Here is a 230,686-nt window from a genome sequence, read left to right on the forward strand (position 1 = left end):
ACTCGAGGGTGGTTCTTTTTCGAGTCACGAGCAACGAGATTTCGAACTACGTAAGGTGGTTTATCAAAAAGATAAGTGATTTAACGTAGCTCGTTGCTCGAGCGCTTTGCATCTCGTGACTCGAGGGTGGTTCTTTTTCGAGTCACGAGCAACGAGATTTCGAACTACGTAAGGTGGTTTATCAAAAAGATAAGTGATTTAACGTAGCTCGTTGCTCGAGCGCTTTGCATCTCGTGACTCGAGGGTGGTTCTTTTTCGAGTCACGAGCAACGAGATTTCGAGACTCGCAAACTCACCTCGCCTTAAACTGATTAGTCAAAGGATCATATTGATAACCGAGCACATCAAGCTTACCAACCAGATCTTCTACGTCCATTTCATACATAGTGACCAGTTCATCGAAGCTATCACACTCTAGTCTTAGTTTTTCATTGACGATACCAAGTAGAATCACGCTATCCCAACGTTTTACATTACTTAAATCCATCTAACTGCTCCTTTCAAAAAAGTCACAATATAAGGATAGTTGTTGTTTTGGCTAATTTCTGTGATGAAGCAAAAAACAATGCAAAAATGCTATTGACGAAACACTCGATAAATCAAATGAAGCAAGGTTAATTTAAAAGAGTAAACCCGCAAAACCGACCATGGCGGCGAGACTCATAACTAGGCCAATCGCTGGCTGTGCTTTAGTGATGGTTTTCTGGGTAAATATATGCCAGGTTGAAGCAATAATGCCTAGCAAAATCAACATAAAGCATCCAACCATCGGCCAAATTGTATTATGCAAATAGCTCAAGCTGTATTGCTGTGTCTGCCACAAAACCGCTAAGCAAATCAGCATCGCACCGACAATACCAGCGACCGGTAATAAACGATGAAAAGCTTGTAAGCGAGTGCGCGCGAAAGTGAGAAGTACATGGCTTAACCCTGCACCTAAGAACAGCATAGCGAATAGTATAAACAAGCCTTGCGGACGCTCTGCACCTAGAATGAAAAATACGTTATAGGCTAACGCAAAACCATTGGCGACTTTAAGTAACCAAAGCGGTCCTGAATCGCGAGTTTTACTCACTTTAACCTGAGAAAAGAAAGCAAGAATTAAGATCCCAACAGAAGCTAGTGGCCAAAATAACGGGCTTATCGCCAGCCACGCGACCCCAATCACCGGCAGTTGTTTATGAATGCGACCGCGCTGACCTGGACAAATATCCCCCTTGATCAACACCATTAACAAAACACATTGAGCACCAAATAACATTGGCGGGATAACATTTAATAAAAAAGAATACATGAAGGCTGAATCCAAGATAATTAACTGGGGGTGGACTCTATCAAAACTAATGATAAAAATCTTGGTTAATCCACGCTCCGTAAAACTCAGTCACAATAAAACAAGCCACTCAATGCCCTATTTATTCAATCCATATTGAGTGGCTTGGTTTTGCTATGGTGCCGAGATGACTGTTAAGATTTAATAACGCTCGAACAGACTCTACAAACAAATATGCGCGACTAATTTATCAATCCCTGATTTTGCCTGTTTTAGATTTTCTGCCAGCATATAAGCAGGTGTCGTCACAATGTTGTATTGATCATCAACAACAATCCCATCGACCGAACATTCAACATGCTGCCCACCTAGTGCGGTAATCGCTCCGGCTACATCAACATCATTACCAATCGTACATTTCACCCCTTCAAATACTTTGGGCAATAGCACCGGAGCAATGCACATATATCCGGCAATTTTTCCTGCTGAATGGAACGCTTTCATCGCTTTGCTAATGCATGGCAAAATATCGAAGTCTTGCCCCTTAAAAGCAAATGACGATAAGTTTTTAGCCACACCAAAACCGCCGGTCATGATCATGGCATCAAAATCAGCCGCTTTTAATTCTGCAATATCTTTAACATTACCACGCACAATCCGAGCCGCTTCTTGCAACACGTTTCTGGTTTGGCTTTGCTCCTCACCAGAAAGATGATCCAATACATGCGCTTGTTCAATATTAGGGGCAAAACATTGATAACGAGCACCTTGCTCTTCAAGCGCTAACAAGGTTAATACGACTTCGTTAATTTCTGATCCATCATAAACGCCACATCCAGCTAAAATAACAGCAACTTGCTTTGACATGAAAACTCCTTGGTTAACGGTTTAAACCCCTATAATTACAGGGTCTATACGATAAAAAATAGTTTCTTTTATCCTAGTCGATCTTGCCCGAAGTCTGTATACTTTGGCATCCCAAATTTGAGGTGAATTTATGTACAGCGACATCCAACTTTCTAGCAAACCAACCCCTATCGACCAGTACCCTAAGTATTGGGCGGAGTGCTTTGGTCCTGCACCTTTCCTACCGACTAGCCGCAAAGAAATGGATGCGCTAGGTTGGGACAGTTGTGATGTCATCATCGTCACTGGTGATGCTTATGTTGATCACCCAAGTTTTGGTATGGCAATCATTGGCCGTTTACTGGAAGCACAAGGCTTTCGTGTCGGTATTATTGCGCAGCCTAAATGGGAAAATAAAAATGACTTCATGAAGCTAGGTCAACCGAATCTGTTTTTCGGTATCACCTCAGGCAACATGGACTCAATGATCAACCGTTACACCTCAGATAAAAAACTTCGTCACGATGACGCCTACACACCAAACAACGAAGGTGGTAAACGTCCCGATCGCGCGACTTTAGTCTATTCGCAGCGTTGTCGTGAAGCTTACAAAGAAACACCGATTGTTTTAGGTGGCATTGAAGCCAGCTTACGCCGTATCGCCCATTATGATTATTGGTCAGATAAAGTGCGTCGTTCGGTATTATTTGATGCTAAAGCCGACATTCTATTATTTGGTAACGCCGAACGAGCATTGGTTGAAGTGGCGCATCGCCTTGCCAACCAAGAACCGATCAGCGAAATGACCAACATTCGCGGTACGGCGGTTAACCTACCAGCGGTACCAGAAGGCTACACTGTTATTGACTCTTCACGTATTGAAAAGCCAAGCAAAGCGGTGTTTGTGCCAATGAATCCGTATGAAGTAGAAAGCAACTGTGATACTCAATCAAAAGATCAGCAAGCGGCCGATGCGCAAAATGCTCAAGCTCAAGTAATTGAGATCCAGCCACAACCTGCGAAATTGGATCGCAAACCACGCCATGACTCTAAAAGCACGGCGGTTCGTTTGCCTCCTTTTGAAAAGCTCAATAACGACCGAATTTTATACGCTCATGCTAGCCGTATTATGCATTTGGAGACCAACCCGTATTCTGGCCGTGCTTTAATTCAAAAGCATGGCGACCGTGAATTATGGGTTAACCAAGCACCGATCCCACTTGCAACTGAAGAAATGGATTTTGTATTTGGTTTGCCTTACGCACGTGTCCCTCACCCTATGTATGGTAAGGCGAAAATCCCAGCCTATGACATGATCAAAACGTCGGTAAACATCATGCGTGGCTGCTTTGGCGGTTGTTCATTCTGCTCTATCACTGAACACGAAGGTCGTATTATTCAAAACCGCTCGCAAGAATCTATTTTGAGTGAGATGGAAGACATTCGCGATAAAGTTCCCGGCTTTACTGGCACCATTTCGGACTTAGGTGGCCCAACAGCGAACATGTATCGTTTAGGTTGTTCGGATCCGAAAGCCGAAGCCAACTGCCGTCGCCCATCGTGTGTGTTCCCGGGGATCTGTAATAAGCTCAATACCGACCATCAACACACCATTGATTTATATCGCGCTGCACGTAAAGTGCCGGGAATTAAAAAAGTGATGGTTGCTTCAGGTGTTCGTTATGACTTAGCGATTGAGTCACCAGAATACGTGAAAGAGCTGGTTACCCATCACGTCGGTGGTTATTTAAAAATTGCGCCAGAACATACCGAAAAAGGCCCTCTCGATAAAATGATGAAGCCGGGTATGGGCACTTATGACACCTTCAAGCAAATGTTTGAAAAATACAGTGCGGAAGCGGGAAAAAAACAATATTTGATCCCTTACTTCATCTCGGCTCACCCGGGTACTGAAGATGAAGATATGCTCAACTTAGCACTATGGCTCAAGAGCAATAACTTTGAGTGCGATCAGGTTCAGAACTTCTACCCATCGCCAATGTGTAATGCAACATCGATGTATTACTCGGAAACCAACCCATTAAAACGCGTTAAATACAAACAACGCGAAGATGTGCCGGTGGCGAAAGGTGAGCGTCAACGTCGCTTACACAAAGGTTTATTACGTTATCACGATCCGGCTAACTGGCCGATGATCCGTGAAGCATTAATTGGCATGGGCAAAAAGCATTTAATTGGTGATAAGCCAAGCTGTTTAGTGCCGGCTGAGGATGCGGTTGATAGCTTAACGCCAGCACAACGCCGTAAGTCAGGCCGTCATGGTGCAAACCGTTTTGCGACTAAGCATACCGGAGCGAAAGGTCAACCGGGCTTAGGTGGTGAGCGTCCACAGAAAAATGGTAAGTCTACCAGCAATAATAAAGCATCCGCTAACAATACGACTGGCAATAAAAAACCAGCAGGCGCGAATCGCAAACCGGCTGGCCAAGCTAAACCAAATCAAGGTAAATCAGCAGGCTTTAAGGGTAAGCCGAAAGGTAAACCTGCGGGTAGTCGCGCGAGGTAGTTGTAGAGCGTAACTCGGATCTCGAGCGCTACGCTTCTCGTTGCTTGAAAGAGCGAAACAGCGTTCGAGTTACGAGATATGAACATTCTGTCATCCTGAACAAGTGAGGGACGAACGCGATTCAGGATCTCCTACAACTCATTACGCACTTAATTAGGCTTTAGGAGATCCCGTATCTTCACTCGCTTCGCTCGTTGTACGGGATGACAAAGGTCAAAATGAAACTAGCCAATACACCAATAACCCACCACACCTTCAACGGTCATCCTTTTTATTTAAAACGAGATGACTTGCTTCATCCTGAATTTTCAGGCAATAAAGCCCGTAAGTTTATGGCGCTTCTTGAAGATGATTATCCTAATGTCACGACGCTTATCGGATATGGTTCGCCTCAAGCCAATTCACTATACAGCCTTGCGGCACTCGCCAAACTCAAAGGCTGGCAACTCGAATTTTATGTCGACCACATCCCTAGCTGGTTAAAGCAAAACCCAGTGGGTAACTATCAAGCATCATTAGAGTTAGGCGCGAAAATCATTGAGGTCAGACAGCTCCCCTCTGCTCTTCACCCTAGTGATTATATTCAGCAGATCCGTCAACCAGATGACCAATGTTTATTTGTCGAAGAAGGTGGCAGAAGCCCGATTGCCGAACGAGGCATCAAGCAGTTAGCACAAGAAATTATTGATTGGAAAAGCTCACACTCCATTAGTGCCTTAACCGTTGCCCTACCGTCTGGCACCGGAACCACTGCACTCTATTTAACCAAGCACCTCACGCCGCACAATATCAACGTGATCACTTGTGCTTGTGTTGGCGGTAAAGAGTACCTTACTCAACAATTTGATGGTTTACATGAGCCGCTGCATCCTGTAATTCTCACGACAGCGGAAAAAGCAAAGCATCAGTTTGGTAAGCTATATTCGTTGGATTACCAAATCTGGCAAGCGCTCAAACGACAAACCGGTGTCGAGTTCGACCTACTCTACGACCCATACATGTGGCAATGCTTACAACAATGGCGAGTTGAAAACCCGAACAAACCGCTGTTGTATATTCACCAAGGTGGTTTACTCGGTAATGTTAGTATGGCAAAGCGTTACAAGAGAAAGATTAAAGCGTGATCCGAGAGCGCTTCGTGTCGCGAGTCGTTAAGCAATCGCGTTAACAGAGTCGGTCTATCAACCTAGCCCTAGTCAGGAAAATCCTTGTTAATTATAAGCAGAATCTATGCCCAAGTGGCTCGTTTCGCGAAGGCAGCTTTTACTCAAGATACGATCAGCAAAGCGCCCGAAAACGGCTCTCGAGCGCCAGCGTCCTCGCTACAATTAAACAAGCTTCTTCTGCTGAGTCCACAAATACAACAAATCTAACGCAATGGTTGCCGCAGCCAAAGCCGTAATATCACTTTGATCGTATGCTGGTGACACTTCCACTACATCCATTCCGACTAAATTAACACCTTGTAAGCTACGCAGTATTTTTAGCACTTTATCCGATGTCATGCCGCCGCATACTGGCGTTCCGGTACCCGGTGCGAAAGCAGGATCTAAGCAATCAATATCAAAAGTCAAATACACAGGCTTATCACCAACGATGGCTTTGATTTTTTCGACCATTTCGCTCGCAGACAAATCATTGGCTTCCATGGCATTAATTACATTAAAACCGTGACCTTGTTGCTTATACTCGGTACGAATACCAATTTGCACGGAATGCTCACGTGAAATCAGCCCTTCTTTGGGCGCATGATAAAACATGGTGCCGTGATCGTAACGACTGCCATTGCTGTAAGTATCGGTATGCGCATCAAAATGAATCAGCGCCATTTCTCCGTACTTTTTCGCATGAGCGCGCAGTAAAGGCAGTGTCACAAAATGATCGCCACCTAAACTCAACAGTGTTTTACCACTCTCCAGTATTTCAGTCGCAGCCGCTTCAAGACGTTGAGTTAAATCTTCCGCATCACCACAATCAAATACCAAGTCACCCGCATCGACTACATTCGTGTGTTTGAATAAGTTAAAATTCCACGGAAACTTTTTGCTTTCCCACGCTAAATTGACAGACGCGCGACGAATCGCATCCGGCCCCATACGCGCGCCAGAACGGCCAGAGGTTGCCATATCAAACGGCACCCCTAGCACCACAACATCTGCATCTGCTTCAACTGGGTTTTGCACCATTGGGCGACGCACAAAACTCATTGAGTTTGAGTACAGTGAGTAATCTGGCTTATTAAACAGATCATCAAACTTATTCATTGTTATATATCTTCCAAATATGTGTATCCAGATAACCCTTGTTCAAGCTCAGCAAGAATCTTCTCTTGCTCTGAAGCATCAACTCGGTTTGCCACCAGTTCGCGGTAGTTACGTCGAATATCATCCACATCGATATGAACATAACGCAGCATGTCTTCCACGGTATCGCCTTCGTTTATTGATACAATTTCCGATTCACCAGCATCATTCACATTCACCACCACCGAGTGGCTATCACCAAACAAGTTGTGCATGTCACCTAAAATTTCTTGATAAGCACCCACTAAAAAGAAGCCCATCAAGTACGGTGTATCTTTATCCCAACGCGGCACGGGTAAGGTCGTTTCAATGCCTTGTCCATCCACATATTGATCAATCACGCCATCTGAATCACAAGTAATATCGAGCATCACTGCGCGCGTTTGTTCCACTTGGTTCAAGTTGGTTAAAGGCATCACAGGGAACACTTGATCAATCCCCCACGCATCCGGTAAAGATTGGAACAATGAGAAGTTCACGAAAAACTTATCCGCTAAACGCTCGTTCAACTCATCCATAATCGGACGATGAAAACGGTTTTTATTGTTCAACTGGTTACGCAATTCATAACAAATACGTAAACACACTTGTTCAGCCCAAGCGCGATGTTGCAAATTGATCACACCAGTGGCGAATTGATTATGCGCTTCCGCTAAATCGCTTTGAGTATCGTTATAAATTTCAATTAAAGCGCGGTCATCAGTACCTTGAGATAAGATCTCCCAGTTACGCCACATGTTGTGTAATAACGTTGGAGCTTCATCTTCAGGCGCAAACACCTCTTCTTCTTTATAACTTTCAGTTCCGATAACATTGGTGATCAATACCGCATGGTGGGCGGTTAATGAACGCCCTGACTCTGAAATAATCGTCGGTTCAGGTTGGTTATATAACTGACAAATATCGCCAATCGTTGCAACGATATTGCGCGCGTATTCCGCCAAACCATAGTTCATCGAGCTATGCGATTGGCTACGAGTACCATCGTAATCCACCGCTAAGCCGCCACCGACATCCATATAATCTAACTGAGCACCAATATCACGTAACTCACAGTAGAAACGCGCAGCTTCACTCACGCCATTACGCACATCACGGATATTGGCCATTTGCGAGCCTAGGTGAAAATGCACTAACTGTAACGTATCAAGCTGATCTTCGGCTTTTAAACGATTAATCACCGTTAATACTTGGTTAGCCGATAAGCCAAATTTCGATTTTTCGCCGCCACTTGATTGCCATTTCCCCGCGCCTTGTGACGCTAAGCGAATACGCAAGCCCATACGCGGCGTCACACCTAGCGATTTCGCTTCAGACAGCACTAAATCGAGTTCTGATAATTTCTCTAAAACAATAAAAACTTTATGGCCAAGCTTCTCGCCAATTAATGCAAGGCGAATGTATTCACGGTCTTTGTAGCCATTACACACAATCACCGAACTGGCTTGTTGCGCCAACGCCAATACCGCAAGAAGTTCAGGCTTACTGCCTGCTTCTAAACCCAGCTGTTTTTGCTCCAACTCTTTTTGGCTGGCTAAAATCTCATCCACCACTTCTTTTTGTTGGTTTACTTTAATCGGATAAACCAATAAGTAGCGGTTACTGTAATTATATTCTTCAATCGCTTGATTAAAGGCATGACACACATTGTGCACACGTTGATGCAAAATTTGTGGAAAACGAACCAAAGCGGGCAGCGTTAAGTTTTTCGCTTCCATTTGTTTAACTATCGTACTCAATGGCACTTGTAAGTGCTCTTGCCCAGGTCGAGGCGACACGGTCATTTCACCTGCGTCATTAATTCCATAAAAGCCTTGGCTCCAATGGCGTACATTATAGTTAGCGCGAATTTGCTCTAAGTTCAAAGAATTTTCCACATTATTACCTTTCCGTTTGCATTAAATGTTTTTCATATTTAATCAGCAAGTTAGCACGCATATAAGATATGAAGCGTGCGCGAGTTCACGCGCATTAACTTATAAAATAGAAAATGAGTCCAATGAGAAAATTTTGTCGTAAAAACAAACAAACTAAATGCTCTATAGGCGAGAAAACACCCAGAAAAGTGCAGGTTTAACACAGGCATAACCATAAATAATATAAGCCTGTTGCGTTTCAGTTGAAGTCAGCAATAATAGCGATAATCTATAACGTTAAGACAATACAACTATGCGCTATTACTTCAATTTTCTGCTTATTCTATTAATCACTTTTTCGGGATCTTCATTTGCACAACAAAATGAAGAAGCATTGAGCAAAAGTGAGATTATTCAAATCACTAACACCATGAAAGGTTTGGCTGATAAAGCGAAAACATTAAAAGGTGATCGCTTATCCATTGTTCAATTAGAAATTTACAATATGAACCAGAAATTGCGTAAAGAGCTCAATAACGCAATTGATAGAAAGGATCATGATGTAAAATTCTTAACGTCACAAATAGAACTGCAAACCAAATATTACGAATTTTATCTTAAATACGTAGAAAGTAAGCTCGATTCAATGCAAGTGGATATTGAAAAATCCAGTAAAGATGAACGCTTATTAAAACAGATTCCATTAAATGAAATGCGCACAGCACAAGCGAATTTGTACGCCGAGCAATATCAAAACTACGCTTGGCTACAGAAACTGGATGTCAATGTCGATGATAAGCTAAAATCCTTTGCGGCTCGTTTAGAGGAACTTGCCCACTATACTTCCGCCGCTCTCAATTATTCACTTCGACATAAAGAGTTACTTCAAAGCCAATTAGATGGCCTACCGGCAGGGCAAACTGATCAAATTAATTTGGAAGTCTCTTACTTACAACGCGATATTGATACTTACAGTAAAGCCTTAGCACTATTAGTCGATACTGGCGACTCCCTGAACATCAATACCGTTGAATTAAGACATGAACTATTTATTGCGACTGGTGATATCACTCATGACTTACTCAGTTGGGCGGTATTGAAATCAACCGTTATCAGTTGGGCGAATCAATTTAGCAGTTGGTTTCGAACCAATAGTCCTAACATGATTTTTAATGTCTTCATGTTTGTTTTGATCATGGTGATTGCCAGAATTCTTGCTCAATTTACCCAGACAATTTTAAAGAAAGCAGTTAGAGCGCCTCATTTAAAACTCAGTAATTTGATGCAACAATTTATTGTATCAATGTCAGTCAAAATGATTTTTTGTGTGGCACTCTTAATTGCACTGGCTCAAGTCGGGCTTGACCTAACGCCTGTGATTGCAGGTTTAGGGGTGGCCGGTATCATTATTGGTTTCGCGCTACAAGATACCCTCTCTAACTTTGCCTCTGGCATGATGCTGCTTATCTATCGCCCATTTGATGAAGGCGATTGGATTAACGCCGCTGGGGTTGAAGGAACGGTAAGCCACGTAAGCCTAGTGAATACCACCATTCGAACCTTTGACAACGAAGTATTATTGGTTCCAAACTCAAAAATTTGGATGGAAGTGATCATCAACCGAACTTACGAAAGAGTACGTCGGGTCGACATGGTATTTGGCATTGGCTACAAAGATTCCATTCCAAAAGCTGAAAAAATATTTGAAGACATCCTCGCCGCCGATGAGCGAGTATTAAAAACGCCAGCACCAATCATTAAAGTGAATACTTTAGGAGAATCCTCTGTCGACTTTATTGTTCGACCATGGGTCAGAACCGATGATTATATGGATGTGATGCGTGATTGTACTCGTGAAGTCAAAATGCGCTTTGACGCGGAAGGCATCAATATTCCATACCCACAACGTGATGTGCATTTACATATCACCAGTGAGCAAGCTGCGGCAATAAAAAAAGACCTTCCAGACGCTTAAATCATTGATAGAAAACATTCCAAAAACGCCCTTATTCACCATGATGATAAGGGCGTTTTTTTATCTGGCTTTTATTGATCTAACTACATGAAAGGCTATTAAATAGTGATATGATTCTGGTCACACTTTTAACCTATGTTGTGGCCATTGTTACTATGAACAAGAAATCCTTCTCTCTCTTACCGATACTTTTTTTATCGGTGATCATAGTCATCAGCATCGGTTATACCGTCAAACAATTTTATAATGTTGAGAAACGCCTTACTGATAACACCGAAGAAATATTCAATAAAACCGTCTATGCCAGTTATGATCTCATCGATACCTCCGTCAATGATTCTCTTAAAAATTACTTACGAGGCATTGCCTTCTCAATTAGTAAAATGCTCGAAACCAGCCAACAAGAACATTTAGACGACCGAAAAGTTCACTCCACATTAAACGCCTTCATCCAAAATACTCGCATTGGAAAAGATGGCTATATTTCTATCTTAGATACCTCGGGCAAGCTCATCTACCATCCATATGCGGCCGGAAGAAACATTTCTGAAAATAGTTTTATCCAAAACCAACTCGCTCATGACCAAACCTTTCTAGAATACAAATGGAAAAACCCTGGCGAAAATCAAGAACGCCTCAAAGTTGGTTACTCCTTAAAAATCGATAACGGTTATGTGATTGATGTGTCGGTTTATAAAGACGAAATGATCAACCTCGTGAATAAGGAAACACTAAAAACAAAGCTTAAAAAGTATAACTTCGGCAAGACAGGCTATGTTTATGTCGTCGATAATAAAGGTACCCTTATTCTGCATCCAACCAGTGAAGGTAAACCTATCCGTAGTTTAATTGGTGATAGCGCCGATGAATTTATGGAAAAAGCACACACAAAACCGGAAGGCACTTTTACCTACCCACTTCTCACACCAGGCGGCAATACTGTCACCAAAACGGTGTCGTATAAATATTATCCATATCTTGATTGGATCATTGCATCGGGTATTTCTCAAACAGAACTGACTCACCCAACCGATCAACTTTGGCAAGGTTTAACCATGGCTGTGATCAGTTTATTACTGATTATTACGGTATTGATCATTGGGTTAAACTCTCGTCACCAGCGCATTCTGATGATTGAACGAAAAGACTTCTTAACCGGTCTGAACAACCGACGTAGCGTGATGGATTACACCACCTCACTAGAACAAAAAAATGGCCTCACCTACTCTGTAATTATCTTTGATATCGATAAGTTTAAAGCGATTAACGATACGTTTGGCCATCATGAAGGCGATTTGGCGATTCTAGAAACTGCGAAGATTTTGAAAAACTATGAAAGTAAAAAAGTGATTGTTTCTCGCCATGGTGGGGAAGAATTCTTAATTTTGCTCGAAGATATGCATACGCAACAAGCCTATTTATTAGCCGAACTCATTCGTCAACGAGTCTCGAACATCACTCACCTGCAATCACGCTTTACCATCAGTGCCGGTATTTATGAAAGCTATGTGGGCAAAGAAAAAATCAGCGAATCCATTTCTCATGCTGACCATGCGTTATACCAAGCAAAACAAACTGGTCGTAACAAGGTCGTGATTTACCAACCGGGCTTTGAACAAAAAACTCACGGTGATAAACAGTAGCCTCATTACTCACTAAGTATTCCTGAGCATCACCACTTTCTCAGGAATACGCTATGTGCTCAGAATACTCTCATTTCTTAGAAATAAAGCCGCATCTCCGCCGCGTTGCTCAACGCCACAGATAAGATACTTAGCCACACTCTCTAGTTAAACAACCGGCCTAACCACGCAGAAGCCAGATCGCCCCAACATTCCACTTCTGGCTCAATTTTCAAACCGGTTCCATCGTCGGTCAGTGCGTTGGCCCGTGAAATCCCATGTGGCCCTCGTTGAAAAATATGTAGCTCATAAGGGATACTGTGTTCATCGAGCGCACAAGCAAATTTTAAACTGTCAGAAGCGGGAACCGATTGGTCTTCCGTGGTGTGAAACAAGAACGTGGGTGGTGTATGCGCACCAACGTTATGGTGGCAAGTGATCGTCGAGATCATCTGTGGGTCATCAAACTTGTCACGTAAAATATTTTTCAAATTGGCTTCTATGTTTAATTTCATCCACTCGGTTGTGATCACAGGGTAAGCCAATAACAAAGCATTTGGCTTATGCTCTTGTCCTTTAACCCCTGCTAGGTCTTGATATTCACTACGATTCCATAAAGTGCCGACACTGGCCGCTAAGTGCCCACCAGCCGAAAAGCCCAACAAGGCAATTTTATCAGGGTCAATATTGTAGTCTTGATGCTGCTGACGAACATGAGCAATCGCTTGGAAGGCATCTAACATAGGTTGTGGAAAGGCGGCATGCTCTTGAATGGAGTAACGCAAAATAAATACGTTGTACCCTTTAGCTAACCAAGCAAAGGCTACCGGATCGGATTCTCGCTGCGACAGCATTTTATAACCACCACCGGGCAGAATAATCACCGCTGGTAAGGCTTGTTGCGTTGGCAGTTCACTGCATTGAGGTTGGATATAGGCGGTTAAACTGACTCGCTTATCCTGCGAAAAATACACGACATCTTGTTGCATGTTTCATCCTTAAAATAGAAATTGTTATTTCAAACTACTGGGATATTAACAAAAGACGTCGTGTTAGCTAAAAGTTTCTCTATTTGATATGAGGGTTAACACGCATTTGGTACCCTCACCCAACCTTCCATTAAAATGCGAGCACTGCGGCTCATGGTGGCTTTTTCTATCTTCCAACCTTGCTGACCATTTTCAAGATCCGCAAACGTCGCTTTCGCCCCAACTTTCAAGGTGCCAGATGGGTGACCAAACACCACCGACTCTCGCTCTCCACCGCCTGCCGCCTTATTGACAATCGTACCGGGTACACTCGCGGCCGAGCCTATCGCAACCGCCGCTGTGCCCATCATGGCATGGTGTAATTTGCCCATCGACAACGCTCGCACTAATAAGTCTACATCGCTTTCAGACACGAGTTGACCACTGGACGATGGATAACTTTTCGGCCCACTCACAAAGGCAATTTTGGGCGTATGTTGACGAGTTTTCGCTTGTTCAAGCTGATCAATTAATCCCATCTGTAAGGCGCCATAAGCGCGAATTTTTTCAAACATCGCCAGCGCTTTCTCATCATTATTGATGTCATCTTGCCGTTCTGTTCCTTGATAACCCATCGCTTGAGCATCAATAAAAATGGTGGGAATACCGGAATTAATAAAGGTTGCTTGAAACGTTCCTACCTCAGGCACAACCAACTCATCGACCACATTGCCGGTGGGAAACATTGAGCCTTCACCATCGGCTGGGTCCATAAAATCCACCAGAATTTCCGCCGCAGGAAACGTCACGCCATCTAATTCAAAATCGCCTAACTCTTGAACTTGCCCATCACAAATCGGCACATGAGTGACAATCGTTTTATTGATATTACATTGGCGAACTCGAACCGACATGACACCATTTTTCGGCAATGCTTCCGGCGCTATCAACCCCATGTGAATCGCACATGCGCCCACTCCCGAGGATAAATTGCCACAGTTACCGCTCCAATCCACAAAAGGTTTATCAATCGACACTTGTCCGAATAGATAATCGACATCATGATCAGGGCTGTCGCTTTTCGATAGCAACACCACTTTACTGGTACTGGAGGTCGCGCCGCCCATGCCATCAATTTGCTTGGCGTATGGATCGGGGCTACCAATCACACGCAGTAAAAACTGATCTCGCTTATCACCGGCTTGCTGACACTCAACTGGCAAATCGGCGACATGAAAGAACACCCCTTTACTGGTGCCTGCACGCATATAAGTGGCCGCCACTTTCCGTTGAAAAGGCTGACCACCAACCTGTGACACCGTCACTGAATTATCCATACTGCCACCCTCTTAATGCGCTAAAAAGTCTTGAGCGAAACGCTGTAATACACCGCCAGCTTGATACACCGACACTTCATCTGCAGTATCCAAACGACAAGTCACCGTCACATCCAATTTCTCACCGTTATTTCGAGTGATCTGTAAGGTTAAATCACAGCCCGGAGTGATCTCGCCGGTCACGTCATACAATTCAGTACCATCTAAGGCTAAACGATGGCGATCAACACTAGCTTTAAATTGCAATGGCAACACGCCCATCCCGACTAGGTTGGTTCGGTGAATACGCTCAAAACCTTCCGCAACAATCACCTCAACGCCTGCAAGACGCACTCCTTTGGCTGCCCAATCGCGCGATGAACCTTGTCCGTAATCTGCGCCCGCCACAATGATTAATGGCTGCTTGCGCTGCATGTAGGTCTCAATCGCCTCCCACATACGTGTCACTTTGCCTTCTGGTTCAATACGAGCAAGCGAGCCCTGTTTCACCTCACCATTTTCAGTAACCATTTCATTAAATAACTTAGGGTTAGCAAACGTGGCACGTTGCGCGGTTAAGTGATCGCCTCGGTGGGTCGCATAAGAGTTAAAGTCTTCTTCCGGTACACCCATTTTAGCCAAGTATTCACCAGCGGCGCTCGACGCTAAAATCGCATTCGATGGCGACAAATGGTCGGTGGTAATATTGTCACCTAAGATCGCCAATGGACGCATGCCTTTCAAAGTACATTCTCGAGCCAAAGCCCCTTCCCAATAAGGCGGACGGCGGATATAAGTACTCATTTCACGCCAATCATAAAGCGGTTTGGTTTGGTACACTCCGGTGTCTTTTTCAAACATCTTGACGTAGATTTGCTGAAACTGCTCAGGCTTCACATGCTCGCTCACCACCTGATCGATTTCTTCATCGGTTGGCCATAAATCTTGCAAATAAATCGGATTACCTTGTGCATCTTGCCCCAGTGAATCACGCTCAATATCAAAGCGAATGGTGCCCGCTAATGCATAAGCGACCACCAATGGCGGAGACGCTAAGAAAGCTTGTTTAGCATAAGGATGAATGCGGCCATCAAAGTTACGATTGCCAGATAACACTGCGGTGGTATAAACATCTCGCTCAATGATTTCTTGTTGAATAACTGGGTCTAACGCGCCACTCATACCATTGCAGGTAGTACAGGCGTAGCCAACAATCCCAAAACCGAGCTTTTCTAATTCAGACAACAAACCCGCTTGTTCAAGGTATAGCTTGGCCACTTTTGAACCGGGAGCAAACGAGGTTTTCACCCAAGGTTGACGCACTAATCCAAGTTGATTGGCTTTTTTCGCCACCAATCCAGCAGCCACCACATTACGAGGGTTACTGGTATTGGTACACGAGGTAATGGCAGCAATGATCACCGCGCCATCTGGCAATTCACCTTCGGTCTTTTGCCATGCACTGGCAATGCCACGTTCAGTGAGTTGATTGGTCGGTAAGCGGCGATGCGGATTCGATGGTCCTGCCATATTGCGCTGTACGAGTGAAAGATCAAACTCCAGCACTCGTTCATAATCGACCTGAGTGAGATCATCTGCCCACAAGCCAGTGTGTTTGGCATAGTGCTCAACCAGCGCCACTTGTTCATCATCACGGCCCGTTAATTTTAAATATTGAATGGTTTGCTCATCAATATAAAACATACCGGCACTGGCGCCGTATTCTGGCGTCATATTCGAAATGGTGGCACGGTCGCCAATGGTGAGTTCTCGCGCCCCTTCGCCGAAAAACTCTAGATAGGCAGACACGACTTTTTGCTCTCGCAGAAATTCAGTAATCGCCAATACAATATCAGTGGCGGTAATGCCGGGCTGACGTTTCCCCGTTAAGTTGACGCCGACAATATCCGGCAAGCGCATCATCGACGGGCGACCTAGCATCACGGTTTCCGCTTCTAAGCCACCAACGCCAATCGCAATCACGCCTAATGCATCCACATGTGGCGTATGGCTATCGGTTCCCACGCAAGTATCAGGAAACGCAATGCCTTGCTGAACTTGTACAACTGGCGACATTTTCTCTAAGTTAATTTGATGCATAATGCCGTTGCCTGCGGGGATCACGCTGACATTTTCAAACGCCGTTTTACACCACTCAATAAAGTGAAAGCGGTCTTCGTTACGACGGTCTTCAATCGCGCGGTTTTTATCAAATGCCTCTTCATCAAAGCCTGCATGCTCCACCGCCAATGAGTGATCGACGATCAATTGTGTTTCGACCACTGGGTTTACTTTCGCGGGATCGCCCCCTTGTTGAGCAATAGCATCACGCAAGCCCGCTAAATCAACCAATGCGGTTTGACCGAGAATGTCATGACACACCACTCGCGCCGGATACCAAGGAAAATCCAAATCACGTTTACGTTCAATTAACTGACGCAACGAGGCTTCTAAATGCTCAGGCTGACAACGGCGCACTAAATTTTCAGCTAACACGCGCGAGGTATAAGGTAAGCCTTGATAAGCCCCAGCTTGAATCTCATCCACCGCAGCGCGAGCATCAAAATACTCAAGCCCAGTGTCCGGTAATACTTTTCGATATTGATTGTTCATGTCACGTCCTTATCTATTCTGTGCCTTGGCGCTTAAGCTCGCTGATCGATGGGAATCCATTCTTGATGCTCAGGGCCTTCATAATCAGCACTTGGACGAATAATTCGGTTATTAGCACGCTGCTCAAACACATGGGCAGCCCAACCCGTGAGCCGGCTCATTACAAAGATTGGCGTAAACAATTTGGTCGGAATATCCATGAAGTGGTAAGCCGAGGCATGAAAGAAATCGGCATTGCAGAATAAATCTTTTTCTCGTTTCATCACCGCTTCGACACGTTCAGACACCGCATAAAGATGAGTATCACCCACCGCTTGAGAAAGCTTCTTCGACCATGCTTTAATCAGCGCATTACGTGGGTCACTCTCGCGGTAAATCGCATGACCAAAGCCCATAATTTTGTCTTTATTGGCCAGCATTTTCAGAATATTGGTTTCGGCTTCTTCTGCGCTGCGCCAATCTTGGATCATTTCCATCGCCGCTTCATTAGCACCACCATGCAATGGCCCACGCAAACTACCAATCGCCGCCGTTACGCATGAATGAATATCCGACAACGTGGAAGCACACACACGCGCCGTAAAGGTTGAGGCATTAAATTCATGCTCGGCATATAAGATCAGCGAACAATGCATCACTTTTTTATGCAATTCGCTTGGGGCTTTATCGGTAAGCAGTTTTAAGAAGTAACCGCCAATGGAATCTTCCGTTTGGTCGAAGGTATCGACTCGTACACCATCGTGGCTAAAGCGATACCAGTAACAAATGATCGCAGGGAACAACGCCAACATTCGCTCAGTGGCCGCTTGTTGCTCGGAAAAATCCATTTCTTGTTCAAGATTGCCTAATACCGAGCAGCCGGTACGCATCACATCCATTGGGTGCGCTTCTGCTGGGATCAATTCAAGAGCTTGTTTTAATGCATCCGGCAGGCCACGCAAACCAATTAACCGAGTTTTATACTCGTCTAATTCAGCTTGGTTGGGTAAATGCCCTACTAACAATAAATGGGCAACTTCTTCAAACTGGGCATGATTCGCCAGATCGGTAATGTCATAACCACGGTAGGTTAACCCTGTACCCGACTTACCGACGGTACACAACGACGTAGTACCGGCACTTTGTCCGCGTAATCCTGCTCCAGCTAAAGCTTTATTTGTCATGTTGAACTCCTTTTTATTTCACAGTATTGGCTCTATTGGCCATGGCGTTATAACGCTGTATTACCTGTGAAATCCTTTCATGTTATTGGTTATTAGTTGCGAGATCCGAGTGCGCTCTGCTTCGAGTAGCGAGTAAAAGCCTTGTACGCTACTCGTCACACTCACCTCGAAACAATCTTTTTCGCTTTTCGGCTCCCGAGCGCAGCGTCCTCGAAACTCGGATCTGCTCTTACACGTAGCGAAGCGTTCACGCCACACGCAACTCGAAACAATCTTTCTCGTTTTTCGGCTCCCGAGCGTAGCGTACCCGAAACCCGGATCTGCTCTTACACGTAGCGAAGCGTTCACGCCACACGCAACCCAAAGCAATCTTTCTCGCTTTTCGGCTCCCGAGCGTAGCGTCCTCGAAACCCGGATCTGCTCTTACACGTAGCGAAGCGTTCACGCCACACGCAACCCAAAGCAATCTTTCTCGCTTTTCGGCTCTCGAGCGCAGCGTCCCCGTTTCTCGACACCGCTCTTCCACGCAACTCGGCTCTATTTTGGTTCCTCAGAAAATAGTCGATCCAGCTTATCTTCATAATCATGGTATTTAAGATGCTGATACAGCTCTGCTCGGGTTTGCATTTGGTCTAATAATGCTTCTTGATTGCCTTCGGTGAGCAAATGCTTATACACATTTTCTGCCGCGCGGTTCATCGCTCGAAAAGCGCTTAATGGATAAAGCACCATATCCACCTTGGCTTTGGCGAGTTGTTCACCACTAAACAATGGGGTTTGACCGAACTCGGTGATATTGGCAAGGATCGGTACGTGGCGTCCGAGCGCCGATTGCAGCGCCTCAGAAAATTGCACATATTGCTCCAACTGGTTCATCGCTTCTGGGAAAATCATATCTGCGCCCGCTTCAACACACGCAATCGCGCGCTCAATCGCCTTATCAATGCCTTCAACCGCTAAAGCATCGGTTCTTGCCATCACCACAAAACTGTCATCAACTCGCGCATCCACTGCCGCTTTTACCCGGTCGACCATTTCTGCCTGGCTGACAATCGCTTTATTCGGGCGATGACCGCAACGCTTTTGCGCCACCTGATCTTCCATGTGAATCGCCCCTGCTCCGGCTTTTTCCATCGCTTTGATGGTACGGGCAATATTGAACGCCCCACCAAAACCGGTATCGATATCCACCAGCAAAGGCAAATCACACGCATTGGTAATCCGCTCTACATCTACCAATACATCATTTAACGTAGTAATGCCTAAATCCGGTAAGCCATACGAGGCATTGGCAATACCGCCGCCAGACAAATAAATCGCTTGATGGCCTATATTTTTTGCCATCATGGCACAATAAGGGTTAATCGTGCCGACAATTTGCAGTGGGTCATTTTGCTCGACCGCAAGCCTAAATTTTTGTCCTTGAGTCAATGTTGCCATGGTGGTTCTCCTTAACTAAAAACGGTCTCGATGATTTATGGAATTTGTTGTTCGATTAATTTTCGACTACTAGAAATATGCCGACGCATCAGCATCTCAGCCAATTCTTCGTCTCGGTTCTTAATCGCTTGGAAAATAAAGAGGTGTTCATTTAATGCATCGTTCGGGCGAGAGTGTGCTCGTGGCGACTGATAACGATACATTCGCAATAAGTGATAAAGCTCATCACACAGCAACGCGATAAGCTGAGCATTGCCACTGGCTTTAATGATGCAATAATGAAAATCGAAATCGCCGTATTGATGAAAATACGACTGCCCTTCCGATTGATTAATATGTTCAGAATGTGTCGACAATACTTGTTCAAGCGCGGCGATCGCCTCATCCGACATATTGCGTGCTGCCAACCGCGCCGCCATGCCTTCTAATGCTTCACGCACTGCGTATAAATCGATTAATTTTTGTTGAGAAAAGGTCGTCACGCGCGCGCCAACATGCGGAATACGCTCAATTAACCCAAGCCCTTCCACTCGCATAATCGCTTCACGCAACGGGCCACGGCTAACCGAAAAGCGTTTGGCCAGCTCAGGTTCCGAGATTTTACTGCCCGGCTCAATCTCGCCATTGACGATCGCTTCAATGAGGTACTCAGTCAAACTCGCCGACTTAGTATGCTCTTTTACTTCAGAAACAGGGGTTATTACATTATCCATTCACCCTCACTCCAACACCAAAGTGTCAACAATGTCGTTTTAATGGTGATAAATTAATCGATATAGAGTGGTAATGTCAAAAGGATTGTCGACAGTTTGAGCGTTATTGATAGAAAAGAAATTAAGAATGTGAGCGTGGTGGCAAAAGTAGTGACTCTGACAAATCTCATCAATACTAATAAGCATTTTTAAAGCGATAGCTACTTACTCATGAAGGATTCTTATAAGCCACTCTCATTTTTTCACTTCAAATCGAATAAAAAATAAACATTCGGCTAGACAATGTTTTTAATAGAGATAATGTCAAAAACTAAAGTACCTCATTATGCCAAAAAGAAGTAAATCACTTTTTCTAGAATTCATTAACCTACCATGGTGGTGCAGCGTAATTGCATCAGCAGTCTGTTATGTATCCCTAAACTACTTAATTCCAGGTTATTTAGCCAACATGACAAACAAAGGGACATCCATTACTCATGCAATATCTGGCGGGCTATCAACTGGCATAATGACTATTGCTCCAATCGTGAGCTTATTGTTTCTATTTACTGCTCTACTTTCATTCATTCGCACATTAAAGATTAAAACCACATACTCAAAGACATCAACCACCGAAGATCTATCGAAGCTTAGTTGGCTTGAGTTTGAAGCTTTAGTTGGCGAGCACTATAGAAAACAAGGCTATCAAGTGAAGCAAAGATTGGAGCATGGTGCTGATGGAGGAATCGATCTAAAAGTATCTAAGGAAGGAGAAAATCATTTAATACAGTGTAAGCATTGGCGCTCACAGAAAGTAGGTATACAAGTTTTAAGAGAGTTATATGGTGTATTATTGGATAGCAATGCCGTAAAAATGATTGTCATTACGACTGGAGACTTTACCCTTGAGGCTCAAAACTTTGCTCTTAATAAGCCATTTGAACTGATAAACGGCACTCAACTTAGTCACCAATTACACAAAATACAAAAGCAGAAAGATACTGATAACGATATACCTAACCTTAAGATTAATACTGTTTCAACTGCGTCACAGTGCCCTATTTGTCAGTCAAGCTTAGTGCTAAGAACAGCAAAAAAAGGCACAAATGCTGGTAGTCAATTTTATGGTTGTGAAAGCTTTCCACGCTGTCGGTACACTCGGTCTTGAAACAGAAAACTATAAACCTTTAAATAATACCCCTCGATGATAACCAAGGTATTTTTTATGTTCTGGCATTACATTAAATGACATATCTTCGTTTAAACCTAGCACATCTGGTTTTTCTAAATACTTAGAAATTAGAACCTTGCCATTATCATTAAAAGAAATGAACCCTAGGTCAAAAGCTTTATCCAAATTAGCTAAAAGTAATAAACCGTTGTATTTATCTAGTCGTTCTTGGTTATTAGAATCCCGCCAAGGCTTAATATGCGAAGCGACTAACATTTGGGTATTCTTATACTGAGTAACGGCGCAACCTCGCCACATATCAACTAACTTTGCTCTAAAGTGCCCTTGCCCCATCCGAGTATTAACTAAAATTGTCTTTTCCGTCTCTGTCAGTTTTTTATCACTCAGCACATGACGGATATCAGCATCTAGATCAACCTGAGATAAATCAGCTAAAAACTTATGGTAATGACTTAGCGCTGAGCTATACATACCATTCCCTTTAGCATCACGAACTTTAAACTCTTGTAACTGGCGAGCCTGATTTTCAAAGTTAACAAACAGGTGATACGACTTAATTTCTGTTAGAGCCTCTGAAATGATTCCTTTCTCTATCATCCAATTGGAAATAGAGCCTCGAATTGCTCCAAGATAATTGATTGCTGTTTTTTCTGACTTACCAAGATCTAGCAACCACTGATGGAACAACGATGATAGATTAGAAAGATTTGAAACTAATGATTCTTTTAGCTCATTAGAAACAATATAGCTTCTCATGTAATTAAACAGTTCATCATCAACATAAGCGTATGACACAGCTTTTTGTGAATAACTTTTTGTATTTTGCTCATCATAGCCATCGTTATAAACAAGATGCCAAAAACCTTCGCTTCGTAAATGGAAATAAGGATTTTCAGGGCTATTCCTATCATTGCCTTGAGCAAATTTGTCAAAGTAATGTGTGAACCTATCTTTTAAAACTGTATTAAATTCAATTTTATTTTCAGATAGATTCCCTGCTTGAATCAAATCCATAACCGTTAATAGCATGCAAACCTTATGCGGACTCTTTTTACCATTAGAAGTATTAACATTAAGACTGCTAAATTTATTTAAGTAGTAATCGTGCGACACTTTTAATCCTCGGTAACAGAAAGCTATATTCGATTTAATACAACCGTTTCCCAAGTCACGGAGTTACGCTGCAACACATCATCAGAACCGGACTGTTGGCATATCACCAACCCGACTTGATTGGCTAATTTTTCAATTTCTTTAATCGACACATCGTAGCCTTCTCGCCCATCATCAAAAGTGCCATGACGTAGCGTAATCACGATCTTACCTTGAGCATTTAATCGTTCAGATAAAGCCTTTAATGAAGCAGCACGCACCTCAACCGGAATATGCATCCAGACCGCAGATAATAAGATCAAATCAAACTGACGAGATAACGCCTCAACACCCACTAAATCTGGTAGGTAGTCTCCAAACCATTGAATCGAATCTGGTGAGTTTTGTTTTCCTAGCTGGCGTAAATTATCGCAAGGCTCTACTGCCACGACGGAACACCCTTGATTCACAAACCAACGAGAATCACGCCCTGAACCAGCACCAATATCTAAAACGTTATAGCCAGATTGAGGCCAATACTCTTGCCAAGACTGATGAACAGATTCAAACGTCACCGAATCATATTGTTCAACAAATTGAGCAGATTTTTGGTTATAGACAGCAATCGTTTGTGACATAGAAAACCCAAGGTAAGTCATTTGTTTATAATGATATATGACTCAGTTAGATATGGCGATGGGAGATAAAGAAAAGATAGAGGTCTGTATGGCAAAAAAGCCCTAGCATTTCTGTTAAGGCTTTAAGCGAGGAGCAGTATTATTTCACTCCACTTAACATATCAAAAATAACTCGCGCAAATTGTTTGGTTTTATTCGGGTCAGACAACAACTGCATCATCTGCTCTTGGTGTGCTTCGTTACTATTCAAAATCGCATCATCAATAGCGCGAGGGAAGTCACCCAGCATAGCTTGCTCGCGAGTATTATTGGCTATTTGACTCATTACGGTTTCATTTTCTGTGAGCTTGTCACGCACCGTAAAGGCATAATTGATCATATCTTTGTCGGTCAGATTGTCAGTAACAAACACCTCGTTCAATCGCTCAATGATGTAAGACAAAAATTCTTCTTTCTTGTCCTTTGGTTTGGCTGTACCTACGTCGTTACTTGGGTGCAGTTTGTACTCTGGCGCATTCTCTTGAAGCTGAATGTCCTGCTGGCGGATTTTTGAAAGACGATAGTGACTCATGACCACATTACCAAGATCAAGTTCATCCTCTTCAATCACCTTCTCGCGTAACATTGGCCGCAAGTGCCGCGCATACAAACTCAACTTCTCTAGCTCTTTGTCATCGTAATCGACAATCTGCGACATAAACTCATAAAAGCGAACAAAGCTACCCAAATCTTTCTTGAAAATCTCTAGGCAGTCTTTCTCCTGCTTACACTCTTTGAAGGTGTTTTCCGCATTAGCGATTAACACCGCATCGCCTGTTTTTTTAGTGCGTTCAAACATGTTCTTGGCACGAATGTATTCTTCAACCGCAGAGCTGTAACGCTTGCGCCAACGGTCAATGGCTGGCTTACAGATATTACTTATCGCCGCATTAGACTTGTTCTTGGTAAAGAAGGCATCAACGAACTGCTCGACTTCAGACCACAAGAAAATTCCACTTGCACGCAGCTTCTCTGCTAGGTCGAAAATCTTATCAGGGTCAGTGACATCCTCAAGCTCTGCCACTTGGTAATAAGGCTGAAAAGCATCAAGAATATCTTGCGGATCGTTGTAGAAATCGAGTACAAAAGTACCGCATTCAGCTTTGCCCAGATAGGTACGATTGAGACGAGAAAGCGTCTGTACACATTCAACCCCCGCCAACTTTTTATCCACATACATAGCGCAAAGCTTCGGCTGGTCAAAACCAGTTTGGAACTTGTTCGCCACCAGCATCACTTGATAATCATCAGTATCAAAGGCTTTACGCAGCTCGCGGCCTTTCAGCTCAGGGTTCATGTTGTGCTCAGTAAACTTCTGATCCATAAACGCGGTACTGTCTGGGTCAGCGGCGTTAAATTCCACTTCACCAGAGAAGGCGACCATCGCACGAATCCCTGCATAACTGTTTTCTGTTACGTATTTATCAAAAGCCAACTTGTAGCGCACCGCTTCTTTACGTGAGCTAGTGACCACCATAGCTTTTGCCTGACCACCCAATAAGCCCATCACGTTCTTTTTGAAGTGCTCAATAATCACTTTCACTTTTTGTGAAATGTTATGGTCATGCAAACGTACCCAGTTATTGAGCTTCACCTTAGCCTTGCCAGAATCGACCTCTTTGTCTTCTGCTTCTAGCTTTTGTTTGAGCTGATAGACCACTTTGTAGTTGGTGTAGTTCTTCAACACATCAAGAATGAAGCCTTCCTCAATCGCCTGACGCATTGAATAAATATGATAAGCCACTGGCAAGTTACGTTTAGAGGCTGGCTGATCGGGATCAGGTCTTCGGCCAAACAACTCAAGTGTTTTTGGCTTTGGTGTCGCAGTAAAAGCGTAATAGCTCAGGTTGGCACTGCCTCGACGTGCTGCAACAGTGGCATCCAGAATATCTTCTGATGAAAGCTCGGTGTCATCGTCGGCTTCATCCGTCATCAACACTTCTTTGAGCTTGCGCGCAGTTGAGCCAGTTTGTGACGAGTGCGCTTCATCGGCAATGATGGCGTAACGACGCTCTTTGAGTGACGTTGAATTCTCAATCGCCTTTAACACATGCGGGAAGGTTTGAATGGTCACGATAATGATTGGCTGAGAGGTTTCTAGTGCCGTTGCCAACTTCTCTGATTTAGAGCCATCGCCCTCGTTGCGGTTGATGCGCCCCACCACACCATCAGCATGTTCAAACTGATAGATGGTGTCTTGTAGCTGGTCATCCAGTACGGTGCGGTCTGTCACCACAATGATTGAATCAAACTGCTTGTTACCCTTATCATCATGCAGGGTCGAAAGTTGATGCGCTGTCCATGCAATTGAGTTCGACTTGCCCGAACCTGCACTGTGTTGGATCAGGTATTTATTGCCAGTGCCCTCTTCAATTGCGGCATTAACCAGCTTGGTGACCACATCCCACTGGTGGTAACGCGGGAAGATCAGGGTTTCTTTCTTGGTTTTACGCCCCTCCCAATCTTCCTTTTCTTCAATTTGAAGATGGATAAAGCGCCCGATAATGTTGAGCAAGTTGTCTGGCGTTAATACCTCATTCCACAGGTAATCCGTAGCGTAACGGTTCTCATCTTCAGGAATATCATTACCTTTACCACCATCATGCGTGCCTTTGTTAAACGGTAGGAAGAATGTCTCTTCACCCGCAAGCTTGGTCGCCATGTAAACTTCATACTGGCTGACCGCAAAATGCACTAACGCACCACGTTTAAAGCTCAGAAGTGGCTCTGTTTTTTTTGTGGCAGGGTCTTTCGGCAAGCGGGTCAGTTTGTACTGCGCAATGGCATTTTCTACCGCTTGTTTAAATTCAGATTTAAGCTCAAGCGTAGACACAGGTAAACCATTCACAAACAGCACTAAGTCAATGCGCCAATTTTTGGCTTTTTTACCAGTGGCGTCTAATTCTGCTTGGGTAGCATACGGGCTATAAACTAACTCTGGTACGATACGGCAGATGTTTTGCTGATAATGCGCTAAGGTCTCAGGGTTGAGGTTATGCTCTGGCTTAAACTGACACAATTCAAAGCGGGCATTGCGGATTTTCAAACCATGACGCAGCACACCCAAGGTGCCAAAGGTACGTGATGCGCGATCAGTCGCGTTTTCATCGGCTTTTTTAAGCTGAACCACCAGCGCATCTAGGAAGTGGCGCTCTGAATCTGTGGGGAAGACTTTGCACAGCTTCTCCCACTCTTTCGGCTGCGTCTGTTTGATAAAGCTCAGCACATCCGCTTCGTATAATGCCGATTCACGGTTGTAGCCTTCGCCTGTACCTTGCACCCAGCCATTGGCGATCATCTGGCTGATGATGTCGTCCTGAAATATCCGCTCGATTGTTGTGTCTTTCATAACCCTGTTCTTCTTATTTTTGATAGCCAACTAAAGCAAAATGCCACTCTGCTTTCCCGACGAGAGTGGCAATAGGCTTAGGCGGTTTGTTCCAACGCTTGCTCTTGAGATGTTGGCGCTTGCCAGTTGCGCACGTCAATCTTGCCAGTGACAGCGGCTGAGATAATCGCCGTACGGCGTTCCTTTAGAAGATCCACTTGCTTCCCTGCTACACTCAGTAATTGGTCATATTTAATATTCTGGCGTTTGATTTCCGAACAAATCTCCTTCTGTTCTGCAAGTGGAGGGAGTGCTACCTTCGTTCCGAGAAAAGCCCCATGATTTAAATCTGGGATAGTTGTTGTTCCGGCTAGCATGAGTAAGTGCGATTTTAACTCCTGTACTTTCAACAAGTTTACAAGAAAATTTTTCACAATTAGCTTTGAGTACTTAACCTTGAAAAAGTTATTATGAAAAGCACCATAAACTCCGGTTACAACTTCTCCTGTCGCGCCAGTTCTTGCGAGTAGAACGTCATCTTTGAAGCAAACAACTCGAGATGATGGTTTATGAATGTATTCTTTATACTCTGAAGCTTCACCTGCATGTATAGACTTTATCGTGATGTATTCTATTCTATTTACATCTGGCTCATAAAAACGTTCGCTTTGCGGAATCTGTAAACCTTGAGATAACGATGTAAACCTACGAAATTGAATGACATCCCAATGCTCAGGCACTTCCCCTAACCACTCCACACCTGAATCTTTCATTGGTGCGTGTGGGTTCAATCCTTTGGTTACCGCATGGCTGATCACCGCTTGGCGTTTTTCTTTCAGCAGCTTAATCAGTTGCTGCTGTTTTTCAATCAAGGTGTCAATCTTGGCGGTTTCGTAAGTCAAAAAGGAAAGAATAGTGCTTTGCTCCTCGATATCAGGCAAAGGTAAAAACAAGCTTTTGACAATACTTGAATTCAAACCATGCATGATTGAGCCTTTACCTTGCTGTCTAATCTGGAAAGCAACTTCAGGTGACTCATCAATTAGCAACTTAAAGAATTCAGACTTCACTAAGTCTTCCCTCACTCTCAAACGAAGCAAATGAGAGTCAATAATTCCTAATGCGGCAGCCTCAGGAACAATTTCGCATTTACCACTCGTTCCCATCATAGTAATTAGGATGTCACCCGGACTGGCTTTATATACTTCCATCTCCTTAAACTTAGCATCACTAATTCTTCTCTTTCCCAGCAAAAAATTCTTTTTGATGACATTCTCTTGCCCAAATACAAAAATGCCATTTTCCACCATGTCTTCAAGTTTTAAAGCGCTTCCAAATGGCCCAATCTTGATCCCTTCCGCTCCGTCTTTCAATAGGTATCTAATTTGCTTTGTGTTCCAATGCGATGGAAGCTCTTCTAAGCCGCTAATATCTGTAATCTGATACTCTGGATAGGTCTTATACTTACCCATTACGAATGTACCTCTTGCAGTAGCTTCATAATGTCGGCACTCACTTCATCCAAATCGGCATCAATTGCTTCTAGTGCGCGTGGTGGTTGGTAAACATAAAAATGGCGGTTGAATGGGATTTCGTAACCCACCACACCAATTTCATTGTCTTTGTCATCGCGCTTGTCAGCGTTGATCCAAGCATCAGCAACGTGTGGCTGTACTTCGCGCTTAAAGTAGCTTTCGATAAGGGTTGATGTGCTCACACTTGGATCAAGCGGCACGTTCTCGTTATCACGCAGGTCGCCATCTTGTTGGAACTCAACCACCTTGCCTTTATAGTCAAAAGCACCGTAAAGCGGTTGTGCAGTTTCTTTGAACACTTTTTTGATCACAGGTTCTGCGTCTTGATTCTTCCACGTTACCGCATCAATAAACTGCTTTTTCTGTTTGGCATCGAACTTGATGCCAGTAGCTTTAAACGCGCCTTTCAGTGTTAGTTCAAACTGATTGAAATCGTCGGATTGCTGCGCCTTTCCGCCAAGCTTGCCACCAACCGCTATTTGCAAGGTTTTGGTATTATCCATCAATTTTTTCTGGCTGAGCCACAATTTGCTGTCCAGAACGTCTTTGATTTGTCTTTCTTTAAGCTCTGGGAAATCGGCTTTGATCAGCGCACGCACTTCTGCTTCCTCGTCAATCAGTGTGCCGTATGTGTCTTCTGTCCACTCTGTACCAAATTGCTCATAAACTGCCTGCATTACGGCGTTAAATGGCTTAGGTGCAAAGCGCAGAGACTCCACTGCTGCATCGGTAATTTGTGCAGACAAGCGTAGTGGGCGTTCAATGGTCAGACGACGATAACCAAACTCATGAGTACTAAAAATCTTACTCGCGAAAGTTTTAGCCGCTTGTGTTTTTGGTGTCGCTGACTGACGGCCACGGTTAGACTTTTGCTCTGCTGGTTTATCAAGTTCGCGAGCATCCACCACTTCAAAATCACCAAAGCTGCGAGTAATGGTTTTAATGTCATCTTCACTCATTAGGTTGCGCTTTGAGCCAAGAGACTTACGCATTTTCCCGCACAAGTTAGAACCATCGATAAGCTGTACTTTACCTTTACGCTCTGGGGCTTTTTTGTTGCTCAGAACCCAAACATAGGTCGCAATGCCTGTGTTATAGAACATATCGGTAGGTAGCGCGACAATTGCTTCAAGCAGGTCGGCCTCAAGGATGTAGCGGCGGATCTCACTCTCACCGCTACCCGCTCCACCAGTAAACAGAGGTGAGCCATTGAGGATAATGCCGATACGACCACCATCGGTGACTTGGTTATTTACATTTTTATCTTTTATTGGCGAAATAGGGCGCATCTTGCTGATAAGGTGCATCAAAAACAGCAGCGAGCCATCAGACACACGCGGTAGACCTGCACCAAAGCGACCATCAAAACCTTTTTGCTGGTGCTCGTCTTTGATTTCACTTTCAATCTTTTTCCAATCCACACCAAACGGCGGGTTAGACAGCATGTAGTCAAACTTATCGGCTGGCAGTTGGTCGTTCGATAGAGTGTTGCCCAGCTTGATGCGACTAACATCTTGCCCTTTGATAAGCATGTCGGCTTTACAGATCGCGTAGGACTCTGGGTTTAGCTCCTGACCAAACGCACGCATCACCGCTTTTGGATTAAGCTCGTGCACGTATTCCATACCAGACGAAAGGAAGCCACCTGTACCCGCAGTTGGATCATAGATGGTACGGATGATGCCATCCTTAGTGAGCGCTTCGTCGTCTTCCATGAATACCAAAGAAGTAGTCAAGCGCACGATGTCACGCGGGGTAAAGTGTTCACCAGCCGTCTCATTCGAGCTTTCCGCAAAACGGCGGATCAACTCTTCAAACACTAAGCCCATATCATGGTTTGAAATGTTCTTTGGGCTAAGGTCTGTGGTAGCAAACTTCTTCACCACGTTGTAAAGCAGGTTGGCATCTTCCAGCAGACCGACAAATTCATCGAACTTGAAGTGTGCAAATATTTCTCGCGCATCTTTTGAGAATGACTGCACATACTTATCAAGATTTGCCTTGATGTTGCTTTGTCCCATCTTGCCAAGGTTCATCGGCGAGCTATTGAAGAACGATAAGTTCTTGGAGCGGTCTTTTTCTTCAAACGTAGCTCGAAGCAACATTTTTTCACGTTGATTTTCATCGAGAGGGTCTTTACCCAAAGAAAGCAATTTTTCACTTAACGCTTCTACTTTTGGAATTTCAGCAAGCAGTGATTCTTTACTTGGCTCTAGCACGCACTCCAGACGACGAAGCAGGGTAAACGGTAAGATCACGCGGCCATATTGAGATTGCTTAAAGTCACCGCGAAGTAGGTCAGCAACCGACCAGATAAATGCAGCGGTTTGGGAGAAATTGTTGTTCGTCATAATATATTCTGGAAAAACCTAGAAAAAAGTTGTCGGAGATTATACATAAACATCAATAAAGATGTGTGAGCTATTGGAGGTATCATGCAAAAACGTTGCTGAATATTTCGTCCCAAATAAAAGTCACCTACGAAGTTAAAGAGTTTTTCAATAATCGTCCGACTAAAATGCAGTCACGTTGTTATATAAATCTCAAAACTGGAGAACGTATCAATTTTTATTTTTGCCTAACTCTCCCTCAGCGGTTACTTATTAGCCACCTATATTATAAATATTAAACAATCGACCTTTAATCCTAGGAAAATCTCCCAAATCGCTTGACCTTCCCGAGCATAATCATTAAATTAGCGCCTCGTTGAGCAAAGCCTTGACACAAAATTCGGTGAGTTGTCCGAGTGGCTGAAGGAGCACGCCTGGAAAGTGTGTGTACGGCAACGTACCGAGAGTTCGAATCTCTCACTCACCGCCACATTATAAAGGTCTGATTATTCAGGCCTTTTTTATTTTAAGTCAGTGAACAAAGTAGCAGACAATGGTATGCTGCTTTAACACTATCAAATCAGCCAAATATCTCTTTTAGCCATCCCCACAACTGGCTTAAATAATTATTTGAAGTCTTTCTAACTTGCTCTTCATTGACCTATATCAGCTATTTAATTTTATATAAGCCTACTCTATGTAAAGTTTATTAAGTGCACGATAAACTTAAATAGATAAACAATATTACAATACTTAAGAGCAATGAGAATTTATGAAAAAAATCCTATCGGTAATCCTAGTTACTTTCATCACTTTGTCCTCTGCTAGCGCTTTGGCCTGTCCTAAAGGCCAACACCCATACGGAGGAACCGGCCCACATCATAAAGGTGGATACTGCTCTTATTAATGAAAGTTCTCTAATCTACTGAAACTTAAGTAGATTAGAGTGTACTCCTCATCCAATTCACAGCAGCCGCTAAACGATAAACCTACCTCTACTATTCAAATACAAAAATAGCCAGCATCTGGCTGACTATTTTAAACTTAAATAAAGCTGATGAATTATCCTACGTATAAGCCGGCACTCTAAACCACTTGCGGCAGGCATCCAAAAACACGCCATAAACCACGCCCATGGCTCCAGCGACGACAGCATTACTGATTACCGCAGTGACGATTTGGCTTGGGGTGGCGCCAACGACCAATAGAATCATGGCGTAGACTGGTGATTGAAACGTGACGTAGGCAAACATGTCGGCAATTTTTTTCATTCCACGTTTCTCAGAGATACGTTGGCTGTTGCGTAATACCCAGTCTCGAAATAAGCCGTATGGAATGGCGATCACTATATTCACCGGAATCGATAAGGTTCTTGAGGCGAGTGATTGATGAAATGACATGCCTGATACAAAGATTTCTATCGCCATACCGGCAATAAAACTAAACACGACCATTGCAAACATATCGGCTGCGGCTTGGCGAAAGCGGGCTGAACCAGAAAACGACATTTGCTTACCTACCTATCAAGAATAAAAACCCAATAAAATTGATGAGTTAAGTCGTGATTCACTACCCTTCTCACTTTAAGCAGATTATATTCGCACTCACAAAGTAAAATCAAAGCATTAAAAACCATTTATATAAGTTTTAATGGTTTTTATAATTAGATTTTTAGTGATTATGCAGTCAATAAATCTTGTTAATTTTAATTTAACAAACTGATTCACTAGCTATTTAATTAGGCTTTTATTCAAAGGCTTTTAAACTTGTCGAATAACGGTATGTTCTCGCTTATGAGCTTGCTATCATTACCCCATCATTTGTGAATAGGTAAATACCGTGACGTTAGATGAACTACTGAGCCAACCTGAGCTTGAAAACAAATTATTAAATGCAGCACAAACACAAGGCTTTATCACGGCCATGGCGGCTGCGCCACATTTGCTTGATCCTTCTGAATGGCTCCCGTTCTTGTGGGGTGGTGAAGAAACGGCTCCTTTTGAGACAGCCGAACAGTTTGAGCAATATGCTGAACTTGTTATCGCGGAATGGAACCGTATTCACCCTGCTTTGCTTGAAGGCACCTGGAGCTGGCCGGAAGGTTACACGCTTGATGAAGAAGAAGTGGTGACTGAATCTGTGCGCGATTTTGCGGAAGGTTTATTACAAGGCTGGCAGCTTAGCCGTGATGATTGGGAAACCTTAATGCCTGAAGACAGTGAAGATAACGCGTTACTGGGTGGTGTATTGCTGTCTGTGAGTATGCTTTATGATCCTGAAACGGCAATTATGACGTTGTCTGATCAAGGCTTAACGGGTTTAGATGAGTTTGAAGAAATCTACAACGCGATGCCGGTTATGTTGTGTGGTTTAACTCAACGTGGTAATCAGTTGGCGCAAGATACGAATCATTAAACGATTCTCGTTTTTGGGGCGCTTCGCTTCTCGTGGCTCGAATAGAAGAAGATTGTAGCGAGAGCCGAGAACGCTTCGCTGCGGGTTACGTGTTAGATCAAACCATGAAGAAAGGCCGATATATTGGATTATATCGGCCTTTTAGAAGATGTTACGAGTAGCGAGAGCGCTTCGCTACGAGTTACGAGTAAAAGCGAAGAGCGCCACTTTTCGGCTCTCGAGCGCAGCGTCCCCGCTCCTCGGCTCTATTTCAAGCCACGAGAAGCAACGCGACCGAGCAACGAATTATAGTAACTTTGCCCGAAACAACACCTCTTTCCGGCTCTCGAGCGTAGCGTCCCCGCCCCTAGGCTCCGCTTTAATCTTTTCGAGCCACGAGAAGCAACGCGACCGAGCAACGAATTACTGTAACGTTACCCGAAACAACACCTCTTTCCAGCTCTCGAGCGCAGCGTCCTCGCCTCTCGACTCATGCTTTAATCTTTTCCGGGTCACGAGAAGCAACGCGCCCGAACAACGAATTACCGTAATGTTACCCGGAACAACACCTCTTTTCGGCTCTCGAGCGTAGCGTCCCCGCCCCTCGGCTCCGCTTTAATCTTTTCCGAGCAACGAGCTTCGGCTCTACTTACGCATTCCCTTTCACTTGTAGATTCAACGACTCAGCAAAATCGAGCATGCGGTTTAGTGGGATGAGTGATTTCACGCGAGTTTCTTCATCAACAAAGATTTCGTGCTCTGCCCCTCCTTCTGATAACGCACTTTCAATCGCTTTCAGGCCGTTCATTGCCATCCACGGGCAGTGCGCACAGCTGCGACATGTTGCGCCATTCCCAGCGGTTGGCGCTTCAACTAGCTCTTTTTCTGGCACTAGTTGTTGCATTTTAAAGAAGATGCCTTTATCGGTCGCCACGATCATTTTTTGATGCGGTAACTCTTTAGCTGCTTTAATCAACTGGCTGGTCGAGCCTACAGCGTCAGCTAATTCGACCACACTTGCTGGTGATTCAGGATGAACGAGAACGGCGGCTTCTGGATAAAGCGCTTTCATGTCTTTCAATGCTTTGGCAGAAAATTCATCATGCACAACACACTCACCTTGCCACAGAAGCATCTCTGCGCCGGTTTTCTTCGCGATGTATGAGCCTAGGTGGCGATCTGGCCCCCAGATGATTTTTTTGTCTTCGGAATCTAAATGCTCCACGATTTCCAGAGCGATACTTGACGTCACAACCCAATCAGCGCGCGCTTTAACCGCTGCTGAAGTGTTGGCATAAACCACGACGGTATGATCGGGGTGCGCATCACAAAACTCGGTGAACTTATCCGCCGGACAACCAAGATCAAGCGAACATTCTGCTTTTAAGGTTGGCATTAAGATGCGTTTTTCTGGCGTTAGGATTTTGGCTGACTCACCCATGAAACGCACACCTGCAATAATCAAGGTTGACGCTGGATGACGATTACCGAACTTGGCCATTTCCAATGAATCGCCCACAAAGCCGCCCGTTTCTTCCGCTAAAGCTTGAATTTCTGGGTCGGTATAATAGTGCGCGATCAACACAGCATCTTTTTCGACAAGCAATGCTTTGATCTTTTGAATGTAATCCGTACTTTGCTCTGCCGTCAGTGGTACAGGCTTAGGAGGGAAAGGATAAACGGTCTCGATTGTATCGTTGATATGCGCCATTGCTCTTACTCTACGCAGTTCTAATAATCCGAATATTGTACACCTATTAAAGGAAATTCTAAAACCGGACTTTTTGGCGTGTCAATTTTTTCGGATTCAGTAAAAACGAATGTCTGAAATGAGCTTATGAGAGTAGAAATAATTAAGCCACCGTATGTGGTGGCTCAATATGATTTTAACGCCATGCAATCAAAAATGATTACAAGTTACTTTGCGCTAATTTAGCTGCTGACGAATTTGGGTATTCGCTGATCACCTGTTGGTAATACTTGTTTGCAGCTTTATCATTATTATTACGCTTCGCGATGTCACCGAGCTTCACTAGCGCATCGGCACGTTTCGAAGAATCTTTATAACTCGCGACTGCAGCAAAGCTTTTCGCAGAATCCACATCTTGCTTCTTCGCAAAATACAGTTGCCCTAACCAGTAATGGGCATTGGCTGCATAACCAGAGTTCGGGTACTTAACTTGAAAATCTTTCAGCGCAGTAATCGCACCATCATAATCACGATCTTTTAAGATCAAGTCGACCGCTGCTTGATAGGCGCTTTGTTCATCACCGGATGCTTTAATCACTTCAGACGATGCCGCAACGCTAGCGGTTTCAGCCGCGGTAGACGAGCCAGCTGCAGATACGCCGCTTTTTTTCAGCTCATTCACTTCGGTGCGAAGTTTATCAAGTTCGATAAATAATTGGCGCTGACGCTCAACCATTTGCTTCATATCGTAATTATTACGTTCAATGGTGCCACGTAAATTACTTAAATCCGCTGCTTGGCTATCAACTTGTTGTTGAAGGCGTGCTTGCACTCGGTTGCTGTTATCCAACAAGCGCTGCAAACGTTGAGATGTGGTTTCTGACGAGCCAGAAGATGCAGTGTAAGAGTCATTGAGATCAGATACTGGAGCAGATGCAGCAAGCACGGGGCCTGCTGCACTTACTAGTAACGTAAGCGTAATAACTCGCTTTAAGTTACCAAACATAATTATCGCCTATTAGTAAACGACAACTGCACGACGGTTTTTAGAGTAAGCCGCTTCAGTTTGACCCATTTCTAGAGGCTTCTCTTCACCGTAGCTCACGATAGAGATTTGGCTAGCTTGAACACCTAAAGCTTGTAGGTACTTAGATACCGCTTCAGCACGACGCTCACCTAGTGCGATGTTGTACTCAGGAGTACCACGCTCATCAGCATAACCTTCAATTGTTACGTTAACATCTGGTGTGTTGCTTAAAAATTTAGCGTGAGCGGCTAGGATATCTTCGTATTCAGAAGAGATTTCTGAAGTATCAAACTTGAAGAAAACCGTTGAGTTTTCACGAAGTTGTTGTTCCATTTGCTCTTGCTCAGATAGTGCTGCACTCTCATCCATTGGAGTTGTAACTGCTGTTTCTTGTGCAGTTGTTTGAGAATCAGATGCATTTGCTGCGTCATCGCTAGAGCTACAAGCTGCTACTGTTAGTAGAGGTAGAGCGATCACTAGGCCTTTTAAAATCTTATTCAGTTGCATATTTTTCTTCCTTATATTGTCAGTAACTATCTATTAGTTTAAATACTGCTTTTATTATAAAAATGGTGACCAAGCTGGAGCTTTCACTCGTCCATTGGTTGCCGGTAGTCTAGCTTTAAAACGGCCATCAAGAGAAACCATTGATAGAACATTTTGCCTATTATACATAGAGCTATATATCACCATACTACCATTTGGTGCAATACTTGGAGACTCATCCAGTTGTGTTTTTGTTAACACCTGAACGGCCCCTGTTTCCAAATCTTGTTTTGCAATATTAAATCCACCTTGGCCACGATTCACCATAATTAAGAATCGGCCATCAGGAGTCACTTGCCCACCAAGATTTTGACTGCCTTGCCATGTCAATCGAGTCGTCGATTTGTTTGACAAGTCCACCTTATAGATTTGTGGCAAGCCACCTCTATCCGATGTGAAGATTAATGATTTACCATCTGGCATCCAGAATGGTTCAGTATTGTTTGCACGATCGTTCGTCACTTGAGTTAACTTACGCGTTTCTAAATCTAAGATATACACCTGTAGTGTACCTGTCTTAGAAAGCACCAGAGCTAACTTCTTACCATCTGGCGAGAACTCTGGTGCACCATTGTGACGAGGAAACGCCGTCAAGACTTCGGTTTTACCCGTATAAATATCCATCATGTAAAGCTGAGCACGACCCGTTTGGAAACTCACATAAGCTAATTTACGAGCATCTGGTGACCAAGCTGGAGACATTAATGGCTGTTTAGAACGAAGCACTAGGCGTTCGTTATAACCATCATAGTCCGCAATTCTCAATTCGTATGGGTAGTTGCTGCTATTATTCACCACAACATAAGCGATACGTGTTAAAAATGCACCTTTTTCACCGGTCAATTGTTCATAAACCAAATCAGAAATACGGTGTGCATATTCACGTAAACGCTTGGCTGGAACGACGGCACGTTTACTAAATAATAAGTAGTCTTTCGATAATACCAGTTGGCCTTTATCATTTAACGATTTGTTTTGCCCGCTCGTCAATTGACCACGAACGATGTCAGATAATTGGTATTCAATTACATACTGGCCATTTTCCGCCGGAGTAATAGTACCGGTTACTAGCGCATCTACCCCTAATTTATTCCAAGCAGAAAAATTGATGTCAGCATCATTATAAGGGGTTTGTGGCATTTTTGATGTCGCCACCGGATTGAACTTACCACTGCGTTGTAAGTCAGAGGCAATTACAGCTGAAACATCTTGTGGTAACTGGCCTGAACCACCCCACTTAAACGGAACCACACCAATAGGACGTGCAGAGTTAGTCCCTTCGGTAATGACAAGCTCCAATGCCGCATTCGCCGTTTGGCTTACCGCCATGGTGATACAAAATAATCCTAATAAAAAACGTTTAATCACTGAATATTCCTTATTGGTGCATTACAGATCAACAACTAAGTTGATATTCTTTAATTGGTCTGCGACGTCTTGTTCTTTTGGCATAGGGAAGTTACCTACTTGTGCTATCGCGCGTTTTGCCGCGGAACATACTGCGGACTCGCCATCAATCGCCGTCACTTTACTGACAATAGCATCACTGCCCGTTTGTACTAAACGTATGTTAATTTTACATGACTTGCCTCTAAATGAGTCTTCCGTCAGTAATTTCTCTTGAATCATTTGTTTATAAATAGCGCCATAACGATCCAATTCAGATGCAATGTACTTTTGTCGAGCCGAAGATATCTGCACACTTTCCGCTTCTAAGCCAGAGAAAATATCATTCAACGCTGCTTCTTGGGCTTCTTTTTCACGGGCTAATCGTGCTTTTTCAGCCGCTTGTTGTTGAGCTTTTTCTTTCGCGCGTTTTTCAGCTTCCGCTTTCGCTTTTGCATCGGCTTTTGCCTTAGCTTCTGCTGCGGCTTTCGCTTCAGCTGCCGCCTTAGCTTGTTCAGCAGCTTTTTTCTCTGCAGCCGCTTTAGCTTCCGCAGCTTGTTTTGCTTTGCGCTCTGCTTCGGCTTTCGCAGCACGTTCTTTTTCTATGCGAGCCTTTTCTTGTGCTTCTCTTTGTTTCTTCTCTGCAAGTTGCTTTTGTTTTTCAGCTTCTCTTGCTTGCTTCTCTTGCAAAACTTTTTGCTCTTGAAGCTTACGCTGTTTCTCTTCTTCTTTTTTACGATTCTTTTCTTGTCGCTCAGCCTGTTCACGAAGTTTTTCAACTCGTTGTTGTTCTGCTTTTTTGGCAGCATCACGCTGATCACGAATCGTTTTTGCTTGCTTCTCTATCGCTTTAGGATCAATCACAACCGCCTCAACCATTTGATGTTTCGGCTTTTTGTCATTATCAGAAAACCATGATCCGCCTAAAAGTAGTACAAACAAAATAATATGCAGTACAACCGAGATCAATATAGCTGATTTGTATTCTTTATTAAGCATTAACAAATTAGCCATTCTCTTTAATATCGGTGAGTAAACCTACTTTTTCGATACCCGCTTTATTTAACTGATCCAATACTAATACCACATCAGAATAAGGCGTTTGCTGATCTCCCCCAACCGCAACAGGAGATTTAGGCGAAAGTGAACGTTCCGCTTTCACTCGAGTAATCACTTCATCCATCGATAAACCACGTTCCATATCTTCATCATTAACACTAATGCCCAAGTTTCCTTGCTTATCAATCTCAACAATAATGAAACTTGCATCGGAATCCCCGGCAATTTCAGAGGCTGGTTGCGCTGTTTCTGTCTTAGGTAATTCCACTTCTACCCCTTGGGTAACAAAAGGAGAAGTCACCATGAAGATGATCAGCAAAACCAACATCACATCGATATAAGGAACAACGTTGATTTCAGCTTTCAGTTGGCGTTTTTTACGAACATAACCCGCCATAACTTAATCCTTATGCTCTGCCATCACTTGGCGATGCAAAATGCTGTGAAATTCTTCGGCAAACGTTGCATAGTTGTGTTCTAACTTAGACACCTGATTACTCAGACGGTTATAAGCCATAACTGCTGGAATCGCAGCAAATAGACCCATCGCAGTCGCAACAAGCGCTTCGGCAATACCTGGCGCAACCATCGCTAATGTTGCTTGCTTCACTTCACCAAGCGCGATGAATGCCGTCATAATGCCCCATACGGTACCGAATAAACCAATGTATGGACTAATAGAACCTACCGTCGCTAAAAATGGTAATTGGTTTTCAAGCTCATCCATTTCTTTAGAAAGTGTGACACGCATTGAACGACCCGCCCCTTCCATAATGTAGTCGGCAGACGCGCCATGAGTACGACGTAAGCGGGCAAACTCAGTAAAACCAGCATAAAAAATTTGCTCGGAACCTAATAAGCTATTTTTGCGAGCTTTTACTTCATGGTATAGCTGCGATAAATCCACACCTGACCAAAACTTTTCTTCAAACGACGCTGCATTTTTAGCGGCTTTGTTGAGAATTTTACTTCTTTTTAGAATGACAGCCCAAGAAAGCACAGACATGCCAAGTAGAATTAACATGACAGCCTTAACGAGAAGACTGGCTTGTAAAAAAAGGTCAAAAATTGAAATTTCAGCTGACACTGGCGAACTCCGACATAATAGTGCTTGGGATGGCTTGAGGTTTCATCTGTTTAATGTTGACACAGGCTACCTTAACCGTTGCTTTACACAAGATTCTGCCTTCAAGATTGACTAACTCCTGACAGAATGAGATGGAAGCTTTTTTTAAATTGACAATGGATGTTAACACTTCGAGATGCTCGTCAAGCTTTGCACCTTGGATGTAATCAATGTCCATATGGCGCACAACAAACCCTATTTCTTGTTCAAGGAGCGTATGTTGTGAGATGCCTTGAGCACGTAGCAATTCAGTACGAGCACGTTCGAAAAATTTCAAATAATTAGAGTGGTATACCACACCACCCGCATCGGTATCTTCATAGTAAATGGTGATAGGCCATTTGAATGTCATTTTTGTTTGCTCTGTCACGTTAGCTACCTATCGCTTGTTTTAATCAAGTCAGTTGTTTACTTACTAAATCACTATACAGCAACTTACTGCGCTGAATAATATCATAAGCCATTTTTTTATTTAAATATCTATAAATTATTTACTTAACCATTCTTGGTTATTTTTTATATGGCGGCTTTTTTGCTCATAAAAAAGCCACCATGGTCGGCAAGACGCATGATGGCTTTAAATAAACAATAAGGTCTTTCGTTATTTAAGACATTATTTTTTACAAAGTTTAATTATGTAAAAAATAAAGTGCTGTGAAGTAACCTAAAATCGGCCCTGAAAAATAAGGACTAAATAATAATTGCCACACCCACAGGATAGGTTTGAAACCCACACTATAAATAAGCGAACTACATAAAGACCAAATAAACAGCACCGTTAACACTAAGTGAAAACCGCCGACCTGGTCGGCATAAGATCTCGGTTCCCACATAAACATACTGATATGAAACACGGTCACGATAAAAAACAGGGCTCTTAAAAGAGCCCTATCCATTGGTGAGTGTATATCAGTCATTTTTTGACTAATATTATTCACGATCCTCATCCATCATTTCTGAATGCTCTAACCAAAGAGCATTGATAATACCGAATGCACAGGCAAGTAATACGCCTAGAATCCAAGCAAAATACCACATAATGATTGCTCCTTAGTAAAGTGAGTTTTTGTTATCTTCGATGTACTTGTCATCAAGACGACCGAACATCTTGTAGTAAGTCCATGCTGTGTAACCAAGAATCACAGGAACCATAACAAAAGCAACGCCTGTCATGATTTCTAGAGTCAACAAGCTCGATGTTGAATCCCATAATGTGAAACTTACGTTTGGATCTAAGCTAGATGGCATAACGAATGGGAACATTGCAAAACCCGAAGTTAAGATCACACCTGCACAAGTCAAACTTGAAGCAAGGAAAGCTAACGCGCCCTTCTGTGCTTTGGTTGCCACGACAGCAAGCAATGCCATTACAACACCTAGCGCTGGAGCAATCCATAGTAATGGATATGTCGCGAAGTTATTCATCCAAGCACCTGGTTCACGCGCGACTTCTTTCAGTAACGGGTTTGAAGGACCATTGGTATCAATAACGCTTTTCACTACGTAACCATCGATATTTTGAACCCAGAAGCCAGCCGCAACAAATAGTACTGCCACTAACAGACCTGTAATGGTTGAAACTGTGCGTGCACGGTTATACACATCACCAGTGGTTTTCATTTGTAACCATGTTGAACCTTGCAGAACGAACATAGATACGCTCACTAGACCACATAAAAGCGCAAATGGGTTGAGTAGGCCGAAGAAGTTACCGTGGTATTGAGACATCATGAACTCATTCAGTTCAAATGGCACACCTTGCAGTAAGTTACCAAATGCCACACCAAAGATAAGCGGTGGTACGAAACCACTGATTGAGATACAGATATCCCAGTTATTACGCCACTTTGTTGTTTCAATTTTTGAACGGTAATCAAGTGCAACTGGACGCAACCAAAGTGCCGCTAGCGTCACGATCATTGCCAAGTAAAAACCTGAGAATGATGTCGCGTAAACCATTGGCCATGCAGCGAATAACGCGCCGCCAGCAGTAATTAACCAAACTTGGTTACCATCCCAGTGAGGTGCGATTGAGTTAATCATCACACGACGCTGAGTGTCAGTTTTGCCGATGATAGGCACTAATGCGCCTACACCCATATCAAAACCATCGGCGATAGCGAAACCGACGAATAATACGCCGATCAGTACCCACCAAATAAATCGTAATGCTTCGTAATCAAACATGAATTATCCCCTGCTTATGCTTCAACTTCACGAGAAACTTTACCTTCTAAAGAGGTATCGTTTTGCTCGAAGTGATAACGTCCAGTTTTTAAGCTACTAGGACCTTTACGTGCAAATTTAACCATCAAGTATACTTCTGCGATTAACAGACAAGTATAGAATGCAACAATTGCAAAAATTGAGGTTAAGATTTCGCCGCGCGATAATGCAGATGCTGCCACGTTAGTTGGAAGAATCTCACCAACCGCCCATGGCTGACGACCATATTCTGCGACAAACCAACCTGCTTCAATCGCAATCCAAGGTAGTGGAATACTAAATAGCGCAGCTTTTAATAGTAGTGGGTGCTTTTCAATACGTTGACGACACGTTTGAATAAAGGCAAATGCAAAGACGGCTAGCATAATCACGCCAGCGGCAACCATGATACGGAATGACCAGAACAACGGCCAAACTTGAGGGATCGAGTCTTTCACTGCTTTTTGAATTTGCTCTTCTGATGCTTGAGCAATATCATCCGTATAACGTTTAAGCAATAGACCGTAACCTAAGTCTTTTTTCACATCATCAAAAGCGGCAACGTTCGCATCGGTTCTTTCACCAGAGCGCAGTTTTTCAAGCAAACCATAAGCAATCATACCGTTACGGATACGCACTTCGTGTTCGATTTCTAGATCAGAAATACCTTTCACTTGCTTATCTAAAGAGCGAGTAGCAATGATGCCTAGCGCATAAGGAATTTGAATCGAGTAATTATTCTTCATTTCCTCTTGGCTTGGGAAAGCAAAAGCGGTAAATGCAGCTGGTGCTGGCTCAGTGTGCCATTCAGCTTCAATTGCTGCGAGTTTTGCTTGTTGTACGTCACCAAGCTCATAACCTGAGTCATCACCTAGTACTAGCGTTGATAGAATCGCGGCCATACCGAAAGACGCTGCAATAGCAAATGAACGACGTGCAAAAGGAATATCACGGCCTTTAAGCAAGTAGTAAGAACTAATACCTAAAATGAACATTGCGCCACAAGTGTAGCCAGATGAAACCGTGTGAACGAATTTAACTTGAGCGACTGGGTTAAAGAGAACTTCAGAGAAGCTCACCATTTCCATACGCATCGTTTCGTAGTTAAATTCCGCCCCTACTGGGTTTTGCATCCAACCGTTGGCAATCAAAATCCAAAGCGCAGAGAAGTTCGAACCAATAGCCACTAGCCAAGTTACCGCTAAGTGCTGGCGTTTTGACAAACGATCCCAACCAAAGAAGAACAAGCCAACCATCGTTGATTCTAAGAAGAATGCGATCAGTGCCTCAATAGCTAAAGGCGCACCAAAAATATCACCTACATAATGTGAATAGTATGACCAGTTGGTACCAAACTGAAACTCCATGGTTAAGCCTGTCGCAACACCTAGAGCAAAGTTAATACCGAAAAGCTTACCCCAGAACTTCGTCATGTCCTTGTAGATTTGCTTTCCTGTCATTACATAAACTGATTCCATGATGGCAAGTAAAAATGCCATACCAAGAGTCAAAGGAACAAATAGGAAGTGATACATCGCAGTCATTGCAAATTGCAGCCGCGATAGATCAACAACATCAATCATGGTAACTCCTTTTTATGTCGCTATCCGAGTCTGAAAACAGACGTCATACAACGATTAGGATGGTTAAAGTAAACACACTCAACAAAACAACGCTGATTTGTTACAAAAATGTGCCTAAATGGTTATTATTTTGTTAAGCACTATCTAATATAGTTAGTGCTAATATTACGCATTAAGCTCTGATGTGTCAAAAGTTTTCTAAACTATTTTTGAATGAAGCAACAAATCTGACAAACCAACCTAAACAGTTTAGTCTGCCTTCCTATATATGTGAGTGAAATCAAAAAATTTTAAGCCTTGCTATTAGTCTTATAACTTTTTATGTAGGCAATCTTGTGACACGTTATTAACGTGGATTCTAGAGTAGTAAGGTTGGCATGCAAGCATTAAAAAAGGGTAACAAACACCTCGTTACCCTTTTGTATTTAATTTAACCAGAATTGACGTTATCTATCTGGTTTGTCTAGGCCAAAATGTAAGTATGCTCTATCACTAGCAATTCGCCCTCTTGGGGTTCTTTGCAAATAACCTTGTTGAATAAGATAAGGCTCAATCACATCTTCAATGGTATCTTTCTCTTCGCCAATTGCAGCCGCTAAGTTATCAAGCCCAACAGGTCCACCAGAGAATTTTTCCATGATCGCCAGTAATAGCTTTCTATCCATATAGTCAAAGCCTTGGCTGTCTACATCAAGCATATTCAGCGCTTTATCTGCTGTATCTGGACAAATATGGCCATTACCTTTTACTTCGGCATAATCACGCACTCGACGAAGCAATCGGTTGGCGATACGAGGCGTACCGCGTGAACGTCGAGCCACTTCTAGTGCACCCTCTTCTTCCATCGATAAACCCAAGCAATCTGCACTGCGTTTTACGATGTGTTGAAGGTCTTTCACTTTGTAATATTCTAAACGCTGCACAATACCAAAACGGTCACGCAGTGGTGATGTCAAAGAACCGGCACGCGTTGTGGCACCAATTAAAGTAAAAGGCGGGAGATCGATTTTGATTGAGCGAGCCGCTGGACCTTCACCAATCATAATGTCCAGCTGATAATCTTCCATCGCAGGGTATAAGATTTCTTCAACTACTGGGCTTAAACGGTGGATTTCATCAATAAATAAAATGTCATTTTCTTCTAAGTTAGTCAGCAGTGCTGCGAGATCGCCGGCTTTTTCGAGTACCGGCCCAGAAGTCGTACGAATGTTCACTTCCATTTCATTGGCGACAATATTGGCTAACGTCGTTTTACCTAAACCTGGAGGACCAAAAACCAGCAAATGGTCAAGGGGCTCATGGCGTAACTGAGCCGCTTTGATAAAAATTTCCATTTGATTGCGGACATGATCTTGCCCTTGATAATCTTCTAAGCGCTTTGGTCTAATCGCTCGGTCGATAATATCTTCATCTTTAAACACCGGGCTATCGGCAGCAATTAAGCGATCCGCTTCTATCATTAAATTAACCTCAAGCTAGAGCTATACCATGGATTTTAGCGCTTCACGAATGATCATTTCGCTTGTCATATCCGCACCCGCTACTTGAGAAACCACTTTTGAAGCCATTGGTGGTTTATAGCCAAGTGAAATCAATGCGCTAACAGCTTCATCTTGTGCATTGTGAGTGGTGCGAGAATCTGAGATTACATCCACAGGAGCCGCATCGGTGGCTGGAGTAAATAGATCGTGCGTCACCCACCCTTTCAAGCGGTCTTTCATTTCGACCACTAAACGTTCAGCGGTTTTTTTACCCACACCTGGTAACTTCACCAAAGTGCTCACATCTTCATGTTCAACACAAGTGACGAACTGTGAAGCCGTCATACCAGATAAAATAGCCAAACCCAATTTAGGCCCAACACCATTGGCTTTGATCACTTCCCGGAATAACGCACGTTCTTTTACTGTATTAAATCCATAGAGCAGTTGCGCATCTTCTCGAACGACAAAATGAGTATAGATAATCGCTTCTTCGTTTACATTCGGCAATTCATAAAAACAACTCATTGGCATTTGTACTTCATAGCCGACCCCAGAGACTTCAATTAAAACTTCTGGTGGTTGTTTTTCAATTAGTATTCCACGTAAGCGACCTATCACTCTATGTTCCTCGTCTTCAATATGGCTCAGCTAAAATAAAGCAAAGCTTAGTATTCATTTTATCTTGTGCCGATATAATAATGATTAACTGGATAAACATCCAGTACATTATACAGTTAAAAAGTTCGACTTTAACGATAACGACCGCGCCTTGCCCCACTGGCTTTACCTGCCAGTGCAATCAGCGTTTTATTGGTATTGGCATGACAGATCGCTACTCCTAATGCATCGGCAGCATCGGCTTGCGGCTTTGCAGGTAGCTTTAACATGCTTTTCACCATGTGTTGAACTTGAGCTTTATCTGCGCCGCCCGTTCCTGTCACTGCTTGTTTAATCAACCTTGCCGCATATTCGTAAACCGGTAAATCGGCATTTACAGCGGCCACAATTGCGCTACCGCGAGCTTGACCTAACTTTAATGCAGAGTCGGCATTCTTTGCCATGAAGACTTGCTCAATGGCAAACACATCGGGTTGAAATTGAGTGATAATCTCTGAAACACCGGCATAAATTTGTTTTAAGCGCCCAGGTAAAGCCTCTTCTGACATTCGAATACAACCGCTGCCTAAGTAGTGTAAATGCCGCCCTTCTTGACGAATTACGCCATAACCTGTGATGCGTGAGCCGGGATCAATTCCAAGTATGATGGACATACTGTCTCTTTATTTATGTTCGTAAGTATTAAAAGTATAACCAGCGTTAAAAACAAAAACACCCACATGATCAAATGTGGGTGTTTTAGTTAAGCTATTTATGACTCAACGGCTTAATTATGCTTTTTCTTTTGCTGCGGTGACCGCAATCGCTAATTCTTCTAACGCGGCAGGGTTTGCTAGGCTTGGCGCATTGGTTAATGGACAGGCTGCTGCCGTTGTTTTCGGGAATGCAATCACATCACGGATGTTATCTGTTCCACACAGCAGCATCACCAAACGGTCAAGGCCGAATGCTAAACCAGCGTGAGGTGGCGTACCGTATTTTAGTGCATCAAGTAAGAAACCAAACTTCAAGCGTTGCTCTGTTTCATCAATACCTAAGATATCAAATACGGTTGATTGCATTTCTGTATTGTGAATACGAACAGAACCACCGCCCACTTCATAACCATTTAATACCATGTCGTAAGCATTTGAGTTAGCTACCGCAGGGTTCGCTTTTAACTCTTCCGCTGTTACACCTAATGGAGATGTGAATGGGTGGTGCATGGCATGCAGGTTCCCTTCCTCGTCTTGCTCAAACATTGGGAAATCAACCACCCAAAGTGGCTTCCATGCTTGCAGATCAGTGAGTTCAAGATCGAGGCCAAGCTTGATACGTAGAGCGCCCATTGCTTCAGATACAATGTTTGCTTTATCTGCGCCGAATAAAATGATGTCACCCGTTTGAGCACCAGTACGCTCAAGAATGCCATTGATTACGTCTTCATTTAAGAACTTAGCCACTGGAGATTGAATACCTTCAACACCCGCAGCCAAATCGTTCACTTTCATCCAAGCAAGACCTTTCGCGCCATAAATGCCAACGAAGCTACCGTATTCATCAATTTGCTTACGTGATAATGATGCGCCACCCGGTACACGGATCACTGCGACACGACCTTTTTCATCGTTTGCAGGGCCCGAGAATACTTTAAACTCAACATCTTTTACTAAATCGGCCACATCAACCAATTCAAGCGGGTTACGTAGATCTGGTTTATCAGAACCAAAACGACGAATGGCTTCAGAAAATGGCATGACTGGGAAATCACCCAGATCAACGTTCAGTAGCTCTTGCCACATTTCACGAACCATTTTTTCGGTAATACCACGTACTTCATCAGAAGTCATGAATGAGGTTTCGATATCGATTTGAGTAAATTCAGGCTGACGGTCAGCACGTAAATCTTCGTCGCGGAAACATTTTACGATTTGGTAGTAACGATCAAAACCAGACATCATCAACAATTGTTTAAACAACTGAGGCGATTGTGGAAGTGCGTAGAAGCTGCCTTTATGGACACGGCTTGGTACCAAGTAATCACGAGCACCTTCAGGTGTCGCTTTCGTTAACACTGGCGTTTCGATATCTAGGAAGCCGTTGTCATCCAGGAAACGACGTACAAAGCTTGATGCTTTAGCGCGTAACTTAATGCGGTCACTCATCTCAGGGCGACGTAAGTCAATGTAACGGTATTTTAGACGCTGTTCTTCAGAGTTAGTTTGGTTGAAATCTAATGGCAACGCTTCAGAACGGTTGATGATTTGAAGGCCTGTTGCATACACTTCAACTTCACCGGTTGTCATATCTTTATTAATTTGGCTGTCTGGACGCGCACGCACTTCACCGGTTAATTTGATACAAAATTCATTACGCAGCTGGTTAGCTTCTGCAAAAATCTCGGTCATATCTGGATCGATAACCACTTGAACAATCCCTTCACGATCACGCATATCAATGAAGATAAGACCGCCTAGATCACGGCGGCGATTAACCCATCCGCAAAGTTCTACAGTTTGTCCTGCTAGGGACTTGTTCAGGTGACCACAATACTGGGTGCGCATAATGAATTTCCCAATCTCTTATTTAAATAATGAATAATTTTCGGTGGAGCAGACCGCTCAAAAACACCGTATAAAAAACTTTTCCTATTTATACTTGGAAAACAGATAAAAATCGACCATGTAAAGAAGAATTTCTTAGCTTTTCTATATTAATGGCCGGAATTAAACATTAACCGCTCATAAGTTATCCAGTTCAAATAAAGTCGAGGTATTACCCCGATTTATATCCCAACAAGACCAAGCCCTCCATCTGAACAAATAAAACACCAAATCCGTTCAAAACAACACCACTTGCGTCAGCTTACGGAAATAAAATCAAATAAGCCCTAAACATAATAGCGATATAAGTGAACTTCCCTTAAAATGGAATCATCTGTTTATAGCCAGTTTTAGTCATTACACTGCTAAGAATTAAAGTTAAGTGAGTAACCATGAGCCAGCCTGATGTGATTTTTTCAGCCCCAATAGAAAAAATGGGCGATTTTACATTTGATGAACGAGTCGCTGAAGTTTTTCCTGATATGATTCAGCGCTCGGTACCGGGATACAGTAATATTATCTCAGCCATTGGAATGCTCGCAGAACGCTTTGCAAAACCAAACTCAACCGTTTATGACCTTGGTTGTTCTTTAGGTGCCGCAACGCTGTCTATGCGTCGCCATATTGACCAAGAAAACTGCCAAATTATTGCGGTCGATAACTCTTCAGCCATGATTGAACGCTGTAAACTACACATTAATGCCTATCGTTCAGATACTCCGGTCAAGGTTATTGAAGCGGATATTCGCGATATCGAAATTGAAAATGCCTCGGTGGTTGTATTGAACTTTACGTTGCAATTTTTATCACCAGAAGACCGCTTTTCTTTACTCGAAAAAATCTATGCTGGATTGCGTCCTGGCGGTATTTTAATTTTGTCGGAAAAATACATTTTTGAAAACCAAACCGCACATGAGCTATTGATTGATTTGCACCATGATTTCAAACGCGCCAATGGTTATAGCGAATTAGAAATCAGCCAAAAACGTAGTGCAATAGAAAATGTGATGAAACCTGATTCGATTGAATGTCATAAACAACGATTCGAAAAAATCGGTTTCAGTAGTTACGAAGTGTGGTTCCAATGCTTTAACTTTGGCTCCATGTTTGCCATAAAATAGCCATAGTCTTATTAAATCGTTTTTAACGTAAATCTAAAAACTGAATATAAATAAAATTCAATATCCGTATCTAAAATAGAAAGAGTGTTATGTTTAATTTTGCCAACTTTTACCAACTGATTGCTCAAGACCCTCGTCTGCAACCTTGGCTGAATACCCTGCCTCAGCAACTAACTGATTGGCAAAATGCTGAACACGGTGATTTTGAACGCTGGGTAAAAGCACTGAATAAAATTACCGACATCACACCCGATAATATTGATATTGTTTCTCAAGTTAGCATTACCAACAACGAACCTTTCCCGATTGGTGAACAGAAGAAACTAGAAAGCCTACTGCGTACTTTTCACCCTTGGCGCAAAGGCCCTTACCATGTTCATGGTTTGGATATTGAAACCGAATGGCGTTCAGACTGGAAATGGGATCGTGTGCTTCCACATATTTCCGATTTAAAACATCGCTCAGTATTAGATGTCGGTTGCGGTAATGGCTACCACATGTGGCGTATGCTTGGTGCTGGTGCTCGCTTGTGCGTCGGTATCGACCCATCGCATTTATTTCTCGTTCAGTTTGAAGCTATTCGTAAACTGATGGGCAACGATCAACGTGCTCATTTATTGCCTTTAGGGATTGAACAGTTACCTGAATTAAAAGCCTTTGATACGGTATTTAGTATGGGTGTACTCTATCATCGCCGCTCTCCACTTGATCACCTATATCAGTTAAAAAATCAATTAGTTTCCGGTGGTGAGTTAGTCCTTGAAACCTTGGTAATTGAAGGGGATGAAAATGCGGTCTTAGTCCCCATCGACCGCTATGCGCAAATGCGTAACGTTTATTTCTTCCCATCGGCGAAAGCATTGAAAGTCTGGCTAGAAAAATGTGGTTTTATCGACGTGAAAATTGTCGATGAAAATGTCACCTCCACAGATGAACAAAGAAGTACCAATTGGATGACACATAATTCGCTCCCCGATTATTTAGATCCAACTGATCCGAGCAAAACTATTGAAGGCTATCCAGCTCCACGCCGTGCAATATTAATTGCTAAAAACCCATAAAAACAGGTAAGGCGATTCTTAACTCTACAAAGAATTGCCCTACTTGATGTGAAAGCGCTTCACGCTCAAATCGAGATACGCTAAACTTTGAACAACAAATACTTAACAGAGGTTACGACGGTTTAATATGCTCAAAAAATCATTAGGTCTTGCTGTTTTTACCCTAAGTTCACTTTCAGGTTGCGCATATATGACTGGGGAACATTATTCCCAACAAACTATCGAAGCCGTTAATCGCAGTGAAGAAAACCTTTCTAACCGCATCGAAGAACTTGATTCTAATTTAGACAAACAAACGGATTACATCTCAAGTTTAGAATCTGAAATCATTAATTTAAATAATGAAGTCGAAGTATTAAGACGGAATCAACAAAACTTAATTAATGCGACGCGCAAATCTCGCAGTACCCCATCCACCTCCTCTGCTACCTCTAATATTGTTGTTACTAACATGGAACCACAAACTCGCCCAGGTATGGTGACACTAGGGTCATTGGAAAGCATTGATATTGATATTGTGAAAACGGCATTTATTGCTCGTGTCGATACTGGCGCCACAACATCATCGATCAATGCGGTAGATTTACAAGAATTCGAGCGCAATGGTAAAAAGTGGGTTAAATTTCATATATCTGATGAAACTGCACCAGAAGATCGCAAATGGGTCGAAGCCCCAATTATTCGTCATGTGAAGATTCGACAATCGAGTACCAATGCATTAGAACGCAGACCTGTCGTGGAACTTTGGATCAAGATTGGCAGCGTACATGAAAAAGCGCAGTTCACTTTAGCGGACCGTTCACAAATGGACTATCCGATTTTGCTGGGCCGTGAATTTATTCAAGATGTCGCTTATGTCGATGTGAGCCGTGAGTTTATTGAATCTAAAGCGCCTAAAAAAGCTTCAAAACAATAATTTTAATAACAATTTATTTAGACTGGTTAAGGAAAAGTTATGACGTCTAGAGTGCCATTTTATTTTCTCATCGCCATACTTGTTATCACTGGGATTTCATTGAGTGTCATGCGTCATCAAGACTATGGCGTTCCATGGGGGCCAGGGGAATCGCGACAAATATGGGATATCGAGGCTCGTGTAGAGTTTATCGCGTCAGGTGGCCCCGCTAAAGTGTCTTTAGCCGCCCCACATACTCAAGATGGCTTTACCCTCATCGATGAAAGTGCTTCATCACCAGGTTATGGTTTGTCTTACATCAATACCGATACTGGTCGCCGTGCTGAGTGGTCAATCCGTGATGCAAAAGGCCCACAAACGATTTATTACAAAACCCAATTCTTAGTGGATCCTCAATCACAAGCGGAAATTATCCCTCCTGTTGAGGCAGATTTAGTTGTACCAACATTCACAGGCCCACAACAAGCCGCGGTCGATGCGATCACGACTCAAGCTTCTGAGCGCTCTGCTGATAACACAACTTTTACTCGTGAGCTCGTTAAACAATTCAACGACCCAGATAACCAAAATGCCTCACTCCTTCTTGATGATTTCAGCAAAGTAGAAGCCATCGGCAAAATCTTAGCGTCTTCTAAGATCTACAGTAAAACGGTTGGGGTTATCGAATTAGAAGATGGACGTCGCCGTCAATCTATTATTCCGATGATTGAAGTATGGGATGGAAAGGTATGGCAACTGTTTAACCCTGAAAGCACCGAACAAGGTATGACAAGCAACATGCTGATTTGGGATGAATCTAATGTTTCACTACTGGACGTTATCGGTGGTAAAAACAGTAAAGTATTCTTCTCAATGCTGGCTCAAGATGTGTCACCAAGCAGTGCAACTAAGCAAAAAGTCGTTGCAGATAACTTATTGAATTTCTCTATTCACAGCCTACCGTTAGAAGAGCAAGCGATGTTTAAAACCATCATGCTGATCCCTATTGGTGCATTAATCGTGGTGTTTTTACGAGTTCTTATCGGTCTAAAAACATCGGGGACTTTCATGCCCGTGCTAATTGCCGTTGCCTTTGTGCAAACGCAGTTACTACCAGGTATCATCGGCTTCTTACTCATCGTTGGTACTGGCTTAATTATCCGGGGTTATTTATCCAAACTTAACTTGCTACTGGTTTCCCGAATATCAGCCGTTATTATTACCGTAATCTTGATTATTTCGATCTTCACCATCGTGTCATTCAACATTGGTTTGACACAAGGTTTAACCATTACGTTCTTCCCAATGATCATCCTATCTTGGACGATTGAACGTATGTCTATCCTTTGGGAAGAAGAAGGTGCTAAAGAAGTCTTCATGCAAGGGGGCGGCTCACTACTGACTGCAGTGCTTATCTACTTAGCGATGACTAATCCATATGTTCAACATGTGACGTTCAACTTCATCGGCACTCAGTTCATTATCTTAGCCTGTATCCTATCGCTAGGTAACTACACTGGATATCGCCTACTAGAGCTAAAAAGATTCAAACCACTAGCGGAGGACTAAACTATGTTTTCAATGTTTACGTCACCTCAAAAACTTCGCGCTAAAGGTGTGATGGGGATGAACAAACGTAATGGCGCCTACATTGGGCGCTATAACGACCGCTCTAAATACCCACTAGTGGATGACAAACTAAAAACTAAAATTATTGCTCAAGAACACGGTGCAACCGTACCTAAGCTAATTGGTGTTATTGCTCAACAAGCCGAAGTAAAGCGTATCCATGCGATGGTTAAAGACTGGCCGGGTTTTGTGATTAAACCGGCTCGTGGCTCTGGTGGTAAAGGCATCTTAGTGATCATTTCACATAAAGATGGCGTTTACATTAAACCATCCGGCCAAGCGATTAATGAGCAAGATGTGGAACGTCACATTAGTAATGCTTTAGCGGGATTATTTTCACTTGGCGGAAAAAATGATGTTGCCGTTGTTGAGAATCTTATCAAATTTGATGATGTTTCTTTTGATGGCTATAGCTATGAAGGTGTGCCAGATATTCGCGTTATCGTGTTTAAAGGCTACCCAGTAATGGCCATGATGCGTTGTTCAACAGCAGCGTCCGATGGTAAAGCGAACTTGCACCAAGGTGCGGTTGGTGTGGGTTTAGATATTGCAACGGGCCGCGCAGTACGTGCCGTGCAATTTGACCGCCCTATCACCCACCACCCTGATACCGATAAGCCACTTAGTGGTCTTGTCGTACCAAACTGGGAAAAGCTACTGGTGCTTGCATCTAGTGCTTGGGAAATGACAGGATTAGGTTACATGGGTACCGATATGGTATTGGATAAAGAAGAAGGCCCAATGGTATTAGAGTTAAATGCTCGCCCAGGTCTTGCTATCCAGATTGCAAATGGCGCAGGATTACTGCCTCGCTTGCATCATATCGAAAACTTAGGGACACCTTTAAATTATCCGACACCGGAAGAACGAGTCGCTTACGCAGCAAAACAATTTGCTGCAAAATCACAGTTTTAAAAAACGACTCAACTTAAAGCTAATAAAATTAAAAAATCCGCTGATATTATCAATACCAGCGGATTTTTTTAATCAATAGAAATCACTTAGCAAATTACTTCCCTAGTGCCTCTTTATAGTGTCGTCGGCAGACAGATTCATATCGGTCATTCCCACCAATCGCGACCTGATCACCTTCTGCTATCGCCTTGCCATCTTCATCCATGCGGATCACCATGTTCGCTTTGCGTCCACAATGGCAAATAGTTTTTAGCTCCACCAGCTTATCCGCCCAAGCCAACAGGTATTGGCTACCTTCAAATAACTCACCTAAGAAGTCACTTCGCAAACCATAACACAATACTGGTATATGTAATTTATCCACTACTTCTGTCAGTTGATACACTTGCTCTTTATTTAAGAACTGGCATTCATCAATCATAACGCAGTGAATTTTTTCATTGTCACACAACGCTTTAATCGCACTAAACATATCGGTAGTGTCATTATATAAATGAGCATCTGATTGCAAGCCAATGCGAGAGCTAACTTTACCAATACCATCACGATTATCGATTTCTGCCGTGAAAATAACAGGGGTCATGCCACGTTCACGATAATTAAACGATGATTGAAGTAGCGTAGTCGATTTACCCGCATTCATCGCTGAGTAATAAAAATACATCTGTGCCAAAGGAAAAAGCCTTTCTAGTTATCAGTTTCGAGTTTCGAGTTTCGAGTTTCGAGTTTCGAGTTTCGAGTTTCGAGTTTCGAGAAAAAGGCTTGCAGTACATCGGTAACACCACAAGCCCTATTTAATGCCGTCATTTAGAGTTACGACGAATTGTTTTACTTACGACGCCAAGTTGTCCCGTCAGCGCCATCTTCTAGCTCAATGCCAAGCTCATTTAACTTGTCACGTGCTAAATCGGCATTCGCCCAATCTTTTGCGGCACGTGAATCGTTACGTAGTTTGATTAAGGCTTCAATTTCAGCGACTTCGCCATCACTGCCCGCATCACCTTGTAAAAAGGCTTCTGGGTCTTGATGCAAAATACCGATCACATCCGCGAGTTCACGCATTAAAACACCCAATGCTGATGCTTTATCCATATCAACCGTTTTTAAGCGGTTCACTTCACGCGCCATATCAAACAAAACGGAATAGGCTTCTGGAGTGTTAAAATCATCATTCATTGCCGAGCTAAAACGCGCAACGAATTCTTCACCACCAGCAGCAACGACGGATAAATCTAAACCACGCAAAGAAGTATACAAACGCTCTAATGAGGCACGAGCTTGGTTTAGGTTGTCTTCGCTGTAATTTAGCTGACTGCGGTAATGACCTGACATTAAGAAATAACGGACCGTCTCAGAGTCATAATATTTAAGTACATCACGAATGGTAAAAAAGTTACCCAAAGACTTAGACATTTTCTCACGATCAACCATCACCATGCCGCTGTGCATCCAGGTATTTACATACGGCGTATCGTGAGCACAGCAAGATTGGGCTATTTCGTTTTCATGATGTGGGAATTGAAGATCCGAACCACCACCATGAATATCAAAATGTTGACCCAAAATAGATGAGTTCATCGCTGAACATTCAATATGCCAACCAGGACGACCAGGACCCCATGGTGATTCCCATGTAGGTTCGCCTGGTTTAGACATTTTCCAAACCACGAAGTCCATTGGGCTACGTTTAGCACTTTCAACATCAACACGAGCACCCGCTTGCAATTGCTCAAGATCTTGACCGGATAACTTGCCGTATTGTTCAAATTTTTTCACTTCGAACATCACATCGCCATTATCGGCAACGTAAGCAAAGCCACGCTCAATTAAACGTTCAACCAGTTCAATGATTTCTTGGATATAATGCGTCGCACGTGGCTCAACATCAGGGCGTTTAATATTTAACGCATCGAAATCGGCGTACATATCTTGAATCAAACGCTCAGTTAATGACTCACAGCTTTCGTTATTTTCTGCGGCACGTTTGATAATTTTATCGTCAATATCAGTAATATTTCGCACAAAAGTTAAGTCGTAACCTAAAAAGCGTAAGTAGCGTGATACCACATCAAACGAAACAAAAGTACGGCCATGGCCGATATGGCAGAGATCGTAGATGGTCACACCACAAACATACATGCCGATTTTTCCAGCATGAATAGGTTTAAATTCCTCTTTTTGGCGGGTCAACGTGTTATATATTTTTAACATGATCTCTTTCTACGTTTGGTGAAAATTATAATTTTTTGATTATACCGAAACAGGCAATGAAGTCGACATCAAGCCTAACTTTAATAGACTACCCTTACAGTCTATTGATGTTTAAAGTTGCTTTAGAGACGAGTTTCTATAAAATCTAGGCTTCAATTAGAATTAAACATTAAATCCAATGCTAAAGGACCTAACCATGATTATCCTTCACACCAACTTCGGCGATATCAAAGTTCAACTTAACGAAGAAAAAGCACCAGAAACCGCAGCTAATTTTCTTCAATATTGCCAAGATGGCTTCTACGACAACACTCTTTTCCACCGTGTTATCGATGGATTTATGATTCAAGGTGGCGGCATGACCTCTGGCTTGAAAGAAAAAGCAACACGTGCAACCATCAAAAATGAAGCAAACAATGGCCTAAGCAACAAAGTAGGTACATTAGCAATGGCTCGTACGATGGAACCGCATTCTGCAAGCTCTCAGTTCTTCATCAACGTCAATGACAACACCTTCCTAGATTTCAAATCTGAAACCATGAACGGTTGGGGTTACTGTGTGTTTGCTGAAGTGGTTGAAGGCATGGACGTAGTCGAAAAAATTAAAGCAGTCAGCACGGGCTCTTACGGTATGCACCAAGACGTACCACTAGAAGATGTAATGATTACTGGCACAACAATCGAAGCCTAATAGCATCGAATTTGTAGGGGGCTTGGTCCCCCTTTATTTTCCCCACACACAATTTGATAATTCATGACCACCTTATTTATCGCAGATCTTCATCTCTCTCCCCTACGCCCAGATATTACAGCTTGCTTTCTTCGGTTCATGAAAGAAGAAGCTCCTGCTGCAGAAAAGCTATATGTATTAGGTGATCTGTTTGAATTTTGGATCGGTGATGATGATAACTCCCCTTTCAACATAACGATCAAAGATGCGTTTAAACTGCTCACATCAAGTGGTGTAGATTGCTATTTTATACAAGGTAATCGTGATTTCTTATTAGGTCAGCGTTTTTGCCAAGAAACGGGGATGATATTGCTTCCAGAAACCGCGGTCATTGACCTCTACGGTACTGCAACGGTGATTTTACATGGTGACACGTTGTGTACCAAAGATGAGAAATACCAAGAATTCCGTAAAACGGTCCATCAGAAATGGTTGCAACGTTTATTTCACTGTATCCCCTTGTTTATCAGGAAAAAAATCGTTTCCAATATACAAAGTAAAATTAAACAGCAAAAACATTACAAGCAGATGGAAATCATGGATGTGACCCCTGACGAAGTGGTCAATATACTCGAGTCTAACCATGTCACACATATGATTCACGGACACACTCATCGTCCTAACATCCACCAACACCAAACAAATCAAGGCATTGCAACCCGAATTGTATTGGGAGACTGGTATACTCAAGGTTCTATTTTAGTGTGTGATGAAGATGGTTGTGAATTACAACAACGCCCTCTCGGCTAACCTAGATGCTTCGCGAACTAACCGACCAATTTTGTTGATTTTTTAATCTATTTTTTCCCTCTTTCATCTATTCTTAATTAGAGCAAAATGTAAATTTATGAGCCAACGAACAAACTCGTTACATTCTAACTAGCAGGCCAGTTACATTTTCTATATTGTAGAATAAGTTCCTCAATAACAAGCAAAGAGACTCAAGGATGTATTCTTTTATTGCACGCCAGCCTATCGTCGATATTAATAAACGCATAGTGGCTTACGAGTTATTATTCCGTGAAGGGTATAGAAATGAATTCCCCTCGATGGATCCTGAGCGCGCCACAAGCCGCCTATTAATTGAACATTTTTTTCTTACTAATGTTCAGGGTTACGAACAAACGTTATATTTAGTCAATTTCCCTTATCAAAGTTTAGTTGAACAAATTCCAACATTGTTTCCTTCTCATTTATTGATGATTGAAATTCTCGAAGATTGCCCTCCGAGTGATGAACTCTTTGATGCGGTAAAGTCGATGAACGAGAAAGGTTATAAAATCGCACTGGATGATTTTATTCCATCACCAAGTTGGGAGCGCTTTCTACCTTATATCACCACGATTAAATTCGATATAAAGCAAATAGCTATTGCCGACGCTTCAGAGTTCATTCAAGCACATAAACAATACGACCTTTACTACTTAGCAGAAAAGATCGAAAGCCATCAAGAACTTGAAGACGCTCAAAAAGCCGGCTTTGATTTCTTTCAAGGCTACTTCTTATACGAGCCTGAAATTATTCGCGGAAAACGTATTGAGTCTTCTTGTTTTACAGTAGAGCAACTAAAACTTGCCATCCATCAATCCCCTATTGATTTTGAATTAATAGAGCGATTGATTCGTTATGATGTCACCATGTCCTATAAACTGATGCGTTTTATTAATGCGCATTTATCGCAAACTTTTACTTCATTCGAAGATGCCTTTCATGCGCTAGGTCTAGATAGAATCAAACTTTTCATCTCATTATCCCTAACCGCAGCACATGAACTCACACCATCCGTCTATTATCAAACTTCGATGCAAAGAGCGCATTTTTGTGAACAAGTCGCAGCATTAAATACATTCGATCTCAATATTGAACATGCTTATTTTGTTGGCATGTTTTCCCAATTAGATAAATTACTCGAACACCCTTTATCACATCTCATTGAAACGCTGCCGCTTAATAGAGCTGCTATCAATGCATTATTAAAGCAAGAAGGGACGCTCGGTAATATCTTAGGGCTCGCGATTGCCTATGAAAAAAAAGATACCTCAAGCATTCAATGGTTTACTGATAAACTCGCGTTAGATTCCAGTTTGACTGACCAGTTTTACATTAATGCGTTAGACTGGTCGACTCCTGAGTATCATCACCTTCGTTTAGAAGGTAAACTCCTTCATCAACAGTAAAGAGAACCTATGCTTTGTCCATGCTGTAGTCAGCAACCTTATGACCAATGCTGTCAACCAATACATGCCGATACCGCTAACGCTCAATTACCCGTTCAACTAATGCGTGCTCGCTATTGTGCTCATGTTTTAAATAATGTTGGTTTTGTTATTAACAGCTACCATTCTTCATGCCAAGCTGAACAAGAAGCCGAAGCTATTGCTGAATCCGTTGCAAGTCAATGGGAACAACTCGAAGTAATAGACTCACCGCCACCTTCAAATAATGAAGGCTTTGTTGAGTTTAAAGCTTACTTTAAAGAGGACGGTAAACAATACTGCCTACATGAACGTTCAAGATTTATTAAAGAGAATGATCAGTGGCGCTATATTGATGGTGTTATGCCAGAAGAAATCGTTGATCCTCGACTGTATCAAACTATCGAAAACACTAAAATTGGACGCAATGACCCATGCTTGTGTGGCAGTGGTAAAAAATTCAAAAAGTGTTGTGGTTAGGATTAGGCATTCAATAAAAACAAAGCCCGAACCAATGAATTGATTCGGGCTTTGTTTGATTAGAACGTGGATACTAGCGAGTTTTTTTAAACAAAAAGATCATTGGTAACATAACAACGCAAACAAACATCATCAAACGATAGTCTTGTAGGTAACCCAATAGAGCGGCTTGTCGATTTACTTCGGCATCAATCGCATATAAACCGGCCTGAGTACTCACATCATACATCCCTTTTTCTGCTGCCATATGTAATGGATGGCTAAATGGCGTAATGTATTGTGCAAAAGTAGCATGGTTATATTGAATTCGATGTGCAAGATAAGTTGTCACGACTGAAATCCCGATACTACTGCCGATATTTCGAATCAAACTATAAAGTGCAGTGCCCTCTGTTCGGTATTTAGGGGCCAATGTTGAGAAGGTTGTCGTTGATAGTGGAACAAAGACCAACCCTAATCCCAAACCTTGAACAATACCCGTACGAACAATATCCCATGAGCTAATTTCAGCGGTAAATAAGGTCATTTCCCATAATGAAAAAATCATTAATAAAGTACCGATGACCATCAAATAGCGTAAATCCACTTTTCTTGCTAATCGTCCGACAATCAGCATCCCGGCCATAGTGCCAAACCCCCGAGGCGTTAATAGAAAACCAACATCCAATACAGGGTAACCCATTAAGCTTTGCATGAAGGGTGGTAGCAGCGCCATAGTGGACAGTAATACGACCCCCATCATAAAACCAACTGTGATCCCAACGATAAAGTTTCTATCGGCAAACATAACGGGATCTAAGAACGGTTTTTTTGCGGTAAACATGTGCACCACAAACATATACAGAGCAATTGCCGCAATCGCTGTCTCAATGACAATTTCCATACTGGAATACCAGTTTTGCGATTCTCCTCGGTCAAGGAAAAGCTGTAATGAGCCAATGGCAAAAGCAATAAGTGTAAAACCAAAAAGATCGAATTTTCTATCGGCTTCAATGGCGGTTTCTTTCACATAAGCGGCAATACCAAACCATGCTAAAGCGCCAAACGGAATATTGATATAAAACACCCAGCGCCAGTTATAATACTCCGTCAACCAACCGCCAAGTGATGGACCTAAAATTGGCCCAACCATCACCCCAACCCCCCATAAGGCCATTGCTGATCCGTGTTGTTCTTTAGGGTAAGTATCCAGCAATACCGATTGTGATAATGGCACTAAACTGGCACCAAAGATCCCTTGTAGTAAACGGAATAGAATAATTTGATCTAATGACTGCGCAGCCCCACACAGAGCCGAAGCAATGGTAAAACCGATCACAGAATAGATAAATAAGCGCTTACGTCCAATTCTAGCCGCAATAAATCCAGTTAACGGCATCGCGATTGCAGAAGCCACAATATAAGAGGTCAGAACCCAAGAGATCTGATCTTGAGTCGCCCCCATCGCCCCTTGCATATGTGGTAAAGCAACGTTCGCAATCGTCGTATCTAATGCTTGCATGATGGTTGCTAACATTACCGAAAAAGTGATCAGAAGCCTTTTAGCCCCTTCTTCTTTCTCGTTAGGTTGTAATGTAACTTCACTCATAATTTAGCCTTAATTAGAATGACAAATGACGCGTGTGTTCAGTATCAACTGTAACCACTGCACTTAAGCCTGAACGTAACGTTGGCATATTGTCTTTCGCTTCAATGGCAATACGAATAGGTAAACGTTGCGTCACTTTTACCCAATTGCCGGTTGCGTTCTGCGCCGGGATAACTGAGTACTCCGAACCTGTTGCTGGGCTAATACTCGCCACATGTCCTTCCCATTTATGACCAGGGGCATAATCGATTTCAATCTCAACTTTTTGACCGACTTTTACATTGGTCATTTCTTTCTCTGTAAAGTTAGCTTCAATCCATAAATTTTGATCCGCGACCAATAACATGGTGGTGCTATTAGAGGTAATAAACTGACCATCTTCCAAGACCTTAGACACAACACCATCATTCGGAGCATATACATTGACATGCTTTAAATCATTTTCTGATTGATCAAGCTCAGCCATGGCTAATTGATATTTTGGATGATGTTCTACTGGTGCTTTAGGATCACCACCAAGACTTTCTGCTACTTGTTTAAGGGCTTTTTGTAATGCGTTAATTTGCAGTTCAAACAACAAAGTCTTTTGTCGAGCCGAATCATAATCGGCTTCAGAGGCGTAGCTTTTCTTGCGTAAGTTATACTGGCGTTTTTCTTCCAGACGAGCGTAATCTAACTGGCTTTTTGCCACCTCAATATTCGCAAGCTTGCTTTGATATTCAGCTTTCAAGGTTTCAAGGTCAGTGCGTACGTCAGCAAGGTTAGCTTTTGCTCGATCAACAGCGTATTCATAAGGAGTGGGATCAATTTGTACTAATAAGTCACCTTTTTTAACATGCTGATTTTCAACGACTGGCACATTGATCACACGCCCAGCCACTTCAGCATTAATCGGTGTTTTATCGGCTTTCACATAAGCATTGTCTGTTTCAACATAACGCCCACCATGCAAATAAATTGCAAGACTGCCGACAACAATAAGCAATGGGAGAACAAATAGAAGTAAGAAGCGCTTAGACTTAAACTTGGATTGCTTAGGTGATAGTTGAGATCGTTCTTCTATCACCGATTGAGTTGGTTCATTGGCCATATAATTTACCTACGATATAATTTTATTTTTCTAATAAGTTTCGGTGAATATGTTCAAGCGTTTCAATAAATTGTGTACGTTGCTGTTCACTTAAGCCTTCAAGTCCTGATTCCCAAACTTTATTACCAACCTTACTCACAAGGTTTAAACGGGCTTTCGCCGCTGGTAATAAATAAATCAAGTGTGCGCGTCGATCAGAAGGACTAGCACAGCGTTTCACTAGTCCTTCTTCAACGAGCTGGTCAATCACTCTTGCAACCGTCATAGGCTTAATCTCAAGTAATTCCGCTAACTCAACCTGTTTAATACCTTCATTGCGGGCAATAATGCTTAACGCTTTTGCCTGCGCCAAAGTAATGCTACCAATCTCAGGATCATGCTGAAATTTTTTGCGAACCAGACGTGATACATCAGACAGTAGATAACCAACAGGAACTTGAGCCATGAAAAACCCTTACAAAAAGACAACGAAAAGAGTGTCACTGCACACTTCGCCCAAGAAATGAGAAAGCATAAAGTGTGACCACCGACATATAGTAAGCCTTACTTACTATATTTACAATAGATACTACACACTTGTGCAGTAAAATATTTTAATCTACTGATATAAAAGAAAATTAAATTTTAAAATCTATAGATACAAAAAAGGCCAGGTAAATACCTAGCCTTTTGCCTCAATAATTACAGTTGAAATTATTGGTGACGTTCTTTGAGCTTATTTATCACATCATTAAACGATAACCCTTGGTCTTGCAGCAACACAAACAAGTGATACATCAAATCAGCCGATTCGCACACTAGCTCCGCCTTATCGCCCGACGTTGCCGCAAGCGCGACTTCAACGCCCTCTTCGCCCACTTTCTGCGATATACGCTTCGTGCCACGTGCGTATAAACTTGCGGTATAAGAAGATTCAGGGTCGGCACTCTTGCGGGCAGCCAGTAACTGCTCAAGTTGATGAAGCCACACCAATTGACTTTCTTCTTGTCTATCAGCATCAAAACAGGTTGTCGTGCCAGTATGACAAGTTGGCCCAATTGGGTTTACTTTCGCAAGTAATGTATCGTTATCGCAATCTAGCGCTAGATTCACAAGCCCTAAACTGTTTCCAGACTCTTCCCCTTTAGTCCAAAGGCGTTGCTTAGTGCGAGAATAGAAAGTCACCAGCCCGGTATCGGCAGTTTTTTGCAGTGCATCGCCATTCATATATCCCATCATTAACACTTGACTGGATACATAATCTTGCACAATAACAGGCACTAAACCATCGACTTTATCCCAATCAATACGCTCACTTAATGCGTTGACATCTGACGCTTGAAACGTTGATTGTGTTGTTAATGCTTCACTCATAAACGTATCTCCACACCTTGTTGTTTGAGGTATTGTTTTAATTCACCAATGTTAATCACTTGCTTATGAAAAACGGAAGCGGCTAACGCACCATCAACATTGGTCTTTTGATAAGCCTCTGCGAAATGCTCCATCGCCCCTGCACCACCCGATGCGATTAATGGAACATGGCAGACTTCTCTCACCATGTTTAATTGGTCAAGATCGTAACCATTGCGAACGCCATCTTGGTTCATCATATTCAATACAATTTCGCCCGCGCCACGCTTTTGCACTTCTTGCACCCAATCGCGAGTTTCCCACTTAGTTGCTTTGGTCCGCTCTTCATCACCTGTGAACTGGTAGACCTGATATTTTCCCGTGTCTTTATCGTAATAAGAGTCAATTCCAACCACGATACATTGCACACCGAATTTATCGGCAAGTTCAGTAATTAATTGCGGATTAGCTAATGCCGGCGAGTTGATTGATACTTTGTCTGCACCGAATTCAAGAATTCTCGCGGCATCTTCTGCTGATTTAATCCCCCCCGCCACACAAAACGGAATGTCGATCACTTCCGCTACGCGAGAGACCCAACTTTTATCCACGACGCGGCCATCGCTTGAAGCGGTAATATCATAAAAAACCAACTCATCGGCGCCTTCTTCGGCATAACGCTGCGCGAGAGGTACAATATCACCGATGATTTCATGGTTACGAAATTGAACCCCTTTCACCACTTGTCCATCACGAACATCAAGACATGGAATTATTCGCTTTGCCAACATGAGAATGCCTCCTGTGCGGTAAATTTACCATCGAGTAACGCACGACCAACGATCACGCCTGCCACACCAGAACCCTTCAATGCCGCAATATCTTCTAAGCGACCAATACCACCAGAAGATTGAAATTGTACTTGTGGATATTGATTACACAAATCTACGTACAGTTCGACATTAGAGCCAGTCAGTGTGCCATCGCGCGAAATATCAGTACACAACACGTGCGTTAAACCAACCGTTAAATAATCATCAATTAACGCTTCAATCGTCACACCTGAATCTTCTTGCCAGCCTGAAATCGCGACTCGACGTACACCTTGCTCATCAATATTAATATCCAAGGCCAACACAATTTTTTCAGCGCCGTATTTTTCCATCCAACCTTTTACTAGCTCAGGTTGTTTTACAGCAGTAGAACCAACAACCACACGCTGAGCGCCAGCTTCAAGTAGATCGATCACATCTTGCTCAGTTCGCACACCACCACCGATTTGAATATTGGCTGGAGTACCGGCAAGTAACTTAGCAATCAAATCTAATTGGCGGGCAGACGTATCTTTCGCGCCGGTTAAATCCACTAAATGAAGCCAGTCTGCGCCAGCTTGGTGATACAAGTTGAATTGCTCAACAGGATCAACTTTATATTCGGTCTTTTGGCCATAATCGCCTTGAAATAGGCGAACGACTTGACCATCAATTAAATCTAATGCGGGAATAATCAAACTCAATTCCTTTTATATAATATCCATCTCATCACAATGAAGCGTGAGTCATTAAAGTTCTAGAAAATTCTGAATTAATTTAGAGCCCGCTTTTGACGAACGCTCTGGATGAAACTGCACGCCATAATAATTACCACTCTGCAGCGCCGCGGTAAATGGATTGCCATAATCACAACTAGCAATCGTGTAATCGCCAACGGGCATGGCATAACTGTGCACAAAATAGAAATAGCTCTCTGGCGGAATATCGTTAAATAACGGATGACCTTGTTGTGGCTGAATGGTATTCCAGCCCATATGTGGCAAGGGTAAATCGCCAGTATTCATTAAGCGAACTTCCCCATCACATAAACCGAGGCAGTTCACGACCGACTTACCTTTCTGGCCTTTTTCTTCCGATAACTGACCTAAAAGTTGCATTCCTAAGCAGATCCCTAATAACGGTTTTTCTACTTGCTTAACCAAAGTAATGAGATCACGCTCTTCGAGGTTTTTCATCGCCTCCGATGCCGTGCCAACACCAGGTAAAAACAATTTATCTGCGGCCAGTACTACCGCAGGGTCTTTAGAAATCGTAACCTTATAACCCAGTCGCTCAATCGCAAATCGAACCGAAGAGACATTGGCACAACCGGTATCAATAATGACTACTTTTTGTGACTGTACTTGTGTCGCTGTCATCACAACACTCCTTTACTGCTTGGTAACTCAGTGCCTTCCACTTTAATAGCTTGTCGCAACGTACGACCAAACGCTTTAAATAAACTTTCAATAATGTGGTGATCATTATCGCCCGTTGAGGATAGGTGAAGAGTACAAGCTAAAGTATCCGTTAGTGAACGGAAGAAGTGCACCACCATTTCAGTTGATAAGTCACCAACTTGTTCACGGCTAAACTTGGCATCAAACTTTAAGTACGGGCGGCCAGATAAATCCAATCCACACTGCGCTAAACATTCATCCATCGGCAAGCTAAAACCAAAGCGACCAATACCGCGCTTATCACCCAGTGCTTCTTTCAACGCTTGTCCTAAGGCTAGCGCGGTATCTTCAACCGTGTGGTGATCATCAATGTGCAGATCACCTTGTACTTCCGCTTTCAACTGGAAACCGCCGTGTGTCGCGATCTGATCAAGCATGTGGTCAAAAAAGCCCATCCCCGTTGAGATTTGGTTGCCACCCTGCTCATCTAAATTGACTGAAATACGAATATCGGTTTCTTTCGTTGTGCGAACCACGGTGGCAGTTCGAGCATTAACCGTTAAGTCTTTTAAGATATCTAACCAATTCATGGTTTCAGGATTGTACTGAATACCGCGAATCGCCATATTTTCGGCAAGTTGCAAATCGGTCGCACGATCACCAATTACCGCCGAGGTTTTAAAATCCACTCGACCTTGCTGTAAATAGTCTTTCACTAGCCCTAATTTCGGCTTGCGACAAGTACAGTTATCGGTTTCAAAGTGAGGACAAATCAGGACATCATCAAACTTCACACCCTGCGAAGTGAAAATATCCATCATCATATTATGAGGGGCATCAAAATCGGCTTGAGGGTAGCTCGGTGTACCCAAACCATCTTGGTTAGTCACCATAACTAAACGGTAACCAGCATCCTGTAGCTTTAATAATACAGGAATGACATTGGGTTCAAATTTCAGTTTATCTAATCGATCAACTTGAAAATCTTCTGGTGGTTCGACGATGAGCGTGCCATCACGGTCGATAAAAAGAATTTTATTAGCTTGGCTCACATTGATTTCCTTTCTTTGAGCAGCCATCACATGCTGGATGGCTCAGAGTCATTAATACAGCTATTACGCCATCGCATTGATTTGGTTACGGATAAAGCTCAAGGTTTTTTCGCATTCATCTCGGTTACCAATACTAATTCGCACACAATCTTTTATTGGCGAGTTACGCAATATAATGCCGCGATCCCATGCAGCTTTAAACATGGCGTCACCATCTTGGAACTGAATCAATAAATAATTTCCCCAGCCATCATACACCTTCACACCTTCAAGCATGGATAAGCCTGCTTGCAAATACGCACGGTTCGCCGAAATATCCAGTACTTGGTATTTCATACGGGCAAGACCAGCTTCAGACAAGGCCTGACAAGCAATATCGGCAACAGGGATTGGAACCGGATAAGGGGCAATCACTTTCAATAATACATTGATCAATTCTTCATTCGCCAGAGTAAAACCACAGCGCAATCCAGCCAAAGCAAAGGCTTTTGACATCGTTCTTAGAATTGCTAGGTTCGGATATTGAGCAAGTAAATCGACCGTTGAAGCTTCTGGGCAGAAGTCGATATACGCTTCATCCATCACAACAATAGCTTTATCTTTAGTCATTTCTAACAGCGTCACAATATCTTCACGCTGAATTAAATTTCCCGTTGGATTATTTGGGCTACAGACGAAAACCAATTTGACGTTATCTAATTGAGTTTGAATACCATCAAGATCTAACTGCCACTGTTCGGTTAATGGCACGACTTTGCGTTCAACACCAATTGTTTCAGCACTGATGGCGTACATACCGTACGTCGGTGGGCAATATAAGATCGCATCTTCATTTGGTTCGCAGAACGCTCGAATCAACAATTCAATTCCTTCATCGGCACCGCGGGAAGTGAGAACATGTTCCGCGTTGACGCCCGCATAAGCCGCATAAGCTTCGATCAGCGCTTTAGGCTGGCATTCACTGTAGCGATTTAGGCGAGTAAAGTTGGTTTTATATTCATTATCAAACGGTGATTCATTGGCATTTAACCAAACATCACCACTACCACCAATACGTCGAGCAGACAGGTATGGGGTTAAAGCTTGAACTTGTTTACGTGCTAACTTTTCCATGTTCTGCCCTTTTATTTTGCTTGTTGATTTAACTTATCGATTCGAATAGTCACGGCGCGTTTATGGGCATCTAGACCTTCTGCTTCAGCCATTGTCACAACGGTAGAGGCTAATCCTTGTAAACCTTCTTTCGTCAGCTCTTGAACCGTCATACGCTTAGAGAAATCCGCTAATCCCAAACTTGAATAAGTGCGGGTATACCCATACGTCGGTAAAACGTGATTCGTTCCTGACGCATAATCCCCTACCGATTCTGGTGACCATTGACCAAGAAAAATAGAGCCTGCGTTATCTAATAAAGGCAATAATTCACGAGGGTTCTTTGTTTGTACGATTAAGTGTTCTGGCCCATAGAAGTTAGAAATCGAAACACACTGGGTTAATGATTCCGTGATCACAATAAGACTTGAACCTAGGGCTTTTTCAGCAATATCACTGCGAGACAAAGATTTTAGTTGTTTCTGCACCGTTTCCGCGACCTGATCGGCAATCATTGGTGATGGCGTTAATAACACCACTTGCGAATCTGGGCCATGTTCAGCTTGAGAAAGTAAATCTGCCGCGACAAAATCTGCATCAGCAGTTTCATCGGCAATCACTAACACTTCAGAAGGACCGGCCGGCATATCGATTGCTGCACCACGAAAATCATTACTTACTTGGCGTTTAGCTTCGGTTACAAAGGCATTACCCGGACCAAAGATCTTATCCACTTTTGCGACCGTTTCAGTGCCATAAGCCATTGCTGCGACCGCTTGCGCACCGCCGACATTATAGACTTCATCGATATTACATAATTTTGCAACATATAATATTTCATCGGCAATCGGTGGTGGAGAACACAGTACAACTTTACGACAACCAGCGATTTGAGCGGGTACGCCAAGCATTAAAACCGTGGAAGGCAATGGCGCACTACCACCAGGAATATAAAGCCCAACTTTGTTGATGGCGCGAGTGACCAACTCACACACGACACCCGGTTGTGTTTCCACACTTAACGGTTGTGCTTTTTGCGCTTTGTGAAAAACTGAAATATTTCTATGGGCTTGTTCAAGTGCTTGTTTCATTTCATCAGATAAACGATCCGCAGCTTGTTCGATTTCCTGCGCCGAAACACGAATTGAATCCGGCGTCGATTTATCAAATTTTGCCGTTAATGCTTTAATTGCAGCATCGCCACCTTGCTTCACCTGATTGAGCACATCAGTCACAATCGAGGTAATGTTAGCACCATCGCTAATTGCTGGGCGCTCAAGTACCGTATTCTGTTGCTCTTCGCTTAATGATTGCCAAACGACGGTTTTCATACTGATCACTCCATCATTTTTTCAATTGGTAAAACTAAAATCGAACTCGCGCCTAATGCTTTTAAACCTTCCATTGTTTCCCAGAAAAGATTTTCTGTACTCACTAGGTGTACCGCAACACGGTTCTTTTCTTGAGATAATGGCAGTACTGTTGGATCTTCAGCACCCGGTAAGAGTTGTTTGACTTGCTCTAGCTTGTCTGATGGCGCGTGCAGCATAATGTATTTGGATTCTTTTGCTTGAATCACACCTTGCATGCGAGTCAGTAGCTTATCAATCAGGTCTGTACTTTCTGTTGAGAATTCACCAACACGTTGAATCAAGGTCGCTTTAGAGCGGAAAATCACTTCCACCTCTTTTAAGCCATTCGCTTCTAACGTTGCGCCAGTAGACACGAGATCAGCAATCGCATCGGCAAGACCAGCGCGTGGAGCGACTTCAACTGAGCCTGTGAGCATACAGGTACTAAAATTAATCCCTTGCTCATCCATGTAGCTTTTTAATAAATGAGGATAGGTTGTCGCAATACGTTTGCCAGCTAAATCTTGTGGTCCGTTATATTCTTCATCTTTATCAATCGCAATCGATAAGCGGCAACCACCGAAATCTAGACGACGAAGGGCATTAAACTCGCAAGCTTCACCGAGTGCTTTACGATCTAAGCGAACTTCTTCTAACTCATTCTCACCTATAAAACCTAAGTCAACGACACCATCCATAATGAGACCAGGAATGTCATCATCACGAACCAATAATAAATCAAGGGGCATATTTTCACAGTGAACCACTAAACGCTCACCGGCAATATTAAATTTCACACCGCATTTTTTCAGTAATAGTTGGCACTCTTTGCTTAAGCGGCCTTTTTTCTGAATAGCAATTCTTAGTCGTTTATTTTGCATTTCTCTATCCCTGTATTTTTAACTTTCAATTTTTTATCAGCGAAACATCACTAATCATCTATTTGTTATTTTTAAAACGTCCCTAAATGAAAAAACCCCCGGAGAGAGAACTCTTCCGAGGGTTTGAATCTTTTTACTGATTCAGGTCCGGAAGAGATATCTTCCGGATGCACACACTCACCCGCAAGATATAACAGGATGATGGTGATGATGAATGTTCATATCAAATGTGCGCATGGTTTCATTTACTCAATCAGTTTCAATAGCTTCACACTACCCAAGCTCGACTATTTTTTCAAGCCTTTATTCGAATTATTTTTCACCATCGGAATTCTGTCTCTTGATGTCACTTAAACATGTAGAAAAAAGCTGAGTCATTAACGAACTCAGCCTTTACATCACAATTCTAACCGCACGATTAAACTCGACTTTAAGCGATGGCTTTTTTCATTTTTGATTTAGAAACCACAGACATTACGGTGCAGCATCCAACAAAAGTAACACTAGCAGCCATAAAGCCAATTAATGAAGAGTCCGTTAGACCAAGAACAATAAAACCAACCGATGAAACTAAAGCGGTCGCCAACGCATATGGCAATTGTGTAGAAACGTGGTCGATATGATGACAACGTGCTCCTGTCGAAGACAAAATCGTCGTATCAGAAATTGGAGAACAATGGTCACCAAAAACAGAGCCCGCCAATACCGCGCTGAGCATCGGCAGCATAAGCGCTAAATCCGTCGCACCAGCCAAATCACCGGCAATCGGTAACATAATACCGAATGTGCCCCAAGAGGTTCCGGTTGAAAATGCCATCACACCTGAAAGCAAGAACAACAATACAGGTAACCAATGAACATCGATATTACCTTCAACTAACGTTGATAAATACGCACCAGTACCAACATCTTTAATCACGGCGCCAATCGTCCACGCAAACGCTAAAATTAGAATCGCACCAAACATCGATTTAGCACCGATCCAAAGAGTGACGAGCATATCTTTTAGCGGAATTTTTTGCTTGATAACGGTCGCAATCGCACACAGTAAACCAAGAAGCGCGCCAGAAAATAATGATTGGCCGACGTTAGTATTTTCAAATGCTTTTAAGATACTAAATGCTTGCCCATCCGCACTCAACGCATCAGCACCAGAACTGACCATGAAGTACACTGTCGCAATGATCAAAGTAACGATCGGCAAGATTAAGTTTGATACCGTACCTTCTTTGCATTCATTAATTTCTGATTCTTCGGTTAAATCAGGCGCATGTTCATCTCTATCATCGGTTTTACCTTGAGTGGCTGCAAGTTCATGCTTGCGCATAGGGCCAACATTAAGGTCAAACCAAATCATGGCAAACACCATTAATAACGCAAAGATTGCATAATAGTTCATCGGCACTAAGCGCATATAAGCACCCAGTGCAGAGTACTCAGTAATGCCGTGTGACACCAAGATACCGCTAACAACGGTCATAATATAAGCGCCCCAACTTGAAGCTGGCATAATGACACACATTGGCGCGGCCGTTGAATCTAAAATGTAAGCTAACTTAGAACGAGAAACTTGAAAACGATCCGTAACAGGACGAGAGATTGCGCCAACAGCTAGACTGTTAAAGTAGTCATCAATGAAAATGAAAACACCTAGCCATGCTGCTAGAAATTGTGCCCCTCTCCTACTTTTAATGCGCTTTTGCGCCCATTCTGCAAATGCATAAGTACCACCCGAAAGGGTTAATAATGCCGTCATCATTCCAAGAAGGATTAAGAACAATAAGATAAAGAGGCTATCCCAGTTCAATCCACCGTCACTAACAAAAACACCAAGAACCGTTGAGCTCGTATAGCTAACCGTCCCTGTGATCGAAAAACCGGTAAGTAACAATGCACCTAAAACAATGCCCACACCAAGCGAGAGCAGAACACGCCTAGTTAAAATGGCCATCGTAAGCGCAACAGCAGGTGGCAATAAAGATGCCGCTGAAGAAGTAAAATCGATTAAGTTCATGATCAAAAAAACCAAAATTGGTTAGAGATCTACTGCAGAAGGGATATTGTTGAAGAATAAGGTCGTAAAACAATAAATCATCTTGTTGATAAACGTTGAAAGCCAGTGAGTTTACTTTCATGTGTCTACAGTAGCGCTCCATAGTAAAAAAAACACATTATGCCGTCATGATGACGAGCACTATGCAAACTATGGCAGTGTTACACTTATTAAATGCAACCCCAGCAAGTGGTCTTGATAAACCTAACTAACCAAAACGCACTGGTTAGCTCTTACTTCGGCAAGATTTCCTTTCATACGCTCTCAAAGGCATCACCCTAAAACGTACTACTTATAAATATTGCGCCTCTACATCAGACTAAAACATTCACCTTACAAATGACCATTTATCAGGACATTCACAAAGGGTTCTAGCAAGATTCGGCTCATTGTAATGATCGAAAATCAAATGGCAAGATAAAAGTCGATAAATTCTCTTGAGTGGTATTGTTAACGAACCCGTCAAGCTAATAGTTAAATGTTTCCATCATGTTCAATAATATTAATACTACGATTAACAAGTGTATTAATATTAAAAATTTCTCGCCTAATTGGTCGCTAAGCAAATATAACTTTGACTAAAAAAGATATCGAATATAAAATTAGCTTACCTTTATCTATACCCAATTAACTTGAAGTTGCAGATTTCAAAACCTGAAAATTGTCGTTAATTCGAGTTGTCAGTGAGCCTGCAACTTTGGGCAAAGTCACATCAAAAAATAGATTTATTGCATCCTTAAAGGATGCTTTTGTCGGGAAGTAAACATTATTTCTGGCATGCTCATGCATGACCTTCCACAGTCGTTCTATTGGATTCAAATTTGGACTGTAAGGGGGCAAATAATGCAGTTCGATATTGAGCATCCGGGCAAAATCTTTTACCAGCTGACTTCGGTGATAACCGGCACCATCGAGAATTACATGAATCTTTTGCTCTAATGGATAATGATCTTTTTTCAGTTTCCAAAAGAAACGGGCAATACTTTCACTATCAATCGTTTCATAACTTTCGGTCACTGTCGTAGATATATCCGTTAGATTCAGTGCACCGACAAAGTTTAATCGTGTACGGCTACCGGTCGTTTCAATTACTTTATCTTCACCTTTGCGGATCCAACCGTAAGTGATTTTAGTCGCTTGGCTTGGATGCACTGCATCCATAAATAAAATCGGTTCATTGAGTTGCTTCAGCTCTTGATAATGCTGAATAAAAGCTTCTTGAGCTTCAGGATTAAGTTTGTGTGGAACACCTTTAGGTTGCTTATAGGAAAAGCCATTATGGTGTAACCATTTATTCATTCCAGCGACAGTGTAAGTCACTTGGAATTGATTCTGGACGTACTCAACAATCTGGTGAGTATGAAAATAGGTATTTTCAGCAAGATGCTCAATTAATGCCATCGTTTCATCGGCATTGAGTTTACTTTGTGAGCCACCATTTTCGGGTTTTAATTTTTCAGACTGTAAATAGTCATTGATATGACGAGTCACCGTCGTTTGATGAATTCGCAATGCTTGCGAAATCATAGAAACAGACCAACCTTCAGAAGCAAGCAGGACAGCTTTGATACGATCACATACTCGACGGTCACGAGATGAATCGTGCATCCGTTCAAGTTGTTTTTTCTTTTGGTTGGAAAGTTCTATTTTCATGTTTGGTAGCATGATCCTGTTCAAGGATAAAATCAAGCATCTTCAATGATCACGGGTATAGTAGTTGTATTATTAGTAGATAAACTTAATTCAGCAATTCTATTTTATAGGGCACTTATATGTCAGAAATCAAAAAGTCAGCATTATTAAATATTCGTAGTCTTCGCGCATTTACTCGTGATGAATTTACTTTAGCAGAAGTTGAAGAGTTGCTTGAAAAGCTGACTACTGTTGTAGCAGAAAGAAAAGAAGCTGAAGAACAAGAATTAGCAGAACAAGCAGAGCGTGAAGCGAAGCTGGCTGAATATGCTAAGATGATCGCAAAAGACGGAATTGATTTAGAAGATCTTATTTCTGCAATGAGCGGTGGAGAATCGAAATCTAAAGCGCGTAAAAAACGCCAACCTCGTCCAGCGAAATATGAATATACTCTAAATGGCGAGCGTAAAACATGGACTGGCCAAGGTCGTACACCATCAGCGATTCAAGAAGCACTTGATGCAGGAAAATCAATCGATGACTTCCTAATCAAATAACCGCTATATCTTTAATTAAAAAAGGGAGCATTACGCTCCCTTTTTTATTTTTTTACAATGACTTATTTATTCACCAAGTATATTCGCCACTTGAGTTGGATAATACTATCTTTCCCAATATGCCTCTTCTAAACTATCTTCTTTTTCAGGCAAACCTCGAGATAAACGTGGTGAGTGCTGTGCTAACACTTCATAACTGACGCGGTTGGCATATTTACATACTTGCGAAAATGACGAATAAGTCAAAAATGGGTACTCGTGTTTACTCGAATTAGGAATATTCTCTCTATGGTATTTGTTCGCTGCCATATCGTGCAAAATTGCGGATAAGGCGGCATCCCCTGCCCCATTAGTATTCTTTATTTTTTCAGGGCCACCCATATACGGCGCAATATGCGAATATACTTTTATCGGGTCTTTACATAGCGCACGAACGGTTGGTCGACTAAATTCATATTGATTAAATTCAGCAATTGAACCTGGTAGTAAAGGTAATGTTGTTGGGCGCTTAGCTTCATTTTCTGTGTAACCCGCCATATATAAACCAACAGGGCCTGCAGTGCATAAAACCAAATCAACCCAATTAAGAGCGGTACTTGATGCTAATAAAGGATCATGCTCCCCTGTTAAGGCTTCAGCTTCTTCTTCATTCATAGCCAAAACGGACACATGCTGCTGAATGAAATCACACCAATATTTCGCATCATCTTGAATCACATATTTAGTCCCAAGTGTTAGTACGACTGGAACATCATATTTTTTGGCGTACTCAATCGCTTTCATCGTGGCTTCTGGCATTGGATCGCCAGGTTTACAACGAACTAAGTAAGCGGTTAAAACCAAAGCAGAAGCATTTTCAAAAATATGCTCAGGAATGCTCGTTGGTAATAACTGATTCATCTTACCTTCATTGATTGCGAAAGTACGTTCACCATTTTCACTAATAAGGGCAAAACAACGACCAATAGCACCTTCCACACCTTGTAAATAGTTCAAGTCCATGCGGCTCGATGTATTGCATAAGTAACGATAACCATAGCTACCTATATTAATACTATTGCTCATAACCCCTAATAGCGTCGATTTATCATCAGCTAATACGGAATAGTTATGCAATGTATTCCCTATTGTGCCACCAGCAAACTCATCCGTTATTAAGTCATATTGTTTTAACTCGTTATATAACGCTTCAGCTGTATCATCGTCGATAACCAATGAATGACCTTTACTCAATTGGTATTTTTCAATAAATTCATCGCTCACTTTTGCTTCGATATCAACCAAAGTCTGATCAATACCAATGATATGAGTACGAGACATTTGCTTGCTTTCTTGCGCTTGGCTGACAAGCGGATCACGAGCATCAACGGGGAAATAGTGTTTTGATTTACGCTGGCCGGGGAATTTCATAAGGATTATGTAGGTTATGAACAGGGAGTTGAATTGTAGCCATCAATTGAACAGGCAGCAATATAGCGACCAATAGCAACCGTTTGCCAACAAAAATAAAATAGTTCATGAAATAAAAAACAAAAAAAGCGACACTCTGGTCGCTTCTTTTAAGTTGAATTAATCGTGTTATTGTTGATCGATCAACCAAACTTGGAAGTCTTTTCTCTCTTGCTTATTCGCTTTTAAATACCAAGCTTTAAGCTGACCAACATTTTCACTATCTGCTTTCATTTGACCTTGAACAGGTAAATTTTTTGCGGCAACCGCACCAGTAGTGATAGCAGCCACACCACCACGCATATTGTAATCCATCACATCTTCGATGAAGTTGCGGCCGAGTTGTACACCTTCTGCAGATAAAGGTTCCTGTTTGACATCCACAGGCTGTTGTTGGCTATTGACCATTGACCACTCGAAATCATCAATTTCACTACGGGCCTGAGACAAATCACGATATTCAGGCAATACAAAAGTCAGCTCATCATCTTGCGCTGTAAATTTTGCGACAATCACTTCACTATAAACTTTACGCAATGTGTCATTTTCCATCACGCTTGGTTGAAACTTAAACACAATTTGGTTTTCGCCATCAGGTAAGACGAGTGTATTTTGACCAAATAACCCGCCTTTTTCTATTTTCGGCTTGAGAGAGTTGACTACCAACAAGTTAATACTATCTGGAAGTGGGACTTTCACTTCGGCTTGAACCAATTGACTCACCAACAATGCAATGCAACCTACTGCAGAAAATAATTTCTTAGTCATATACATCCCTTATTTAAAAATAAAAAAGCCCGGTAGAAACCGAGCTTTTATACTATCACAAGTTCTAGACTTGATTACCAGTAGAAACGAGCACCAAGTCCGAAGTTAGTTTCGCTGTCTGCTGTTGAAGGACCAATAAGATTGTCATTTTCATCAACAAAACCTAGTGTCGCACCATCTGCATAACCAACTTCTGCAAATACACGAGCCCAGCTAGAGAATTTGTATTCAACACCAACAAAAGTGTTGTTGCCATCTTCATCGCCGTAGTCACCAGCATCTTGCTTCACATACTCATAACCTGCATAAAGAGAAGTTTTCTCAACAAATGTCCAATATGCACCAACAGAGATTGCATTTTGGTCAACATCAAAATCACTATCTTTTACTTCAACTTTTGAACCGTAGTAAGTAGCACTCAACTGAAGTGTATCTGTAGCATCGAATACACCAGTTGCTTCGTAGTAAGTATTGCTAACATCAAGAGATGTGTTACCTGCTTTAAAGTCATGGTTGCGGTTGTAACCACCACCAGCATGGAAGCTAAACGCACCAAAAGAAGCTCCAACAAAACCTTCCGCTAAATCTTGGTGAGATGAGCTATCATTAAAGCCGTATGCAGCTTTTACCCACCAGTTATCTAGATCTAATGAGTATTTAATTTGAGAATCATTTAATGCGCCATTTAATTGGCCATATAGATTACCTGTACCACCAAAGAAGTAAGAGTAATCTGTACCACCTAGATCATCCGAAACAGTCCAATCTTTACCAAATTGTATAGTACCTAAATCAGTTGCAAAACCTACCATGTGACGACGAACTGTCACATCAGAACTGTCATTAGCTGGAACCCCCACTTCAACGAGACCTAGCACAGCAAAGTTATCGCTTACATTGTACTTAGCATCAACACCTGTACGTGATGAACCTGTAGAAAGGTCACCGTTGTAATCATCAGCATCCATGAATTTCATTTCAGTACGTAGCTGACCATAAAAATCTACAGTTGCTTCATCGCTGCTGTAGATTTCAGCAGCATTCGCTGCACCCGTAAATGCTGCTGCTGATACAGCTAGCGCTAAAAGTGATTTTTTCATAATAATCCACTGCCTTTTATTAATTTGAAATTCCCTTTGGGATTCCTTTCTTTTTTTTATCGCCTGTCAGTTATCAGTATCTAACTAACAAGCGGTACATCTGATTCGCACCCAAAGATTGCAATAAGTTCCCCAAAAGTGTCAAATTAAATAAAAAAAAGTAAATCACAGCGCAAAAAATATAAAAACCCATAAAAATCAATTAATTAGATTAAAATCAGATTAAAAAAAAGAGCATAACAATTGAATAACATCAAACTTGCTAGAGCAAAAAACAACCAAACAGCAGTCATAAAATCTAAAAAAATATAATCATCTCGATACAAAATCACAATAAATAATAAAAAACAGAATTAAACACCAAATGGCACTCAAATCATACAAACCACAATAACCAATGAATCTCATGCACTAATCTGTGATTTCGATCTTATTTCTTGTGACAAAAGAATGACGAGGAGGTTAATTTTCGACCTAAAAGGAATCATTCCTGCCACCTACTTTTAAAGAAAAACTTAACCAATACTTTCTCAAACAAGTAAAAACCTCCCACATTTAATCTGAGAATTAACTTTTAGTCACATCAATTAGATAGGTTACTTGGCATAACCACTGTGATAATATCCAGTTGTTCATTTAAGAGATCCCAGCATGCTATCTGCCAATATTCAAAAAGCCATCAAGCACAGTTATCAAAACCTATCTCAACAACTGGATGGTTTTATTCCACGTCGAGCTCAAAACTATCTTGTCGCAGAAATAGCGAAAACACTGTCGGGTACCTACCATAAATCCAATCGGATGATTGTGGCAGAAGCGGGAACTGGGATCGGTAAGTCTCTAGCCTATTTAATGGCTTCCGTTCCTTTTGCACAATTCGGTGAAAAGAAAATCATCATTTCAACCGCAACGGTTGCGCTACAAGAGCAGTTAATCAATAAAGATATGCCGCTTTATCGTCGTTTGGTCGAGGCCCCTTTTACTTTTCTATTAGCTAAAGGACGTCAGCGCTACTGCTGTGCTGAAAAATTGATGTTAGCTTCTGGTGGGCAACAAGATGGTCAGCAGATGGCGATGTTTGAAAATAAACCGAAACAGCAAGATATAAAGCAGTTGCAAGATTTATATAACGCTTTTTCAACTCAAAAATGGGATGGCGATCGAGATAGTTGGCCAGAAACGATCCCGGATGATATTTGGAAAATTATCGTTAGTGATAAGCACAGTTGTAATAATTCGATGCCCTCACATCGAGATTGCCCTTTCCAGAAAGCTCGAGCGGATCTTGATAAAGCCGACATCATTATTGCCAATCACAGTTTAGTCATGGCCGATGCTGATCTGGGTGGCGGCGTGATTTTGCCAGAACCAGAGCAAAGTATTTATATTTTTGATGAAGCACACCATCTACCGAACGTGGCCCGTGAACATGCTTCAGCCGCCGCCACTTTAAAAGGCGCAGCGGGCTGGTTAGAAAGCCTCAATAAAGCCGTCGTGAAAATAGCGAACTTGACTGATGCCAAGCGTAGTGCTCGATTTAGAAATGAATTGCAAGACGCTATCCAACAACTAATACCTGCTCTTACCCAATTAAGTACACGATTTAATGCCAATGAATTTAAAGAACGTATTTATCGCTTTGAACATGGAGAGTTACCGACTTGGTTAGAAGAAGAATCTAAAAGCCTAAAAATACTGAGTAAAAAAGCGCATCAAGCGATGAATAAAATCGCAGATTTAATTTCAGAGCGAGTTAAAGATGGTGAATTATCTTCTCGCCTTGCAGAACCGGCCCTATCGGAATCAGGCTTTTATCTACAACGCTTAGAAAACCTGGCTAAGGTATGGCACTTAATGGCTGAACCAAATCATGATAAAGGGGCACCGCTTGCTCGTTGGATAGAGGTTAGCCCTGAGCGTGAAGATGATTTCATCATCAGTGTTTCCCCTCTCGAAGTCGGTTGGCAACTTGATCGCCAATTATGGAGTCGCTGTGCAGGCGCGGTATTAGTATCCGCCACCATGAGAGCACTGAATTCATTCCAATATTTCGCCATTCAAGCCGGTGTTAGCCTAAAAGCTGAAGACGCCACTCAGTTTCTCGCATTAGCATCGCCTTTTGATTACAAAAATAATGCAGAGTTACTGGTGCCTAATATTAAATTTGAACCTCAACATCCCGATTTCACTCGTTATCTCGGTGAAATCCTACCCAATTATATTCAAAAAAATAAAGCGAACTTAGTATTATTCTCTTCTTATTGGCAAATGAACCAAGTGGCAGAGAAACTCGAAGCGCTAGCGATAAAAGAAAAGTGGAATTTACAACTCCAAGGTAAACGTTCACGGACCGAAATATTGAATAAGCACAAAGCTTATTGCCAATTTGAGCAAACAAGTGTGATTTTTGGTACTGGCAGTTTTTCTGAAGGGTTAGATTTACCGGGCAAGTTACTTGAGAACCTAATTATCACAAAAATTCCGTTTGGCGTCCCGACCTCACCAGTAGAAGAAGCACATTCGGAATATATCGTGCAAAAAGGCGGAAATCCGTTTTTGCAGATCTCAGTTCCTGAAGCGAGTAAGAAACTTATTCAATCGGTAGGCCGTTTACTGCGGAAAGAGCAAGATTCTGGTAGAGTCGTGATCTTAGACCGACGCATAGTGACCAAACGCTATGGAAAATCATTATTGGATGCCCTACCGCCTTTTGCGCGAAAAATAGAATATTAGATTAGGGCTTACAAGATAATTATTATTTGATTTAGATTTGACCATTTTATTAATGAGTCATCTAGAGATGAACTAACTAAGAAGATCATTTATGGAAATGTTAGACCCAACGATGCTTATCATTCTGGGCCTTGTTGCTTTTGCTGCTGGTTTTATCGATGCGGTTGCTGGCGGTGGCGGTATGTTAACGGTACCCGCACTACTTTCCATTGGTCTACCTCCCCATTTGGCGCTTGGTACCAACAAACTGTCTGCAACCTTTGCCTCTTCGACCGCCGCTTTTACGTATTACAAGAAACGCCTGTTCACACCTGAATTTTGGTACCGGTCATTTATTGCCACGTTAATCGGTGCCATTAGCGGCACTTTAGCGGTCAATGTCATCAGTACTGATTGGCTAGAAAAGTTATTACCGTTAATCATTCTCGCAACGGCGGTTTATACTATTTTTCATAAATCTCCAAAAGAAAACCACAACGACATGCCAGACTTTGATGCTAAGACCCATAAAAAGCAAGTCATTCAAGGTTTAACACTTGGTTTCTATGACGGTGCGATTGGTCCTGGCACGGGTGCATTTTGGACAGTGAGTAATATGGCTCTATACCGGATGAATATCTTACTTTCATCTGGTGTAGCGAAAGCCATGAACTTCACGAGCAATTTTACATCCCTAGTGACCTTTGCCATATTAGGCCACATTAATTGGGCATTAGGTTTAACCATGGGGCTCTGCTTAATGGCAGGGGCTTACGTTGGCGCTCATTCAGCGATTCGCTTTGGTGCTGCATTCATTCGTCCTGTTTTTGTCACAGTTGTCAGTGTCATGGCCATTAAGCTCGCTTATGAAGCCTGGTTTTAATCGAGGGAAATATGAGTCATTTCAACGATATTGCAGAAAAGCTCGATGCATTAGCAAAACAGGCCGCTCAACGTGACCGACAAAAAGGCGAACATCATCAAGCATTATTTGATGAGCACCTTTTTAGCTGTAGAGCTCGATTTCTCGTTCCTTGTGTTGCTGAAGCACAATCAACCTATGACAGCATCGTTCGCGAGCAGCAAGCCAATAGATTGACCCAGTTACGTGCTGAGCATTTAAGCCAAAAACTTATTGCCCAATTAGAAGCGATACAACGAGAACTAGCCACTGGGGCAATTCGCCATAATGAAATTAAACATAGCAGCCATTACCGTAAACCGATCAGCGAGCTATACCAAGATTTATCCCAACACCAAGAGTGGGAAATTCGCTTAAAAGATCTTGTACTGCAAAAAACGCATCTAGTAGAGCATTGCAGCAGCTTTCAACGAGCAAAAGCACAGCAGGATCTCTTAGTCGCTGAACAACGACTAGAGCGCTGCCAAGCCGCTAAATTGAAAATAGAAAAGCAAATTACCTACAGAGAAAGGCATAACCCAAGTAATGACTACTGAACACCAACCTAGCCCGCTAGATTCGGCACCAGAAGAAATAAAATTAGCGGTCGATCTTATTTATTTATTAGAATCAAATGAGATTGATCCAAACATCGCATTAGAAGCTCTGAAAATTGTAGAAGCCGATTTAAAGAAGAAACTACAAAGTCAATAAACTAAATAACTCACAATCTATAAGCATCATAGCGTTATCAGAACTACGCATACAAAAAAGCGTTTCTCTCCTATTCATGGAAGAGAAACGCTCAAGTTAAAATTTAATATCAATTAATTAGCTATTACGCAGTGCATCAATACGCTTATCAAGCGGAGGATGGCTCATTAGTAGTTCCATCATGGTTCTCTTGCCATTGATCCCAAATGCCATCATAGAGCCTTCTAATTGCGGTTCGTGGCTCATTTTCAAACGCTCAAGTGCAGCGATCATTTTTTGTTTACCGACTAAATTTGCTGCACCTGCATCCGCATGAAACTCACGATGACGGCTGTACCACATGGTAATAAAGCTCGCCAAGAAACCAAAGACTAACTCCAATACCATCGAGATTAAAAAATAGCTCATCATGTTTGAGCCACCGCCTTCTTCGTTATCTCTTGAGCTCACAAGGTTTGCAATAGTACGAGACAAGAAAATAACGAAGGTATTCACGACACCCTGCATTAACGTCATCGTCACCATGTCGCCATTAGAAATATGGCTAACCTCATGAGCCAGTACCGCTTCTGCCTCATCACGAGTCATGTTATGCAATAAACCCGTTGAAACTGCAACGAGTGAGTCATCTCGTTTTGCTCCAGTCGCAAAAGCATTGATATCTGGTGAATCATAAATCGCAACCGTTGGCATACCAATACCAACTTGTTGCGCCTGACGACTGACTGTCTGTACTAACCAATGCTCGGTTTCATTTCTTGGTGTTTCTATAATTTGACCACCAACCGATCGTAATGCCATTTTTTTAGACATCAACAATGAAATGAATGAGCCACCAAAACCAAATAAAGCCGCCATGACTAATAGGCCGGAAAGGCTTCCTGGTTGCATCCCTGTTACCGCATAAACAATGTTTAAAACAACACTTAGTACCAGTACTACGGCTAAGTTAGTTGCTAAAAATAACATCACTCGTTTCATTCTTTTCTGTCTCCATTGAGAAACTATTCATTATTCATCGTGCCCTTATGGCCCAATAAAAAACCAACTTGCATTAATACAGTTTTATTACCACTCTGAATTCTGCATATTAGGGTTACTTCTATATATAGTCATTCATTTTAACTTCAAGGTTAAGAGCTAAATTGAAACATTTAGTGTCGCCCCGGCATCGCTCTTAAAATCCATTCGACTATAGTATGAATTATGTACTCAACAGCCAAGTTGTGTGACATCAATCACACATTAAAGTTTCTAAGTTCAGTATCTAAATCTCTGAACAAAAAGGGTTATGCTCAAAATATCAACACAACTCTAGCCTTCGTTATACTTTAGTCTTATTGCTCGTTTTGATGAATGCCCTTAAGTTGTTAACATTATCGAAAATAATAAGGATCATAGGTATGGCGGATAAAGAAAATTACCAAATGGCAATCGATTTATTATCGTGCCATCTAGGCTTATCGGAAGAAGAAGCAAAAGAACGCTTAGGTTTAGCTGAAAAAAAATCAGAGCAGCCTATAAAACTTGTGCCTGATAGCGCTCCAACTCGTTAATAGAAAAGATAAAATTAAAAAGCTGCATGGTATATGCAGCTTTTACTTTATTACTTGTGTGAACTAAATCAATCTCTAAGTTTCAACATCCCCAGATCGATATATTGTCCAACATTCATCATGTCTTGTTTCGTTAAATACGGGATTTCTGCTAATTTGGGTGCAGAGATATGGTGCTCTAAAAATTGAATATTCTCTTCATAAAACTCAAAACTAGGATCAACCGTATTAGCAACCCACCCCAAGACTTCCAGACCCTCATTTTTAATCGACTCTATTGTTAGCATCGCATGATTTAGGCACCCTAACCGGATACCGATGACAACAATAACCGGTAACTTTTGCTTATTAACCCACGTAGATAAAAACTCATTATCTGAAATAGGCACTTTCCAACCACCAGCCCCTTCAACCACAACAATGTCAGACTTTCGTTGATGCTGCTCTAAGTTTTTATCTAATACATCAAAATCAATAGTGATTGACTCACGCTTAGCCGCGATATGCGGCGATGTAGGCAAAACTAAAGCAAAGGGATTAATCTCCGTATACGTTAAGTCTACATTCGACACTTGTTGTAAGGCAGTGGCATCCTCATTAATCATCCCTTGCTCGGTATTTTCACAGCCTGCAGCAATCGGTTTAAATCCAGAGACTCGATAATTAAGCTTAACTAGAGCCATAATTAATGCTCGAGATACCAGCGTTTTTCCCACTTCGGTATCAGTTCCAGTAATAAAGATACATTGGCTCACTTGGTTATTTCTCCTAAACAAACTTGATAAGTGGCAGGTAACTCGCCATGCGGTGTTTTAAAACGTTGATACGCTCTGTCTACTTGTAATAGTGACTTAGGTTTGGTTAAGCCATGAGAACGCCCTGAAACATGGGTTGCGCCAATGCCTTTTAAATCTTTCATTAACGCCATTGCAGAGGTGTACCAAAGCGTGATCTCAATTGTATTAAATTGCGTATCCCTAGCCCCTGATTGAGCGACTGCAGATTCTAACTTTTCAATAAGATGAAATTGATTCACATGCTGAGAGTGGCTATCTACTTGTTGCCAAGCCATTTGTAGTTCAATTAATGATCCATCTAGAAGCGTTGAATAGACCAGTTGACCTTGTGGTTTTAATACCCTAACGAGGGAGGACATTAAGCCATCCAACTGAGTACACCATTGCATAGCAAGACTTGAAAAAATCAAATCAAAACTGTGTGGCTCAAACGGTAATTGTTCAGCATCTCCTTTGACGTAATTGACCGATAAATTCGCACAGCGAGACTGACATTCGATTAACATCGCTTCCGATAAATCAAAAGCCGTTACCGTAGCACCACGCAATGCGAGTAATTCGGTAAAGTAACCAGTACCACAACCAAGGTCTAGCACTTCCAAACCAGAGAGATCTCTCGGCAACTTATCCATTAAAAGTTGCCCAACCTGTCTTTGAAAGGCCGCATGTTGATCATAGGTTTTCGCCGCTTTACTAAATGCTTGCTCAACTGCAATTTTATTCATCAGCGTAGGCTCTCTATCGGATACGTACATCAATAACGCCCTCTCGAACTCACTTTTCTTTCGTGGCCTGATTGATAATATTGAGTAATGCCTCGGACGAGTGCTGAAATTTGCTGTTCTGAGTGACTCGTATTCAATGTAATTCTTAACCTTGCTGCATTAGCCGGTACCGTAGGTGGACGGATCGCCCCTACCCATAAACCGCGATGTTTTAAATATTCAGATAAGTCCATGGCTTGCTGGCTCTCACCACATATCCAAGGTTTGATCGCTGTATCAGTGGCTCTATATTCCGAAAAACTTGATAGTGAATCAGCAAAAATTCCCGCTAATTCTACGAGCTTTTCACGCCGCCATTGCTGTTGTTGAGTCATCGAAATCGCATGACTAATTGTATGAGCTTGCGCCGGAGGCATCGCCGTTGAATAAACATAGTGACGAGCAAATTGACTTAAGAAATCCCCCGTATTTTCATCACATAAAATAGCGGCACCAGAAAGCCCCATCGCTTTACCAAAAGTCACAATTAATATATTAGGTTTAATGGCTAAAAGTTCTGTTGTGCCGCCACCCGATTCACCTAATACACCGATACCATGAGCATCATCGATAGCTAACCAAGCTTCATACTTTTGGCATTGATAAGCGAGTTCAGCCAGTGGTGAAATATCACCATCCATACTGAATACACCTTCAGACACGACTAGCTTTGTTTGTGTGTGTGAAAGTGCGGCCAATTTACCGCTCAACGCATTTACATCATTGTGCTTAAATCGAGACATTGAGGCAGGGCAAAGCATCCCAGCTTCGATTAAAGAGGCATGGTTCAATTTATCTTGTATTACGTGGTCATATTTATCTAATAAGGTAAATAACAAGGCTTGATTTGCGCTAAATCCGGAATTGAATAACACCGCTCTTGAATAGCCTAACCACTCACATAATTTTGCTTGTAAGTTTTGATGGGCAATCGATAATCCAGTCACGGCAGGTGAAGCACCACTGCCACAACCATATCGACTAAGACCTTGCTGCCAAACCGAAATTAATTCAGGATCACTAGCCAACCCAAGATAATCATTACTCGAAAAATTGACATACGGCGAAGTGTCAACCACCGAATAAGATTCAGACTGCTCAATCTGATTATTCGTTAAACGCGAAAATACCTGAGTATCTCTTTGTAAGCCTTTTTCACGACGCTCAGTCAAAGCCGCTTGAATCTTTGAATCAAAGGTCATGATTAACTCTGTACTTCATAAAACAAGTCATCTTTATTGGGTCTGGCAGCCACTCGCTCAATGACTTGTCCCATCAAGTCGTTTTCTTGCACCTCATCGGGTTTTTGCTGCACTTCCAAACGATTAATGCCTAGTTTTTTAAACAGTTGCAGATCCGTATCTTCTTCAGGGTTTGGGGTGGTTAGTAACTTACAGCCGTAAAAAATAGAGTTCGCCCCTGCCATGAAACACAACGCCTGCATTTGCTCATTCATATTTTCACGTCCTGCGGATAGGCGTACCGCCGAATGTGGCATCATAATGCGAGCGATAGCGATTAAACGGATAAAATCAAACGGCTCGACATCATCAACATTTTCCATCGGTGTTCCTTTCACTTTCACCAGCATATTGATTGGAACACTTTCTGGATGAGTAGGAAGATTCGCTAATTCAACCAACAACCCAGCCCTATCACTCAGGCTTTCCCCCATGCCAATAATGCCGCCAGAACAGATTTTCATACCAGAGTCCCTAACATGCGACAACGTATCTAAACGGTCTTGGTAAGTTCGAGTGGTGATGATGTTTCCATAAAACTCTGGCGAGGTATCAAGATTGTGATTGTAATAATCAAGACCTGCTGTAGATAAGTCTTTTGCTTGTTCCGCGGTGAGCATACCTAACGTCATACAGGTCTCTAAACCCATCTGCTTCACGCCTTTAATCATTTCCAGCAAATAAGGCATATCACGTGCTTTTGGATTCTTCCATGCCGCTCCCATACAAAACCGAGTTGAACCTGAATTTTTGGCTTTTTCAGCCGCGTCTAAAACACGCTCCACTTCCATTAAACGTTCTTTCTCTACGTCAGTTCGATAATGGGCACTTTGAGGGCAATACTTACAGTCTTCTGGACAAGCACCCGTTTTAATTGACAACAAAGTGCTCACTTGCACATGGTTCACTTGTTGACATTGGCGATGAATAACTTGTGCCTCAAATAATAAATCCATAAAGGGTTTATCTAATAATTCATGTACTTGCTGTACCGTCCAGTTATGCCTTAACTCCACAATTTATCCTTAATTTGAAAACCATTCTTGTTCTGATTGATGTATTTCAACACTACTGATTGAGTTCTTATTGGTTAATAAAAGCTTGGCTAGTCTAATCACGCGATATAACATGTCAACCAAAATTAATATTAAAGGTTTACAATGAGCGCATTTAACAACAAGGAAACAATAAACGACCAAGAACTGGAGTTTGATCGTAACCACATATGGCACCCTTATACGTCGACCGTCACTCCTCTTAAGTGCTATCCCGTAGATAAAGCCGATGGTGTCCATATCAAATTAAGTACAGGCGAAACCTTAATTGATGGCATGTCTTCATGGTGGTCGGCTATCCACGGTTATAATCATCCGGTGTTAAACCAAGCCGCCCATCAACAAATTGATACCATGTCACATGTTATGTTTGGTGGTCTCACTCACCGCCCTGCGATTACACTGTGCCAACATCTTCTAGATATGACGCCTGCAAATCTAGAGCAAGTATTTCTAGCGGACTCAGGCTCTGTCTCAGTTGAAGTGGCGCTAAAAATGGCATTACAGTATTGGCATACCAAACAAGGTTCATCGCTTGAAGGCACTAAACGAGCGAAATTTTTGACCCTATCAGATGGTTATCATGGCGATACATTTGCGGCTATGTCAGTCACCGACCCTGATAACTCGATGCATAAGATGTATAAAGGATTTTTACCTGAGCATATTTTTGCTCAATCACCAAGTTGCTATCAAATAAAGCAAGGTCAATGGCCACCATTTGATCCTGAACATATCTCTGATTTTTCTCAAAAGATCGCAATGCATCATCAAGAGATCGCTGCAGTGATTTTAGAGCCGATAGTTCAAGGCGCAGGGGGCATGCGCATTTACCATCCTGAATTTCTCATCCAAGTTCGCAAGTTGTGCGATCAATATGGTTTACTCTTAATTTTGGATGAAATTGCCACGGGCTTTGGTAGGACAGGAAAACTTTTTGCCTTTGAACATGCAGGCATAGAACCAGATATTTTATGTTTAGGTAAAGCCTTGACCGGTGGTTATATGACGCTATCCGCGACTCTAACCACTAAAAAAATAGCAGATACCGTCTGTAATGGTGAGGCAGGGTGTTTCATGCACGGCCCCACTTTTATGGGAAATCCTTTAGCTTGCGCCGTTGCAAGCGCAAGCTTAGATTTAATAAAGCAAGATGATTGGCAACACCAAGTTGCAACTATCGAATCCATCTTTGAACAAGAGTTACCAAAACTAGAAACCCACCCGCGAGTTAAGCATGCTCGATGGCTCGGCGCTATTGGTGTGATTGAAACGCATCAGCTCGTTAACATGAGCGAGATTCAAGCATTATTTGTCGCAAATGGTGTGTGGATAAGACCCTTTGGCCGTCTCATTTATATGATGCCACCTTTTATTGCAACGCCTGAGCACATCCATGAGCTAATTGGTGCCGTCGCAATAGCGCTCAATAGTGATCACTGTTTTCAAGCTGAGCCACTTTAAACATCAATACTAAAAATACGAAGATCAAGCCGATAACAAATGAAAACTGCAGGTAAAATGCGACTTTGCTTATTCTTTAACAACAAGAGTTTGTGTTAACATTGGCGCCAGTATTTTGCTCAATGGACATTAAGGTTTATTTCATATGTTTAAATGGTTACTTGTTGCTTTATTTTCTTGCTCTTTTTCTGTAATGGCAGCAAACGAAGCGCAACCAGTCAGTAAAGTGACACCACAAGAAATTAACATTGAGACCCACACTAAAAACGGTGACTTGATCTTAGGTGAGAAAGAATGGATCTATATCAAGCCTCTTAATCGCAATGTCTTAGCGCGTGTCGATACGGGCGCAACGTCATCATCAATCAGTGCAATTGATATCAAAACCTACAAAAAAGATGGCAAAAGCTTTGTTGATTTCAAACTTGCTCATAAAAATTGGCAAAGTAAAACCATGACTTATCCGGTAACTCGCTGGGTTGAAGTTGTGCAGTCAACAACAGAAGAACCATCAGCATCACGCCCTGTTATTCAACTCGAAGTTCAGGTTGGCGATCATAAGGCCAAAACCGACTTTACTTTAGCGGACCGTACCCATCTTCAATACCCAGTGTTACTTGGTCGTACTTTTATCGATAATGTTGCAGTGGTCGATGTTTCACATAAATACATTCAACCTCGAGTAAAAGTAGAAAAACCAGCCACGAATACACCGGATAAATCGGCTGAAGAAGAAAAATAAATCTACAAAAAGTCTATAAACCTTAAACGAAAAAACCGAAGCCTTTTAAGCTTCGGTTTTCTATTTTTCTCGTTTCTAAAGTAAAGCAATCAATAGAATATATTCATCGCTTTACTGCCACTAATTAACCACCAATATGAGTCAAACCATTCATATATGGACGCAATACTTGAGGCACTTCTATTCGGCCATCTGCTTGTTGATTGTTTTCAAGAATAGCGACCATAGTACGGCCTACCGCTAAACCTGAACCATTCAACGTATGAAGCAATTCTGGTTTCTTCTCACCTTTACGGCGGAAACGTGCTTGCATACGACGAGCTTGGAAATCACCACAATTAGAGCATGAAGAAATTTCACGGTAAGTTTCTTGTGCTGGAACCCATACTTCTAAATCGTACGTTTTAATGGCGCCAAAGCCCATATCGCCTGTACACAACACGACTTTACGATAAGGCAATTCTAATAGCTGCAATACTTTCTCAGCGTGACCAGTCAGCTCTTCAAGTGCTGCCATTGAATCTTCTGGTTTCACAATTTGCACAAGCTCAACTTTATCAAACTGATGCATACGGATAAGGCCACGAGTGTCACGACCATAAGAACCCGCTTCTGAACGGAAACATGGCGTGTGAGCAGTCATTTTTACAGGAAGGTCAGCCTCATCTGTAATGGTGTCACGCATTAGATTCGTCACCGGTACTTCTGCCGTTGGGATCAATGATAATGTTTTTAGTGGCTCATCACTCACTTGCTCGGTTAGCGGGCGAGTGTGGAATAGGTCTTCACCAAACTTTGGTAACTGGCCAGTACCAAATAAGCTGTCTGAGTTCACTAGGTAAGGAACATACATTTCAGTATATCCGTGTTGTTCCGTATGCAAATCCAGCATAAATTGCGCGATAGCACGATGCAGACGAGCAAATTGGCCTTTCATGACAATAAAACGAGAACCCGTCACTTTTACTGCGCTAGCAAAATCTAAACCATCGCCCATTTCACCCAAATCAACGTGATCTTTTAATTCAAACTCATACGCTTTTGGTTCACCCCAACGAGCAACTTCAACGTTATCATTTTCATCTTTACCATTAGGTACAGAATCATCTGGTAGGTTAGGAACCGATTGAGTGATTTCATCCAATTGGGTTTGCAGCTCAGCTAGCGCCGTTTTTGCTGCATCAAGATCAGCACCAAGGTTGCCGACTTCCGCCATAATACGAGCAGCTTCATCGTGATCACCTTTTGCTTTGGCTTGACCTATCGATTTCGAACGGGAGTTACGCAATGCCTGCAGCTCTTCAGTCTTAATTTGTAAAGACTTACGTTGTTCTTCTAGGCTACGGATGGTGTCTACATCCAACGTGAAGCCACGGCGGGCTAGTTTGGCAGCTGTATTATCCAGCTCAGTTCGAAATAGTTTAGAATCAAGCATTGCTAATCCTGTTGGTCTAAGAGTGATTAAAGCAGCCTATCGCTACTTTTAAGGAAATATATTTTGATGCCTACAATAAGGCAAATGTCATATACCCAAGTAACTTCAAGATGCGAGTTTCAGCAAGAATAAAGCAAGCTTTAGGCAAGACAAATTGAATATGATCATAGTCATTCTACCTCTGTTCAATTTAACGCAGCATAAAGCTTGTTTTAACTTGCCCTTTGAGAGCTTCATCTAAACCTTTATGCCGTGTCAGACTGGTTCGAAAGGTGCTTACATTCCTTCGCCAATCTTCCTTGCCTAAAGGTTTGGATGATAGCTCTGAATCCTGCATCTTGAAGTCATTTGGGTATAATAAAAAGATACCCAAAAAGCACTACTTTTGATAGCGCTTTTGTGGGCTTTTTGCATCTAATTCAGCCAAATACTCTAACTTATCGTTAATTTTACCTTCTAAGCCTCGGTTAGTCGGAAAATAATAGCGAGTATTGGCCATCTCTTCAGGGAAATAATTCTCACCCGCAGCATACGCACCAGGCTCATCATGGGCATAACGATACTCTTGCCCGTACCCCATGTCTTTCATCAAACTTGTCGGTGCATTACGTAAATGTAAAGGCACATCAAATTCTGGTTGATTATGAGCGTCCGTTAAAGCTTGTTTCCAAGCCGTATAAACAGCATTACTTTTCGGAGCGCAAGCTAAGTAGACAATCGCTTGAGCAATCGCTCTTTCGCCTTCTGCTGGCCCAATTCTAGTAAAACAGTCCCAAGCCGAAATGGCGACTTGCATGGCTCGAGGATCCGCATTACCGATATCTTCAGACGCAATCGCGAGTAAACGCCTAACAATATATAAGGGATCGCAGCCCGCTGTCATCATACGTGCCGCCCAATAAAGTGCCGCATCAGGATTTGAGCCTCGAATCGATTTGTGTACCGCAGAGATTAAGTCATACCACATATCACCTTTATTATCGAAACGAGCAACTTTCTCACCTGCCACTTCCGCTAATAAAGCTAAAGTAATCACTTTTTGGTTTTGTGCGTTTTCATCAGCTAAATCGTACAATAACTCAAGATAATTGAGAGACATGCGAGCATCGCCATTCACAAGGTCAACTAAACGCTCAAGCACTTCCTCTTCAAATGTTGCTGCAACTTTACCTAACCCACGCTCTGGATCTTCGATGGCTTGTTTGAGCACTGCCATAATATCGGCATGATCGAGAGAGGTAAGCTTATACACGCGAGCACGAGATAACAGTGCATTATTTAATTCAAAAGAGGGGTTCTCAGTTGTCGCCCCGATAAAGGTGACCGTACCATCTTCAATATGCGGAAGAAATGCATCTTGTTGGCTTTTATTAAATCGGTGTACCTCATCAACAAACAATACGGTTTTACGCCCCGACAGTTTATGCTCACGGGCTTTCTCAATTGCGAGTCGAATATCCTTAACGCCTGAGGTAACGGCTGAAATACGCTCAACTTCTGCATTCGCATAGTTAGCGGCCACTTCAGCGAGCGTGGTTTTGCCCGTTCCGGGTGGTCCCCACAATATCATCGAATGAAGATGACCTGCTTCTAGTGCTCGGCGTAATGGTTTATTTGGCCCGAGAATATGCTGCTGACCACAATAGTGCTCGATCGACACTGGCCGCATGCGAGCGGCCAGTGGGCGAAAGTCTTCATCAGCAGAAAAATCTAAACTAAAATTATTCATTAAAGTTTGCCTGATTATTGACGTTGGTCATCAACCTCAACGCCTTTGGGAACCGTAAAATTAAATAAAGAGGCGACCGGTTTCTTCATAGAAAAGTGAGTAAACTCAAACTGGCTTTTCTGGCCATCTTGTTCAATCACATTAAATTGCTCGACCACACCCTTGGCATTGATTTTAATTTGAAATGTTCCCACCGAGGAATCCGCTGCGGTTGGCTTCAAGGTAAAAGTGTCATTAGATTGAGTAACATTATAGTTTGCCCAATCACTGGCGCGATTACGGGTTAATAATACAAACGGCGTTTGAGCGGTCGCTTGTTCTTGACTTAAGATCGTCACTTGCTCAACAAATGGGCTGTAATACCAAACATTTTTACCATCGGAAACGAGCAGAGTTTCATCTGGCGCGGATGTTTTCCAACGGAATAAACTTGGACGAGAGATATCAGCACTACCTTTACCATCCAGCAATACTTCCCCTTCTGGACTCGTTACTTTCTGTGTGAAGTCGGCACTAAAGCCGTCATTTTTGCTCAAACGCGCGTTCAATTCATCTTTCGGTGCAGCAAAAACACTCGTGCTTGCCAACAGTAATACCAGTAGCCAATTTTTCATATCCATCCTCGACGTTATAAACCTGATTTGAGCAACTCAGTCGTATATCAATAAATAATCTATTAATAATTAGTCAAACTGCTTAATTGGTGGTGGAGCAATTACTTCACGGTTTCCGTTATGCCCCGGTGCACTTACGACACCTTGTGCTTCCAGTTGTTCCACAATTCTTGCGGCACGGTTGTAACCAATTTTAAAGCGGCGTTGAACACCAGACACCGAACCTCGACGAGACTCCGTAACAAATTCAACCACTTGATCGTATAGTGGATCAACATCTTCTTCGCTCTCTAATTGTTCACCTGGTAATAAACTTTCTGCCGTTGGTTCACCATGAACAATTTCATCGATATAAACAGGTTTACCACGTGCTTTCCAATCGTTGACCACCGCGTGTACATCGTCATCAGATGCGAATGCACCATGAACACGAATGGTATGGTTTGAACCCGGAGGAAGGTAAAGCATATCACCCATACCAAGCAGTGATTCTGCGCCACCTTGATCCAAAATGGTTCGAGAATCGGTCTTAGTTGAAACGGTAAACGCAACACGTGTTGGAATGTTGGCCTTAATCAGACCGGTAATAACATCTACCGATGGACGTTGAGTCGCGAGTACTAAGTGAATACCTGCCGCACGTGCTTTTTGAGCCAAACGAGCAATCAGCTCTTCTACCTTCTTACCCACCACCATAATAAGATCAGCAAATTCATCCACGATAACGACGATATATGGTAATTTTTCTAAGCGCGGTGGCATTTCATCCATACTATCACCGGGTTGCCACAGTGGATCATGGATAGGATGGCCCGCATCAGCCGCCATTTTCAGCTTTTCGTTGTAGCCTTTCAGGTTACGGACACCTAATGCTGACATGAGTTTATAGCGACGTTCCATTTCCCCAACACACCAACGCAATGCGTTTGATGCATCTTTCATGTCGGTCACCACTTCTGAAAGCAAGTGAGGGATGCCTTCATAAATCGATAATTCCAACATTTTCGGGTCAATCATAATAAAGCGAACATCTTCTGGGGTTGCTTTATACAAAATACTTAAAATCATCACGTTAACGCCAACGGATTTACCAGAACCCGTCGTACCCGCCACTAATACGTGAGGCATTTTGGCTAAATCGGCAATCACCGCTTCGCCCGCAATATCTTGCCCTAAAACGACCGCAGTTGGAGATTTAGAATTTTGGAACTGTTCGCTACTGATCACATCAGATAAGTACACCGTTTCACGGCTCATGTTTGGTAATTCAAGGCCAACATAAGGTTTACCTGGGATCACTTCTACCACTCGCACTGCCATTGCTGATAATGAGCGTGCAAGGTCCATTGAAAGACCTGAAATGCGGCTAACTTTAACCCCTGGAGCGAGATCCAGTTCAAAACGAGTAATCACTGGACCCGGGAAAATATCCACCACGCGAGCTTCAATTTTATAATCGGCAAGCTTAGATTCAACCAATCGAGCAATCTCTTCTAATGCTTCACGATCAATATGGCTTTCACGTTTTTCAGGGTGATACAGCAACTCTAAGGTTGGCATTGGAGACGTTGGGACAGGCAAATTGACATCTTGCTGAATCAAAAATGGATTTTGTGACGCTAACGCGGTTGCTTGTGCTGTAGCCACCATACTTTGGAAGGCTGCGGCATCCTGATCTTGTACTTGTTCAGACTGAACGGATTCTTGTATAGGCTCAACATGTTGAACTGGCTCAGCGGCAACAGAAGCCGACTCTGCACTTTCTTGAGTATTAGTAGAGAAACTTGCACTTTCTTGAATTGCATCATTACTCTTAGGTTCAGGTTTAACAGAAGGTTGAGTAATCACCGTTGAGCTTTGAGCAAGATCTTCATTATTCACTGATGCGTGAGATTGAGCTGGCTCATGCTTAGCTTGATCTTGAGTTTGTTGTTCAGGAGTTAATTCTATCGCAGTATTGTGTTCTTCTGTGATAAATGCAGCCTGATATTGATCTCGTTGATCTTCTTGGTTCGGCTCATCATCAAGCACAGAGTCAAGATTACCCAAAGATGGTGTATTTTCTTCAAAACCAAGATCATCGATGGCGCTCTCAGACTGATTTGAACTAAGTGCGTCAACATTCGCAGCAGGCAAAGGTTGAGATATCGTTTGTGCTGGAGTACTAGTTTGTTCTTGTTCAACAAAATCATTTTCAGAAGCCGCTTGTTGATCCAGTTCAGCAATCGTTGCACTCGGGTTTTGATAACGGTTTGAAGTATTCGGCACCGATTCTTCTGGAAGTTCTGAAGCAGCGGAGCTCATCACTTCATCATCATTAATATGGTTTACTGGAGCCTGAACAGGAGCCGATTTTGTAAAGGCTGTTCGTTGTGGAGCTGAAGGCGCTGAAAATAGAGGATCATTCAAATCTTCATCATTTAATTCAAGACTTGGATCAATATGTGCTTGTGGTTCAACTTGCGTTTTCTTTGATTCTTTACGAGGAAAATGGATATTGAAACGCGGTTTTTTCTTCTGTTGCTCAGGCTCATCTGCGGGTTCAGCAGCAGATATTTCAGGCACAGCATCGAATGCATCATCTTCGGCAGAATCAAACGATTTTAAAGAAAGAGCATCATTATCGATGCCATCAATCTGCATTTGGCTGAGTTCAGCTTGCTGGTAATGGTTTGCTGATAACGTGGTTGGTTCTGAATGACGTGCACGGTTAAACACACGTTGAGTAAAGCGTAACGCAGCTTGGCCTAGGTGCTCAACAATACTTAACCAAGAAATTCCGGTTAAGAGCGTGAAGCCTGCGCCCCATAAAAACATAAAGACAAGCGTAGAACCTAAAACATTCAATGCAGGAGTGGCAACGGAAGTTAGCACATCTCCGACAACGCCACCTGATGAGAAATACCAAATATCATCAAAGTTAATGTCTGCTAAGCCACAACTGGTCAGTAGCATAATCGTCAAACCAAGTAGACGAGTGCCCCATAATAGAAAATCAATCCCCTCCCCTTCATCGCGAGAACGGAAAAAGGCCCAACTAGCCCCTAGAATAATAAAAGGTAATGGGTAAGCAAATACCCCAAAAGTGAAGAACAAAGTATCCGCGAGCCAAGACCCAATATAGCCACCCGCATTATGGACCGTACCGCCCCATGCAGTTTGCGACCAAGATGGATCGGCTGGATTAAATGAGAAAAGTGCCACCATCATTAAAATGGCAACCAATAAACCAAGAATTAAACCACATTCTTTTAAGCGCTGAGAGCCGTTAAGACGAGGTTTCGCCTTTGATTCTTTCGCTTTGATAATAGTGACGGTTTTCGACTTACTTTGTTTGAAAATATTTTTACTGTACGTAAACAAAACGTTCCCCTATTCCGAGTGGTTAATGGGCGTTTATTCTTATTTTAGACATGCTGTCAAACCTCGTTACTACTTTGAGTAGTAATAAGCTCGAAAGTAGCAAGTCGGTGGCGAAATAAGAATAATTCACTCGGTGGTCCAAAATACGACGAGCGGCCTAGGCCGCTCGGTAGACAACACTCGATTACAATAACCGAAATAGGTGAAAAAACCTATACCCAAACGGCGCCAAGAAGAAGATTTGAACGCATCTTGACACCATTTGAACAGATTTTGATTATCGAGTCTGAATCACTAGCTGATTTGACTGTTTAACTTCTTCCATTACCACGTAAGTACGCGTGTCATTCACACCTGGAAGGCGTAATAAAGTGTCACCTAATAGCTTACGGTAAGCACTCATATCTGACACACGGGTTTTCAATAAGTAATCAAAATCACCTGAAACAAGATGGCATTCTTGAATATCATCCAGTTTTTGTACTGCGGTATTAAATTGCTCAAACACATCAGGTGCACCACGATTTAGAGTAATCTCAACAAACACTAAAAGTGATGCATCAAGATACTGCGGATTAAGTAGTGCGGTATAGCCGGTAATATAACCTTGACGCTCAAGACGTCTTACGCGTTCTAAACACGGCGTTGGAGACAAACCAACGCGTTTTGAAAGCTCTACGTTTGAAATTCGACCGTCTTTTTGTAATTCATTTAGAATATTACGGTCAATCCGGTCTAAGTCCTTTGATGGCTTTTTATAATTATCTGTCATTGATATTCACCTTAATTACTTCCCTGCAAAAATATATTCTACATTCTCTTTATATTCAGAATCAAATATTACCAAATCATAACTACACTTTACATTCACCCAGCGAACAAGCTATCAGACAGACATAACAACCACTAGTAAAAGAGGGTTCAGAATGAAAATTGGCGTACCAAAAGAAATCAAAAATCACGAATATCGTGTCGGCATGATCCCTGCCAGCGTAAGAGAGCTTTCCTCTTACGGTCACCAAGTGTTTATCGAAAGTCATGCTGGAGCCGGTATCGGCTTTAGTGACAATGATTACATCGCCGCAGGCGCTTCCATTCTTCCCACTGCAAAAGAGATTTATTCTACTGCAGATATGATTGTTAAGGTCAAAGAGCCTCAACCCACTGAACGAGCTTTACTCAAACCGGAACAAATATTGTTCACTTATTTGCACCTAGCACCAGATTTTCCACAAACGGAAGACCTAATAAAGAGTAAAGCCATCTGTATAGCCTATGAGACTGTAACAGATAATATGGGTCGTCTGCCACTATTAGCGCCAATGTCTGAGGTTGCAGGTCGAATGTCCATCCAAGCGGGAGCACAAACATTAGAAAAATCCCATGGTGGCAGTGGGTTACTACTTTCCGGTGTACCGGGCGTGATGCCGGCAAAAGTGCTGATTCTGGGCGGTGGCGTCGTCGGCTCTAATGCGGCTAGAATGGCGATAGGTTTACGGGCTGACGTGACCATTTTAGATAAAAATATCGACACACTTCGCAAACTGGATGAAGAGTTTCAAGGCAAAGCAAAAATCGCCTACTCAACCAAAGAGCTTCTTGATCAACTGGTATGTGAGGCTGATCTTATTATCGGTGCAGTATTAGTCCCCGGAGCGGCCGCGCCAAAACTTATCAACAAACAGCATTTAAAAACCATGAAAGCGGGCTCGGCACTTGTCGATGTTGCGATTGATCAAGGAGGATGCTTTGAAACCTCACGAGCAACCACTCATGCAGAGCCCACTTATGTGGTTGATGACATTGTCCATTATTGCGTTGCCAACATGCCCGGAGCGGTCGCCAGAACCTCTACATTCGCTCTCAACAATGCAACACTGCCTTATATTCTTAAATTGGCCAATAAAGGTTATCGACAAGCATTACTTGAAGATAAGGGGTTTCTCAAAGGGCTGAATGTGATTAACGGAAAACTAACGATTAAGGAAGTTGCAGATGAATTTGATCTCCCTTACATCGACGCAAGACAAGCGTTGGAATAATCAAATGAAGCGAATTTAATTTAAGCTAATCTAATGTCGCTTGAATTAAAATATTGCGGGGAGTGATGTCTCGATGACAAAAAGTACTTAGCGAAACATCATAGCCCGCCTGCTCTAAGCGTAATGCTTTGTCGCACACTAGCCACATTTCTAAAGGCCTTCTAAACACTTGCTGAACAAGGCTGAGTCGCTCCATTTGAATAAATCGAGCTTGGCCTTTGTGATACCAAAAATCCAAATCATCAAGTGCAATTTCCAAGTTCTTGTGTTGTTTCGCCCATTGACAGAAACTAGCAAACCCTTGGCTTAACTGTGATTTCTTGATGCTAGGAATGGGAATGTAACCATTCTGATTACTCGTTTCTTGCAACAATGAATCTAAGCCTAAACGATAACTCATCTCAAGCTCGCGATGGCGCTTTACTCGCTCCCCACCAGTTACGGTTTCTTGCAAAGGAATTCGAAGATCGTTTTTTGACAATATCAGGCCCGACTGTTTTCCTTCCATTGAAAGCGGCTGATAATACTGCTGTTGAATCAAATGATAACAGCAAGGCGATAAGGTCACTGCTGACAGATGCTGCTGGCAGCTATGTTCAATCAAATGAGCATGCAAATCACCACAAGCGTGTAAGGCCACTGCATGTTGATGGGGCTTAAACACCGAAACACAATCAGGAGATAAAGCATCGCCTTGCTTGAACGTCATCGGCAAACCATGTTTATCTGCCAATGCTTGTCCTGCCACACATAGCGCTTCCTGCCATTCAAAACTGATCACTGGCCGCTGTGATTGTTGAGCCAACCATTGCCCTAAATAGCCCTTCCCGGCGCACCATTCTAACCACACTTGATTGGAACAACTCTTGCGTATTGCCGCTTCACCCATCGCGTTAATTTGCTGCCATTTTCGACCAGGGATTCCGACACTGAGATGCTGCGTATCATGTTCTGACGTCAACGATAAGCTTGGCAGTTCACATTCGTGCCACAAAGATTCTAAATTAGGAATGAACGGACTCAAATGCTTAACAAGTGCAGGAGTATCTCCTTTCAATTGTTCAATATCTTCAACTTGTAAATCAGATAAAAACGCACATAAGCCAGCATGTGTGTACCATGGTAAGCGTTCATTGATACTGAGATGAAACGGTTCAATACGCCAAAAGTCTTGAGTAGAAATGAGCGCTTTATCTAATGTAGAAAAGCGCTTAGAAAGAGAAGAATCACACATTAACGAACGGGTAGCTCAATATCTTTAAACATTGCTTCAATTTCTTGATTATTTTTCAATCCAATCGCCTTTTCGACCACAGGGCGTGTCAAGTGAGGAGCAAAACGTTCCATAAAATCAAACATATAACTTCTTAAAAAAGTACCTCTTTTAAATCCAATACTTGTTGTGCTTGCACCAAAGATATGACTAGCATCAATTGACACTAAATCTTCATCCTGCTTCTTATCGATAGCCATACTAGCAAACACCCCAACACCAATACCGAGACGCACATAGGTTTTAATCACGTCAGCATCGGTAGCCGTAAAGACAATTTTTGGTTGAAGCCCAGCTAAGTTGAATGCGGTATCGAGCTCAGAACGCCCGGTAAACCCAAAAACATACGTGACCAAAGAGTACTTAGCCAACTCTTCGATTGTCACTTTACTTAATTGCGCTAATGGGTGATCTTTTCTTACCACAATAGAGCGATTCCAATGATAACAAGGCAGCATAATCGCATCTTGATATAAGTGAAGCGCTTCTGTCGCGATGGCAAAATTCGCCGTGCCTTTTGAGACCGCTTCTGACATTTGACTTGGCGTACCTTGATGCATATGTAGCGACACTTTTGGATAGCGCGCAGTAAAGCCCTTAATAACATCCGGTAAAGCGTAGCGGGCTTGAGTGTGCGTCGTCGAAATATTCAACGTACCGCATTCTGGATTAGTATGCTCACCAGCCACCGCTTTAATACTTTCGACACGCGATAAAATTTGCTGAGAAATGCGGACGATCTCTTGGCCAGCTGGCGTCACCGTGGTTAAGTGTTTACCACTACGTTCAAAAATTTGAATGCCAAGTTCATCTTCAAGCAACCTAACTTGTTTACTAATGCCCGGTTGTGATGTGTATAAGTTTTCCGCCGTTGCAGAGACATTTAAGTTATTATTGACGACTTCAACGATATATCTCAACTGTTGTAACTTCATATGGGCTTCCCTCTCCATCAGCATTTATCTTTAAGGCTTAACTTTGCCTTATAAGTATTAGTTATAACGCTTATCGACCCATTTTCATAGTTCTTCATTGAGATTCGATAACGAAAATAAAGTGTTGTGTGATAAAATTGCCAGTAATTTTTATTTGAAACGTTAATCCCTCATGTATCAAGAATTACTAAAACCGATAAACCAATTCCTGCACTGCCCAACACCGGATTCCTGGATAAACAAAGCCAAGCGACCAGAACATCTCAATGCCTTGCTTATTGATCATTGCAATTGCGAATTAAAAGCAGCCCAAACGGCAATGTTTATGGTACGAAAATACGCCGTTGACGAAACAAGTGGCCAAACGCTAATGCAATGGGCTAAGCCTTATGAAGATTATGTCTACAAGTGCATTCGTGATGTCGCATTTCCAGAAAAGAGCATTATGCAATCTAGCAGCCTAACCGTTCGTGATGGCTTTGAGCATGGCCAAGACTTGGTCGATAAAATGGTGCGTTTGATTAAAGAAGAATTTCATCACTTTGAGCAAGTATTAGACATTATGCAAAGTCGCGACATCCCTTATCAAAATCTAACCGCCGGCACTTACGCCAAAGGTTTAATGAAGATGGTTCGCACTTATGAGCCTGCTGCTCTGATTGATAAGTTGATTATCGGAGCTTACATTGAGGCAAGATCTTGCGAACGCTTTGCCAAGTTAGCCCCTTACCTAGATGAAGAATTAAATAAGTTTTACGTCTCATTATTACGCTCAGAAGCCCGTCATTATCAAGATTATCTTGCCCTTGCAGAAGCGATTGCTGGAGAAGATATTAGCGAACGAGTGCGTTTAATCGGTGAACGTGAAAAGCAACTTATCGAAAGAGAAGAAGCAGAGTTTCGCTTTCACAGTGGTGCTCCTGTCGAAATAGCAGCCCTCGCCTAACGAGTCACGAGTCACGAGTCACGAGTCACGAGTCAATTGATACAAAAACAGCCCAATGCAAACACATTGGGCTGTTTTATTTCAACAAAGTAAACCCTACTTCTTTGGTTTCTTACGCTTATCAGTTACTTCCCACTTACCGTCAACATACAGAGCAGTCCAGCCTGATGGTTTTCCATCTACTTCTGAACGTACATAATGCTCTTTTGATTTACGGCTAAAGCGAACCAACGTTGGAATACCATCAGGGTCGGCAACAGGCGCGCTAGCTAGATACTGGAATTTTTCTGGAATACGGTCTTTATATTCCGCCATTTCAGCCACTAACGGGGCACGAGTTTCACGAGATTTCGGGAAATTACTCGCGGCCATAAACAAGCCAGATGCGCCATCACGTAATACGAAATATGCATCAGAGTTAGAACAAGGCAGTTCTGGGAAATGCACAGGATCTTCTTTTGGTGGCGCAACTTCGCCATTACGTAAGATCTTACGAGTATTTTTACATTCTTCGTTAGTACATCCCATGTATTTACCAAAGCGGCCATTTTTCAGAACCATGTCTGAACCACATTTGTCACACTCAACTAATGGGCCATCGTAACCTTTAGGCTTGAACTCACCAAATTCAACAACATAACCATCACAGTTCGGGTTATTACCACAAACATGCATTTTGCGCTTGTCATCAATCAGGTAAGCATCCATTGCCGTTTCACAAATTGGACAACGCTTCTTAGCGCGAAGAGCGGCGGTTTCAACGTCTTCTTCTAAAACGTTGATCACCCCTTCTTCATCCCCTAAGTTGATTGTAGTTTTACAACGTTCTTTAGGTGGTAATGCGTAACCAGAACAACCAAGGAATACCCCGGTTGAAGCGGTACGAATACCCATTGGACGAGAACAGGTTGGACACTCAATATCAGTTTCAACGATCTTATTCGGCATCATGCCGCCTTCAGATTCGTCCAATTCAGCTTGTTCTAAATCGGCGGTAAAAGCATTGAAAAACTCGTCAAGTACTTGAGTCCAAGTTAATTGGCCTTCAGCAATTTTATCGAGTTTTTCTTCCATACGAGCGGTGAAGTCATAATCCATCAAATCGTTAAAGCTCGCATCTAAGCGATCCGTAACAATCTCACCCATTTTTTCTGCATAGAAACGACGCTGATCAACTTTCACATAACCACGATCTTGAATGGTTGAAATGATAGATGCATAAGTCGATGGACGGCCAATACCACGTTTTTCTAATTCTTTAACCAATGCAGCTTCTGTGTAACGAGCCGGCGGCTTAGTAAAGTGTTGCTTAGGATCAAGCTGTTTAAGGGACAAGGTATCGCCCACTTTCACTTCCGGTAAGATTTGATCTTCATTTTTTCCCATTGGACGCTGTACGCGAGTCCAACCGTCAAACTTCAAGATTCGACCTTTCGCTTTTAACGTAAATTCGTCCGCTTTTACGCTCACTGTCGTTGAGTCGTATTTTGCTGGTGTCATTTGACAGGCGACAAATTGGTTCCAGATCAGCGCATACAATTTATGCGCATCCGCTTCCATACCATTCAAATCTTCGGCTTTTACCTCAACACTAGATGGACGGATCGCTTCGTGCGCTTCTTGAGCACCTTGCTTGCTACCGTAAGCTAAAGGACTTGCTGGTAAATAAGCATCACCAAACTCAGATCCAATAAACTCACGACAAGCCTCTACAGCCTCTTTACTTAGGTTAGTAGAGTCAGTACGCATATAAGTGATGTAACCCGCCTCATAAAGCCTCTGAGCGAGCATCATGGTCTTTTTCACCCCATAACCTAAGCGAGTACTTGCCGCTTGTTGTAATGTTGAGGTGATAAATGGTGCCGAAGGTTTACTTGAGGTTGGGCGATCTTCACGTTTACAAACCTCGTAAGTCGCTTTTTCAAGTACTGATAACGCTAATTTCGTTTCAGCTTCATTGACTGGCTTAAACGCTGAACCGCCTTTTTGAGAAACCAATAGGCGGAAATCGGTATTATCTAATGTCGTCGTGTCAGCGTGAATATCCCAAAACTCTTCAGGGATAAAAGCATTGATTTCACGCTCACGCTCAACCAGTAATTTCACCGCTACCGATTGCACTCGACCAGCGGATAAACCACGTGCCACTTTTTTCCAGAGTAATGGCGAAGCCATAAAGCCCACTACACGGTCTAAAAAACGTCGTGTTTGTTGGGCATTAACGCCATCGATGTTCAATTCGCCTGGAGTTTCAAATGCCTGCTGAATTGCATTTTTGGTGATTTCATTAAAAACCACTCGCTTATAACGTGCATCATCGCCACCGATGATCTCACGAAGGTGCCACGCAATAGCTTCCCCTTCGCGGTCTAAATCGGTTGCGAGATAAATGCAATCGGCATCTTTGGCTAATTTTTGTAATTCAGCGACAACCTTTTCTTTACCCGGTAAGATTTGATAATTCGCTTCCCAATTTTGATAAGGGTTAATACCCATCTTTTTAATTAGGGCGGCTTTATCTTTTTCTTTTTTAATACGAGCCTTTTCTTCTGGGCTCATGCCCTTAGTTGAAATCGCGGCCGCTTTTTTCCCACTGCTTTGACCAGCAGTAGGTAAGTCACGCACATGCCCAACACTCGACTTCACAACAAAATCTTTTCCAAGATATTTATTGATGGTCTTCGCTTTAGCTGGTGACTCTACAATAACAAGAGATTTGCCCATAACTGATTCTAAACATCCTCATCAGGTCGCGTTTATTGACTACGCACGCTGCTTTTAATTAATTGCTTCTTTTTTTACTATCGAGTGAGTTTTAAATAAGATCAACTTGTTTTTTCACTTTTCATACTGAGTGGCTGACATATCGCCAACTTATGTGCAGCGATATCACAAACTCTTTATCGATATTTTGAGAAAAAGAATATTGAAGTTTTTAACGGTGATTACCTATACCAAGCATGCAGTTAGGTATAAACTTTGGTGCTTAACGTGGCGGACAATAACGCCTTATTTAACGATATTCAACCAAACCTTACATTTTTCAATAATGACATTCTAAGTAGGCCACTATGAGTAGTAAAAAAGCCATCTCCGAATTTGAGCTCCTTCTGATCGCAAACCAAGTCATTCAAGAGCATGCCAATTATATGGAAGGAATGCGTGCCACATCAGTGACAGAAAAAGACGATGTATTAATTTTCAAGGGTGAATATTTCTTAGATGAACAAGGATTGCCCACCGAAAAAACCACCGCCGTATTTAATATGTTTAAATACCTAGCACATCATTTATCTAAAGAGTTCACCTTAGAAAATATGCTTCACTAATTGATATATTAAACACTTTAGATAAAAAAATGCCCTAGTCATCGCTAGGGCATTTTTGTGTCATTTCATTATCGATTATTTACGTAGATAAATAGACCAGAACCATAAACCTACAAATACGCTACCACCAATGATGTTACCGATGGTTACTGGAATAAGGTTATTGATGACAAAATCAGCCATGTTTAAATCAGCGAACTGGCTTGCTGTCGTATGAGTCATTTCCCAAAACTCAGCTGGTGCAAAGTTTTTAATACCAATCGCAAATGGAATTTGGAACATGTTTGCGATGCTATGCTCAAAGCCAGATGATACGAACATGGCAACAGGTAAAATCAAAATCAACATTTTATCGGTTAGAGTACGGCCAGCATAAGACATCCAAACCGCAATACATACTAGCAAGTTCGCCATCGTGCCTAGCGCAACTGCAGAGGCAAATGAATGGTGCATTTTATGCTGAGCAATATGCATCGCATTCAGCCCAATACCGCCATGATCACTCATGTATTGTTGAGCCACTAACATGATACCAACCAGCAAAATACAGCCCACGAAGTTACCAAAGTATACTTGAAGCCAGTTTTTAACCAATTGCCCCCAAGTCACTAAGCCGCTCGCTTTTGCAACCACCACTAAGGTTGAACTATACCCGTGATCATTGAAGATGCTTGATTTTATCCTTGAACAGGATCATGCTACCAAACATGAAAATAGAACTTTCCAACCAAAAGAAAAAACAACTTGAACGGATGCACGATTCATCTCGTGACCGTCGAGTATGTGATCGTATCAAAGCTGTCCTGCTTGCTTCTGAAGGTTGGTCTGTTTCTATGATTTCGCAAGCATTGCGAATTCATCAAACGACGGTGACTCGTCATATCAATGACTATTTACAGTCTGAAAAATTAAAACCCGAAAATGGTGGCTCACAAAGTAAACTCAATGCCGATGAAACGATGGCATTAATTGAGCATCTTGCTGAAAATACCTATTTTCATACTCACCAGATTGTTGAGTACGTCCAGAATCAATTCCAAGTGACTTACACTGTCGCTGGAATGAATAAATGGTTACACCATAATGGCTTTTCCTATAAGCAACCTAAAGGTGTTCCACACAAACTTAATCCTGAAGCTCAAGAAGCTTTTATTCAGCATTATCAAGAGCTGAAGCAACTCAATGAACCGATTTTATTTATGGATGCAGTGCATCCAAGCCAAGCGACTAAAATCACTTACGGTTGGATCCGCAAAGGTGAAGATAAAGTAATTGAAACGACCGGTAGCCGTACACGATTAAACTTTGTCGGTGCACTGAATCTAACGGATATATCTACGACAGTGACCGAAAGTTATGAAACGATTGATAGTGAAAGTATTGCCCGTTTCTTTTGGAAACTGAAAAAAGATCATTATCCATTAGAGCAAAAGATTCATGTAATTCTCGATGGTGCCGGTTATCACCGAAGTCAGCTGGTAAAAGATTTTGCCCGGATGCTCAATATCGAACTGCATTATTTGCCCCCTTACAGTCCAAATTTGAATCCAATAGAACGACTGTGGAAGGTCATGCATGAGCATGCCAGAAATAATGTTTACTTCCCGACAAAAGCATCCTTTAAGGATGCAATAAATCTATTTTTTGATGTGACTTTGCCCAAAGTTGCAGGCTCACTGACAACTCGAATTAACGACAATTTTCAGGTTTTGAAATCTGCAACTTCAAGTTAATTGGGTATAGTAAATAATTCACTTCCTGTTACAACGACAAGAATTAAACCAAGGCTAAATGCTAGACCGCCAACAAAATGTGAGAAGCCAGGTGCAACGTCAGCAGTACCGCTGGTTACCGTCGTATAGAAGATAAACGCAATACCAATTTGCATACCAGCAGTCACTGCAAGCATAAAGGTTTTGAAAAAAGATTTATTAACTTTATAGGCACCAGCTGCAGCGGCTTTTTCGGCCATTTCAGGTGGCATTAATGATTCAAATTGATTATTGTCCATTTTCTCTCTCGTAACAATTAGATACAAAATAAGGATGATGGCTGAATATTGCTTTTTAATGTGATCAAATTCAAGCTTTCTAATCATAGTTCAACGTCGGTAAAAAGCTGTTTTCCGATTCGTGACTATTAGTAAAAAATCACAAAAAAGCGCATATCATCGCTTAAAATTAGCATAAAACGCAAAAAACATGGATTTATTCACCACAAAAAAAAGCCCACATGACGTGAGCTTAATTCAATAAAGATTGATATAAATCAGTTCTTATATCGCTACCTAATAATGGGTAGTGATTATAAGATTGGGCGCTGACCTCGTGATATTAATTTAAGCAGCACACTATCGACCGTTTTCGCTGCGCTACCAGAAATTTTATCCGATAACTTTTTCTTACGAACATAGTGCAAAGCTAATACTGATTTTTCTTTAGTTGCCGCGACAATCAAATCATCAGAGGTTTTAATTTCATCCACCAGCCCTAGTTCTAATGCTTGTGTGCCAAACCAATGCTCACCGGTTGCCACTTTCTCTAAATCAAGTTCTGCTCGGTGCTCGCGGATGAAATCTTTAAATAGCACATGCGTTTCTTCTAATTCATGCTTGAACTTATCGCGTGCTTTATCGGTGTTTTCACCAAACATCGTCAGAGTACGCTTGTATTCTCCAGCGGTCATTTGCTCAAACTCAATATCATTCTTCTTCAGCAATTTATGAAAATTAGGAATTTGTGCAATCACTCCGATCGAGCCAACAATCGCAAATGGGGCTGAAACAATTTTATCTGCGACACAAGCCATCATATACCCCCCACTTGCCGCCACTTTATCTACGGCAATCGTCAGTGGTATATTGGCATTTTTCAGACGATCAAGTTGAGAAGAAGCAAGACCATAACCATGAACCATTCCACCACCAGACTCTAGGCGAAGTAGCACTTCATCCCCTTCCTTAGCCACAGAAAGAATCGCCGTAACTTCTTCACGTAAAGAAGACACTTCTTTGGCATCAATACTGCCATTAAAATCTAAAACAAATAAATGAGGTTTACGGCTATCAATCAATTCACCTGATTTTGCCGCTTTCTTAGCTTCTTTCGCTTCTTTTTTATTTTTTTCTTTTTGTTCTTTGTCTTGTGCTTTTTGGCGTGCTTTTAAATACGCCTCGTCATGCAGGTGTTCTTCTAGCTGCGCAACCGTGTCTGTATGCTTTTCTGATAAATCGGTGATCTGTAACTCACCTTTAGCATGGCCACTCTTACCACCTAATACTTTGATACCAACAAACAGCGCAATTACCGCAACGACGAACGTCACGACTTTGGCTAGAAACAGCCCATAATCCAACAAAAATTCCAATATCATTCCCTCAAAACTTGCGGTTTAGTGTATGGTAAGCGAGTTTATATTGATGCTAACCACTTGTTATTTGAAATAGCGCTACATTATTGCATATACGCAAGTGACTTCAAGGTATAGGTGTCGTTATACAGTGATATCTTCAAATAAGATCGGCATAAATGACATAAAGTTAGATAAGGATTTAATACGGTGAATTATTCAGTCTCCCCTTCTGCTCTCGCTGGCAAAACTATTTTAGTCACTGGTGCTGGTGACGGTATTGGTAAACAAGCAGCGCTACACTACGCACAGCATGGCGCAACCGTTATTTTGCTAGGGCGTACCGTGTCTAAGCTTGAAACCACTTACGATGAAATTGAATCTAAAGGTTACCCTCAAGCCGCAATCATCCCGCTGGATATGAAAGGAGCTACCAAGCAAAACTATCTTGATATGGCGGATACGATTTCAGATCAATTCGGTAAACTTGATGGCATCTTACATAATGCTGGCCTGTTAGGTTCAATTACACCATTTGAACAAATAGAAGAAACTGCGTTTGATGAGGTTATGCAAGTCAACGTTAAAGCTCAGTTATTAATGACTCAAGCTTTATTACCATTGATCAAAAAATCAGAAAATGGCCGAATTGTCTTCACATCTTCGACCGTTGGGCATATAGGTAAAGCCTACTGGGCCAGTTATTCCATTTCAAAATTTGCCACTGAAGGCATGATGCAGATTTTAGCCGATGAACTCAGTGATACGCCTGTGCGTGTCAACGCAATTAATCCTGGTGCAACACGCACGAAAATGCGCGCCTCAGCTTACCCGGCAGAAGATACCGAATTACTGAAAACACCAGAAGATATCATTCCCTTATATGTTTACCTCATGGCACCTGAAAGCCAGGAGATTCATGGACAGTGTATTGACGCACAACCAGAGCGTAACAAGCTATTCAAATAGTCCTCTCACTATGATGTTTTAAAAAACAATAAAGTCAGCACTATCGCTGACTTTATTTTTATCCCGAATTTAAGCTTTGCGCTCTGTCTCTTAGCCTTCAACAACCTTTAGCAATAACGAACCATCGTACAATGCTTGTTTAATTAATGCAGCACCAGGCATAGTCGTTTGAGTAAAGAACTTACATTCCACTATAGGGACATCTTTATGAAAAATAGGCAGGCTATATTGCTGTAATGCTTGTTCTATTGCAGGAAATAAAACCGATTTAGCTTTGGTCAAAGCGCCGCCGAGTAAAATTTTTTCAGGGCTAAAGATATTAATCATAATTGCAATGCCTTTGCCTAAATCTCTGCCTAATTTTTCGATCGCCTGCTTTGCAAGTGCATCACCCCTTAATGCTGCAGAACAGATCGTCTCCATCGTAATATTGTTAGTATTTAATGAGGTAGCGACGCCCTGCTCTACTTTTTCAAAGACCGCTTTACATACCGCGTCAGAAGACGCAATAGTATCCAAACAGCCTATTTTACCGCATTCACATAGAGCGCCATCAGGATCCACTTGTATATGTCCCAATTCGCCTATATTTCCATTACGACTATAAGCCAGTCGTCCATTTAAGATAACGCCAGCAGCAACCCCTTGATGATTGCTAATTAAGATTGAGTTGTCCACTTCCTGAGATTGTCCAAACAACATTTCAGCGAGCGCCCAAGCACACGTATCATTAGCAATAAAAACTGGCACACCGGTTTGCGCATAAATTGCAGGACCGAGCGCTAAGTTTTGAATATTAAAATGCGGCATCTGAAGGACTACACCTTCTGAAAAATTCACCAAAGCAGGTAATGTGACCGCAATGCTGGTTATCCTTTCGACTAAATGTGAGTGCTGTACAAAAAAAGACTCAATTTCATCAAGGATACGTTGCTGCAGTTTATCTTGATCGGATGCTTCAATATCAACTTTATAATCGGCAACGACATCACCGCCTAACTCGTGCAAAGCGATAATTAAGTACCCTTTTCCAAGGCGTATTGATAAAAACTGCCAACCCGTATTGTCGGTTTGTAAACCCACCGCCGGACGACCTCGACTCAGTGATTCTTGTACCACCGTTTCATGAATTAAATGCCCTTCCATTAATTCACGCGAAATTTTCGTTATGCTCGCGGGCGCTAAACCACTTAACTTAGATAAATCAATTCGAGAAATAGGGCCAAATTGATCGATAAGTTTATATACACGACCTGTATTGACTTGCTTGATTTGATCAATATGACCAGGCTGAGCCATGTACATAAAGTGCTCCTAATGAAAAACCAGTCGCAATTTTTTTACACTGCGAACTAATTGTGAAGCGCAATGCCACGGTTGCGTGACAGGTATCACGCTTAATTTCTAATTACGCGCTATTCTGACACTTTCAACTGACAAACAGGCATAAAATGAATATGCCCATATACATTTTCAAACAGTATTTTCGAAATAAAGCCATGAAATATCGTTTCAATTAATGGTAACGTAACAATAGTTTTTTAATCATAGATGGAGTTATGCATGTCTCAACGCTTAAGACGCACAAAAATCGTCACTACTCTTGGCCCTGCTACAGATAAAGATAATGTCCTAGAAGATATTATCAAAGCTGGTGCTAATGTAGTTCGGATGAACTTCTCACATGGTTCGGCAGAAGATCATATTATCCGTGCAGAAAAAGTTCGTACTATCGCAGCCAAATTAGGTATCCATGTCGCCATTTTAGGTGACCTACAAGGTCCTAAAATTCGAGTTTCAACATTCAAAGATGGCAAAATCCAACTCAATATAGGCGATAAATTCACCCTTGATAGCGACCTTGAAAAAGGTAAAGGTGACCAATATGCTGTCGGTTTAGATTATAAAGAATTACCAAAAGATGTCGCCCCTGGGGACATTCTTTTATTGGATGATGGACGCGTGCAGTTAAAAGTCACGAATGTAGACGGTAATAAAGTTCATACTGAAGTCACTGTCGCAGGCCCACTTTCAAACAATAAAGGCATTAACAAAAAAGGCGGTGGTTTATCCGCTGACGCCTTAACCGAAAAAGACAAGCAAGACATTATTACTGCTGCGAAAATCAAAGTGGATTATCTCGCCATTTCTTTCCCTCGTAATGGTGAAGATATGCATTACGCTCGCCGATTAGCGCGCGATGCAGGACTTGAAGCGAAGTTGGTCGCCAAAGTAGAACGCGCGGAAACCGTGATCAGCGAAGCAAGCATGGATGACATTATCTTAGCGTCTGATGTGGTTATGGTTGCCCGTGGTGACTTAGGTGTTGAAATTGGCGATGCTGAACTGGTTGGTGTGCAAAAACAATTGATTCGTCGAGCTCGTAGCCTAGATCGTAATGTGATTACCGCCACTCAGATGATGGAATCGATGATCACTAGCCCAATGCCAACCCGTGCGGAAGTCATGGATGTCGCCAATGCGGTTTTAGATGGTACCGACGCGGTTATGCTTTCAGCTGAAACAGCAGCTGGCAGCTTCCCGGTTGAAACCGTAAAATCAATGGCCGAAGTTTGTATAGGTGCGGAAAAAATGCCTTCCATCAACGTTTCCAACTACCGTTTGGATCGTAAGTTTCAATCTGCAGAAGAAACGATTGCTATGGCGACGATGTATTCAGCAAACCATATGGACGGTATTACAGCGATGATCTCAATGACTGAATCTGGTCGTACCCCATTGATGATGTCTCGCTTAAGCTCAGGGTTACCTATTTTTGCACTTTCTCGCAATGAAAGTACGCTTAATCGTGCAGCCCTATACCGTGGTGTGACACCCGTTTATTTTGAACATGATGCAGGCTCTGGCCTACCTTGCGCGCTAGCGGCAATTACAACCTTAAAAGAGAAACATCTTATCAATAAAGGCGATAAGGTCATTATCACTCAAGGTGATGTTATGGATTTAGTCGGTTCGACTAACTGCATGCGCATCATTGAAGTTGAATAATCACAATAAATAAAAAAGCAGACGCCTCCAATCTTAGAGGCATCTGCTTGATTCAACTTACCCGATTTTCATGATTGGCGCTGTAAGCCTTCGTAAGACTGCTCTAACACTTCCCAAAACTGCTTTTCAAACCCTTTTTGTCTCCCCGATGTTAATTCCGAGAAATACGACTGATACATTTTCCAAGCCCAAGCATCTTGATCCACATTATCCGGTGCATTTTTACGATACGCTTGGAATCGATGTGACAAGGTTTCTGGTGAAAATTCATTGAGTAAATACTTCAATGCTAACGCTGTTGCTTGATGCATGCGCTCACTATGTGACTCAATCGATTTAAAACTAGTTTCAATCGCTTGTACTGGCTCTAAATGAAACAGATTGCGCTCTTCTCCAAACATCAGGTTTTTCGTTTCCTCCGGAGAAAGCCCCATTTGCAATGGGTTATCTTGAATCGGTTGAAAACTACGATTCAATAAATGAAAAAATCCATCTTGTCGATTATGAATCGCTAATAAGCCTGCAATAGTCGCCTCTAAGGGGGCATTTATATCATCGGTAGTAGCATGAGTTGACGATAACATCCTTGGTTCCTTGTCTTGTTCATCGTGTTTAATAGATGAGGTAACCTCGGTGTTCGATGCTTGAACCTCTCGCACAGCGGGTGCTGGCAAATCAATATCGAGTTGAGGAATATATGAGGGAGTCGGTTCTTTTACACTGGATCCCGCCATTTCGGCCATCCGATAATGTGCTTCTCTTTCAACTTCGACAATTTTCAGATGGGCCCGAATTTGATACGAGCCGATACGGAAGACATCGCCATCTTTAACCTTAACCTGCCGTTGTTGCTCAAATTGAGGTGCTTCATCATTAATACCAATACCACCTTGGATATCAATAAGTTGATATTCTCCATTTTCAAAAGAAATCTGGCAATAAGGCGTGATTAAAGCATTATTAGGATCAGGCAATACCCAATGGCAAGTATCATCATTACCGATATAGCCACCTTCTTGTTTGAATTGATGCGATGCCGCACCACCTGTTTTTAAAAGTCGAGTATTCATCACAACAAAAGTAAGAAAAAGTTTCTCTTCCATGACCACTCCATAATACGCATTAAAGAGTATTTCAGTACTCAATCGGTACCAATACTCTGCAAATTCAATAGAAGGGATTGTGGCGGAAAATAATAAGGCAGGAATAACAGAGAGTAAGATTTGCGATCGACTTAACTTTCATTTCGATCGCAAATAGAATCAGATCACTTAATCGTTTTTGCTGATATAAGCATTTTGGTGGATGCTTGCCTTCGGGGGCGTCAAAGACATAAATTGCTGAATATAACGTCTACCAGCCTCTAAGCCTTGCTGATAATCAAACTCTAAATCTTCAGGCTTACTCAGTAAAGGAGAAGACCTTAAAGGCTGTTCTGGTGCTATTTGTAAGATAAAACAATCATCTGGCGGCTTAAGCATAAAGTTATGGGTAAGTGTAAACGTTTGATGATGTACCAACAGCATATCCATGATGCCGGCATCAAACTGATCGCCTAATAAATGACATAAGCGATATACATCACTGCTGCCAAATAACCAACGTCCACCATTTAACAATGGCTTAGCTTGTTCTGTTTCGATCAGTTGGGAGCGCTCAATACGTTGTTTTAAGAAGTTATCAAAGTCCAAACGCCAGTTGGCGGTTTTTTCAGCTAAACGAGCCTGAATAGATCCGATATGTTGATCTAATCCTACGCGATTTAAAAATGAATTCAGTAGTGTGTCACTTTGCTCTTGCTCAATTTCTTCTGTCAGAATTATTGGTTCAGTACGAATAACGGTTATTAATCTCGCTCCTTTTCGCCACGCTTCTTGGGCAGGAATCGCAGCCGACACACCTCCATCGACATAATATTTACCATTAATTTCAACTTCATGGCGATACAAAGCAGGAATAGCACAAGTGGCTTTCAGTGTATCCGCCCAATTATTCGTTGTGATTGGTAAATATTCATCATGAAGATCACTCATATTGGTTACCGCGGCATAGGCTTCCCGCTCTCCTAAGGCAAAACGGCCTGCGTGAATATCGAGCAAATAAGGTGGAGCCAACAATTGATCAAAGGCCCAGTCGAGATCTAATCGTTGTTTGCGACGAATATGTTTAAATAGTCGAAAAAACTCAGGACGAGTTGTTAATTCCGTAATAAAGGCTTTGCCTAAACCTCGTTGACGACAAAGATATGATGCGATATTAAGTGCTCCCGCTGAAGTGCCATAAAACACATCAAAAGGATCAAAGGACTCCTCAAGAAAGCTATCCAAAACACCTGCGGTGAATATTCCTTTTTGGCCGCCACCTTGTGCAACTAGAGCATGCCGTCCATTGGCATACTTATTGAGTGTGGTGAGGTCAAAAGACATTCCTTTATCGGTAATGACACCACTGTTTTTCACACCCTACTCCTTAAAGACAATGGTTGTAGTTTTCTTATTCAATCATTTTTATCAATGTGTTACGACGATAGCTGCAAACACGCCGAGGAAAACAATAATCGAACAAATAATAACTGCAGAAATTTTCAGATCACGACTCATAATAAAACCTCAAATAATTTAGACCCGCCAATACTAGCATGACTCAAGGTTATTGGCCTATGAAAGTCTCACTAAAGCTTCCATATTTTTATACTCATTTCAGTCATAAATCAATGAAGTTTCATGGGTTATTTCCAAGTATTTTCAGCTCAAAAGCGGACCAATTTGATACGAACAAATTTTATTGTTAATGACGAAATTTTGGCTCAATAACTATCAAATGATAGATATCTCTCGCGCGTAAAAACAAACTGCATCCAGCGGCCAATTTAGAACAAAATATCGTATCAGTTCATAAAATTGCACATTAAAACGACACTTAACACCGTAATCATAGAAATATAAATCTTATGTCATCTCGCAAATAGGTAGCGAATAACACCAACCAATATCGCTATAGCAGTTTAATCTATTATATTGATAAATTTATCAGGTTTTATCCAATATTTAACCTAGCATTTACATTTTGCAGCATCTATTGCGTTCTTTTTATTGAATATGTAATCTCAAACCATGCATAGGTGAAAATATCACCCACTGCAAACACACATTCAAAATATCAGAATAATAATCTGGAACTTAGCCAGTGAAACAGTATTTTAGACCAAGACTTTACGATTGTTTCAACTTGTTAAGTATCCATTTACGCAGTTACAGAGGATTTGTACATGAAAAGAGAACAGTGGGGCTCCCGAGCGGGGTTTGTTCTAGCGGCCGTAGGATCGGCAATAGGATTAGGTAATATTTGGCGTTTTCCATACATGGCGTATGAAAACGGTGGCGGTGCTTTCTTTATTCCATATCTTTTTGCCATGCTAACCGCGGGTATCCCGTTTATGATCATGGAATTTACCATGGGACATAAATTCCGTGGCTCAGCGCCAAGAACACTAGCAAAGATCAACTCAAAATTTGAATGGCTTGGATGGTTCCAAGTTATGATTGCCGCAGTAATCGGTGTGTACTATATCGCCATTATTGGTTGGGCAATTTCTTATGTTGGTCTGGCATTTACTCAAGGCTGGGGTAACGATCCAAATGCTTATTTCTTTGGTGAATATCTACAACTAGGTGGTGATAACTCCCCTAGCCAGTTAGGTAGCATTCAGTGGCACATTGCGATTCCGATGATTGTCGGCTGGCTTGTGACTTATGCTGCGCTGTTCGGTGGCGTAAAAGGTGGGATTGAACGTGCCGGTAAAATTATGATGCCTGTTCTCTTTATCATGGTTATCGCGCTCATTGGCCGTATGATTTTCTTACCGGGTGCTGTTGATGGTTTGAACTACATGTTCCAACCTGACTTTAGCCGTCTAACGGATCCTTCTGTTTGGTCTGCAGCTTATGGGCAAATGTTCTTCACGCTATCTGTTGGTTTTGCCATCATGCTGGCTTACTCAAGCTACTTACCGGAAAAATCGGATATCAGTAATAACGCTGTCATGACGGTTTTAATCAACTGTGGCTTCTCTATTCTCGCTGGTGTACTGATCTTCTCAGTATTAGGCTACATGGCACAAGAGCAAGGAAAACCACTGACCGAAGTTGTTTCAGCTGGTGTAGGCTTAGCCTTTGTGACCATTCCTGCGGCCATTAACTTACTACCGGCACCTTACATTCTGGGTCCGTTATTCTTCTTAGCATTAGTTGTGGCTGGTTTTAGTTCACATATCTCTATTATGGAAGCCGTAACTTCTGCCTTTATCGACAAACTAAAATGGTCTCGTCGTAAAGCGGCAAGTATTGTATGTGGTATCGGCCTTCTTGTTTCATTGGCTTTTGCTACCAATGGCGGTTTGTTACTACTTGACCTAGTCGATTACTTCATCAACAACATTGCACTACTCGCTAGCTGTTTCATCGAATTGCTTCTTGTGGGTTGGCTACTGAAAGCCGCAGACATTCGTAAACATGCAAACGCAGTATCAGAACTGACGATTGGTGTATGGTTTGATTTATGCATCCGCTTCTTAAGTCCAATCATGATCGCAATTATCCTGGCTAACAAGGTCATTGCGACGCTTACAGATGGGTATGGTGGTTACGATATGTCTGACCTATTAACTTTGGGTTGGGGTCTATTAGCACTAATGCTTGTGATTTCAATTGCTGTTAACTTAAAAAAATCTAAAGAGGCTTAATATGACGACTGGTGCAATTATTATGATGATTATTGGCCTTGGTATTACGTGGGGTGGCGCTGCATTGTGTATCCGCCGTGCAATGCAAGATAAATAACGCAACACACCAAGTGACATGATCAAACGATAAAGCCCGCAACGATAAAAAGTTGCGGGCTTTTTTATAAACATAAAAACTAGGTGAGTATTAAAGTGTCATTAAAAAGAGTAACGAATCCCTAGTGCAGCTTGAAATTCAACATCAAAATCATCTGGAATATTAATGACTGGTGCAAGTTGCGCATAAGTATCCCATTGGCTAGCAAAATTCCAATCTAAACCAAATGGTGCCCTAACCCCATAATCATTAAAGTAATGGTCAGAATCATGGTGAGGATTTCCACAACCATGATGACAAGAATCATCCCAATCATAAAATCCACCAACTGAGGCATACCAGGTAAAAGGGAGCTTTTGATTAAACTTACCCGTTAAGAAAATATAATCCGCTGCCATGCCATCATCACCAAGAGACAAATTGAGTTTATTATAGAGTTGCCCTACCACACTAAAGCCTCGGTCAAATCCAAAGCCAACTTTATAATCAGAATTATTGATATAAGATGGAATGGATGTCTTCGTTCTCACCCCTTCATCAGCCAGTACACTAGTGCTGATTCCGACTGTGATGCACCCTATAAAGAAATAGTTGCACTTATTGGTAATACTTAATTTCATCGGCCCTCCAAGACTCATAAATTAGATCATCATGATTAATAATCAAACTAAATAATTTAACCATAAGCATTACCGAGTTCGATCTACACACTGTTATTTATTTGCTAAATTTTTGTAAAAAAAAGCCAGTTGAGGATTACCCAACTGGCTTTAAAGCAGACCTATAGTACGTTAGTAATTAGTAATCAACTACTTGAGTTAAAAACTTCTTATCGTGCCATGGCTTGTGGTTGTGCGCTAGAAACTGTGCCCCGTTATAGAGAACATAGATGCCTAGCGTGGCAACACTAAAGTATATTTTTTGGAACTCACGCTTTAAGTAACGTGATTCAGTCATCGGTTCATCTGAAGTGGATTCAACCGATAGACGTAAAAAATATCGAGAAAATGAATTTTTAAGCAAACGGTAACAAAGCCAGTGATATCCCATGTACACGCCGATAGTAATAAACATGACACCAACGATAATCATCAATAGTACTGGTAAAGCGACCGCATCATTAAACGAGAAGGCAACACCGGTTCCTTGCGATGCATAAGCTAGCACCCCAAGGTAGATGTCTCTCGCTATCATGGCAAACATTTGTACAATTGCCATATCGATAACGAAAGCACCTACTCGCTTATATTTATGCTTAAAGCTCATTTAATTAACGGCCAAGCTTAGAGTTAATCGCAGCTTTATAACCAGCCGCTTGAGCACCGTAGATAGCCTGAATACCAGTACCACCGACTTTCACTAAACCTTTCGCGCCAAGTTGTTGAGTCCAGTAATCGTTATCTTTTACTTTATCACCATCTTTAACACTGATACGTAGACGTGTAATACATGCATCAACATCAACAATGTTGTCTTTACCGCCTAGCGCTTCGATCATTCCGTCAACTAGAGCGTCATTGCCGCCTTTACCTGATTTAGCATCACGGTATTCTTGTTTTGATACGGTTGCAACAGCACTACCTTTACGGCCAGGTGTTTTAACATCAAATTTCACAATGTACCAACGGAACAAGATGAAGTAGATTGGCGCATAAATGGCACCCACTAGTGGAATGTAGTACCAATGGTTAGTGGTACCGGTTAGACCAGGCAGCATACCAAACAAGCTGAAGTCAATGAAACCACCACTGAATGTCATACCAACTTTAACATTCAACAAGTCCATTAGCATGAAAGAGATACCTGCTAGTGGCACGTGGATGAAGTAGTAAAGTGGTGCAGACAAGAATAGGAATGTGAACTCGATTGGTTCAGTAATACCTGTCAAGAATGCAGTTAGTGCGATTGAGAACAATAGACCGCCAGCGGCTTTTTTGTTCTTTTCATCCGCTAGTGTATACATAGCAAATGCAGCAGCAGGAAGACCAAACATCATGAATGGGAATTTACCTGTCATGAAGTTAGTTGAAGAGAACTGAGAGTAATCGCCATTTGCTAGAGATGCAAAGAAGATGTTCTGAGTACCTTTAACTAATTGACCTGCGATTTGTGCTGTACCACCGATTTCACTTTGCCATAATGGTAAGTAGAATACGTGGTGAAGACCAACAGGGATCAATGAACGTTCGATGATACCGAATACAAACGATGCAATGAAGCCGTAACCAGAGGCAGAAAGATCACCAAGAGCACCGCCTAGAGAACCGAATAGTGCACCGACGAAAGGCCATACAAACACTAGAGCAATACCGTAGAATAATGCAGAGAATGCACTAACGATTGGTACAAAACGAGCGCCAGCAAAGAAGCCTAAGAAATCAGGAAGTTCAACATCATGGTATTTGTTATGCAAAATAACAGTGATACCACCAGCAATCAAACCGCCAAATACACCCATGTTCATGGTATTAGAAATACCCAGCATGTTACCCAGGATACCTGCGTATTCAGTACCCATTAGTACCACATTGCCATTATGAACCATACCAGCAACTGCAAGTGTTTTTGCAATTGAAACGTTCATTACTAGGAATGAAATTGTCGCAGCAAGTGCTGCTGCACCTTTTTCCGCACGAGCAAAACCGATCGCGATAGCAAGAGCGAATAAAAGTGGTAAGTTACCGAAAACGATATCACCGGCACCTGTCATAACCTGTAAAAAGTTATTTAAGATTGTGCCTTCTTGCAAAATTGAAATGTTGTATGCTTCAACCATTGTCTGGTTGGTAAAACTACCCCCGATCCCAAGCATAATACCAGCAGCTGGAAGCAGCGCTATCGGAAGCATTAATGCTTGCGACAGTTTACTAAAAAAGGCCTTCATAACCCCTACTCCTTTGATTTGAATTTTTGTTTTACTAAAATTTACAATTTATAATTATTGTCGGCGCACATTAGCCCCGAGCGATTTTCTTGTCAATCTGATAACGACTTTAACATCAACTTAGTGAAAGAAATTTGATCTTGCCAGAGATTTCTGTTGCATATATTTCATTGCCTAAAAAAAACAAGTGAAATTTTAACTTTTTTTCAATCTTTACAAATGTTACTAAAAATGCATTCCATTAACGTTTCAAAAACAATCGATTAAAGTTATTCGTTGTGACTTGAGCAATGGTATTAACATTACATTGATGCAAGTCAGCCAAAAAAGTGGCCACCTCTGAGACATAAGCAGGTTGATTTTCTTTTCCCCTATGCGGCACAGGCGCTAGATAAGGAGAATCCGTTTCAATGAGCAATCTATCTAAAGGCAATTGCTTCACCACTGATTGCAACTCCGTCGCTTGTTTGAACGTAATGATTCCCGACAGCGAAATATAAAAACCAAGATCCATTGCCGCCTTAGCAAATGCCAAATCTTCAGTGAAACAGTGAATCACTCCCCCACAACGCTCAGCATGACCATTCTTTAATACATCAAGCGTTTCAACCCGAGCATTCCTTGTATGAATAATAAGTGGCTTATCTAATTCATTGGCCACTTCCACATGTTGCTCAAATAGTTCGATTTGGCGTCTAGCGGTTTCAGGCTGATAGAAAAAGTCCAACCCAGTTTCACCAACGGCCACAACTTTTGAATGTGCTGCATAATGTTTAAACGTAGCGAGATCAAAATCACTTTCGCAATCTAAAGGATGTACACCACAAGATGCATGGATGTTATTAAAAGATTCGATCATGGCTAGCATTGCCGGAAATGCTTCTAATGTCACTCCGACACTTAACATTTGCTCGACACCTACTTGTTTCGCTTTTGCTACGACATCCGCCACATCTAAATGCAAGTCGTTATAATTTAACTTATCGATATGGCAATGTGAGTCAACTAACATAGTCTAGTTCCTGATTTCATAAGTCGCAAATAAGGTATTGATTTTGAATAAAGTTTAATTATTCGACGGCGTTTGTACTAAGGTGAGATACCAATCTACAATTAGCAATTCAGCATTCAAACCACTCGATGATTGTAGTGAATGAAGCATTTTTTGCAGATGCTGGTAATGAGAATAGGCACTTTCATACGAGGTACAGCCAAGTAATTGTTCAAATAAATGCGGAAAAGGCCCTTCACAAACACCAAAATGGGCTTTTTGTAAATCATTGAACAAGTAGAGTAACCAAGTCACTTTCTCAATAGGGTCGACTTTAAAAAAAGACTGAACTTCAAACAAAGAAAACGATCGGCTTTGTACTCCAGATAGAAGGATAGTGAGTAGCTGCTCCCACTCTTTTTGCTTTTCTTGCTTGATAAAGGACAAAGCATCAAGTGGCGACTGCCCATACATTTTTAAGATGAACCAATCTACCGTGACTTGGCGTGCGTTTTGGCCGTTTAACCAATCAAGCAATACTGCTCTACTGACCTTAGGTAACTGCCAATGTTGGCAACGGCTAATAATTGTAGGTAATAACTTGTGTTTATCTTGAGTCAACAAAATAAACACACATTGATCCGGTGGTGTTTCGAGTGTTTTTAACAAAGCATTAGAAGCCGATTCATTCATCGCTTCAGCTGGCTGAATAATGATAATCCGCTTACCGCCTAATTGCGATGACTCCATAGCATAACGGTTTGCTTCACGAACTTGCTCAACATTGATACCTTTACCCGGCTTCTCAGGCATAACCCAGTGGATATCAGGGTGATGGCCACCTTTGCTTAAATCACAGCTATGACAAAACCCACAAGCTTCATCATCTGAGTTTTTACATACTACTGCGGCAGCAAGACGATTGACTAACTCTTCAATTCCAGTGCCTACATTCGCACTACACAACATGGCATGAGGTATAGATTGCTGAGAAAGCATCAATTGCCATTGCTTCCACAATGGTTCTAACCAAGGATACAAAGTCATTAGCTTACCGCTTGTCCATTTTCAAACCACGTTTTTAATACAAGATTTAAATCATTCGCTACTTGTTCAACTGTTTGGTTAGCATTAATGATCATGATGCTCGGATCTTGTTCGGCGGCTTTAAGGTAACACGCGCGTGCACGTTCAAAAAAACCAAGGTCCATCTTTTCAATACGATCCAACTCCCCTCTTCCTCGCGCTCTTTCCAAGCCAATTTTAGGGTCGATATCCAAATATAAAGTGAGATCTGGTTTAAAATCACCAAGCGCAGTTTGCTTTAAGTTCGTCATAATTTCCGGTTGTATTTGGCGTCCAGCACCTTGATAAGCTTGCGAAGACAAATCATGACGATCCCCAAGTACCCATTGCCCTCGGTCAAGTGCAGGCTTAATGACATTTTCAACCAATTGTACCCGAGCAGCATAAATCATAAGTAATTCTGTAATATCGTGCAGGACTTCGCCTTCATGCTCTTCTTTCACTAATGCTCGTAGTTTTTCAGCTAATGCTGTACCGCCTGGTTCGCGGGTTTGTACCACGTCAGAGATTGAGTGTTGTTTCAAAATCTCAATAATCGTGCTGATCGCGGTACTTTTACCCGCGCCTTCTAGCCCTTCGACCACAATAAATTTAGCATTTTTCATTAGTTACTCTTATTTGCTCGTAATTTTCTTAGATAATCTCGGACGGCACGGTTATGCTCTACTAACGATTTACTGAACACATGCCCACCATTGCCACTCGCGACAAAATATAAATATGCGCTCTGCTCTGGATTGACAGCAGCTTGGATAGAATCAACGCCTGGCATAGCAATAGGCGTTGGCGGCAACCCATTGATGACGTATGTATTATAAGGTGTCGGTGTTGAGAGGTCTTTCTTGCGAATATTACCATCATATTTGTCGCCAAGGCCGTAAATAACGGTCGGATCCGTTTGTAACCTCATCCCTTTATTCAAACGATTCACAAACACCGAAGCAATTCGTTGGCGCTCTGATCCCACAGCTGTTTCTTTTTCAATGATTGAAGCCAAGATTAACGCATCATAAGGTGTCTTTAATGGTAGATTTTCTTGTCGTGTTTGCCACGCATTATCCAATTCATGGGATAACGATTGATGCGCGCGTTTTAAAATATCAAGATCAGACATGCCTTCTGTATAGTGATACGTCTCAGCTAACAACAAACCTTCTAATTTCTCACGACTTTCACCAAGCGCTTTAGCGATCTGGGCTTCTGTCATACCAGCGGTTTGATGTTGTAATCCTTTAGCACGGTTCAACTGTTCACGCCATTCAATAAAACGGCTACCTTCAATAAAGGTTATTGTGAATTGATATTCATCCCCTGCTACCATCGTCAGCAGTACTTGCTGTAGTGTTTCTCCTGGTGTGACTTGATAAGTACCCGCACGAATATGCACAACTTCAGGATGTAAATGAGGCAATAAACGAGAAAACGAACTCTTATTTATCCAACCATTTTTTTCTATCAACCACAGTGCACTCTTCAGCGTTTTTCCATGTTTAATGGTGATAAGTTGCTTAGAATCTAACTTTAACGGTTGTTGTAAATAGTTAGTCACTTCTGATTTTGCGTAAAACATCACTGCAATAAATGCGGCTACCGCAAGAAGCAGCACAATGGCTAATTTTTTTATCACGGGTTAAGTTTCTCCTGAATAGCGCGAGTTGTTGCGCCGATATTAAATTTTTCGTTATCAATTTGGATAATTGGAACAACACCATGTAAAGCATTGGTAATAAACACTTCATCAGCCCTGAGTACATCATTTAAGGTAAAATGATTTATATTGACCATTAATTTGTGCTGCTGTGCATACGCTAATACTTGTTTTCGCTTTATCCCTGCAACACCACTATTAGATAACTCTGGTGTATAAAGTGTACAACCGATGACCCAAAACAAGTTAGCGGCGCTCGCCTCTATGGCATAGTCTTGGATATTAAGCACGATATTATCATCGTACTCACTATCATCGATTTCTTTCTTTATTAGGACTTGTTCTAAACGATTATTATGTTTCAAACCGGCAAGCAATGGGTTCAATCCTAACTTCGTTGTGCTGATGCCAACTCTTATCCCTTCAGATTGCCATGTTGGGTAATGTGCAGGATAAACAAATGTCTGGATTGTAACTTGTGTATTACTCACACCTGTTGGGCTATACCCTCTCCCACCAGTTCCTCGACTCACATGTATCTTAAGCCCACTGAATGCGAGTTGTTTATGATCGGAGGCATCAATCGCCGCTTCAACCCACTCTTCCACTTTATTCCAATCAAGAGGGGGAATAAAAAGCCGCTGGCAGGTTAATTCGATACGCTCTTTATGCTCACTGAGCAATAGCGGTTGACCATATTTTACTAAAACGGTGGTAAAGCAACCATCACCATATTGAAATGAACGGTCGCTGATAGATACGTTTTGCTGCTGAATTCCATTTACAAAAAACATAATCATCCTATTGCCGTTCATTGGGTGCATCATAGCAAAAAAAAAACGGCTTAATGCTATAACATTAAACCGTTTTATAAAATGGCTTATTCAGCTATTTTAAATTTATCAAGATGCTAGATACGTTTGAAAATCAATGAGCCATTTGTACCGCCAAAGCCAAACGAGTTACATAGAGCATATTCCATGTTTTCTACTTTACGTGCTTTGTGAGGTACATAATCTAAATCACACCCATCATCAGGGTTATCTAGATTAATCGTTGGTGGCACAATTTGATCAACCAAAGTGAGTACTGTAATGATCGATTCAACAGAACCCGCAGCTCCTAATAAGTGGCCAGTCATAGACTTAGTCGATGACACTAGCACTTTTTTCGCCGCTTCTTCTCCTAGTGCACGCTTAATGCCTAGTGTTTCTGCTACATCACCAGCTGGTGTTGAGGTACCGTGAGCGTTGACATAACCAATCTGCTCTCCGGTAATGCCGGCATCACGAATCGCTGCTTCCATGGCTAATGCGCCACCAGAACCATCGGCACTAGGTGAGGTCATATGGTAAGCGTCACCACTCATACCAAAGCCTGCGATTTCACAGTAGATTTTCGCACCACGCGCTTTCGCATGTTCATATTCTTCTACTATCATCATTCCAGCACCATCGCCTAGCACAAAACCATCACGGTCTTTATCCCAAGGGCGTGAAGCAAGATGTGGTTCATCATTTCGGCTTGATAATGCTTTAGCGGCTGCAAATCCACTCATCGCAAGCGGTGTTGAAGCTTTTTCCGCACCACCGGCTAACATGACATCGGCATCACCGTAAGCAATCATACGTGCCGCATGACCGATATTGTGCAAACCTGTGGTACATGCGGTCGAAATAGCAATATTAGGACCACGTAGACCTTTCATGATCGACAAATGACCGGCAATCATATTCACAATCGTTGATGGCACAAAGAAAGGGCTCATACGACGTGGACCTTTATCACGCAAAGTATGCGCAGCTTCTTCAATTAAACCAATACCACCAATACCAGAGCCGATAGCAACACCAATGCGTGTTGCATTTTCTTCGGTCACTTCAATACCAGAGTCATTAAAAGCTTGAATACCCGCAGCGATACCATACTGGATAAATAGATCCATTTTGCGGGATTCTTTTTTAGACATGTACTGTTCGCAGTCAAAGTCTTTCACTAAACCTGCAAAACGGGTGGAAAAATTGGTTGCATCAAAGTGTTCGATATTCACGATACCACTTTGACCTTCTAAAAGGGCTTTCCAAGAGGATTCAACGGTGTTGCCTACCGGTGACAACATCCCCATGCCTGTAACAACTACACGACGCTTGGACACGATTCTTTCTCCGGAGATTAATATACTGAGAGTATGTAGGAAATATGATGTAGATAAAACTCAGGCGGTCTGGGAGACCGCCTGGGGGTGTTATTACTGTGCGCTGTTTACGTAGTCGATTGCAGCTTGAACAGTAGTAATTTTTTCAGCTTCTTCGTCAGGGATTTCAGTATCGAATTCCTCTTCTAAAGCCATTACTAGCTCTACTGTATCTAGAGAGTCAGCACCTAGATCATCAACGAAAGAAGCTTCGTTTTTCACTTCTGCTTCATCCACACCTAGTTGTTCAACAATGATTTTTCTTACGCGTTCTTCGATGTTGCTCATTTTTCTTTTCCTATTACAGAGAGTTCGCTTAAATGCGATGTTAGCCGTAGTTTATTCAAACTTTGAAAAGTTGCAAGGCTGACCTTGCTGGTCAAACCACAAATTTCATGTTTTTCACTGAAATTTGGTACATTTTTGACCTAAATCATGCATAGAGGTGTCTAAAAAACACCCAAACAGATTTAGACCATGTACATACCACCATTCACATGCAGTGTTTCGCCAGTAATATAGGCGGCATCGTCAGAAGCTAAAAAAGCCACTGCTGATGCAATTTCACGCGGATCACCTAATCGACCTGCTGGCACTTGTGATAGTGTAGCAGTACGTTGGTCATCATTCAGTGCTTTTGTCATATCTGTTTCGATAAAACCTGGAGCAACTGTATTTACTGTTACTCCACGAGAAGCAACTTCACGAGCCATAGACTTTGTAAAACCAATTACGCCAGCTTTCGCTGCTGCGTAGTTTGCTTGACCTGCATTGCCCATGGTGCCCACTACAGAGCCCACGTTGACAATACGACCATGGCGTTTCTTCATCATGCCTCGAAGAACCGCTTTAGACAAACGGAAAATCGATGTTAGGTTAGTATCCATGATATCTTGCCATTCGTCATCTTTCATACGCATCAACAAGTTATCACGAGTAATACCGGCATTATTCACTAAAATGTCAATTACACCAAATTCTTCGTTAATAGTTTTGATCGTAGCAGCAACAGAATCCGCGTCCGTTACATTCAAGGCTAGACCTTTACCATGACTTCCAAGGTACTCACTAATCGCTTGTGCGCCAGATTCGCTTGTTGCAGTACCAATGACTGTCGCACCACGCTCAACTAAAAGTTCAGCGATAGAACGACCAATACCACGACTGGCACCAGTAACTAGTGCAATTTTACCTTCAAGATTCATTATAAATCCTCTTTATGACTGAAAATATGATACTTCGGTATAGCTCAACGCTATGCCATCAGTACTAACCGCGAGCGGCGTCAAGAGAAGCTGGATCATTCACAGCTTGTGCGCTCAGGGCTTTTACAATTCGCTTAGTCAAACCAGTTAATACTTTACCTGGTCCAAACTCTAGTAGGTTTTCTACGCCTTGTTCATGCATAGTAACAACGCCTTCAGTCCAACGAACTGGGCTATATAATTGACGTACAAGCGCATCTTTAATCTTCGCAGGATCCGTTTCTGCAATAACATCAACGTTATTGATCACCGGTAATGCTGGCATATTGAATTCAATATCTTCTAAAGCCTTTGCAAGTTTATCAGCGGCTGGTTTCATCAAAGCACAATGTGAAGGAACAGAAACCGGTAAAGGTAGTGCACGTTTAGCACCCGCAGCCTTACAAAGTTCACCAGCTCGCTCAACTGCGGCTTTGTTACCCGCGATAACAACCTGACCTGGAGAGTTAAAATTGACCGGAGAAACCACTTCACCTTGCGCGGCTTCTTCACACGCTTGAGCGATAGCTGCATCATCTAAGCCGATAATGGCAAACATGGCACCAACACCCGCAGGAACCGCTTGTTGCATCAATTCACCACGTAACGCCACCAATTTAATCGCTTGTTTAAAGTCGATAACACCCGCACAAACTAATGCTGAATATTCACCAAGGCTATGACCTGCGACCATTTCAGGTTGCTCACCACCCACTTCTTGCCATACACGCCAAATCGCGACAGATGCAGCCAATAAAGCAGGTTGAGTACGGTGCGTTTCATTTAAATCTTCTACTGGGCCATTTTGAACTAATGCCCATAAGTCATAACCAAGTGCTTCTGATGCTTCTGCGAAAGTTGCCTTCACAATTTCATATTGCTCACCCAGCTCAGATAACATACCAACGGCTTGAGAGCCCTGACCTGGAAATACAACAGCAAACTTACTCATAGAAAATTTCCTTAAAAATAAAATCTCATTTACCTATCGCGTAGATAAACCTAACAATTAGAATCGAACGAGCGCTGAGCCCCAAGTGAAGCCGCCACCAAATGCTTCTAATAGCAACATGTGACCACGTTGAATACGGCCATCACGTACTGCTTCATCTAATGCCGTCGGAACCGTAGCCGCCGACGTATTGCCATGACGATCTAATGTCACTACTACTTGATCCAGCGACATCGAAAGCTTTTTGGCTGTAGCTGAAATAATACGTAAATTAGCTTGATGTGGTACTAGCCAATCGAGCTCAGTTTTCGCCATATCATTAGCCGCTAGCGTATCTTTCACTAATTTTGATAGTTGAGTTACAGCCACTTTGAATACTTCGTTACCTGCCATATGAAGCCAAGCATCAATGTATTCTCCGCGTTTCGCTTCTTCTAAGCTTAACAGCTCTCCGAAACGACCATCCGCATGTAAATGAGTTGAAATGATCCCCGGTTCTTCACTAGCACCTAATACTACGGCGCCTGCAGCATCACCAAATAAAATAATGGTTGAGCGATCTTCAGGATCACACATTTTTGATAATGCATCCGCCCCCACCACTAGAACATTCTTTGCCATACCTGTCTTGATATGCTGATCGGCAATCGATAAGGCATAAACAAAACCAGAACATGCCGCGGCAACATCAAATGCTGGGCAGCCTTTAATGCCTAATGCCGCTTGAACCTGACAGGCGGATGATGGGAATTTATGACTACCACTAGTAGTCGCAACGATGATTAGATCAATATCGTGTTTATCAATCCCAGCCATTTCAATCGCATTAACTGATGCGTGATAAGCCATATCAGCAACCGATTCATCTGGAGCAGAAATGCGGCGCTCACGGATACCAGTACGAGTTACAATCCACTCATCACTAGTATCAACCATTTTTTCTAAATCGGCGTTAGTACGCACTTGAGTCGGTAGGTAACTACCTGTTCCTAAAATTTTGCTATTCATGAAGACTAATAATGCCTCTCGAGTAAAACCGCTTCTAAGCGTTCGCTTATACGGCTTGGGACTTGCTGTTTGACTTCATACACTGCTTCACCAATTGCATTGATCATAGCAGATGTATCAGCTTGCCCATGGCTTTTGATAACAATGCCGCGCAATCCTAGCAAACTTGCACCATTATACTGGTCGGGGTTCAGTGTTTTTAACTCATTAAATAAATGAGAGAACAATTTTCGAGCAATCCAGCCCTTAATTGTTGAAGAAGTAAAATAACTTTTTAATTTTTGATGGAATAAGTGCGCGACCCCTTCACAGGTTTTTAGGCACACATTTCCGACAAATCCATCACAAACTATCACATCTGCGACATCATAAAAAAGCTGATTTCCTTCAATATAGCCAGAATAATTAATTTCTTTTGTTTGGCTGAGCAATTCTGAGCAACGTTTAACCAGATCATTGCCTTTTATTTCTTCTTCACCAACATTCAAAATCGCCACTCTAGGTGGATATGGAATATGAACTTCCGCAAGTGCACTGCCCATTACGGCAAATTGGAATAAAGTATCGGCATCAACCGATACGTTAGCCCCCAAATCAAGCATCCAGGTTTTCTTACCGGATACCGTTGGTAATGCACTAACTAGCGCTGGGCGTTCTATACCTGGCAATAATTTAAGACGAAATTTTGATAAAGCCATTAAAGCGCCGGTATTACCACCACTCACGCAAGCATCAGCCATGCCATCAGCAACATAATCAAGTGCAATACGCATCGAGGTTCCAGCACTATTTCGTAATGCTAGAGATGGCTTTTCATCATTAGAAATACATCTCTCACTGTGTTTAATGATGAGACGAGGGGTCGGAGTATATCCGAGATGTGTCAGCTCTTTCGTGAGTTGTTCACGATCACCGACCAAGATAACTTTCAGCTCTGGGAAATGTGACAATGCCTGCACGGCGGCAGGCACTGTTACGCGAGGACCGAAATCCCCGCCCATTGCATCAAGTGCAACGGTAATAGTTTGCAAAGGTCAACCTTACTTGTTGATAACCTTTTTGCCACGGTAGTAACCGTCAGCAGTCACGTTGTGACGTAGGTGAGTTTCACCTGAAGTTGCGTCTACAGATAATGCACTAGTTGTTAGCGCATCGTGTGAACGACGCATGCCACGCATTGAACGTGATTTTTTGCTCTTTTGTACGGCCATGACCCTACTCCTTCGTTTTTAAACTCTAATGCTTAAATTAGCACTAGCGCTTTAAATTTTTTAAAACGTCAAATGGATTCGGTTTTTCTTCTAAAACTTCTTCAGGAAGATCGCCAAACACCATATTGTTTGATTGTACGCTACATTCAGATTCATCATGCATCGCAATTTGAGGTAATTCTAGAATGAACTCGTCTTCCACTAGTTTAATCAGATCCAACTCACCGTACTCGTTCAGATCTACCAAATCGTACTCTTCCGGGGCGTCTTGTTCACTTTTCTCACTGTAAACAGGAGTACAAGTGAATTCTACTTCACACAAATGTGCGAACATCTCATTACAGCGTTGACATTCTAAATCGACTTCGACGTTAGCTTTACCAGAGATAACGACTAATCGTTGTTCATCCAACTCAAAGGACAATGATACTTCTGCGTCGCGTTTGACGCCTTCAGTAAACTCGGCAAGACGCTTCATTAAACTAACTTGGATTATACCTTGATAATCTAAGCGTTTTTGAGCTGATTTTGCTGGGTCAACTGTACGCGGTATTTTTACCTTTTGCATAGGGCGCGAATATTATCCTCCAAAATGGTTTTAGTCAAAGAAAAAGGCAAAAAACTTACACTTTCTCTTTTAATGTTCTATGAGCCTTATAAGCATGACGCATAGGGTGAATTAGTTTAAGGTATATAGATGATTAGTTAAGCTGTAAGAACCTATTTATGTCCTCAACGCTCATTTTAGCCTCCACATCCCCTTACCGAAAACAATTACTCGATAAACTTGCTATCGAGTTTGAAACACGTGAACCAGCCTGTGATGAGACACCTTTAATCAATGAAAGCGCTCAAGATCTTGTACTTCGTTTAGCAAAATTGAAAGCGCAATCTTGTGCAACGCCCGCTCAAGGTAAGCAAATTATCATCGGCTCAGATCAAGTTTGCGTCATTAACGATCATATCGTTGGTAAGCCGCTCACAAGAGAGAATGCGATTCAGCAATTAACCCAAGCAAGAGGGCAATCTATCACCTTCTATACTGGTCTCGCTCTTTATAATAGTGAAAATGGAAAGTGTGACGTCTCTCTAGATGAATTCAAAGTTCACTTCAGAAACCTCAGCCAAGAGCAAATCGAATACTATGTTGACACTGAGCAGCCTTTCTATTGTGCCGGCAGCTTTAAAAGCGAAGGGCTCGGTATCGCATTATTCGAACGTTTAGAAGGAAAAGATCCAAACGCGCTCATTGGTTTACCATTAATTACTCTTATCGACATGCTAGAAAAACAAGGAATTCGAGTGTTAGCAAACTAATATCAGCTATCGCTATTTAATGAGTTCTTAAGCCGGCTAACGCTTTTTCTAGTTTCGCTTCCATCGGGGCTGAAATGTCCATCGCTTCTTCAGTAGCCGGATGAATAAATTTAATATTCGCCGCATGAAGGAATAATCGATTCAAGCCAACTTGTCCTGTGTAAGCATCAAATCGACGGTCACCATAACGGTCATCCCAAGCAATAGGATGGCCAACATATTGACAATGTACTCGAATCTGATGCGTTCGACCCGTTATCGGGCTCGCTTGAACTAACGTCGCTTGGCTGAATTTTTCTAAAATTTTATAACGCGTTTCCGATGGTTTACCATTCGGGTTAACTCGAACGATACTGTTTACTTCATTTTTCAAAAGCGGTGCTTTCACGACTTTGCAGTTTGATTTCCACTCACCCATCACTAACGCAAAATAATACTTCTGCACGGTCTTTTCACGAAATTGTGCTTGTAGATGACGTAAAGCAGAGCGTTTTTTTGCCACCAATAAAATGCCCGAAGTATCTCGGTCAATACGATGCACTAACTCAAGAAAGCGGGCTTGTGGACGCAGCGCTCTTAACGCTTCGATTGCCCCAAACTTCAAGCCACTGCCACCATGTACAGCTGTACCTGATGGCTTATTTAAAATCAGCATGCTGTCATCTTCAAAGATGATGCAATTTTCTAATTCAGAGACTTTATCTAATTTAGTGCTAATTGGAGCGGCATCTTCTTCTGCCGAAATGCGCACCGGAGGAATACGCACCATATCCCCAGCTTGTAATTTATATTCTGCTTTTACACGTTTTTTATTCACGCGTACTTCTCCCTTACGCAAGATTCGATAAACCATGCTTTTAGGGATCTGTTTTAATTGATTACGTAAAAAATTATCAATACGTTGACCAGCCATATCGGCATCTATATCGACAAATTTCACTTCTGTTTTAATATCATTCATGGCGCTATTCTAACACTCAAACATCCATGATAGGCACAAGATTCTAAAAATTATTATCTTCATTTTATCCCCCACACTCACTTTTCAGTAACAACTGTATAAAATCAAAACAGAAAACACATTAAACAGCTGTTATTAAAGAAATTAACATTGTTAATTATTCGAGCGTAACACTGCTAAGATTAGACTTAATCACAGGTTTTCCTATTTATTTGCGCACTTTGACATAAAGCTGATTGCTGATATTTCGTGGCACTGCTATAGTTCACAGCTGCAATGGTTGTATTGAACATTTTCTATGCAAATTTAATGTCATCCATTTGCGATTAATGAGTAGAAGCTTCGAACGTATGTGCTGCATTAGGCGTAAGACACAACAGACGAAGACCAACTTATCGCCTACTCACGTTATCAATGTAGAAGTAATACCGACTCGAATTCGGACCAAGCATTCTAGCTCTACCCAAAGTAATTGGGGTTGTGACACAACGTTATGTCTCACAACCTTAAATAAGAAAGGTATGAATGTTTGGTGACTATTGTGCCCTAGAGCATCCCCTATACAGCCGTGAGGTTGAAGCCAAAGTCATGGGATCTGGCACCTTTGATACGACATAAAGCGATAAGCAATTATCACGAAGAAAAACAACGAGAATTTTAAAAATGAAAAGAATGTTGATCAACGCAACTCAAAAAGAAGAGCTGCGCGTCGCATTAGTTGATGGTCAACGACTGTTTGATTTAGATATCGAAAGTCCTGGGCATGAATCTAAAAAAGCTAATATTTATAAAGGCCGTATCACTCGAGTAGAACCAAGTTTAGAAGCTGCGTTTGTAGACTATGGTGCTGACCGTCACGGTTTCCTTCCTCTTAAAGAAATTGCCCGCGATTACTTCCCTGCTGGTTACACCTATCAAGGCCGTCCGAACATTAAAGAAGTTCTAAAAGAAGGCCAAGAAGTTATTGTACAAGTAGAAAAAGAAGAACGCGGTCAAAAAGGCGCTGCCTTAACAACGTTTATCTCTCTTGCGGGTAGCTACTTAGTTCTGATGCCAAATAATCCTCGTGCAGGCGGTATTTCTCGCCGTATTGAAGGTGATGAGCGCACCCAACTAAAAGCTGCATTAAGTACTCTTGAGCTGCCACAAGGTATGGGCTTGATTGTCCGTACCGCTGGCGTCGGTAAAAGTGCAGAAGAGCTTGAGTGGGATTTAAACATCCTTCTTAAACATTGGGCTGCCATTAAAGAAGCCTCTAATACAGAAGCGGCACCATTCCTTATCCACCAAGAAAGTAACGTCATTGTGCGTGCAATTCGCGACTATTTACGTCGTGATATTGGTGAAATCTTAATTGATAGTAATACGATTTATGAACGTGCACGTGACCATATCCAATTGGTTCGTCCTGATTTTGTTTCTCGTGTTAAAAAATACGATGGTGATGTTCCACTATTTAGTCATTACCAAATCGAAAGTCAGATTGAGTCTGCATTCCAACGTGAAGTGCGACTACCATCTGGCGGCTCAATTGTCATCGATCCAACCGAAGCTTTAACGTCTATCGATATCAACTCTGCACGCGCAACGAAAGGCGGTGATATCGAAGAAACGGCATTAAACACCAACCTAGAAGCGGCAGATGAAATAGCTCGTCAATTACGTTTACGCGACCTAGGTGGCTTAGTGGTCATCGACTTCATCGATATGACGCCTGTTCGTCATCAACGTGAAGTTGAAACTCGCATGCGTGAAGCGGTGAGAATGGATCGTGCTCGTGTACAAATTGGTCGTATCTCGCGTTTCGGTTTATTAGAAATGTCACGCCAACGTTTGAGCCCATCACTCGCCGAAGCAAGTCATCATATCTGTCCTCGCTGTACAGGTACTGGTGTCGTACGTGACAATGAATCATTAGCACTATCTGTACTTCGCTTAATTGAAGAAGAAGCACTCAAAGATAACAGCTCACAAGTACTTGCGGTTGTGCCTGTACCGATTGCCTCTTACCTCCTCAATGAGAAGCGTAAATCAATCCAGCACATCGAAAAACATCAAGAAGTAAACATCATTGTTGTACCAAATGCTGATATGGAAACCCCTCACTTCGAAGTGGTTCGCCTACGCGATGGTGAAGAACATCAGATTTTATCTTACTTGATGCCGAAACGAATCGAAGCATTTAAAGAAGCCGAAGCCAAAGAACCGGCTTTAGCCGATATGAAGCCTCGTCGTATTGAAGAACCTGTATTAAAAGGTTTTGCTCCATCAAGCGCTCCAGCGCCGACACCGACGGCAGCACCAGTAGCCGCACCGGCTCCTAAAGCTGCGCAACAAGAAAAGGCAACCTCTGGTGGCTTAGGTGGCTTATTCAAAGCAATTGGTAATTTCTTATTTGGTGGTGAAACCCAACCAAAAGAAGAACAGCCTGCTGAAGAAGTAAAACCTGTACAACAAAATCGTCAACGCAACGATCAGCGTGACAACAATCGTCGTCGTAATAATCGTGATCGCAATGAGCGCAGTAATGAACAACGTAATAAACGTCGTAAACCTCGTGTTAATGATGTAGAAAACAAAGCTGTAGAAGCGGCGGCTCCTGTTCAGAATACCGAAGCTCGCAACGATAAAAAACGTAAGCCTAAGCAGCAAGACAACAAGAAGCCAGCTAAAAATACAACCAAGGTTGTGGAACAAGGCCAGCAAATTGCCGCAGAAGCGCAAGCGAAATCAACACAAACATCAACTGAAGAAAAAACGACACAAGTCAAACAGCGTCGTCAACGTCGTCAGATGAAAAAGAAAGTTCGCGTCAATGAACAAGTTGCTGAAGAAGTAGCAACTCAAGAATTAGCGCAAGCAGAACAAACTGAAGCGACAACTCAGCCACAAGCAACTGAAAAAGAAGATGGTCAACAACGCCGTAACCGTCGTTCACCTCGTCATCTTCGAGCAAGTGGTCAGCGTCGTCGTCGTACACGTGACCGTCGCCCTAACCCATACCGCTTACGTGCAGGTGGTGTAGCCTCTCCTGAGATGGCAATGGGTAAAGTATGGCCACAGTACGTACCAGAAAAACCAAAACAAAAAGAAGAGAAAGTACAACCAGTAGTAGAAGCATCAATTTCTACCGGTGGATTCGCTTTCCCTGAAATGTCGATGGGTAAAATTATTATCCTGAGCAAGAAGCTAACTGACAATGCACCTGCTGAAGCCAAAGCTAAACAGCAGCCTGTAAAAGCAGAAGCAGAACCTGAAGTGATGGTACAACCTGTACCTGTAGAATCGGTACCAGTGATAGAAGAACCATCGATTCCAATGACAGAGGAAGTTACTGAAGTTAAAACTGAAGTGCAAGAAAACCTTGTCATCGAGAATACGCCAAAAGCGCAACAAGCTAAGACACCGAAATCGGTCAAAGTTAAAGCGGCTACAGCAAAATCACATGTCAGCGCACCAATGGCTAAAGCCTCTGGAACCGGCGTATTAAATGACATTACCATTGTTGCAGCGCCTTTGCGTGAAACTACGTTTACTGGTAAAGCGGCAGGCAGCCAATCGGCTACTGGCCACGCTTGCTCAGAGATGTCAAAAACACTCAACGACTAAGCCAAACTTCATTAAGTTATGACATCAAGCAAGATCACTGATTACCGTGGTCTTGCTTTTTTTTATCTCACAGAATCACTAGCCTATCCACTTTTATTCATGATTCCAATTTTGAATATTTAATATGCAATAACCATAACCTGTTGCAGTGAATTAAACCATTCTGTAACATTCGACAACAATTTATTCGCACTCTAATTTATGAATACCCTTCATTCATATTTGTCGTCATGGATATCGTGACGTCAGTATCACTTTTCATTCATGGTTAGAGCCTTTTGTTTTATAACCTTTAACTGAGTACGCATGTTTCCCCAAATCTCAAACCAATCTTTAAAAAATGATATTTTATCCGGCTTGACGGTAGCATTGGCATTAGTCCCTGAAGCCGTTGCCTTTGCCTTTGTAGCAGGCGTTGATCCTATGGTTGGCTTATATGCCGCCTTTATCATGGGTTTAGTCACTTCTATTTTCGGTGGTCGTCCAGGCATGATATCTGGTGCAACTGGCGCAACTGCCGTCGTTATGGTGAGCTTAGTGGCGGTTCATGGCATCCAGTATTTATTTGCCGCAGTATTATTAGTCGGTGTATTGCAAATCACTGCTGGTTTATTAAAGCTAGGTAAATTTATCCGTATCGTTCCTCACCCAGTGATGATCGGTTTTGTTAATGGCTTAGCCATCGTTATATTCATGGCTCAACTCGGCCAATTTAAGGCACCAGACATCAATGGTGTGCTGGCTTGGTTACCACAAGAGCAAATGGCGATCATGTTAGGTCTAGTGGCTTTAACAATGGCGATTATCTACTTTTTACCTAAATTAACGACCGCTATTCCCTCGTCACTGGTTGCTATTGTCGCAGTTACAGCGTTGACGCAAGTGTTCAATTTAGATACTCGTACTGTGGTTGATTTTCTACGCACCATGTCTGGAGATATGAATGCAACACTTGCGGGTGAACTACCTACATTTGCTCTGCCTGCAGTACCATTTAACTTCGAAACATTACAAATTGTTTTCCCATACGCTCTTATCATCGCTGCCATTGGCCTGATTGAATCATTACTGACATTAACCGTCGTTGATGAGATGACTAACACTCGAGGTAAAGGCAACCGTGAATGTATCGGCCAGGGACTTGGTAACTTAACTTGTTCAATGTTTGGTGCCATGGGTGGCTGTGCGATGATTGGTCAATCAATGATCAATATTAACTCAGGTGGTCGTGGTCGTTTATCAGGTATTACAGCGGCGGTTGCGCTACTTTGCTTTATATTATTTACGGCAACTTGGATTGAAATGATCCCATTAGCCGCGTTAGTTGGCGTCATGTTCATGGTCGTGATTGGTACCTTTGAATGGGCAACATTCAAGCTCGCTCGTCGAGTGCCGAAACAAGATTTCTTTGTGATTATTCTTGTCACGATCGTTACCGTACTGACAGACCTGGCAGTCGCCGTTGGTGTTGGTGTCGTCGTATCAGCGTTAATGTTTGCTTGGCAGCATGCAAAACACATCAATGCCGTTACTAGCATCAATGAAGAAGGCTCAAAAGTTTATCAAATAAATGGCCCTATTTTCTTTGGTTCTGCAGCGAACTTTTCTGAGTTATTTAATGCTCAGGATGATCCTATCGATGTCATTATCGACTTCGGTCAATCGAGAGTTGTCGATCATTCCGCCATCGAAGCCATTGAAACGGTTGCAGAGCGTTACTCTAAGCTAGGTAAAACACTGCACTTGCGCCATCTAAGCCAAGATTGCCGTGCGTTACTCACCAAAGCAGGCAGCTTAATTGAAATCAATGTCAAAGAAGATCCAACCTACAAGGTTATTGATGATTTATTAGCGGATTAATTCGCAACATAAACTTCAATGACTCATGAGCCCAACCATAGTGTTGGGCTTTTTTAACTTTCACACTTGCAGTATCCCCCTGTAAAACTATGGTTTTTTCAGTCGAATAAATTCGCTACTATCCACATTCATCTCTCCCTTCATGGAACGATATAATGTCTGAACATAAACAAGATAAGCACCAGCAGCGCCAACAAAAAATAAAACAAGAAGTAGACCAACGTATTGAAGCTGCACAACAAGAAAAAGGCTTAATGATCGTAATAACTGGAAATGGTAAAGGTAAAACCACTTCAGGATTTGGCACCATCGCGAGAGCCGTTGGGCACGGTCAAAAATGTGCAGTAGCTCAGTTTATTAAAGGAACATGGGATAATGGAGAGAAAAATTTATTAGAATCTTTAGGGGTTCCATTCCATGTCATGGCGACGGGATTCACTTGGGAAACTCAGGACAAACAAAAAGATACGTTAGCAGCACAGCAGGTATGGAAAGCATGTCAGAAAATGTTATCTGATGAGCGTATCGATGTAGTTTTATTAGATGAAATCACCTATATGGTCACCTATGGCTATATTGATTTGGATGAACTAATACAGGCACTTGAAAATAGACCCAAAGAGCAATCGGTTATCCTTACAGGCCGTGCGGCTCATAGAAGCTTGATAGAACTTGCTGACACCGTATCTGAAGTACGAAGCATCAAGCATGCTTTTGAGGCCGGCATTAAAGCGCGTAAAGGCGTAGATTGGTGATCAAAATCCAATATTAAAAATATCATATAAAAAATGCCACTTCGTTTCTGAAGTGGCATTTCTATTTCAAGCTTAATATAAGGTTAAATTACTTAAATAACCCATTAAGTAAATCACCAGCCGCTTTTTTAACATCATCCTTTTTCTCGGAATCTTTATCACCAAGTAATTTATCCAATCCGCGATCAACTTCTTTTTGAGCTTTTTCTTTTGCTCGTTCAATTTCAGCTTTCGCTTTCTGTTTTGTTTGCTCATCGAGCGCAGAATTGAGATCTGGGCGTATCTTAGGCTCTGCCCAAGTCCCCTTGATGCTAATCGGCAAAGTAATGTCTTTCAACTCTTCCGTGTTCTTACCACCTTGGCCTTTTAACGTCCCAACCAATGATGTTTTCACTAAAAAGTCTACTGTTTCATTAACATAATTTGCCTGCCCTTTACCTAAAATTCGCAGTAAAGGAGATTGAGCAGATAAGTCATTGGTCGTCATCACTCCTTTTGACAGGTTCATAGTCGCTGTCACTGCGCTAAAATCAGTTTTCTTAACCGTGTCTTTTTCAGCTTTTTGGCCTTTAAAAATCGCCTGTACCGAACGAATTTCATGTGCAACATTGACGCCATAGAATGAACCATCCGCAAAATTAATCTTCACCACCCCGGCCAAGTTTTGTTTTGCTTTATCTACAATGAGGCTTTTACCTTTTAAGTCTGCGCTAATATTGCCAGTACCTGAAACAAAGTCCATATCCGCCACATCTTTCAGCAATGGTTGAACCTGAACACCCTTCACTTCTTTATGCACGGTATAAGTTGCTACCTCTTTACGAGCGTCAATTTTCGCATTCGCACTTACAGAACCGTTATACAAATTAGCCGCAAACTTTTGTAGATCAATCACGCCTCGGTTGACTTTAAATTGCGTTTGCACATTCTGCATTTTGGCATTACTTGCCGTCAGCTTATCAATGGTCACTTTACCGGTGACATCTAAAGTACGGGTCGCACTTAAATCGGGTTCTGTTTGTGTGGATACCGTCTTGCTAGTCTTAGATGTAGAAGCTTTTGCCGTTGTCTCTGATTTTGTAGATGATGTTGGTTGCTCCATTTGTTTCAACAGTGCATCGACATTAATTTCAGGGCTATGTAAATCAAACACAATCTTAGGAATAGCTGGCGCTAAACTGACTTGCGCTGAGCCATCAAAAGCCAGTTCGTTAACGCCTAACTTTTTCAACGTTACATCTAAATACTTTTTAGTTAAATCAAAGCGAACATCTGAATTCATATCAATGGTAATTGGACTTAATGGAAGTGTTTTTCCATCGACTTTACCCATCACCGTCATATTCTGAACTTTAACTTGTGTCATTTCTTTATCTAGCATGATCGATGCAGATTGATTGATATCGATATTCATACCAGATACCGTTCCATTAACACTTAATGCCATTTTGCTGACAGAGTTAAATTGAAACGACTCTAAAGTAAATTGAGCTTTTTTAATATCCGTTGAAGGATCTTTAAACTGAGCTTCAATATCCGTTCCGCGTAATTGGTAGTCTGAAAGATCTTGAGAGAGTTTAAACTCTGTTTTACCTGCTGCAGAAAAACTTTGTTGATTTTGCTTACCGGTAATATTAAATTCCGCTTTACTCCACTCATCAAAACTAAATTGCGATAACGAGAAGTTCACATCAGAGAGTGTTAAATTAGAATTGCTCGTTTGGTCTAACATCACCAGTTTCGCATTATTAACCGTAATCCCTTCCAAGCTCACGTTCCATGGGCTTTCGCTGGCAGGGTTTGCGGTCTCTGTTGATGGTTTCTCTGCTATTTCATCTTTTGGTTGTGAAGCATTATCTTCAGCTGATTGCTTGACGATATCTAAGTTTGAACGGCCATTTTTCAATTTTTGAATAAAGATATCTGCTCCGTTTAAAGTTACATTGCCAATATTCAGGCGTTTTTCAAGTAATGGCAGAACCGAAATATCTAATGCTGCTTCATCAAACTTAACCACTTGTGCTTGCTTAAACCCAGTTGCAGGGTTAAGTACTTGAGTCTTTCCGATGGAAAAGCCGAGATGTGGGAAGAAACTCCAAGAGATATCACCATCTATAGTCAAGTCAAAACCCGTCTGCGCTTTCGCTTGCTCAATAATAAGAGGCTTAAATTGGTTTGGGTTAACAAAAACGACAAGCGCAAGAATGGCGATTAAAACCGCGGCAATTGGCGCGGAAAGGAATAGAAGTACTTTTTTCATGGAGAGCCCTCAGTAAAAGAAAAAAGTGGCAATACGCCCAAGATTGGTTGCCACTTTTTATATCCGCTTAACTTAGTGTAGTGAAGATTGAGTCAATATTCAGTCTTCATTGATACGGCTAGCGACCGCACCTTGTTGATTCTTATATTTCGCATTATCACGTTTATTATAAGGTTTTTCAGCATCACCCGATAACACCTCAAAGCTCAATGCACCGATTGGCATCATAGGCTTAAGCGCTAATGGTAATCGTCCGGAATTATAAAACTCCAGTACAATTCGCCCTGACCAACCTGGATCAATACGGTGAGCCGTCACATGCACCATTAACCCTAAACGTGCTAGTGAAGAACGTCCATCTAACCAACCAACAATATTGGCAGGCAAATCAACCGATTCATAAGTCACTGCAAGTGCTAATTGACCAGGGTGCAAGTAAAATTCACCATCATCAGCAATTTCAATCTCATCACTCATTACTTTTTCAAGTTGTGCCGTGACCTGATCTTTTTTGCCCGATAAATCAATATAAGGTGCGCTGTGATCATTAAAAACACGAAACTGATGTCCAAGACGGACATCAACCGTCAAACCACTAATACTATCTTCTGATGGTGGCGGAGACATTGCTATTTTGCCTTCCGCTAAATACTTCTTTATATCCCTATCACACAATCTCACGGGCGTTTCTCCTAAAACCACCTTGAACATAGCAAGGCGGGACTTCATCTTAACGATTATGACTTCAATAATTTTGCTATATGCGCTTTTAATACATCAATAGCAATACGATTCTTACCGCCACGAGGCACGATAATATCAGCATGTTGCTTTGATGGTTCAATAAACTGCATGAACATAGGACGAACGGTTTTTTGATATTGTTTTAATACCGATTCCATTGTACGACCACGTTCCTCAACATCACGTTTAACACGACGTAGTAAACAAATATCAAGCGGTGTGTCCATAAAGACTGACGCATGCATTAAGTTACGTAGGCGAGGTTCTGTTAATAGCAAAATCCCTTCTAAAATGATCACTTTCTTCGGTGTCATTAACGTGGTTTCTTTGGTGCGAGTATGTTCAGAATAGCTGTATTCAGGGATCTCAACAGATTCCCCTTGAACAAGCTTCTCTAGCTGTTCACATAATAAGTCATGGTCCAATGCACTTGGATGGTCGTAGTTCGTTTTAACTCGCTCTTCCATGCTCAAATGGCTTTGATCACGGTAGTAACAGTCTTCAGTAATCACACCAATCTGGTGATCACCTACTTTTTCACGTAATTCCTTATAAATGGTGCTTGCAATTAAGCTCTTCCCTGAAGCCGATGCGCCGGCAATTCCTACAATGACGCATTTGTTTTTTTCAGGCATGTTTTGTTGTTCTGACATGTAAAAGCACCCAAGCTCAATAGTGACAAGGAATACCCAAACCTACCTAAGTAACATAAAAATATGATGACTTGGAGAATTGAATATTTAAACCGCTAGATTATATACCCAAACGATGACAAGGTGCGAGTTTCCAATTGAATTTATTCCGTATTCAAGCGAGTGAAGATCGAAAAATAAGCAGATGAATTTCAAATGCTTATTTCACAGTCAAATTGAACATTAATTCAGCTCTACAAACATAATATTTTCTGCTTTCGGCTTACTTTGCCAAAACAATTTAGCCGAAATATTCGAGGCAAGTTGTAAGTAGATTTGAGCATGCTCACTCTCCGGCCTTGCCACTACGGTCGGGCAACCATTATCAATGTCAGTTCTTAAATCAATATGAAGTGGAATTTGCGCCAATAATGGCAATTGGGCATCTTGTGCCATCTGCTGTGCGCCACCTTGTCCGAATATCGCTTCATGATGACCACATTGTGAACAAATGTGGTAACTCATATTTTCAATGATACCAAGAACGGGTACATCAACCTTTTCAAACATTGCAACCCCTTTACGAGCATCAGCTAAAGCTAAGTCTTGTGGTGTGGTCACAACTAATGCGGTCGTCACTGGTACTTGCTGGGATAAGGTAAGTTGAATATCACCTGTCCCCGGCGGCATATCAATCACCAGATAATCTAAATCTGGCCAAAGAGTTTCACTCAGTATTTGAGAGAGTGCTTTGGATGCCATCGGACCACGCCAAATAGCCGCATCTTGGTCATCAATTAAATACCCAATAGAGTTGGTATACAGGCCATGGGCCAGCACGGGGATCATCCATTTATTATCACGAACGCCAGGTTTTTCGCCTTGAGTACCTAACATTAAAGGCACTGATGGACCATAAATATCGGCATCTAATAAACCGGCTTTTGCCCCTAAGGCTTGTAGTGCAAGGGCCAAATTAACCGCCGTCGTCGATTTACCTACCCCACCTTTTGCCGATGTCACCGCAATAATGTTCTTAACACCTTTCACCTCTTTTCCATTAGATGCTTGCAGAGGCTTCACTTTCACGCTGACTTGTGTGGTAGGAAAATTTGCGTCTTCTTGTGCGCGTAAATCACACCAATCTTGAAGCTCTGTTTTTAGATTTTGGTAATAAAAAGGCAAGACGATTTGAACACTATCTTTGCTAAATTGAACCAAATTAGGCGTATCGGGCCAACCATCAACCAAGGCATCATGTTCAAACTGATTTAGTTGCTGCAAATAGTCATTTTTTGACCATGATAAGTTAGAAGAAAAATCAGACATAGAACCTCTCTATCGTATAAGGTGAATTGCATCCTACCAGTTTCACCCTAGTACAAAAAGCATCAACTCATAAGGGTTTAACAAGCTAAAGGCATCAAATAAAAAAATAAAAGCTCATCAAGCTCATGCGTTCTTGAAGTTAGTTGGGTATCGGGTAGAATCAAGAGCAACGTTTTATGATGATAATGTACCCGGTTCTTACTTATTTTCTCTGTTTATTTCAAATAAAGAGAGTATGCAGCCGATACGTTGTCTCTACTCCAAGAATAAGAAGCGAATATATAATATGGCAACTGACCCAAGAAAAATTTTGGTAACCTGCGCACTTCCGTACGCGAATGGTTCAATCCACCTAGGCCACATGCTTGAACACATTCAAGCGGATGTCTGGGTACGCTATCAACGCTTACGTGGAAACACCGTTAACTTTATCTGTGCCGATGATGCGCACGGTACGCCGATCATGCTGAAAGCTCAGCAACTTGGTATCAAGCCAGAAGATATGATTGCCGAAGTTCAAAAGGAACATGAGCAAGATTTCGCCGGTTTCAACATCAGTTTTGATAACTACCACAGCACTCATAGTGATGAAAACCGAGAATTAGCCTCGCTGATTTACCTTCGTTTAAAAGAAAATGGTTTCATCACCAGCCGTACTATTTCTCAGTTATTTGATCCTGAAAAAGAAATGTTCTTACCAGACCGTTTCGTAAAAGGGACTTGTCCAAAATGTAAAGCAGAAGACCAATATGGCGACAACTGCGATGCATGTGGCGAAACTTATAGCCCAACGGATCTTATCAATCCAAAATCAGCCGTTTCTGGCGCCACTCCAGTCATGAAAGACTCTGAGCACTTCTTCTTCGACTTGCCACAATTCCAAAGCATGCTAAAAGAGTGGACGCGTTCAGGCTCTCTACAATCTGAAACCGCTAATAAAATGCAAGAATGGTTTGAATCCGGCTTGCAACAATGGGACATCTCTCGTGATGCACCTTATTTTGGTTTTGAAATCCCTGGCGAGAAAAACAAGTTCTTCTACGTATGGTTAGATGCTCCAATTGGTTACATGGGTTCATTCAAAAATCTATGTGACAAACGCTCTGATTTAGATTTCGATGAATACTGGAAACAAGACAGCACCGCAGAGCTTTACCACTTCATCGGTAAAGACATTGTTTATTTCCACAGCCTATTCTGGCCGGCGATGCTAGATGGCGCTGGTTTCCGTAAACCGAACAACGTATTTGTGCACGGCTATGTCACGGTGAATGGTGCTAAGATGTCTAAATCTAAAGGCACATTTGTTAAGGCTAGCACTTACCTTAAACACCTAGATCCTGAATGCTTACGTTATTACTATGCCGCGAAACTAAACAGCCGCATTGATGATCTGGACTTAAACCTAGAAGACTTCACGCAACGCGTAAACTCAGACGTAGTAAATAAAATTGTTAACCTAGCTTCTCGTAACGCAGGTTTCATCACCAAACGTTTTGAAGGTAAGTTATCTAATAACTTCACCGAAATGGCTCTTTATCAAGAGTTTGTTGATGCTGCCGATCGTATTGCTGAACTTTATGAAACTCGTGAGTTTGGACGCGCTATCCGTGAAGTGACTGCACTTGCTGATAAAGCCAACCAATACGTTGATGAAAAAGCCCCTTGGGTTATCGCTAAACAAGAAGGCAAAGACCAAGAGCTACAAGACATTTGTACAGTCGGTATTAACTTATTCCGCGTACTCATGACTTACTTGAAACCTGTCATGCCAGAACTGGCGGCGCGCAGTGAAGCATTCTTAAATGACACTCTGACATGGGAAAGCATGGCCAAGCCACTTACCGCGCATGAAGTAACGAAATTTAAAGCCTTATTTAACCGTATCGATCCAAAGCATGTTGAAGCGATGATTGAAGCATCAAAAGAAGATGCAGCAGCAGAAATGGCAGCGAAAGAACAAGCAGAATCTGCTGCACAATCAGAGCTTGATAAAGAGCCGATTGAAGCAGAAATTGAGTTTGATGATTTTGCTAAAATTGATATGCGTATTGCCAAAATCATTTCTTGTGAAGAAGTGCCTAAAGCGAATAAGTTACTTAAATTTCAATTAGATATTGGTGGCGAAACTCGTCAGGTATTTTCTGGTATCAAATCCGCTTATACCCCTGAAGAGCTTGAAGGTAAGTTAACGGTTATGGTCGCTAACTTGAAACCTCGTAAAATGAAATTTGGTATGTCTGAAGGGATGATTTTAGCGGCTGGCCCTGGTGGCAAAGATCTATGGATTTTAGAGCCCCATGAAGGCGCTCAACCTGGTATGCGTGTAATGTAATCGCATCCTAATATCAAATAAAAAGATAGGGCTTCTTAACATATTAAGAAGCCCTTTTTTTGGAATTTATATTCGATACCGCCGGACAATGCCAAAGCTGAATGATCATTAAATTCAGCACCACCAGCAACAGGTAATGCAGTTTCATCTTTTATCCATATATAGTCACCGACCATGAATACAGAAAAATCATACCCTACACTCCATGCAGGTGCACTCATAAGTGGCAACAATGCACAAATAAGGGCATGTTTATAAATTTTCAGCATCATTTATGTGCCTCTCCATGTACTTTGATAATAATGTCGATACCTGCCTTACGGAGCAGAATCCGCCCTCAACCCACCACTACTGATAACACATCGACCAATTAAGACATGGGTCGTGGATAGCCACTTAACAAATTAAACAACAACTAAAAATAAAATATAAACACATTAATAATCAATGAATTGATATAACCGCATGGTATATTTATCAATAAAACCGCTTACTGATATATTTATCAAAATAAGATCTAAACAATGTTTGTCACATCATTATGTTTCTATGGAGATCATCAGACTTGGTGCGAATTTTGCTTGTATATTTAAGGGTTTGATATGAGTGAGAGGAGGTCGTTCATGTTTATTGCAATCAGTTTGTTGCTTGTCGTAGGTATTATTTCAAGTTTGTTTTATTTCAATATCATGCGAGAAAAAAGTCACCAATATCGCTATCGATTAATCAACCAGCTGCGTAAGCTGATCTACTTTACGCGCCAACATCGAGCCCTTACTCATGCACACTTAACTGCGTCAGCCTACTCTGTTCAAATATTGAAACAAACCAACCTTTCTATCGTTGAAATATTACAAAACCTGAGAGTCAGTGCTGGTGCCGATACGGGTCCAGAAATTCGTGTTTTATATGAAAAAACTCAAACTATATTGTTGAATTGGGCTGAATTTAATGTCGCGAAGAACCAATTAGAACACGGTAAATTAATCCGGCAAATGATGTTTTTAACCGATGAAGTCATGATCGAATGGCTAGTTGATACACATCACGATGATATTGCTGAAGAATATCATCGCAGATGGCAAAAAATTCTCGATACTTTAGAGAGCCTAACTCGATTTCGGATCAGCATACAAGATATCGACACGACGATTGGCCAGCAAAGGTTCCGGCATCATGCTGTCATGTTAAGCAGAAGGATGAATCAACTCTCTTTAATTTGCCCACTAACCATGACTGATAATGATCAAAGTGGTGTCATTCAAATATTAAAACGATGGGAATTAGAAGAAAGTGTCGTCGAACAACCAGAGCGTCTCTACCAACTCTCTTTGGAAGCTTCTTATTTAATTTTTAATGTCTATGACCAAATATTATCTGAAACTTGTGAAGAAATTTACCTCCCTCTTGAGGCACTTTTCTTCGGCGAAAAAAAACCTGCTCTCTAACCCCTATTGGGTTAAGCAGCAGGTTGTATGTATGAAAGCAAAAATCTAATAACTAATTAACTATCATCTTCGGTAAAATTACTTGGGAGATTCTGCTTCATTTTCATCCAAATATGTCCGCTTTCAATGCCATAACGACGGATCAAATTTGGCAGCTCTTGGTGTTGACCTTGCTGACATAATGTCAGTAAATCTTTATAGAATTGAAGCGCTAACTTTCTTGATTCAGGGTTCGAGAAATAAAAGCTACCCACGCGATCGTATAACTTTTTAATACCATTAAAAATTAATCCGTATATTTGATTTCCAGAGTGAAAAGCCAAACGTTGGAACAACATGTAATCGTAAAAATTGAAAGTCTTTGCCACAAGAATATCATCACGCTTCGCGATATCTTTCTCATTGTCTTCTTTTACAGACTGTTTAATCTTATCAGCGTAAGGTGACTCTGTGATAAAAGATTCCCATGAATCATGGGATAAAAGCGTTTCACATGAGCCAATCACTCGATTCAACGTTTTAATGCAAGCTTCAGGGTTCGATTTAAATGCATAACGCATAAAAATAGGGCTTATGCTAGTACGAACCGCTAATAAATCTTCTACAATGCTCGTTGCGTTATCGGTATCAAGCGTCATTAATGTATCGAGAATGTGCAAACTCGATGTTTCCATGAAATTATTTACTTTGGTTGGTTTGCCATGCTGAATAGTCAACCATCCGTCACGAGCCAATCTCTGTAAAACTTCACGCAATGTGGTGCGAGTTACCCCGATAAGTTCAGACAGCTCTCTTTCTGCCGGCAAAATAGAGCCAGGAGGAAAACGTCCGTTCCAGATACTTTCAATAATATATTTTTCTGCAAATCCTGCAGGGCTCTTTGCCTTAATAACCATTTATTCACTTTACCTAGTTTTAGGAATGAAATTATACTCATCATACCACTACTTTTGAGTGACTGAAAACAAACAATCTATAACGAAAAAGGGATAGCACACTCAAAAACACCTAAAAATGAGAGTTCTCTCTTATGATTTATTCAACTTTTCCCATAAAAATATAACCCAGTTCCACTTATTTTATTTTAGAGGTTTACTATCTCAGCTCAGCCTGTATTGTCTTTCCCACAAGAACAATCTACACACAAAAAACATAAAAACCAGCAACAACCAAGCACACCGTGTAACCTGGTTACAATTAGCCATCAACGTTGCAACGATGATTTAATGTTAATTATTGAATAGTTTGACCATTTTCACATATTGATATAAAAATCTCGGCATACTGTGCATAGGTTCAAACTTTCGGAGTTCAAAGAGTAAATTCATGAGTATGTCTTTAGGAAACGCCTTCATTAAAAACTTCCTTGGCAAGGCACCAGACTGGTACAAAGTTACCATTGTGGCCTTTTTAATCATTAATCCCATCGTATTTTTCTTTATTGATCCTTTTACAGCGGGTTGGTTATTAGTGGCTGAATTTATCTTCACGTTAGCCATGGCATTAAAATGCTACCCATTACAACCAGGTGGCTTACTCGCGATTGAAGCCGTCGCAATGGGGATGACAACAGCAGAACAAATCAAACATGAACTGACGGCCAATATCGAAGTATTACTACTCTTAGTTTTCATGGTGGCTGGCATTTATTTCATGAAACAGTTGCTGTTATTTCTCTTCACTAAAATATTACTCGGTGTCCGCTCCAAAATTTTGCTGTCTGTTTCTTTTTGTGTCACTGCTGCCTTTTTATCTGCATTTTTAGATGCATTAACCGTTATTGCCGTCATTATTAGTGTTGCCATTGGGTTTTATGCTATTTACCACAAAGTCGTTTCTAATCCGGATTCAGCGCATCATGACCACACGACGGATGAACTCATTCCTGAAATTACCCGTAATGATTTAGAAGACTATCGTGCTTTTTTACGTTCACTGCTTATGCATGCGGGTGTAGGTACCGCATTAGGTGGTGTGATGACGATGGTAGGTGAACCACAAAACTTGATCATTGCAGACCAAGCAGGCTGGGCGTTTGGTGAATTTATTTTACGCATGGCGCCAATTACTTTCCCTGTTTTCCTTTTCGGTATTTTCACTTGCGTTGCTGTGGAAAAATTTAAGGTCTTTGGCTATGGTGCAGAGTTGCCAGATAATGTGCGTAAAATTCTACTAGAGTTTGATTATCAGCAGCAGCAAAAACGTACACAGCAAGATGTTGCTAAGCTGTATGTGCAAGGAGTTATCGCCGTTTGGCTTATTGCGGGTCTTGCATTCCACCTAGCTGCAGTTGGCCTCATTGGCCTATCGGTAATTATATTGGCGACCTCTTTTACTGGCATTACTGAAGAACATTCATTAGGTAAAGCATTCGAAGAGGCTCTACCATTTACTGCATTACTGGCAGTGTTCTTTGCTATCGTTGCCGTTATTATCGATCAACATTTATTTAAACCGATCATTCATGCCGTATTAGAGCTAGAGGGTAATCAACAAATTACGATGTTCTATCTAGCAAATGGCTTGCTCTCGATGGTTTCGGATAACGTGTTTGTGGGTACGGTTTATATTAATGAAGTGAAAAGCGCCCTACTCGATGGCAGCATTACTCGTGATCAATTTGATTTACTTGCGGTGGCAATTAACACAGGTACCAATTTACCCTCAGTTGCGACCCCTAATGGTCAAGCAGCATTTCTATTCTTATTAACATCTGCACTAGCACCTTTAATCCGCCTCTCTTATGGGCGAATGGTGATTATGGCACTCCCGTACACTATCGTTCTCGCTGTCGTTGGCTACTTAGGCATCCAATTCTTGCTAGAACCGATGACGGCTTATTTTAACGATCTTGGTTGGATTACGTCTTCAACAATAGAAGTTGCCACACAAGCGAGTCCAATTATCGGGCATTAAGGCGATTCATCATAGAGAAGCTTCTTTTGCTGAATAGAATAGATTAAACGAAACTGGGAATTGTTGTTTACAGGCAGCCATTCCCACATCATAATTTTGAACTATTCATTAATTTAACACTCTGATGCTGCAGAATATTATTTTTCTACTTGTACGCATCAGCGTTAATTAAAAGGAAGTCTACGTGGCTTGGTTACTCTCTATTCATACATTTTCTCAAAAAAGAACATCCTGGGCGATTTTACTTGCCTTTATAATGTTTTTTGAACTTTCCGCCTTATATTTCCAACACGTCATGCTACTGGCACCTTGTGTTATGTGTGTATATGAACGAGTAGCAATGCTAGGTATCGCGGGTTCCGCTATCATTGGGCTGATAAAACCATCTAACCAATGGTTTCGTTGGGTTGGGTTAATATCATGGGGATACACAAGCTTTAGAGGGTTACAATTAGCATTGGAGCATGTGGGTTATCAGTTTAATCCTTCACCTTTTGCTACTTGTGATATTTTCCCAAAATTCCCAAGCTGGGCGCCTCTCAACCAATGGTTCCCTTGGATGTTTGAACCTACTGGGGATTGCTCTAAAATCGTATGGCAATTCTTAGATCTCTCGATGCCACAATGGCTGGTCGTTATTTTCTGCGGCAATTTAATCGCACTCGCGATCGTCACATTATCGCAATTTATAAAATCAAAATAAAAATAGGGCAGCTTGAGGCTGCCCTATTCTTTTCTACTGTTTAGATCCGCAACAAATCTTAAATTTTTTACCACTACCACATACACAAAGATCATTACGACCAATATCTTTATATGGGTTGATCTTCTGAGCTTTGCTGCCCTGCAATGCTTCGTCAGCCGCTTTTGCGACTTCGCTAATCATCAGGTTCAGTTGAGGTAGCAAATCAGATAAAGCCGGCGGCGCTTGGATACCAGCCTCAATCATTTGCTGCTGTGTCGCCTCTTCATCAATAGCAAGCATCAAGGTTGTCAATAAACCTTGCAACATGCGTACCGTACCGTCAGAAAGCTCTCCAACCTCATTCCAACCATTTTCAATGACAGGCCACACGGTCATAAATCCTTCAGCAAAATCAGCCAACTCACTGTTCTGACCGTGCTCGGTATCGAAAAGCTGAGCAACATCATACTCACATGCCATTAAACGCGCATATTGTTGTTGAAAATGATGAGTCATCGAAGCTTCTGCTTGCGGTTTATCCAGTTCAACTAAAGGCGCAATCCAAGTTTCAGGCGCTAAAACTTTCGGTGTCATATTCGCCGCAAGTATTGCCCCCTCGATAAACATTGGAGTGTATTCGGTATTTTCTAAGTTGATATTTTCAATTAACTGCATTTAATGCTCTTTCCCATTCTTAATGGTTTTAATTACCGGGTAGTTTAACCACTTGTCGTAAACCTGCCAAATAACTTCCCTAAACCCCGAGAATTATTACCGCCTATAGCCAGTGACAATAGAAGCTGAACACTCTACAATCTCGCCCCTATTATTTTATTGTTCTGGAGAAAACCATGCGTGTCGTACTTGGCCCGATGGAAGGTGTACTTGACCATTTAATGCGAGAATTACTCACAGATCTCAATGATTACGATCTTTGTGTCACGGAATTTGTACGTGTTGTCGATCAACTATTACCAGAACATGTTTTCACCCGTTTGTGTCCAGAACTATTTCAAGGTTCAAAAACTCGTTCTGGAACCCCTGTTAGATTGCAGCTATTAGGCCAAAACCCAGACTGGATGGCCGAAAATGCAGTTCGTGCGGTAGAACTAGGCTCTCAAGGCATTGACCTCAATTTTGGTTGCCCAGCAAAAATGGTCAACAAAAGTAAAGGCGGCGCAGCACTACTTCAACACCCTGAATTAATTTATCAAATCGTAAAAGCCTGTCGCCAAGCTGTTCCTAGTGAGATCGTGGTTTCAGCCAAGATTCGTCTTGGTTGGGAAGACCCTCAAGATTGCTTTGAAATTGCCGACGCAATACAACAAGCTGGTGCAGATGAACTTACCGTACATGCGCGCACGAAAATGGGAGGGTACAAAGCCAGTGAGATTAAGTGGGAATATATCGAGAAGATAAAACAGCGTAGTCAAATACCTGTCATTGCCAACGGCGAAATTTGGAGCTATCAAGATGGGCAAGCTTGTCTTGAACAAACAAAAGCAGACGCTTTAATGGTATGTCGAGGTGCGTTTAATCTACCCAATTTGGGAAATGTAGTGAAATACAATGAAAGCGCAATGCCATGGGAACAAGTGGTGGATCTTATGCTCAACTACTCTGAGTTTGAAATCGAGGGGGATAAAGGCCTGTACTATCCTAATAGAATCAAACAATGGCTTTCGTATCTACGCCATGAGTACACTCAAGCCGATGACCTATTCCGAAATATCCGCCGATTTAATAAAGCCCAACCTATTGTGGAGTATATTCGCTCTATTCAACCTTAAGCTTTTAATCGGTTAAATTACCACCTTATTCTTACCCGAGTTTTTAGCCGAATAAAGCTTATTATCTGCGTCTTTTATCAGATCTTCCAAGCTGGTATTGTCACTTGTTAAGCGAATCGTAAATCCAGCTGAAATGGTATAGCCTTGCTCAATCACTTTTGTTGCAGATAAGCCAATTTCAGTTTGAATGCGTTGAATCGCCTCTATCATTTTATCGGCATTAACACCTTGCATGTACACAACAAACTCTTCCCCCCCAAAACGAGCGACCACATCGGTTGCACGAGTATTACGATTCAAACAGTTAGCTACCGCACAAATCACATCATCGCCAACATCATGGCCATAAGCATCATTGATCTTTTTGAAATCATCAATATCAAAAATAGCTAATCCTTCATATTTTTGCTGTTCAAAACTTTTATAAGCAACTTCGAACCCTCTTCGATTAAGCAGCGAGGTCAAAGGATCACGTTGTGATAAATCTTTAAAATGTCGTTTTTCGCTCGTTATTTTTATATACAGAAGAGCAATGACCATCACTACATATAAAATAAATAGCATGAGAAGGGAGGCCATTCGATTGACAAGAAAACTATGTAATTCGTGTGACCATTGCCAATTAAAGTACATTAATTGATTGGTTTTTACCCCGTCGATCCTGATCGTACTAGGCATCCAAGCATTCGCGGGAAGAGTTGCATTAGTCAAATTTAAAAACTTAACCCTTTCACCGACAGCAGAACCCTCGCTATATAGCTTGGAGACTAAAACATCCAGTACTACGACACCGCGAAATTCATTTTCATCAAAGAGGCCAGCTGAAATAATTAAGATATTTTTTCCTGTGGAAATATCTTTCACAGGACCATTAATACGCAGAGCACTAATACCACTTTGTGCTTCTTGCCAATATTCACGTTGTTGAACAATGCCTACCGCATCCTGATGCATATCCTCAATTAAATACGCAGGAGAAGCAATTAAGTACCCTTTCGGTGATATGTAATATAGGCCTAAGATGTAATTTTCGATTCCATTGATAAAAGAAAAATTCGGCGCGAGTACCAATTTGCTCTCTATATCTTTGTATAATTCTGATTCAGGATTACAGGCCTGTACATACCCTTTTGCGGCATAATCAAGCTGTAAAACTTTTCTGGCATCCGCACGATAAGCGGATTGAATTTGACGCTGAGAAGGTGACCATTCGCACAAACCATCCTCACCAATCTTTTGGACATGATGTTGCGATATAACCTGATGATTTTCTTCATCAGAAAAGTACAACGAGAAGCTGTAATTCATGCCACTCAGTAACTTAACTGAATGTTCAAGGTTTCTAGTGATGTTATTGTATTCCGAGTTCAGATCATCACCTAAACCCTTTGCATAGCCAGTGATAATAAACGCTAATATTGTCAATGAGAGAATGAGTGGTACGAAAAAAACCACTTTTAATGTTAAGCGTGTGCGATAAACCATTGAATATGAAGAAACCTTGACTAATACGAATAGAAACGATGGGTTGCAAGTTTACACTATAATGAGATTGTTGTAAGAAAAAACGCCTAAAACCAAGACTTAAAAGTGAAGGCAAAAGGCGTTATTGAGCTGGCATTAAGACATAATCTAAAAAGTAAGTTTAACCAAGTAACAGGCTATCATCCGACAATTCCTCTCCTCTCACCCTGCTAAACATTTCCAATAAATCAGCAACTTGCATACCTTGACGTTTATCACTTTCAACATCGAGTACAATTTCACCTTGGTGCAACATGATGGTTCTATCTCCACAATCTAAAGCATCCTTCATCGAATGGGTCACCATCATTGCTGTGAGATCAAACTCTTTAATCACCGTTTTGGTTAAATCAATCACAAAAGCGGCCATGCGAGGATCGAGTGCAGCAGTATGCTCATCAAGCAAAAGGAGTTTACTTTCAGATAGCGTCGCCATAATAAGGCTCACCGCTTGACGCTGCCCGCCTGATAGTAATCCGATATTATCCCCCAAGCGATCTTCTAACCCTAAACCAAGGATACTGATACGCTCTTGGAACAATTTACGCCGCTGACTCGTGAGTGCCACTGTCCAGCTTCTTCGCTTACCACGCATATAGGCAATCGCCATATTTTCTTCAATGGTAAGATCGCCACAAGTGCCGGCTAATGGATCTTGAAAGACTCGCGCACACATGTTGGCTCGCTGATCGACAGAGCGTTTGGTGACATCGACATTATCAATGACGACACTGCCACCAATCATTGGCGTTTCTCCAGTCACTGCGCCGAGTAATGTAGACTTACCTGCACCATTCGAGCCAATGACCGTCAAAAATTGGTGTTGAGGAACATTCAGCGATACTTTTCTTAACGCCTTATTCTCAAGCACCGTACCAGGGTTAAATGTCACCTCAATATTTTTGAGTTCAATCATAATGCCCCCTTCGCAGCACGCTTTGCTTTCATGTTGTTTTTTATCTTCGGTGCAACCAATGCGATTGCAACTAAAATCGCGGTGACTAAATTTAAGTCCGATGCTTGCATACCAAACATGCCAGTATTAAGCGCAAATTGAATAGCAATACGGTAAATAATTGAGCCAATAATCACAGCAACAACAGCGACCCAAATCTTACGACTCGGGAGCAAGGTTTGACCTAGAATGACGGCCGCTAAGCCAACGACGATCGTGCCAGCACCAGATGTGACATCCGCAAAGCCACTGGTTTGAGCTAAAACTGCCCCTGCAAATCCCACTAAACCATTTGAAAGTGCCAAGCCAAAATAAGTATAAAAACCCGTGCTCGCGCCTTGGGCGGAAACCATGCGTGCATTAACACCAGTTGCACGCAATGCAAGCCCAAAATCACTATTAAGCAAACGGATAATCAGCATCGCAGAAATAATCACGATAATCGCAACCGCTAGCGGACGAATAAATAGTGCACCACCAAGATAATCTAATGGCGTAAAAATGGTCTCTTCACCGAGTAAAGATAAATTAGGACGTCCCATGATGCGGATATTGATTGAAAAAGCCGCTAACATCGTCAAAATTGACGCCAATAAGTGCAATATCCCACAACGTACCGCAAGAAAAGCGGTGACTAAACCACTTATCCCTCCGACAAGAAATGCCATTGCTGTTGCAATCCACGGATTAACACCGGAAACCAATGCCGCCGCCGCAACCGCTGCGCCCATAGGAAAACTGCCATCAACCGTTAAATCAGGAAAGTCTAAAACTCGAAAGGTCAGGTAAACACCTAATGCAACTAAGCCATAAACCAAGCCAAGTTCTAAAGCGCCATAAAAAGCAAAAGCAGACATACATACTCCCTCGCTGCTTAATATTATCGCTATTAAAGTAGCGATAATAAAATTCTCCAATTCAATTTGGAGAATAAAATACATAGTACAAAGCGAGTAAACGGATGCTTACTCGCTCTATCAACACTCTTACTTTTTAAATACTTGAGCGCGGTCTAAAATAGATTGCGGGATCTCAATGCCTAATTTATCAGCAGATTGTTGATTGATAATCAGATCAGAAGCCTTTGCGACTTTGACTGGTAGCTCATTTGGTTTTTTACCTTCCAAAATGGCTGCAACGTAATCTGCCGTTTGTACTCCGACTTGATAATAATCTGCCCCAAGGCCAATTACCGCGCCACTTTCAATATAAGTTGTTGAAGCGGCAAAAACTGGCTTTTTCGCTTGGTTAGCCGCGGCAACCATACCATCAATAGCACTCGCAACCGTGTTATCAATCATCGCATAAATCACATCCGATTTTGCAACGATAGCTTGAGTCGCCGATTGAACGTCAGCGCTTTTCAATGCTGTACTTTCGACAATTTGAACGTTACGCGTTTTTGCTTCTGCTTTGAGTAAGTTAATCAATGCAACCGCATTTGCTTCACCAGGGTTATACACGACACCAATGGTCTTCAGATTAGGAAGTAGCTCTTTCATGAGATCAATGTGCTGCCCAACTGGCGAAAGATCGGAAAGTCCGGTTATGTTTCCTGATGGGTTATCAAGGCTTTTAACTAGCTTAGCTTCTACCGGATCCGTCACTGCGGTAAATACAATAGGAATATTTTTGGTGGTAGCCGCTAATGCTTGAGCAGAAGGAGTCGCAATCCCAACTAATACATCAGCGCCCTCACCGACAAATTGACGGGCAATCTGAGAGGCAATCGCAGGGCTACCTTGAGCCGTACGATATTCAAATTCAAGGTTTTTGCCTTGTTCGTATCCCTTAGCTTTTAAACCATCCATTAATCCATTACGTGCTGCATCAAGCGCAGGATGTTCTACGATTTGTGAAACGGAGACTTTATAAGTCTCAGCCATTGCACCTGTGGTGGTAAGTAGTGCCGCACTGGCAAAAATTGCAGTTGCGAAAAGTTGTTTTGCTTTCATCTTGACTCCTTGATTCAGCAATAAAATGTTGTGTTTATTTATTATTAAAATATCCAGACAGTTCCTTCCTGCCATATACCCAAAGTAATTGAAGATGCAGTGAGGCGACAAGTGAATGAGGCCCCATGAGCGTAGCTCGCCTATGACTTTCTTTAATAAAAAGATAGGGGGTGAATGAACGCCGTCAACAAAGCTGCACCTTCAAGTACGAAGGGAATAGATATATTCTTACCAGTTAATCTATATAAAAGGAAGTAACAGATAACAAAATAACAACAAAGCCCTAATAACTAATTATTAGGGCTTTGATTTTGTGAACAGCCGGAGGGTTAAGGTTTAAAACCAACGCTCTAAAGCGCTTTCATCAAGTTGACGAAACGCTCTTTTAAGCATGGAAGCCAATTCTTTATAACGCGGGTTAGATTTGATTGGTTCTTGGGCTGCGCCAGATTCCGCGACCTTCTGATATAACTCACGATACCAATTAGCCAAACTCGGTGGTAAAACAGTATTGGAACGCGTGCCCAGCCACCAGATTCCTTGTAATGGTAGGCTAACAGCAAACAACGCGATGACGATAGCTTGTGGCATAGCACCATAGTTTTGTAGGCTCATTTGCAATAGCACACTCATCGCCGCTACCGCAGGCATGGCTTTAATGCCAAATTTGGTTGCTTTTATTATGCGTTGTTCAGGAAACATCGGCGCAAGCTCTTTACGAACCGGCCAAAGATCCATGTATTGCTGTCCATCTTTAAAACGGTGAATGAAACCTTTTTGACTCATAAGTCCTCCCGCCACTAAAATAAAGCAACAAAAAATCAACAAAAACTGCAATAAAATTGACTAAAGTTAATATTCATTAAAAATTTTTTGTTATCTTAGGATATAATCGTTATCCTTTGCGCACTTTAATAGTCTCTGTTGCTTGATTACATAGCAAACTGAGAATTGTGTCGCATAACTCAATTTTACCGTCTTTATTTTTTATGCCAACAAGCATTCAAAAGTAAGGCATCTTTAAAGAATAATACGTTGATCCCCGATTGTCGTCTATTCTTGAAATTGTTTTATTTCATTACAGTCATTTTTTGAACGAATACAGGTATTCACTCATGTCAAAGCTAGTCCTAGTTTTAAACTGCGGTAGTTCTTCACTAAAATTTGCAATCGTTGATGCGGAATCTGGCGATGAGCTTCTAACCGGCCTTTCAGAATGTTTAGGTCTTCCAGAAGCACGTATTAAATGGAAACTAGATGGAAAGCATGAAGCTCAACTTGGTAACGGTGCTGCGCACGCTGAAGCACTGAAATTTATTGTTGATACTATTCTTGCTTCTAAACCAGAACTAAGTGAAGGCCTTGGTGCTATCGGTCACCGCGTTGTACATGGCGGCGAGAAATTCACCTCTTCTGTATTAATTGATGATTCAGTAATGAAAGGTCTCGAAGATTGCACAACACTTGCACCTCTTCATAACCCAGCCGCTATTGCAGGTATGGAAGCAGCAAAAATCGCTTTCCCAGGCTTAAAAAACGTAGCGGTATTTGATACTGCGTTCCATCAAACTATGCCTGAAGAAGCGTACCTATATGCACTTCCTTACAACCTATACAAAGAAAACGGTATTCGTCGTTACGGTATGCACGGTACTTCACACCTATTTATTACTCGTGAAGTAGCAAACCTACTTGATAAACCAGCAAACGAAGTGAACATCATTAACTGTCACTTAGGTAACGGTGCTTCTGTTTGTGCAATTAAGAACGGTGAATCTGTCGATACTTCAATGGGTCTAACACCATTAGAAGGTCTAGTAATGGGTACGCGTTGTGGTGATATCGATCCTGCTATCATTTTCCACATGCACGATGCGCTTGGTTACTCAATTGACCAAATCAACACTATCTTAACCAAAGAGTCTGGCCTACAAGGTTTAACTCAAGTGACTTCTGATTGCCGCTTCGTTGAAGAGAACTACCAAGACAAGCCAGAAGCCGCTCGTGCAATGAACGTATTCTGCCACCGTCTTGCGAAATACATTGCTGGCTACACATCAACACTTGATGGCCGTCTAGACGCTATCGTATTTACTGGTGGTATCGGTGAAAACTCTGGTCCAATCCGTGAACTCGTCCTAAACCGTCTTGGTTTATTAGGTGTTGAAGTTGATAGCGCGAAAAACCTTGAAGCTCGCTTCGGCGGTGAAGGTGTGATTACAACCGAAAACAGCCGTGTACCAGCAATGGTTATCTCAACCAATGAAGAATTGGTTATTGCTGAAGACACAGCACGCCTAGCTGGCCTTTAATACTTCACAGGCTAACCTTGCGTTAGCCTGTTTTCTTTTATGGCTGTGTATTTTCTACTCAGTCACTTTCAATAGTTAGAGGAAATAATTCTATGTCTCGTACTATTATGCTTGTTCCTATTAGCGCTGGTGTTGGTCTAACTAGCGTGAGTTTAGGCGTATTACGCGCTATGGAGCGTAAGGGTGTAAATGTTTCGTTCTTCAAGCCAATCGCTCAACCTCGTAGCGGCCATGATACTCCTGATCTAACATCATCAATAATCTCAGCTAACAGCGATATGAAAGTTGCAGAGCCAACGGCAATGTCGGAAGCTGAGTCTTTGATCAGTAATGAGAAAATGGACGTACTTCTTGAGCAAATCGTTGAGCGTTATAACTCAATCAGCAATAGCTCTGAAGTTGTGTTAATTGAAGGTCTAGTACCCACTCGTAAGCACCCTTTTGCGAACCAAGTGAACGCAGAAATTGCCAAAACACTTGGCGCTGAAATTGTTTTTGTAGCAACACCTGGAACTAACAACCCTGCGCAATTGAAAGAGCGTATTGATGTTGCTTGTTCAAACTTTGGTGGCACCAAAAATAAATCAATTTCTGGCGTAATCATCAATAAATTAAATGCACCGGTTGATGAAGCGGGTCGTACTCGTCCAGATCTTTCAGAAATTTTTGATGAAGCTGCAAAAACGGCTCAAACCAATATCGAAGTGATGCAAATTTTCAACTCTAGCCCAATTCGCGTGCTAGGTTGTGTGCCTTGGAAAATTGAGTTAATTGCCACTCGTGCTATCGATATGGCGAAGCACTTAAATGCTGACATCATTAATGCAGGTGAAATTAATACTCGCCGCATTAAGAGCATCACTTTCTGTGCACGCTCTCTACCAAACATGATTGAGCACTTTAAACCAGGCTCATTACTGGTAACTTCAGCTGACCGTCCAGATGTTATCGTTGCGGCTGCACTCGCTTCAATGAATGGCGTTGAAATCGGCGCGATCTTACTCACCGGTGGTTACGATATCCCAGCATCAATTGCTGAACTATGTAAACCTGCATTTGAAGCTGGCTTGCCAATCTTCAAAGCACAAGGTAACACATGGCAAACGTCGTTAAACCTACAAAGCTTCAACCTAGAAGTACCGGCTGATGATAAAGAGCGTATCGAATTCATCAACGATCACGTAGCAAGCCACATTGACGGCCCTTGGATTGACTCTCTATCTGAAGGCACTCAAGGCATTCGTCGTCTAAGCCCACCAGCGTTCCGTTACCAGCTAACTGAATTTGCTCGTCGTGCAGGCAAACGTATCGTCCTTCCTGAAGGTGATGAGCCACGTACTGTTAAAGCAGCGGCAATCTGTGCTGAACGCGGTATCGCAACCTGTGTGCTTTTAGGTAACCCTGATGAAATCCGTCGTGTTGCCGCTCAGCAAGGTGTTGAGCTTGGCGCTGGCGTTGAAATCATCGATTCAGAAAAAGTCCGTGAAAACTACGTAGCACGTTTGGTTGAGCTACGTGGCGCGAAAGGCATGACGGAAGTTGTGGCTCGTGAAAAACTGGAAGATTCAGTATTCCTAGGCACGATGATGCTAGAAGCTGGCGAAGTTGACGGTCTAGTATCAGGCGCGGTTCACACCACGGCTAACACTATCGTACCTCCGTTCCAAATCATCAAAACGGCACCGGGTGCGTCTATCGTATCTTCAGTGTTCTTCATGCTACTGCCTGACCAAGTATTGGTATACGGTGACTGTGCGATCAACCCAGATCCAAATGCAGAACAACTGGCTGAAATCGCAATTCAATCTGCAGATTCAGCGAAAGCGTTCGGTATTGATCCACGCGTTGCGATGATCTCATACTCTACTGGTACATCGGGTAAAGGTGCAGACGTTGATAAAGTACGTGAAGCCACTAAGATCGCTCAAGAGAAACGTCCTGACCTAGTCATCGATGGTCCTCTACAGTACGATGCCGCTATCATGGAAAATGTGGCCGCTTCTAAAGCGCCTAACTCTCCAGTAGCCGGTAAAGCCACTGTATTTGTATTCCCAGACCTAAACACCGGTAATACAACTTACAAAGCGGTACAGCGTTCAGCAGACCTCGTCTCTATTGGTCCAATGCTTCAAGGCATGCGTAAGCCTGTTAATGACCTGTCTCGCGGCGCATTGGTGGACGATATCGTTTACACCGTTGCATTAACTGCAATTCAAGCGGCGCAAGCAGAACAAGCTTAATAAGCGATTCGCTGTAAGCTAAAACGAACAATCCCCGTTGATGAAAATCAGCGGGGATTTTTTTGGCGGAAGTCTCTTAGCTCAAATCACTTAGTGGCATAATTTCAGATAAGAAAAAGTATATTGACGCCATACTCGTTTGTTAGGTTAATTTTCGTCTGGGTAACGCTTTACGTTTAAAAGTTCGCACGCATTGCCAAGGCTAAAGTTTTGATTGAGAAAGACAAGATTAAAACACCCAGCGATAGTACGAGTTGATGGATACTTGATTGCATCAAACCCTGCATACTTTGCACAATCAGCGACAAACCTTGAAAACAAATACTGGGGCTTGTACTGCCCTTCATCGTTGTGCTTTGCGCTAACTAAAGCTGAATAGACCATAGTATCGAGCATATCACTATGCTGTTCGTGGTTTTCGTACGTAGCAGTTAAATCGAGGATTTTCATTGGTTGATTTACACAAATTTCAGCCATATAGCATGGAATCTTGCGCATTTCTTCATAACAAGTACGCATGTCACTACCAAGGTAAAATGCAGGTAAACCAGAATGGTTATACCTACCCTCTGAAGCAAATGCTTTTGGAGTAACATCGAACTCCTTTGGTGCAACCTCAGTGATTTGAGATGCAGCTCTTGCTCGATACAAAGGCTGTGTAATTTCTGTAGGAACTGCGTTTTCAGCTAACTCTTGAATAGCTTGAAATACTGACTCTGCAAACTCATGCTTAAGCATCACAAAGGGCGACTTATGCGCAATTTCCATAAGCTCATTTAGGATATCTTCGAAAGAATCAACAGGCATAAAAGGTAGTTCATAAGGATAGAATCCACCTTTCAACTGCTCTCCACACCTTGGACAATTGACTAACTGCATAAACTTTAAATAATCTTCTGGTGTATAGCACTCTCTAAGTCTGGTTGACTCATAAAAATGGTCGATATCCATAACATTGCTTTGAAAGTCTATCGCATTTCCAGCATTTGGCCATGCTTTTAGAAAGTCATCAACACAGAGGTCACAACAAGCTATATCCGTTGAAAACCAAGAATCGCATTCAGATAAAAATAGGTCTTCTATTCCGTACATATCCAGCTCTTCAAGCTGTTCTCTTTCTTCAATTGTTAACATAACATCCCATTAACCTAACGCCTCGTTAATGGGCGAAAAATAGTTGGCTAAAATTAGCGACGAAGGAGCAAAAGCCAACTGTTTTTTGTCCTTTTAAACGACTTGTTATATTTACAATTCGATCATATCCGCGATTTGATAACCAAGGTTGGTAATTCTAAATACTTCACCTTTATGGCCACGATCTTCAATTAAATCTTCATTCTCAAGCTCTTGGATAGCGGATTTCCAGCGAGCTACCTCTCTAGGCTCTTGTGAGGAAATTAAGTTTTTCCCATTTGTTTGAACGTCATCTCCCCCCATATAACTGAGAGACATAATTGTGCCGCCACTATCGAGGCTAGCTTCTTTAAGTAATATACGTGCTTCGTTTGATAGTGAAGGAATTGATGTGTTTGATTCTACTATTTCGTTTTGAGGTAAAAATGAATCACTAACGTCAAATTGAAATAAAGCGTGTTCATTAACTTTAAGTTGAAGGTGACGGTAAAATTTTTCTTTGAAATCAGAGTGGCTATCATAACCTTCATATAGACCACGAGATTGACAAGATTTTTTAAATTTACTCAGTTCAGAATATTGGTCGGGGTCAACGGTATCCATTACGACGGGCTGACTGGAAAAATAGAGCATTGCGGGTTTGTCAGCCGCAATATGTTTTTCTATTTCTTCAACAGTTCCACTAGCGTACTCAGTGGTGGCTGTACCAATACGAGTCCAGAAAACACCGACGAGGAAGTCACACTTGTCTAAGATTTGATTATTTATAATTTCTTGAGGAGACGCGCCCATTTCTGGAGATGAATGAGATTCCCACCCCACAGGTAACAAAACAATATTTCGTGACTTCGAATGAACAGCGTTCCATTCATAAATCACATCACGAATGATCGTTCTTTCAGACGCTACATCTCCTGGGGAAGCAATCATCACGTTGAATACTTTAGCTTCGTAACTCATAACCTGAACTCTCCTTGTAAATATAACGCAGAGTGCAGCTGCATTTTGGTTGGTGTGGAGTTTTGTGTAAAGTGGCGAAGCCACACACAAAACGGAACACCGACCAAAATGTCAGCTGGCACGTATTGTTAGGGCTGGAACTACAATGGATTTCCATTAACATCTCGAATGATTAAACTCTGATTCATGCGAGCCATCGCGTCTGGATTACTTTGAATATCTTCTATGAAACAAGCAATACCATCAATTACATCGCGGCAAAAAATATCAACCTGTAGCTGTAGAGTATCGTTGAATTGGTTCTTATGCACCGTCCATCCATTCGGTGGAACAACGAATTGAAACGACTCTAGAACCTCCCTAGCTCTTTGGTCTGTAATATTTTCTCGCCCTTCGTGTAAAAAAGCACACCTCAACGCATAGCAGTCGCTTCCGGATAAAAATATATGCTCTTCTCGACGCTCGGTTGCCTCCCTTGTGTATTTCTCTAGCAGGTACTTTTCAAACCATGCAATATATCTGTTTTTAGATCCGGAATTAGGATCTAGTAACCAACCACATATATCTGGGGCGGATAAAGCAACTGCCAGTGCAGCATAATAATTATTCGTTTCTAAAGATTTCTCTATTGATTGAATAAAGTTATTCATATGGTTGCCCTAACAGTGTATTAGCAAGAAACTCGAATAAACCCGAAGATTTTTTCAACACGTTCACTGCTAATCAATTCATTTATCACCATAAGATACTCTAATGATGCATTTTTAAAAGCAATTAGCCGATTTTATGCAATGTAGAAAGCGAGAACTGGGTTTAGCGAGCCAATTGTTACAGTGATGAACGCACCAAAAATTAAAAATATCACTAATTAACAATAGGTTATGACTTAGTTTAATAAGCACTATCTAGAAAATAGTTCTCGCTTTCACGCAACGTTTCTTAAAAAACGAAAAATGGCATTATAACTGTATAAATATACGGTATGAGATACCCACTCCATTGGTGCTTTCAAATATTTGGCTGTAAACCTTGATGCCATGTATTGTTCCTTGGTAAAGGGAGGGAGTTATTGGTGATCGCTTGTTGTTTAATGGTATCTGCATAAAAAACACTTTAAATATTCAACTCATGGTAAGTCGATTCCGGCTCTCGCTTAGGCTTGGCTGGAATGACGAACTAATAATATACAGTGGATTTTGGCTAAGTATTGCCACTCCAAGCGGAAAAGATCAACTCTTCCCCTTGGTAGGTAATGTCACTTGGCAGTAGAAGTCGATATAAGGGGAAGCTGGATGGGGTTGGTTACTCCGAACTATTTTAGGGCAAAATAGGCTTAAATATTTACACCGTCATCCCCAGAATGACAACTTTTGAAAACATTAACACGGTGTAATACCAGATGAATTTGAAGAACAATCCACCCACTCGTTCTGACTACGCTTTAAGCAATAAAAAAGCCAACGAATTTCTTCATTGGCTTTCTCTTATATTACTTAACTAAATTAGATTAAGAATTGGTTTGAATCCCGACAATCAACCAAGGTGCATTGTTCGCCACTAAATCACGCTCTAAATGCCAAACTTCATCGATGTCTTCTTCAATGCCTTCTACAGAATCACGGTAACGACCAGTAAATTGAATGCTTAACTGCGCTTTCGAAGCATCATACTCACCACGAACAATCTCAGCATCAACGTACATGACATCGGTATGTTGGTCACCTTGAAGTTGCGCACGTTCCGCTTTCAATTCTTCGAACAAACTTGGAGTAACGTATTCTTCAATCTTGTCTAATTGATTAAAGTTCCAAGCGCCTTGTAGTGTGCGGTAATGCTCACGAGAACCTTCGACAAATGCAACACGGTCAAAACCTGGAGGGAAGTTATGCGGAACATCAGATTGCCCTGTTGCACCGAAACCACCAGAAGATTGAGGTTGTTCGAAGTTTTGTACATTCGGTTGCTCAAATTGCTGACGATTCATCGCACCTGAATACGCTGCTTGAGGCCCTCGATTCATTGAACCTTGTTTTGCTCCCATCATGCCGCGTAAGAACTTAAACGCGACAAACGCGATCAAACCCATAATAAGAATATCGAAGAATTGAATGCCTTCAAAACCACCGCCCATGAATAAAGAAGCAAGTAGACCACCAGCCAACAAACCACCTAGCATACCGCCCATCATGCCTCCACGACGAGTATTAGTTGCATCCGGCTTTTTGTTTAACGTATTGGTATTTTGCACATTCTGTTTTGGTGCTGGTGCAGTTTTAAAGCTTTTCCCGAAAGACTTACCACCACCGAAACGTTTTGCTTCAGCGATAGGCGCGGTTACCATTGATACCATAATCAATGCAACCATGACGAAAAGTCGGTTCATAAGATCCCTTTTATATTAATAAGTAAAACTGAATTCATCATAGCGGTAATACGCAAGGTGTACACTACTGCTATGTTTCAGAATATTGCAATCATACATATTCATTACATGGATTGCTTAAAATTAACTAGGATGGTGCACGGAACGGTGATATTTCGAGCAAATAAAGGATCAGTGAGTATTATAAATGACAAACTTACTTACAAATCGAGTTGTATCCAAACCATGAATAACGCATATTTAGTTTTATCAACTAAGGCTAAACGCTTAATCTCAAATTTTGCTTATCGAATTTGATCACTTCACCATGATGTTTCAAGGACACAGATGAATAACAAGCCGATTATCGAACCTATTTTTCTTTCAAGGCGCTTCTTCCCCTATTTCGTTACTCAATTTCTCGGTGCCTTTAACGATAATATTTATAAAAATGCACTCTTACTGTTTGTGGCTTTTGCGAGTGTTGATGAACTCCCAATGTCGAGTACTTTATTTATTAACCTCGCGGCAGGCTTGTTCATTTTGCCATTTTTTCTTTTTTCTGCCAGTGCTGGGGTATTAACGGATCAATGTGAGAAATCAACACTGATTCGAATGGTTAAATTAGCGGAAATTATCATCATGTTTTTAGGTGCGGTGAGTTTTCTCACTCACAGCTACATTGCATTATTATTTTTATTGTTTCTTATGGGAGCTCAATCTGCTTTTTTTGGCCCAGTAAAATATGCACTGTTACCGCAGCACTTAAAGCCTCAGGAGTTATTAAAAGGTAACGCGTGGGTCGAAACGGGGACTTTTCTCGCAATTTTACTAGGGACGATTGGTGCAGGCTTTATTGTTGCAGCCCCCTCGGCTTACTCTATTACTGCGTTTGCTGTTGTTTCTTTTGCTCTGCTCGGTTTTCTCTCAAGCTTATTTATCCCTAAGGCAGAATCAACATTATCATCGGTAAAATTTGAGTGGAAGCCGGTACTGCATACTCGCCAAACACTGAGTTTAGTGAAACAGCATAAAACTATTTACGCTTCAATTATTGCCATTAGTTGGTTCTGGTTTCTTGGCGCTAGCTATTTGACCCAATTCCCAAACTTTACGAAACATTATCTGCATGGCGATTCGACTAGTGTGTCTTTTTTATTAGCGCTATTTTCTATCGGCATTGCGCTAGGTTCATTACTCTGTGCCAAATTATCTCATCAAAAAATCAATTTTAGTTTGATGTTATTTGGCGGTTTTGGCATCAGTGTATCCAGTTTGCTGCTTGGGTTAGCGACGCCGCAAAGTTCAGAACTCATAACCATTTCAACCTTATTTACTTCAACGCACCTCTACCCCGTTTTCATCGCTTTATTAGCACTTGGGATTTGTGGCGGCTTGTTTATTGTTCCTTTATACACCCTCATGCAAACATTGGCCTCTGCGCAAACTCGCGCTCAAGTCATCGCAGCCAATAACATTTATAACGCACTGTTTATGGTTGGAAGTGCCATCATGGGTATCATTTGCCTCAGCTTGATCGGTTTGTCTATCCCGCACTTTTTCATTTTATTAGGCTTACTAAATCTTGCTGTGATTGGCTACTTAAAGCGCTTTTTTGGAAAAGAGGATTAATTTAGGCTCTGCGTGGCGAACTCAATCAATAGTTAATAAAAACAAAACGATTAGTTTAAAATATCAAGACTTACTTAACCTGATGTTTCCGGTATGCTTGCGGCTTAATTTTGACATCTTTTAGGTTTGTTATGGTTTCTTATATCCGCAATTATGGTTTGTTTGTTCTTGGTGCGTTAGCTTGCTTTACACCTTGGGTCAGCTCACCGATTGCTTTAACCTTAGGCTTCTTACTGACGAGCTTTGGTTTTGTACCCCACACAATTCCTGTCACCAAAATCACCAAAAAATTACTGGCCTATTCGATTGTTGGCTTAGGCTTTGGGATCAATATAGATCAAGCGATTCACGCGACTGAACAAGGATTTGGAATTATTGTCACCAGTATTTTTTGTACTTTATTTATTGGTACGTTACTGGCGAAAAAGATGAAATTAGATAGGGAAACCGGACACTTAATTGCATCAGGTACCGCAATTTGTGGTGGTAGCGCCATTGCCGCTGTCGCGCCTGCGATTAACGCGAAAGACCAACCGGTTGGCATGGCTTTAGCGGTGGTCTTTGTTCTAAACTCAGTGGCGCTATTTTTATTCCCAGTCGTCGGTCACGCACTGGGTATGAGCCAAGTGCAGTTCGGTACTTGGGCGGCGATTGCGATTCATGACACCTCATCGGTAGTCGGGGCGGCACAAGCTTATGGGGAACAATCCCTGCAAATTGCTACCACCTTAAAATTGGCTCGTGCATTATGGATTGTGCCGGTTGCCTTCTTAAGCGCGATGATGTTTAAAAGTGAAAGCAAGAAGATCACGATTCCTTTCTTCATCATCTTTTACTGTGCAGCGATTCTATTCTGTGACCAAGTACCACAGTTTTCGAACATTTATCATTCCATTTACAGCGTAGCAAAACAGACTTTGGTCTTGTGCTTATTCTTAATTGGTTGTGGTATTTCCGTTGGTAAACTCAAAGAAACCGGACCAAAACCAATGATCTTTGGTGTGGCACTATGGGCGATTATCTCTATAAGTTCTCTAACTTATATTATGGCGCACATCCAATAAGCATCATTATGGTAATTTAGACATGAGGCTCAATCTGGGCCTCATTTCTTTTTACCGCTTGTTTACTTTTTAGTGCCCAAACGATCACCACAGCAAAAGCAGCTAGCTCAGCTAAAGCCGCGAAGACTCCGCTTGAAATAATCGATACGCCCACTAAAACAATCACAGATAACACGACAAGTAATTTACTCATATTCATCCTTAAATACGTTAACGATGAATTAAGTATGCAGGCTTTTCGCTCAATCAATAAATTCTGTTTAGTGCTATTAAATAACTATTATCACTATAACCAAGCGATTGAATATAGTGTTGCGATAGGTGCAATCACGCAATTTTATGCGCGATTCAGTTGTCGGTAGTAGTTTTTAAGGTCGGCGCGTGAAACCTTAATTCCGGTATTCATCAAGCTATCCGGTAACCGATAATAAGCATCTGGGCACTTAAATTTATCTAAGTGTTTTAATAAATACGCTTGGTAAGCACTAGGGTCTAATTTTTCAGTCGTATCAATAAACGCCACCGGCCTTTGCCCATATTGCTTATCTTCCACTGGAATAATAAAAACTTGTTTGATCGAAGGGTGACGAATTAAGACGGCTTCGATTTCTTCACAATGAATATTCTCACCACCAGAAATAAACTGGTTATCGGCACGACCTAAAATAATGTATTCATCGGGCTTACCGGCTTGTTGGTAGCATTGCCCGAGATCTTTAGTATCAAACCAAGGCTGATCGTCAGTTACCAACGGCGTAAGTTTTCCATGGTGTAAATAGCCTGAAGCTAACGTTTCACCCGCGACATAAATTCGGCCATCTTGCAGTTTGATTTTGCGAAAAGGCAGTAATGCACCCGCGCTTGGGCTGCCATCGACTTGCTTGGCAATAACGGTTGAGGCGGTTTCTGTCATGCCATAACCGAGCCAACACTCAATCCCCTGCTCGCTTGCTCTTTCGGTAAGCGGTAATGGAATATGCGAACCACCGAGTAAAACACGTTTTAATGGAATGGGCTGGCCAGAATCGAGCAACCGTTGTAATTGAACGGGCACGAGTGAAGCATGCGTCACTTGTTGAATATCAGATTGCAAATCGCCGCTGCCAATAACCAACTTGGCCCCTTTAGCAAGCCAACGCCAAATAATAGAAAGGCCTGAAACATGATAAATTGGCAAGCTTAAAAGCCAAGCATCTTGAGCGCCAAATAAAAACGATTGAGTAATGCCCTGCGCGCTGGCTAAGTGATGTTTAATCGCATGCACAACCGCTTTAGGTACACCTGTTGAACCAGAGGTAAAGACGATACTGGCGTATTGGTCTAAATCGATATGTTTAGCGGCAACATTTACTGCTAAATGCTTAGGATTGGTATTTGTATCTGCCAAAGTAATGGATAAACGAGGAATATCCAACGCGCTAGTATCAAACTCGTTAGCACCAAACGTCTCGGTGGCATTCGATAACCAAACAAACTGAGCTTGAATAATATCTAACTTTTGATTTATCGCGGCAATCGGTTGAGGCGGCATCAATGCACACAGTGCTCCCACTCGAAGTGAGGCTAAATATAACAACACCGCTGCAAGGTCATTTTTACTGATCACAGCAATGATATGACCTTCAATCACACCTTGTTCTTTCAGTTGCTCTGCTAATTGTGAGACTTGTTTATCGAGCTGTTGCCAACTATACGTCACATCAGATGAGGTTAAAGCCACCTTGTCAGCGCTAGCCATACACCATTGTTGTATCAGATCCACGTCAGAGCTCCCTGGATATCAACTTAACCTATAAACTGCTTAATCAATTGCTGTTCAGCCAACGTCGCAACTGGCAATGTACTGTGCGGCCAAATGATTTCTAACTGGGACTGAAAAAGCTGCAAGGTATCTAGACCAGGTGTCTGCTGTGGGGTTTTCCAAGCCGACAATCTTGCCAATTGAGTTAAACCAATCGTCGATTCAATACTCGAGCTAATGACTGCTTGTAACCCATTTTGATGAGCAAAATCAATCAAAGATAAACAACGCTCCACAGAACCAATCAAGGTCGGTTTAATCACAATAGCTTCAACATGATTACCGAGCAAAGAAGATAGCTCGAAATCATTGAAATCCGCTTGTTGAACGGTTTCATCCCAAGCAATATTGATGTCGGTTTGCTGAGCAAAATCACGGCTTAATTCTGGGGTTTTACACGGCTCTTCTAAAAAAGTGATACGTTCACGATATTCAGGAGAAACATATTGAGCAAATTTAAGCGCTTTCTCTAAAGTCCAACTACGATTCGCATCAAGACGTAGTTGTAAATCAGGAATCGATTCTAAGAATAAATTCACTAACATACCGTCACGGATCGGTTCATATAGGCCGACTTTCACTTTCGCGACTTTTTGACGCCCCTCTTGTGCCATCGTTTCAAATACTGGAATTAATTCATCCGGATCACCACTGCATAACGGTGCCGCTCGGTATTCACCTTGGGTAGGCAATCGCCCATCAAGTTCGCATTGCGCCATAGAAAGTGCAAAAGCAACACTTGGGCTTAAGGCATGATAATCACACCAATCACCACTTTGTTGCCATCCTTGCAGCGCCTCTATTAATTCCAATTCAACTTGAGATAAGCTCTCTTGGCTGAATCCGGGTAACGGCGCACATTCGCCGTACACCGTTTTACCGCTTTGCTGAAGCTCAACAATGTAACCTTCTCGCTGTAATAAACGTTGGTCGCGTACGATAACACCGCTATCCATTGGTAGGTTATAACGATACAGTTTGGCAATGCGCATTAATTGATTCGCTTCAGACATAGAGATTTACTTAAGTTTCTTAATAAAATTAGAGATTAATGATGCAAATTCGGCAGGCTGTTCATGGTGAACATTATGGCCAGCTTGTTTTACGGATTTAAACTGCAAGCCACTTTGCTGAGCAAGCGCTTTAAATTTGTCATCTTGCTCACCGCAAATATATAGCAAAGGAATGTCTAATTGCTTTAAAGCATCTAAAAGATAAGGCTGTTTCGCAAGTGACGTCGCACGTAGCATGCAACCTAGCTGTGAACCAAGGTTATCACTACGAAGCTCAACCATTTCTTCTCGTTGATCGGGATCTAAAGATGCAAACACACCTTGGTGATACCAATCGAATAGTACGTAGTCGATCGCTTCCGTCGCAAAACGTTTTGACCAATGCTTATCATTTTCCCAACGTAAGACTTTGTCTTCTTCAGTCTGTAAACCAAAGTTACCACCTTCTAAGATGGCGCCTTGGATATTCAAACCATCAAAGCACTTTTCCGATAAGCCATACATGGCAATGCGGGCACCTAATGAGTAGCCAACTAACACCAATGGCGTTGAAGCGTCCATGTTTTCTTTTTTCAACTTCGCCAGAACGGTCAACTGAACTTGCTGGCAAGCTTGCTCAAAGTCGTCGACTTCACAGTATTTACTGAGCCCATGACACGGCAAGTCAATGCGAATGGTATGTGAAACGTCTAAATGTGATAGGCACGCATCCCAATCCCGACTTGAACCTAAAAAGCCATGTAAGAAAACAGGGATTGGTTGCTGTTCTTCAATCTCATCCCCTTCTTGATTGTCGCTGATATGACTATAAAGCATGAGATTTTCCCGCCTGTTCCGTAGTGTTAAGTAATTCGGTCATGTTAGATAATATTGCTTTTATCTGTTGTGATGCTTGTTCGGGTGGCGTAATGACTTCAATCAATAACGCAGAGTGTATGTCACCACGTTCAAAATTAATCAGATATTCTTGTATCGTCGCCAATAAAGCTGACCATGTATTGGGTGCAGTATAATCAAGCTTAAATTGATGGGCAGCATGTTCAAACTGATAGCCATGTGGCATCTGGTATAAATATTGTTTTTGCTCTGCTGGCACCGGTAATAAATCAAAAATAGCCCCGCCGTCATTATTGGTCACAAGGACAACATGAGGTTGTGATACTTGCGTCAACAATGCCAACGAATTCAGATCATACAGTAATGAAGTATCGCCCAACAAAGTCAATAAAGGCACGTTTTTAGAACGCTGCACCCCCGTCGCAGTAGCTACCAAACCATCAATGCCAGAAGCGCCTCGATTGGTATAGACGTTTGTGCATTCAAGTGCAGATAACATATCCGCTAAACGCACAATTAAACTGTTCCCGATAAAGAGCTCAACCTCTGGAATCTGCGACCTTAATTGAAATAGATTCAGCGCCAATTGACACTCGGTTAGCGATGTATCTTGTCGAATATCAAAGGTTGCTTGCTCAACTATCTCTGCCGCTTGCTGTAAATGATCAGCCCACCCGGCTTGCGTACTAACGGCTTTCATATCAACCCATTGCGGCAATGCATTTTCAAGCATCGTAATGCAGTCTTGAATTTTCGCGACGGTTCTTTGTTGCGGCAGTCGGTCAGGATTAAACACACTGATATTCGGTTCGAAGACCCAATAATGACAGTGATGATTCGATACCGCTTGTTTGATGAACTGGCCTATACGTTTCGATACGAAGCGCGCCCCAAACTGCAAAATACAATCCGCTTGCAATAATTGGTCAAAATAAGCCGGTTGTTGCAGCCACAAGTCAAAGTGAGCCCACTGACTGCTGACACCAGATTGAGGATCAGCAAAAATGGGCCAGCCTAATGTTTTCGCCCATTGTGAAACTTTTTGCGCTTCACTCAATGGCATTTTGCCAATCAAGATAACTCCTTTCATATGAGGTAGTTGATTGACGATGTTTTGTTGAGTGCCATTGGTCAGTTCAGGAACGTTGTAACTTGGATACAATTTAGCCAATTCTAAATAATGAGTTTGCACGGCCATGGCTTGCGCTAAATCGGGCTGATACTGCTGCTTTTCTGCTGCGTTTTGAATATACAAAGGCTCTGGATATGGGCAGTTGATATGCAATGAGCCAGAGACGGTATGTTGATAAGCGAGAGCATGGTTCACTTTGGTTAACGCTTGAATCAATTCTTGTGGCGCTTCCTGCCCTATATTTCGACTAGGACTAGGTAGCTCAACACTTTTTCGTACATGCGAAGAAAAAATCCCTTTTTGCACAATCGCCTGATTAGCCCCCACACCGACTAAACTCTCAGGGCGATCTGAGGTTAACAAAATAAGTTTCTCACCGGTTAAGCCAGACTCTGCCACGCTTGGTAATAAGTTCGCCACCGCCGTACCTGAGGTCACTATCACTGCCACAGGGTCTTGGGTAGCTTTGGCAATCCCTAGCGCTAAAAAGCCTAAACCACGTTCATCAAAATGGGTATGTACAGTGAGTTCTGAACGTTGTGCAAGTTCTAATGCTTCTAGGCTTAAAGGCGTAGAACGAGATCCCGGCGCGATGCATATATGTTTCACACCCGATAGAGTTAGTGTTTGTAAAATAGCCTGCGCCCAAATTCGATTTAATCCAGCTTGGCTCATACACTTTCACCATGTTCATTTTCAATCGGATAATCAGTAATAAGGTTCAATAAAGTGGCGGTTTTACGGTTCAGCTCTTGCCATTCAAATTCGGCTTCAGAGCCCGGCACAATACCCGCACCAGCGTATAGTTTTACCGTATTATCAACTAATGACGCACTACGAATCGACACGCAAAACTCAGCTTGATGATGACCAAAATACCCTAAAGAACCGCTGTACCAACCACGGGTAAAAGGCTCATTCATACGAATAAAATTCAATGACGATTCACGAGGTAATCCGGCAATCGCTGCGGTTGGTTGAAGAGCGGATAACAATTGAATCCCTTTCACGCCTGTCGACAAGCATCCATTGATATGGCGCTTTAAATGCTGAACTCGACGTAGTTGGATCAACTGCACTTCTGGATGCACCGCAATGCTTTCCGTATAAGGCCCTAGACGCTCAATAATATCATTGACCACAATTTGATTTTCACGCTGATTTTTATCATCGTTCATCAACCAATCGGACAATTTTTTATCTTCAACAGGGTCATCACTACGTCCAATCGTGCCGGCTAACGCTTCAGTTTCCACCTGGTCTCCCGAGCGGCGATATAAGCGCTCTGGCGTTGAACCTACAAAACTCCGGTTCGGGGACAATGAAACTAAAAAGTGAAAGCTATTATGGTTTTGTTCACGACTCGATTTTAATAGCTGAGCAGCTCGAATGGGCTCAGGCAGTTCAACCAATGTTTTTCTGGCTAACACGACCTTTTCAAATTCTTGCGCTTCAATGGCACTGAGTGCCTTGCTTAAAATATGCTTCCACTCATCAAATTGCGGTGAAAAGTAAATTTGGCTTGATTGGGGAATCAAGGCTTCAATCGGTTGATAGTCCGATTTTAATTGTTGTAAAGCATCAATCGTCAATTCAGCATCTAGACCAATATTAGCATTGAGTGTCCATTGATCATCTTGACGAATTAACTCGATTCTAGGCAAGAAAAAATAGCTGGTCAGCTCGGGTGTATTGGAATGCTCACTATCGAAAGCTTTACCCCCCCACACTCTTTGCTGCTCAGCAAGAATGGGGTATGCATCGAGTGGATTGGTAAAACTATTAACTTGTTCTAAAGCAATGACTTCTTCACGTTCATCACGTGACTGCCAATAAAAGCGAGGGTACAAAGATTGCCCTTCTAGCCAGTCGATAGCACTAAAATCATCGGGTAGATCAACCCTTTCTGAGATACGGTTTTCACTCGAAACTTGCCCACGTCTAATTCGTTCAATTATTAGCTCAATCACTTGGGGTAATTCAGACAAGTCGACCTCTCATTTTTTTATTACAACGGTTTGACCACGGATATTTTGTCGTCAAATTATACCATTGATTATTCGCATTATTGTTAAGTCGCATACTCTAGGGTTTCAAGTGATGCAAATCAAGCAGTAAGCTACTTTCTCTCTAGGTTTGTCGTTAAATAATCCAACATATTTAAGCATTGAAGGTAACAAGATAGACATCACCATAATAATAGTGAAAATTGACCTCTCTTAGAAACCAAACAGACACTTTTTATCCAATAATCATTAAACTCGCACAAATATGCTGTTTACAGAGGATCTTGATATGGTTTGGCCTGAAAAAATAGTGTAACTTGATGGGTCACAAACATATTAATAAATGGGTATAAGGCTATGAACAACATCGAGATGTCATCAAAACTCGATAATGTCTGTTACGACATTCGAGGGCCAATCCTAAAACATGCCAAACGCATGGAAGAGGAAGGGCAAAAGATTTTAAAACTGAATATTGGTAACCCTGCCCCATTTGGTTTTGATGCCCCTGATGAGATTCTTGTTGATGTGATTCGTAACTTACCGACATCACAAGGCTATTGTGATTCAAAAGGCATTTATTCCGCTCGTAAAGCAGTGGTGCAGCACTATCAGAAATTGGGTCTACGCGATCTTGAAGTAGAAGATGTCTACATCGGTAACGGCGCCTCAGAGCTGATCGTGATGTCGATGCAGGCTTTGCTTAATAATGGCGATGAAATCTTGATCCCTGCGCCTGATTATCCGCTGTGGACTGCGGCTGCTTCTTTGGCGGGCGGTAAACCAGTTCACTACATTTGTGATGAGTCTTCTGACTGGTATCCGGATCTGGATGACATTAAAAGCAAAATCACTTCACAAACCCGTGGAATTGTACTGATTAACCCCAACAATCCTACTGGCGCGGTGTATAGCCGAGATTTTCTACTGCAAGTTGTCGAAATTGCACGCCAACATAATCTGATCATTTTTGCCGATGAGATTTACGATAAAGTTCTCTACGATGGTGCAACCCATACTTCGATTGCAACGCTTGCCGATGACGTATTAATGGCGACCTTTAATGGTTTATCAAAAGCCTATCGCGTTTGTGGTTTCCGTGGTGGTTGGATGTTCTTAACCGGTCCAAAGCATCTCGCGAAAGGTTATATTGATGGTTTAGACATGCTCGCCTCAATGCGTTTGTGTGCCAATGTGCCAATGCAACATGCGATTCAAACCGCACTGGGCGGCTATCAAAGTATTAACGAACTCATTTTGCCGGGTGGGCGTTTACTTGAACAACGTAACCGTGCTTATGAATTGATCACTCAAATTCCAGGCATTACGTGTGTCAAACCTAAAGGTGCCATGTACTTATTCCCCAAAATTGATGTGAAGAAATTCAATATTAAAGATGATGCCAAGATGGTGCTCGATTTCTTAGTTCAAGAAAAAGTATTGTTAGTTCAAGGCACTGGTTTTAATTGGAAGCAGCCCGATCACTTCCGTATTGTAACCCTTCCTCATGTGGAAGATCTTGAAACAGCGATTGGTCGATTTGAACGCTTCTTATCAACCTACTCTCAATAATTTACTCACAGGCTTCTCATCATGGGAAGCCTGTTTTGCATTCAAACTCATCTAACCCATTATTCTCGGAGGTAATCTCATGACCACACCTCAACCTAGTCACTTTTTCGCGCACCTTGCTCGTATGAAACTCATTCAGCGCTGGCCTTTAATGCGTTCCATTTCAGCAGAAAACATTTCAGAGCATAGCCTCCAGGTCGCCTTTGTCGGGCATGCGCTTGCCATTATCAAAAACAAAAAGTTCGGCGGAAACGTCAATCCAGAACGTATTGCGTTACTCGGTATGTACCATGATACCAGTGAAGTACTTACGGGCGATTTACCGACGCCAGTAAAATATTACAACCCGGCCATCGCCAATGAATACAAAAAAATTGAGCTTGCTGCGGAAAAAAAATTGATATCCATGCTACCAGAAGAGTTTCAGCAAGATTTTGCTCCTTTTCTGATTAGTGATGAAATTGATGCAGATGATAAAGCTATGGTAAAGCAAGCGGATAGTTTATGTGCTTACCTAAAATGCTTAGAAGAGTTATCTGCCGGTAACCATGAATATGAACAAGCAAAGAGTCGTTTAGAAACCACCTTGAAAGAGCGTGAAACGCCTGAAATGCGTTATTTCTTGGATGTGTTTGCACCTAGCTTCCAGCTTACGCTCGATGAAATCAGTTAAGTAAGGTTAAACTCATGGATGATCAATCAAAACAAACCATCAAAACGGTTCCTGCCATTAGTCACGAGAAATGGCAAGCTCGCATCAATAATGAACAAAAATTAAGACGTAATGATCACCGTGATGTCTACCAACGCGATCGTGCTCGAGTATTGCACTCTGCGGCATTTCGTCGCCTGCAAGCGAAAACTCAAGTTCACGGAACGGGTTTAAATGATTTTTATCGCACTCGTTTAACTCATTCCCTTGAAGTGTCGCAGATCGGTAGTGGCATACTCGAACAAATAAAACAAAAACAACCTGAATACAATCATTTACTGCCACCAGCCAGCCTTGTTGAAACATTATGTCTGGCCCATGATATCGGTCACCCACCGTTTGGTCACGGTGGTGAAGTCGCGCTCAATTATATGTTACGTAATCATGGTGGATTTGAAGGCAATGCTCAGACCTTCCGTATTGTGACTCAATTAGAACCTTATACCGAGCATCACGGTATGAATTTAGCTCGACGGACTTTACTGGGCCTATTGAAATACCCCGCGTTCATCAGCCAAGTGCAAAGTAACCACCGTCCCAAAGATGTCATCACGCCAAGGCAACTCAAAGCCAAAGACTGGCTACCAGCCAAAGGCATTTATGACATTGATAGCCCTTTTTTAGACTGGGTGCTCGATCCATTATCTGAACATGACAAGGTGTTATTAAGCACTAAGCGTAGCCAAACTGATTGCGGGCCCTACAGCCATCACAAAACGCGTTTTAAATCACTCGATTGTTCGATCATGGAACTGGCCGATGACATCGCGTATGGCGTGCACGACTTGGAAGATGCCATCGTACTCAATATGGTCAATCGTAAACAATGGCAGGAAGGGGCAGCCAGCAAACTTGCCGAGTGTGGTGATGAATGGTTTGAAACGAACATCAATACCCTCAGTGATAAGTTATTTTCAGGTAAACACCATGAAAGAAAAGATGCTATTGGCGGGATTGTAAATGCACTACTCACCAGCATTACTCTGAAAACGGTGTATTCAGAAACGCCTTTTGATGAGCCCCTACTTAATATTAATGCCTATCTAGAGGCACCCGTTGCATATGCACTAGAGGTATTTAAGAGCTTTGTGAACCAATATGTCATTCATGTCCCTGAAGTACAGCAATTTGAATATAAAGGGCAACAAATCATTATGGATATTTTTGAGGCCTTAAACGCCGATCCAATGCGATTACTACCAGAAGCGACTAAGTATAAATGGCAAGAAGCTGAAGAGGATCACCAGGGTGGTACTCGAATTTTAGCCGATTATATTTCAGCAATGACAGATGGGTATGCGCAAAAAGTTCATCAGCAGTTATTTTCAGCTCATGTATCTTTTTAACGAACCTTAATTAAGATTTGTAATTACGTTCAAAGACTCCGTCTGGCATTTGCGCAATTTGAAAATCCACCATATTAGTAAAAGCCGTTAATAATGGTGAGAAGTCAGTTTGAGGCTCTAATGCGGATAAGGCATGAAAACCCGCCTCAACCGTTGAAAGGTGCTGCTCTGTGGGTGCCTTTCTAATACGGTAATTACCCTGTAATGTATCGGGCAATGCAACACAAGGTAGTGAATGTAAGTTCGTTGAGAGTTGCCACATTTTATAAGCTTTCTTCCAAGTACCATCCAACAAAATCAAGCATAAGTGTTTATTTTCAGCGGTAAGCTTATTATTTCTCTTAGCGACACTTTCCAGTGATTGACTATGCTCGCTTGGATAAAGAATTAGCGACTCCGTTTGCTCATCTTGTAGTAAGGCATTTAACGCTAGGTGCTGCGAAAAATCTTCACCAATCCAAATGTCAGATCGGTCCAAACTTAATTGCAATATTTTTGCCGTGCCCATTGGCCTTTTAGATTCGCTTGGATGTTGCAAAATGACCACTCGCACAGAACAATCTATTGGTTTAATCCAACCACAAATACAGGCATTATTAGCCTTTCCACACTGTAAACAATATCGAGACATGGGAATGAGAGTAATCCTTCTACTAATCAGTATTACCGCGCTAATGGGGCTATTACAACTACCTAGCTTACATGAGTGGGCACAGTGGGATCACAACGCCATTATCGAGGGTCAATGGTGGCGGATCGTAACAGGAAATTTAACCCACACCAATCTCTATCATTTAGGCATGAATGTTGGTGGGTTATGGATCATAAGCTTTATCTTCCGCGAGCAAATCTCTATTCGCCAATTTATCGTGGTATTTACTGGCTTATGTATTGCAGTAGGCAGCTTGTTATTACTGACTTCTATGCAGCTCTATGTAGGCTTGTCAGGGGTATTACATGGATTATTTGGTTTTTATGCCATGCAAGAATATCGGTTAGGACGAAAAAGCAGCCTTTATCTTCTTATTGGTCTCGCCGCTAAAATAATATGGGAACAATGCTTTGGTTCACCGACAGGGACAGAGGCTCTCATTCATGCCAAAGTGGCCATTGATGCCCATCTCTTTGGTTCAGTATTCGGCGTAACTCTCTCTATAGCCACCGACATTCTACAAACCATAAAAACAAAAAAAGAGCTTTAACCTTTTAATTAAAGCTCTACAACTTCATTTTATTGACTATCTACAACAAAATTCGATCTTTATTCTTATCAATCGTCGACTGACCAATCCCTTTCACTTGCTTTAAAGATTCGATATTTTGAAATTTACCATGCTCATTACGAAAATCGACAATATCTTGCGCTTTTTTCTCTCCAATCCCCTGCAACATCAACGCAATTTCACCTGCGGTTGCGGTATTAATATTAACAGTCACTTCAATAGCATCATCTTGTTGATGTTGCTCGACCGCTATAGCATTCAATGGTAAAAGTAGGATTGATAGAAAAATAAAGATAAAAGAATATAACTGACGCATCATTACACCTCATTAATTTTGATTGAAAACAAAATCTTACACACAACCAACCTCGTGCGGGTGTTTATGATTAAGAGATGGGACAGGCAGCAAAACCATAACGTGCTGATAAACATCATAATTACAAGAATAAATTACTTATACCGATTTCCAACCGTAGTGAATCCTAAATAAATCCCCGCAGTAGCCCCCCGACATCCTCACCTACAACTTCATAAAAATACAAAGTGCTAACCGAAGTATGGTAAAAAAGAGTCGAAACAGAAACATTAAAAATATCGCATGATGTATCGCTAATCATGGGTTTCATTTATGGAAGTTGCCCGAGTTATTACTATCGATTAGCCATTAAAAAAGCCCCCAATGTTGGCATCCAACTATTGGGGGCTTTAAATAAAAAATTGGTTAATGACAAACTGCCATTTAACTTAATCTTTAAGGTTGCTCAATCGCCTTATATTCTATCGACGTAGATTTACGTAATGAATTCAAAATCACTTCTAGATCTTGTTGGTTATTCATACGCAATAACTGAGATGCAATTTGTTGTTCAAACTGAGCATCACTACCGCTAGTGACTTTATTCAGCTTAACAATGACAATATTGCCGTTCTCATCTTTCGTCTGACCGTAGGTTGCTACACCATCTTGTGGATGAGGTAAAGCAAATACGTTTTGTGCCAACGGTGAGCGACGATCAATATTTTGTTCGTCAGCAAAGCTTAATTGATTCGACGCTAAGATGCTCTCATCGCCTTTCTTAAGTGATGCAACGACTTTCGAAGCAAGCTCAAGCGCATCTTGTTCGCCTTTCGTGGCTAATAGCTGCGCCTGAACTTGCGCTTTTACTTCTTCAAAAGGTAATACTGTTTCCTCACGTACATCGTTAACACGTACGACTATTACATGCTCAGGTGCGACCTCTAATACTTCAGAGTTCATGCCCTCTTGTTTCACATCAGAGCTTTCTAGTGCTTGAGCTACCGCTGGTACTTTTAGCACTTCTGGCGCATCTGCTTGAGAGATAAAGTCCGTTGTTTGAATTTTTTGACCAGCAACTTTAGCTGATTCATCCAGCGAATCTGGAGATTCAAATGCCACTGACTCTAACTTCGTTTGCAACTTGTAAAATTGCTCAACAGCTTTTTCATCAACAAGCTCAGCTTTAATATCAGCCGCCACTTCAGAGTATGGTTTCGCTTCAGCGGCTTTATCATCTTCTAATTGAATAATGTGGTAGCCGAAATCAGATTTCACAACCTCTGAAATATCACCTTTTGCTTTTAGTGCAAAAGCCGCTTCTTCAAACGCTGGGTCCATGACACCTTTTTCCATCCAACCTAAATCGCCGCCTTGCTTAGCACTACCGACATCTTCAGAGTTTTCTTTAGCCACAGTTGCAAAATCTGCACCTGCTTTTAATGTAGCTAATAATGTTTCAGCCTTCGCTTCATCATCTTTAATTAAAATATGACGAACTTTACGCTGCTCTTTGGTTGAGTATTTATCTAAGTGATCTTGATAATAAGCTTGAGCATCTTCATCGGTCACTTTTACTGACTTTTTCAATTGCTCAGCTGATAGTTCAACATAAGCGACTTTCATCTGCTCAGGACGCTCATAATTTTCGGAATGCGCTTTGTAGTACGATTGAAGTTCTTCATCGGTTACTTGTGCTTTCTTAGAAAAATCACTGACGTTTAGTGTGATAGTTTGAATATCACGCGTTTGAGTCAGTAATTGGCTTTGTTGAGTAACTTCATCATCTAACGTAAATTCACTGTTTTGTACTGCTGATACGACTTGGTTTCGTAGCATATCTTTACGCAAGTATTCTGCAAAGCTATCCGCGCTAAAACCAGCACGACGTAGCGTTGCAGCATAAATATCTTGGTCAAACTTACCGTTGGTTTGGAATTGTGGCATGGTCAAGATAAGTTGACTCACTTGTTCATCACTCACGCGTAAACCTAGTGATTGTGCATATTGCTCAAGCAATACATCATTGATCATTCGATCAAGAACACTTTTACGGAAAGTTTGTACGTATTGTTGGTCGCCCATTAACGTGGAGAAGTAATCACCCATTTGTGATTGCATGCGATTACGCTCATTCTGATACGCTTGCTCAAATGCATTACGTTCAATGGTCGTATTACCAACTTTTGCAGCTGCATTACTGCCACCACCTACTAAGTAACTGCTCACACCGGCAAATACAAAAGAAAGGATGATTAACACTAAAATAATTTTAACTGCTATACCATTTACGCCTTCGCGTAGTCGATCCATCATAGTCTGACTGCTCTCTAAATACTGACTGTTACCAATTACAGCGTCTTTACGACTCTATGCTTGATAGATTAAAAATATGTGTCGATGATATCAGAAAAAGAAAAGCGCACCAGTAAGATGCGCTTTTTGATAAACAAAGATTGAGGTTAGACGTAAAAACCTCAAGAATTTTCGCCAAAAAGGGAAAATACTTACTGAGACAGATTAGTTACACGCATCTTTTAATGCTTTACCAGCTTTGAATGCAGGTACTTTTGCTTCAGCGATCTGAATCACGTCACCAGTTTTAGGGTTACGACCTGTGCGAGCTGCACGAGTACGAACGCTAAAAGTACCAAAGCCAACTAGTGCAACTTGGTCTTCTGCTTTTAGTGTTTCTGTTACTGCTTCAATGAATGCATCTAGCGCACGGCCTGCAGCTGCTTTAGAGATATCTGCGTCGCCTGCAATTTTTTCTACTAATTGAGTCTTATTCACTTGTTGTTCCCCTTTTAGCTACCAACATAGTATCAATAGCAATCGTTCCATAAAAAATAATAAGTTAGACTGGCCTTTATTTAATTAGCTTTTAAAAGGCTTTCGCCCTAATAACCATTGGCTCAGGTCTATCGAAAGTTAACTTAGCCTTGAAAAAAAACGCTGACAAGTATTTTCTGTCCTGTCAGCGTCAATCTTTTAACTAAATTTGTTGAATATCACTAGTTTGTGACTTCAATCACACAACCTGTAGGGTCATTTTCGAGAGCTAATGGTAAAACCTCGTCTAACCACTGAACTGGTCGAACATTCAGATCACCGATAACATTCGCTGGAATGTCTTCCAAATCACGCTCATTTTCTTTTGGAATGATGACCGTTTTTATCCCACCACGGTGAGCAGCAAGTAATTTTTCTTTCAAACCACCAATCGGCAGTACTTCACCACGTAGGGTAATTTCACCTGTCATTGCCACATCAGCACGGACTGGGTTACCGGTTAAGCTAGACACTAAAGCGGTACACATTGCGATACCCGCACTTGGGCCATCTTTTGGTGTAGCACCTTCTGGCACGTGAACATGAATGTCGCGTTTTTCATAAAAATCAGGGTTAATACCTAACTTCTCTGCGCGGGATCGAACCACCGTCATTGCGGCCTGGATAGACTCTTGCATCACATCCCCCAAAGAACCGGTGTAGGTAAGTTTACCTTTACCGATCATAGATTGGGTTTCGATGGTGAGTAAATCACCGCCCACTTCAGTCCAAGCCAACCCTGTCACTTGACCAATGCGATTACTTTCTTCTGCTTTACCATAATCACAACGTTGCACACCAAGGTACTCTTTCAAGTTATCCATAGTGACAGTTACAGATTTTAGGTCGCTGTTAAGTAAGATATTTTTAACCGCTTTACGGCAGATCTTCGAAATCTCACGTTCAAGGTTACGCACACCAGCTTCACGGGTGTAATAACGAATAATGCCGATAATCGCTGAGTCTTCGATCACAATCTCATGAGACTTCAAACCATTGCGTTCAATTTGCTTATCCACTAGGTGACGCTTAGCAATGTTCAGTTTTTCATCTTCGGTATAGCCCGACAAACGAATCACTTCCATACGGTCAAGCAAAGGCCCAGGAATATTCATTGAGTTTGACGTCGCAACAAACATTACGTCAGAAAGGTCATAATCGACTTCTAAGTAATGATCATTAAATGAGTTGTTCTGCTCAGGATCAAGCACTTCCAATAAAGCTGATGACGGATCACCACGCATATCAGACGCCATTTTATCGATTTCATCCAATAAGAATAATGGGTTTTTCACCCCCACCTTCGACATCTTCTGGATCAACTTACCTGGCATAGAGCCAATATAAGTACGTCGATGACCACGAATTTCCGCTTCATCACGCACGCCACCAAGCGCCATACGAGTATATTTACGTCCAGTTGCAGCGGCAATGGAACGACCTAGTGACGTTTTACCAACACCAGGAGGCCCAACTAAGCACAAGATTGGCCCTTTAAGCTTGTTTATACGGCTTTGAACCGCTAAATACTCAAGAATACGTTCTTTTACCCTCTCAAGACCATAATGGTCCTCATTAAGCACTTCTTCGGCTTTCGCTAAATTCTTTTTCACTTTAGAGCGTTTAGTCCAAGGCACACCCACCATCCAATCGATGTAACCACGAACAACGGTTGCTTCTGCCGACATTGGCGACATCATTTTCAACTTTTGTAGCTCTTGCTCGGTTTTTTCACGAGCTTCTTTTGGCATTTTAGCGTCTTCGATTTTCTTTTGCAGAGCTTCGAATTCATCTGGAGCATCGTCCATATCGCCCAGTTCTTTCTGAATGGCTTTCATTTGCTCATTCAAATAATATTCGCGCTGGGATTTTTCCATCTGCTTCTTAACACGGCCACGAATACGTTTTTCAACTTGTAGTAAGTCAATTTCTGACTCCATCATGCCCATTAAAAACTCTAGGCGTTCAACCACATCGATGATTTCAAGTACACGTTGCTTATCATTAAGTTTTAATGGCATGTGAGCGGCGATAGTATCGGCAAGACGCGCCGCTTCATCGATACCATTAAGCGAAGTCAGCACTTCTGGTGGGATCTTTTTATTAAGCTTGATAAAACCTTCAAATTGATTGATCGCACTACGAACAATCACTTCTTGTTCACGCTCATCAATTTCAGGTGTTGCTAAATATTCAGCGTCGGCAGTAAAGAATTCTTCATTTGAGAATGCATGCACTTTGGCACGCTGCTGCCCTTCAACCAAGACTTTTACCGTACCATCTGGCAATTTTAATAACTGCAAAATAGTGGCAACTGTACCGGTTGAAAATAGATCATCAATATTTGGTTCATCGGTTTCCGCATCTTTTTGAGCCACCAACAAAACTTGCTTATTGGTATCCATTGCGGTTTCTAAACATTGAATCGACTTTTCACGGCCAACAAAAAGTGGAATGACCATGTGTGGGTAAACCACAACATCACGTAGGGGTAATACGGGAATCTCGATACGCTCGGAACGCTCCAAGTTCATATTATTCTCTCTATTCCGTTTGCACATTCATTGAAAAGTATATGGGGGCTATCTTGCTAGTTTCAATAACAAAATAAAAAAAGGAGGCATAAAGCCTCCTTTAAATTCATATTTTGATGATAACTCGACTTATTCAGAGCTAGCTAATTGATTTTCAGCATTTTGATAAATCAATAGCGGCTCAGATTCACCTTTAATTACTGATTCATCAATAACCACTTTGGTGACATCTTTATTCGAAGGCAACTCATACATGGTTTCAAGCAAAACAGATTCAAGAATCGAACGTAGACCACGTGCACCGGTTTTACGTTCCATTGCTTTTTTCGCAATCGCTTGAAGCGCATCTTCACGAAACTCAAGTTCTGCACCCTCTAAATCAAACAGTGCGCCATATTGCTTAGTCAGCGCATTTTTTGGCTCACAAAGGATCTGAATCAAAGCTTCTTCATCAAGTTCAGTCAGCGTTGTGGTAACCGGTAGACGACCAATGAATTCAGGGATCAAACCATATTTCACCAAATCTTCTGGCTCAACTTGCTTGAACAATTCACCCGCACTCTTCGCTTCGTCTTTGCTACGCACTTCCGCGCCGAAACCAATACCAGTCCCAACGGCAACACGTTGCTCAATCACTTTATCCAAACCAGCGAATGCGCCGCCACAGATAAATAAGATTTTAGACGTATCAACTTGCAAAAACTCTTGTTGAGGGTGTTTACGACCACCTTGTGGTGGGACCGAAGCAACGGTACCTTCAACCAGTTTCAGTAATGCTTGCTGTACACCTTCACCCGAAACATCGCGAGTGATTGATGGGTTTTCCGCTTTACGAGAAATCTTATCAATTTCATCAATATAAACGATACCACGTTCAGCTTTCGCAACGTCGTAGTCACATTTCTGTAGCAGCTTCTGAATGATGTTTTCGACATCTTCACCTACGTAACCGGCTTCGGTTAGCGTAGTCGCATCTGCCATCGTAAATGGTACATCAAGAAAACGCGCCAAAGTCTCAGCTAGCAATGTTTTACCACTACCCGTTGGACCGATAAGTAAGATGTTACTCTTACCTAGTTCAACGCCATCTTTGGTTTTATCACCATTACGCAAACGCTTGTAGTGGTTATAAACCGCAACTGAAAGCACTTTCTTGGCGTAATCTTGACCAATAACATAGTCATCTAGGTGCGCACGAATTTCTTTAGGAGTCGGCAATGCTTCCGACTCTTTCTTTGGAACTACATCTTTCACTTCTTCACGTATAATGTCGTTACATAAATCGACACATTCATCACATACGTAAACGGAAGGACCTGCGATCAGCTTGCGAACCTCGTGCTGGCTTTTACCGCAGAAAGAGCAATACAGCAGTTTAGTACTACCACCCTCTTTGCTTTTATCTGTCATTCGCTAACCTCTTAGCCTTTTAATTCTTTCATTCAGTCTACAACAATTTTGCTCACAATGCCTTATTGATAAACAGGTGGCACAAACTGCTAAGACAGAGACCCTCACTTCTTAACTACACAGACCGTACATATTGTCTCAGTCTTTCACTTAATCAAGTGAGGATGGGATATTTTATGCTGGGCGCTTTTCTAATACGGCATCCACTAAGCCATAATCAACAGATTGTTGAGCAGACATAAAGTTATCACGATCCGTATCACGCTCAATCACTTCTAATGGTTGGCCAGTATGTTCAGCCAATAAATTATTCAAGCGCTGTTTAATCGTTAGAATCTCTTGCGCATGAATTTGAATATCAGAAGCCTGACCTTGGAAACCACCTAATGGTTGGTGGATCATCACGCGAGAGTTAGGCAAGCAGAAACGCTTCCCTTTTTCACCACCCGCAAGCAAAAACGCACCCATTGAGCATGCTTGCCCCATACATACTGTGCTTACGTTTGGTTTAATAAATTGCATGGTGTCATAGATCGACATCCCAGCAGTCACAGAACCACCAGGAGAGTTGATGTATAAGAAGATATCTTTATCTGGGCTTTCAGACTCTAAGAATAATAATTGTGCGACCACTAGGTTTGCCATGTGATCTTCAACTTGTCCGGTTAAAAAGATAATACGTTCTTTTAATAGGCGAGAATAAATATCGTAAGAACGCTCACCGCGAGAAGTTTGCTCTACCACCATTGGCACAAGCGCATCAACAATTGGAGACATTGTAGTATTTTCTTGGTAGCTCATTTTCGCTTTCCCTGTAGTAGATAGGTTTACCAATATGATGGATTACTAATAGATAATAAACAAAAGTTAGTTAATCATAAACCTAGACGCTTACCAATACCATTTAGGTCGTCGTAAGCTAAAAAATAAAATGGCCCGTATGAACCTCTCCAAAATGTAGAGTGTCATATCGAGCCATTGTTAGCAGAAGAGCCGAAACGCTGTCAACTCTTCTACTCAGCGAAACCTAACTTCACTTAATAAATTGAGTGATTAAGCAGGTTGTTGCTGGTTCATTAACTCATTGAAGCTCACTTCTTTATCAGAAACTTTTGCTTTAGCAATGATTGCATCAATAGCTTGATCTTCAAGCGCTACGTTGCGGATGTTGTTCATCATCTGCTCGTTTTGCTCGTAGTATGCGATCACTTCTGATGGATCTTCGTAAGCGGTCGCCATTTCTTCGATAAGTGCTTTAACACGATCTTCGTCAGCTTTTAGCTCTTCAGACTTGATCACTTCACCTAGAAGTAGGCCAACTTTTACGCGACGAGCAGCTTGCTCTTCAAATAGTTCACGTGGAAGTTGAGCTGCCGCTTCAGGGTTACCACCAAAGCGTTGTGCCGCTTGTTGGCGTAACACTTCGATTTCTTGATCGATAAGTGCAGAAGGTACGTCCATCTCGTTTTGCTCAACAAGACCATTGATCGCTTGCTCTTTAATACGGCCTTTAACCGCTTGCTTAAGCTCACGCTCCATGTTTTTACGTACTTCAGTTTTCAGTGCCTCAACGCCACCTTCGTTTACGCCAAACTTAGCAACAAACTCATCTGTTAGCTCAGGAAGCTCACGAGTTTCAACTTTGCTTAGTTTAATGTCGAATTTAGCCGCTTTACCTTTTAGGTTTTCAGCGTGGTAATCTTCAGGGAAGTTCACTTCAATAGAGAATTCTTCGCCCGCTTTCTTACCTAGGATTCCGTCTTCAAAACCAGGGATCATACGACCTTGGCCCATTTCTAGAGGGAATGCTTCTGCTTTACCGCCTTCGAATTCTTCACCGTCGATAAAGCCTACGAAATCAATAGTTGCACGGCTGTCTGCAGTCGCAGCTTCTGAAACTTCAACCCAAGTAGATTGTTGTTTACGAAGTGTTTCAAGCATTTCCGTTACGTCTTCATCTTTCACTTCTACTGCTGGTTTTTCAACAGTGATGTTTTCAAGACCTTTCAATTCAACTTCTGGGTAAACTTCAAAAGTTGCGTTGAAAACAAGATCTTTGCCTTCTTCAGTTTCAACTGGAGCGAATGTTGGTGCGCCCGCTGGGTTGATTTTTTCTTTAACGATAGTTTCGATGAAATGACGCTGCATCACTTCACCCATCACGTCTTGACGTACTGCTTTGCCGTACATTTGTGCAACCATCTTCATCGGTACTTTACCTTTACGGAAACCATCGAAACGACGATTTTTCGCGATGTTGCGCAATTCAGCTGTTACTGCATCTTCGATGTTAGCAGCAGGAACAGTAATAGTAAGACGGCGTTCTAGGCCTTCTAGAGTTTCAACAGTAGCTTGCATTATTTATAAACCTCAAAACTGGCTCAGTAATTATGAGCGTATGAGCTAAACCGCACCTTTAGGATAAGTGTTAGCTTCATTCCTTGTGTTGTGTCCAAATTGAACACATAAAAATTGTGAGCATCAACCAACGTTATGATGAAAAGTCCATCTTAGCGATGATTGAACTAATGAGTGAAACCTTCTTCATTTTTACTAAAGATCAAATCAATAATGAAAACAAAGAAAAAGGCCTCTCCTATTAGTCTCAGGATAAATTTCAGACGCGCCATTCTAGCGGTATGAGTTGAGCCTGTCGAGTCAAGTCCTAAATTCTCACGTGCTGATTCTCTGCTTTTTGATTCATAACAGAGAATGATCACGTTTCAGAGATGGGGCCATACCAATTATTTTCAAGGGACTTTTCACTTTTTTTCGCCCAAATAAGTTTTTACGGTTAAAGATTCGACATTTATCCTCTGTTTAGCACAAACTTCTGCTCTGTTGAATGGATTGTATTACCTATTGAACTAAACAGAGGCTAGTAAGCAGTAACGCGCTTTTACTTAGCCTTACACAAACCATAAGGATGTAAACTTTTGTGTCACTCACAACCCAAAAGTTCAACATCCATTGATTAAAGCCACGGATTAAATACGCATCTCAGTTCTAACATCAAAAAACACCGCGCTGGATAAATCGAAATAAAGCGGCACCGTTTCCCCAACTTTGGCATCAAACTCCGCCGATAAGCGGCAAGCCACATGGTCTTGATTGATTTCAACAATCGCGATGGTGTCTGGCCCCGTTGGCTCTAACACATCAATTTTCATCGGGATTTCGGTAAAGGTACGTTCTTCTTCACTTGGTTGTTCAGTGATAAATTCAGGCCGTAAACCAATAATCACTGTTTCCCCATCAAATTTACGTAACCGATCCGGTAGGTTGATTTTGTGCGCCTTACCATCGGCAGTCCAAATCTCACCTTGTGGCTTATCGTCATTATCTAAATCAACGCGTGCTTTGATGAAATTCATGGAAGGCGATCCCATAAAGCCCGCCACAAACATATTATTCGGTTGGTTATAAATTTCTTTCGGCGTACCTAATTGTTGCAATTCGCCGTCTTTCATCACCGCGATGCGATCGGCGAGCGTCATCGCTTCAATTTGATCATGAGTTACATACACAATGGTGGTATTAAGTTGTTGATGCAGACGTTTAATTTGAGTGCGCATCTCAACCCGCAATTTCGCATCAAGATTCGACAAAGGTTCATCGAACAAGTACAACTTAGGTTGACGAGCCAACGCACGCCCCATTGCGACACGTTGACGTTGCCCCCCCGACAGTTGCGCGGGTTTTCGGTCAAGTAGGTGATCGATTTGCAACATTTCCGCCACTCGATTCACTTCCGCATCAATTTTCACTTGCGGCATTTTGCGAATTTTAAGCCCAAACGCGATATTGCCGCGAACAGTCATATTTGGATAAAGCGCATAAGATTGAAACACCATGGCAATATCGCGATCTTTGGGCTCAACATTCGACACATCAACGCCATCAATAACAATCTCACCTGAGCTAATCGATTCTAGCCCTGCGATGGTGTTCATCAAAGTAGATTTACCGCAACCTGATGGCCCGACTAAGATAAGAAATTCGCCAGACTCAATTTGAATGTTAATCCCTTTCAAGGTTTCATTGTCAGCATTACGGTACGTTTTACGAATTTGGTTTAATTCTAAAGCAGCCATTATTTATTTTCCTTTTAAGCCGATTCCATATTAATTTTTTATTGAATCGATACTCAAAGTAATTGAAGTTACAGCGCGGCGACAAATGAATGCTCCCCATGAGCCCTATTTATAAAACTAAGGGCTCATCAAAGTGATTGGGGTGAATAAATGCCGTCAACAAAGCGGTAGCTTCAAGTACCAAGCGTATCAACCTTTGACTGAACCTGCAGTTAGCCCTCTCACGAAATACTTCCCTGCCACGACATACACCAACAAGGTTGGCAATGCAGCAATAATGGCGGCAGCCATATCGACGTTATATTCTTTCACCCCAGTGCTGGTATTCACGAGATTATTCAATGCCACTGTAATCGGCTGAGTCTCAGAACCTGAGTACACCACCCCAAATAAGAAATCATTCCAAATTGAAGTAAACTGCCAAATCACTGTCACCATGATGATTGGTGTGGAAAGCGGTAACATAATCTTAAAAAAGATAGTAAAAAAACCTGCTCCATCTAACTTGGCCGCTTTCACTAATTCATCCGGCACACCAACATAGAAGTTACGGAAAAACAGCGTGGTAAAGGCCAAGCCATAAATAACATGTACAAAAATCAAGCCAGTCGTGGTATTCGCAAGACCGAAATACCCCAATGTCGCAGCCATAGGTAAGAGCACCACTTGGAATGGAATAAAGCAGCCAAATAGCAACAAACTGAAAAGAAGATTCGACCCTCTAAATTGCCATTTACTGATCACATAGCCATTAAATGCGCCCATTAAGGTTGAGATCGCCACAGCCGGAATCACCATTTGAAATGAATTCCAAAAGTAGCCTTTAATCCCTTCACACTTCACCCCAGTACAAGAGGTTGACCATGCTTTATGCCAAGCATCTAACACCCATTCCGTTGGCAAAGACATCAAGTTGCCGGTGCGAATATCGCCCAAGCTTTTAAATGATGTGATCACCATGACAAATAAAGGCATGAGGTACATTACACAGAAAAAAATCAGCAGTGTATAAATCGCAATACGCCCGACTCGCTTAGAATTAAAGTAATGCGACTGATTACCTTGAAGTTTAAGATTTTGAGATTTTTGGTTTTGCGCCATCATGACTTTTTCTCCCTTAATTCTGAGTAAAGGTACGGCACCAGAATGGCAAGGATCCCTGCAAGCATCATCATTGCACTGGCTGAACCAAGCGCGGTTTCGCCACGAGTAAAGGAATAGGCGTACATAAAGAGAGCCGGTAAGTCTGAGGCGTAACCTGGGCCACCCGCAGTCAATGCCGTGACTAAGTCGAAGCTTTTAATGGCGATGTGAGAAGTAATGATCACTGCACTAAAAAACACAGGGCGTAAACAAGGCAACACGATACTCCAATAAATACGAGGTAAACTCGCACCGTCTATTTGCGCCGCTTTTATGATGGAAGAATCTATCCCACGCAGCCCGGCTAAGAACATTGCCATCACAAAGCCTGAAGACTGCCAAACCGCCGCAATAACTAAGGTGTAGACCACCATATTAGAGTCAACAATCCAATCGAATTTAAAATTGGTGAAGCCCCAGTCATGCACCATTTTCTCAATGCCAAGACCCGGATTTAAAATCCACTTCCAGGCGGTTCCTGTCACAATAAATGACAACGCCATCGGATAAAGGTAAATGCTGCGGATCACGCCTTCATTACGAATGTTTTGATCCAAAAGAATCGCGAGCCCTACCCCGAGTACAATAACGATGGCAAGGAATAACAAACCAAAGATACCCAAGTTAGAAATAGACGTTATCCAGCGGTCGTTTTCCATTAACTTGGCATATTGACCAAATCCGGTGAAATTAAAACTCGGTAAAAAGCGAGAATTAGTGAGCGATAACGCTCCCGTCCAAATAATGTAGCCATAAATACACACCACCGTAATCACTAACGTTGGTGCCAATACAATTTTAGGTAATAAATGCTGTAGTCTATCGACCAATTTAGGTTTTGGGGCGGCGCGCCGAGCTGGCATGGCGGCGCCTAGTTTAACTGAGCCCTTTTCAAGAGGCTGATGTTTAGTGGAATCGAAAGCGTTGTCCATAACCGATCCTTTTTTTACAACGATGCCTAAATATTCAAACTATTACTGAATTTTAGGTGTGAATAACTGAGGCTACGTGAATACACACGCAGCCCAAGCTCATAAGGTTTAAATTAAGAAAGGTTATTCGGCAGCTTTAACTGCTTTAGCCAGTTTCTGAGCGGCCTCTTTTGGATCCGCATCTTTATCGTTAAAGAAGTTAGTGATCACATCATACATCGCACCTTGCACATAGCTGGTTGTCGACATGCCGTGTGCCATACTTGGTACTAAACCACCGGTTTTAGAGGTTGCTTTAAAGGCTGTCATTGAATCTAAAGCACACTTATCAAACTTCGACATATCCATATCCAAACGTACAGGAATCGAACCTTTATTTAGGTTAAACACCTCTTGGAAAGGTTTAGACAAAATGGTTTTTGCCAAGTCTTGTTGCGCTTTTTGATTCTCTTTATTTTTAATTTGGAAGAAAGCAAAACTATCGATATTAAAAGTAAATGAGTCCGCTGTTCCCGGAGTTGGTGAACAAGTGTAGTCGGTACCTGGCTGTTTATTAGCAGCACTAAACTCGCCTTTTGCCCAGTCACCCATGACTTGCATCGCCGCTTTACCGTTAATCACCATCGACGTTGCGACGTTCCAATCACGGCCAGGTGCATTGCTATCAATATAGTCATGGACTTTTTTGAAGGTTGTAAACGCTTCTACCATCTTGTCGCCAGATAATACGTCTTGGTCAAGATCCACAAAGGCTTTGGTGTAATCCGCATTACCTAATATTTCCAGAGCAATCGCTTCAAATAGCGTCGCATCTTGCCAAGGCTGACCACCGTGAGCTAAAGGAATAATACCGTCGGCTTTTAATTTATCCCCGACCTTGAAAAAATCATCCCACGACGTCGGAACTTTCAAACCTTCTTTATCAAAAATCGCTTTGTTGGCCCACAACCAGTTTACTCGGTGCACATTGACCGGCACAGCAACATAATGGCCTTTATATTTCGCGGTATCGGCAACAACTTTAGGTAAGATACCGTCCCAATTTCCTTCTTTCGCTACCGTATCTAGATTGGTTAAAAATCCTAACTCGGCCCATTCTTGAATATTGTGACCTTTAATCTGTGCCGCTGCTGGAGGGTTTCCTGAAACCGCACGCGTTTTTAGAACAGTCATGGCACTTTCACCACCACCACCGGCAACCGCAAAGTCTTTCCACGTATGGCCTTCTTTTTCCATCATGTCTTTTAATACAGCAACCGACTTAGCCTCACCACCTGAAGTCCACCAGTGAAGAACCTCAACTTCCCCTGCATGAGAAAGTTGTGAAGCAGAAAGCAAAGCAAGGGTAAGAAGACTTTTTTTCATTGTATTCATCGTCATCGTCCATGTTTAATTATGAGTTATTGGATTAAAGCCAAACGACACCGGTCATCCGACGGCGTGTTTTTGACTTGATTTGACTATATGCAAAGTTTGGCAAGAAGATTGCCACGAAAGGTAACACCAATGTAACAATTGTGTTACATGTGAGTTTTATCACTATGATTAACCATAAACTTACTGGGGAAGTTGTGTATTAAACGGCAAAATCACTTGAACATGCAGCCCAGCATGTGGCGCATTACTGATGTGAATTGTTCCGCCATGAGCATGTAAAATATTGCGACAAATACCCAGTCCTAAACCATGGCCATCTTGATCTTTCGCTAAACGGACATAAGGATCAAATACCGACTCTAACTGCGCTTCAGGAATTCCGGGGCCTTGGTCAATAAAATTCAGCTCGACATAATCTTCAAATTGCCGGCAAGTAATCGTGAGGCTTCCACCATACTTGACTCCGTTATCCACCAAGTTCGTCATGACCCGTTTTAACGCTAGTGGCTTACCCAATACAGGAGCAATCGTCGTTTTGGGTAGTGTCACGTTAATTTGTTGAGTGTTATGCGTTTCTGCGGCGGCAAGTAATAACTCGTTTAAATAAACCAAGCTGGAATTTTCGTGTAATTCGGTGTCATGCACACACTGCAACGCGCCTTTCACCATCATTTCAAGTTCATCCAAATCCTGATTAAACTTGGCGCGCTTTACGTCATTTTCCAGCAGTTCAGTCCGTAGACGAAGGCGAGTGATCGGGGTTTTTAAATCATGTGAAATAGAAGAAAACAGCTGCTCTCTATCCATCACATAATGGCGAATACGTTGCTGCATGCGGTTAAAGGCTAAAGTTGCGGTCACGACTTCGTTCGCCCCTTCCTCGGGCAAAGGCGACTGCTCACCATCAATGCTCATTTGGTTCGCCGCTTTAGCAAGGTTACGTAATGGCCGAACCTGTCGCCGGATCATAAAGTAGGTAAAGAACAACAACAGCGCAGTAGAAAGAAACAAATACAGCCATTGCGATGGCGGCAAAATCGTATCTTCTAACGTGTTATAAGGTGGGGGTAATAATGCCGCAATATAGATCCACTCATCCGATTCCAACTCTATCTGCACGACCATTATCGGTGGGTCCAGCGGCTCTAACGTTAACGTATAATGGGCCCACGATTTCGGCAAATCGCTTAAATAAATATCATTCTTTAGGATTTTAAGATCTTCGGGCTCTGAAAACTCGACATGGATTGAACGCACATTATTCAGTTTTTCGCCAAGCGCTTGAGCCATTGACTGTATCGCCACTTGTTTTAAGCGGGTATCTGGAATGGGTTGAATATCCAAATATTCATGGTTAAACGAAACAAAAAATCGCGTCCCGCCCATCTTGCGCAGTTGCTCCATGATCACATGGCGGTAATTCACTGGTAGCGCTTGAAAATAAGACACGGTAGAAGCAAACAATGAGGCCATACTCACCGTGGTGGTTTTAATTCCTGCTTCTTCTTGTTGGCGCGAATTGGTATACCAAATCATCGTGGAAATACCCTGTGCTATCACCACAGTCAACAACGTCAGCAATAAAGTGCGAACCACTAAGGATTGAGATTTCCAGAAATAACGCATCTGATTAATACATTTCCTTAATGCCCATAATGCACCGAGGCGGTAAAGATATAGCCATTACCTCGCATGGTTTTGATGTATTTATGCTGTTTACCTGTGTCGCCTAACCGTTGACGTAGTCGGCTTAATTGCACATCAATCCCCCGCTCAAACGGCAGCGCCTCTCGGCCTTTGATTTCATAAGAAATGGTATCGCGATCAAGCACTTCATTGGGACGAGATAAAAACAGCATCAAGAGTGAAAAATCACTGCCTGATAACTCGATTTTCTCTTGCGTTTCCGTGTGGTAGGCCGTATGTGAAAGAGTGTCTAATGTCCAATCGCCAAACGAGATAACGGTGGGGTTAACTTGTTCATCAATATGAGAACGACGCAGCAACGCTTTAATACGAGCCATTAACTGACGAGGGCTAAACGGCTTGGCGATATAGTCATCGGCGCCAAGTTCAAGACCAACGATTTGATCGGCTTCATCTGAGACTGCCGTTAACATAATGATAGGAACGTTTGAATGTTTACGAACATGCTGACATAGGCTGAAACCATCCTCGCCGGGCAGCATCACGTCGAGTAATAATAAGTCTGGGTAGCCGTGCTGGGTGATGTACTCTCGCATCTCGTCACCATCATTGACGGTCGAAACGCTAAATCCCATTTTACTTAGATATTCATCCAGTAATTCTCGAATTTCCTCGTCATCATCTACTACTAAAATATGTTTATATTTTTGCGTCATGTCCCTATAACCTAATTACTCACTCTCGACTCTATCCATGAGTCGAGCTCTTAATGATTATTGACACAATAATAACAATCGGAACACAAGGCGAGCAATTCATCTAGCCAAGTCACAATAACTTGACGTGGGTCTACCTCAATTAATTTAGATGGCTCGCTTAGCGTCGGCCACCGCCTAATCGACCTGCCCCCCCTATACGTCCCCCTAAATGACTTCCCCCTAAATTAGGACGAATAATAGGCCGAGTCGCCGGTCTTGTGGTCGGTCTAGATACCGGTCGGTTGGGTTTAACGACCGGCCTTGAGATATTCGGTTTGGTTGGTGCCCGTTGTAATGTCGGCCGTTGCCTGCTTTGCCATTTAGTTTGCAACGCTTGTTTTTGCTCAGTGGTGAGCTGGGTATCGGTCATTTTCTGACGCACCGCTTCGCGCTTTTCCGTTAACGCTTGCTGTTTTTCTGGAGGGAGAGCATCAAACTTTTGATTAAATTGTTGTTTTAACGCGGAAACATCTGGCTCATTGCCATCTTTCCAGCCATCAATTTTATCTTTAATTTGTGCCTGCTTATCAGGGTCTAGGGTATGCCACCAGTTTTGTACCAGTTGCTTAAACTCGTCATCATTAGCGCAGCAATTAGGGTAAACATGATCGTGATAAAACCAGAAGTCATCATGCCACCAGCTGTCGGTGTAATAATTTTCTGAGCTAGAAGGCACAGATGCACAACCCGCTAAAACAACCGCAAAGCTGGCAAAAACAAACATTCGTTGAAGTGGCTTAAAACAATAAAGCATCAACATGACTCCTAACGCATAGATTAAATACAATACCGTATGCATAGCGTTTTAGATCATCCTATTTCAATTCGATTACGCCCATCACGCTTAGCTTTGTACAGTAAAGCATCGGCTCGATTAAGGATTGAATCACTGCACTCTCCGGATTGGTACTGAGTCAGCCCCCCACTCACTGTAGCCGACACCGCCAGCTCATTATGAAATACTGGATGGCTAACAATGTAATGTCGAAGGGCTTCAAGTTGATGACTCGCTTGTTCAACGGAATGATTAACATATATCGCGATAAACTCTTCCCCTCCCCAGCGTCCATAATGACAATCTTCAGCATCTAAGGCATTGACACCTTGTGCAAATAACTTCAGCACCTCATCACCAACAGGATGACCGTATTTGTCATTAATCGACTTAAAATAATCAAAATCTAAAATCGCAACCGATAATGCGGTATTCTTTTTCTGATTTAGCTCTATGTAATGAGCAAGCGCCTTCTCACTACAGGCCCTATTCGCAAGCCCGGTCAGAAAGTCGGTATTCGCCATTCTCTCCATCGTCTTATGAGCCAGCTCTAATTCTTGAAAGTCATTATTACGAGCAATTTCATGCCCTACCCATTCAGAAAATAATCTAATCAATTCATAATCTTGATTAATAAATGGTCTCACCGGGGTTGGGCTTGAAAAATTTAAAGTGCCGTAAGGTTTACCATCTACAAAGATAGGCGCCCCAATATAGGCTTCTAATTGAAAAGCTTTATAGCAAGGATGATGACGAATCTCACTTTGAGCCACATGATGAAAACCTTCAACCTTATTCGAATGGTATACGTGCCAACAATAAGTTAAATCAAGATCAAAGCGCATTCCTATTTCAAGCTGATTATCGGGGTGAATAGCTTGCTTAATCTCGTATTCATTCCCCTCAATTTTGCTAAAAATACCAATCGGCAACTCAAAATGCTCAGCGCCTAAACGCAGAATAGCGCTGACCCTCTGCTCAAAATCCAGTTCACGAGATGAAGTAATCGAGTGTAGTTGATTTAACGCTTCTTCTGCTGCAGTTCGCGCAGAGTCATCTTTAATCAACGCGATAAAAAATAGCGCTTCGCCAGCGTTATTTTTTATCGCCCCCGCCGATGTTTGACCGGTAAATACTTTGCCTGATTTACGCTTATATTCGGTATTGTACACATCATTTAATAAGCGGCTTCTCTCATAGTATCGCTGCTGACCTTGAAGGGTGTACTCTACGTCAGTGGCATATAACATTCTCGTACTCTGATTCACGACCTCACTATTTTCATAACCAAACAGGACTTCAGCCGCTTTATTTATTGCCACAATTTCTCTCGAAATACTCGCAATCACCGCTGCGATGTCAATATGCTCAAAAACGAGAGATAAGGTCTGCACATCTAAATCTACAGTTTGTTTTTCTTGCATCAAATAAACCTTCAAGCTTTTAGATAAGTATTAAACCTATCATAAATAAATCAAATAGCGATCGAGATACGAGTGAACTTGATAACTTTTATTTTTACGCATTGAAAACAACATAAGCACGCAACATTCGTCACCCTATAATAAAGGCTTTAAAATATCTTTCGTTAACCAGTATCTTAAACAAAAAATACAGGCGCTTGCTTTGTTGATCTGCATATCATAGTGAGACACATGCTCGACACTCTTTTCTCGCCTATAAAACAGAAGAATAAACAATAAGTGAAGCATGAGAAGACGAAAAAATATTGGCAAAGGAGGTGACACGCATCAACTGCAACAAAATTAACTCTTACTCACCTTTAACTTTGGATTTAATACCACTTCCTGCATCTTTTAATAAATCAAAAGGAGAAAGAATTACACCTTTTACGGCACCTTGAGCCGCTTGTTTAGACAACTCTTCACTCTTATCCATAAGCTCATCGACTTTAGCTAACATCGGTGGCACATCTTTACGCAATTGCTCCGATTCTTTTAAAATTCCAGGTAAAGTTTGAGTCCGAATGGCTTTAACCTCAGATAACACATTTGGAATGTTGGTATTAATATCGGCTGCGGTTTTATTAACGTTGCCGATTGTGGTATTCACCTCTCCGACCGTTTTATTGATATCTTGCGCGGTTTTTAGGGCTGCAGGCGTGATAGTGGCAAACTTATCGGCAACCTCAAGCCATTGATCGATTTTCAAGGTTTGTGCGGTAGTTGAAATCTCCGTCAACATCTCTGGGTACTTATCAACCACGGTATTGACTGTAGAAGTAAAACTGTAAATGGTGTAACCCAAATAAAAAATCGACGCTGCCAATAACGCCTGAATCACCATTGCAATACGAGCCATTGTTTCTTCCTTAATAACAAAATCACATTCAAAGTATACAAGCCCTAAGCGAGATACAACTCTCTTTTCTCTATATAGCCAAAATCATTGGAATTACAGTGAGGCGATCAGAAAAGGAAACCTCATGAATCTATACGATTGAGATGCATGAACACTGGCCACAAAGCTGCTGCTTCAAGTACGGTGGGTATAAAACAAAACCCTCAGCACTTTCACGCTGAGGGTTTTTGTTATTGGGCTGAGTTATTAACCTGTAAACACCGGCAAAATATCCATCATGGTTAAGAAATGGAACACAGCGGTCGCCACGCCAAACAATAGCACCGCATAAGGGATAAGTTTACCACCAGCAACGACAAAGCCTTGCTCTGCCCCTTTACGTTGACGCGCTTTCAACACCAGTAGTGCTGGAATAATACATGTCCATACCGTTGCCGCTGCACCTGCATAACCAATCGCTAAAATGAAACCAAACGGGAATAATAATGATAAAACTAACGGCGGCATAAAGGTTGCTGCCCAAGTTTTGGTACGGCCGACTTTACTGCGATTATCAAAACGGAATAAATCAGCAATATAATCAAAGACCCCTAAACCAACGCCAATAAACGAGGAAAGAATTGCCGATACCGAGAAGATATTGATCGCCTGAGAGACTTTTTCCGACGAAACCACGGTACCAAGGGCGCTTAGTAACACATCCACGTTACCATCTTTGGCGATCACAGGGCCAAATGAATCACGCGATAAGTGACCAAAAATGCTCACCAACCAGATAACATACAAGAATAAAGCAATCGACGTTCCGCCTAAAATGGCATATTTCGCTTTACGCTCTTCACCATAATAAGCACGCATCGACGCCACTGAGTGATGATAACCAAATGATGTGAGTGCGATAGGCAGCAAAGCCATCGCATATTTGGCATATTCACCATGTTGGTTGACGGCATCGGTTAATTTAGAAAAATCGACATGTACGGTTAAACCAAACACGCCAAAAACAAAGCTCAATAGCATGGTACAAATAAGCACCACCGAAATACGGTCAACCGCACGCGTTGAGTGCCACACCACACTTGAAGCAATAAACACAAATAGCACCGATGCGGTTTTACTATCTAAGCCTAACGACCCTTGTAAAATCAATCCAAATGAAGTGGTGTAGGCATACAATAAAATGCCACCAACAAAGTAAACCGTTAAGTTATTAAAGGCATTAACCTTTTCACCAAGTAGATCGGAGGTCACCGTATTAAACGACACATTAAGGTCGTAATGCTTAAACGCTTCCAACAGTAACCAACCGGAAACTGTCATCACCGCCATGGTTAATGCAATCGCCAATATAGACCAAACTGTCCATGCGCCAGCTCCGGCACTCGGCAGCCCAAGCATACCTGCACCAACACAAACACTTGCGATAATACAAGCGCCACCCACCAATGAAGGTTGTTTTGCTGTTGTCGTCGTTGTAACGGTAGTCATAATAAATTCTCTTTACGCTAAATTAAGCAAGTACATCCTGTACTCCTTAAAAACAAACAAGCATCAAGCGAAGAAGATAGGAAGTTGGCCGAAAACGGGTTTCAAAAAGAAAGGCAACCAAGTTCTATGCTGATGTATGCGCTCATCATAGCGATAACAACCAGACTAGTAAACTAGTTAGCTGATACAATATCGTATTTTTGTGAATAAACAGAGGATCTGGTTACGTTTTAAACACCCCACCATATCCACTATTTCGTAAACAACAAAAATATCTATTACATTTTGATAAGATCCTCGCCCCAACAGAATAAATGTAACCCATTAATATATAAGTTAATTAAAAAAATTTCCTTCAGTAATAGTATAAATCTATCTACTTTACATTTAGATCTGTTGGATAACCTCATGCGAACGATAATTTCAATCTCCTTAATGTTATTGCTTACTGCTTGTAGTAATCAATTCGCCAAACCTTTTCCCTTCCCTCAAATTAGCCTGAAAGATGACACTCTTATCTATAAGGGCATGATCACCGGAGATGGCGTTTTAACCGCTCAACGTGTCGCCAGAAACAGCGGCATGAAAATAACCAAGCTACAAATCACGAGCCCGGGAGGAATGATTGAACCAGGTATAGAACTCGGTTATTTCATTAAAGAAAATAATTTAGACTTAATTCTTACCCAACTCTGCTTTTCTGCTTGCGCCAATTATTTATTACCCGCCGCTCACAGCATCACGATCCAAAAAGATACCCTATTAGGCTGGCATGGCGGGGCAAGACAAAGTAACGCTTTATGGAAACAGTCGATTCCTAATGCTCAATGGGATAATTTCTACCCTTATTTAGAAAGACTCAGAAAAAAGGAATATCAATTTTTTCAAGACATGGATGTCGCAATCAATATCACAACGTATGGACAAACGAAACTCAATACTTGCCAAAAAGCCAAACAAACCATGGGTTGGTATTACACGTTAAATGACATGAAATCGATGGGGCTTCCGCCAGTAAAAATGGAAGAGAAAACCTTATTAGAATCGGTAATGTATCAAGATGAAAAAGTTACCGCTTGTCTCATGCCTGAAATATTCAACACATAAAGAACTGGTTTTAATTCCATAGTACTTAAAAAAACGAAGGGTGTTTTGACCATCCTTTGTTTCATGATAACGAAATGAAAATGAGTCAGGATCAACAGCATGGAAATCTTTAATGATTTTTCGAATTTCGGCAACATCTTCTTTAGTTATAGAGTCCTTAATACTCTCATCATATTGCTTTATAACGTTTAGCACCAAACCGTTCAACACATCTCACAAAAAATAGATTTTATAATTTTGAGAAAAACCATTTCTCTCCGAGAGTAGGCTGCGAGAAAATTGAATCAACTGCTTTAGATGACTTCAGCAACTATTCATCTCGCCATAATTCACATACCAAAAATAATCGCAACAAGGGCAATAAGAGCAATAAGAGCAATAAGAGCAATAAGAGCAATAAGAGCAATAGTAGTTATCATTTATTTTGATTTAAATCAAAATATCATTAAGTTGCATTTAAAATACCACTTAAAGCCGATAGCCATGTTTCATCGAAGAGTTATGATAAACACCGCACTGATTAATGGAGCATATTATGAGCTTACAATGTGGAAAAACAAACCTAACTCAAGAGCAATTGAGCCAACTCGAATCGATGCCAGCAGATAAACTTGCTGATTTGATTGAGTCTACTCACCATCAATATATTAGAGAAACCGGGCCACAATTAATTGAAATGGCAGATAAACTGCTACGAGTGCATGGCGAAGAATCTGAGACTATTCAGAAGCTGACACCATTGATTCATGCTTTAGTGAATGAACTCACTCCACATTTATACAAAGAAGAGCAAATTTTATTCCCAGCAATTAGAGGTCTTGCCACACAAACACCGCAGCAAACCTGCTTTGGTCACATTGGTAACCCAATCCGCGTCATGATCCATGAGCATAATGAAGCCGATCAAATTGTAGTGGCATTGCAGCAAGTGACTCAGAACTTCCAAGCTCCAGAAGAAGCCTGCCAAACCTGGCAACGTTGCTATAAAGTCTGCGAAGAATTTTGCCAAGATTTAATCAATCACATACATGTAGAAGATACGATTCTTTTTCCGGCAGCGATAGAGCTGACTGATTCAGCTACATAAAATATTATAGATAGAATGTAAAAAACCCCAGATAACGGATTAAGTTATCTGGGGTTTCTTTGTATATGGCACGCCCTACAGGATTCGAACCTGTGACCACCTGCTTAGAAGGCAGGTGCTCTATCCAGCTGAGCTAAGGGCGCTTTGAGTGGGGAATTATACGAGATGAATGAGCTAGGTCAATCGCTTTATGGCTGTTTGTAGGTTAAGTGCTGAAAAAAAAGACATTAAGCGACTAAGGCTATTTTCAAACGATGTTTAACTTCTGTTAAAAATGAAAAATAAAACCAAACAGCAAACGTTTGCGTTATGGATATTGATCACGTTATTTGCGACAATACGCCGCGTTGTCGACTGCTGCTAGTCTAATGAGGATAGTAAGGAAAACCATGACTGCTCAAATTATTGATGGAAAATTGATATCTCAAACCGTTCGTTCGGAAGTGAAAGCTCGTGTTCAGGCTCGTGTTGAAGCGGGTTTACGTGCGCCAGGCCTTGCTGTTGTACTGGTAGGCAGTGATCCAGCCTCTCAAGTGTATGTGGGAAGTAAGCGCCGTGCTTGTGAAGAAGTAGGCTTTGTTTCTAAATCTTATGATTTGCCGACGACAACCACTGAAGCAGAATTGCTTGAGATGGTTGAGCAACTGAATAATGATCCTGAAATTGACGGTATCTTAGTTCAGCTTCCTCTGCCTGCTGGTATCGATAGCACTAAAGTTCTTGAAACTATCCACCCAGAAAAAGATGTCGATGGTTTCCACCCATACAACGTGGGTCGCTTATGCCAACGCATGCCGAAACTACGCTCTTGTACTCCTAAAGGTATTATCACTTTATTAGATCGTTACAACATCGATACTCACGGTAAACATGCTGTTGTGGTTGGCGCATCAAATATTGTTGGTCGCCCAATGACACTAGAGCTTCTATTGGCAGGTTGTACCACGACGACTTGCCACCGTTTTACCAAAGATCTTGAAAGCCATGTACGTCAAGCCGATCTATTAGTGGTTGCAGTGGGTAAAGCAAACTTCATTCCAGGGGCTTGGATCAAAAAAGGCGCGATAGTGATCGATGTCGGTATCAACCGCATGGAAAACGGCAAACTGATTGGCGATGTGGAATACGATGTCGCGAAAGATAATGCCAGCCACATTACTCCGGTTCCGGGTGGTGTAGGCCCAATGACAGTCGCAAGCCTTATTGAAAATACGATGTACGCGTGTGAGAATTTTTCGAAATAATTAATTGATAACCTTAAAAACTAAAAAACACCTCAATCTCGAGGTGTTTTTATTTAGAAAACAATGTTCCAATTCATGACGTTGATGATAAATAATATTCGCAATAACTAGGGTCTGTTGACCTTAATTTATCAGTCGCACAAGAAGATTACATAACGTGTTCACAGAACACCCAAATCCCCACACCGATGAGCACTAGACCACCAAAGGTTTCTGCTCGTTTTCCGACTAGATTTCCTAAAACACCGCCCAACATCATCCCAATAGTCACCATGAAGAACGTTGCACAACCAATCAATAAAGCGGCAATTTCAATTGGCACGTCAATAAATGCAAGGCCCACACCGACGGCCATCGCATCAATACTAGTGCCAATCGCGGTAAAGATGGTCAATGCTAAACGCTGTTTTTTAGGCTCAGAATGATCACCATCTTCTGTATCATTAAAGCTTTCATAGATCATGTGGATACCTAAACCACACAATAAAATTAAAGCAATCCAGTGATCCCACGATTCAACATAAGTTGAAGCTGATTGACCTATGAACCAGCCAATAATAGGCGTGATCGATTCAACAATACCAAAAATTAGTCCGGTTTTAAGTGCATTTGAAAGTGAAGTGTTTTTTGATTTAGCGCCTTTGCTAATCGCAGCAGCAAAAGCATCTGTCGACATGGCAAAAGCAAGAAGGATAAGGGCTAGAGGGTTCATTTTATTGACAACTCCGGTCAGGCAAATCGAGTCCACAATACACCCACACGCCTGACCATTAGGCATGGATGTATCGATGGTCTCGCCAACCGAGAGGTGTTCGCACCATGGTGATTTCACCACCAATTATGTTGACACGAACTTTTCCAGTAACTGGAAACAGGCTACTCCCCAACGAAGTTGCAAAAGAGTAACAAAGCAGTCACGCATTAACAATTTAAAAAGTTGATTTGGTAAACTTCTATCGACTTTTAATAAAAAAGGCAGCGAGTGATACACCCTGCTGCCTTTGTAAACTTACTGATTGATTAATCTTTCGATTCTAAGGCCACTTGCGGCTCTGAAGGCGCTTCAGTTTCAGGCGTCGCCTTTCTTTTTGCCCCAAACAGCTTCATCACCCCGACATAAAATAGCGGAACAAAGAAGATGGCTAAGAATGTCGCCGTTAACATACCACCGATTACCGAAGTACCAATCGCATGACGTGAGTTTGCCCCAGCACCTGTACTGGTTGCCAGTGGCAGCACCCCAAGGATAAAGGCAAATGACGTCATTAAAATTGGACGTAAACGCATGCGGCACGCTTCGATTGTCGCTTCAGCTAACCCCATTCCTTTCTCATACAGGTCTTTCGCAAACTCGACAATCAAGATAGCGTTTTTCGCCGACAAACCAATGGTGGTTAATAAACCCACTTGTAAATAGACGTCATTCTCTAGGCCACGCAGCATGGTTGCGCCTAAAGCCCCTAATACCCCTAAAGGAACAACGAGGATAACCGCCATTGGAATCGTCCAACTTTCATACAAGGCTGCCAGACTTAAGAACACCACGATCATTGAAATCGCGTACAACATCGGCGCTTGAGAACCAGATTGACGTTCTTGATACGACATACCTGTCCAGCTCACTGCGGTGCCTTCTGGTAATGTTTTCGCAATATCTTCAATCGCTGCCATGGCATCACCTGTACTGTAACCCGGTGCTGCTTCACCTAAGATCTCTACCGCAGAGTTACCATTGTAACGCTGCAAGTTTGGAGAACCGGTACCCCAACGAGTATGGCTAAAGGCATTAAACGGTACCATCTTGCCTTCGTTATTGCGTACATACCAATGATTCAAATCATCAGGTGTCATACGATAAGGTGCATCTGCTTGAATATAAACACGCTTGACTCGACCACGGTCAATAAAGTCATTCACATAAGCTGAGCCCCACGCCATAGATAAGGTTTGGTTGATGTCATTAATCGACACGCCCAATACTTTTGCTTTTTCATAATCTAAATCGATATAAAATTGCGATGTATCATCCAAGCCATTTGGTCGTACCTTCTGTAACACAGGGTTTTGCGCGGCTTTTTGAAGCAATAGGTTGCGGGCTTGCATTAATTTTTCATGGCCTAACCCACCACGATCTTCTAAGAAGAAATCAAAGCCTGTCGCCTGACCTAATTCAATGATCGGAGGTAAGTTAAACGCTAATACCATACCATCTTGGTTTTGACTGAAATGTTGAACCAATCGACCAACAATCGCATTCACATCTTGTTCTGGGTTGGTTCGTTTAGACCAATCTTTTAAGCTAACAAATCCCATTGCGGCATTTTGCGCCTGGCCAACAAAACTATAGCCCGATACTTGGAAAAAAGATTCGACGTTATCTTTCTCTTCAGTATCTAAATAGTCTTGAACTTCATCCAATACTTTTTGAGTACGCTCTAATGTGGCGCCGGGTGGCAATTGGACCATAACCATGAAGTTACCTTGGTCTTCATCCGGTAAAAAGCTCGCAGGAATGTTCATAAATAACCAAGCGATCAACGGTAAAAGCGCCAAATAAATGATCGACAGACGTTTTGGTCGCTTAAGTAATCGACCGACATTCGACGTGTACTTATCATTCGAGCGGTTAAAGGTACGGTTGAACCAACCGAAGAACCCTGTCGTCTTCTCACCATGATGAGGTTTTAACATGGTCGCACACAATGCTGGTGTGAAGATCATGGCCACAATCACTGACAGCACCATCGCAGACACAATAGTTAGAGAGAATTGACGGTAGATCGCCCCTGTTGACCCACTCATAAAGGCCATTGGGATAAATACCGCGGATAACACCATGGCTACCCCAATCAAGGCACCAGTAATTTCACCCATCGCTTTACGAGTCGCTTCCAACGGTGGCAGATTTTCTTCAGCCATCACGCGTTCCACGTTTTCGACCACAACGATGGCATCATCCACCAGCAAACCAATCGCCAGCACCATACCAAACATGGTTAAGGTATTAACGCTAAAGCCCATCGCCGCCATGACACCAAAAGTACCGAGAAGCACAACAGGTACCGCAATCGTTGGAATCAAGGTGGCACGTAGGTTTTGTAAAAATAAGTACATGACTAAGAACACTAAGACGATCGCCTCGATCAGTGTATGTACTACTTCTTCAATAGAAAGTTGAACAAATGGAATGGTGTCGTAAGGTTTCACCACTTCTAAACCATCTGGCATTGTGCTTTTTAGCTCAGCAATTTTATCATCGACACGTTTTTGAGTATCGATGGCATTCGCACCCGTCGCGAGTTGAATACCAACCCCCGATGCACCTTTACCGTTAAATCGAGCTAAAATGCTAACATCTTCACCATTGAGCTCAACCCTTGCGACGTCTTTTACTCTAATTTGTGAGCCATCTGGGTTCACTTTCAAAAGAATATTTTCAAATTGCTTAACGCTTTCTAAACGACTTTGTGCGGTAATCGTGGCATTAATTAGCTGACCTGGGACAGAAGGCGCGCCGCCTAATTGCCCTACGGTTACTTCAGTGTTTTGCGATTCAATCGCACTATAAACATCGGTTGGAACCAACTGATAACTCGTCAGCTTCGCAGGGTCAAGCCACAGACGCATCGCATATTGAGAACCAAAAACCTGCACATTACCCACACCGTTAATTCGACTTAGCGGATCAGAAATATGCGCATTCACATAATCGGAGATGTCACTTTGGGTCATGCTGCCATCTTTGGAGATGAAGGCCAATACGGACATAAACGAGCTCGAGGTTTTACGTACGGTTAGCCCTTGCTTTTGTACTTCTGATGGTAATTGACTAGAAGCTTGTTGTAACTGGTTCTGTACTTGTACCTGTGCAATATCAGGGTTGGTCCCCAGCGCAAAGGTTAATGTTACCGTAATGGAACCAGATGAACTGCTTGATGATGACATATACAGCAGGTTATCAAGACCCGTCATATTTTGTTCTATCACCTGAGTCACTGAGTTTTCAGCCGTTTTCGCTGAAGCCCCTGGATACATTGCATTGATCTGTATGGCCGGTGGCGCAATAGTTGGATACTGCTGCACCGGTAAAGTGATCACGGACAAGGCACCTGCCAGCATGATCAAAATCGCGATTACCCAAGAAAAAATTGGGCGATCGATAAAAAATCTCACCATGAGTCTATTTCCTATTGCTGTGCTGTTTTCGCATCTTTTGTATGATCAGATACGATAGTGACTGGAGAGCCGGGACGAATTTTCATTAAATTGCTCGCGATCACTTGGTCGCCATCTTTCAGACCAGACTCAATAACCCACTCGTTATTATTCACGGTTGGTCCTGTGGTGACTGAACGTACGGCCACTTTGCCATCTTCAACCACAAATACAGTCGCTTGATCATCTTGACCAAAGCTCACTAGTGCTTGAGATAAGGTATACATAGGTTTTTGATCGGCAATCACAATTTCAGCACGGACAAACATGCCCGGTAGTAAAATTGAATCTGGGTTTGGTACTTTGGCACGTAATGTTACGCTACCCGTTGAACTGTCTACTTTTGTACCAGAGAAAGTAAGAACACCCATTTGATCGTAATCGGTGCCATCTTCCAGCTTCACACCCACTTTCGGGTTATTGTTAGAGCCCAAATTCTTTTTAATTTTCGCCATAGACAGCGAAGACTGAGTCATATCAATATAAATAGGATCAAGTGGTTGAATGGTCGTTAATGCGACTTCTTGATTGGCGGTCACTAACGCCCCTTCTGTTACATTCGAAATATCGATACGGCCAGAAATTGGTGCGGTTACCTTGGTGTATGACAACGAAATTTTCGCATTGTCGAGTGCCGCTTGTGCCACAGAGGATTGCGCTCGGGCTTGCTGCCAGTTGCCATCCGCTTTATCAAACTCATCTTGGCTAATCAATTTACGTTGCACTAAATCTTTATAGCGTAGCGCTGTTTTCTTCAGAACACTTTCATCGGCCTTCGCTTTGGCCAATGCGGCTTGTGCACTGTTAACATCCGCTTGATAAGGCGCCGGATCAATTTGATATAGCAAGTCACCTTGCTCAACCAACTGACCTTCCTCAAAAAGGCGTTTCTGCAAGATACCGGTTACTTGTGGACGTACTTCAGACACTCTGGTCGCTGACACTCTAGCGGGAAGCTCGCTGTATATCGTGGTAGGCTTTTTCGCCATGGTAATCACTTGGACAGGGGTAGCTTGAGGTGCTGTAGACTGCTGCGGAGTAGAAGATTGAGAGTCACACCCAGTTATCCCCGTAACCAAAACAGCCGATAATAATCCCACATTAAAACGGTTTACACGCATATTGATGTCTCGATATTAATTTTAAAAACAGAAAGGCTGTCATTTTTTCCAATGACAGCCTTTAAAAATACTCTTAGCAAAGAAGAAATGATATGAATCAGGAAGGAATTTACACTACTTTACCTTTGCTATACAAGCGTGCAGTAAATTTATTTTTTATCAATAATTTCATCAGCAAGCGTACTCACTGCTAAAGCAAAGTAATAAGAACGATTCCAATGCATCAAAACATTGTAATTGTTGTATACCAAATAGCTTCGACCCGCCTCATCATCCGGCATAATCAACCAAGCTTTTATATCTTGATTGAGCTTAGGTAATGGCGAACCATCTAGATCGGTGATGCCAAGCTTGTGCCATTGCTGTAAATATTTACCTTTAGCTTCATCACGACCTTGCAGCTCTGGATCAATACCGTGTGGAACTTTAATTTGACGGCCCCAAGTATATTTATCATCCCAACCTTCCGTTTTTAGATAATTTGCCGTCGAGGCAAAAACATCTTGCGGTGTCGTCCAGATATCTTTTTTACCGTCGTTATTACCATCTTGAGCATAAGCTAAGAAGGACGTCGGCATGAATTGGCACTGCCCCATCGCACCGGCCCATGAGCCTTTCATATCTTCAGCGCTAATATGACCTTCATCAATAATTTGTAGAGCCGCCATGGTTTGCTTACGAAATAACGCTTCGCGACGACCATCAAATGCTAATGTTGATAAAGCCCCGACCACATTATGATTGCCGGTATAACGCCCAAAGTTACTTTCTACACCCCATAACGCCACAATAAAGCGAGGCTGGACACCGTATTTTTCACCAATACGTTTTAAGTCCTCAAAATTCTCATGATACAAACGTTTTGCTTGCTTAATTTTCCACGCTGGTACTGCGCGAGGAATATATTCATCGAGCGTTAATTTTTTTTCTGGTTGGTTATTATCCGCTTTCACTGAATGGGGTTTATAAACAACATCTTTAAATGCTGCCTGAATCGTTGCATCCGTAATGCCTTGCTCTTTCGCTTCTTGCTTTAGTGTTTCAAGATAAGCATTGAATTTCACTTCTTGAGAGGCCGCGTCTTCTACTGATGCCGTATCTTCGGCCACCACAACGGTTGAGAAACTCACTAAACTCGTTAAAAGTAATGCTGAAATACCGAGTGGCTTAATATTCATATCTATCCTTCTTTGACATTACTGCTCTGATTTTCGAGCTTTATATTCATCTAATAAATTCACTGGTGGCGGTGGAAGTTGTAAAAAATAACCATCGTCTTTTAATGATTGTTTTACCTTTTCAATATCGACTGAAGCCAACTTGCGGCCTTCCATTTTCATCACCATGACAAAAGTCGGCTTACCAAACATCTCACGTAAGGGGCTAGGTACGTCAGAAAAATCGTCTTTTTTCGGGATATAAAGATACATCCCTTCTTTTTTTGCACTTTTATAAACAGAACACAACATAACGGATCCTTTTTAGCTTATTATACCCAACGAAAATGACGGATAAGGTCACGGTTTGAACACAGAGTAATCAAACACAAAAACAACCATGACTTTCGCTTGGATTTGGCCTCATTTTTTATCATTATGACAAGCAATTAACTCAATCGCGCTTTAAATAGACTATAACATTGTCAGTCTTGATGTTGTTACTGTTTCCAATGGCCATTTAGCATTTGCAGTAATAAATATTTTTATGTGCATTCAACATTCAGAGTAATCATTTCTATGGCTACCAAACCCGATTTAAAAGGCAGTAGTTTCGCGTTATCCGTTCTTCACTTAACAGAAGATAATGTCGAAGATTGCCTGCAATTTTTACACAACAAAGTAGAACAAGCTCCGGCCTTTTTTACTCATGCACCCTTGGTGGTCGATATTGAGAAAGCGCCACAAATTGACATAGATTTCGAAGGGTTACGTCAGGGGATTGTGAAAGCTGGAATGATTCCTGTTGGCGTTACTGGCTGCCAAAACCCATTGGTAAAAAAACATGTGACCAACGCTGGCTTTGCCGTGATGTCGACCAGTAAATCGGGTTACCAAGCTCCTGCTGAAATGGTACCCACCAAAGTGATCCACACTCCTATTCGCTCAGGGCAACAAGTTTACGCAAAAGGTGGCGATCTCGTCATTCTCAACCATGTCAGTGCTGGCGCCGAAGTAATTGCCGATGGTAGTGTGCATATTCATGGAACCTGCCGAGGCAGAATCATTGCAGGCGCAAGTGGCCAAAAAGGCGCCATGATTTTATGTGATGATTTACAAGCTGAATTGGTTTCTATCACTGGTCATTACTATTTAAGTGATCAAATTGGTTCTGAGTATTGGCAACAAAAAGTGTTATTGACACTACAAGATGAACAACTGACGTTCAAAAAGATTAAGTAATATTAAATCAAGTGCTTATATAAAAAGCAGGCATTTAATGTTAAAAATAGCGTTAACTTAGCAACAACAATGACACTCAGTCGTCGAAACATCACACTGTAAAGATCATCATTGTTTTTAAAGGTCTAGATTCAACATAAGGGAAATGAAATGGCACGTACTATTGTCGTGACGTCTGGTAAAGGGGGTGTAGGCAAAACTACATCTAGCGCAGCGATTGCCTCCGGTCTTGCATTAAGAGGAAAGAAAACGGCTGTTATCGATTTTGATATTGGCTTACGTAACCTCGACCTAATCATGGGATGTGAGCGTCGTGTTGTTTATGATTTTGTGAACGTGATTAATGGTGAAGCTACCCTTAATCAAGCATTAATCAAAGATAAACGTTGTGACAATCTTTATATTCTTCCTGCGTCTCAAACTCGTGATAAAGATGCCCTTACCCATACTGGCGTAAAGCGCGTTTTAACAGAATTACACGACATGGGTTTTGACTTCATTATCTGCGACTCACCTGCAGGTATCGAGCAAGGTGCGTTAATGTCACTATACTTTGCTGATGAAGCGGTAATTACCACTAACCCTGAAGTGTCTTCTGTTCGAGATTCTGACCGCATTCTCGGCTTGCTTGATTCAAAATCATTACGTGCAGAGCAAGGTTTAGAACCCGTTAAGCAACACTTATTATTAACTCGTTATAATCCTGCTCGTGTGAATGCTGGTGAAATGCTTAGTGTGACCGATGTTGAAGACATCTTACACATCCCTCTACTTGGCGTGATTCCTGAAAGCCAGGCGGTATTGAATGCTTCTAACAAAGGTGTGCCTGTAATTCATGATGATGAATCCGATGCAGGACTTGCCTATAGTGACGCCGTTGACCGCTTATTAGGTGAAGAGAGAGAGTTTCGCTTCTTAACCGAAGAGAAGAAAGGCATCTTTAAACGTTTATTTGGAGGTTAATATGTCATTACTGCAATTCTTCCGACCGAAGAAAAAAGATACCGCTAACCTTGCCAAAGAACGTTTGCAGATCATTGTTGCAGAACGCCGTAATCAAGGCAGTACTAGCCCTTCTTATCTTCCACAGTTGAAAGAAGATATTCTGCAAGTGTTGAGTAAATACGTTTCGGTTGATCCTTCAATGGTAAACGTGAACCTAGAGCAAGGTGATGATGATTTATCGGTGCTTGAACTGAATATTCAGTTGCCAGATAAAGAATAAGTGACGAGTCCCTAGAAAAAGAAATAAAAAAAGCTGAACCATTTTTAAGTGGTTCAGCTTTTTTATGTTTTGAAAGAACTCAAAGCCTAGGGATCAGCAGCCTAGAAACCTTTATCATTCATCTTCTTATTTAATTCATCACCGAGAATCGACTTACGCCAGCTTTGCATGACCTCTGGAAGCTGTTCTGGATTGCGGTCTTTATTCCACACCCAAGAAATAAACTGATTTAGCTGCTTTTTTGACGCTAAAAATTCGGTGGCTAAGCCAGATGATTCGGACGCTATTTTTACTTCATCTTTTAATACTTTGAATAATTGCTTATACGCTGGATTATCCATTAAGCGGGTGATCTTAGCAGGCCATTCGCTTTCGGGTGTCGCTTGGCCTTGCTTGACCATCTCGATCAAGGTATTACCGTGGCGGCGAATTTCACGATGATCAAATCCCGCGTCATTCATTTGCTTTAAGCTGGTCATTTCATTGCGACACACTTCCACCATATTGGCTTCTTTAACAATGAAATTTAACGCTAAATCTCGCTTCTGTGCCTCTAGCAAGCGCCATTGTGCGATGATTTTTAAAATGGCTAACTGCTGAGGCTGTAAAATCCACGCGCCTTTTACCGACAAGTAAGCTTGCTCAGGTTTCGTTGGCTTTAAGCGCTTTTCAACCAACAGTTCAGATTCTCGTTTAACCGCCTCTAACCAGCCTTTATCTTCCACTTGTTGCAGTAGTTTTTGATATAACGGCAGTAAGTAATAGACATCCGCCGCTGCATAATCGAGCTGCTTATCAGTTAATGGTCTTGCTAACCAATCTGCGCGTGATTCACTTTTATCCAACTCAACGTCTAAATAATCATTCACCAATGCAGCAAAGCCGGTCGATAGGCCATAACCTAAAAAGGCAGCCATTAGCTGAGTATCAATCATGGGTGTTGGCGTGCAACCAAACGCATGTTGAAACACTTCCAAATCTTCACCGCAAGCATGCAATATTTTTGTAACCGAAGTATCCATTAATAATTCGGAAAACGACTGCATATCATCAATTTCAAGCGGATCTATCAACACTAGTTGCTCGCCATCATACAATTGGATAAGACCCAGTTGAGGATGGTAAGTACGAGTGCGTACAAATTCGGTATCAAGCATAACAACATCGGTTAAACGCGCTTGTTGACACACTTTCTCTAATGCCGTTGCGGTGGAGATTATTTGATAATTCACAGTCTTCCTTAAAAATAAAACCAATCGCATTGCCTTCTCAGAAAAGACTCGCGATTGGTATTTTAACTTACTAACACTTTACGTTGAAACTGACTGATAAATACTAAGCCGATTTCTTGGCAAGGTTAGCAATATTTTCTTCTCTTAACTCACGACGTAAGATCTTACCGACATTACTTTTTGGCAGTTCGTCACGGAACTCAACCACTTTCGGGATCTTATAGCCTGTTAAGTGCTCACGGCAGTGGGCGATAAGCTCTTCTTTGGTGAGGCTCTCATCATTTTTCACCACATAAATTTTGACAATTTCGCCTGATGTATCGTGCGGTTGACCAATCGCCGCCACTTCTAATACTTTGCTATGTAAGGCAACGACATCTTCAATTTCATTCGGGTAAACATTAAAGCCCGACACTAAAATCATGTCTTTTTTGCGGTCGACAATGTACATGAAGCCTTCATCGTCAAAGCGCACGATATCGCCGGTTGATAACCAACCATCTTGGGTAATCACTTCTTTGCTCGCTTCAGCGCGTTGCCAGTAACCTTCCATCACTTGCGGGCCACGTACTTGAAGCTCACCCGTTTGATCAAAACCAAGCACATTACCTTCATCATCGATGATACGCACTTCTGTTGATGGCATCGCAAGACCAATTGAACCATTGTATTCTTTTAAGTCGTAAGGATAAGCGGCAACTAACGGAGAACACTCGGTTAAACCGTAGCCTTCAAGCAAGTAACACTTGGTAATATTGATCCATTTATCGGCCACCGCGCGTTGCACCGCCATACCACCACCAACCGATAAACGCAGGTGGCTAAAATCCAACTCTTTAAAGTCTTCATTATTAACCAAGGCATTGAATAAGGTGTTCACCCCCGTAATTGCTGTAAACGATGTTTTTTGCAGCTCTTTAACAAACGTTGAAATGTCTCGAGGGTTGGTGATCAATAAATTCGCGCCACCCACTTCCATAAATAACAAGCAGTTAATGGTCAAAGCAAAAACATGATAAAGAGGCAATGCGGTCACCACCGTTTCACGACCATCACGCAAAAGCGAACCATAAGCGCCTTTCGCTTGTAGCACGTTGGCTACCATGTTGCGATGCGATAAAATTGCACCTTTTGCCACACCCGTCGTGCCGCCAGTGTATTGTAAGAACGCAATATCATCGCCTTCAAGGAAAGGTTTCACGTATTGCAGGCGACGACCTTTATACAGCGCTTTGCGAAATGAGATAGCCCCAGGTAAATGATACTTAGGCACTAAACCTTTTACGTATTTAACAACAAAGTCGACCGCGGTGCCTTTTACTTTCGGCAACATTTGCCCAAGGCTGGTTAAAATCACATGTTTAATTGGCGTATTCGCCACCGCTTTTTCTAACGTATGAGCAAAGTTAGACACAATCACAATCGCTTTAGCATCAGCATCATTTAGCTGGTGCTCAAGCTCACGCGGGGTATAAAGCGGGTTCACGTTAACCGCGATCATACCGGCACGCAAAATGCCAAATAACGCGATTGGGTATTGCAATACGTTGGGCATCATTAAGGCAACACGATCGCCTTTTTTCAATTTCAAATCATTTTGTAAGTAAGCTGCAAATGCTCGGCTGCGCTCTTCTAACTTACGGAAAGTCATCACGGAGCCCATGTTCATAAAGGCAGGCTGATCAGCGAACTTTTGTACTGACTGCTCAAACATTTCCACTAATGATGAATATTTGTCTGGATCGATTGTTTCAGGCACATTCTCTGGGTAACGGTTTAACCACGGTTTTTCCACGGTATTTTCCTTCAATTAGTCTCACATTCAGTTTGGATAAATTCACATTCAATGAATCAACTGCAATGTATTTTTATTATTCGTTGTTGGTAACGTGACGCTCATGGTAACGGCAATCACATTTCAGGTTAAATGCTTAAATCACACTTTTGGCGACAAAATGACGAATTATGTCGCTAACTTGGGCAAAAGACTCAATATGACAATGATGCCCACCGGGTACGGTCACTTCCTGATGATGTTTTAATGCTGCCTTTCTGCTCTCCGCGGTTACCAATTGTGGAAACCCGGTTTGGCCCAAAATCAATAAGCTTGGACACTCAATAGCTTGTAAATACGTTAAGCCTTGCTCTTCTGTCATCCGATATATGGATTCACATTTTAATTTCGGATCATATCGCCAATACCAGTGACCATCTTCAAGATAGGTGCCTCTTTCAATCAAGGGCCTTAATTGTTTCGCACTCAGCTGGTTGGCCTGCATTCGATGCAAACAGGCATCATGTTGTGAAACATAACGCCGCATTGGTTTTGCCTTGATGCGCTGACGGCTCAATATACCTTTGCGTAGACGTTCAACACTATTTTCAGCGGGTTCAGTTAGTGGTCCTAATCCTTCAATTTGGATAAGACCATCCACTTTATCGGGAAAGGCGGCACTATAGCAACTTGCTATTAAAGCACCAAGAGAATGACCGATTAAAATACATTTATTTGGCGCTATTTTCGCCAATAGCTCATGAAGATCGGCGATATAGTCATGAAATGGGTAAAAATTGTCCGCTCTTCGATGTTGAGATAAGCCATGCCCTGCCAGATCAATCGCCAACAGGTGCCAATTTTTCTGTTGCGCAGTTTCAATCAGGCTATCCATAACAGAGCTAAAACTGGCGGCGTTATCTAACCAACCATGCAAAAATAATAACGTCACATTGGCGTGACTCTCTTCACCGAACTCAAGTGCAGATAACCGTAGATGTGATAGTTGAATATCGACGTTACGTAACATTAATTCATCACTCATTCGTTACTTCACCTGTTGAATAACTCTAGCTCTGCTTGGGCCGTATCCCTGACAGAAAATCGAACTACGGAAACAACCGCCCATCCATAAGTCATTATTTTCAATATAGGTGGTTTTCTCAATCGTCCATAAGCGCTGGCCCATTGCATTTAATACCGGGAAAGTATACGAATAATCACCGACTTTCCCTTGCTCGGGGGCAGCGCTTTTTCCTGCCACGGTAATTAGGCGACCATTTTTATACGCCATCGGGTCTAAAAAGCCATCAACATACGCCACAAAACGACCTTTAGGATCTTGCTCTAAACTTGGTTTACCTGCCGATGATATGGGTAAATTGACAATTTCAATTCTCGTTTTATCTTTTAGATTAGTGACTTTTGCGATCACCCCGCCCAAACGAACGTCAACCACTTTATTTGGGTCAGTATTGATCCATTGTTGATAATCAGAGATCGGTTGAGTGCTCGTGGTTTCCAATTCAGGAGGCAAAGAAGAGCATGCCGATAACCCAATAAGCATCAAAAACAACCAACAATATCGTTTCATGATTTCTTTCCTATCTTATTCGTGCAAGGCGATGGCAGATAAACCCTAAAAATATAAATAGGACAAATGCAAACCGGATTCGGTTCCAATTGCCCTATTTAGATACATTCTCAAATGGGATAAGTCATCAGATTGAATAAGCGATCAATGCGGTTTATTCACGACCCGGTAGTTTTTTCCAAGTGACTTTATCTCGAAGGTAAGTCGGACTGGCTTGTTCCGCTTCTACCGTGTTGCCTTTTTGCCATTCAAATTGCGCTAATACTGCAATATCTTGCGCTTCAGGATACAACACATCACCTTTTGTCATCGACAACGGCAAGTTATCTAAACTTTCAGCGTAGGCTTCCCAACCAGTACCCGCTTGTGTCCACTCACCGCTTTGCGCCGCGATATGTTCCGCTAATTCTTGTGGTGGGATCACACATTCCCGTTGACCATCGGAAACCGCAACCGCTTGCCATTCACCATTAGTTTGACGTTGATATTGACCCCAGTAGATTTCACTCATACGCGCATCAATCGCCGCTACAACACTTTCAGAGTGATGGATACGGTACGTTGCTTGTGCCATGGCAGCGAGTGTTGAAATACCAATCATTGGCAACTCAGCACCAAAAGCTAAACCTTGGGCAATACCGATGCCAATGCGTACGCCAGTAAAACTACCCGGACCACGACCAAATGCCAATGCATCAAGATCTTGCAGCGTAACACCGCCCTCTTTTAATACTTCATCGACCATTGGAAGAATTTTTTTAGTGTGATCACGAGGTGCCACTTCACTGCGCGCGATGATGCGACCGTCAATCATTAATGCAACAGAGCAGTTTTCTGTTGATGTATCTAAAGCAAGAATTTTTGCGCTCATTAAGGCCTCAGGCTAAATTATTTTAAGTTCTGTTATATGTTCGTCTGTCACTCAGGTGTACGAGTTGTCGCACATGAGTGAGATAAAAAATCGGATACTTTCTGTAAATCTCTCGTTCTAGGAATCGGCGGGAGACTTTGCAAGAAAATCCCTCCGTAATCACGAGTCACCAGTCGGTTATCACAAATGATCAAGACACCTTTATCATGTTGATCTCGAATCAAACGCCCCACCCCTTGCTTTAAGGTAATCACCGCATCAGGCAATTGCACTTCTGCAAACGCATCACCCTGTTTGAGTCGGCAATCTTCAATTCGCGCTTTGAGCAAAGGATCATCTGGCGCCGTAAACGGCAGTTTATCAATGATAACACAGCTTAACGCGTCTCCTCTAACATCGATGCCTTCCCAAAATGCGCCAGTAGCCACTAATATGGCATTGCCCAACTCAATAAATTCATTCAGTAATTTTTGTTTACTGGTCTCACCTTGCACTAACACAGGTAAATCCAGTTGCTCACGAAATAAATCCGCCAAACGACGCATCATTTGGTGAGAAGTGCATAAAAAGAAACATCGGCCATTATTCGCTTCAATCACCGGGCCTAACATCTGTGCCAATTTTTCGGCCATGCCAACACTATTAGGCTCAGGTAAATATCTAGGTACACACAGTAGCGCTTGAGACTGATAATCAAACGGACTAGGCAGAGTAAATTGTTGGGCAGGTTCAATACCTAACCGTTCGGTAAAGTGTTTAAAGTCATCACGTACCGCCAGTGTCGCGGAAGTAAAAATCCAGCTGCCCTGCTTCGTTTCAATTTGCTCTTTAAACTTATCCGATACCGACAGTGGCGTAATGTGCAGAACAAAGTGACGTGGACTACATTCAAACCAGTAGGAATAACCAGTAATCGCCACATCACACACTCGGGTCAAACGGTTTTTAATCATGTGGGTGCGTTCAAAAGCCGCATCTAATAACTCACTACGCCCCAACGCGATTTTTAACACTTCTAACGCTAAATCTAACGCCTCGTGTAATCGTTCAATTTCACGCATCACCGCAGGCGATTTAATCGCTTCACGCCAATTACCACGAATACTTTTTCCAGATGAATTCGACCCTTGATAATTAATTTCACCGAGAATAATCCGTAGGTCCATAAAGGTTTGTACTAGCTTAGTGGCAATTTTTTGCAACTGACGCATATCTTTGGCTTCAGTGCGATAACCAATTTCAATATCTTTGGCTAACTCTTGGATTTGCCGACTAGAAATGGATTGCCCAAAATATTGGCTGGCAATATCCGGCAACTGGTGTGCTTCATCAAAAATAAACACATCGGCATCCGGTATCAGTTCGCCAAATCCGGTTTCTTTTATCGCTAAGTCGGCAAGAAACAAATGATGGTTCACCACCACAAGATCCGAATCCATGGCTTTTTTACGTGCTTTTAAAACAAAGCAATCTTGATAGCTGGGGCACTCTTTCCCAAGGCAGTTATCATTGGTCGAAGTAATCGTTGTGATAATCGGTGAGTCTTCGGCAATCGCTTCACAATCGCCTAAATCACCGGTTTTCGTTTCCGATGACCAAGAACGCACTTTTACCAATTGTGATAATAATTCTGGGTCGGCTTCATTGGTGTGGCTTTCTACCAGTTGTCGACTTAAACGATCTAAGCATAAGTAGTTGGAGCGCCCTTTCAATAAAGACACATGCCCAGTAAAACCCAGAGCGTTAACCATTAAAGGCAAATCGCGATGAAACAACTGCTCTTGTAGGTTTTTAGATCCGGTACTGATGATGACTTTTTTGCCGCTCAATAACGCTGGCACAAGATAAGCAAAGGTTTTGCCGGTTCCGGTTCCCGCTTCGACCACCAATTGCTGATCGTTGGCTATTGCCTTGTGAACGGCTTCGGCCATATCAATCTGAGGTTGGCGAGGCTGAAAGCCTGGGATAGCTTTTCCTAAAGCGCCAGAAGAAGAAAATGTTTTCGTAATCATCAGATACCATTGCCAAAATGCGTTAAAGCGAGCTGGCAATTATGGCAGCTTTGGTGAAACAGTGAAATGACGTTATCAAACTCAAGCCCCAATACCTGTATAAATAACGTGTATTAAATACGCTTGCTAAATGATTTACAGATCGTTAGATTGTTGAGTCACCTTTGATTGGCGACTTTTGTCTCGTCATTCGATTTTGCCACTTTGGATTTTGGTATGGATAACTTGGAAAGAAAAACACTTCTAACACACTGCAGCGACGAACGTGGATTGATTGCTAAAATCACCAATATTTGTTTTAAACATCAACTTAACATCATTCACAACAACGAATTTGTGGACAATGCTAGCGGCCACTTTTTCATGCGAACGGAACTCGAAGGGACATTTGATGATAAAACATTATTGGCCGATTTAGACCTTGCTCTTCCAACCAATAGCAAGCGTTCATTGATCAGCTCATCACGCAAAAAAATCGTTATCATGGTAACCAAAGAAGCCCATTGCCTTGGTGATATTTTAATGAAAGCTTACGATGGCAGTTTAGATGTTGAAATTGCGGCAGTTGTCGGTAACTACGATAAACTACAAACCTTAACGGAACGCTTTGATATTCCTTATCACCACATTTCCCATGAAGGATTAAGCCGCGAAGAGCATGAAGAAAAAATGCTTGAGGTGATTAAAGGTTACGACCCTCGTTACGTAGTATTAGCCAAATATATGCGCGTATTAACGCCTAATTTTGTGGCGCAATTCCCGCACAAAATCATCAATATTCACCACAGTTTCTTGCCAGCCTTTATTGGTGCAAAACCATACCAGCAAGCATTTGATCGTGGCGTAAAAATCATTGGCGCAACCGCGCACTTTGTGACTAACGATTTAGATGAAGGCCCTATCATTAAGCAAGATGTCATCCCTGTGGATCATAACTTCAGTGCAGCTGATATGGCGCAAGCTGGTCGCGATGTTGAAAAGAATGTGCTCAGTAAAGCATTGAGTAAAGTCGTAAACGACCATGTGTTTGTTTATGGCAACAAAACAGTGATCTTGTAACGGTTATTGAGTCATTATGATTTAGGCGCGTCGCATTGCGTTGTTCTTTTTGCGAGGCGCCTGTCTATATTTAATTGTCGTTACTCAGCTTGCTCACTGGCGATCACCGCTTCCAAAGTATGAGGATGTAGCTTAATACACACACCGTTTTTCTTAAAAGCCACTGTCGGATTCGCCAAACGCTCCCCTTCGCCTTGCGGGCTTGATAATTTCACTTTGATCCCTTTCTCAGCCAAACCTTCCCAATTATCAGCTAATCGCGGAAAGGCGATTTTTACCTCTTCAACAAACTCTAGGGCGGTTTGTGCGGAACTTGGCACAACAAACTCCACATGCTCCCAACCTTCATTTGGGTACGTTTTATCACTTGGATAAGGCAACTCTAGACATTCAATGATATGGCTTTCAATCTGCAAAGGTTGAGAAAACGCAATCACAATAATGGGACGACCGTTAATTATCGCATTGGAAATTTGCCTACCTTGGGTTAACCACGCTTGGTGCGCACTTTTTGCCACATCAAGATCATTAATTCGCATCGCAATATGGTCGGCCACAAGGGATTGAGTCTCGATTCCTAACTCATCCGCTAAAGCTAAAATATCTCCCCAAAAACGAGGTAGATCCGCCAGCAATGCTTTCGGGAATAATGAGTTAGGCGATAAAGAGGTTAGTGTGGAAACAGTCATCGTCGTAGACATCCAAAAGTGTGAAATTATATCGAGAGTGTATCTGAAATATTTCGACAGCCAAAGCAATTGAAATAATAAGCACGTGAAAAATAAATCCAATAAAATGCCTTTAAATTGCAGATTAGGTTTTTCATGTACTGGTAAATATTGGTATCATAGATCACATTTTCTAATTAAAAATTTTGACTGGTTGTTGATTGAAAAAACAACCCGCCTTACAGCTACTACATAGGAAGCACACGTGAATATTGCAGCCCTCATTAATGACAAAGTATCGAAAGCTCTCGAAGCCGCTGGCGCACCCGCTGGAAGCCCAGCAGCAGTTCGACAATCAGCCAAAGCACAATTTGGTGATTACCAAGCAAACGGTGTTATGGGTGTAGCAAAAAAACTCGGCATGAACCCTCGTGAGTTTGCGCAAAAAGTGATTGATGTTTTAGACCTAGACGGTATCGCGAGCAAAGCAGAGATTGCTGGCCCAGGTTTCATTAACATTTTCTTAGACCCTGCTTTCTTAGCCAAGCAAGCGTCTGCCGCATTAGCCGATGAGCGTTTAGGCATTGCGACTCAAGAACAACAAACTATCGTTGCTGATTACTCTGCGCCAAATGTTGCTAAAGAAATGCACGTGGGCCACTTACGTTCAACCATCATCGGTGATGCGGTGGTTCGTACGCTTGAGTTTTTAGGTCACAAAGTGATCCGCGCTAACCACATTGGTGACTGGGGTACGCAATTTGGTATGTTAATTGCCAACCTTGAACGTGTCGAAAAAGAACAAGGCGAAATTTCAATGGAACTTGCTGACCTTGAAGGCTTCTACCGCGAATCGAAAAAATTATACGATGAAGATGAAGCGTTTGCTGAACGTGCTCGTGGTTACGTTGTAAAACTACAAGGCGGTGATGAACATTGTGCGAAAATGTGGAAGAAATTGGTTGATGTCACCATGATCCAAAACCAGCGCAACTACGACCGTTTAAACGTTTCTCTTTCGCGTGACGACGTCATGGGCGAAAGCATGTACAACGATATGCTGCCAACGATTGTTGCAGACCTAAAAGCACAAGGCTTAGCGGTTGAAGATGATGGTGCGCAAGTTGTCTTCCTTGATGAATACAAAAACAAAGATGGCGAACCTATGGGCGTTATCGTACAAAAACGCGATGGTGGTTACCTATACACCACCACTGACATTGCTTGTGCGAAATATCGTTACGAAACCTTAGGCGCCGATCGCGTATTATACTTTATCGATTCACGTCAGCATCAACACTTAATGCAAGCTTGGACCATCGTTCGTAAAGCCGGTTATGTACCAGAGTCAGTGTCTCTTGAACACCACGCTTTTGGCATGATGCTAGGTAAAGATGGTCGTCCATTTAAAACTCGTGCAGGCGGTACGGTTCGTTTAGCCGATCTTCTTGATGAAGCAACCGAACGTGCTCAAAAACTGATCGAAGAGAAAAACCCTGAGCTTTCAACTGAAGAAAAAGCCAACATTGCCAACACAGTTGCGATGGCTGCGGTGAAATACTCCGATCTGTCTAAGCATCGTACTACCGATTACATCTTTGATTGGGATAACATGCTGGCGTTTGAAGGTAATACTGCGCCTTACATGCAGTATGCATACACCCGTGTGGCTTCTATCTTTGCAAAAGCAGGTATTGATATGAACAGCCTATCTGGCGATATCATGGTCGGTGATGACAAAGAAAAAGCTCTAATTTCTAAACTGCTTCAATTCGATGAAGCAGTATCATCAGTAGCTCGCGAAGGTCAACCTCACTTAATGTGTAGCTACCTATTTGAGCTAGCAGGTCAGTTTTCTAGTTTCTATGAAGCGTGCCCTATCTTGAGCGCTGAAGATGAAACCGTGAAACAAAGCCGCTTAAAGCTGGCTGCGTTAACGGCTAAAACGATTAAGCAAGGTCTTGAACTACTAGGTATTGAAACCTTAGAGCGCATGTAATACTTAAACATTGCTCAATAAAATAAACGCTCCCCTTGGTTGATAGCATAAACAATCAAGGGGATTTTTTTATCTAATTCAGTGATATGCTTTTGCTATATCCAAGCAAGTTCAATAAACAATATGAAGGTGAAACATGAGTTTTACACTGCACCCACAATTGCAAAAAGACACGGATATGATCGGTGAATTCCCGCTTTGCTTAGCGTTATTGCATAAAGAAAATATCGGCCCTTGGGTCATTCTTGTGCCTAAAATCGATGGCCTGCAAGAGCTACATCATTTACCGCTGGAGCAACAGCAACAATTTTTGGTGGAATCCCAGGTTGTATTTGAAAATCTAGAAGCTCTCTTTAATCCTAAGAAGTTAAACTTAGGGGCATTAGGCAACATGGTACCGCAACTGCATATCCACCATATTGCTCGCTTTGAAAGTGACATAGCATGGCCAGGCCCAGTCTGGGGCAATACTGAAGGGAAACAACGTTCAACTCAAGAGACTGAAGCCTTAGTTCAACACTTAGCTGACGCTTTTCAAAAACAATATCCCGCATTTAATCGTTAATAAAAAAGCTCAGATCCGGGATTGGAGTTCTGAGCTTTATTTATTCATTATTGGCGGTTAATCACCAATCATTTAGTTGATATTTACGACATCAATCCGCAACGCTTGTTCTTTTTGACCAACCTGTTTTAAGCGAATGTAAACGAGTACGAAAGCTAGCAACATCAAGCCAATCCACAAACTACTCGACAACGGGTGCGCAGCAAAGCTGGTCGCTTGGTAGTAAATAACGGCCGACGAATACGCTAAAAACATCGTCCAAACCCCAATAAAGCGTGCGAATTTAGACCCAAACTCTCTAACATAAGCTCCCATTGCAGCAACACATGGTGTGTAGAGTAGAATAAATAACAAGTAAGCAAATGCTGCGCCACCACTTACAAAGTAGGCTTGTAAATTACCAAATATACCGTCGCTAACCCCTTGGTCTTGCGCTGCAGACGCACTGTCGGTTAAATCTCCAACTTCAATACCTAACGGATCGCTGAAACTTAACGCCATCAAATTATCAGGAATAGTTTGCAGAGCCTCTTTTAAGCTCGCACCCAAATCAAATTCCACGGCATCGTCAGCAGGATCAGAATAGAGATTATTCAACGTCCCCACCACAGCTTCTTTGGCAAAGATCCCTGTAATAATACCTACGGTTGCCGGCCAGTTTTCTTGTTCAATTCCCATTGGAGAAAAAATTGGCGTCACAATTTGCGCCGCTTTCGATAATACCGAATTTTGGCTATCTTCATTACCAAACGAACCGTCTGTGCCTAATGAGTTTAAAAAGCTCAAAATCGCCACCACGATAACAATGGTTTTACCGGCACCCAACACAAAGCGCTTGAGTTTTTGCCAAGTTTTTAGGCCAACATTACGAAGCGTTGGAATTTCATAATCCGGGATCTCCATAATGAAGCTACTACTCTTACCAGGGTACAAGGTTTTCTTTAGCAACATTCCCGTAAACACCGCCGCCAATATACCTAATAGGTACAAAGCAAAGACAACATTCTGGCCACTATTTGGAAAGAAAGCCGCTGCAAATAAAGTATAAACCGGTAACCGCGCCCCACATGACATAAATGGAGCCATAGCAGCTGATAGCTTACGCTCACGCTCTTGATCCATGGTGCGAGTGGCCATAATGGCAGGAACATTACAGCCAAACCCTAAGATTAAAGGAACAAATGCTTTACCGGGCAGACCGATTTTCTGCATCACTTTGTCTAATACAAAAGCCGCTCGAGCCATATAGCCTGAACTTTCTAACAAAGAGAGAAATAAATACAAGCAAGCAATCACCGGAATAAACGTCGCAACGGTTTGGATACCGCCACCGAGGCCATCAGCCAAGACAGTCACCAGCCAAATAGGTAAGTGGTTATCAAGCAAGTAGTGTCCACCATCAACAAGAATAGCTCCAACACCAATGTCAAAGACATCAATGAAAGCACTACCGATATTAATCGAGAACATGAACATCAAATACATGATGAAAAAGAAAATCGGGATACCCAACCATTTATTCAAGACAACGACGTCAAGTTTGTCAGTAAAGCTTTTCGTCAATGCCGATTCCGAACGTCGTACTTGCTGGCACAATTGGTGTAAGTAGTCATATTTTGCGGTAGTGATAGTAAGATCAACATCCAACTCTGCGTCTAAACGGCTTAATAGGGAAGCGCAGTGCTCTGTTTGTGATGATGAGAGTTTATCCATCACTAAACCATCTTGCTCTAAAGCTCGAATAGACATCGCTCTCGGTAAAATTATTCCATCTTGTGGCCACAAATCGTTTAACTCCGCCACCGCCGCTTCTATCTGCTCACCATAATGTAGAGCCAACCCATCGAGTCGAGTCGCTTCTGGATGTTGTAACAGGTCATATAAATCTTCTTTGAAGACCGACACTTGCTTTTTATTAATGGCAGATAAAATATAAACAGGACAACCGAGTTTTTTAGATAATGCCTCGACATCAATTTCTTGTCTCTCACGGTGCAATGCATCCAGCTTATTTAATACCACCACCATCGGGCGGCCAAGCTCACGCAATTGTAATGTCATATACAAACTGCGTTCTAAGCTGGTTGCATCCACGACATTAATAATCAAATCAGCAGGCATAGAGGAGATAGCCGATGAAGCGATGGATTCATCGATACTGTTGGCATCATTCGCACTATCAAGCGAATATATCCCAGGTAAGTCCGTCAAACTGAAAGTATGTCCTTTGTGCTCAAAGAGACCGGTTTTTTTCTCAACCGTAACCCCAGCCCAGTTTCCTACGTGCTGCTTCGCACCGGTTAAACTGTTAAAAAGTGTCGTTTTACCACTATTCGGGTTTCCAACCGTCAGAATTTTAAAACTCATTGTACGTTCCCAATTTCAATCGCAGCAGCCACTTGACCACGAATAGCAAGTGACACACCTCTGACTTCAACTTGTAATGGATCGCCCATTGGCGCTTTACGAATGAGCGTCACCTGAGTATTAGGTAGCATTCCCATGATCATCAACTTCTTCCTAATATCACTTGCTAATGCATTGAGATTAACGATATTGGCCGTTTGCCCTATCTGTAATTCGCTTAATTTCATATCTCAGTCAGACTCTTAATGATAACTATTACTATTTTCACCAATAATACTCTCTATGTCAGTAAGTTTTTTTGCTATACATCAAATTAGTGTTGATAGCTGTAAAACTATTTTCAACTTAGCTTAAAACGAAGTGACATGATTGTTGGCTCGCAACTTTATTGGTCTAAAAACATAAATAACCCTACGTTAAAAACGTCATTTTTAAGTAACACCCACTCCGTTAAAAACGTCAATGGCAAAAAATAAGCGTTATTTCCACTATCACAAATAAAGCACAAGTCATTGATATTTAAAACAATAATAGAAAAACCCATCGATTGTCGCTAATCTCATACCCGATTGTCGTTATTTTTATACGAAAAATAAGTTGAATCCCGTATAAATACATCTATCGATAACGACATGTTATTCAACCCTTTTATTCCTGATGTGTATTGTCTATCAATACACTCCGGCAGCAAGCGAAGGTGTCATTACACCCGTGACATGATCCCCCCGGTTATGTCACGTTTTTTTTATTCATAGATAAGGGCACGTTGTTTTAAGCAACGTGCCCTTATCTGATTATATGAGCGTTATTCTTTTAGCCAGCCAACCAGACTTATATTCAATCGCACTTAAGCAAGGTTAGTTGCTTGGTATACTAACCCATTGAGTTTTCGATGAACTTAGATGGTGATAAGCCAAAATAATGTTTAAACCGTTGGCTAAAATAAGAAGGATCATTAAAGCCCGTTTCAAACGCAGTATCCGAAATTTTTTCTCCTGCAATTAATAACTCACAAGCCTTCTCTAAACGAACCTTGGTCACATAGTCCATAAAAGAACCGCCAGATAACAATTTAAATTTTCTTTGTAAGCTTCTCTCCGAAACAAACAGCATCTTCGCGGCATGACAAGTACTAAAATCAGGGTCTGGGTAATGTTTTTCGACCAACTGATAAACTTTATCAAGCCACTCACTTTGAACCTGATTATTACGTTTTTTAGTCGAGTAAGCGCGCTGTGCTTGATCTCTTTCCGACGGTTTAGTGTAACCTGCAAGTTCCGCA

196 protein-coding genes, 2 tRNA genes, 3 pseudogenes, 2 riboswitches and 1 other annotated feature (1 of these 204 cut by a window edge) are annotated in these 230,686 nt (G+C 42.0%); of the genes and pseudogenes, 58 read left to right on the top strand and 143 right to left on the bottom strand.

The genetic code is table 11. From position 1 onward, the window contains the following. Nucleotides 1-292: 292 nt before the first annotated feature. The 3 genes from VRUMOI_RS07455 to elbB form a co-directional block, all read right to left on the bottom strand. Nucleotides 293-487 carry a DUF4250 domain-containing protein gene (locus VRUMOI_RS07455; RefSeq protein ID WP_089139763.1) on the bottom strand — a complete coding sequence of 65 codons (195 nt, stop codon included), beginning with the start codon at nt 485-487 and terminating at the stop codon, nt 293-295. Nucleotides 488-619: 132 nt separating this feature from the next. Continuing rightward, entirely contained in the window at nt 620-1,294 is a 675-nt protein-coding gene (locus VRUMOI_RS07460; RefSeq protein WP_089139762.1) for a hypothetical protein, read from the bottom strand. 201 nt (nt 1,295-1,495) lie between these two features. After that, nucleotides 1,496-2,140 (bottom strand): isoprenoid biosynthesis glyoxalase ElbB, encoded by a 645-nt coding sequence (elbB, locus tag VRUMOI_RS07465; RefSeq protein WP_089139761.1) that lies wholly within the window; start codon nt 2,138-2,140, stop codon nt 1,496-1,498. Nucleotides 2,141-2,270: 130 nt separating this feature from the next. Between elbB and VRUMOI_RS07470 the strand changes: the two genes are divergently transcribed. Together VRUMOI_RS07470 and VRUMOI_RS07475 are read left to right on the top strand one after the other, a co-directional pair. After that, entirely contained in the window at nt 2,271-4,646 is a 2,376-nt protein-coding gene (locus VRUMOI_RS07470; RefSeq protein WP_089139760.1) for a YgiQ family radical SAM protein, read from the top strand. A gap of 218 nt (nt 4,647-4,864) precedes the next feature. Further along, nucleotides 4,865-5,770, top strand: coding sequence for a 1-aminocyclopropane-1-carboxylate deaminase/D-cysteine desulfhydrase (locus tag VRUMOI_RS07475; RefSeq protein ID WP_089139759.1), 906 nt, complete (start codon nt 4,865-4,867; stop codon nt 5,768-5,770). Between the two features lie 204 nt (nt 5,771-5,974). Here VRUMOI_RS07475 and speB read toward each other — a convergent pair whose 3' ends face one another. Together speB and speA are read right to left on the bottom strand one after the other, a co-directional pair. Beyond that, a complete protein-coding gene (gene speB, locus VRUMOI_RS07480; RefSeq protein WP_089139758.1) occupies nt 5,975-6,910 on the bottom strand; it encodes an agmatinase in 936 nt (311 codons plus the stop codon). A 2-nt stretch (nt 6,911-6,912) separates the two neighbouring features. Continuing rightward, nucleotides 6,913-8,826: an arginine decarboxylase gene (gene speA / locus VRUMOI_RS07485; protein ID WP_089139757.1), complete on the bottom strand. Its 1,914-nt coding sequence runs from the start codon at nt 8,824-8,826 to the stop codon at nt 6,913-6,915. 373 nt (nt 8,827-9,199) lie between these two features. Here speA and VRUMOI_RS07490 point away from each other — a divergent pair, with 373 nt between their 5' ends. Beyond that, nucleotides 9,200-10,780 carry a mechanosensitive ion channel family protein gene (locus VRUMOI_RS07490; protein WP_162598349.1) on the top strand — a complete coding sequence of 527 codons (1,581 nt, stop codon included), beginning with the start codon at nt 9,200-9,202 and terminating at the stop codon, nt 10,778-10,780. Between the two features lie 155 nt (nt 10,781-10,935). Next, nucleotides 10,936-12,423, top strand: coding sequence for a diguanylate cyclase domain-containing protein (locus VRUMOI_RS07495; RefSeq protein WP_162598350.1), 1,488 nt, complete (start codon nt 10,936-10,938; stop codon nt 12,421-12,423). Nucleotides 12,424-12,566: 143 nt separating this feature from the next. Here VRUMOI_RS07495 and VRUMOI_RS07500 read toward each other — a convergent pair whose 3' ends face one another. The 6 genes from VRUMOI_RS07500 to VRUMOI_RS07525 all read right to left on the bottom strand — a co-directional run bounded on the left by VRUMOI_RS07500 (nt 12,567) and on the right by VRUMOI_RS07525 (nt 20,615). Beyond that, nucleotides 12,567-13,391, bottom strand: coding sequence for an alpha/beta hydrolase (locus VRUMOI_RS07500; RefSeq protein ID WP_089139754.1), 825 nt, complete (start codon nt 13,389-13,391; stop codon nt 12,567-12,569). Nucleotides 13,392-13,486: 95 nt separating this feature from the next. Continuing rightward, the gene (prpF, locus tag VRUMOI_RS07505) at nt 13,487-14,707 is read right to left on the bottom strand and encodes a 2-methylaconitate cis-trans isomerase PrpF (RefSeq protein ID WP_089139753.1); all 1,221 of its coding nucleotides are present in this window, start codon (nt 14,705-14,707) and stop codon (nt 13,487-13,489) included. A gap of 12 nt (nt 14,708-14,719) precedes the next feature. Next, nucleotides 14,720-17,299: a Fe/S-dependent 2-methylisocitrate dehydratase AcnD gene (acnD, locus tag VRUMOI_RS07510; protein WP_089139752.1), complete on the bottom strand. Its 2,580-nt coding sequence runs from the start codon at nt 17,297-17,299 to the stop codon at nt 14,720-14,722. A gap of 32 nt (nt 17,300-17,331) precedes the next feature. Beyond that, nucleotides 17,332-18,462, bottom strand: coding sequence for a bifunctional 2-methylcitrate synthase/citrate synthase (prpC, locus tag VRUMOI_RS07515; protein WP_089139751.1), 1,131 nt, complete (start codon nt 18,460-18,462; stop codon nt 17,332-17,334). A gap of 537 nt (nt 18,463-18,999) precedes the next feature. Next, a complete protein-coding gene (prpB, locus tag VRUMOI_RS07520) occupies nt 19,000-19,902 on the bottom strand; it encodes a methylisocitrate lyase (protein WP_089139750.1) in 903 nt (300 codons plus the stop codon). A 35-nt stretch (nt 19,903-19,937) separates the two neighbouring features. Continuing rightward, on the bottom strand, nt 19,938-20,615 hold the full coding sequence (locus VRUMOI_RS07525; RefSeq protein WP_089139749.1) for a GntR family transcriptional regulator: 678 nt from the start codon (nt 20,613-20,615) through the stop codon (nt 19,938-19,940). 325 nt (nt 20,616-20,940) lie between these two features. Between VRUMOI_RS07525 and VRUMOI_RS07530 the strand changes: the two genes are divergently transcribed. Beyond that, nucleotides 20,941-21,762, top strand: a complete 822-nt coding sequence (locus tag VRUMOI_RS07530; protein WP_089139748.1) for a restriction endonuclease — start codon at nt 20,941-20,943, stop codon at nt 21,760-21,762. Between the two features lie 9 nt (nt 21,763-21,771). On the opposite strand, the gene VRUMOI_RS07535 is transcribed toward VRUMOI_RS07530, so the two are convergent. From VRUMOI_RS07535 to VRUMOI_RS07555, 5 genes are all read right to left on the bottom strand, one after another. Further along, entirely contained in the window at nt 21,772-22,899 is a 1,128-nt protein-coding gene (locus tag VRUMOI_RS07535) for an HNH endonuclease (RefSeq protein ID WP_089139747.1), read from the bottom strand. 23 nt (nt 22,900-22,922) lie between these two features. Further along, entirely contained in the window at nt 22,923-23,516 is a 594-nt protein-coding gene (locus VRUMOI_RS07540; protein WP_089139746.1) for a class I SAM-dependent methyltransferase, read from the bottom strand. Nucleotides 23,517-23,655: 139 nt separating this feature from the next. Beyond that, the gene (locus VRUMOI_RS07545; protein WP_089139745.1) at nt 23,656-26,904 is read right to left on the bottom strand and encodes a type I restriction endonuclease subunit R; all 3,249 of its coding nucleotides are present in this window, start codon (nt 26,902-26,904) and stop codon (nt 23,656-23,658) included. Between the two features lie 77 nt (nt 26,905-26,981). Next, nucleotides 26,982-28,355 (bottom strand): restriction endonuclease subunit S, encoded by a 1,374-nt coding sequence (locus VRUMOI_RS07550; RefSeq protein ID WP_089139744.1) that lies wholly within the window; start codon nt 28,353-28,355, stop codon nt 26,982-26,984. Further along, nucleotides 28,355-30,769 (bottom strand): type I restriction-modification system subunit M, encoded by a 2,415-nt coding sequence (locus VRUMOI_RS07555; RefSeq protein ID WP_089139743.1) that lies wholly within the window; start codon nt 30,767-30,769, stop codon nt 28,355-28,357. Before VRUMOI_RS07555 ends, VRUMOI_RS07550 begins: the two co-directional genes overlap by 1 nt. A 381-nt stretch (nt 30,770-31,150) precedes the next feature. Between VRUMOI_RS07555 and VRUMOI_RS07560 the strand changes: the two genes are divergently transcribed. Further along, nucleotides 31,151-31,238: transfer RNA gene (locus tag VRUMOI_RS07560), tRNA-Ser, on the top strand. 577 nt (nt 31,239-31,815) lie between these two features. Here VRUMOI_RS07560 and VRUMOI_RS07565 read toward each other — a convergent pair. Then, entirely contained in the window at nt 31,816-32,256 is a 441-nt protein-coding gene (locus VRUMOI_RS07565; RefSeq protein WP_089139742.1) for an L-alanine exporter AlaE, read from the bottom strand. Nucleotides 32,257-32,587: 331 nt separating this feature from the next. Between VRUMOI_RS07565 and VRUMOI_RS07570 the strand changes: the two genes are divergently transcribed. Further along, entirely contained in the window at nt 32,588-33,163 is a 576-nt protein-coding gene (locus VRUMOI_RS07570; protein WP_089139741.1) for a UPF0149 family protein, read from the top strand. Nucleotides 33,164-33,791: 628 nt separating this feature from the next. On the opposite strand, the gene nadA is transcribed toward VRUMOI_RS07570, so the two are convergent. From nadA to aspS, 16 genes are all read right to left on the bottom strand, one after another. Then, nucleotides 33,792-34,853, bottom strand: a complete 1,062-nt coding sequence (gene nadA, locus VRUMOI_RS07575) for a quinolinate synthase NadA (protein ID WP_089139740.1) — start codon at nt 34,851-34,853, stop codon at nt 33,792-33,794. 199 nt (nt 34,854-35,052) lie between these two features. Continuing rightward, a complete protein-coding gene (gene ybgF / locus VRUMOI_RS07580) occupies nt 35,053-35,838 on the bottom strand; it encodes a tol-pal system protein YbgF (protein ID WP_089139739.1) in 786 nt (261 codons plus the stop codon). Nucleotides 35,839-35,850: 12 nt separating this feature from the next. Beyond that, complete coding sequence (gene pal, locus VRUMOI_RS07585) at nt 35,851-36,366, bottom strand: peptidoglycan-associated lipoprotein Pal (RefSeq protein WP_089139738.1); 516 nt, start codon at nt 36,364-36,366, stop codon at nt 35,851-35,853. A 54-nt stretch (nt 36,367-36,420) separates the two neighbouring features. Then, on the bottom strand, nt 36,421-37,734 hold the full coding sequence (tolB, locus tag VRUMOI_RS07590; RefSeq protein ID WP_231897517.1) for a Tol-Pal system beta propeller repeat protein TolB: 1,314 nt from the start codon (nt 37,732-37,734) through the stop codon (nt 36,421-36,423). Between the two features lie 60 nt (nt 37,735-37,794). After that, nucleotides 37,795-38,805, bottom strand: coding sequence for a cell envelope integrity protein TolA (gene tolA, locus VRUMOI_RS07595; RefSeq protein WP_231897434.1), 1,011 nt, complete (start codon nt 38,803-38,805; stop codon nt 37,795-37,797). Beyond that, nucleotides 38,798-39,247 (bottom strand): protein TolR, encoded by a 450-nt coding sequence (gene tolR, locus VRUMOI_RS07600; RefSeq protein ID WP_089139736.1) that lies wholly within the window; start codon nt 39,245-39,247, stop codon nt 38,798-38,800. The genes tolA and tolR overlap by 8 nt, the downstream gene beginning before the upstream one ends. A 3-nt stretch (nt 39,248-39,250) precedes the next feature. After that, complete coding sequence (gene tolQ, locus VRUMOI_RS07605; RefSeq protein ID WP_089139735.1) at nt 39,251-39,937, bottom strand: protein TolQ; 687 nt, start codon at nt 39,935-39,937, stop codon at nt 39,251-39,253. Next, entirely contained in the window at nt 39,927-40,328 is a 402-nt protein-coding gene (gene ybgC / locus VRUMOI_RS07610) for a tol-pal system-associated acyl-CoA thioesterase (protein WP_089139843.1), read from the bottom strand. Before ybgC ends, tolQ begins: the two co-directional genes overlap by 11 nt. 277 nt (nt 40,329-40,605) lie before the next feature. Next, nucleotides 40,606-40,923: a cyd operon YbgE family protein gene (locus tag VRUMOI_RS07615; protein WP_331813016.1), complete on the bottom strand. Its 318-nt coding sequence runs from the start codon at nt 40,921-40,923 to the stop codon at nt 40,606-40,608. Next, nucleotides 40,907-41,014 carry a cytochrome bd-I oxidase subunit CydX gene (gene cydX, locus VRUMOI_RS07620; protein ID WP_027697179.1) on the bottom strand — a complete coding sequence of 36 codons (108 nt, stop codon included), beginning with the start codon at nt 41,012-41,014 and terminating at the stop codon, nt 40,907-40,909. Before cydX ends, VRUMOI_RS07615 begins: the two co-directional genes overlap by 17 nt. 12 nt (nt 41,015-41,026) lie before the next feature. Beyond that, complete coding sequence (gene cydB, locus VRUMOI_RS07625; RefSeq protein WP_089139733.1) at nt 41,027-42,163, bottom strand: cytochrome d ubiquinol oxidase subunit II; 1,137 nt, start codon at nt 42,161-42,163, stop codon at nt 41,027-41,029. A 14-nt stretch (nt 42,164-42,177) separates the two neighbouring features. Then, nucleotides 42,178-43,764 carry a cytochrome ubiquinol oxidase subunit I gene (gene cydA, locus VRUMOI_RS07630; RefSeq protein WP_089139732.1) on the bottom strand — a complete coding sequence of 529 codons (1,587 nt, stop codon included), beginning with the start codon at nt 43,762-43,764 and terminating at the stop codon, nt 42,178-42,180. Between the two features lie 446 nt (nt 43,765-44,210). Next, on the bottom strand, nt 44,211-45,224 hold the full coding sequence (ruvB, locus tag VRUMOI_RS07635; protein ID WP_089139731.1) for a Holliday junction branch migration DNA helicase RuvB: 1,014 nt from the start codon (nt 45,222-45,224) through the stop codon (nt 44,211-44,213). A 21-nt stretch (nt 45,225-45,245) separates the two neighbouring features. Continuing rightward, a complete protein-coding gene (gene ruvA / locus VRUMOI_RS07640) occupies nt 45,246-45,866 on the bottom strand; it encodes a Holliday junction branch migration protein RuvA (protein ID WP_089139730.1) in 621 nt (206 codons plus the stop codon). Nucleotides 45,867-45,997: 131 nt separating this feature from the next. Further along, complete coding sequence (ruvC, locus tag VRUMOI_RS07645; protein WP_027697174.1) at nt 45,998-46,519, bottom strand: crossover junction endodeoxyribonuclease RuvC; 522 nt, start codon at nt 46,517-46,519, stop codon at nt 45,998-46,000. Nucleotides 46,520-46,636: 117 nt separating this feature from the next. Further along, a complete protein-coding gene (aspS, locus tag VRUMOI_RS07650; protein ID WP_089139729.1) occupies nt 46,637-48,409 on the bottom strand; it encodes an aspartate--tRNA ligase in 1,773 nt (590 codons plus the stop codon). A 431-nt stretch (nt 48,410-48,840) separates the two neighbouring features. Between aspS and cmoA the strand changes: the two genes are divergently transcribed. The 5 genes from cmoA to VRUMOI_RS07675 all read left to right on the top strand — a co-directional run bounded on the left by cmoA (nt 48,841) and on the right by VRUMOI_RS07675 (nt 54,069). Then, on the top strand, nt 48,841-49,569 hold the full coding sequence (gene cmoA, locus VRUMOI_RS07655; protein ID WP_089139728.1) for a carboxy-S-adenosyl-L-methionine synthase CmoA: 729 nt from the start codon (nt 48,841-48,843) through the stop codon (nt 49,567-49,569). Nucleotides 49,570-49,658: 89 nt separating this feature from the next. Continuing rightward, entirely contained in the window at nt 49,659-50,630 is a 972-nt protein-coding gene (gene cmoB, locus VRUMOI_RS07660; RefSeq protein ID WP_089139727.1) for a tRNA 5-methoxyuridine(34)/uridine 5-oxyacetic acid(34) synthase CmoB, read from the top strand. A gap of 127 nt (nt 50,631-50,757) precedes the next feature. Beyond that, nucleotides 50,758-51,546, top strand: a complete 789-nt coding sequence (locus VRUMOI_RS07665; protein WP_089139726.1) for an ATP-dependent zinc protease family protein — start codon at nt 50,758-50,760, stop codon at nt 51,544-51,546. A gap of 39 nt (nt 51,547-51,585) precedes the next feature. Next, the gene (locus VRUMOI_RS07670; RefSeq protein ID WP_089139725.1) at nt 51,586-53,094 is read left to right on the top strand and encodes an inactive transglutaminase family protein; all 1,509 of its coding nucleotides are present in this window, start codon (nt 51,586-51,588) and stop codon (nt 53,092-53,094) included. Between the two features lie 3 nt (nt 53,095-53,097). Further along, nucleotides 53,098-54,069: an alpha-L-glutamate ligase-like protein gene (locus VRUMOI_RS07675; RefSeq protein WP_089139724.1), complete on the top strand. Its 972-nt coding sequence runs from the start codon at nt 53,098-53,100 to the stop codon at nt 54,067-54,069. Between the two features lie 94 nt (nt 54,070-54,163). On the opposite strand, the gene VRUMOI_RS07680 is transcribed toward VRUMOI_RS07675, so the two are convergent. Both VRUMOI_RS07680 and cysS read right to left on the bottom strand, forming a co-directional pair. Then, a complete protein-coding gene (locus tag VRUMOI_RS07680; protein WP_089139723.1) occupies nt 54,164-54,742 on the bottom strand; it encodes a thymidine kinase in 579 nt (192 codons plus the stop codon). A gap of 155 nt (nt 54,743-54,897) precedes the next feature. Then, a complete protein-coding gene (gene cysS / locus VRUMOI_RS07685) occupies nt 54,898-56,280 on the bottom strand; it encodes a cysteine--tRNA ligase (protein ID WP_089139722.1) in 1,383 nt (460 codons plus the stop codon). Nucleotides 56,281-56,476: 196 nt separating this feature from the next. Between cysS and VRUMOI_RS07690 the strand changes: the two genes are divergently transcribed. The 4 genes from VRUMOI_RS07690 (at nt 56,477) to VRUMOI_RS07705 (ending at nt 59,685) form a co-directional block, all read left to right on the top strand. After that, complete coding sequence (locus tag VRUMOI_RS07690; RefSeq protein WP_089139721.1) at nt 56,477-56,971, top strand: peptidylprolyl isomerase; 495 nt, start codon at nt 56,477-56,479, stop codon at nt 56,969-56,971. 63 nt (nt 56,972-57,034) lie between these two features. Then, nucleotides 57,035-57,760, top strand: a complete 726-nt coding sequence (gene lpxH, locus VRUMOI_RS07695) for a UDP-2,3-diacylglucosamine diphosphatase (protein WP_089139720.1) — start codon at nt 57,035-57,037, stop codon at nt 57,758-57,760. A 197-nt stretch (nt 57,761-57,957) separates the two neighbouring features. After that, complete coding sequence (locus VRUMOI_RS07700) at nt 57,958-59,187, top strand: EAL and HDOD domain-containing protein (protein ID WP_089139719.1); 1,230 nt, start codon at nt 57,958-57,960, stop codon at nt 59,185-59,187. A gap of 9 nt (nt 59,188-59,196) precedes the next feature. Beyond that, nucleotides 59,197-59,685 carry a YchJ family metal-binding protein gene (locus VRUMOI_RS07705; protein WP_089139718.1) on the top strand — a complete coding sequence of 163 codons (489 nt, stop codon included), beginning with the start codon at nt 59,197-59,199 and terminating at the stop codon, nt 59,683-59,685. A gap of 73 nt (nt 59,686-59,758) precedes the next feature. On the opposite strand, the gene VRUMOI_RS07710 is transcribed toward VRUMOI_RS07705, so the two are convergent. The 13 genes from VRUMOI_RS07710 to VRUMOI_RS07770 all read right to left on the bottom strand — a co-directional run bounded on the left by VRUMOI_RS07710 (nt 59,759) and on the right by VRUMOI_RS07770 (nt 73,990). Continuing rightward, on the bottom strand, nt 59,759-61,273 hold the full coding sequence (locus VRUMOI_RS07710) for a DHA2 family efflux MFS transporter permease subunit (RefSeq protein WP_089139717.1): 1,515 nt from the start codon (nt 61,271-61,273) through the stop codon (nt 59,759-59,761). Nucleotides 61,274-61,286: 13 nt separating this feature from the next. Continuing rightward, entirely contained in the window at nt 61,287-62,363 is a 1,077-nt protein-coding gene (locus tag VRUMOI_RS07715) for an HlyD family secretion protein (protein ID WP_089139716.1), read from the bottom strand. 22 nt (nt 62,364-62,385) lie between these two features. Further along, complete coding sequence (locus VRUMOI_RS07720) at nt 62,386-62,808, bottom strand: MarR family winged helix-turn-helix transcriptional regulator (RefSeq protein ID WP_089139715.1); 423 nt, start codon at nt 62,806-62,808, stop codon at nt 62,386-62,388. A 248-nt stretch (nt 62,809-63,056) separates the two neighbouring features. Then, nucleotides 63,057-63,716: a bifunctional phosphoribosyl-AMP cyclohydrolase/phosphoribosyl-ATP diphosphatase HisIE gene (hisIE, locus tag VRUMOI_RS07725; protein WP_089139714.1), complete on the bottom strand. Its 660-nt coding sequence runs from the start codon at nt 63,714-63,716 to the stop codon at nt 63,057-63,059. Continuing rightward, entirely contained in the window at nt 63,713-64,486 is a 774-nt protein-coding gene (gene hisF, locus VRUMOI_RS07730; protein WP_089139713.1) for an imidazole glycerol phosphate synthase subunit HisF, read from the bottom strand. Before hisF ends, hisIE begins: the two co-directional genes overlap by 4 nt. After that, nucleotides 64,468-65,205, bottom strand: a complete 738-nt coding sequence (gene hisA / locus VRUMOI_RS07735) for a 1-(5-phosphoribosyl)-5-[(5-phosphoribosylamino)methylideneamino]imidazole-4-carboxamide isomerase (RefSeq protein ID WP_089139712.1) — start codon at nt 65,203-65,205, stop codon at nt 64,468-64,470. Before hisA ends, hisF begins: the two co-directional genes overlap by 19 nt. Before the next feature lie 51 nt (nt 65,206-65,256). Continuing rightward, the gene (hisH, locus tag VRUMOI_RS07740) at nt 65,257-65,886 is read right to left on the bottom strand and encodes an imidazole glycerol phosphate synthase subunit HisH (RefSeq protein ID WP_089139711.1); all 630 of its coding nucleotides are present in this window, start codon (nt 65,884-65,886) and stop codon (nt 65,257-65,259) included. Beyond that, complete coding sequence (hisB, locus tag VRUMOI_RS07745; RefSeq protein WP_089139710.1) at nt 65,886-66,959, bottom strand: bifunctional histidinol-phosphatase/imidazoleglycerol-phosphate dehydratase HisB; 1,074 nt, start codon at nt 66,957-66,959, stop codon at nt 65,886-65,888. Before hisB ends, hisH begins: the two co-directional genes overlap by 1 nt. A gap of 63 nt (nt 66,960-67,022) precedes the next feature. Next, the gene (hisC, locus tag VRUMOI_RS07750) at nt 67,023-68,072 is read right to left on the bottom strand and encodes a histidinol-phosphate transaminase (protein WP_089139709.1); all 1,050 of its coding nucleotides are present in this window, start codon (nt 68,070-68,072) and stop codon (nt 67,023-67,025) included. 11 nt (nt 68,073-68,083) lie between these two features. Next, nucleotides 68,084-69,388, bottom strand: coding sequence for a histidinol dehydrogenase (gene hisD / locus VRUMOI_RS07755; RefSeq protein ID WP_089139842.1), 1,305 nt, complete (start codon nt 69,386-69,388; stop codon nt 68,084-68,086). Beyond that, nucleotides 69,388-70,284 carry an ATP phosphoribosyltransferase gene (hisG, locus tag VRUMOI_RS07760; protein ID WP_089139708.1) on the bottom strand — a complete coding sequence of 299 codons (897 nt, stop codon included), beginning with the start codon at nt 70,282-70,284 and terminating at the stop codon, nt 69,388-69,390. The genes hisD and hisG overlap by 1 nt, the downstream gene beginning before the upstream one ends. An 86-nt stretch (nt 70,285-70,370) precedes the next feature. Then, nucleotides 70,371-70,498: a sequence feature (His leader region), on the bottom strand. Between the two features lie 216 nt (nt 70,499-70,714). After that, nucleotides 70,715-72,298, bottom strand: coding sequence for a Na+/H+ antiporter NhaC family protein (locus tag VRUMOI_RS07765; RefSeq protein WP_089139707.1), 1,584 nt, complete (start codon nt 72,296-72,298; stop codon nt 70,715-70,717). 123 nt (nt 72,299-72,421) lie between these two features. After that, nucleotides 72,422-72,657: riboswitch (Lysine riboswitch) on the bottom strand. A gap of 307 nt (nt 72,658-72,964) precedes the next feature. Next, complete coding sequence (locus VRUMOI_RS07770) at nt 72,965-73,990, bottom strand: IS630 family transposase (RefSeq protein WP_110410653.1); 1,026 nt, start codon at nt 73,988-73,990, stop codon at nt 72,965-72,967. 119 nt (nt 73,991-74,109) lie between these two features. On the opposite strand from VRUMOI_RS07770, the gene VRUMOI_RS07775 reads away from it, so the two are divergent. After that, nucleotides 74,110-74,526: an H-NS family histone-like protein gene (locus VRUMOI_RS07775; protein ID WP_089139706.1), complete on the top strand. Its 417-nt coding sequence runs from the start codon at nt 74,110-74,112 to the stop codon at nt 74,524-74,526. Between the two features lie 105 nt (nt 74,527-74,631). Here the strand turns inward: VRUMOI_RS07775 and VRUMOI_RS07780 are convergent, their stop codons facing one another. The 3 genes from VRUMOI_RS07780 to VRUMOI_RS07790 all read right to left on the bottom strand — a co-directional run bounded on the left by VRUMOI_RS07780 (nt 74,632) and on the right by VRUMOI_RS07790 (nt 77,843). Further along, entirely contained in the window at nt 74,632-75,936 is a 1,305-nt protein-coding gene (locus tag VRUMOI_RS07780; RefSeq protein ID WP_089139705.1) for an inosine/guanosine kinase, read from the bottom strand. A 168-nt stretch (nt 75,937-76,104) separates the two neighbouring features. Then, a complete protein-coding gene (locus VRUMOI_RS07785; RefSeq protein WP_162598351.1) occupies nt 76,105-76,743 on the bottom strand; it encodes a DUF2057 family protein in 639 nt (212 codons plus the stop codon). 74 nt (nt 76,744-76,817) lie between these two features. After that, nucleotides 76,818-77,843 carry a porin gene (locus VRUMOI_RS07790; protein ID WP_089139703.1) on the bottom strand — a complete coding sequence of 342 codons (1,026 nt, stop codon included), beginning with the start codon at nt 77,841-77,843 and terminating at the stop codon, nt 76,818-76,820. A 651-nt stretch (nt 77,844-78,494) separates the two neighbouring features. Here VRUMOI_RS07790 and dinG point away from each other — a divergent pair. The 4 genes from dinG to rsmS all read left to right on the top strand — a co-directional run bounded on the left by dinG (nt 78,495) and on the right by rsmS (nt 82,170). Beyond that, on the top strand, nt 78,495-80,576 hold the full coding sequence (dinG, locus tag VRUMOI_RS07795) for an ATP-dependent DNA helicase DinG (protein ID WP_089139702.1): 2,082 nt from the start codon (nt 78,495-78,497) through the stop codon (nt 80,574-80,576). A 91-nt stretch (nt 80,577-80,667) separates the two neighbouring features. After that, nucleotides 80,668-81,438 carry a sulfite exporter TauE/SafE family protein gene (locus VRUMOI_RS07800; RefSeq protein ID WP_089139701.1) on the top strand — a complete coding sequence of 257 codons (771 nt, stop codon included), beginning with the start codon at nt 80,668-80,670 and terminating at the stop codon, nt 81,436-81,438. A gap of 11 nt (nt 81,439-81,449) precedes the next feature. Next, nucleotides 81,450-82,013, top strand: a complete 564-nt coding sequence (locus VRUMOI_RS07805) for a primosomal replication protein (protein ID WP_089139700.1) — start codon at nt 81,450-81,452, stop codon at nt 82,011-82,013. Beyond that, nucleotides 82,003-82,170 carry a pleiotropic regulatory protein RsmS gene (gene rsmS / locus VRUMOI_RS07810; protein WP_089139699.1) on the top strand — a complete coding sequence of 56 codons (168 nt, stop codon included), beginning with the start codon at nt 82,003-82,005 and terminating at the stop codon, nt 82,168-82,170. Before VRUMOI_RS07805 ends, rsmS begins: the two co-directional genes overlap by 11 nt. 117 nt (nt 82,171-82,287) lie before the next feature. On the opposite strand, the gene htpX is transcribed toward rsmS, so the two are convergent. Beyond that, nucleotides 82,288-83,151 (bottom strand): protease HtpX, encoded by an 864-nt coding sequence (gene htpX / locus VRUMOI_RS07815; protein ID WP_089139698.1) that lies wholly within the window; start codon nt 83,149-83,151, stop codon nt 82,288-82,290. A 422-nt stretch (nt 83,152-83,573) separates the two neighbouring features. On the opposite strand from htpX, the gene VRUMOI_RS19360 reads away from it, so the two are divergent. Further along, nucleotides 83,574-83,726, top strand: coding sequence for a hypothetical protein (locus VRUMOI_RS19360; protein ID WP_089139697.1), 153 nt, complete (start codon nt 83,574-83,576; stop codon nt 83,724-83,726). A 68-nt stretch (nt 83,727-83,794) separates the two neighbouring features. Here the strand turns inward: VRUMOI_RS19360 and bioD are convergent, their stop codons facing one another. From bioD to bioB, 4 genes are read right to left on the bottom strand one after another with little or no spacing between them, the layout of a single operon-like run. Beyond that, nucleotides 83,795-84,481, bottom strand: a complete 687-nt coding sequence (gene bioD, locus VRUMOI_RS07820; protein ID WP_089139696.1) for a dethiobiotin synthase — start codon at nt 84,479-84,481, stop codon at nt 83,795-83,797. Further along, complete coding sequence (gene bioC, locus VRUMOI_RS07825; protein ID WP_089139695.1) at nt 84,478-85,278, bottom strand: malonyl-ACP O-methyltransferase BioC; 801 nt, start codon at nt 85,276-85,278, stop codon at nt 84,478-84,480. Before bioC ends, bioD begins: the two co-directional genes overlap by 4 nt. Continuing rightward, on the bottom strand, nt 85,278-86,492 hold the full coding sequence (locus VRUMOI_RS07830) for an 8-amino-7-oxononanoate synthase (RefSeq protein ID WP_174208811.1): 1,215 nt from the start codon (nt 86,490-86,492) through the stop codon (nt 85,278-85,280). Before VRUMOI_RS07830 ends, bioC begins: the two co-directional genes overlap by 1 nt. Next, nucleotides 86,492-87,544, bottom strand: a complete 1,053-nt coding sequence (gene bioB, locus VRUMOI_RS07835) for a biotin synthase BioB (RefSeq protein WP_089139693.1) — start codon at nt 87,542-87,544, stop codon at nt 86,492-86,494. Before bioB ends, VRUMOI_RS07830 begins: the two co-directional genes overlap by 1 nt. A 144-nt stretch (nt 87,545-87,688) precedes the next feature. Between bioB and bioA the strand changes: the two genes are divergently transcribed. Both bioA and VRUMOI_RS07845 read left to right on the top strand, forming a co-directional pair. Continuing rightward, nucleotides 87,689-89,047, top strand: a complete 1,359-nt coding sequence (gene bioA / locus VRUMOI_RS07840) for an adenosylmethionine--8-amino-7-oxononanoate transaminase (RefSeq protein WP_089139692.1) — start codon at nt 87,689-87,691, stop codon at nt 89,045-89,047. Between the two features lie 145 nt (nt 89,048-89,192). Further along, nucleotides 89,193-89,789 (top strand): ATP-dependent zinc protease family protein, encoded by a 597-nt coding sequence (locus VRUMOI_RS07845; RefSeq protein ID WP_089139691.1) that lies wholly within the window; start codon nt 89,193-89,195, stop codon nt 89,787-89,789. A gap of 124 nt (nt 89,790-89,913) precedes the next feature. On the opposite strand, the gene serS is transcribed toward VRUMOI_RS07845, so the two are convergent. The 5 genes from serS to lrp all read right to left on the bottom strand — a co-directional run bounded on the left by serS (nt 89,914) and on the right by lrp (nt 97,702). Then, nucleotides 89,914-91,224, bottom strand: coding sequence for a serine--tRNA ligase (gene serS / locus VRUMOI_RS07850; RefSeq protein WP_089139690.1), 1,311 nt, complete (start codon nt 91,222-91,224; stop codon nt 89,914-89,916). A gap of 379 nt (nt 91,225-91,603) precedes the next feature. Then, the gene (locus tag VRUMOI_RS07855) at nt 91,604-92,953 is read right to left on the bottom strand and encodes a replication-associated recombination protein A (protein ID WP_089139689.1); all 1,350 of its coding nucleotides are present in this window, start codon (nt 92,951-92,953) and stop codon (nt 91,604-91,606) included. 14 nt (nt 92,954-92,967) lie between these two features. Further along, nucleotides 92,968-93,567 (bottom strand): outer membrane lipoprotein chaperone LolA, encoded by a 600-nt coding sequence (gene lolA / locus VRUMOI_RS07860; protein ID WP_089139688.1) that lies wholly within the window; start codon nt 93,565-93,567, stop codon nt 92,968-92,970. A 69-nt stretch (nt 93,568-93,636) separates the two neighbouring features. Continuing rightward, the gene (locus VRUMOI_RS07865; protein WP_089139841.1) at nt 93,637-96,909 is read right to left on the bottom strand and encodes a DNA translocase FtsK 4TM domain-containing protein; all 3,273 of its coding nucleotides are present in this window, start codon (nt 96,907-96,909) and stop codon (nt 93,637-93,639) included. Between the two features lie 298 nt (nt 96,910-97,207). After that, nucleotides 97,208-97,702, bottom strand: coding sequence for a leucine-responsive transcriptional regulator Lrp (gene lrp, locus VRUMOI_RS07870; protein ID WP_027697130.1), 495 nt, complete (start codon nt 97,700-97,702; stop codon nt 97,208-97,210). 154 nt (nt 97,703-97,856) lie between these two features. Between lrp and ald the strand changes: the two genes are divergently transcribed. Continuing rightward, nucleotides 97,857-98,972 (top strand): alanine dehydrogenase, encoded by a 1,116-nt coding sequence (gene ald, locus VRUMOI_RS07875; RefSeq protein WP_089139687.1) that lies wholly within the window; start codon nt 97,857-97,859, stop codon nt 98,970-98,972. A gap of 25 nt (nt 98,973-98,997) precedes the next feature. Here the strand turns inward: ald and VRUMOI_RS07880 are convergent, their stop codons facing one another. Further along, nucleotides 98,998-100,206: a methyltransferase gene (locus VRUMOI_RS07880; RefSeq protein ID WP_089139686.1), complete on the bottom strand. Its 1,209-nt coding sequence runs from the start codon at nt 100,204-100,206 to the stop codon at nt 98,998-99,000. After that, a complete protein-coding gene (cysB, locus tag VRUMOI_RS07885; protein ID WP_089139685.1) occupies nt 100,206-101,180 on the bottom strand; it encodes an HTH-type transcriptional regulator CysB in 975 nt (324 codons plus the stop codon). The genes VRUMOI_RS07880 and cysB overlap by 1 nt, the downstream gene beginning before the upstream one ends. Nucleotides 101,181-101,352: 172 nt before the next feature. Here cysB and miaE point away from each other — a divergent pair, with 172 nt between their 5' ends. After that, on the top strand, nt 101,353-102,126 hold the full coding sequence (miaE, locus tag VRUMOI_RS07890) for a tRNA isopentenyl-2-thiomethyl-A-37 hydroxylase MiaE (RefSeq protein ID WP_089139684.1): 774 nt from the start codon (nt 101,353-101,355) through the stop codon (nt 102,124-102,126). Nucleotides 102,127-102,222: 96 nt separating this feature from the next. Here miaE and topA read toward each other — a convergent pair whose 3' ends face one another. Continuing rightward, complete coding sequence (gene topA / locus VRUMOI_RS07895) at nt 102,223-104,850, bottom strand: type I DNA topoisomerase (protein WP_089139683.1); 2,628 nt, start codon at nt 104,848-104,850, stop codon at nt 102,223-102,225. A 347-nt stretch (nt 104,851-105,197) separates the two neighbouring features. Between topA and VRUMOI_RS07900 the strand changes: the two genes are divergently transcribed. Next, nucleotides 105,198-105,455, top strand: a complete 258-nt coding sequence (locus VRUMOI_RS07900; RefSeq protein WP_089139682.1) for a YciN family protein — start codon at nt 105,198-105,200, stop codon at nt 105,453-105,455. Nucleotides 105,456-105,530: 75 nt separating this feature from the next. Here the strand turns inward: VRUMOI_RS07900 and VRUMOI_RS07905 are convergent. Continuing rightward, nucleotides 105,531-106,103, bottom strand: a pseudogene (locus VRUMOI_RS07905) (formate/nitrite transporter family protein); the annotation flags it as partial. A gap of 59 nt (nt 106,104-106,162) precedes the next feature. Here VRUMOI_RS07905 and VRUMOI_RS07910 point away from each other — a divergent pair. Beyond that, the gene (locus VRUMOI_RS07910) at nt 106,163-107,188 is read left to right on the top strand and encodes an IS630 family transposase (RefSeq protein WP_110410653.1); all 1,026 of its coding nucleotides are present in this window, start codon (nt 106,163-106,165) and stop codon (nt 107,186-107,188) included. An 8-nt stretch (nt 107,189-107,196) separates the two neighbouring features. Here the strand turns inward: VRUMOI_RS07910 and VRUMOI_RS07915 are convergent. Further along, a pseudogene (locus VRUMOI_RS07915) lies at nt 107,197-107,466 on the bottom strand (formate/nitrite transporter family protein); the annotation flags it as partial. A 293-nt stretch (nt 107,467-107,759) separates the two neighbouring features. Continuing rightward, complete coding sequence (sohB, locus tag VRUMOI_RS07920) at nt 107,760-108,821, bottom strand: protease SohB (protein WP_089140246.1); 1,062 nt, start codon at nt 108,819-108,821, stop codon at nt 107,760-107,762. A 192-nt stretch (nt 108,822-109,013) separates the two neighbouring features. Between sohB and VRUMOI_RS07925 the strand changes: the two genes are divergently transcribed. Beyond that, nucleotides 109,014-109,772 carry a YciK family oxidoreductase gene (locus VRUMOI_RS07925; RefSeq protein ID WP_089140245.1) on the top strand — a complete coding sequence of 253 codons (759 nt, stop codon included), beginning with the start codon at nt 109,014-109,016 and terminating at the stop codon, nt 109,770-109,772. Nucleotides 109,773-109,862: 90 nt separating this feature from the next. Here the strand turns inward: VRUMOI_RS07925 and mlc are convergent, their stop codons facing one another. Next, entirely contained in the window at nt 109,863-111,077 is a 1,215-nt protein-coding gene (gene mlc / locus VRUMOI_RS07930) for a sugar metabolism global transcriptional regulator Mlc (RefSeq protein ID WP_089140244.1), read from the bottom strand. 258 nt (nt 111,078-111,335) lie between these two features. Between mlc and pyk the strand changes: the two genes are divergently transcribed. Then, entirely contained in the window at nt 111,336-112,781 is a 1,446-nt protein-coding gene (gene pyk, locus VRUMOI_RS07935) for a pyruvate kinase (RefSeq protein ID WP_089140243.1), read from the top strand. Nucleotides 112,782-112,849: 68 nt separating this feature from the next. Here pyk and tagH read toward each other — a convergent pair whose 3' ends face one another. Together tagH and VRUMOI_RS07945 are read right to left on the bottom strand one after the other, a co-directional pair. Then, complete coding sequence (gene tagH, locus VRUMOI_RS07940; RefSeq protein WP_089140242.1) at nt 112,850-113,884, bottom strand: type VI secretion system-associated FHA domain protein TagH; 1,035 nt, start codon at nt 113,882-113,884, stop codon at nt 112,850-112,852. Between the two features lie 168 nt (nt 113,885-114,052). Next, nucleotides 114,053-115,240 (bottom strand): patatin-like phospholipase family protein, encoded by a 1,188-nt coding sequence (locus tag VRUMOI_RS07945; RefSeq protein WP_089140241.1) that lies wholly within the window; start codon nt 115,238-115,240, stop codon nt 114,053-114,055. An 809-nt stretch (nt 115,241-116,049) separates the two neighbouring features. Between VRUMOI_RS07945 and VRUMOI_RS07950 the strand changes: the two genes are divergently transcribed. Both VRUMOI_RS07950 and VRUMOI_RS07955 read left to right on the top strand, forming a co-directional pair. Further along, on the top strand, nt 116,050-117,522 hold the full coding sequence (locus tag VRUMOI_RS07950; protein ID WP_089140240.1) for a sodium-dependent transporter: 1,473 nt from the start codon (nt 116,050-116,052) through the stop codon (nt 117,520-117,522). A 1-nt stretch (nt 117,523) separates the two neighbouring features. Next, nucleotides 117,524-117,619: a MetS family NSS transporter small subunit gene (locus tag VRUMOI_RS07955; RefSeq protein WP_089140239.1), complete on the top strand. Its 96-nt coding sequence runs from the start codon at nt 117,524-117,526 to the stop codon at nt 117,617-117,619. Between the two features lie 101 nt (nt 117,620-117,720). Here VRUMOI_RS07955 and VRUMOI_RS07960 read toward each other — a convergent pair whose 3' ends face one another. From VRUMOI_RS07960 to yceD, 16 genes are all read right to left on the bottom strand, one after another. After that, the gene (locus VRUMOI_RS07960) at nt 117,721-118,239 is read right to left on the bottom strand and encodes a hypothetical protein (RefSeq protein WP_089140238.1); all 519 of its coding nucleotides are present in this window, start codon (nt 118,237-118,239) and stop codon (nt 117,721-117,723) included. A gap of 178 nt (nt 118,240-118,417) precedes the next feature. Further along, nucleotides 118,418-118,885, bottom strand: a complete 468-nt coding sequence (locus VRUMOI_RS07965; protein ID WP_089140237.1) for an RDD family protein — start codon at nt 118,883-118,885, stop codon at nt 118,418-118,420. Nucleotides 118,886-118,889: 4 nt separating this feature from the next. Next, complete coding sequence (locus tag VRUMOI_RS07970) at nt 118,890-120,503, bottom strand: PTS transporter subunit EIIC (RefSeq protein ID WP_089140236.1); 1,614 nt, start codon at nt 120,501-120,503, stop codon at nt 118,890-118,892. A gap of 241 nt (nt 120,504-120,744) precedes the next feature. Further along, nucleotides 120,745-121,515, bottom strand: coding sequence for a TatD family hydrolase (locus tag VRUMOI_RS07975; RefSeq protein WP_089140235.1), 771 nt, complete (start codon nt 121,513-121,515; stop codon nt 120,745-120,747). Between the two features lie 54 nt (nt 121,516-121,569). Beyond that, on the bottom strand, nt 121,570-122,541 hold the full coding sequence (gene holB, locus VRUMOI_RS07980) for a DNA polymerase III subunit delta' (protein WP_089140234.1): 972 nt from the start codon (nt 122,539-122,541) through the stop codon (nt 121,570-121,572). After that, a complete protein-coding gene (gene tmk / locus VRUMOI_RS07985) occupies nt 122,541-123,185 on the bottom strand; it encodes a dTMP kinase (RefSeq protein ID WP_089140233.1) in 645 nt (214 codons plus the stop codon). Before tmk ends, holB begins: the two co-directional genes overlap by 1 nt. Continuing rightward, nucleotides 123,185-124,207 carry an endolytic transglycosylase MltG gene (gene mltG, locus VRUMOI_RS07990; protein WP_089140232.1) on the bottom strand — a complete coding sequence of 341 codons (1,023 nt, stop codon included), beginning with the start codon at nt 124,205-124,207 and terminating at the stop codon, nt 123,185-123,187. The genes tmk and mltG overlap by 1 nt, the downstream gene beginning before the upstream one ends. Beyond that, nucleotides 124,204-125,022 (bottom strand): aminodeoxychorismate lyase, encoded by an 819-nt coding sequence (gene pabC / locus VRUMOI_RS07995; RefSeq protein WP_089140231.1) that lies wholly within the window; start codon nt 125,020-125,022, stop codon nt 124,204-124,206. Before pabC ends, mltG begins: the two co-directional genes overlap by 4 nt. 116 nt (nt 125,023-125,138) lie before the next feature. Next, nucleotides 125,139-126,383 carry a beta-ketoacyl-ACP synthase II gene (gene fabF, locus VRUMOI_RS08000; protein WP_089140230.1) on the bottom strand — a complete coding sequence of 415 codons (1,245 nt, stop codon included), beginning with the start codon at nt 126,381-126,383 and terminating at the stop codon, nt 125,139-125,141. Nucleotides 126,384-126,476: 93 nt separating this feature from the next. Then, a complete protein-coding gene (gene acpP, locus VRUMOI_RS08005) occupies nt 126,477-126,710 on the bottom strand; it encodes an acyl carrier protein (protein ID WP_027697107.1) in 234 nt (77 codons plus the stop codon). Between the two features lie 182 nt (nt 126,711-126,892). Then, the gene (gene fabG / locus VRUMOI_RS08010; RefSeq protein ID WP_089140229.1) at nt 126,893-127,627 is read right to left on the bottom strand and encodes a 3-oxoacyl-ACP reductase FabG; all 735 of its coding nucleotides are present in this window, start codon (nt 127,625-127,627) and stop codon (nt 126,893-126,895) included. Between the two features lie 64 nt (nt 127,628-127,691). Further along, nucleotides 127,692-128,618: an ACP S-malonyltransferase gene (fabD, locus tag VRUMOI_RS08015; RefSeq protein ID WP_089140228.1), complete on the bottom strand. Its 927-nt coding sequence runs from the start codon at nt 128,616-128,618 to the stop codon at nt 127,692-127,694. A gap of 57 nt (nt 128,619-128,675) precedes the next feature. Next, entirely contained in the window at nt 128,676-129,626 is a 951-nt protein-coding gene (locus VRUMOI_RS08020) for a beta-ketoacyl-ACP synthase III (protein ID WP_089140227.1), read from the bottom strand. A gap of 5 nt (nt 129,627-129,631) precedes the next feature. Continuing rightward, entirely contained in the window at nt 129,632-130,657 is a 1,026-nt protein-coding gene (gene plsX, locus VRUMOI_RS08025) for a phosphate acyltransferase PlsX (protein ID WP_089140226.1), read from the bottom strand. A gap of 9 nt (nt 130,658-130,666) precedes the next feature. Then, nucleotides 130,667-130,837: a 50S ribosomal protein L32 gene (rpmF, locus tag VRUMOI_RS08030; protein WP_017025198.1), complete on the bottom strand. Its 171-nt coding sequence runs from the start codon at nt 130,835-130,837 to the stop codon at nt 130,667-130,669. A 43-nt stretch (nt 130,838-130,880) separates the two neighbouring features. Beyond that, nucleotides 130,881-131,405, bottom strand: a complete 525-nt coding sequence (gene yceD, locus VRUMOI_RS08035) for a 23S rRNA accumulation protein YceD (RefSeq protein ID WP_089140225.1) — start codon at nt 131,403-131,405, stop codon at nt 130,881-130,883. Between the two features lie 158 nt (nt 131,406-131,563). Here yceD and VRUMOI_RS08040 point away from each other — a divergent pair, with 158 nt between their 5' ends. Next, nucleotides 131,564-132,154, top strand: coding sequence for a Maf family protein (locus VRUMOI_RS08040; protein WP_089140224.1), 591 nt, complete (start codon nt 131,564-131,566; stop codon nt 132,152-132,154). A 16-nt stretch (nt 132,155-132,170) separates the two neighbouring features. Here the strand turns inward: VRUMOI_RS08040 and rluC are convergent, their stop codons facing one another. Then, complete coding sequence (rluC, locus tag VRUMOI_RS08045) at nt 132,171-133,115, bottom strand: 23S rRNA pseudouridine(955/2504/2580) synthase RluC (protein ID WP_089140223.1); 945 nt, start codon at nt 133,113-133,115, stop codon at nt 132,171-132,173. A 663-nt stretch (nt 133,116-133,778) separates the two neighbouring features. Between rluC and rne the strand changes: the two genes are divergently transcribed. The 3 genes from rne to cobO all read left to right on the top strand — a co-directional run bounded on the left by rne (nt 133,779) and on the right by cobO (nt 139,339). After that, nucleotides 133,779-136,724, top strand: coding sequence for a ribonuclease E (gene rne, locus VRUMOI_RS08050; protein WP_089140222.1), 2,946 nt, complete (start codon nt 133,779-133,781; stop codon nt 136,722-136,724). Nucleotides 136,725-137,030: 306 nt separating this feature from the next. Then, nucleotides 137,031-138,584, top strand: a complete 1,554-nt coding sequence (locus VRUMOI_RS08055) for a SulP family inorganic anion transporter (protein ID WP_089140221.1) — start codon at nt 137,031-137,033, stop codon at nt 138,582-138,584. A 155-nt stretch (nt 138,585-138,739) separates the two neighbouring features. Next, the gene (gene cobO / locus VRUMOI_RS08060) at nt 138,740-139,339 is read left to right on the top strand and encodes a cob(I)yrinic acid a,c-diamide adenosyltransferase (RefSeq protein ID WP_089140220.1); all 600 of its coding nucleotides are present in this window, start codon (nt 138,740-138,742) and stop codon (nt 139,337-139,339) included. 88 nt (nt 139,340-139,427) lie between these two features. On the opposite strand, the gene VRUMOI_RS08065 is transcribed toward cobO, so the two are convergent. From VRUMOI_RS08065 to apbC, 4 genes are all read right to left on the bottom strand, one after another. Then, on the bottom strand, nt 139,428-141,599 hold the full coding sequence (locus VRUMOI_RS08065; protein ID WP_089140219.1) for an AsmA family protein: 2,172 nt from the start codon (nt 141,597-141,599) through the stop codon (nt 139,428-139,430). Between the two features lie 99 nt (nt 141,600-141,698). Continuing rightward, nucleotides 141,699-142,280 (bottom strand): dCTP deaminase, encoded by a 582-nt coding sequence (dcd, locus tag VRUMOI_RS08070; protein ID WP_089140218.1) that lies wholly within the window; start codon nt 142,278-142,280, stop codon nt 141,699-141,701. A 56-nt stretch (nt 142,281-142,336) separates the two neighbouring features. Then, nucleotides 142,337-142,978, bottom strand: coding sequence for a uridine kinase (udk, locus tag VRUMOI_RS08075; protein WP_089140255.1), 642 nt, complete (start codon nt 142,976-142,978; stop codon nt 142,337-142,339). Nucleotides 142,979-143,218: 240 nt separating this feature from the next. Continuing rightward, nucleotides 143,219-144,304 carry an iron-sulfur cluster carrier protein ApbC gene (gene apbC, locus VRUMOI_RS08080; protein ID WP_089140217.1) on the bottom strand — a complete coding sequence of 362 codons (1,086 nt, stop codon included), beginning with the start codon at nt 144,302-144,304 and terminating at the stop codon, nt 143,219-143,221. Nucleotides 144,305-144,590: 286 nt separating this feature from the next. On the opposite strand from apbC, the gene metG reads away from it, so the two are divergent. After that, nucleotides 144,591-146,639: a methionine--tRNA ligase gene (gene metG, locus VRUMOI_RS08085; protein ID WP_089140216.1), complete on the top strand. Its 2,049-nt coding sequence runs from the start codon at nt 144,591-144,593 to the stop codon at nt 146,637-146,639. Nucleotides 146,640-146,674: 35 nt separating this feature from the next. Here metG and VRUMOI_RS08090 read toward each other — a convergent pair whose 3' ends face one another. Next, the gene (locus tag VRUMOI_RS08090) at nt 146,675-146,911 is read right to left on the bottom strand and encodes a hypothetical protein (RefSeq protein WP_089140215.1); all 237 of its coding nucleotides are present in this window, start codon (nt 146,909-146,911) and stop codon (nt 146,675-146,677) included. Between the two features lie 351 nt (nt 146,912-147,262). Between VRUMOI_RS08090 and VRUMOI_RS08095 the strand changes: the two genes are divergently transcribed. After that, nucleotides 147,263-148,087: a hypothetical protein gene (locus VRUMOI_RS08095; protein WP_089140214.1), complete on the top strand. Its 825-nt coding sequence runs from the start codon at nt 147,263-147,265 to the stop codon at nt 148,085-148,087. 56 nt (nt 148,088-148,143) lie between these two features. Here VRUMOI_RS08095 and fadR read toward each other — a convergent pair whose 3' ends face one another. After that, nucleotides 148,144-148,983, bottom strand: coding sequence for a fatty acid metabolism transcriptional regulator FadR (gene fadR / locus VRUMOI_RS08100; protein ID WP_089140213.1), 840 nt, complete (start codon nt 148,981-148,983; stop codon nt 148,144-148,146). 430 nt (nt 148,984-149,413) lie between these two features. Between fadR and nhaB the strand changes: the two genes are divergently transcribed. Both nhaB and dsbB read left to right on the top strand, forming a co-directional pair. Next, nucleotides 149,414-151,003, top strand: coding sequence for a Na(+)/H(+) antiporter NhaB (gene nhaB, locus VRUMOI_RS08105; protein WP_089140212.1), 1,590 nt, complete (start codon nt 149,414-149,416; stop codon nt 151,001-151,003). 184 nt (nt 151,004-151,187) lie between these two features. Further along, the gene (gene dsbB, locus VRUMOI_RS08110) at nt 151,188-151,706 is read left to right on the top strand and encodes a disulfide bond formation protein DsbB (protein ID WP_089140211.1); all 519 of its coding nucleotides are present in this window, start codon (nt 151,188-151,190) and stop codon (nt 151,704-151,706) included. Nucleotides 151,707-151,739: 33 nt separating this feature from the next. On the opposite strand, the gene VRUMOI_RS08115 is transcribed toward dsbB, so the two are convergent. Continuing rightward, nucleotides 151,740-152,363, bottom strand: a complete 624-nt coding sequence (locus VRUMOI_RS08115) for an SEC-C metal-binding domain-containing protein (RefSeq protein WP_089140210.1) — start codon at nt 152,361-152,363, stop codon at nt 151,740-151,742. A gap of 176 nt (nt 152,364-152,539) precedes the next feature. Here VRUMOI_RS08115 and dusC point away from each other — a divergent pair, with 176 nt between their 5' ends. Then, complete coding sequence (gene dusC, locus VRUMOI_RS08120; protein ID WP_089140209.1) at nt 152,540-153,478, top strand: tRNA dihydrouridine(16) synthase DusC; 939 nt, start codon at nt 152,540-152,542, stop codon at nt 153,476-153,478. Between the two features lie 12 nt (nt 153,479-153,490). On the opposite strand, the gene VRUMOI_RS08125 is transcribed toward dusC, so the two are convergent. The 5 genes from VRUMOI_RS08125 to yfbV form a co-directional block, all read right to left on the bottom strand. Continuing rightward, nucleotides 153,491-154,963 carry a sensor domain-containing diguanylate cyclase gene (locus VRUMOI_RS08125; RefSeq protein WP_089140208.1) on the bottom strand — a complete coding sequence of 491 codons (1,473 nt, stop codon included), beginning with the start codon at nt 154,961-154,963 and terminating at the stop codon, nt 153,491-153,493. Between the two features lie 160 nt (nt 154,964-155,123). Further along, the gene (locus tag VRUMOI_RS08130) at nt 155,124-155,918 is read right to left on the bottom strand and encodes an ABC transporter ATP-binding protein (RefSeq protein WP_089140207.1); all 795 of its coding nucleotides are present in this window, start codon (nt 155,916-155,918) and stop codon (nt 155,124-155,126) included. Then, on the bottom strand, nt 155,915-156,814 hold the full coding sequence (locus VRUMOI_RS08135) for an ABC transporter permease (protein ID WP_089140206.1): 900 nt from the start codon (nt 156,812-156,814) through the stop codon (nt 155,915-155,917). Before VRUMOI_RS08135 ends, VRUMOI_RS08130 begins: the two co-directional genes overlap by 4 nt. Nucleotides 156,815-156,943: 129 nt before the next feature. After that, a complete protein-coding gene (locus VRUMOI_RS08140; RefSeq protein WP_089140205.1) occupies nt 156,944-157,912 on the bottom strand; it encodes an ABC transporter substrate-binding protein in 969 nt (322 codons plus the stop codon). 336 nt (nt 157,913-158,248) lie between these two features. After that, on the bottom strand, nt 158,249-158,698 hold the full coding sequence (yfbV, locus tag VRUMOI_RS08145) for a terminus macrodomain insulation protein YfbV (RefSeq protein ID WP_089140204.1): 450 nt from the start codon (nt 158,696-158,698) through the stop codon (nt 158,249-158,251). 329 nt (nt 158,699-159,027) lie between these two features. On the opposite strand from yfbV, the gene VRUMOI_RS08150 reads away from it, so the two are divergent. Both VRUMOI_RS08150 and pta read left to right on the top strand, forming a co-directional pair. Beyond that, nucleotides 159,028-160,224 carry an acetate kinase gene (locus VRUMOI_RS08150; RefSeq protein WP_089140203.1) on the top strand — a complete coding sequence of 399 codons (1,197 nt, stop codon included), beginning with the start codon at nt 159,028-159,030 and terminating at the stop codon, nt 160,222-160,224. A 92-nt stretch (nt 160,225-160,316) separates the two neighbouring features. Further along, complete coding sequence (gene pta, locus VRUMOI_RS08155) at nt 160,317-162,464, top strand: phosphate acetyltransferase (RefSeq protein WP_089140202.1); 2,148 nt, start codon at nt 160,317-160,319, stop codon at nt 162,462-162,464. A 147-nt stretch (nt 162,465-162,611) separates the two neighbouring features. On the opposite strand, the gene VRUMOI_RS08160 is transcribed toward pta, so the two are convergent. From VRUMOI_RS08160 to VRUMOI_RS08175, 4 genes are all read right to left on the bottom strand, one after another. Then, nucleotides 162,612-163,598: an RES family NAD+ phosphorylase gene (locus VRUMOI_RS08160; RefSeq protein WP_089140201.1), complete on the bottom strand. Its 987-nt coding sequence runs from the start codon at nt 163,596-163,598 to the stop codon at nt 162,612-162,614. A gap of 111 nt (nt 163,599-163,709) precedes the next feature. Further along, entirely contained in the window at nt 163,710-164,558 is an 849-nt protein-coding gene (locus tag VRUMOI_RS08165) for a DUF4062 domain-containing protein (RefSeq protein WP_089140200.1), read from the bottom strand. A 140-nt stretch (nt 164,559-164,698) separates the two neighbouring features. Further along, nucleotides 164,699-165,208, bottom strand: coding sequence for a hypothetical protein (locus tag VRUMOI_RS08170; protein ID WP_089140199.1), 510 nt, complete (start codon nt 165,206-165,208; stop codon nt 164,699-164,701). Nucleotides 165,209-166,065: 857 nt separating this feature from the next. Beyond that, nucleotides 166,066-166,941 carry a Tim44 domain-containing protein gene (locus VRUMOI_RS08175; protein WP_089140198.1) on the bottom strand — a complete coding sequence of 292 codons (876 nt, stop codon included), beginning with the start codon at nt 166,939-166,941 and terminating at the stop codon, nt 166,066-166,068. A 327-nt stretch (nt 166,942-167,268) separates the two neighbouring features. Here VRUMOI_RS08175 and VRUMOI_RS08180 point away from each other — a divergent pair. Then, nucleotides 167,269-168,525 (top strand): annotated as a pseudogene (locus tag VRUMOI_RS08180) (MFS transporter); the annotation flags it as partial. 158 nt (nt 168,526-168,683) lie between these two features. Next, nucleotides 168,684-169,616: a YeiH family protein gene (locus tag VRUMOI_RS08185; RefSeq protein WP_089140196.1), complete on the top strand. Its 933-nt coding sequence runs from the start codon at nt 168,684-168,686 to the stop codon at nt 169,614-169,616. A gap of 16 nt (nt 169,617-169,632) precedes the next feature. Here the strand turns inward: VRUMOI_RS08185 and VRUMOI_RS19220 are convergent, their stop codons facing one another. The 6 genes from VRUMOI_RS19220 to VRUMOI_RS08210 form a co-directional block, all read right to left on the bottom strand. Then, nucleotides 169,633-169,809, bottom strand: a complete 177-nt coding sequence (locus VRUMOI_RS19220; RefSeq protein WP_162598352.1) for a hypothetical protein — start codon at nt 169,807-169,809, stop codon at nt 169,633-169,635. 144 nt (nt 169,810-169,953) lie between these two features. Beyond that, on the bottom strand, nt 169,954-171,378 hold the full coding sequence (gene menE / locus VRUMOI_RS08190; protein ID WP_269459966.1) for an o-succinylbenzoate--CoA ligase: 1,425 nt from the start codon (nt 171,376-171,378) through the stop codon (nt 169,954-169,956). 23 nt (nt 171,379-171,401) lie between these two features. Beyond that, a complete protein-coding gene (menC, locus tag VRUMOI_RS08195) occupies nt 171,402-172,409 on the bottom strand; it encodes an o-succinylbenzoate synthase (RefSeq protein WP_089140254.1) in 1,008 nt (335 codons plus the stop codon). 27 nt (nt 172,410-172,436) lie between these two features. Then, nucleotides 172,437-173,246: a 2-succinyl-6-hydroxy-2,4-cyclohexadiene-1-carboxylate synthase gene (gene menH, locus VRUMOI_RS08200; protein WP_089140194.1), complete on the bottom strand. Its 810-nt coding sequence runs from the start codon at nt 173,244-173,246 to the stop codon at nt 172,437-172,439. Continuing rightward, a complete protein-coding gene (gene menD, locus VRUMOI_RS08205; RefSeq protein WP_089140193.1) occupies nt 173,236-175,074 on the bottom strand; it encodes a 2-succinyl-5-enolpyruvyl-6-hydroxy-3-cyclohexene-1-carboxylic-acid synthase in 1,839 nt (612 codons plus the stop codon). Before menD ends, menH begins: the two co-directional genes overlap by 11 nt. Further along, the gene (locus tag VRUMOI_RS08210; protein ID WP_089140192.1) at nt 175,071-176,387 is read right to left on the bottom strand and encodes an isochorismate synthase; all 1,317 of its coding nucleotides are present in this window, start codon (nt 176,385-176,387) and stop codon (nt 175,071-175,073) included. The genes menD and VRUMOI_RS08210 overlap by 4 nt, the downstream gene beginning before the upstream one ends. Nucleotides 176,388-176,762: 375 nt before the next feature. Between VRUMOI_RS08210 and VRUMOI_RS08215 the strand changes: the two genes are divergently transcribed. The 3 genes from VRUMOI_RS08215 (at nt 176,763) to VRUMOI_RS08225 (ending at nt 180,035) form a co-directional block, all read left to right on the top strand. Continuing rightward, entirely contained in the window at nt 176,763-177,977 is a 1,215-nt protein-coding gene (locus VRUMOI_RS08215) for a pyridoxal phosphate-dependent aminotransferase (protein ID WP_089140191.1), read from the top strand. Between the two features lie 79 nt (nt 177,978-178,056). Next, nucleotides 178,057-178,650 carry a 5'-deoxynucleotidase gene (yfbR, locus tag VRUMOI_RS08220; RefSeq protein ID WP_089140190.1) on the top strand — a complete coding sequence of 198 codons (594 nt, stop codon included), beginning with the start codon at nt 178,057-178,059 and terminating at the stop codon, nt 178,648-178,650. Between the two features lie 14 nt (nt 178,651-178,664). Next, nucleotides 178,665-180,035, top strand: a complete 1,371-nt coding sequence (locus tag VRUMOI_RS08225; protein ID WP_089140189.1) for an anti-phage deoxyguanosine triphosphatase — start codon at nt 178,665-178,667, stop codon at nt 180,033-180,035. Between the two features lie 10 nt (nt 180,036-180,045). On the opposite strand, the gene VRUMOI_RS08230 is transcribed toward VRUMOI_RS08225, so the two are convergent. Next, nucleotides 180,046-180,666: a tRNA-uridine aminocarboxypropyltransferase gene (locus VRUMOI_RS08230; RefSeq protein ID WP_089140188.1), complete on the bottom strand. Its 621-nt coding sequence runs from the start codon at nt 180,664-180,666 to the stop codon at nt 180,046-180,048. On the opposite strand from VRUMOI_RS08230, the gene rrtA reads away from it, so the two are divergent. Further along, nucleotides 180,665-181,237, top strand: coding sequence for a rhombosortase (rrtA, locus tag VRUMOI_RS08235; RefSeq protein WP_089140187.1), 573 nt, complete (start codon nt 180,665-180,667; stop codon nt 181,235-181,237). The genes VRUMOI_RS08230 and rrtA overlap by 2 nt on opposite strands. Before the next feature lie 40 nt (nt 181,238-181,277). Here rrtA and VRUMOI_RS08240 read toward each other — a convergent pair whose 3' ends face one another. From VRUMOI_RS08240 to VRUMOI_RS08320, 17 genes are all read right to left on the bottom strand, one after another. Further along, a complete protein-coding gene (locus VRUMOI_RS08240; protein WP_089140253.1) occupies nt 181,278-181,574 on the bottom strand; it encodes a ComEA family DNA-binding protein in 297 nt (98 codons plus the stop codon). A 435-nt stretch (nt 181,575-182,009) separates the two neighbouring features. Next, nucleotides 182,010-183,869 (bottom strand): peptidylprolyl isomerase, encoded by a 1,860-nt coding sequence (gene ppiD / locus VRUMOI_RS08245; RefSeq protein WP_089140186.1) that lies wholly within the window; start codon nt 183,867-183,869, stop codon nt 182,010-182,012. 204 nt (nt 183,870-184,073) lie between these two features. Then, complete coding sequence (locus VRUMOI_RS08250; RefSeq protein WP_089140185.1) at nt 184,074-184,346, bottom strand: HU family DNA-binding protein; 273 nt, start codon at nt 184,344-184,346, stop codon at nt 184,074-184,076. Between the two features lie 221 nt (nt 184,347-184,567). Continuing rightward, nucleotides 184,568-186,919: an endopeptidase La gene (lon, locus tag VRUMOI_RS08255; protein ID WP_089140184.1), complete on the bottom strand. Its 2,352-nt coding sequence runs from the start codon at nt 186,917-186,919 to the stop codon at nt 184,568-184,570. Between the two features lie 129 nt (nt 186,920-187,048). Continuing rightward, entirely contained in the window at nt 187,049-188,329 is a 1,281-nt protein-coding gene (clpX, locus tag VRUMOI_RS08260) for an ATP-dependent protease ATP-binding subunit ClpX (RefSeq protein ID WP_089140183.1), read from the bottom strand. 174 nt (nt 188,330-188,503) lie between these two features. Beyond that, nucleotides 188,504-189,130, bottom strand: a complete 627-nt coding sequence (gene clpP / locus VRUMOI_RS08265) for an ATP-dependent Clp endopeptidase proteolytic subunit ClpP (protein ID WP_089140182.1) — start codon at nt 189,128-189,130, stop codon at nt 188,504-188,506. A 252-nt stretch (nt 189,131-189,382) separates the two neighbouring features. After that, on the bottom strand, nt 189,383-190,687 hold the full coding sequence (gene tig, locus VRUMOI_RS08270; RefSeq protein WP_089140181.1) for a trigger factor: 1,305 nt from the start codon (nt 190,685-190,687) through the stop codon (nt 189,383-189,385). A 629-nt stretch (nt 190,688-191,316) separates the two neighbouring features. Further along, nucleotides 191,317-192,423, bottom strand: a complete 1,107-nt coding sequence (locus VRUMOI_RS08275) for an ABC transporter ATP-binding protein (protein ID WP_089140180.1) — start codon at nt 192,421-192,423, stop codon at nt 191,317-191,319. A 189-nt stretch (nt 192,424-192,612) separates the two neighbouring features. Next, complete coding sequence (locus VRUMOI_RS08280; RefSeq protein ID WP_394609852.1) at nt 192,613-193,524, bottom strand: carbohydrate ABC transporter permease; 912 nt, start codon at nt 193,522-193,524, stop codon at nt 192,613-192,615. Continuing rightward, on the bottom strand, nt 193,524-194,429 hold the full coding sequence (locus tag VRUMOI_RS08285) for a carbohydrate ABC transporter permease (RefSeq protein WP_089140251.1): 906 nt from the start codon (nt 194,427-194,429) through the stop codon (nt 193,524-193,526). Before VRUMOI_RS08285 ends, VRUMOI_RS08280 begins: the two co-directional genes overlap by 1 nt. 192 nt (nt 194,430-194,621) lie before the next feature. Further along, nucleotides 194,622-195,872, bottom strand: coding sequence for an ABC transporter substrate-binding protein (locus tag VRUMOI_RS08290; protein ID WP_089140179.1), 1,251 nt, complete (start codon nt 195,870-195,872; stop codon nt 194,622-194,624). Between the two features lie 183 nt (nt 195,873-196,055). Then, nucleotides 196,056-197,501: an ATP-binding protein gene (locus tag VRUMOI_RS08295; protein WP_089140178.1), complete on the bottom strand. Its 1,446-nt coding sequence runs from the start codon at nt 197,499-197,501 to the stop codon at nt 196,056-196,058. A 17-nt stretch (nt 197,502-197,518) separates the two neighbouring features. Next, the gene (locus VRUMOI_RS08300; RefSeq protein ID WP_089140177.1) at nt 197,519-198,238 is read right to left on the bottom strand and encodes a response regulator; all 720 of its coding nucleotides are present in this window, start codon (nt 198,236-198,238) and stop codon (nt 197,519-197,521) included. A 160-nt stretch (nt 198,239-198,398) separates the two neighbouring features. Then, nucleotides 198,399-199,079, bottom strand: a complete 681-nt coding sequence (locus VRUMOI_RS08305) for a DUF3106 domain-containing protein (RefSeq protein ID WP_162598353.1) — start codon at nt 199,077-199,079, stop codon at nt 198,399-198,401. Nucleotides 199,080-199,090: 11 nt separating this feature from the next. Next, nucleotides 199,091-200,479 (bottom strand): sensor domain-containing diguanylate cyclase, encoded by a 1,389-nt coding sequence (locus tag VRUMOI_RS08310; protein WP_089140175.1) that lies wholly within the window; start codon nt 200,477-200,479, stop codon nt 199,091-199,093. Between the two features lie 349 nt (nt 200,480-200,828). Next, the gene (locus tag VRUMOI_RS08315) at nt 200,829-201,377 is read right to left on the bottom strand and encodes a hypothetical protein (RefSeq protein ID WP_089140174.1); all 549 of its coding nucleotides are present in this window, start codon (nt 201,375-201,377) and stop codon (nt 200,829-200,831) included. 246 nt (nt 201,378-201,623) lie between these two features. Further along, nucleotides 201,624-202,865 carry an aromatic amino acid transporter gene (locus VRUMOI_RS08320; protein WP_089140173.1) on the bottom strand — a complete coding sequence of 414 codons (1,242 nt, stop codon included), beginning with the start codon at nt 202,863-202,865 and terminating at the stop codon, nt 201,624-201,626. A 408-nt stretch (nt 202,866-203,273) separates the two neighbouring features. Between VRUMOI_RS08320 and VRUMOI_RS08325 the strand changes: the two genes are divergently transcribed. After that, nucleotides 203,274-203,972 (top strand): hypothetical protein, encoded by a 699-nt coding sequence (locus VRUMOI_RS08325; protein WP_089140172.1) that lies wholly within the window; start codon nt 203,274-203,276, stop codon nt 203,970-203,972. A 535-nt stretch (nt 203,973-204,507) separates the two neighbouring features. Then, on the top strand, nt 204,508-205,059 hold the full coding sequence (locus tag VRUMOI_RS08330) for a hemerythrin domain-containing protein (RefSeq protein WP_162598354.1): 552 nt from the start codon (nt 204,508-204,510) through the stop codon (nt 205,057-205,059). Nucleotides 205,060-205,125: 66 nt separating this feature from the next. Here VRUMOI_RS08330 and VRUMOI_RS08335 read toward each other — a convergent pair. After that, nucleotides 205,126-205,202 (bottom strand) — tRNA-Arg (locus VRUMOI_RS08335). 246 nt (nt 205,203-205,448) lie between these two features. Here VRUMOI_RS08335 and folD point away from each other — a divergent pair. Then, nucleotides 205,449-206,303 carry a bifunctional methylenetetrahydrofolate dehydrogenase/methenyltetrahydrofolate cyclohydrolase FolD gene (folD, locus tag VRUMOI_RS08340; RefSeq protein ID WP_089140170.1) on the top strand — a complete coding sequence of 285 codons (855 nt, stop codon included), beginning with the start codon at nt 205,449-205,451 and terminating at the stop codon, nt 206,301-206,303. Between the two features lie 148 nt (nt 206,304-206,451). Here the strand turns inward: folD and VRUMOI_RS08345 are convergent, their stop codons facing one another. The 5 genes from VRUMOI_RS08345 to VRUMOI_RS08365 all read right to left on the bottom strand — a co-directional run bounded on the left by VRUMOI_RS08345 (nt 206,452) and on the right by VRUMOI_RS08365 (nt 213,108). After that, nucleotides 206,452-207,015: a manganese efflux pump MntP gene (locus tag VRUMOI_RS08345; RefSeq protein WP_089140169.1), complete on the bottom strand. Its 564-nt coding sequence runs from the start codon at nt 207,013-207,015 to the stop codon at nt 206,452-206,454. A 6-nt stretch (nt 207,016-207,021) separates the two neighbouring features. Continuing rightward, nucleotides 207,022-207,200, bottom strand: a riboswitch (yybP-ykoY riboswitch). A gap of 123 nt (nt 207,201-207,323) precedes the next feature. Further along, nucleotides 207,324-210,479, bottom strand: a complete 3,156-nt coding sequence (locus VRUMOI_RS08350) for an efflux RND transporter permease subunit (RefSeq protein WP_089140168.1) — start codon at nt 210,477-210,479, stop codon at nt 207,324-207,326. 11 nt (nt 210,480-210,490) lie between these two features. After that, nucleotides 210,491-211,639, bottom strand: coding sequence for an efflux RND transporter periplasmic adaptor subunit (locus VRUMOI_RS08355; protein ID WP_089140167.1), 1,149 nt, complete (start codon nt 211,637-211,639; stop codon nt 210,491-210,493). A 149-nt stretch (nt 211,640-211,788) separates the two neighbouring features. Continuing rightward, nucleotides 211,789-212,817: a lytic murein transglycosylase gene (locus tag VRUMOI_RS08360; protein ID WP_089140166.1), complete on the bottom strand. Its 1,029-nt coding sequence runs from the start codon at nt 212,815-212,817 to the stop codon at nt 211,789-211,791. An 18-nt stretch (nt 212,818-212,835) separates the two neighbouring features. Then, nucleotides 212,836-213,108: a YcgL domain-containing protein gene (locus tag VRUMOI_RS08365; protein ID WP_089140165.1), complete on the bottom strand. Its 273-nt coding sequence runs from the start codon at nt 213,106-213,108 to the stop codon at nt 212,836-212,838. Nucleotides 213,109-213,375: 267 nt separating this feature from the next. Here VRUMOI_RS08365 and minC point away from each other — a divergent pair, with 267 nt between their 5' ends. The 3 genes from minC to minE all read left to right on the top strand — a co-directional run bounded on the left by minC (nt 213,376) and on the right by minE (nt 215,263). Further along, nucleotides 213,376-214,038 (top strand): septum site-determining protein MinC, encoded by a 663-nt coding sequence (minC, locus tag VRUMOI_RS08370; protein WP_089140164.1) that lies wholly within the window; start codon nt 213,376-213,378, stop codon nt 214,036-214,038. Nucleotides 214,039-214,188: 150 nt separating this feature from the next. Continuing rightward, complete coding sequence (gene minD / locus VRUMOI_RS08375) at nt 214,189-215,001, top strand: septum site-determining protein MinD (protein ID WP_089140163.1); 813 nt, start codon at nt 214,189-214,191, stop codon at nt 214,999-215,001. 1 nt (nt 215,002) lies between these two features. Then, complete coding sequence (gene minE / locus VRUMOI_RS08380) at nt 215,003-215,263, top strand: cell division topological specificity factor MinE (RefSeq protein ID WP_089140162.1); 261 nt, start codon at nt 215,003-215,005, stop codon at nt 215,261-215,263. Nucleotides 215,264-215,364: 101 nt separating this feature from the next. Here the strand turns inward: minE and rnd are convergent, their stop codons facing one another. The 6 genes from rnd to VRUMOI_RS08410 form a co-directional block, all read right to left on the bottom strand. Next, nucleotides 215,365-216,495 (bottom strand): ribonuclease D, encoded by a 1,131-nt coding sequence (gene rnd / locus VRUMOI_RS08385; protein WP_162598355.1) that lies wholly within the window; start codon nt 216,493-216,495, stop codon nt 215,365-215,367. A gap of 103 nt (nt 216,496-216,598) precedes the next feature. Further along, nucleotides 216,599-218,290: a long-chain-fatty-acid--CoA ligase FadD gene (fadD, locus tag VRUMOI_RS08390; protein WP_089140160.1), complete on the bottom strand. Its 1,692-nt coding sequence runs from the start codon at nt 218,288-218,290 to the stop codon at nt 216,599-216,601. 136 nt (nt 218,291-218,426) lie between these two features. Continuing rightward, on the bottom strand, nt 218,427-219,314 hold the full coding sequence (locus VRUMOI_RS08395; RefSeq protein WP_231897439.1) for an alpha/beta fold hydrolase: 888 nt from the start codon (nt 219,312-219,314) through the stop codon (nt 218,427-218,429). Nucleotides 219,315-219,317: 3 nt separating this feature from the next. Beyond that, a complete protein-coding gene (locus VRUMOI_RS08400) occupies nt 219,318-219,863 on the bottom strand; it encodes a Slp family lipoprotein (RefSeq protein ID WP_089140159.1) in 546 nt (181 codons plus the stop codon). Between the two features lie 154 nt (nt 219,864-220,017). Beyond that, nucleotides 220,018-220,734, bottom strand: a complete 717-nt coding sequence (gene tsaB, locus VRUMOI_RS08405) for a tRNA (adenosine(37)-N6)-threonylcarbamoyltransferase complex dimerization subunit type 1 TsaB (RefSeq protein WP_089140158.1) — start codon at nt 220,732-220,734, stop codon at nt 220,018-220,020. Between the two features lie 47 nt (nt 220,735-220,781). Continuing rightward, entirely contained in the window at nt 220,782-222,746 is a 1,965-nt protein-coding gene (locus tag VRUMOI_RS08410; protein WP_089140157.1) for an ATP-dependent DNA helicase, read from the bottom strand. Nucleotides 222,747-222,962: 216 nt separating this feature from the next. On the opposite strand from VRUMOI_RS08410, the gene purU reads away from it, so the two are divergent. Beyond that, entirely contained in the window at nt 222,963-223,805 is an 843-nt protein-coding gene (gene purU / locus VRUMOI_RS08415; protein WP_162598356.1) for a formyltetrahydrofolate deformylase, read from the top strand. An 80-nt stretch (nt 223,806-223,885) separates the two neighbouring features. On the opposite strand, the gene VRUMOI_RS08420 is transcribed toward purU, so the two are convergent. Then, the gene (locus tag VRUMOI_RS08420) at nt 223,886-224,494 is read right to left on the bottom strand and encodes a VOC family protein (protein ID WP_089140156.1); all 609 of its coding nucleotides are present in this window, start codon (nt 224,492-224,494) and stop codon (nt 223,886-223,888) included. A gap of 244 nt (nt 224,495-224,738) precedes the next feature. Here VRUMOI_RS08420 and argS point away from each other — a divergent pair, with 244 nt between their 5' ends. Continuing rightward, a complete protein-coding gene (gene argS, locus VRUMOI_RS08425; RefSeq protein WP_089140155.1) occupies nt 224,739-226,472 on the top strand; it encodes an arginine--tRNA ligase in 1,734 nt (577 codons plus the stop codon). 136 nt (nt 226,473-226,608) lie between these two features. Then, a complete protein-coding gene (locus tag VRUMOI_RS08430) occupies nt 226,609-227,037 on the top strand; it encodes an HIT domain-containing protein (protein WP_089140154.1) in 429 nt (142 codons plus the stop codon). 72 nt (nt 227,038-227,109) lie between these two features. On the opposite strand, the gene feoB is transcribed toward VRUMOI_RS08430, so the two are convergent. From feoB to VRUMOI_RS08445, 3 genes are all read right to left on the bottom strand, one after another. Then, nucleotides 227,110-229,404 carry a Fe(2+) transporter permease subunit FeoB gene (gene feoB, locus VRUMOI_RS08435; protein ID WP_089140153.1) on the bottom strand — a complete coding sequence of 765 codons (2,295 nt, stop codon included), beginning with the start codon at nt 229,402-229,404 and terminating at the stop codon, nt 227,110-227,112. Then, nucleotides 229,401-229,631, bottom strand: a complete 231-nt coding sequence (locus VRUMOI_RS08440; protein ID WP_089140152.1) for a FeoA family protein — start codon at nt 229,629-229,631, stop codon at nt 229,401-229,403. Before VRUMOI_RS08440 ends, feoB begins: the two co-directional genes overlap by 4 nt. A gap of 646 nt (nt 229,632-230,277) precedes the next feature. After that, nucleotides 230,278-230,686: the end of an AraC family transcriptional regulator gene (locus tag VRUMOI_RS08445; RefSeq protein ID WP_089140151.1), read on the bottom strand. Its footprint extends 3,059 nt past the window's final position; 409 of the gene's 3,468 nt are visible here — the last part of the coding sequence; its start codon lies off the right edge, out of view — the gene reads right to left on this strand; it ends in the stop codon at nt 230,278-230,280.

The sequence above is a fragment of the Vibrio rumoiensis genome (genome assembly GCF_002218045.2).
Lineage (GTDB): Bacteria > Pseudomonadota > Gammaproteobacteria > Enterobacterales > Vibrionaceae > Vibrio > Vibrio rumoiensis.

Excerpts from the sequence above, each read along its gene's own strand:
- VRUMOI_RS08315 (WP_089140174.1), bottom strand. The coding sequence starts at position 201,377 with ATGGCTCGTATTGCAATGGTGATTCAGGCGTTATTGGCAGCGTCGATT.
- VRUMOI_RS19360 (WP_089139697.1), top strand. The coding sequence starts at position 83,574 with ATGGCGGATAAAGAAAATTACCAAATGGCAATCGATTTATTATCGTGC.
- pal (WP_089139738.1), bottom strand. The coding sequence starts at position 36,366 with ATGCAACTGAATAAGATTTTAAAAGGCCTAGTGATCGCTCTACCTCTA.
- VRUMOI_RS07715 (WP_089139716.1), bottom strand. The coding sequence starts at position 62,363 with ATGGCCAATGAACCAACTCAATCGGTGATAGAAGAACGATCTCAACTA.
- VRUMOI_RS08410 (WP_089140157.1), bottom strand. The coding sequence starts at position 222,746 with ATGATTACGAAAACATTTTCTTCTTCTGGCGCTTTAGGAAAAGCTATC.
- cobO (WP_089140220.1), top strand. The coding sequence starts at position 138,740 with ATGTCTGAACATAAACAAGATAAGCACCAGCAGCGCCAACAAAAAATA.
- VRUMOI_RS08365 (WP_089140165.1), bottom strand. The coding sequence starts at position 213,108 with ATGTTGTGTTCTGTTTATAAAAGTGCAAAAAAAGAAGGGATGTATCTT.
- feoB (WP_089140153.1), bottom strand. The coding sequence starts at position 229,404 with ATGAGTTTTAAAATTCTGACGGTTGGAAACCCGAATAGTGGTAAAACG.
- holB (WP_089140234.1), bottom strand. The coding sequence starts at position 122,541 with ATGACTTTGTATCCTTGGTTAGAACCATTGTGGAAGCAATGGCAATTG.
- ruvB (WP_089139731.1), bottom strand. The coding sequence starts at position 45,224 with ATGATAGAAGCGGATCGCTTAATTGCTGCCGATAGCCCGGTGTTTAAA.
- VRUMOI_RS07455 (WP_089139763.1), bottom strand. The coding sequence starts at position 487 with ATGGATTTAAGTAATGTAAAACGTTGGGATAGCGTGATTCTACTTGGT.
- fabG (WP_089140229.1), bottom strand. The coding sequence starts at position 127,627 with ATGAATCTTGAAGGTAAAATTGCACTAGTTACTGGTGCCAGTCGTGGT.
- VRUMOI_RS07910 (WP_110410653.1), top strand. The coding sequence starts at position 106,163 with ATGAAAATAGAACTTTCCAACCAAAAGAAAAAACAACTTGAACGGATG.
- VRUMOI_RS08150 (WP_089140203.1), top strand. The coding sequence starts at position 159,028 with ATGTCAAAGCTAGTCCTAGTTTTAAACTGCGGTAGTTCTTCACTAAAA.
- metG (WP_089140216.1), top strand. The coding sequence starts at position 144,591 with ATGGCAACTGACCCAAGAAAAATTTTGGTAACCTGCGCACTTCCGTAC.
- VRUMOI_RS08285 (WP_089140251.1), bottom strand. The coding sequence starts at position 194,429 with ATGCCAGCTCGGCGCGCCGCCCCAAAACCTAAATTGGTCGATAGACTA.
- VRUMOI_RS07855 (WP_089139689.1), bottom strand. The coding sequence starts at position 92,953 with ATGAATAATTTTAGTTTAGATTTTTCTGCTGATGAAGACTTTCGCCCA.
- VRUMOI_RS08295 (WP_089140178.1), bottom strand. The coding sequence starts at position 197,501 with ATGCGTTATTTCTGGAAATCTCAATCCTTAGTGGTTCGCACTTTATTG.
- VRUMOI_RS08330 (WP_162598354.1), top strand. The coding sequence starts at position 204,508 with ATGAGCTTACAATGTGGAAAAACAAACCTAACTCAAGAGCAATTGAGC.
- VRUMOI_RS08420 (WP_089140156.1), bottom strand. The coding sequence starts at position 224,494 with ATGACTGTTTCCACACTAACCTCTTTATCGCCTAACTCATTATTCCCG.
- clpX (WP_089140183.1), bottom strand. The coding sequence starts at position 188,329 with ATGACAGATAAAAGCAAAGAGGGTGGTAGTACTAAACTGCTGTATTGC.
- fabD (WP_089140228.1), bottom strand. The coding sequence starts at position 128,618 with ATGAGTAAGTTTGCTGTTGTATTTCCAGGTCAGGGCTCTCAAGCCGTT.
- pyk (WP_089140243.1), top strand. The coding sequence starts at position 111,336 with ATGTCTCAACGCTTAAGACGCACAAAAATCGTCACTACTCTTGGCCCT.
- acnD (WP_089139752.1), bottom strand. The coding sequence starts at position 17,299 with ATGAACAATCAATATCGAAAAGTATTACCGGACACTGGGCTTGAGTAT.
- cysS (WP_089139722.1), bottom strand. The coding sequence starts at position 56,280 with ATGTTAAAAATATATAACACGTTGACCCGCCAAAAAGAGGAATTTAAA.
- bioA (WP_089139692.1), top strand. The coding sequence starts at position 87,689 with ATGAGCGCATTTAACAACAAGGAAACAATAAACGACCAAGAACTGGAG.
- menD (WP_089140193.1), bottom strand. The coding sequence starts at position 175,074 with ATGAGCCAAGCTGGATTAAATCGAATTTGGGCGCAGGCTATTTTACAA.
- serS (WP_089139690.1), bottom strand. The coding sequence starts at position 91,224 with ATGCTTGATTCTAAACTATTTCGAACTGAGCTGGATAATACAGCTGCC.
- topA (WP_089139683.1), bottom strand. The coding sequence starts at position 104,850 with ATGGGCAAATCTCTTGTTATTGTAGAGTCACCAGCTAAAGCGAAGACC.
- VRUMOI_RS08225 (WP_089140189.1), top strand. The coding sequence starts at position 178,665 with ATGGATGATCAATCAAAACAAACCATCAAAACGGTTCCTGCCATTAGT.
- lon (WP_089140184.1), bottom strand. The coding sequence starts at position 186,919 with ATGAACTTGGAGCGTTCCGAGCGTATCGAGATTCCCGTATTACCCCTA.
- VRUMOI_RS07545 (WP_089139745.1), bottom strand. The coding sequence starts at position 26,904 with ATGAAAGACACAACAATCGAGCGGATATTTCAGGACGACATCATCAGC.
- pabC (WP_089140231.1), bottom strand. The coding sequence starts at position 125,022 with ATGTTTTTTGTAAATGGAATTCAGCAGCAAAACGTATCTATCAGCGAC.
- VRUMOI_RS07675 (WP_089139724.1), top strand. The coding sequence starts at position 53,098 with ATGTTTTCAATGTTTACGTCACCTCAAAAACTTCGCGCTAAAGGTGTG.
- VRUMOI_RS07540 (WP_089139746.1), bottom strand. The coding sequence starts at position 23,516 with ATGTCACAAACGATTGCTGTCTATAACCAAAAATCTGCTCAATTTGTT.
- VRUMOI_RS07780 (WP_089139705.1), bottom strand. The coding sequence starts at position 75,936 with ATGAAATTCCCCGGCCAGCGTAAATCAAAACACTATTTCCCCGTTGAT.
- VRUMOI_RS07555 (WP_089139743.1), bottom strand. The coding sequence starts at position 30,769 with ATGACGAACAACAATTTCTCCCAAACCGCTGCATTTATCTGGTCGGTT.
- VRUMOI_RS08350 (WP_089140168.1), bottom strand. The coding sequence starts at position 210,479 with ATGGTGAGATTTTTTATCGATCGCCCAATTTTTTCTTGGGTAATCGCG.
- tagH (WP_089140242.1), bottom strand. The coding sequence starts at position 113,884 with ATGGAAGAGAAACTTTTTCTTACTTTTGTTGTGATGAATACTCGACTT.
- menH (WP_089140194.1), bottom strand. The coding sequence starts at position 173,246 with ATGCTTTATAGTCATATCAGCGACAATCAAGAAGGGGATGAGATTGAA.
- speB (WP_089139758.1), bottom strand. The coding sequence starts at position 6,910 with ATGAATAAGTTTGATGATCTGTTTAATAAGCCAGATTACTCACTGTAC.
- tsaB (WP_089140158.1), bottom strand. The coding sequence starts at position 220,734 with ATGAGCGCAAAAATTCTTGCTTTAGATACATCAACAGAAAACTGCTCT.
- VRUMOI_RS08090 (WP_089140215.1), bottom strand. The coding sequence starts at position 146,911 with ATGATGCTGAAAATTTATAAACATGCCCTTATTTGTGCATTGTTGCCA.
- folD (WP_089140170.1), top strand. The coding sequence starts at position 205,449 with ATGACTGCTCAAATTATTGATGGAAAATTGATATCTCAAACCGTTCGT.
- VRUMOI_RS08395 (WP_231897439.1), bottom strand. The coding sequence starts at position 219,314 with ATGAGTGATGAATTAATGTTACGTAACGTCGATATTCAACTATCACAT.
- aspS (WP_089139729.1), bottom strand. The coding sequence starts at position 48,409 with ATGCGCACCCAGTATTGTGGTCACCTGAACAAGTCCCTAGCAGGACAA.
- VRUMOI_RS07960 (WP_089140238.1), bottom strand. The coding sequence starts at position 118,239 with ATGAAATTAAGTATTACCAATAAGTGCAACTATTTCTTTATAGGGTGC.
- VRUMOI_RS08355 (WP_089140167.1), bottom strand. The coding sequence starts at position 211,639 with ATGCGTGTAAACCGTTTTAATGTGGGATTATTATCGGCTGTTTTGGTT.
- VRUMOI_RS08020 (WP_089140227.1), bottom strand. The coding sequence starts at position 129,626 with ATGAATAGCAAAATTTTAGGAACAGGTAGTTACCTACCGACTCAAGTG.
- hisH (WP_089139711.1), bottom strand. The coding sequence starts at position 65,886 with ATGACAGCGACACAAGTACAGTCACAAAAAGTAGTCATTATTGATACC.
- mlc (WP_089140244.1), bottom strand. The coding sequence starts at position 111,077 with ATGTACATGGCTCAGCCTGGTCATATTGATCAAATCAAGCAAGTCAAT.
- VRUMOI_RS07900 (WP_089139682.1), top strand. The coding sequence starts at position 105,198 with ATGAGTAGTAAAAAAGCCATCTCCGAATTTGAGCTCCTTCTGATCGCA.
- ybgF (WP_089139739.1), bottom strand. The coding sequence starts at position 35,838 with ATGTTTGGTAACTTAAAGCGAGTTATTACGCTTACGTTACTAGTAAGT.
- apbC (WP_089140217.1), bottom strand. The coding sequence starts at position 144,304 with ATGTCTGATTTTTCTTCTAACTTATCATGGTCAAAAAATGACTATTTG.
- rluC (WP_089140223.1), bottom strand. The coding sequence starts at position 133,115 with ATGAATGATATTAAAACAGAAGTGAAATTTGTCGATATAGATGCCGAT.
- prpB (WP_089139750.1), bottom strand. The coding sequence starts at position 19,902 with ATGGCAACATTGACTCAAGGACAAAAATTTAGGCTTGCGGTCGAGCAA.
- VRUMOI_RS08430 (WP_089140154.1), top strand. The coding sequence starts at position 226,609 with ATGAGTTTTACACTGCACCCACAATTGCAAAAAGACACGGATATGATC.
- VRUMOI_RS07970 (WP_089140236.1), bottom strand. The coding sequence starts at position 120,503 with ATGAAGGCCTTTTTTAGTAAACTGTCGCAAGCATTAATGCTTCCGATA.
- VRUMOI_RS07800 (WP_089139701.1), top strand. The coding sequence starts at position 80,668 with ATGGAAATGTTAGACCCAACGATGCTTATCATTCTGGGCCTTGTTGCT.
- VRUMOI_RS07530 (WP_089139748.1), top strand. The coding sequence starts at position 20,941 with ATGCCAAAAAGAAGTAAATCACTTTTTCTAGAATTCATTAACCTACCA.
- VRUMOI_RS07765 (WP_089139707.1), bottom strand. The coding sequence starts at position 72,298 with ATGAACTTAATCGATTTTACTTCTTCAGCGGCATCTTTATTGCCACCT.
- VRUMOI_RS08230 (WP_089140188.1), bottom strand. The coding sequence starts at position 180,666 with ATGTCTCGATATTGTTTACAGTGTGGAAAGGCTAATAATGCCTGTATT.
- VRUMOI_RS07475 (WP_089139759.1), top strand. The coding sequence starts at position 4,865 with ATGAAACTAGCCAATACACCAATAACCCACCACACCTTCAACGGTCAT.
- lolA (WP_089139688.1), bottom strand. The coding sequence starts at position 93,567 with ATGAAAAATTGGCTACTGGTATTACTGTTGGCAAGCACGAGTGTTTTT.
- clpP (WP_089140182.1), bottom strand. The coding sequence starts at position 189,130 with ATGAGCTACCAAGAAAATACTACAATGTCTCCAATTGTTGATGCGCTT.
- ald (WP_089139687.1), top strand. The coding sequence starts at position 97,857 with ATGAAAATTGGCGTACCAAAAGAAATCAAAAATCACGAATATCGTGTC.
- VRUMOI_RS08280 (WP_394609852.1), bottom strand. The coding sequence starts at position 193,524 with ATGGCGCAAAACCAAAAATCTCAAAATCTTAAACTTCAAGGTAATCAG.
- VRUMOI_RS08130 (WP_089140207.1), bottom strand. The coding sequence starts at position 155,918 with ATGATTGAACTCAAAAATATTGAGGTGACATTTAACCCTGGTACGGTG.
- cmoB (WP_089139727.1), top strand. The coding sequence starts at position 49,659 with ATGTTTAATTTTGCCAACTTTTACCAACTGATTGCTCAAGACCCTCGT.
- minD (WP_089140163.1), top strand. The coding sequence starts at position 214,189 with ATGGCACGTACTATTGTCGTGACGTCTGGTAAAGGGGGTGTAGGCAAA.
- VRUMOI_RS08345 (WP_089140169.1), bottom strand. The coding sequence starts at position 207,015 with ATGAACCCTCTAGCCCTTATCCTTCTTGCTTTTGCCATGTCGACAGAT.
- bioC (WP_089139695.1), bottom strand. The coding sequence starts at position 85,278 with ATGTACGTATCCGATAGAGAGCCTACGCTGATGAATAAAATTGCAGTT.
- VRUMOI_RS07615 (WP_331813016.1), bottom strand. The coding sequence starts at position 40,923 with ATGAGGATCGTGAATAATATTAGTCAAAAAATGACTGATATACACTCA.
- VRUMOI_RS07785 (WP_162598351.1), bottom strand. The coding sequence starts at position 76,743 with ATGACTAAGAAATTATTTTCTGCAGTAGGTTGCATTGCATTGTTGGTG.
- VRUMOI_RS19220 (WP_162598352.1), bottom strand. The coding sequence starts at position 169,809 with ATGAGTAAATTACTTGTCGTGTTATCTGTGATTGTTTTAGTGGGCGTA.
- dusC (WP_089140209.1), top strand. The coding sequence starts at position 152,540 with ATGCGTGTCGTACTTGGCCCGATGGAAGGTGTACTTGACCATTTAATG.
- VRUMOI_RS08160 (WP_089140201.1), bottom strand. The coding sequence starts at position 163,598 with ATGTTAACAATTGAAGAAAGAGAACAGCTTGAAGAGCTGGATATGTAC.
- elbB (WP_089139761.1), bottom strand. The coding sequence starts at position 2,140 with ATGTCAAAGCAAGTTGCTGTTATTTTAGCTGGATGTGGCGTTTATGAT.
- minC (WP_089140164.1), top strand. The coding sequence starts at position 213,376 with ATGGCTACCAAACCCGATTTAAAAGGCAGTAGTTTCGCGTTATCCGTT.
- VRUMOI_RS07565 (WP_089139742.1), bottom strand. The coding sequence starts at position 32,256 with ATGTCGTTTTCTGGTTCAGCCCGCTTTCGCCAAGCCGCAGCCGATATG.
- cysB (WP_089139685.1), bottom strand. The coding sequence starts at position 101,180 with ATGAAGTTACAACAGTTGAGATATATCGTTGAAGTCGTCAATAATAAC.
- ruvC (WP_027697174.1), bottom strand. The coding sequence starts at position 46,519 with ATGTCCATCATACTTGGAATTGATCCCGGCTCACGCATCACAGGTTAT.
- VRUMOI_RS07670 (WP_089139725.1), top strand. The coding sequence starts at position 51,586 with ATGACGTCTAGAGTGCCATTTTATTTTCTCATCGCCATACTTGTTATC.
- VRUMOI_RS08165 (WP_089140200.1), bottom strand. The coding sequence starts at position 164,558 with ATGAGTTACGAAGCTAAAGTATTCAACGTGATGATTGCTTCCCCAGGA.
- nhaB (WP_089140212.1), top strand. The coding sequence starts at position 149,414 with ATGAGTATGTCTTTAGGAAACGCCTTCATTAAAAACTTCCTTGGCAAG.
- hisC (WP_089139709.1), bottom strand. The coding sequence starts at position 68,072 with ATGGAAAAGTTAGCACGTAAACAAGTTCAAGCTTTAACCCCATACCTG.
- VRUMOI_RS08300 (WP_089140177.1), bottom strand. The coding sequence starts at position 198,238 with ATGACGCAAAAATATAAACATATTTTAGTAGTAGATGATGACGAGGAA.
- VRUMOI_RS08115 (WP_089140210.1), bottom strand. The coding sequence starts at position 152,363 with ATGCAGTTAATTGAAAATATCAACTTAGAAAATACCGAATACACTCCA.
- VRUMOI_RS08055 (WP_089140221.1), top strand. The coding sequence starts at position 137,031 with ATGTTTCCCCAAATCTCAAACCAATCTTTAAAAAATGATATTTTATCC.
- cydX (WP_027697179.1), bottom strand. The coding sequence starts at position 41,014 with ATGTGGTATTTTGCTTGGATTCTAGGCGTATTACTTGCCTGTGCATTC.
- VRUMOI_RS08240 (WP_089140253.1), bottom strand. The coding sequence starts at position 181,574 with ATGCGTCAGTTATATTCTTTTATCTTTATTTTTCTATCAATCCTACTT.
- VRUMOI_RS07495 (WP_162598350.1), top strand. The coding sequence starts at position 10,936 with ATGAACAAGAAATCCTTCTCTCTCTTACCGATACTTTTTTTATCGGTG.
- minE (WP_089140162.1), top strand. The coding sequence starts at position 215,003 with ATGTCATTACTGCAATTCTTCCGACCGAAGAAAAAAGATACCGCTAAC.
- dinG (WP_089139702.1), top strand. The coding sequence starts at position 78,495 with ATGCTATCTGCCAATATTCAAAAAGCCATCAAGCACAGTTATCAAAAC.
- VRUMOI_RS08140 (WP_089140205.1), bottom strand. The coding sequence starts at position 157,912 with ATGAAAGCAAAACAACTTTTCGCAACTGCAATTTTTGCCAGTGCGGCA.
- VRUMOI_RS08185 (WP_089140196.1), top strand. The coding sequence starts at position 168,684 with ATGGTTTCTTATATCCGCAATTATGGTTTGTTTGTTCTTGGTGCGTTA.
- htpX (WP_089139698.1), bottom strand. The coding sequence starts at position 83,151 with ATGAAACGAGTGATGTTATTTTTAGCAACTAACTTAGCCGTAGTACTG.
- VRUMOI_RS07500 (WP_089139754.1), bottom strand. The coding sequence starts at position 13,391 with ATGCAACAAGATGTCGTGTATTTTTCGCAGGATAAGCGAGTCAGTTTA.
- VRUMOI_RS08135 (WP_089140206.1), bottom strand. The coding sequence starts at position 156,814 with ATGTCTGCTTTTGCTTTTTATGGCGCTTTAGAACTTGGCTTGGTTTAT.
- VRUMOI_RS07665 (WP_089139726.1), top strand. The coding sequence starts at position 50,758 with ATGCTCAAAAAATCATTAGGTCTTGCTGTTTTTACCCTAAGTTCACTT.
- VRUMOI_RS08125 (WP_089140208.1), bottom strand. The coding sequence starts at position 154,963 with ATGGTTTATCGCACACGCTTAACATTAAAAGTGGTTTTTTTCGTACCA.
- tolB (WP_231897517.1), bottom strand. The coding sequence starts at position 37,734 with ATGGCGGTAAGCCAAACGGCGAATGCGGCATTGGAGCTTGTCATTACC.
- rpmF (WP_017025198.1), bottom strand. The coding sequence starts at position 130,837 with ATGGCCGTACAAAAGAGCAAAAAATCACGTTCAATGCGTGGCATGCGT.
- cydB (WP_089139733.1), bottom strand. The coding sequence starts at position 42,163 with ATGTTTGATTACGAAGCATTACGATTTATTTGGTGGGTACTGATCGGC.
- prpF (WP_089139753.1), bottom strand. The coding sequence starts at position 14,707 with ATGGATAATTCAGTGACGGTGTCACAGGTTGGTGGTCAGCCTTTTCAA.
- rrtA (WP_089140187.1), top strand. The coding sequence starts at position 180,665 with ATGGGAATGAGAGTAATCCTTCTACTAATCAGTATTACCGCGCTAATG.
- VRUMOI_RS08360 (WP_089140166.1), bottom strand. The coding sequence starts at position 212,817 with ATGAATATTAAGCCACTCGGTATTTCAGCATTACTTTTAACGAGTTTA.
- lpxH (WP_089139720.1), top strand. The coding sequence starts at position 57,035 with ATGACCACCTTATTTATCGCAGATCTTCATCTCTCTCCCCTACGCCCA.
- VRUMOI_RS08440 (WP_089140152.1), bottom strand. The coding sequence starts at position 229,631 with ATGAAATTAAGCGAATTACAGATAGGGCAAACGGCCAATATCGTTAAT.
- rne (WP_089140222.1), top strand. The coding sequence starts at position 133,779 with ATGAAAAGAATGTTGATCAACGCAACTCAAAAAGAAGAGCTGCGCGTC.
- VRUMOI_RS07975 (WP_089140235.1), bottom strand. The coding sequence starts at position 121,515 with ATGTTAGTTGACTCACATTGCCATATCGATAAGTTAAATTATAACGAC.
- pta (WP_089140202.1), top strand. The coding sequence starts at position 160,317 with ATGTCTCGTACTATTATGCTTGTTCCTATTAGCGCTGGTGTTGGTCTA.
- VRUMOI_RS07525 (WP_089139749.1), bottom strand. The coding sequence starts at position 20,615 with ATGGATAATGTAATAACCCCTGTTTCTGAAGTAAAAGAGCATACTAAG.
- VRUMOI_RS07955 (WP_089140239.1), top strand. The coding sequence starts at position 117,524 with ATGACGACTGGTGCAATTATTATGATGATTATTGGCCTTGGTATTACG.
- VRUMOI_RS07470 (WP_089139760.1), top strand. The coding sequence starts at position 2,271 with ATGTACAGCGACATCCAACTTTCTAGCAAACCAACCCCTATCGACCAG.
- VRUMOI_RS07775 (WP_089139706.1), top strand. The coding sequence starts at position 74,110 with ATGTCAGAAATCAAAAAGTCAGCATTATTAAATATTCGTAGTCTTCGC.
- VRUMOI_RS08095 (WP_089140214.1), top strand. The coding sequence starts at position 147,263 with ATGTTTATTGCAATCAGTTTGTTGCTTGTCGTAGGTATTATTTCAAGT.
- VRUMOI_RS07710 (WP_089139717.1), bottom strand. The coding sequence starts at position 61,273 with ATGAGTGAAGTTACATTACAACCTAACGAGAAAGAAGAAGGGGCTAAA.
- yfbV (WP_089140204.1), bottom strand. The coding sequence starts at position 158,698 with ATGAGTCAAAAAGGTTTCATTCACCGTTTTAAAGATGGACAGCAATAC.
- VRUMOI_RS07950 (WP_089140240.1), top strand. The coding sequence starts at position 116,050 with ATGAAAAGAGAACAGTGGGGCTCCCGAGCGGGGTTTGTTCTAGCGGCC.
- cydA (WP_089139732.1), bottom strand. The coding sequence starts at position 43,764 with ATGATTGATGTTGTTGATCTATCGCGGCTGCAATTTGCAATGACTGCG.
- lrp (WP_027697130.1), bottom strand. The coding sequence starts at position 97,702 with ATGACAGATAATTATAAAAAGCCATCAAAGGACTTAGACCGGATTGAC.
- VRUMOI_RS07790 (WP_089139703.1), bottom strand. The coding sequence starts at position 77,843 with ATGAAAAAATCACTTTTAGCGCTAGCTGTATCAGCAGCAGCATTTACG.
- purU (WP_162598356.1), top strand. The coding sequence starts at position 222,963 with ATGGATAACTTGGAAAGAAAAACACTTCTAACACACTGCAGCGACGAA.
- tolR (WP_089139736.1), bottom strand. The coding sequence starts at position 39,247 with ATGGCGGGTTATGTTCGTAAAAAACGCCAACTGAAAGCTGAAATCAAC.
- nadA (WP_089139740.1), bottom strand. The coding sequence starts at position 34,853 with ATGGCGCATATCAACGATACAATCGAGACCGTTTATCCTTTCCCTCCT.
- VRUMOI_RS07720 (WP_089139715.1), bottom strand. The coding sequence starts at position 62,808 with ATGGCTCAAGTTCCTGTTGGTTATCTACTGTCTGATGTATCACGTCTG.
- tolA (WP_231897434.1), bottom strand. The coding sequence starts at position 38,805 with ATGGCTAATTTGTTAATGCTTAATAAAGAATACAAATCAGCTATATTG.
- VRUMOI_RS07700 (WP_089139719.1), top strand. The coding sequence starts at position 57,958 with ATGTATTCTTTTATTGCACGCCAGCCTATCGTCGATATTAATAAACGC.
- yceD (WP_089140225.1), bottom strand. The coding sequence starts at position 131,405 with ATGCAAAAGGTAAAAATACCGCGTACAGTTGACCCAGCAAAATCAGCT.
- VRUMOI_RS08310 (WP_089140175.1), bottom strand. The coding sequence starts at position 200,479 with ATGCAAGAAAAACAAACTGTAGATTTAGATGTGCAGACCTTATCTCTC.
- acpP (WP_027697107.1), bottom strand. The coding sequence starts at position 126,710 with ATGAGCAACATCGAAGAACGCGTAAGAAAAATCATTGTTGAACAACTA.
- yfbR (WP_089140190.1), top strand. The coding sequence starts at position 178,057 with ATGACCACACCTCAACCTAGTCACTTTTTCGCGCACCTTGCTCGTATG.
- VRUMOI_RS08325 (WP_089140172.1), top strand. The coding sequence starts at position 203,274 with ATGCGAACGATAATTTCAATCTCCTTAATGTTATTGCTTACTGCTTGT.
- VRUMOI_RS08290 (WP_089140179.1), bottom strand. The coding sequence starts at position 195,872 with ATGAATACAATGAAAAAAAGTCTTCTTACCCTTGCTTTGCTTTCTGCT.
- VRUMOI_RS07705 (WP_089139718.1), top strand. The coding sequence starts at position 59,197 with ATGCTTTGTCCATGCTGTAGTCAGCAACCTTATGACCAATGCTGTCAA.
- hisG (WP_089139708.1), bottom strand. The coding sequence starts at position 70,284 with ATGCAAAATAAACGACTAAGAATTGCTATTCAGAAAAAAGGCCGCTTA.
- tmk (WP_089140233.1), bottom strand. The coding sequence starts at position 123,185 with ATGAAAAATGCTAAATTTATTGTGGTCGAAGGGCTAGAAGGCGCGGGT.
- hisF (WP_089139713.1), bottom strand. The coding sequence starts at position 64,486 with ATGTTGGCAAAGCGAATAATTCCATGTCTTGATGTTCGTGATGGACAA.
- ppiD (WP_089140186.1), bottom strand. The coding sequence starts at position 183,869 with ATGATGGATCGACTACGCGAAGGCGTAAATGGTATAGCAGTTAAAATT.
- rsmS (WP_089139699.1), top strand. The coding sequence starts at position 82,003 with ATGACTACTGAACACCAACCTAGCCCGCTAGATTCGGCACCAGAAGAA.
- prpC (WP_089139751.1), bottom strand. The coding sequence starts at position 18,462 with ATGACAAATAAAGCTTTAGCTGGAGCAGGATTACGCGGACAAAGTGCC.
- tig (WP_089140181.1), bottom strand. The coding sequence starts at position 190,687 with ATGCAAGCTACTGTTGAAACTCTAGAAGGCCTAGAACGCCGTCTTACT.
- VRUMOI_RS08400 (WP_089140159.1), bottom strand. The coding sequence starts at position 219,863 with ATGAAACGATATTGTTGGTTGTTTTTGATGCTTATTGGGTTATCGGCA.
- VRUMOI_RS08215 (WP_089140191.1), top strand. The coding sequence starts at position 176,763 with ATGAACAACATCGAGATGTCATCAAAACTCGATAATGTCTGTTACGAC.
- VRUMOI_RS08320 (WP_089140173.1), bottom strand. The coding sequence starts at position 202,865 with ATGACTACCGTTACAACGACGACAACAGCAAAACAACCTTCATTGGTG.
- VRUMOI_RS08040 (WP_089140224.1), top strand. The coding sequence starts at position 131,564 with ATGTCCTCAACGCTCATTTTAGCCTCCACATCCCCTTACCGAAAACAA.
- VRUMOI_RS07550 (WP_089139744.1), bottom strand. The coding sequence starts at position 28,355 with ATGGGTAAGTATAAGACCTATCCAGAGTATCAGATTACAGATATTAGC.
- VRUMOI_RS07690 (WP_089139721.1), top strand. The coding sequence starts at position 56,477 with ATGATTATCCTTCACACCAACTTCGGCGATATCAAAGTTCAACTTAAC.
- VRUMOI_RS08175 (WP_089140198.1), bottom strand. The coding sequence starts at position 166,941 with ATGAACCGACTTTTCGTCATGGTTGCATTGATTATGGTATCAATGGTA.
- udk (WP_089140255.1), bottom strand. The coding sequence starts at position 142,978 with ATGCCTGAAAAAAACAAATGCGTCATTGTAGGAATTGCCGGCGCATCG.
- VRUMOI_RS07845 (WP_089139691.1), top strand. The coding sequence starts at position 89,193 with ATGTTTAAATGGTTACTTGTTGCTTTATTTTCTTGCTCTTTTTCTGTA.
- VRUMOI_RS07805 (WP_089139700.1), top strand. The coding sequence starts at position 81,450 with ATGAGTCATTTCAACGATATTGCAGAAAAGCTCGATGCATTAGCAAAA.
- VRUMOI_RS08305 (WP_162598353.1), bottom strand. The coding sequence starts at position 199,079 with ATGCATACGGTATTGTATTTAATCTATGCGTTAGGAGTCATGTTGATG.
- fadR (WP_089140213.1), bottom strand. The coding sequence starts at position 148,983 with ATGGTTATTAAGGCAAAGAGCCCTGCAGGATTTGCAGAAAAATATATT.
- VRUMOI_RS07460 (WP_089139762.1), bottom strand. The coding sequence starts at position 1,294 with ATGTATTCTTTTTTATTAAATGTTATCCCGCCAATGTTATTTGGTGCT.
- VRUMOI_RS07965 (WP_089140237.1), bottom strand. The coding sequence starts at position 118,885 with ATGAGCTTTAAGCATAAATATAAGCGAGTAGGTGCTTTCGTTATCGAT.
- cmoA (WP_089139728.1), top strand. The coding sequence starts at position 48,841 with ATGAGCCAGCCTGATGTGATTTTTTCAGCCCCAATAGAAAAAATGGGC.
- ybgC (WP_089139843.1), bottom strand. The coding sequence starts at position 40,328 with ATGACATTCAAATGGCCTATCACCATTTACTATGAAGATACCGATGCG.
- hisIE (WP_089139714.1), bottom strand. The coding sequence starts at position 63,716 with ATGAGTGAAGCATTAACAACACAATCAACGTTTCAAGCGTCAGATGTC.
- menC (WP_089140254.1), bottom strand. The coding sequence starts at position 172,409 with ATGCGCATTGCCAAACTGTATCGTTATAACCTACCAATGGATAGCGGT.
- VRUMOI_RS08170 (WP_089140199.1), bottom strand. The coding sequence starts at position 165,208 with ATGAATAACTTTATTCAATCAATAGAGAAATCTTTAGAAACGAATAAT.
- miaE (WP_089139684.1), top strand. The coding sequence starts at position 101,353 with ATGTATCAAGAATTACTAAAACCGATAAACCAATTCCTGCACTGCCCA.
- VRUMOI_RS07880 (WP_089139686.1), bottom strand. The coding sequence starts at position 100,206 with ATGTGTGATTCTTCTCTTTCTAAGCGCTTTTCTACATTAGATAAAGCG.
- VRUMOI_RS08065 (WP_089140219.1), bottom strand. The coding sequence starts at position 141,599 with ATGAAAAAAGTACTTCTATTCCTTTCCGCGCCAATTGCCGCGGTTTTA.
- VRUMOI_RS07770 (WP_110410653.1), bottom strand. The coding sequence starts at position 73,990 with ATGAAAATAGAACTTTCCAACCAAAAGAAAAAACAACTTGAACGGATG.
- VRUMOI_RS08275 (WP_089140180.1), bottom strand. The coding sequence starts at position 192,423 with ATGGCTGCTTTAGAATTAAACCAAATTCGTAAAACGTACCGTAATGCT.